Source organism: Kitasatospora sp. NPDC087271 (assembly GCF_044744605.1).
Classification (GTDB): Bacteria; Actinomycetota; Actinomycetes; order Streptomycetales; family Streptomycetaceae; genus Kitasatospora.
In genome coordinates, this window is record NZ_JBIUYQ010000008.1 from 113055 (window position 1) to 335774 (window position 222720).

209 protein-coding genes and 2 pseudogenes (1 of these 211 cut by a window edge) are annotated in these 222720 nt (G+C 72.6%); 141 read left to right on the plus strand and 70 right to left on the minus strand.

Going from position 1 to position 222720, the window contains the following annotated elements; translation table 11 throughout:
* Positions 1 to 1326: the 5' portion of a hypothetical protein gene (locus ACIO9K_RS16085; RefSeq protein ID WP_400330273.1), read on the minus strand. Its footprint begins 474 nt before the window's first position; 1326 of the gene's 1800 nt are visible here — the first part of the coding sequence; the start codon lies at positions 1324 to 1326; its stop codon lies off the left edge, out of view.
* Positions 1323 to 2387, minus strand: coding sequence for a MoxR family ATPase (locus ACIO9K_RS16090; protein WP_363369345.1), 1065 nt, complete (start codon positions 2385 to 2387; stop codon positions 1323 to 1325). Before ACIO9K_RS16090 ends, ACIO9K_RS16085 begins: the two co-directional genes overlap by 4 nt.
* A gap of 112 nt (positions 2388 to 2499) precedes the next feature.
* On the opposite strand from ACIO9K_RS16090, the gene ACIO9K_RS16095 reads away from it, so the two are divergent.
* The 4 genes from ACIO9K_RS16095 to ACIO9K_RS16110 all read left to right on the plus strand — a co-directional run bounded on the left by ACIO9K_RS16095 (position 2500) and on the right by ACIO9K_RS16110 (position 6976).
* Positions 2500 to 3240 (plus strand): Sir2 family NAD-dependent protein deacetylase, encoded by a 741-nt coding sequence (locus ACIO9K_RS16095; RefSeq protein ID WP_363617965.1) that lies wholly within the window; start codon positions 2500 to 2502, stop codon positions 3238 to 3240.
* Positions 3241 to 3321: 81 nt separating this feature from the next.
* Entirely contained in the window at positions 3322 to 4536 is a 1215-nt protein-coding gene (locus ACIO9K_RS16100) for a cytochrome P450 (protein WP_371518410.1), read from the plus strand.
* Between the two features lie 49 nt (positions 4537 to 4585).
* A complete protein-coding gene (locus tag ACIO9K_RS16105; protein ID WP_363617969.1) occupies positions 4586 to 5584 on the plus strand; it encodes an ADP-ribosylglycohydrolase family protein in 999 nt (332 codons plus the stop codon).
* A gap of 225 nt (positions 5585 to 5809) precedes the next feature.
* Positions 5810 to 6976, plus strand: a complete 1167-nt coding sequence (locus ACIO9K_RS16110) for a serpin family protein (protein WP_400330278.1) — start codon at positions 5810 to 5812, stop codon at positions 6974 to 6976.
* A 66-nt stretch (positions 6977 to 7042) separates the two neighbouring features.
* On the opposite strand, the gene ACIO9K_RS16115 is transcribed toward ACIO9K_RS16110, so the two are convergent.
* The 4 genes from ACIO9K_RS16115 to ACIO9K_RS16130 all read right to left on the minus strand — a co-directional run bounded on the left by ACIO9K_RS16115 (position 7043) and on the right by ACIO9K_RS16130 (position 12065).
* Positions 7043 to 8155, minus strand: a complete 1113-nt coding sequence (locus ACIO9K_RS16115) for an ADP-ribosylglycohydrolase family protein (protein WP_363617973.1) — start codon at positions 8153 to 8155, stop codon at positions 7043 to 7045.
* 42 nt (positions 8156 to 8197) lie between these two features.
* Complete coding sequence (locus ACIO9K_RS16120) at positions 8198 to 9478, minus strand: DUF2786 domain-containing protein (RefSeq protein ID WP_400330281.1); 1281 nt, start codon at positions 9476 to 9478, stop codon at positions 8198 to 8200.
* A gap of 101 nt (positions 9479 to 9579) precedes the next feature.
* Entirely contained in the window at positions 9580 to 11211 is a 1632-nt protein-coding gene (locus ACIO9K_RS16125; RefSeq protein WP_363617977.1) for a transporter, read from the minus strand.
* A complete protein-coding gene (locus tag ACIO9K_RS16130; protein WP_400330284.1) occupies positions 11208 to 12065 on the minus strand; it encodes an ABC transporter ATP-binding protein in 858 nt (285 codons plus the stop codon). The genes ACIO9K_RS16125 and ACIO9K_RS16130 overlap by 4 nt, the downstream gene beginning before the upstream one ends.
* A 253-nt stretch (positions 12066 to 12318) precedes the next feature.
* On the opposite strand from ACIO9K_RS16130, the gene ACIO9K_RS16135 reads away from it, so the two are divergent.
* From ACIO9K_RS16135 to glmM, 49 genes are all read left to right on the plus strand, one after another.
* Positions 12319 to 12882, plus strand: a complete 564-nt coding sequence (locus ACIO9K_RS16135) for a DUF1707 and DUF4190 domain-containing protein (protein ID WP_363580092.1) — start codon at positions 12319 to 12321, stop codon at positions 12880 to 12882.
* 421 nt (positions 12883 to 13303) lie between these two features.
* The gene (gene rpsL / locus ACIO9K_RS16140) at positions 13304 to 13675 is read left to right on the plus strand and encodes a 30S ribosomal protein S12 (RefSeq protein WP_014144289.1); all 372 of its coding nucleotides are present in this window, start codon (positions 13304 to 13306) and stop codon (positions 13673 to 13675) included.
* A gap of 2 nt (positions 13676 to 13677) precedes the next feature.
* Complete coding sequence (gene rpsG / locus ACIO9K_RS16145) at positions 13678 to 14148, plus strand: 30S ribosomal protein S7 (RefSeq protein ID WP_030055803.1); 471 nt, start codon at positions 13678 to 13680, stop codon at positions 14146 to 14148.
* Positions 14149 to 14187: 39 nt separating this feature from the next.
* Positions 14188 to 16293, plus strand: coding sequence for an elongation factor G (gene fusA / locus ACIO9K_RS16150; protein ID WP_063348955.1), 2106 nt, complete (start codon positions 14188 to 14190; stop codon positions 16291 to 16293).
* Positions 16294 to 16527: 234 nt separating this feature from the next.
* Complete coding sequence (gene tuf / locus ACIO9K_RS16155) at positions 16528 to 17721, plus strand: elongation factor Tu (protein WP_031063092.1); 1194 nt, start codon at positions 16528 to 16530, stop codon at positions 17719 to 17721.
* Between the two features lie 175 nt (positions 17722 to 17896).
* Complete coding sequence (locus ACIO9K_RS16160) at positions 17897 to 18886, plus strand: glycosyltransferase family 2 protein (protein ID WP_363580094.1); 990 nt, start codon at positions 17897 to 17899, stop codon at positions 18884 to 18886.
* Entirely contained in the window at positions 18883 to 19314 is a 432-nt protein-coding gene (locus tag ACIO9K_RS16165) for a GtrA family protein (protein ID WP_363617981.1), read from the plus strand. The genes ACIO9K_RS16160 and ACIO9K_RS16165 overlap by 4 nt, the downstream gene beginning before the upstream one ends.
* A 182-nt stretch (positions 19315 to 19496) precedes the next feature.
* Positions 19497 to 21563 carry a hypothetical protein gene (locus ACIO9K_RS16170; RefSeq protein WP_400330291.1) on the plus strand — a complete coding sequence of 689 codons (2067 nt, stop codon included), beginning with the start codon at positions 19497 to 19499 and terminating at the stop codon, positions 21561 to 21563.
* Positions 21564 to 21687: 124 nt separating this feature from the next.
* Complete coding sequence (locus ACIO9K_RS16175; RefSeq protein ID WP_400330294.1) at positions 21688 to 23022, plus strand: hypothetical protein; 1335 nt, start codon at positions 21688 to 21690, stop codon at positions 23020 to 23022.
* Between the two features lie 103 nt (positions 23023 to 23125).
* Positions 23126 to 23815 carry a glycosyltransferase family 2 protein gene (locus tag ACIO9K_RS16180; RefSeq protein ID WP_063348961.1) on the plus strand — a complete coding sequence of 230 codons (690 nt, stop codon included), beginning with the start codon at positions 23126 to 23128 and terminating at the stop codon, positions 23813 to 23815.
* On the plus strand, positions 23812 to 24189 hold the full coding sequence (locus ACIO9K_RS16185) for a DUF2304 domain-containing protein (RefSeq protein ID WP_063348962.1): 378 nt from the start codon (positions 23812 to 23814) through the stop codon (positions 24187 to 24189). The genes ACIO9K_RS16180 and ACIO9K_RS16185 overlap by 4 nt, the downstream gene beginning before the upstream one ends.
* A 438-nt stretch (positions 24190 to 24627) precedes the next feature.
* Positions 24628 to 25521, plus strand: a complete 894-nt coding sequence (locus tag ACIO9K_RS16190) for a glycosyltransferase (RefSeq protein ID WP_363580106.1) — start codon at positions 24628 to 24630, stop codon at positions 25519 to 25521.
* A gap of 330 nt (positions 25522 to 25851) precedes the next feature.
* The gene (locus ACIO9K_RS16195) at positions 25852 to 27672 is read left to right on the plus strand and encodes a hypothetical protein (protein ID WP_363617987.1); all 1821 of its coding nucleotides are present in this window, start codon (positions 25852 to 25854) and stop codon (positions 27670 to 27672) included.
* 419 nt (positions 27673 to 28091) lie between these two features.
* A complete protein-coding gene (rpsJ, locus tag ACIO9K_RS16200) occupies positions 28092 to 28400 on the plus strand; it encodes a 30S ribosomal protein S10 (RefSeq protein ID WP_012785157.1) in 309 nt (102 codons plus the stop codon).
* A gap of 14 nt (positions 28401 to 28414) precedes the next feature.
* A complete protein-coding gene (gene rplC, locus ACIO9K_RS16205) occupies positions 28415 to 29062 on the plus strand; it encodes a 50S ribosomal protein L3 (RefSeq protein ID WP_327677876.1) in 648 nt (215 codons plus the stop codon).
* Positions 29063 to 29066: 4 nt separating this feature from the next.
* On the plus strand, positions 29067 to 29744 hold the full coding sequence (rplD, locus tag ACIO9K_RS16210; protein WP_363617989.1) for a 50S ribosomal protein L4: 678 nt from the start codon (positions 29067 to 29069) through the stop codon (positions 29742 to 29744).
* Positions 29744 to 30064 (plus strand): 50S ribosomal protein L23, encoded by a 321-nt coding sequence (gene rplW, locus ACIO9K_RS16215; RefSeq protein WP_063348967.1) that lies wholly within the window; start codon positions 29744 to 29746, stop codon positions 30062 to 30064. Before rplD ends, rplW begins: the two co-directional genes overlap by 1 nt.
* A gap of 43 nt (positions 30065 to 30107) precedes the next feature.
* Complete coding sequence (gene rplB / locus ACIO9K_RS16220; protein WP_063348968.1) at positions 30108 to 30944, plus strand: 50S ribosomal protein L2; 837 nt, start codon at positions 30108 to 30110, stop codon at positions 30942 to 30944.
* An 11-nt stretch (positions 30945 to 30955) separates the two neighbouring features.
* A complete protein-coding gene (gene rpsS, locus ACIO9K_RS16225; RefSeq protein ID WP_030055821.1) occupies positions 30956 to 31237 on the plus strand; it encodes a 30S ribosomal protein S19 in 282 nt (93 codons plus the stop codon).
* Between the two features lie 50 nt (positions 31238 to 31287).
* On the plus strand, positions 31288 to 31635 hold the full coding sequence (rplV, locus tag ACIO9K_RS16230) for a 50S ribosomal protein L22 (RefSeq protein WP_030055822.1): 348 nt from the start codon (positions 31288 to 31290) through the stop codon (positions 31633 to 31635).
* Positions 31635 to 32459: a 30S ribosomal protein S3 gene (rpsC, locus tag ACIO9K_RS16235; RefSeq protein WP_350877110.1), complete on the plus strand. Its 825-nt coding sequence runs from the start codon at positions 31635 to 31637 to the stop codon at positions 32457 to 32459. The genes rplV and rpsC overlap by 1 nt, the downstream gene beginning before the upstream one ends.
* Positions 32460 to 32464: 5 nt before the next feature.
* Positions 32465 to 32884: a 50S ribosomal protein L16 gene (gene rplP, locus ACIO9K_RS16240; protein ID WP_030055824.1), complete on the plus strand. Its 420-nt coding sequence runs from the start codon at positions 32465 to 32467 to the stop codon at positions 32882 to 32884.
* Positions 32884 to 33108: a 50S ribosomal protein L29 gene (gene rpmC, locus ACIO9K_RS16245; RefSeq protein ID WP_063348970.1), complete on the plus strand. Its 225-nt coding sequence runs from the start codon at positions 32884 to 32886 to the stop codon at positions 33106 to 33108. The genes rplP and rpmC overlap by 1 nt, the downstream gene beginning before the upstream one ends.
* Positions 33108 to 33380: a 30S ribosomal protein S17 gene (gene rpsQ, locus ACIO9K_RS16250; protein WP_030055826.1), complete on the plus strand. Its 273-nt coding sequence runs from the start codon at positions 33108 to 33110 to the stop codon at positions 33378 to 33380. The genes rpmC and rpsQ overlap by 1 nt, the downstream gene beginning before the upstream one ends.
* Before the next feature lie 102 nt (positions 33381 to 33482).
* Entirely contained in the window at positions 33483 to 33854 is a 372-nt protein-coding gene (rplN, locus tag ACIO9K_RS16255) for a 50S ribosomal protein L14 (protein WP_030393301.1), read from the plus strand.
* A gap of 15 nt (positions 33855 to 33869) precedes the next feature.
* The gene (gene rplX / locus ACIO9K_RS16260; RefSeq protein ID WP_030055828.1) at positions 33870 to 34181 is read left to right on the plus strand and encodes a 50S ribosomal protein L24; all 312 of its coding nucleotides are present in this window, start codon (positions 33870 to 33872) and stop codon (positions 34179 to 34181) included.
* Complete coding sequence (rplE, locus tag ACIO9K_RS16265) at positions 34181 to 34750, plus strand: 50S ribosomal protein L5 (protein ID WP_030393302.1); 570 nt, start codon at positions 34181 to 34183, stop codon at positions 34748 to 34750. The genes rplX and rplE overlap by 1 nt, the downstream gene beginning before the upstream one ends.
* A gap of 4 nt (positions 34751 to 34754) precedes the next feature.
* Entirely contained in the window at positions 34755 to 34940 is a 186-nt protein-coding gene (locus tag ACIO9K_RS16270; RefSeq protein ID WP_030055830.1) for a type Z 30S ribosomal protein S14, read from the plus strand.
* Between the two features lie 269 nt (positions 34941 to 35209).
* Positions 35210 to 35617, plus strand: a complete 408-nt coding sequence (rpsH, locus tag ACIO9K_RS16275; RefSeq protein WP_030055831.1) for a 30S ribosomal protein S8 — start codon at positions 35210 to 35212, stop codon at positions 35615 to 35617.
* Between the two features lie 22 nt (positions 35618 to 35639).
* Positions 35640 to 36179, plus strand: coding sequence for a 50S ribosomal protein L6 (gene rplF, locus ACIO9K_RS16280; protein WP_030055832.1), 540 nt, complete (start codon positions 35640 to 35642; stop codon positions 36177 to 36179).
* A gap of 3 nt (positions 36180 to 36182) precedes the next feature.
* The gene (gene rplR, locus ACIO9K_RS16285; RefSeq protein WP_030280785.1) at positions 36183 to 36566 is read left to right on the plus strand and encodes a 50S ribosomal protein L18; all 384 of its coding nucleotides are present in this window, start codon (positions 36183 to 36185) and stop codon (positions 36564 to 36566) included.
* A 48-nt stretch (positions 36567 to 36614) separates the two neighbouring features.
* On the plus strand, positions 36615 to 37238 hold the full coding sequence (gene rpsE / locus ACIO9K_RS16290) for a 30S ribosomal protein S5 (RefSeq protein ID WP_030055834.1): 624 nt from the start codon (positions 36615 to 36617) through the stop codon (positions 37236 to 37238).
* The gene (rpmD, locus tag ACIO9K_RS16295; protein ID WP_030055835.1) at positions 37238 to 37420 is read left to right on the plus strand and encodes a 50S ribosomal protein L30; all 183 of its coding nucleotides are present in this window, start codon (positions 37238 to 37240) and stop codon (positions 37418 to 37420) included. Before rpsE ends, rpmD begins: the two co-directional genes overlap by 1 nt.
* Before the next feature lie 2 nt (positions 37421 to 37422).
* Positions 37423 to 37875 carry a 50S ribosomal protein L15 gene (gene rplO, locus ACIO9K_RS16300; RefSeq protein ID WP_255752515.1) on the plus strand — a complete coding sequence of 151 codons (453 nt, stop codon included), beginning with the start codon at positions 37423 to 37425 and terminating at the stop codon, positions 37873 to 37875.
* A 322-nt stretch (positions 37876 to 38197) separates the two neighbouring features.
* Positions 38198 to 39508 (plus strand): preprotein translocase subunit SecY, encoded by a 1311-nt coding sequence (gene secY / locus ACIO9K_RS16305; RefSeq protein ID WP_350877114.1) that lies wholly within the window; start codon positions 38198 to 38200, stop codon positions 39506 to 39508.
* Complete coding sequence (locus ACIO9K_RS16310; RefSeq protein ID WP_363617991.1) at positions 39508 to 40161, plus strand: adenylate kinase; 654 nt, start codon at positions 39508 to 39510, stop codon at positions 40159 to 40161. Before secY ends, ACIO9K_RS16310 begins: the two co-directional genes overlap by 1 nt.
* A gap of 108 nt (positions 40162 to 40269) precedes the next feature.
* Entirely contained in the window at positions 40270 to 41109 is an 840-nt protein-coding gene (map, locus tag ACIO9K_RS16315; RefSeq protein ID WP_363580117.1) for a type I methionyl aminopeptidase, read from the plus strand.
* A 152-nt stretch (positions 41110 to 41261) separates the two neighbouring features.
* Positions 41262 to 41687: a large conductance mechanosensitive channel protein MscL gene (mscL, locus tag ACIO9K_RS16320; protein ID WP_363580119.1), complete on the plus strand. Its 426-nt coding sequence runs from the start codon at positions 41262 to 41264 to the stop codon at positions 41685 to 41687.
* Positions 41688 to 41882: 195 nt separating this feature from the next.
* Positions 41883 to 42104, plus strand: a complete 222-nt coding sequence (gene infA / locus ACIO9K_RS16325; protein ID WP_014047798.1) for a translation initiation factor IF-1 — start codon at positions 41883 to 41885, stop codon at positions 42102 to 42104.
* Between the two features lie 32 nt (positions 42105 to 42136).
* The gene (gene rpmJ, locus ACIO9K_RS16330; protein WP_003956441.1) at positions 42137 to 42250 is read left to right on the plus strand and encodes a 50S ribosomal protein L36; all 114 of its coding nucleotides are present in this window, start codon (positions 42137 to 42139) and stop codon (positions 42248 to 42250) included.
* Positions 42251 to 42428: 178 nt separating this feature from the next.
* On the plus strand, positions 42429 to 42809 hold the full coding sequence (rpsM, locus tag ACIO9K_RS16335; RefSeq protein WP_030232510.1) for a 30S ribosomal protein S13: 381 nt from the start codon (positions 42429 to 42431) through the stop codon (positions 42807 to 42809).
* Between the two features lie 72 nt (positions 42810 to 42881).
* Entirely contained in the window at positions 42882 to 43289 is a 408-nt protein-coding gene (gene rpsK / locus ACIO9K_RS16340; RefSeq protein ID WP_030232513.1) for a 30S ribosomal protein S11, read from the plus strand.
* A 146-nt stretch (positions 43290 to 43435) separates the two neighbouring features.
* Entirely contained in the window at positions 43436 to 44458 is a 1023-nt protein-coding gene (locus tag ACIO9K_RS16345; RefSeq protein WP_030232516.1) for a DNA-directed RNA polymerase subunit alpha, read from the plus strand.
* A 127-nt stretch (positions 44459 to 44585) separates the two neighbouring features.
* Positions 44586 to 45071, plus strand: a complete 486-nt coding sequence (rplQ, locus tag ACIO9K_RS16350) for a 50S ribosomal protein L17 (protein WP_350877122.1) — start codon at positions 44586 to 44588, stop codon at positions 45069 to 45071.
* Positions 45072 to 45147: 76 nt separating this feature from the next.
* A complete protein-coding gene (gene truA, locus ACIO9K_RS16355; RefSeq protein ID WP_363617993.1) occupies positions 45148 to 46059 on the plus strand; it encodes a tRNA pseudouridine(38-40) synthase TruA in 912 nt (303 codons plus the stop codon).
* A gap of 41 nt (positions 46060 to 46100) precedes the next feature.
* The gene (locus ACIO9K_RS16360; protein WP_363617995.1) at positions 46101 to 47759 is read left to right on the plus strand and encodes an ATP-binding cassette domain-containing protein; all 1659 of its coding nucleotides are present in this window, start codon (positions 46101 to 46103) and stop codon (positions 47757 to 47759) included.
* Positions 47760 to 47994: 235 nt separating this feature from the next.
* On the plus strand, positions 47995 to 48438 hold the full coding sequence (rplM, locus tag ACIO9K_RS16365; RefSeq protein ID WP_030055846.1) for a 50S ribosomal protein L13: 444 nt from the start codon (positions 47995 to 47997) through the stop codon (positions 48436 to 48438).
* Positions 48439 to 48483: 45 nt separating this feature from the next.
* A complete protein-coding gene (gene rpsI, locus ACIO9K_RS16370) occupies positions 48484 to 48993 on the plus strand; it encodes a 30S ribosomal protein S9 (RefSeq protein WP_363580124.1) in 510 nt (169 codons plus the stop codon).
* Between the two features lie 165 nt (positions 48994 to 49158).
* The gene (gene glmM, locus ACIO9K_RS16375; protein WP_363580126.1) at positions 49159 to 50523 is read left to right on the plus strand and encodes a phosphoglucosamine mutase; all 1365 of its coding nucleotides are present in this window, start codon (positions 49159 to 49161) and stop codon (positions 50521 to 50523) included.
* Between the two features lie 61 nt (positions 50524 to 50584).
* Here glmM and coaA read toward each other — a convergent pair whose 3' ends face one another.
* Entirely contained in the window at positions 50585 to 51580 is a 996-nt protein-coding gene (gene coaA / locus ACIO9K_RS16380) for a type I pantothenate kinase (RefSeq protein ID WP_063348983.1), read from the minus strand.
* A 99-nt stretch (positions 51581 to 51679) separates the two neighbouring features.
* Between coaA and glmS the strand changes: the two genes are divergently transcribed.
* Complete coding sequence (gene glmS / locus ACIO9K_RS16385; RefSeq protein WP_363580128.1) at positions 51680 to 53536, plus strand: glutamine--fructose-6-phosphate transaminase (isomerizing); 1857 nt, start codon at positions 51680 to 51682, stop codon at positions 53534 to 53536.
* Positions 53537 to 53569: 33 nt separating this feature from the next.
* Here the strand turns inward: glmS and ACIO9K_RS16390 are convergent, their stop codons facing one another.
* Complete coding sequence (locus ACIO9K_RS16390; protein ID WP_363617997.1) at positions 53570 to 54127, minus strand: Uma2 family endonuclease; 558 nt, start codon at positions 54125 to 54127, stop codon at positions 53570 to 53572.
* Positions 54128 to 54298: 171 nt separating this feature from the next.
* Here ACIO9K_RS16390 and ACIO9K_RS16395 point away from each other — a divergent pair, with 171 nt between their 5' ends.
* The 5 genes from ACIO9K_RS16395 (at position 54299) to ACIO9K_RS16415 (ending at position 59287) form a co-directional block, all read left to right on the plus strand.
* Positions 54299 to 55774 (plus strand): NAD(P)H-hydrate dehydratase, encoded by a 1476-nt coding sequence (locus ACIO9K_RS16395; RefSeq protein ID WP_400330320.1) that lies wholly within the window; start codon positions 54299 to 54301, stop codon positions 55772 to 55774.
* A 217-nt stretch (positions 55775 to 55991) separates the two neighbouring features.
* A complete protein-coding gene (gene alr, locus ACIO9K_RS16400) occupies positions 55992 to 57191 on the plus strand; it encodes an alanine racemase (protein ID WP_400330323.1) in 1200 nt (399 codons plus the stop codon).
* Complete coding sequence (locus tag ACIO9K_RS16405) at positions 57188 to 58381, plus strand: alpha/beta fold hydrolase (protein WP_400330326.1); 1194 nt, start codon at positions 57188 to 57190, stop codon at positions 58379 to 58381. The genes alr and ACIO9K_RS16405 overlap by 4 nt, the downstream gene beginning before the upstream one ends.
* 96 nt (positions 58382 to 58477) lie before the next feature.
* Positions 58478 to 58975: a tRNA (adenosine(37)-N6)-threonylcarbamoyltransferase complex ATPase subunit type 1 TsaE gene (tsaE, locus tag ACIO9K_RS16410; RefSeq protein ID WP_363618003.1), complete on the plus strand. Its 498-nt coding sequence runs from the start codon at positions 58478 to 58480 to the stop codon at positions 58973 to 58975.
* 117 nt (positions 58976 to 59092) lie between these two features.
* Positions 59093 to 59287 carry a hypothetical protein gene (locus ACIO9K_RS16415; RefSeq protein ID WP_400330329.1) on the plus strand — a complete coding sequence of 65 codons (195 nt, stop codon included), beginning with the start codon at positions 59093 to 59095 and terminating at the stop codon, positions 59285 to 59287.
* Between the two features lie 16 nt (positions 59288 to 59303).
* On the opposite strand, the gene ACIO9K_RS16420 is transcribed toward ACIO9K_RS16415, so the two are convergent.
* Complete coding sequence (locus tag ACIO9K_RS16420; RefSeq protein ID WP_400330513.1) at positions 59304 to 59873, minus strand: hypothetical protein; 570 nt, start codon at positions 59871 to 59873, stop codon at positions 59304 to 59306.
* A gap of 153 nt (positions 59874 to 60026) precedes the next feature.
* Between ACIO9K_RS16420 and tsaB the strand changes: the two genes are divergently transcribed.
* The 5 genes from tsaB to ACIO9K_RS16445 all read left to right on the plus strand — a co-directional run bounded on the left by tsaB (position 60027) and on the right by ACIO9K_RS16445 (position 63555).
* Positions 60027 to 60701, plus strand: coding sequence for a tRNA (adenosine(37)-N6)-threonylcarbamoyltransferase complex dimerization subunit type 1 TsaB (gene tsaB, locus ACIO9K_RS16425; RefSeq protein WP_363618005.1), 675 nt, complete (start codon positions 60027 to 60029; stop codon positions 60699 to 60701).
* Positions 60702 to 60724: 23 nt separating this feature from the next.
* Positions 60725 to 61204, plus strand: coding sequence for a ribosomal protein S18-alanine N-acetyltransferase (rimI, locus tag ACIO9K_RS16430; protein ID WP_363580297.1), 480 nt, complete (start codon positions 60725 to 60727; stop codon positions 61202 to 61204).
* Positions 61197 to 62303: a tRNA (adenosine(37)-N6)-threonylcarbamoyltransferase complex transferase subunit TsaD gene (gene tsaD, locus ACIO9K_RS16435; protein WP_350877149.1), complete on the plus strand. Its 1107-nt coding sequence runs from the start codon at positions 61197 to 61199 to the stop codon at positions 62301 to 62303. The genes rimI and tsaD overlap by 8 nt, the downstream gene beginning before the upstream one ends.
* An 11-nt stretch (positions 62304 to 62314) precedes the next feature.
* Entirely contained in the window at positions 62315 to 62560 is a 246-nt protein-coding gene (locus ACIO9K_RS16440; protein WP_363618007.1) for a hypothetical protein, read from the plus strand.
* A gap of 80 nt (positions 62561 to 62640) precedes the next feature.
* Entirely contained in the window at positions 62641 to 63555 is a 915-nt protein-coding gene (locus tag ACIO9K_RS16445; RefSeq protein WP_400330334.1) for a polysaccharide deacetylase family protein, read from the plus strand.
* A gap of 25 nt (positions 63556 to 63580) precedes the next feature.
* Here the strand turns inward: ACIO9K_RS16445 and ACIO9K_RS16450 are convergent, their stop codons facing one another.
* The gene (locus ACIO9K_RS16450; protein WP_400330337.1) at positions 63581 to 64747 is read right to left on the minus strand and encodes an SAM-dependent methyltransferase; all 1167 of its coding nucleotides are present in this window, start codon (positions 64745 to 64747) and stop codon (positions 63581 to 63583) included.
* A gap of 318 nt (positions 64748 to 65065) precedes the next feature.
* Here ACIO9K_RS16450 and groES point away from each other — a divergent pair, with 318 nt between their 5' ends.
* From groES to ACIO9K_RS16465, 3 genes are all read left to right on the plus strand, one after another.
* The gene (groES, locus tag ACIO9K_RS16455; RefSeq protein WP_014136232.1) at positions 65066 to 65371 is read left to right on the plus strand and encodes a co-chaperone GroES; all 306 of its coding nucleotides are present in this window, start codon (positions 65066 to 65068) and stop codon (positions 65369 to 65371) included.
* A 116-nt stretch (positions 65372 to 65487) separates the two neighbouring features.
* A complete protein-coding gene (groL, locus tag ACIO9K_RS16460) occupies positions 65488 to 67113 on the plus strand; it encodes a chaperonin GroEL (protein WP_063348995.1) in 1626 nt (541 codons plus the stop codon).
* A 131-nt stretch (positions 67114 to 67244) separates the two neighbouring features.
* Complete coding sequence (locus ACIO9K_RS16465; RefSeq protein ID WP_363580148.1) at positions 67245 to 68240, plus strand: LysR family transcriptional regulator; 996 nt, start codon at positions 67245 to 67247, stop codon at positions 68238 to 68240.
* Between the two features lie 89 nt (positions 68241 to 68329).
* Here the strand turns inward: ACIO9K_RS16465 and ACIO9K_RS16470 are convergent, their stop codons facing one another.
* Complete coding sequence (locus ACIO9K_RS16470; protein ID WP_063348997.1) at positions 68330 to 68656, minus strand: WhiB family transcriptional regulator; 327 nt, start codon at positions 68654 to 68656, stop codon at positions 68330 to 68332.
* Between the two features lie 560 nt (positions 68657 to 69216).
* On the opposite strand from ACIO9K_RS16470, the gene ACIO9K_RS16475 reads away from it, so the two are divergent.
* From ACIO9K_RS16475 to ACIO9K_RS16490, 4 genes are all read left to right on the plus strand, one after another.
* Complete coding sequence (locus ACIO9K_RS16475) at positions 69217 to 69828, plus strand: response regulator transcription factor (protein WP_014136228.1); 612 nt, start codon at positions 69217 to 69219, stop codon at positions 69826 to 69828.
* Positions 69829 to 70166: 338 nt separating this feature from the next.
* The gene (gene shbA, locus ACIO9K_RS16480) at positions 70167 to 70883 is read left to right on the plus strand and encodes an RNA polymerase sigma factor ShbA (RefSeq protein WP_079135824.1); all 717 of its coding nucleotides are present in this window, start codon (positions 70167 to 70169) and stop codon (positions 70881 to 70883) included.
* Positions 70884 to 71134: 251 nt separating this feature from the next.
* Positions 71135 to 72637 (plus strand): IMP dehydrogenase, encoded by a 1503-nt coding sequence (gene guaB / locus ACIO9K_RS16485; protein WP_400330342.1) that lies wholly within the window; start codon positions 71135 to 71137, stop codon positions 72635 to 72637.
* A gap of 189 nt (positions 72638 to 72826) precedes the next feature.
* Positions 72827 to 73954: a GuaB3 family IMP dehydrogenase-related protein gene (locus ACIO9K_RS16490; RefSeq protein ID WP_063348999.1), complete on the plus strand. Its 1128-nt coding sequence runs from the start codon at positions 72827 to 72829 to the stop codon at positions 73952 to 73954.
* A 66-nt stretch (positions 73955 to 74020) separates the two neighbouring features.
* Here ACIO9K_RS16490 and ACIO9K_RS16495 read toward each other — a convergent pair whose 3' ends face one another.
* Positions 74021 to 74584, minus strand: a complete 564-nt coding sequence (locus tag ACIO9K_RS16495) for a hypothetical protein (RefSeq protein WP_363618015.1) — start codon at positions 74582 to 74584, stop codon at positions 74021 to 74023.
* Positions 74585 to 74838: 254 nt separating this feature from the next.
* Here ACIO9K_RS16495 and ACIO9K_RS16500 point away from each other — a divergent pair, with 254 nt between their 5' ends.
* On the plus strand, positions 74839 to 76806 hold the full coding sequence (locus tag ACIO9K_RS16500; RefSeq protein ID WP_400330346.1) for a protein kinase: 1968 nt from the start codon (positions 74839 to 74841) through the stop codon (positions 76804 to 76806).
* A gap of 24 nt (positions 76807 to 76830) precedes the next feature.
* Here ACIO9K_RS16500 and ACIO9K_RS16505 read toward each other — a convergent pair whose 3' ends face one another.
* Positions 76831 to 77373: an SHOCT domain-containing protein gene (locus ACIO9K_RS16505; protein WP_363618019.1), complete on the minus strand. Its 543-nt coding sequence runs from the start codon at positions 77371 to 77373 to the stop codon at positions 76831 to 76833.
* A 57-nt stretch (positions 77374 to 77430) separates the two neighbouring features.
* Between ACIO9K_RS16505 and ACIO9K_RS16510 the strand changes: the two genes are divergently transcribed.
* From ACIO9K_RS16510 to ACIO9K_RS16545, 8 genes and pseudogenes are all read left to right on the plus strand, one after another.
* On the plus strand, positions 77431 to 78543 hold the full coding sequence (locus ACIO9K_RS16510) for a protein kinase (protein WP_400330350.1): 1113 nt from the start codon (positions 77431 to 77433) through the stop codon (positions 78541 to 78543).
* A 160-nt stretch (positions 78544 to 78703) separates the two neighbouring features.
* Complete coding sequence (locus ACIO9K_RS16515) at positions 78704 to 80452, plus strand: serine/threonine-protein kinase (RefSeq protein WP_363618023.1); 1749 nt, start codon at positions 78704 to 78706, stop codon at positions 80450 to 80452.
* An 87-nt stretch (positions 80453 to 80539) separates the two neighbouring features.
* Complete coding sequence (locus ACIO9K_RS16520; protein WP_363618025.1) at positions 80540 to 82171, plus strand: succinic semialdehyde dehydrogenase; 1632 nt, start codon at positions 80540 to 80542, stop codon at positions 82169 to 82171.
* A gap of 170 nt (positions 82172 to 82341) precedes the next feature.
* Positions 82342 to 84147, plus strand: a complete 1806-nt coding sequence (locus ACIO9K_RS16525) for a GMC oxidoreductase (RefSeq protein WP_400330354.1) — start codon at positions 82342 to 82344, stop codon at positions 84145 to 84147.
* Between the two features lie 218 nt (positions 84148 to 84365).
* Positions 84366 to 86093, plus strand: a complete 1728-nt coding sequence (locus ACIO9K_RS16530) for a hypothetical protein (protein ID WP_400330357.1) — start codon at positions 84366 to 84368, stop codon at positions 86091 to 86093.
* Positions 86094 to 87187: 1094 nt separating this feature from the next.
* Positions 87188 to 88783 carry a glutamine-hydrolyzing GMP synthase gene (gene guaA, locus ACIO9K_RS16535; protein ID WP_350877181.1) on the plus strand — a complete coding sequence of 532 codons (1596 nt, stop codon included), beginning with the start codon at positions 87188 to 87190 and terminating at the stop codon, positions 88781 to 88783.
* A 193-nt stretch (positions 88784 to 88976) separates the two neighbouring features.
* Positions 88977 to 89516 (plus strand): annotated as a pseudogene (locus tag ACIO9K_RS16540) (DoxX family membrane protein); the annotation flags it as partial.
* 213 nt (positions 89517 to 89729) lie between these two features.
* Positions 89730 to 90014 (plus strand): Rieske (2Fe-2S) protein, encoded by a 285-nt coding sequence (locus tag ACIO9K_RS16545; RefSeq protein ID WP_400330516.1) that lies wholly within the window; start codon positions 89730 to 89732, stop codon positions 90012 to 90014.
* Between the two features lie 16 nt (positions 90015 to 90030).
* Here ACIO9K_RS16545 and ACIO9K_RS16550 read toward each other — a convergent pair whose 3' ends face one another.
* Both ACIO9K_RS16550 and ACIO9K_RS16555 read right to left on the minus strand, forming a co-directional pair.
* Positions 90031 to 90240, minus strand: a complete 210-nt coding sequence (locus ACIO9K_RS16550; protein WP_363580170.1) for a hypothetical protein — start codon at positions 90238 to 90240, stop codon at positions 90031 to 90033.
* A complete protein-coding gene (locus ACIO9K_RS16555) occupies positions 90237 to 91673 on the minus strand; it encodes a PspC domain-containing protein (protein WP_400330361.1) in 1437 nt (478 codons plus the stop codon). The genes ACIO9K_RS16550 and ACIO9K_RS16555 overlap by 4 nt, the downstream gene beginning before the upstream one ends.
* A gap of 134 nt (positions 91674 to 91807) precedes the next feature.
* Between ACIO9K_RS16555 and ACIO9K_RS16560 the strand changes: the two genes are divergently transcribed.
* The 3 genes from ACIO9K_RS16560 to pcrA all read left to right on the plus strand — a co-directional run bounded on the left by ACIO9K_RS16560 (position 91808) and on the right by pcrA (position 96712).
* Complete coding sequence (locus ACIO9K_RS16560) at positions 91808 to 93265, plus strand: PspC domain-containing protein (protein WP_400330364.1); 1458 nt, start codon at positions 91808 to 91810, stop codon at positions 93263 to 93265.
* Positions 93258 to 93935 carry a response regulator transcription factor gene (locus ACIO9K_RS16565; RefSeq protein WP_350877187.1) on the plus strand — a complete coding sequence of 226 codons (678 nt, stop codon included), beginning with the start codon at positions 93258 to 93260 and terminating at the stop codon, positions 93933 to 93935. Before ACIO9K_RS16560 ends, ACIO9K_RS16565 begins: the two co-directional genes overlap by 8 nt.
* Positions 93936 to 94084: 149 nt before the next feature.
* Positions 94085 to 96712 (plus strand): DNA helicase PcrA, encoded by a 2628-nt coding sequence (gene pcrA, locus ACIO9K_RS16570; RefSeq protein ID WP_400330367.1) that lies wholly within the window; start codon positions 94085 to 94087, stop codon positions 96710 to 96712.
* Positions 96713 to 96718: 6 nt separating this feature from the next.
* Here the strand turns inward: pcrA and ACIO9K_RS16575 are convergent, their stop codons facing one another.
* Positions 96719 to 97558 (minus strand): peptidoglycan DD-metalloendopeptidase family protein, encoded by an 840-nt coding sequence (locus ACIO9K_RS16575; protein ID WP_363625918.1) that lies wholly within the window; start codon positions 97556 to 97558, stop codon positions 96719 to 96721.
* Between the two features lie 383 nt (positions 97559 to 97941).
* Here ACIO9K_RS16575 and ACIO9K_RS16580 point away from each other — a divergent pair, with 383 nt between their 5' ends.
* The gene (locus ACIO9K_RS16580; protein ID WP_063351339.1) at positions 97942 to 98349 is read left to right on the plus strand and encodes a cobalamin B12-binding domain-containing protein; all 408 of its coding nucleotides are present in this window, start codon (positions 97942 to 97944) and stop codon (positions 98347 to 98349) included.
* Between the two features lie 111 nt (positions 98350 to 98460).
* Here ACIO9K_RS16580 and ACIO9K_RS16585 read toward each other — a convergent pair whose 3' ends face one another.
* Complete coding sequence (locus ACIO9K_RS16585; protein WP_400330371.1) at positions 98461 to 100062, minus strand: DUF5691 domain-containing protein; 1602 nt, start codon at positions 100060 to 100062, stop codon at positions 98461 to 98463.
* Positions 100063 to 100090: 28 nt separating this feature from the next.
* Positions 100091 to 101389 (minus strand): SWIM zinc finger family protein, encoded by a 1299-nt coding sequence (locus tag ACIO9K_RS16590; RefSeq protein ID WP_400330374.1) that lies wholly within the window; start codon positions 101387 to 101389, stop codon positions 100091 to 100093.
* A 149-nt stretch (positions 101390 to 101538) separates the two neighbouring features.
* Between ACIO9K_RS16590 and ACIO9K_RS16595 the strand changes: the two genes are divergently transcribed.
* The 5 genes from ACIO9K_RS16595 to sucD all read left to right on the plus strand — a co-directional run bounded on the left by ACIO9K_RS16595 (position 101539) and on the right by sucD (position 108622).
* The gene (locus ACIO9K_RS16595) at positions 101539 to 102651 is read left to right on the plus strand and encodes an AAA family ATPase (protein ID WP_063349017.1); all 1113 of its coding nucleotides are present in this window, start codon (positions 101539 to 101541) and stop codon (positions 102649 to 102651) included.
* Positions 102648 to 105059: a DUF5682 family protein gene (locus ACIO9K_RS16600; protein ID WP_400330377.1), complete on the plus strand. Its 2412-nt coding sequence runs from the start codon at positions 102648 to 102650 to the stop codon at positions 105057 to 105059. Before ACIO9K_RS16595 ends, ACIO9K_RS16600 begins: the two co-directional genes overlap by 4 nt.
* Before the next feature lie 20 nt (positions 105060 to 105079).
* Positions 105080 to 106243 carry a VWA domain-containing protein gene (locus tag ACIO9K_RS16605; RefSeq protein ID WP_363625908.1) on the plus strand — a complete coding sequence of 388 codons (1164 nt, stop codon included), beginning with the start codon at positions 105080 to 105082 and terminating at the stop codon, positions 106241 to 106243.
* Between the two features lie 302 nt (positions 106244 to 106545).
* Complete coding sequence (sucC, locus tag ACIO9K_RS16610) at positions 106546 to 107718, plus strand: ADP-forming succinate--CoA ligase subunit beta (protein ID WP_363625906.1); 1173 nt, start codon at positions 106546 to 106548, stop codon at positions 107716 to 107718.
* 19 nt (positions 107719 to 107737) lie between these two features.
* Positions 107738 to 108622 carry a succinate--CoA ligase subunit alpha gene (sucD, locus tag ACIO9K_RS16615; protein WP_063349021.1) on the plus strand — a complete coding sequence of 295 codons (885 nt, stop codon included), beginning with the start codon at positions 107738 to 107740 and terminating at the stop codon, positions 108620 to 108622.
* 70 nt (positions 108623 to 108692) lie between these two features.
* On the opposite strand, the gene ACIO9K_RS16620 is transcribed toward sucD, so the two are convergent.
* Entirely contained in the window at positions 108693 to 110414 is a 1722-nt protein-coding gene (locus ACIO9K_RS16620; protein ID WP_400330382.1) for a sigma factor-like helix-turn-helix DNA-binding protein, read from the minus strand.
* Between the two features lie 132 nt (positions 110415 to 110546).
* Here ACIO9K_RS16620 and ACIO9K_RS16625 point away from each other — a divergent pair, with 132 nt between their 5' ends.
* Positions 110547 to 112046: a DUF6350 family protein gene (locus ACIO9K_RS16625; RefSeq protein WP_400330385.1), complete on the plus strand. Its 1500-nt coding sequence runs from the start codon at positions 110547 to 110549 to the stop codon at positions 112044 to 112046.
* Positions 112047 to 112209: 163 nt separating this feature from the next.
* Here ACIO9K_RS16625 and ACIO9K_RS16630 read toward each other — a convergent pair whose 3' ends face one another.
* Positions 112210 to 112842: a hypothetical protein gene (locus ACIO9K_RS16630; protein WP_363625900.1), complete on the minus strand. Its 633-nt coding sequence runs from the start codon at positions 112840 to 112842 to the stop codon at positions 112210 to 112212.
* A 368-nt stretch (positions 112843 to 113210) separates the two neighbouring features.
* Here ACIO9K_RS16630 and purN point away from each other — a divergent pair, with 368 nt between their 5' ends.
* Both purN and purH read left to right on the plus strand, forming a co-directional pair.
* Entirely contained in the window at positions 113211 to 113876 is a 666-nt protein-coding gene (gene purN, locus ACIO9K_RS16635) for a phosphoribosylglycinamide formyltransferase (RefSeq protein WP_063349026.1), read from the plus strand.
* 69 nt (positions 113877 to 113945) lie between these two features.
* On the plus strand, positions 113946 to 115523 hold the full coding sequence (purH, locus tag ACIO9K_RS16640) for a bifunctional phosphoribosylaminoimidazolecarboxamide formyltransferase/IMP cyclohydrolase (RefSeq protein WP_363580194.1): 1578 nt from the start codon (positions 113946 to 113948) through the stop codon (positions 115521 to 115523).
* A gap of 115 nt (positions 115524 to 115638) precedes the next feature.
* Here purH and ACIO9K_RS16645 read toward each other — a convergent pair whose 3' ends face one another.
* Complete coding sequence (locus tag ACIO9K_RS16645; protein ID WP_363580196.1) at positions 115639 to 116265, minus strand: hypothetical protein; 627 nt, start codon at positions 116263 to 116265, stop codon at positions 115639 to 115641.
* 575 nt (positions 116266 to 116840) lie between these two features.
* Between ACIO9K_RS16645 and ACIO9K_RS16650 the strand changes: the two genes are divergently transcribed.
* From ACIO9K_RS16650 to ACIO9K_RS16675, 6 genes are all read left to right on the plus strand, one after another.
* Complete coding sequence (locus ACIO9K_RS16650) at positions 116841 to 117695, plus strand: bifunctional methylenetetrahydrofolate dehydrogenase/methenyltetrahydrofolate cyclohydrolase (protein WP_363580198.1); 855 nt, start codon at positions 116841 to 116843, stop codon at positions 117693 to 117695.
* A 35-nt stretch (positions 117696 to 117730) separates the two neighbouring features.
* Positions 117731 to 118156 (plus strand): DUF3017 domain-containing protein, encoded by a 426-nt coding sequence (locus ACIO9K_RS16655; RefSeq protein WP_063349030.1) that lies wholly within the window; start codon positions 117731 to 117733, stop codon positions 118154 to 118156.
* 204 nt (positions 118157 to 118360) lie between these two features.
* Positions 118361 to 119353, plus strand: a complete 993-nt coding sequence (locus ACIO9K_RS16660) for a malate dehydrogenase (protein WP_350877220.1) — start codon at positions 118361 to 118363, stop codon at positions 119351 to 119353.
* Positions 119354 to 119477: 124 nt separating this feature from the next.
* On the plus strand, positions 119478 to 120803 hold the full coding sequence (locus tag ACIO9K_RS16665; protein ID WP_363580202.1) for a hemolysin family protein: 1326 nt from the start codon (positions 119478 to 119480) through the stop codon (positions 120801 to 120803).
* Between the two features lie 30 nt (positions 120804 to 120833).
* On the plus strand, positions 120834 to 121874 hold the full coding sequence (gene trpS, locus ACIO9K_RS16670; protein ID WP_400330393.1) for a tryptophan--tRNA ligase: 1041 nt from the start codon (positions 120834 to 120836) through the stop codon (positions 121872 to 121874).
* 62 nt (positions 121875 to 121936) lie between these two features.
* Positions 121937 to 122425 (plus strand): 2'-5' RNA ligase family protein, encoded by a 489-nt coding sequence (locus ACIO9K_RS16675; protein WP_347878545.1) that lies wholly within the window; start codon positions 121937 to 121939, stop codon positions 122423 to 122425.
* Position 122426: 1 nt separating this feature from the next.
* Here ACIO9K_RS16675 and ACIO9K_RS16680 read toward each other — a convergent pair whose 3' ends face one another.
* Positions 122427 to 124937 carry a CDP-glycerol glycerophosphotransferase family protein gene (locus ACIO9K_RS16680; protein WP_400330396.1) on the minus strand — a complete coding sequence of 837 codons (2511 nt, stop codon included), beginning with the start codon at positions 124935 to 124937 and terminating at the stop codon, positions 122427 to 122429.
* Positions 124938 to 125265: 328 nt separating this feature from the next.
* Positions 125266 to 128838, minus strand: coding sequence for a CDP-glycerol glycerophosphotransferase family protein (locus ACIO9K_RS16685; RefSeq protein ID WP_400330399.1), 3573 nt, complete (start codon positions 128836 to 128838; stop codon positions 125266 to 125268).
* A gap of 134 nt (positions 128839 to 128972) precedes the next feature.
* On the opposite strand from ACIO9K_RS16685, the gene ACIO9K_RS16690 reads away from it, so the two are divergent.
* Both ACIO9K_RS16690 and ACIO9K_RS16695 read left to right on the plus strand, forming a co-directional pair.
* A complete protein-coding gene (locus tag ACIO9K_RS16690) occupies positions 128973 to 129971 on the plus strand; it encodes a glycosyltransferase family 2 protein (RefSeq protein WP_400330402.1) in 999 nt (332 codons plus the stop codon).
* Positions 129972 to 130025: 54 nt separating this feature from the next.
* Positions 130026 to 130973 carry a YihY/virulence factor BrkB family protein gene (locus tag ACIO9K_RS16695; RefSeq protein ID WP_363580212.1) on the plus strand — a complete coding sequence of 316 codons (948 nt, stop codon included), beginning with the start codon at positions 130026 to 130028 and terminating at the stop codon, positions 130971 to 130973.
* A 34-nt stretch (positions 130974 to 131007) separates the two neighbouring features.
* Here the strand turns inward: ACIO9K_RS16695 and ACIO9K_RS16700 are convergent, their stop codons facing one another.
* Positions 131008 to 132219, minus strand: a complete 1212-nt coding sequence (locus tag ACIO9K_RS16700) for a D-alanyl-D-alanine carboxypeptidase family protein (RefSeq protein WP_400330405.1) — start codon at positions 132217 to 132219, stop codon at positions 131008 to 131010.
* A gap of 142 nt (positions 132220 to 132361) precedes the next feature.
* Here ACIO9K_RS16700 and ACIO9K_RS16705 point away from each other — a divergent pair, with 142 nt between their 5' ends.
* Positions 132362 to 132619, plus strand: a complete 258-nt coding sequence (locus tag ACIO9K_RS16705) for an SCO4848 family membrane protein (RefSeq protein ID WP_363625888.1) — start codon at positions 132362 to 132364, stop codon at positions 132617 to 132619.
* A 91-nt stretch (positions 132620 to 132710) separates the two neighbouring features.
* Positions 132711 to 134363, plus strand: coding sequence for a hypothetical protein (locus ACIO9K_RS16710; protein ID WP_400330408.1), 1653 nt, complete (start codon positions 132711 to 132713; stop codon positions 134361 to 134363).
* Positions 134364 to 134429: 66 nt separating this feature from the next.
* On the opposite strand, the gene ACIO9K_RS16715 is transcribed toward ACIO9K_RS16710, so the two are convergent.
* Genes ACIO9K_RS16715 through sdhC form a run of 4 tightly spaced genes read right to left on the minus strand, consistent with a single transcriptional unit; the run spans position 134430 to position 137880 of the window.
* Entirely contained in the window at positions 134430 to 135203 is a 774-nt protein-coding gene (locus ACIO9K_RS16715) for a succinate dehydrogenase iron-sulfur subunit (protein WP_363624581.1), read from the minus strand.
* Positions 135203 to 136945 (minus strand): succinate dehydrogenase flavoprotein subunit, encoded by a 1743-nt coding sequence (gene sdhA / locus ACIO9K_RS16720; RefSeq protein ID WP_400330411.1) that lies wholly within the window; start codon positions 136943 to 136945, stop codon positions 135203 to 135205. Before sdhA ends, ACIO9K_RS16715 begins: the two co-directional genes overlap by 1 nt.
* Before the next feature lie 54 nt (positions 136946 to 136999).
* Entirely contained in the window at positions 137000 to 137491 is a 492-nt protein-coding gene (locus ACIO9K_RS16725; protein WP_350877244.1) for a succinate dehydrogenase hydrophobic membrane anchor subunit, read from the minus strand.
* Between the two features lie 8 nt (positions 137492 to 137499).
* Positions 137500 to 137880 (minus strand): succinate dehydrogenase, cytochrome b556 subunit, encoded by a 381-nt coding sequence (gene sdhC, locus ACIO9K_RS16730; protein WP_063349043.1) that lies wholly within the window; start codon positions 137878 to 137880, stop codon positions 137500 to 137502.
* Between the two features lie 254 nt (positions 137881 to 138134).
* Here sdhC and ACIO9K_RS16735 point away from each other — a divergent pair, with 254 nt between their 5' ends.
* On the plus strand, positions 138135 to 138914 hold the full coding sequence (locus ACIO9K_RS16735; RefSeq protein ID WP_400330415.1) for a hypothetical protein: 780 nt from the start codon (positions 138135 to 138137) through the stop codon (positions 138912 to 138914).
* Positions 138915 to 138957: 43 nt separating this feature from the next.
* Here ACIO9K_RS16735 and ACIO9K_RS16740 read toward each other — a convergent pair whose 3' ends face one another.
* The 3 genes from ACIO9K_RS16740 to ACIO9K_RS16750 all read right to left on the minus strand — a co-directional run bounded on the left by ACIO9K_RS16740 (position 138958) and on the right by ACIO9K_RS16750 (position 142237).
* Positions 138958 to 139656, minus strand: coding sequence for a 2-oxo-4-hydroxy-4-carboxy-5-ureidoimidazoline decarboxylase (locus ACIO9K_RS16740; RefSeq protein ID WP_400330519.1), 699 nt, complete (start codon positions 139654 to 139656; stop codon positions 138958 to 138960).
* 102 nt (positions 139657 to 139758) lie between these two features.
* The gene (locus ACIO9K_RS16745; protein ID WP_400330419.1) at positions 139759 to 141414 is read right to left on the minus strand and encodes an alpha/beta hydrolase; all 1656 of its coding nucleotides are present in this window, start codon (positions 141412 to 141414) and stop codon (positions 139759 to 139761) included.
* 67 nt (positions 141415 to 141481) lie between these two features.
* The gene (locus ACIO9K_RS16750) at positions 141482 to 142237 is read right to left on the minus strand and encodes an SDR family oxidoreductase (RefSeq protein WP_363580220.1); all 756 of its coding nucleotides are present in this window, start codon (positions 142235 to 142237) and stop codon (positions 141482 to 141484) included.
* Positions 142238 to 142377: 140 nt separating this feature from the next.
* Here ACIO9K_RS16750 and ACIO9K_RS16755 point away from each other — a divergent pair, with 140 nt between their 5' ends.
* The 8 genes from ACIO9K_RS16755 (at position 142378) to ACIO9K_RS16790 (ending at position 152966) form a co-directional block, all read left to right on the plus strand.
* On the plus strand, positions 142378 to 143967 hold the full coding sequence (locus tag ACIO9K_RS16755; RefSeq protein ID WP_400330436.1) for a methylmalonyl-CoA mutase: 1590 nt from the start codon (positions 142378 to 142380) through the stop codon (positions 143965 to 143967).
* A gap of 183 nt (positions 143968 to 144150) precedes the next feature.
* The gene (locus ACIO9K_RS16760; RefSeq protein ID WP_363624589.1) at positions 144151 to 145404 is read left to right on the plus strand and encodes an amidohydrolase; all 1254 of its coding nucleotides are present in this window, start codon (positions 144151 to 144153) and stop codon (positions 145402 to 145404) included.
* A gap of 417 nt (positions 145405 to 145821) precedes the next feature.
* Positions 145822 to 146883, plus strand: coding sequence for a BMP family ABC transporter substrate-binding protein (locus tag ACIO9K_RS16765; RefSeq protein WP_363624591.1), 1062 nt, complete (start codon positions 145822 to 145824; stop codon positions 146881 to 146883).
* Between the two features lie 347 nt (positions 146884 to 147230).
* Positions 147231 to 148757, plus strand: coding sequence for an ABC transporter ATP-binding protein (locus ACIO9K_RS16770; protein ID WP_400330522.1), 1527 nt, complete (start codon positions 147231 to 147233; stop codon positions 148755 to 148757).
* 5 nt (positions 148758 to 148762) lie between these two features.
* Positions 148763 to 149929: an ABC transporter permease gene (locus tag ACIO9K_RS16775; RefSeq protein WP_363580228.1), complete on the plus strand. Its 1167-nt coding sequence runs from the start codon at positions 148763 to 148765 to the stop codon at positions 149927 to 149929.
* Positions 149926 to 151191 carry an ABC transporter permease gene (locus ACIO9K_RS16780; RefSeq protein ID WP_350877261.1) on the plus strand — a complete coding sequence of 422 codons (1266 nt, stop codon included), beginning with the start codon at positions 149926 to 149928 and terminating at the stop codon, positions 151189 to 151191. The genes ACIO9K_RS16775 and ACIO9K_RS16780 overlap by 4 nt, the downstream gene beginning before the upstream one ends.
* Positions 151188 to 151592 (plus strand): cytidine deaminase, encoded by a 405-nt coding sequence (locus ACIO9K_RS16785; protein WP_063349052.1) that lies wholly within the window; start codon positions 151188 to 151190, stop codon positions 151590 to 151592. Before ACIO9K_RS16780 ends, ACIO9K_RS16785 begins: the two co-directional genes overlap by 4 nt.
* A gap of 96 nt (positions 151593 to 151688) precedes the next feature.
* The gene (locus ACIO9K_RS16790; protein WP_363624592.1) at positions 151689 to 152966 is read left to right on the plus strand and encodes a thymidine phosphorylase; all 1278 of its coding nucleotides are present in this window, start codon (positions 151689 to 151691) and stop codon (positions 152964 to 152966) included.
* A 133-nt stretch (positions 152967 to 153099) separates the two neighbouring features.
* Here ACIO9K_RS16790 and ACIO9K_RS16795 read toward each other — a convergent pair whose 3' ends face one another.
* Both ACIO9K_RS16795 and ACIO9K_RS16800 read right to left on the minus strand, forming a co-directional pair.
* Positions 153100 to 153654, minus strand: a complete 555-nt coding sequence (locus ACIO9K_RS16795) for a Uma2 family endonuclease (protein ID WP_363624594.1) — start codon at positions 153652 to 153654, stop codon at positions 153100 to 153102.
* Positions 153655 to 153680: 26 nt separating this feature from the next.
* Positions 153681 to 154955, minus strand: a complete 1275-nt coding sequence (locus ACIO9K_RS16800; protein WP_400330440.1) for an MFS transporter — start codon at positions 154953 to 154955, stop codon at positions 153681 to 153683.
* 92 nt (positions 154956 to 155047) lie between these two features.
* Here ACIO9K_RS16800 and ACIO9K_RS16805 point away from each other — a divergent pair, with 92 nt between their 5' ends.
* The 3 genes from ACIO9K_RS16805 (at position 155048) to ACIO9K_RS16815 (ending at position 157905) form a co-directional block, all read left to right on the plus strand.
* Positions 155048 to 156025 (plus strand): LysR family transcriptional regulator, encoded by a 978-nt coding sequence (locus ACIO9K_RS16805; RefSeq protein WP_363624598.1) that lies wholly within the window; start codon positions 155048 to 155050, stop codon positions 156023 to 156025.
* Between the two features lie 152 nt (positions 156026 to 156177).
* A complete protein-coding gene (locus tag ACIO9K_RS16810) occupies positions 156178 to 157335 on the plus strand; it encodes an adenosine deaminase (RefSeq protein WP_363624600.1) in 1158 nt (385 codons plus the stop codon).
* A gap of 213 nt (positions 157336 to 157548) precedes the next feature.
* The gene (locus ACIO9K_RS16815) at positions 157549 to 157905 is read left to right on the plus strand and encodes an ATP-binding protein (protein WP_363624602.1); all 357 of its coding nucleotides are present in this window, start codon (positions 157549 to 157551) and stop codon (positions 157903 to 157905) included.
* Positions 157906 to 158014: 109 nt separating this feature from the next.
* Here the strand turns inward: ACIO9K_RS16815 and ACIO9K_RS16820 are convergent, their stop codons facing one another.
* A complete protein-coding gene (locus ACIO9K_RS16820; protein WP_363580246.1) occupies positions 158015 to 158200 on the minus strand; it encodes a PspC domain-containing protein in 186 nt (61 codons plus the stop codon).
* 503 nt (positions 158201 to 158703) lie between these two features.
* Here ACIO9K_RS16820 and aspS point away from each other — a divergent pair.
* Positions 158704 to 159981, plus strand: a complete 1278-nt coding sequence (gene aspS / locus ACIO9K_RS16825; RefSeq protein ID WP_363624604.1) for an aspartate--tRNA(Asn) ligase — start codon at positions 158704 to 158706, stop codon at positions 159979 to 159981.
* Positions 159982 to 160112: 131 nt separating this feature from the next.
* On the opposite strand, the gene ACIO9K_RS16830 is transcribed toward aspS, so the two are convergent.
* From ACIO9K_RS16830 to ACIO9K_RS16850, 5 genes are all read right to left on the minus strand, one after another.
* A complete protein-coding gene (locus tag ACIO9K_RS16830) occupies positions 160113 to 160592 on the minus strand; it encodes a hypothetical protein (RefSeq protein ID WP_400330445.1) in 480 nt (159 codons plus the stop codon).
* A gap of 229 nt (positions 160593 to 160821) precedes the next feature.
* On the minus strand, positions 160822 to 161346 hold the full coding sequence (locus tag ACIO9K_RS16835) for a VanZ family protein (RefSeq protein ID WP_400330525.1): 525 nt from the start codon (positions 161344 to 161346) through the stop codon (positions 160822 to 160824).
* Between the two features lie 239 nt (positions 161347 to 161585).
* Positions 161586 to 161900, minus strand: a complete 315-nt coding sequence (locus ACIO9K_RS16840) for a hypothetical protein (protein ID WP_400330448.1) — start codon at positions 161898 to 161900, stop codon at positions 161586 to 161588.
* On the minus strand, positions 161897 to 163441 hold the full coding sequence (locus ACIO9K_RS16845; protein ID WP_363624610.1) for a HAMP domain-containing sensor histidine kinase: 1545 nt from the start codon (positions 163439 to 163441) through the stop codon (positions 161897 to 161899). The genes ACIO9K_RS16840 and ACIO9K_RS16845 overlap by 4 nt, the downstream gene beginning before the upstream one ends.
* 126 nt (positions 163442 to 163567) lie before the next feature.
* Entirely contained in the window at positions 163568 to 164245 is a 678-nt protein-coding gene (locus tag ACIO9K_RS16850) for a response regulator transcription factor (protein ID WP_063349065.1), read from the minus strand.
* Between the two features lie 279 nt (positions 164246 to 164524).
* Between ACIO9K_RS16850 and ACIO9K_RS16855 the strand changes: the two genes are divergently transcribed.
* Positions 164525 to 165499 carry a SigE family RNA polymerase sigma factor gene (locus ACIO9K_RS16855; RefSeq protein ID WP_400330528.1) on the plus strand — a complete coding sequence of 325 codons (975 nt, stop codon included), beginning with the start codon at positions 164525 to 164527 and terminating at the stop codon, positions 165497 to 165499.
* A 270-nt stretch (positions 165500 to 165769) separates the two neighbouring features.
* Here ACIO9K_RS16855 and ACIO9K_RS16860 read toward each other — a convergent pair whose 3' ends face one another.
* From ACIO9K_RS16860 to deoC, 4 genes are all read right to left on the minus strand, one after another.
* Positions 165770 to 166378: an ATP-binding protein gene (locus ACIO9K_RS16860; protein ID WP_363580258.1), complete on the minus strand. Its 609-nt coding sequence runs from the start codon at positions 166376 to 166378 to the stop codon at positions 165770 to 165772.
* 266 nt (positions 166379 to 166644) lie between these two features.
* Positions 166645 to 167547: an aldehyde dehydrogenase family protein gene (locus ACIO9K_RS16865; RefSeq protein WP_363624611.1), complete on the minus strand. Its 903-nt coding sequence runs from the start codon at positions 167545 to 167547 to the stop codon at positions 166645 to 166647.
* The gene (locus ACIO9K_RS16870; RefSeq protein ID WP_363580262.1) at positions 167540 to 169015 is read right to left on the minus strand and encodes an aldehyde dehydrogenase family protein; all 1476 of its coding nucleotides are present in this window, start codon (positions 169013 to 169015) and stop codon (positions 167540 to 167542) included. The genes ACIO9K_RS16865 and ACIO9K_RS16870 overlap by 8 nt, the downstream gene beginning before the upstream one ends.
* A 5-nt stretch (positions 169016 to 169020) precedes the next feature.
* Positions 169021 to 170007, minus strand: coding sequence for a deoxyribose-phosphate aldolase (gene deoC, locus ACIO9K_RS16875; RefSeq protein ID WP_350877291.1), 987 nt, complete (start codon positions 170005 to 170007; stop codon positions 169021 to 169023).
* A gap of 207 nt (positions 170008 to 170214) precedes the next feature.
* Between deoC and ACIO9K_RS16880 the strand changes: the two genes are divergently transcribed.
* Positions 170215 to 170889, plus strand: coding sequence for a PH domain-containing protein (locus ACIO9K_RS16880; protein WP_363580266.1), 675 nt, complete (start codon positions 170215 to 170217; stop codon positions 170887 to 170889).
* Positions 170890 to 170952: 63 nt separating this feature from the next.
* Here ACIO9K_RS16880 and ACIO9K_RS16885 read toward each other — a convergent pair whose 3' ends face one another.
* From ACIO9K_RS16885 to ACIO9K_RS16910, 6 genes are all read right to left on the minus strand, one after another.
* A complete protein-coding gene (locus tag ACIO9K_RS16885) occupies positions 170953 to 172677 on the minus strand; it encodes a phospho-sugar mutase (RefSeq protein WP_363624612.1) in 1725 nt (574 codons plus the stop codon).
* A gap of 154 nt (positions 172678 to 172831) precedes the next feature.
* A complete protein-coding gene (locus tag ACIO9K_RS16890) occupies positions 172832 to 173653 on the minus strand; it encodes a purine-nucleoside phosphorylase (protein WP_350877297.1) in 822 nt (273 codons plus the stop codon).
* Between the two features lie 228 nt (positions 173654 to 173881).
* Positions 173882 to 174967: an NlpC/P60 family protein gene (locus ACIO9K_RS16895; RefSeq protein ID WP_363624613.1), complete on the minus strand. Its 1086-nt coding sequence runs from the start codon at positions 174965 to 174967 to the stop codon at positions 173882 to 173884.
* A gap of 57 nt (positions 174968 to 175024) precedes the next feature.
* On the minus strand, positions 175025 to 175507 hold the full coding sequence (locus ACIO9K_RS16900; RefSeq protein WP_063349074.1) for a poly-gamma-glutamate biosynthesis protein PgsC/CapC: 483 nt from the start codon (positions 175505 to 175507) through the stop codon (positions 175025 to 175027).
* Positions 175504 to 176853: a poly-gamma-glutamate synthase PgsB gene (pgsB, locus tag ACIO9K_RS16905; protein ID WP_363624615.1), complete on the minus strand. Its 1350-nt coding sequence runs from the start codon at positions 176851 to 176853 to the stop codon at positions 175504 to 175506. Before pgsB ends, ACIO9K_RS16900 begins: the two co-directional genes overlap by 4 nt.
* Positions 176854 to 176874: 21 nt before the next feature.
* Entirely contained in the window at positions 176875 to 179115 is a 2241-nt protein-coding gene (locus tag ACIO9K_RS16910; RefSeq protein WP_400330457.1) for a HAMP domain-containing protein, read from the minus strand.
* Positions 179116 to 179361: 246 nt separating this feature from the next.
* Here ACIO9K_RS16910 and ACIO9K_RS16915 point away from each other — a divergent pair, with 246 nt between their 5' ends.
* Positions 179362 to 180342 carry a hypothetical protein gene (locus tag ACIO9K_RS16915; protein WP_363624619.1) on the plus strand — a complete coding sequence of 327 codons (981 nt, stop codon included), beginning with the start codon at positions 179362 to 179364 and terminating at the stop codon, positions 180340 to 180342.
* Positions 180343 to 180354: 12 nt separating this feature from the next.
* On the opposite strand, the gene ACIO9K_RS16920 is transcribed toward ACIO9K_RS16915, so the two are convergent.
* Entirely contained in the window at positions 180355 to 180792 is a 438-nt protein-coding gene (locus tag ACIO9K_RS16920) for a gamma-glutamylcyclotransferase (RefSeq protein ID WP_363580278.1), read from the minus strand.
* Between the two features lie 99 nt (positions 180793 to 180891).
* Here ACIO9K_RS16920 and ACIO9K_RS16925 point away from each other — a divergent pair, with 99 nt between their 5' ends.
* Together ACIO9K_RS16925 and ACIO9K_RS16930 are read left to right on the plus strand one after the other, a co-directional pair.
* Positions 180892 to 182340 carry an NAD(P)H-quinone dehydrogenase gene (locus ACIO9K_RS16925; protein ID WP_400330460.1) on the plus strand — a complete coding sequence of 483 codons (1449 nt, stop codon included), beginning with the start codon at positions 180892 to 180894 and terminating at the stop codon, positions 182338 to 182340.
* Positions 182341 to 182576: 236 nt separating this feature from the next.
* Entirely contained in the window at positions 182577 to 183533 is a 957-nt protein-coding gene (locus ACIO9K_RS16930) for a DeoR/GlpR family DNA-binding transcription regulator (protein ID WP_400330531.1), read from the plus strand.
* A gap of 78 nt (positions 183534 to 183611) precedes the next feature.
* Here the strand turns inward: ACIO9K_RS16930 and ACIO9K_RS16935 are convergent, their stop codons facing one another.
* The 5 genes from ACIO9K_RS16935 to ACIO9K_RS16955 form a co-directional block, all read right to left on the minus strand.
* The gene (locus ACIO9K_RS16935; protein ID WP_363580282.1) at positions 183612 to 185387 is read right to left on the minus strand and encodes a biotin carboxylase N-terminal domain-containing protein; all 1776 of its coding nucleotides are present in this window, start codon (positions 185385 to 185387) and stop codon (positions 183612 to 183614) included.
* Positions 185388 to 185675: 288 nt separating this feature from the next.
* Entirely contained in the window at positions 185676 to 186275 is a 600-nt protein-coding gene (locus ACIO9K_RS16940; RefSeq protein WP_400330463.1) for a nucleoside triphosphate pyrophosphatase, read from the minus strand.
* 73 nt (positions 186276 to 186348) lie between these two features.
* Positions 186349 to 186474, minus strand: coding sequence for a morphogenic membrane protein MmpB (mmpB, locus tag ACIO9K_RS16945; protein ID WP_279634918.1), 126 nt, complete (start codon positions 186472 to 186474; stop codon positions 186349 to 186351).
* A 137-nt stretch (positions 186475 to 186611) separates the two neighbouring features.
* Positions 186612 to 186833: an acyl-CoA carboxylase epsilon subunit gene (locus ACIO9K_RS16950; protein WP_363588079.1), complete on the minus strand. Its 222-nt coding sequence runs from the start codon at positions 186831 to 186833 to the stop codon at positions 186612 to 186614.
* Positions 186834 to 186858: 25 nt separating this feature from the next.
* Entirely contained in the window at positions 186859 to 188448 is a 1590-nt protein-coding gene (locus ACIO9K_RS16955) for an acyl-CoA carboxylase subunit beta (RefSeq protein WP_350877319.1), read from the minus strand.
* Positions 188449 to 188689: 241 nt separating this feature from the next.
* Here ACIO9K_RS16955 and ACIO9K_RS16960 point away from each other — a divergent pair, with 241 nt between their 5' ends.
* From ACIO9K_RS16960 to ACIO9K_RS16970, 3 genes and pseudogenes are all read left to right on the plus strand, one after another.
* Positions 188690 to 189583, plus strand: coding sequence for a biotin--[acetyl-CoA-carboxylase] ligase (locus ACIO9K_RS16960; RefSeq protein WP_363624625.1), 894 nt, complete (start codon positions 188690 to 188692; stop codon positions 189581 to 189583).
* 169 nt (positions 189584 to 189752) lie between these two features.
* Positions 189753 to 190877 carry an adenylate/guanylate cyclase domain-containing protein gene (locus tag ACIO9K_RS16965; protein WP_363588075.1) on the plus strand — a complete coding sequence of 375 codons (1125 nt, stop codon included), beginning with the start codon at positions 189753 to 189755 and terminating at the stop codon, positions 190875 to 190877.
* Positions 190878 to 191224: 347 nt separating this feature from the next.
* Positions 191225 to 192451 (plus strand): annotated as a pseudogene (locus tag ACIO9K_RS16970) (diguanylate cyclase domain-containing protein); the annotation flags it as partial.
* Positions 192452 to 193064: 613 nt separating this feature from the next.
* Here ACIO9K_RS16970 and ACIO9K_RS16975 read toward each other — a convergent pair.
* Positions 193065 to 193661 (minus strand): TetR/AcrR family transcriptional regulator, encoded by a 597-nt coding sequence (locus tag ACIO9K_RS16975; RefSeq protein WP_363588073.1) that lies wholly within the window; start codon positions 193659 to 193661, stop codon positions 193065 to 193067.
* 127 nt (positions 193662 to 193788) lie between these two features.
* Between ACIO9K_RS16975 and ACIO9K_RS16980 the strand changes: the two genes are divergently transcribed.
* A complete protein-coding gene (locus tag ACIO9K_RS16980; protein WP_400330470.1) occupies positions 193789 to 194988 on the plus strand; it encodes a macrolide family glycosyltransferase in 1200 nt (399 codons plus the stop codon).
* On the opposite strand, the gene fdhD is transcribed toward ACIO9K_RS16980, so the two are convergent.
* Positions 194978 to 195847 (minus strand): formate dehydrogenase accessory sulfurtransferase FdhD, encoded by an 870-nt coding sequence (fdhD, locus tag ACIO9K_RS16985; protein ID WP_363588069.1) that lies wholly within the window; start codon positions 195845 to 195847, stop codon positions 194978 to 194980. The two genes, ACIO9K_RS16980 and fdhD, sit on opposite strands and share 11 nt — an antisense overlap.
* Positions 195848 to 196004: 157 nt before the next feature.
* Between fdhD and hutH the strand changes: the two genes are divergently transcribed.
* The gene (gene hutH, locus ACIO9K_RS16990) at positions 196005 to 197588 is read left to right on the plus strand and encodes a histidine ammonia-lyase (protein WP_363624631.1); all 1584 of its coding nucleotides are present in this window, start codon (positions 196005 to 196007) and stop codon (positions 197586 to 197588) included.
* A gap of 125 nt (positions 197589 to 197713) precedes the next feature.
* Here the strand turns inward: hutH and ACIO9K_RS16995 are convergent, their stop codons facing one another.
* Positions 197714 to 198133 carry a hypothetical protein gene (locus ACIO9K_RS16995; protein WP_400330475.1) on the minus strand — a complete coding sequence of 140 codons (420 nt, stop codon included), beginning with the start codon at positions 198131 to 198133 and terminating at the stop codon, positions 197714 to 197716.
* Between the two features lie 205 nt (positions 198134 to 198338).
* On the opposite strand from ACIO9K_RS16995, the gene ACIO9K_RS17000 reads away from it, so the two are divergent.
* Both ACIO9K_RS17000 and ACIO9K_RS17005 read left to right on the plus strand, forming a co-directional pair.
* The gene (locus ACIO9K_RS17000; protein WP_363588063.1) at positions 198339 to 199208 is read left to right on the plus strand and encodes a MurR/RpiR family transcriptional regulator; all 870 of its coding nucleotides are present in this window, start codon (positions 198339 to 198341) and stop codon (positions 199206 to 199208) included.
* Positions 199209 to 199267: 59 nt separating this feature from the next.
* On the plus strand, positions 199268 to 199591 hold the full coding sequence (locus ACIO9K_RS17005; RefSeq protein WP_363624635.1) for a hypothetical protein: 324 nt from the start codon (positions 199268 to 199270) through the stop codon (positions 199589 to 199591).
* Between the two features lies 1 nt (position 199592).
* On the opposite strand, the gene ACIO9K_RS17010 is transcribed toward ACIO9K_RS17005, so the two are convergent.
* Positions 199593 to 199778 (minus strand): hypothetical protein, encoded by a 186-nt coding sequence (locus tag ACIO9K_RS17010; protein ID WP_363624637.1) that lies wholly within the window; start codon positions 199776 to 199778, stop codon positions 199593 to 199595.
* A gap of 437 nt (positions 199779 to 200215) precedes the next feature.
* Between ACIO9K_RS17010 and hutU the strand changes: the two genes are divergently transcribed.
* The 4 genes from hutU to hutI are packed head-to-tail and all read left to right on the plus strand — an operon-like array spanning position 200216 to position 205661.
* On the plus strand, positions 200216 to 201883 hold the full coding sequence (gene hutU, locus ACIO9K_RS17015) for a urocanate hydratase (protein WP_363588055.1): 1668 nt from the start codon (positions 200216 to 200218) through the stop codon (positions 201881 to 201883).
* 17 nt (positions 201884 to 201900) lie between these two features.
* The gene (locus ACIO9K_RS17020) at positions 201901 to 203082 is read left to right on the plus strand and encodes an allantoate amidohydrolase (RefSeq protein ID WP_400330534.1); all 1182 of its coding nucleotides are present in this window, start codon (positions 201901 to 201903) and stop codon (positions 203080 to 203082) included.
* Positions 203073 to 204452: a formimidoylglutamate deiminase gene (locus ACIO9K_RS17025; RefSeq protein ID WP_363588053.1), complete on the plus strand. Its 1380-nt coding sequence runs from the start codon at positions 203073 to 203075 to the stop codon at positions 204450 to 204452. The genes ACIO9K_RS17020 and ACIO9K_RS17025 overlap by 10 nt, the downstream gene beginning before the upstream one ends.
* Before the next feature lie 33 nt (positions 204453 to 204485).
* Positions 204486 to 205661 carry an imidazolonepropionase gene (gene hutI, locus ACIO9K_RS17030; protein WP_400330481.1) on the plus strand — a complete coding sequence of 392 codons (1176 nt, stop codon included), beginning with the start codon at positions 204486 to 204488 and terminating at the stop codon, positions 205659 to 205661.
* A gap of 111 nt (positions 205662 to 205772) precedes the next feature.
* Here the strand turns inward: hutI and ACIO9K_RS17035 are convergent, their stop codons facing one another.
* From ACIO9K_RS17035 to ACIO9K_RS17045, 3 genes are all read right to left on the minus strand, one after another.
* The gene (locus ACIO9K_RS17035; RefSeq protein ID WP_400330484.1) at positions 205773 to 206495 is read right to left on the minus strand and encodes a class I SAM-dependent methyltransferase; all 723 of its coding nucleotides are present in this window, start codon (positions 206493 to 206495) and stop codon (positions 205773 to 205775) included.
* A 238-nt stretch (positions 206496 to 206733) separates the two neighbouring features.
* Complete coding sequence (locus ACIO9K_RS17040) at positions 206734 to 206901, minus strand: hypothetical protein (RefSeq protein WP_363588048.1); 168 nt, start codon at positions 206899 to 206901, stop codon at positions 206734 to 206736.
* A 49-nt stretch (positions 206902 to 206950) separates the two neighbouring features.
* The gene (locus tag ACIO9K_RS17045; RefSeq protein WP_363624643.1) at positions 206951 to 207139 is read right to left on the minus strand and encodes a transposase; all 189 of its coding nucleotides are present in this window, start codon (positions 207137 to 207139) and stop codon (positions 206951 to 206953) included.
* A gap of 190 nt (positions 207140 to 207329) precedes the next feature.
* Here ACIO9K_RS17045 and ACIO9K_RS17050 point away from each other — a divergent pair, with 190 nt between their 5' ends.
* Positions 207330 to 207506: a hypothetical protein gene (locus ACIO9K_RS17050; RefSeq protein ID WP_363624645.1), complete on the plus strand. Its 177-nt coding sequence runs from the start codon at positions 207330 to 207332 to the stop codon at positions 207504 to 207506.
* 174 nt (positions 207507 to 207680) lie between these two features.
* On the opposite strand, the gene ACIO9K_RS17055 is transcribed toward ACIO9K_RS17050, so the two are convergent.
* Positions 207681 to 207881 (minus strand): DUF397 domain-containing protein, encoded by a 201-nt coding sequence (locus ACIO9K_RS17055; RefSeq protein WP_400330489.1) that lies wholly within the window; start codon positions 207879 to 207881, stop codon positions 207681 to 207683.
* The gene (locus ACIO9K_RS17060) at positions 207874 to 208734 is read right to left on the minus strand and encodes a helix-turn-helix transcriptional regulator (protein ID WP_363624649.1); all 861 of its coding nucleotides are present in this window, start codon (positions 208732 to 208734) and stop codon (positions 207874 to 207876) included. Before ACIO9K_RS17060 ends, ACIO9K_RS17055 begins: the two co-directional genes overlap by 8 nt.
* A gap of 285 nt (positions 208735 to 209019) precedes the next feature.
* Here ACIO9K_RS17060 and ACIO9K_RS17065 point away from each other — a divergent pair, with 285 nt between their 5' ends.
* The 3 genes from ACIO9K_RS17065 to ACIO9K_RS17075 are packed head-to-tail and all read left to right on the plus strand — an operon-like array spanning position 209020 to position 209758.
* Entirely contained in the window at positions 209020 to 209388 is a 369-nt protein-coding gene (locus tag ACIO9K_RS17065; RefSeq protein ID WP_350877349.1) for an ATP-binding protein, read from the plus strand.
* A complete protein-coding gene (locus ACIO9K_RS17070) occupies positions 209385 to 209639 on the plus strand; it encodes a hypothetical protein (protein WP_363588041.1) in 255 nt (84 codons plus the stop codon). The genes ACIO9K_RS17065 and ACIO9K_RS17070 overlap by 4 nt, the downstream gene beginning before the upstream one ends.
* Positions 209636 to 209758: a hypothetical protein gene (locus ACIO9K_RS17075; RefSeq protein ID WP_363624651.1), complete on the plus strand. Its 123-nt coding sequence runs from the start codon at positions 209636 to 209638 to the stop codon at positions 209756 to 209758. The genes ACIO9K_RS17070 and ACIO9K_RS17075 overlap by 4 nt, the downstream gene beginning before the upstream one ends.
* Positions 209759 to 209815: 57 nt before the next feature.
* On the opposite strand, the gene ACIO9K_RS17080 is transcribed toward ACIO9K_RS17075, so the two are convergent.
* From ACIO9K_RS17080 to ACIO9K_RS17090, 3 genes are all read right to left on the minus strand, one after another.
* A complete protein-coding gene (locus ACIO9K_RS17080; protein ID WP_363588038.1) occupies positions 209816 to 210643 on the minus strand; it encodes a hypothetical protein in 828 nt (275 codons plus the stop codon).
* Between the two features lie 139 nt (positions 210644 to 210782).
* Positions 210783 to 212792, minus strand: coding sequence for a prolyl oligopeptidase family serine peptidase (locus tag ACIO9K_RS17085; protein WP_400330494.1), 2010 nt, complete (start codon positions 212790 to 212792; stop codon positions 210783 to 210785).
* Positions 212793 to 212901: 109 nt separating this feature from the next.
* Positions 212902 to 214410, minus strand: a complete 1509-nt coding sequence (locus ACIO9K_RS17090; RefSeq protein WP_363588034.1) for an oligopeptide:H+ symporter — start codon at positions 214408 to 214410, stop codon at positions 212902 to 212904.
* 329 nt (positions 214411 to 214739) lie between these two features.
* Between ACIO9K_RS17090 and ACIO9K_RS17095 the strand changes: the two genes are divergently transcribed.
* Positions 214740 to 215414, plus strand: coding sequence for a response regulator transcription factor (locus tag ACIO9K_RS17095; protein WP_030290974.1), 675 nt, complete (start codon positions 214740 to 214742; stop codon positions 215412 to 215414).
* 63 nt (positions 215415 to 215477) lie between these two features.
* On the plus strand, positions 215478 to 216722 hold the full coding sequence (locus tag ACIO9K_RS17100) for an ATP-binding protein (RefSeq protein ID WP_363588083.1): 1245 nt from the start codon (positions 215478 to 215480) through the stop codon (positions 216720 to 216722).
* 65 nt (positions 216723 to 216787) lie between these two features.
* Here the strand turns inward: ACIO9K_RS17100 and ACIO9K_RS17105 are convergent, their stop codons facing one another.
* On the minus strand, positions 216788 to 217354 hold the full coding sequence (locus tag ACIO9K_RS17105; RefSeq protein ID WP_363624655.1) for a GtrA family protein: 567 nt from the start codon (positions 217352 to 217354) through the stop codon (positions 216788 to 216790).
* 246 nt (positions 217355 to 217600) lie between these two features.
* On the opposite strand from ACIO9K_RS17105, the gene ACIO9K_RS17110 reads away from it, so the two are divergent.
* Genes ACIO9K_RS17110 through ACIO9K_RS17120 form a run of 3 tightly spaced genes read left to right on the plus strand, consistent with a single transcriptional unit; the run spans position 217601 to position 220521 of the window.
* Positions 217601 to 218740 carry a 5-(carboxyamino)imidazole ribonucleotide synthase gene (locus tag ACIO9K_RS17110; RefSeq protein WP_363624657.1) on the plus strand — a complete coding sequence of 380 codons (1140 nt, stop codon included), beginning with the start codon at positions 217601 to 217603 and terminating at the stop codon, positions 218738 to 218740.
* Positions 218737 to 219273 carry a 5-(carboxyamino)imidazole ribonucleotide mutase gene (gene purE / locus ACIO9K_RS17115; protein WP_063349101.1) on the plus strand — a complete coding sequence of 179 codons (537 nt, stop codon included), beginning with the start codon at positions 218737 to 218739 and terminating at the stop codon, positions 219271 to 219273. The genes ACIO9K_RS17110 and purE overlap by 4 nt, the downstream gene beginning before the upstream one ends.
* A gap of 33 nt (positions 219274 to 219306) precedes the next feature.
* Positions 219307 to 220521, plus strand: coding sequence for a dipeptidase (locus ACIO9K_RS17120; protein WP_400330499.1), 1215 nt, complete (start codon positions 219307 to 219309; stop codon positions 220519 to 220521).
* A gap of 2 nt (positions 220522 to 220523) precedes the next feature.
* Here ACIO9K_RS17120 and ACIO9K_RS17125 read toward each other — a convergent pair whose 3' ends face one another.
* Together ACIO9K_RS17125 and ACIO9K_RS17130 are read right to left on the minus strand one after the other, a co-directional pair.
* Positions 220524 to 220937: a CoA-binding protein gene (locus tag ACIO9K_RS17125; RefSeq protein ID WP_400330537.1), complete on the minus strand. Its 414-nt coding sequence runs from the start codon at positions 220935 to 220937 to the stop codon at positions 220524 to 220526.
* Positions 220938 to 220980: 43 nt separating this feature from the next.
* Positions 220981 to 222318: a UDP-glucose/GDP-mannose dehydrogenase family protein gene (locus tag ACIO9K_RS17130; RefSeq protein ID WP_363588024.1), complete on the minus strand. Its 1338-nt coding sequence runs from the start codon at positions 222316 to 222318 to the stop codon at positions 220981 to 220983.
* A 181-nt stretch (positions 222319 to 222499) separates the two neighbouring features.
* Between ACIO9K_RS17130 and ACIO9K_RS17135 the strand changes: the two genes are divergently transcribed.
* Positions 222500 to 222720 (plus strand): acyl-CoA dehydrogenase family protein (locus ACIO9K_RS17135; protein ID WP_363624664.1); only part of this gene is annotated, 221 nt, incomplete at its 3' end.

The window sequence follows — 222720 nt, forward strand, 5'->3', positions numbered from 1 at the left end:
GCTGCGGACCGGCTCCGGGCGGGGCACGAACTCGTCGAACCAGCGGGCCAGCCGGGCGTCCCAGGGCAGCGGCGGGTGGGCGAGGGCGCGGATCTCCTCGACCAGCCCGGCGGGCAGCAGCCCGCGTTCGCGCTGGTGCAGCTCGAAGCCCTGCTGGAGGCCGCGGCGGTAGAAGTCGTCGAGGTCCACGTAGTCGCGCGGGCCGCGGTCCAGCGGTGCGCCGAGGATGTCCGGGCGGTTCTTGCCGGCCAGGGTGGCGAGCCGGCGGATCCGGCGCTCGTCGCGGACGATCCGGTCGTACACCTCCTCGGCCGACAGCCCCTTCAGCTGCGGGTCGTGCAGCAGGCCTTCCGGCATGTCGCCGACGCCCATCTCCAGCAGCCAGCCGTTGATGACGTAGTCGGCGGCGACGTTGAAGAGGAACGGGTCCCGGCCGCCGCGGCGCTCGCCGTGCCGCAGGGCGGCGTGCAGCATCTCGTGGCCGAGGATGAACCGCCACTCCTCGTCGGTCTGCTGGCGCAGCGGGTTGATGTAGACCTCGCCGGCCTCGGCGTTGACGGCGGCGATGGTGATGCCGTGGGCGCGGGCCAGTTCGGCGTCGGCGACGACGGTGAGGCCGGCCGCGATGCCGCCGAGCAGCGGGTAGGAGGAGACGAACCAGCCGAGCGCCCTGGTCCACGGCCGTACGGGCAGGCGCTCGCCGGTCTCCTGGTCGAAACGGCCGCCGGCCCGGTCCATCGCGGCGGACATGGTGCGGGTGAGGGCGGCGGCGAAGGCCGTCGACCAGTCCTTCGGGGTGTGGCCGTAGTTCTGCCACTCGACCAGCAGCTGGTCGTGGTCGGCGGTGCCGGCCGTCCCGGCGGTGACGGCGGGCGGCAGGCCGTCGCGGCGCCAGCGGGCGGCCAGCTCCTCCTCGTCGCCGCCCGGGTACTCCTGCGGGAGGGCGACCGGGGGGCGGCCGACCGGGAAGGTCGCGAGGAAACGGTTCACCACCGCGCAGCGGGCCGCCTCCTCGTAGACGTCGGGCTGGACCCGGACACCCCGGGCGGCCGGGACGTGGCCGAAGCCCAGGTGCAGCAGGCAGTGCGCCAGCACCCAGGCCCACTCCTCCGGCTCGGCCCGGCGGCGCGGGTTGACGTGCACGGTGCCGTCGGAGTCGACCACCGCCCAGCCGCCGGGCGGGGCCAGCCCGCAGTCGTCCCGGCGGCAGAAATCGGCGGGCACGGCGTCGAAGGCCGGATTCTGGCGCAGCAGCCGGACTCCCTCGGCGAAGACCTCCGCGCCCGGGTCCGGCTTCTTCGCACCCTTCTGGACGGAAGGACTCACCGGCGGGCCTCGACCAGCCGGGGCATGTCCCGGGCCGCCTCGATCAGGAACCAGGAGGGCAGCACCGGATTGCCGTCCGCGCCGTCGGCGATCACCGTCTGGGCGACCTCCACCGAGATCTCGGCCAGCTGCACCAGCAGCGACTTGGCCCGGAAGGCGGTCTGCCGCTGCGCCCCCGAGGCGTGCTCCTTGCTGGCCGGCAGCTCCTTGACCAGGCGGCCGCGGAAGGCGTCGGCCAGGTAGTAGAGCAGGTCGCGGTCCTCCAGCCGGTGCGGCCAGCGGGCGTCGCCCTTGAGGATCGCCTCCAGGCCGTACGCGTTGCGGACGATCTTGGCGTAGCCGCAGAAGGCGATCGCGTGCTGCGGGGTGAGCAGCCCGTACGCGAGCACCTTGAGGGTCTCCTCGTCCAGGGTGGGGCCGAAGGAGTGCAGCGCGTCGGAGAGCATGTGCCAGGCGCGCGGGGTGGAGAACGGCTCCTCGGTCTTCGGCGGGGCGGACCACAGGTGGTCGGGCCGGTCGGTGACGTAGTCGATGACCCAGGGGTGGATGCCGGCGCCGGCCGCCCAGCGCAGCCAGTCCGCGGCGCTGGCCCGCAGGTGCACGTGGACCATGCGGTTGACCAGCGCGGACGCCATCGGCCGGGCGAGCGCACCGTCGGTGGCGCGGTTCCCGGCGCCGATCACGATCGAGCCGGGCGGCAGTTCGTACGAGCCGATCCGGCGGTCCAGGATCAGCGAGTAGAACGCCTTCTGGACGTCCGGGGTCGCCGCGTTGAGCTCGTCCAGGAACAGGCAGTACGGCTCGTCGCGGGCGATCTGCTCGGGCGGGCAGAACCGGGAACGGCCCTCCGGGGTCAGCTGAGGGACACCGATCAGGTCCTCCGGGGCGAGCTGGGTGCCGACCAGGCTCACGCACTCCAGGCCGAGCGACTCGGCGAACTCCCGTACCAGCGAGGACTTCCCGATCCCGGGCGCGCCCCAGAGGAACACCGGCCGGACGGTGGCCAGCCCGAGCAGCAACTCGGGAATCTGGACGGGCGAGACGCTGACTGCTCCCTGCACGGGGCTCCTTGGCAAGTGGTGGGGTGACCGGCCCAGTGTGCGGCGGTAGTTGGCGCGGCGCACCCGGATTTTCGCTGGCGCCCCGAACCGGGCCGCCCGTACCGTCCGGGGCATGAACGCGAAACGCCCCCTGATCGCCGTCCTCACCGGCGCGGGCATCTCGACCGACTCGGGCATCCCCGACTACCGCGGCCCGCAGGGGCTCTGGCAGCGGGACCCGTCGGCCCAGGACCTGGTCACCATCGGCCCGTACCGTGCCGATCCCGAGGTGCGGCGGCGGGCGTGGCGGCTGAGGCTGGAGACGGGCGTGCTGGGGGCCGAGCCGAACGCCGGGCACCGGGCGCTGGTCGATCTGGAGCGCTCGGGGCTGCCGCTGCGGGTGCTCACCCAGAACGTGGACGGGCTGCACCAGCGGGCCGGGCTGGCCCCGCGCAAGGTGCTCGAACTGCACGGCACCGCACTGGAGGTGCAGTGTCTGGGCTGCGCGGCGACGGGGCCGATGGCGGAGGCGCTGCGGCGGGTCGAGGCGGGCGAGCCGGACCCGGCCTGCCGGGCGTGCGGGGGGATCCTGAAGCCGCGCACGGTGATGTTCGGCGAGAACCTGGACCAGGAGGTGCTCGGGCAGGCCGACTCGATCGCCCGCGCCTGCGACGTGTTCATCGCGGTCGGTACCAGCCTTCAGGTGTTCCCGGTGGCGGCGCTGCCGTACAACGCGGTGCGGACCGGGTCGAAGCTGATCATCCTGAACGCCGAGCCGACGCCGTACGACGAGGCCGCCGACGAGGTGATCCGCGAGCCGATCTCCCAGGCGCTGCCGGCCCTGGTGCGCAGGCTGGTGGGGGAGGGGCTCTGAAGAAGGGGCTTAAAAACGGGTGAACCGCATGCGTACGATGATCCTTCCGGCTCCCCCCTCATGGCCTGGAGTGATCGAGCGATGACGACGACGGCGAAGTTCGACCCCTGGTCGGCGGCGTTCGTGGCCCACCCGTACGACGCGTACGCCGAGTTGCGTGAGCACGCGCCGGTGACGTACTTCGAGCCGACCGGGCAGTGGCTCGTCTCGCGGCACGAGGACGTCAGCGCGCTCCTGCGCGACCGGCGGCTCGGGCGCACCTACACCCACCGCTTCAGCCACCAGGAGTTCGGGCGGCCCGAACCCGACCCGGCGCACGAGCCCTTCCACACCCTCAACGACTTCGGGCTGCTCGACCTGGAGGCCCCCGACCACACCCGGATCCGCCGGCTGGTCTCCAAGGCCTTCACCCCGCGCATGGTCGAGGGCCTGCGGCCGACCGTCCAGCGGCTCGCCGGGGAACTCGTCGACGGCCTGCTCGCGGCCGGCGGCGGCGACCTGATCGCCGCCGTCGCCGAGCCGCTGCCGGTCGCCGTGATCGCCGAGATGCTCGGCGTGCCGGAGGGCGACCGGCACCTGCTGCGGCCCTGGTCCGCCGACATCACCGGCATGTACGAGCTCAACCCGAGCGAGGAGGCCGCCCGCAAGGCCGTCACCGCGAGCACCGAGTTCTCCGACTACCTGCGCGCCCTCATCCGCGAACGCCGCACCGCCCCCGGCACCGACCTGATCAGCGCGCTGATCCAGGCCCAGGAGGGCTCCGACGCGCTCAGCGAGCAGGAGATGATCTCCACCTGCGTGCTGCTGCTCAACGCCGGCCACGAGGCGACCGTCAACACCACCGGCAACGGCTGGTGGGCGCTGTTCCGCAACCCCGGCGAACTCGCCCGGCTGCGCGGCGCGACCGACGCGCTCCTGCCCACCGCCATCGAGGAGCTGATGCGCTGGGACACCCCGCTGCAGCTGTTCGAACGGTGGGTCCTGGAGGACATCGAGCTGCGCGGCGTCACCATCCCGCGCGGCTCCGAGGTCGCCCTCCTCTTCGGCTCCGCCAACCGCGATCCCGAGCGCTTCACCGACCCCGACCGCCTCGACCTCGGCCGCACCGACAACCCCCACATCACCTTCGGCGCCGGCATCCACTTCTGCCTCGGCGCCCCGCTCGCCAGACTGGAACTCGCCGAGTCCTACGGCGCCCTCCTGCGCCGCGCCCCCGGCCTGCGCCTGGCCCGCGAACCCGAGTGGAACCCGGGCTACGTGATCCGGGGCCTCAGGGAACTGGTGGTCGAGGTCTAGATCGAGGTCTGGGACAGGTCGGGGTCGGTTCGAGGAACGGGGGAGAGCTGTGGGCAAGGCGACGGGGTCACTGCTGGGGCTGGCGATCGGGGATGCGATCGGCCGGGTGACCGAGTTCAAGACGGTAGAGATGATTGCCGACGACCACCCGGACTGGCGGCAACTTCCGCTGCCCCAAAGGGCGCTGGTCACCGACGACACCCAGATGACCCTCGCCCTCGGCCGTGGTCTGCGCATTGCCCTGGAGCGCGGGCCGCTGACCCCGCTACGGCTGGAGCGGCCCGTTCGCGAGGAGTTCGTCGACTGGTGGCGCTCCCCGCAGAACAACCGTGCTCCCGGCATGACCTGCCTGCGCGCCTGTGAGCGGCTGAGCCGCCCCGCGTACCGCTGGCAGCAGGCGAGCGACGTCGGTTCCAAGGGCTGCGGCGCCAACATGCGGGTCGCTCCGGTCGGGCTGATCCGCGAACTCGACGCCCGCCAGTTCGCGGGCGCCGCGCAGTTGCAGTCCGCGCTCACCCACGGGCACCCGACCGCACTCGCCGCCAGTGACCTCACCGCGTACGCCATCCGCAAGCTCGCCGAGGACGTTCCGCCGGCCGGCCTGCCCGCGGTGCTGCGGGCGTACGCGCTGGCGAGCCGCGAGCGGTACGACGAGTTCTGGCTCGGCGACCTCGCCGCGCGCTGGCACGGCCACTCGCCGCAGGACGTCATCGCCCGCGGCTGGGACGACTGCCTGGCCGTGCTCGACCGGCTGGACGCCGCGCTCGCCGCGCCCGACGTCGAAGCGGACCCGTGTCTGGCCACCGGTGAGGGCTGGGTCGCCGAGGAGGCCTTCGCCACCGGCCTGCTCTGCTTTCTGCTGCTGCCGGACGACCCGGTGGCCGCCGTCCGCCGGGCCGCCTACTCCAGCGGCGACTCGGACTCCCTGGCCTGTCTGACCGGCGCCTTCGCCGGGGCCCGTCACGGGGAGTCGGTCTGGCCGCAGGAGTGGGTGGAGCGGATCGAGTACCGGGACGAGCTGCTCGAGCTCGGGGCGCTCTGGGACTGAGCTCCACGACCTGCGCTCTGGGCCCGGGCGGAACCGGGTTCGGGGGTGGTGCGTCGAAGGGCCATGACGAAGCGCAGCACCGCAGGGCATGGCCGTTCCCGCCGTCGGGTGGGGCTGCTTCTCGCCGTCGGGTTGGCCGTCGGCCCGGCGCTGGCCGGGTGCGGGAGTGCGGCGGGCGGGGGGCCCGTGGTGGTGCGGGCCTCGACGTCGGGGAGCCGGGCGGCGGTGGATCCGGGGCAGGTGGCGGCGGTGGCGGCCGGGACCAGCGCCTTCGGGCTGGACCTGCTGCACGCGCTGACCGCGACGCCGGACGGGGCGGGGCGCAACGTCGTGGTCTCGCCGGCCGGGCTGGCGAGCGTGCTCGGGATGCTGCTGCCGGGGGCGCGCGGTGCCACCGCCGAGGAGCTGGCCAAGGCCCTGCACACCGGGCTCGACCCGCGACAGTACGCCCTCGCCGTCGGCGCGCCGGACGGCGGGAGCCGGGCCGGCGGCGACCAGGTCGTCCTGCGCCGGTCCGACGACCTGTGGACGCAGCAGGGCCTGGCCGTCGCCCCGGAGTACCTGGACACGCTCGCCGCCGCCTTCGACACCGGCGTGCGCCCCGTCGACTTCGCCAAGGACCCGGCCGGTGCCCGCAGGAGCATCAACGCGGCGGTGGAGAAGGCCACCGAGGGGCGGATCAAGGAGCTCTTCGGCCCGCGGCAGATCACCGCCGACACCCGGCTGGCACTCACCGACGCGCTCTACCTGAAGGCGGCGTGGGCCTCCGGGTTCAAGCCCGCGAACACCTCCGAGCGCCCCTTCCACCGGCTGGACGGCTCCACCCCGTCGGTGAGCACGATGAGCCGCACCGGCGCCCTCCGGTACGCCGAGGGCTCCGGCGGCATCGTCGGCGAACCCTGGCAGGCCGTCGAACTCCCTTATGCGGGAGGCGGGTTGGCGATGGACCTGATCGTCCCCGCGCAGGGCGGGTACACGGCCTTCAGCAAGGGCCTGGACCAGGCCCAGCTCGACCGGATCCTCGGCGGGCTCGACGAGCGGTCCGTCGACCTGACCCTGCCGCGGTTCCACTTCGACACGGCCAACGACCTCGTCCCCGCCCTGCGCTCACTCGGCGTCAAGGCGGCCTTCGACGCGCCCGACTTCACCGGCATCACCGCCAAGGAGCCGCTCGGCCTGGGCGCGGTGGTGCAGAAGGCCACCGTCGAGGTGAACGAGGACGGTACGGTCGCGGCGGCCGGCAGCGGCGCCGGGGTGGCGGCGATGGCGGCGCCGGCCGCGCCGGAGTCCGTCCAACTGCACATCGACCGGCCGTTCCTGTTCCTGATCCGCGACACCGCTGACGGGCGGCCGCTGTTCCTCGGCCAGGTCACCGACCCGCAGGCGTCCTGAGCCGACCCGCGGGCGAAGCGGGCGAAGTGGGCGAAGTGGGCGAAGCAGCCGGAGGAGGACCGGGCGTCACCAGGCCGGGTAGCGCCCGCCGAGCGCCGGGTGGGCCGGGTCGCGGCTGCCGAACAGCACCAGCAGGTCGTCCGCGACCCGCAGCAGTTCGGCCCGGCCCTCGACCGCCCCCGCCCACTCGGCGGGCAGCGCCGAGGCGCCGTACGCGGCGCCGACCAGGTTGCCGCAGACCGCGCCGGTGGAGTCGCTGTCCCCGGAGTGGTTCACCGACAGCAGCAGCGCGCTGCGCACCGGGTCGGGTTCGAGGGTGGTCGCCAGCAGCGAGTACACCGCGATGGCCAGGCACTCCTCGGCGATCCAGCCGAGCCCGACCCGCTCCACGGACTCCGCCGTCGGCTGCGACTCCTGGGCCACCCGGACGGCCCGGGCCAGCGCCTGCACCGTCTCCTTGGACCCCGGCAGCTCGCGGATCTGCTCCACGGTCTCGCCGACCGCCGCCCACGGCTCGGTCCCGTTGGCGAGCCGCTCGACCAGCGCCGCGAAGGCGCCCGCCGAGAGGTAGCCGGTCGGGTGCCCGTGGGTGATCTGGGCGCACTGCACGGCCAGCCCGAAGGACAGCTCGACGCCGAGCCGGGCCAGCCCGAACGGCGCCGAGCGCATCACCGTGCCGCAGCCCTTGGAGCCCGGGTTGATCGGCCCCGGCTGCCCGATCACGGACGGCGACTCGAACTCCGGGTGCTCGGACACCCCGCTCATGCAGGCGTTGCCGGGCGCCCGCGACGCGTACAGGAAGGGCCTGGTCAGCAGCCAGCCGTCGTACGGGCGGGGCTGCGGCGCGGTGTCCGGCGAGCCCTGGCGCTGGGTCAGCAGCCAGCGCCGGTACGCGGCGTGGACGGCCTCCGGCACCGAGCCGCCGCCGCCCGTCCAGCCGCGGACGAACGCGCGGATCAGGCCCTCGGCGGTGAACAGGGTCATCTGGGTGTCGTCGGTGACTTCGACCGGCCCGGCGCCGGCCGGAAGCCCGGTCACGCCGTCCGGCCCGTACCGCTGCTGGATCTGGTGGAGCTGCTGGAACTCCACCGGCCAGCCCAGCGCGTCGCCGACGGCCCCGCCGAGCAGCGCCCCGCGCACCCGGTCGCGGTATCCCGATTCGGCCGCCGACTCCGTCACGTCGATCCCCCTTGGTTCATGGCGGGATCCGTTCTATCAGGTCTACCGGCGGATCTGCCCGGCGCGCCCGTGCAGCGCGGCGCGGTCGGCGGCGGCGCGCCCGGCCGCCCAGCCCACGCCGTCGCTCACCCGGACCCGCTGCGAGACCAGCTTGGGGAACAGCCGGCCGACCTCGTCGTCCACCGCCTCGGAGCGGGCCGCGAGCGCGGGCAGCAGCCGCTCGTCGGGCAGCAGCTGCTCCTCGGTGCCGTCCTCGCGCAGGTGCCGGCCGGCCGCGGCGGCGCTGGTCGCGCGCTCGGTGGCGGCGGTCAGCCGCTCGCGGATCCGCGCCGCGTACGCGACCAGGAAGGAGTGCCGGAACGCCTTGCTGCGCGAGTCCCGGCGGGAGCCGGCCTTGTTGAGCGCGTGGGTGGCCTGCACCAGCAGCGAGGTGTAGAGCAGTTCGACGCCGTCCAGGTCGCCGTCGAAGCCGACGACGGTGCAGAAGCCGAACTCCTTGGCCCACACCGCCCGGCACCGGTTGGCCGCCGCGACGGCGTCCAGCAGCATCGTCTTGGGGCTCTCGTACGGGTTGTCCACGCCGATCCGCAGCGCCGCCGGGGTGTTCCGGTCGTCGCCGGTGGCGGCCAGCAGCGCGTCGTCGATGCTGTGCTGGGCCATCAGCTGCTGGGCCTTGGCGGTGAGCGCCTCGGCCTCCTCCGGGTACTCGGTGGACTCGGCCTTGGCCAGCAGCGCCCGGATCCGGGCCAGCATCCGCGGTTCGCCGGCCTGCGGGCCGGCGGCGCGTTCGGCCTGCGGCCGTCGGCCGGGCGCGGGGCCGACCGGGGAGATCGGCGGCAGCCGGCCCCAGGTCCGCAGCAGCTCCAGGGCGGTGGTGGCGAGCGCGAAGCGGTCCAGCCGGTGCCGGTCGGCGAAGGCGCCGAGGTACTGCTCGTCACCCGGCCACCACACCTCGGCCTCCAGCTCGCGCAGCTGTTCGTGCCAGCGCCGGTCGAGGGCGGCCGCGGGGTGCCGACGGCCCTCGGCGGCGATCAGGTCCACCGCGAGGGCCAGGTGGACGGGCTTCAGCCCGCGCCGGACCACCCGGGCCAGGTCGGCCGGACGCCACCCGGCGGACCAGCAGCGGCCGACGGCGGTGTCCGCGTACCCCAGCAGGGCCCGGCTGACCGCCGGCCACTGCCCGGCCGAGGCGGCGAGCAGCGACGCCCCGGTGTCCAGGGCGAGGTCCAGCGTCTCGTCCGGGGCCGTCAGCACCGATCGCACCGCCTGCTCCAGCAGTGGGCCGGCGCCCCCGTCCCCGTCCTGCTGCGCGCGCTTGCCCACGGTGTGTCCCTGCTCTCCTCGACGGTCCGGCCCTCCCGCCCATGATGCCGGAGCGCCCGGCCCCTTCGACGGGACCGGGCGCTCCGGGTGACGCAGGCGACTCAGCGCTCGACGGCCTTGGCCAGGATCTCCGGGGCGCGCTCCAGCAGCCGCCCGGCCGCGAAGCGGATGCCGAGGGCGGCGATCAGGGCGCCGTAGAGGGGGCCGACCAGCAGGACCGGCCAGGTCGGGCCGGCGGAGAGCAGCGCCCAGCCGAGGTAGCCGCTCACCGGCAGGGAGAGCAACGCCACACCGAACAGCGAGCCGAACTGGTTGACCAGCACCAGGCCGCCCTGCCCGGGGGCGGCGTTGCGCATCGGGTTGCTGTCGGCCGGCATGGTGTACGGCGCGAGCACGCTGAGCGTCGCGCCGAGCGCGACGCCGCAGCCGAGCAGGGCGAGCGCGAGGCCGAGTGCGGACGGCAGGCCGGCCCAGTCGCCGGTGGCGGCGGCCAGCACGGGCCCGAGCACCAGCGTCACCGGAACGGCGTACGACAGCACCGCGTAGGCCCGGCCGCGCAGCTCGTCCCGGGCGTCGGCCGGGGTGAGCAGGGTGGCGGCGACCATCCAGAACGCCGAGCCGTCCATGCCGAACAGGTTGAGCATCTGCAGCCCGAGGAACATCCCGGTCATCGCCAGCAGGTAGACGCTCGACCAGCCCTGGACCATCGACAGCACGCAGATCACCAGCGTCATGCCGATGCTGGTGAACACCGCGGCCTTGGCCCGCGGCTCCCGCCAGGCGTACCGGAGGTGGCGCTGCATCACCGCGCCGACCCGGCCCTCGGGCAGGAAGCTCCAGCCGCGCGAGCTCTGCACGCCGCGGGCCACCTCCAGGGTGGAGGAGTCGGCGGTGACCATCAGCTCCTGGAGGCTGCCGCGCCACCAGCGCAGCAGCAGGGCGAGCAGCGCCGCGGCCGCGGCGAGCTGGAACAGCGCCAGCCCGTACCGCCCCTCGCCGGCGGTGCGGGCCGCGTCCGCCGCGCCGACCGGCGGCAGCCAGCGCAGCACGGAGGCGATCGGCGCCAGCGGGCTGAGGTCGAGGTGGTCCCCGGGCCGGCCGAAGACGCTCTGCGAGCCGACGTTGGCGGCCTGCACGAGCAGGGCGAACAGCAGTCCGCCGAAGATCGCGAAGTCCTTGCCGCGCCGGCTGGAGAGCATCCGGGCGTTGCCGGCGGCGACCGCCCGGGAGAGCGTGACCAGGCAGAGCACGGCCAGCGGGACGCCGACCAGCGCGGCCGCGGCCGAGGCACCGCCGTTGGCGCCGGACAGCGCCGCGCCGGTCACCAGCACCAGGCTGACCAGCGGGCCGGGCCCGATCAGCGCGGCCAGCAGCGAGCCGCGCAGCAGCGGGCCGGGCCGCAGCGGGAGCATGGTGAGCCGGGTCGGGTCGGCGCTCTCGTCGCTGGAGAAGAGGAACAGCGGCAGCGCCGCCCAGCCGAGGGTGAGCACGCCGAGCAGCATCACCCCGGCGTCCCCGGAGCCGTCGAAGCGCCCGTTCATCATGGCGAGGGCGAAGGCGACGCCGGCCGCGAAGGCCAGGCCGAGGACGCCGCCGATGACGTACACGGCGGTCCGGCCGGGGCTGCGCCGCAGGCCGTTGCGCAGCAGCCGCAGCTTGAGCGCCACCAGGGCGCGGACCACCGTCCGCCCGTCGGGCACCGGGGTACGGGCGGTCGCGGGAGCGGTGCTCACTGCCCGCCCCCGAGCTGCCCGCCCCCGAGCTGCGCGCCGGCCTGTCCGCCGGCCTGCCCGCCGAGCCAGCCGAGCGCCTGGCCGTCGTCCTCGCGGACGCCGATCAGGCCGAGGAAGGCCTCGTGGAGGCTGCGCCCGCCGCGCACGGTGTCCAGCGGGCCGTGGGCGATCACCCGGCCGGCGTTGACCACGGCGACCCAGTCGCAGAGCTGTTCGACCAGTTCCATCACGTGGCTGGAGAAGACCACCGTGGATCCGGCCGCCGCGTACCGCTTGAGCACGCCGCGGATGGTCTGCGCGGAGACCGGGTCGACGCCCTCGAAGGGCTCGTCGAGGAACAGCACGTCGGGGTTGTGCAGCAGCGCGGCGGCCAGACCGATCTTCTTGCGCATGCCGGTGGAGTAGTCGGCGACCAGCTTGTCGGCGTCGCGGGCGAGGTCCAGGACGGCCAGCAGTTCCTCCGCGCGGCGGTCCACCTCGGCGCCGGGCAGGCCGCGCAGTCGCCCGTTGTACTGCAGCAGTTCGCGGCCGCTGAGCCGCTCGAACATCCGCAGCCCCTCGGGCAGGATGCCGATCCGGGCCTTGACCGCGACCGGGTCGGCCCAGACGTCGCCGCCGTGGATGAGGACGGTGCCCTGGTCGGGCCGGAGCAGGCCGGTGGCCATGGACAGCGTGGTGGTCTTGCCGGCGCCGTTCGGGCCGACCAGGCCGATGAAGGAGCCGGCCGGCAGCTCCAGGCTGAGTCCGGCGACGGCGGCCTGGCCGCCGAAGTGCTTCCACAGCCCCTGGATGCTGACGGCGGAGGGGGGAACGGGTACGGGGTGGTCGGACGGCGGCGGCGCTGACGCCTGCATGGCGGCCTTCTCTGTTCGCTGGCGGATGGGTGTCTCGGACTCAGCCTGTCACTGCGGAAACGGACTGTCTCCCGAGTTGAGGATCCCCTGAGAGAGTGGGCCGAACGGGTGAGGCGCGCCGCCCGGACGGCGCGTTACGGCGGGTACCGGGCTGGAATTGGCAACTACTCAGCTGCGCCGTTCGTCCTGCACTATGAGGGGCAGTGAGGGACAGCGAGGGGCGCGGGGCCGCGCCGGGTGCCGGGAGGTGCGGATGGCCGTTCAACCGTGGGGAGCCTCGGGCCCCGGCGAGCCGGATCGCCGCGGGGACCGGCAGCCCCAGCCCGTCCCGCAGTCCGTCCCGCAGCCCGGGTTCCACACGGGGATGCGCGCCGGGCACGCGGACCGGGACCGGACGATCGACGTGCTGAAGGCCGCGTTCGCCGAGGGCCGGCTCTCCGCCGAGGAGTACGAGCAGCGCCACGAGCAGGCCTCCGTCGCGCAGACCTACGGCCAGCTGGCCGGGCTGGTGTCCGACCTGCCCTCCGGCCCGATGCCGGCGCCGATGGCCTTCGCCGCCCCGCCCGTCCCGGCGACCTTCCTCCCGCCGCCTCCGCCGCCGGTTCGCTCCACCAACGGGCTGGCGGTCACCTCACTGGTCTTCGGCCTGACCGGCCTCTCGCTGCCCGCGGTGGTCGTCGGGCACATCGCGAAGGCCCAGCAGAGCAGCCACGACCGGGCCGGCGACTGGGTTTCCACCCTCGGCCTGCTCTTCGGCTACGCGGGCTGCGCGCTCTGGACGCTGCTGCTCCTGGTGATGCTGCAGGTGCCGGTCTGAGCGGGCCGCCCCGGGCGCGTCCCGCCCCGGTGGCGGCGGTCGGCGGGCTGTGGTAGAGCGGGTGGAGGGCGGCCCGACACCGGGTGGTCGCGTCCGGGACACTCCCGGGACATCCGGCCGAAGGTCGCGACCTGCGGCGTTGCATTTGTTTTGACCGCGCCCGATGCGCTAGGTACGCTCTGACCTTGTGCCTGGGGTGTCCCCGGGTCCTTGTGCGTGCATGCACACCGGTCGCCGCGCCGAGCCGGAGCGCCTTCCAGCGCCCCGCGCGTTGAGCGCCGTCGCTGTACATCAGCTCATGGGATTCCGTGTCGGAATAAGCCCAACACACCCGACCGCGTGGGTCGACCACGGGGCCGTGTGCGGGGGATCACCGCAGGTTAGTTTTACCAAGCCTTGGCACACAGAAAACGGAGAAACGGTGCCTACGATCCAGCAGCTGGTCCGAAAGGGCCGGCAGGACAAGGTCGAGAAGAACAAGACTCCCGCGCTGAAGGGTTCCCCGCAGCGTCGTGGGGTCTGCACGCGTGTGTACACGACCACCCCGAAGAAGCCGAACTCGGCTCTCCGCAAGGTCGCCCGTGTGCGCCTCACCAGCGGGATCGAGGTCACCGCTTACATCCCGGGCGAGGGCCACAATCTGCAGGAGCACTCCATCGTGCTGGTGCGCGGTGGTCGTGTGAAGGACCTTCCTGGTGTCCGCTACAAGATCATCCGCGGTTCGCTTGACACCCAGGGTGTCAAGAACCGCAAGCAGGCTCGCAGCCGCTACGGCGCCAAGAAGGAGAAGTAAGAATGCCTCGTAAGGGCCCCGCCCCGAAGCGCCCGGTCATCATCGACCCGGTTTACGGCTCCCCGGTCGTCACCCAGCTGGTCAACAAGATCCTGCTGCACGGCAAGCGCTCCACCGCCGAGCGGATCGTCTACGGCGCCCTCGAGGGCGTCCGTGAGAAGACCGGCTCGGACCCGGTCGTGACGCTGAAGCGCGCGCTGGAGAACGTCAAGCCGGCCCTCGAGGTCAAGTCCCGCCGTGTCGGTGGCGCGACCTACCAGGTTCCGGTCGAGGTCCGTCCGGGCCGCGCCAGCACCCTGGCGCTGCGCTGGATGGTCGGTTACTCCCGCGCCCGTCGCGAGAAGACCATGACCGAGCGCCTGATGAACGAGATCCTCGACGCCAGCAACGGTCTGGGCGCTTCCGTGAAGCGTCGCGAGGACACCCACAAGATGGCCGAGTCCAACAAGGCCTTCGCGCACTACCGCTGGTAGTCCCTACCCCGTCACTAGACAGAGAGAGAACGAGCCACCATGGCTGCAACCTCCCTTGACCTCGCCAGGGTCCGCAACATCGGGATCATGGCGCACATCGACGCGGGCAAGACCACCACCACCGAGCGGATCCTGTTCTACACCGGCGTCTCGTACAAGATCGGTGAGGTCCACGATGGCGCTGCCACCATGGACTGGATGGAGCAGGAGCAGGAGCGCGGCATCACGATCACGTCGGCCGCGACGACCTGTCACTGGACGGTCGACGACGTCGACAACACCATCAACATCATCGACACCCCGGGTCACGTCGACTTCACCGTCGAGGTGGAGCGCTCGCTGCGCGTCCTCGACGGTGCCGTGACGGTGTTCGACGGTGTTGCCGGTGTCGAGCCCCAGTCCGAGACCGTGTGGCGGCAGGCTGACCGCTACGGCGTCCCGCGCATCTGCTTCATCAACAAGCTGGACCGCACGGGCGCGAACTTCTTCTTCTGCGTCAAGACCATCGTGGACCGCCTCGGCGCGACCCCGCTGGTCATGCAGCTCCCGATCGGTGCCGAGGCGGACTTCAAGGGCGTTGTCGACCTTGTCCGCATGAAGGCGCTGGTCTGGTCCGCCGAGGCCGCCAAGGGCGAGATGTACGACATCGTCGACATCCCGGCCGAGCTGCAGGAGCAGGCGAACGAGTACCGCGAGATGCTCCTGGACGAGGTGTCGAACGTCAGCGATGACGTGATGATGCTCGCCATGGAGGGCGAGGACGTCCCCGAGGAGCTGCTGTACGAGGCGATCCGCAAGGGCACCCTGGAGTCGGCCTTCACGCCGATCTTCTGCGGTACCGCGTTCAAGAACAAGGGCGTTCAGCCCCTGCTCGACGCGGTCGTCAAGTACCTCCCGTCGCCGCTGGACATCGAGTCGGTTGAGGGCACCAAGCCCAACGACCCGGAGACCAAGATCACCCGCAAGGCCTCGGACGACGAGCCCCTGGCCGCGCTGGCGTTCAAGATCATGTCCGACCCGCACCTGGGCAAGCTCACCTTCGTCCGGATCTACTCCGGCCGCCTGGAGTCCGGCACCTCGGTGCTGAACGCCGTGAAGGGCAAGAAGGAGCGCATCGGCAAGATCTACCGCATGCACGCGAACAAGCGTGAGGAGATCGAGTCGGTGGGCGCCGGCGACATCGTCGCCGTCATGGGCCTGAAGCAGACCACCACCGGTGAGACGCTGTCCGACGAGAAGGCCCCGGTCATCCTGGAGTCCATGGACTTCCCGGCCCCGGTCATCCGCGTCGCGATCGAGCCCAAGTCCAAGGGTGACCAGGAGAAGCTGGGTGTCGCCATCCAGCGTCTCGCCGAGGAGGACCCGTCCTTCCAGGTCAACACGGACGAGGAGACCGGCCAGACCATCATCGCGGGTATGGGCGAGCTGCACCTCGAGGTGCTGGTCGACCGTATGAAGCGTGAGTTCAAGGTCGAGGCCAACGTCGGCAAGCCGCAGGTCGCGTACCGCGAGACGATCCGTCAGGCCGTCGAGCGCATCGACTACACCCACAAGAAGCAGACCGGTGGTTCCGGTCAGTTCGCCAAGGTGCAGATCGCGATCGAGCCGCTCGAGCAGGCCGAGGGCTACGAGTTCGTCAACCAGGTCACCGGTGGCCGCGTGCCGCGGGAGTACATCCCGTCGGTCGACGCCGGTTGCCAGGAGGCCATGGAGTTCGGCATCCTCGCCGGCTACCCGCTTCAGGGTGTCCGCGTGAAGCTGCTCGACGGCCAGGCGCACGACGTCGACTCGTCCGAGCTCGCGTTCAAGATCGCCGGTTCGATGGCGTTCAAGGAAGGCGCGCGGAAGGCCAAGCCGGTCCTCCTCGAGCCGATGATGGCCGTCGAGGTCACCACGCCCGAGGACTACATGGGCGACGTGATCGGCGACATCAACTCTCGCCGTGGCCAGATCCGGTCCATGGACGAGCGTCACGGTGCCCGCGTCGTCACGGCGCTGGTGCCGCTCTCCGAGATGTTCGGCTACGTCGGTGATCTGCGCAGCAAGACCTCTGGTCGCGCGAGCTACTCGATGCAGTTCGACTCGTACGCCGAGGTTCCGAAGGCCGTGGCGGAGGAGATCATCGCCAAGGCCAAGGGCGAGTAAGGACCGGCGCCAGCCGGCTCCCTACGAGGCCGCGGCCGTCCCGATATTCGGGACGATTGCGAACCCTTAGGCTATTAGGGGGCGTCCCGGGAGGATCCGGTCGGATCCTCCCGGGGGGCCTCCGGCCCCCACCCCGCGGGACGGTGCGAGGTGCTTCCGGCACCTCGGGCCAAACCCGATCAAAGACCAACTGACGTCAGCACGGCGTACAGAACTGTCCTCAGGAGGACTGCAGTGGCGAAGGCGAAGTTCGAGCGGACGAAGCCCCACGTCAACATCGGCACCATTGGTCACATTGACCACGGTAAGACGACCCTTACCGCGGCCATCACCAAGGTGCTGCACGACGCGTACCCGGAGATCAACCCCTTCACGCCGTTCGACCAGATCGACAAGGCGCCGGAGGAGCGGCAGCGCGGTATCACCATCTCGATCGCGCACGTCGAGTACCAGACCGAGGCGCGTCACTACGCCCACGTCGACTGCCCGGGTCACGCGGACTACATCAAGAACATGATCACCGGTGCGGCCCAGATGGACGGTGCGATCCTCGTCGTCGCCGCCACCGACGGCCCGATGCCGCAGACCAAGGAGCACGTCCTCCTGGCCCGCCAGGTCGGCGTCCCCTACATCGTCGTCGCCCTGAACAAGGCCGACATGGTGGACGACGAGGAGATCCTGGAGCTCGTCGAGCTCGAGGTCCGCGAGCTCCTCTCGGAGTACGAGTTCCCGGGCGACGACCTGCCGGTCGTCCGCGTCTCCGCGCTGAAGGCGCTGGAGGGCGACAAGGAGTGGGGCGAGAAGCTCCTCGGCCTGATGCACGCCGTCGACGAGAGCATCCCGACCCCGGCCCGCGCCGTGGACCAGCCGTTCCTGATGCCGATCGAGGACGTCTTCACGATCACCGGTCGTGGCACCGTCGTCACCGGTCGTATCGAGCGTGGCATCCTCAAGGTCAACGAGACTGTCGACATCATCGGCATCAAGGAGACCAAGACCACCACCACGGTCACCGGCATCGAGATGTTCCGCAAGCTGCTCGACGAGGGCCAGGCCGGTGAGAACGTCGGTCTGCTGCTCCGTGGCATCAAGCGCGAGGACGTCGAGCGCGGCCAGGTCATCATCAAGCCGGGTTCGGTCACGCCGCACACCGACTTCGAGGCCCAGTCCTACATCCTGTCGAAGGACGAGGGTGGCCGCCACACCCCGTTCTTCAACAACTACCGCCCGCAGTTCTACTTCCGTACCACGGACGTGACCGGCGTCGTGACCCTCCCCGAGGGCACCGAGATGGTCATGCCGGGCGACAACACCGCCATGACGGTCGCGCTGATCCAGCCGATCGCCATGGAGGAGGGCCTGAAGTTCGCCATCCGTGAGGGTGGCCGCACCGTGGGCGCCGGCCAGGTCACCAAGATCATCAAGTAATTGGTGTTCTGACCTGTCTGTCCCGCACAGGCGAACCGAAGGGCTCCGCACACCCAGGTGTGCGGAGCCCTTCGGCCTTCATCAGGCCTTCACCGGCTCTCACGGGCTGCTCATGGCCGGCTGTTATTGTCGGGCGACCGTCCAGCCCGCCGTCGCGGAAAGTGGGATCCAACGCATGCCAACGGCACCACTGTTGTCGGTCGTGATGCCGATCTACAACGAGCAGGAGGCGCTCCCGCTGACCGTCGAGCGGCTGCGGCCGATCCTGGACGGGCTCGGGGTCGACTACGAGGTCGTGGGCGTCGACGACGGCAGCACGGACGCCACCCCCGTCGTCCTGCAGAAGGTCCGGCAGGACTGGCCGGAGTTCCGCATCGTCCGCTTCGCCCGCAACTCGGGGCACCAGGCCGCGCTCACCGCCGGCATCCACCGGGCGCGCGGCGACTACGTGGTGAGCATCGACGCCGACCTCCAGGACCCGCCGGAGAAGATCCCGGAGATGCTCGACCTGGCCCGCGAGCAGGGCTTCGACGTCGTCTACGGCGTGCGCGGGGACCGCGCCACCGACACCGCCTTCAAGCGCCGGACGGCCGGCGCCTACTACTGGCTGATGCGCAAGCTGGTCGGCAAGCGGATGCCCAACCAGGCCGGCGACTTCCGCCTGCTCAGCCGCGCGGCCGTGGAGGCCCTCAAGCAGTTGCCCGAGCACCAGCCCGTCTACCGGCTGCTGGTGCCGTGGCTCGGCTTCCCCAGCGGCGAGGTGGTGTACGTCCGGGAGGAGCGGGTGGCCGGCGGCACCCACTACCCGCTGTCCAAGATGGTCCGGCTCGCGCTGGACAGCGTGACCAACTTCTCCGCCGCCCCGCTGCGGCTGGCCACCTGGCTGGGCCTGGTGAGCTTCGTGGTCTGCCTGGCCCTCGCGGTCTACACCACCCTCTCGTACGCGCTCGGTGCGACCGTGCCCGGCTGGTCCTCGCTGTTCATCGGCATGCTCTTCATCGGCGCCGTACAGCTGATCTGCGTCGGACTGCTGGGGGAGTACGTCGGCCGGATCTACTCGGCGGTGCAGGCCCGCCCGACCTACTTCGTCGGCTACGACTCGGCGGACGACGAACTGGCGCAGGACGCCGCGGCGCAGGACGACGCGCGGGGCCCGGGCCGGTGACCGTCACCGAGGAACCGGCGGAGCCCGTCGAGCCGGCCCCGTCGACCCGCCGCCAGCTGCCGTCCTTCCTGGTCATCGGCGTGCTCAGCACCGTCTTCTACCTGGCGCTGTTCGTCGCCGCGCGGTGGTTCACCGACCCGCAGGCGGCGAACCTGATCGCGCTGGCCGTCAGCGCGGTGGCCAACACCGCGGCCAACCGCCGCTTCACCTTCGGGGTCACCGGCTCGCAGGGCATGGTCCGGCACCAGCTCCAGGGCGCGGTGGCCTTCCTGATCGGGCTCGGCCTGAGCGCGGGCGTGCTCGCCCTGCTGGACCAGGTGGCGCCGAACGCCTCCCGGCCGGTGGAGGTCGCCGGACTGGTCGCCGCCAACGGCCTGGCCACGGTGGCCCGGTTCGTGCTGCTGAAGATCTGGGTCTTCCGGGGCTGAACCGGGGCTGAACGGCGGCCGTTCCCACTGGTTCGCGGACCGCCCACCCGGGCCCCTCAGCCCGTCGTGCCGACGGGCCCCTCGGTATGCTGTGGCTCGTAGCCTGCCCGCTGACGGTAGTGGAAGTCCGCACCCGGCCGGGGAGACGGGCGGCAGGGACTTGACCGAAGGGGCACGGCACCGTGTCGACCGTACATTCCTCGCCTGAGCGCGAGCTTCAACGTCCGACCGCACCGCCGGGGCCGCCGCCCGAGCCGACCACCGGTGGACGGTCCAGGCGCAACCCGCTCGTCCTGGCCGGGGGGCTGGCCCTGTCCTGGCTGGTGCCGACCGGGCTGGTCGCGCTGGACCTGGGCGTCCTGCTGCTGCCGCTGCTGCTGTTCTCCATAGCCGCCGTGCTCCGGGTCGGCGGCGTGCTGCTCGACCGGCTGTTCGTCGCCGGGCTGGTGCTCGCCGGTTCGGTGCTGACGTTCGGCCTGCTCTTCTCGCTCTGGCCGTGGGGCCTCTCGCCGGTCGCCACCAGCGGCCTGATGTTCAGCGTGGTGACGGTCGCCGCCTGGGCCGCCCGCCGCGGCCCGCGCCTGCCGCTGCGCTTCCGCTGGTCCGACCTGCTGGTCCTGGGCACCGGTTACGGCGTCTGGCACTACCTGTTCCACCCGATCGCGGGAACGTCGGCGGCCGAGCGGGTCGCGTACTTCGCCACGTCGGAGGACCGGCTCGCGCACTTCTCCTTCTTCTCCGGCATCCAGAACGTCGGCGGCTTCAACTTCCTCCACCAGGACGCGGCCCGGTCCTTCCTGATACCGCCGTCCGAGGTGACGTACCCGCAGGGCTCCCACTTCCTGCTGGCCTGGACGGACACCCTCGTCCACTCCGCCGCCGACTCCGGCGACATGCTCTACACCATGAACCGGTACTTCCTGTACCTGCTGGTGGGCTACGCGCTGTTCTGCGCCGCGCTGGTCTGGGCGGCCCGGTGGATCGGCGGGCCGCGGCTGCGCGGCTGGCGCTGCGCGGCGGTGTGCGCGACCGTCGGCGCGATCATGTTCGCGAGCAACTACATGGACCTGATGGTCCACGGCTTCGACTCGACCTTCATCGGGCTGCTGCTGATAGCACTCGCGCTGGCCGTGCTGATCCGGCCGGCGATGGGCACCACCGAGTTCGTGCTGGCCGCGTCGGCCGGGCTGATCACCGTCACCTACGCGTACAACATCTACGGCGCCTTCGTCGGCGTGGCACTGCTGGGCGCACTGGTGGCGCACCGGCGCGAGTTCGCCGGGCGCTGGTGGTGGACCGCCGGCGCGCTGGCGTGCGCGCTGGGCGTGGCCGCGCTCCCGAGCGTCCTGTCCGTGCTGGGCAACCTCGACGTGGCCAGTGCCTCGAACATGAACGGCCCGAGCGTCGGGGCCGACCGCTCCATACTCATCGGCGGCGGGCTGCTCGGCCTGCTGGCCGCGGTCATGCCGCGCAACCGCAGGACCGCCGTCGGCCAGGCGCACCTCGCGGTCCTGCTCGGCACCGGCGGGTTGCTCAGCGCCTTCGCCGCCTACCAGCTGCACACCATCGGCAAGTACTCGTACTACTTCCACAAGATGACGGCCGTGGGCGTCGTGGTCAGCCTGATATCCCTCGGCGCCGTCGGGGTCATGCTGCAGAGCCCGTACCGGGGGACGGGCCGCACGCTGCCGAACCGCCTCGGCGAGCTGGCGATGTCCGGCCTCGCCGTCGCCGCCGCGCTCAGCCTCTTCGCCAACGTGCAGTGGGGCTTCCTGACCACCAAGGACAACCCGTCCGCCTGGTCCGCCAACCCGCTGGTGGCCTGGGGACGCGGCGAGTTCAAGGGGGACATGGGCCCCAAGGGCGCGCAGGCGCTCGACATCTCCAGCAAGGGCCCGGTGATCGCGCTCTTCGCCAACGACGACTACAAGAACCTCAAGGCCACCTGGCTCGCCTCGCTGCTGAACCGGCGCGGGGGCGACATGACGGCGCTGTACGACATCCACTGGGTGTCCATCGGCGGCCCCCAGGTGAAGGAGGAGGACTACCAGAAGTCCCTGGGCCGCCTCAAGGGAGCCATCGACAAGCTCCCGGCCGCGCCCGTCCCGCCGACCGTCCTGACCGCCGACCCCTCCGTGGGCGACCGGATCAAGCGGGACCTGGCGGCGCAGGGTGTCACGGTGACGGTGCTGAGCGATCCTCAGAACCTTTGGACGGAGCCGTGGTCCCGTACCTTCCCGGGGGTCTGAGGGTGGGGGCCACCGTCATCGGACGTTCACGGCTACCCGCTACTATTCACAGCAATCGCACGGCCGGGCCGGCCTCGTGCGGAGACGTGTGGCAAGGTCGGCCGGTTAATTCGGTGATCATGTGATGAAGAACCCGATCGCCAAGCTGCTCGGGGTGCTACCCCCGGGGGCCCGGCTCGTGGTCGGTGGGACGGTCGTGCTCGGCGCCTCGGCGTACGTCTACATGGCGCTCGTGGGCTACAGCCTGGGCACGGCCGGTGCGGCCAGGGTGACGATGCTCTGGACGATCGTGATGTCCGTCGGGTGGGGTCTGTTCCAGCCCGTCGAACTGGAGCTGACGCGGCTGGTCGCCGCCCGCAAGGTGTCCGGGGCGGGGGCACTGCCCGCGGTACGGCGGATGCTGCTGCTCGCCCTGGCGATCCTGGCCGCGGCCTGCGCGGTGCTGGCCGCCGCCGCCGGCCCGATCGCCGACCAGCTGTTCGGCGGTGACCGGACCCTCGTGGTGGCCCTCGCCGGCGGCATGGCGGGCCTCGCGGTGAGCTCGGTCTCCCGCGGCGCGCTGGCCGGCCTCGGGCTGTTCGGCCCCTACGGCACCCAGCTGGCCGTCGACGGTGCCCTGCGCATCGGGCTGGCCGCGCTGACCGCCGTCCTCGGGCTGCACTCGGCGCTGGCCTTCGGCCTGATCCTGGTGGTCGCCCCGGTCGCCGCCTCACTGATCGGCCTGCGCGGCATCCTCGCCGACCGCGCCCCCGGGCCGGAGGTGTCCTGGCGCCAGCTCACCAGCGGGCTCGGCCTGCTGATCGGCTCCGTGATGCTCAGCCAGCTGGTGGTGAACGCGACCGTCGTCTGCGTGCGCCTGCTCGCTCCGAAGCACTCCGAGGCGTCCGACGCCCTGGTCTTCGCCCTCGGCCAGGCCGTGGTGATGGCCCGCGTGCCGCTCTTCGCCTACAGCGCCCTCCAGGCCTCCATGGTCTCCGCGCTCTCGGGTGCCACCGCGGCCGGCGACCACGCCGAGTTCCGCAAGGTGCTGACCCGTACCACGGCGATCGTCGCCGCCATGTGCATCGGCGGCGGGCTGCCGGTCATCGCGCTCGGCGCCTGGCTCAACCCGCTGCTCTTCAACGCCAAGGACCTGCTCAACCCGCTGGACTTCACCTGGCTCGTCCTCGGCACGCTCTGCTACGTCCTCGCGACGGTCTTCGGCCAGGCGCTGATGTCGAGCGCCCAGCACCGCCGACAGCTGGTGGGCTGGACGGCCGGTTCCGTAGCATTGGTTGCGGTCGCCCTCTCCCCGGGTGACGTCGGTCTCCGTGCCGAGCTCGCGTACCTGGCCGGCGCGCTGGTCAGCGCCGTCCTGATGCTGTGGGCGCTGTACCGCGCGTTCCCCTCCCGCCCCGCCGCCTCCGGGCACTCCGGGCTGGACAGCAGGAGCGCGGCCGAGCCGCTGCGGACCTCGTGACGGTGGGGGACCGGACTGTGATTGGCCGACGACGCCCGTGATCACCACCGACAGACAGACCGAGGCACGCGACGCCGTGCCGTTCGCCAAGCATGGAGCCCCTGTGTCCGACTATGACAACGTCTGGCTGGTGATCCCGGCCTACAACGAAGGCCAGGTGATCGCCGAGGTCGTGGAGGGGGCACGCAAGACCTTCCCCAACATCGTGGTGATCGACGACGGCTGCACCGACGACACGGCGAAGCACGTCATGACGACCGGCGCCCACCTGGTGCGGCACCCGGTCAACCTGGGCCAGGGCGCAGCGCTGCAGACCGGCCTGAAGTACGCGCTGGAGCAGGAGGGCGCCGAGTACTTCGCCACCTTCGACGCGGACGGCCAGCACCAGACCGCCGACGTGGAGAAGATGGTGGCGCTGCTGCGCCAGGACGAGGCCGACATCGTCCTCGGCTCCCGCTTCATCGAGCAGACCGGCCAGGTGCCGTGGATCAAGCGGGTCGTGCTCCGCACCGCCGCCGCGGTCAGCCCGACCGCCCGCAAGCTCAAGCTCACCGACGCGCACAACGGTCTGCGCGTGATGAACCGGGAGGCGGCCAGCCGCATCCGGATCACCATGAACGGCATGGCCCACGCCTCGGAGATCGTCTCCTTCCTCGCCGGCTCGGACCTCCGGGTTGCAGAGGTGCCGGTGGACATCCTCTACACCGACTACTCGCGCGCCAAGGGCCAGTCCCTGATCAACGGCGTGAACATCCTCTTCGACATCTCGCTGCGGGAGCGTAACCGCCGATGAATCACCTCTGGATCCAGCTGATCCTCGTCCTGGCCGCCGTGGGCATGGCCCTCCTGTTCGTCCGGCGCTGGGACGCCGCGAACACCCGGGCGTGGAAGCGCATCGCCTTCTCGCTCTTCGTCGTCGCCAACGTCATCGCGATCCTGTGGCCGGCCGGCGTGACCAAGCTGGCCACCGCGCTGGGCGTCGGCCGTGGCACGGACCTGGTGCTCTACCTGATGGTCATCGCCATGGGCTTCCTGACGCTCAACACCTACCTGCGCTTCCGGTCGCTGGAGAAGAAGCTCACCGACCTGGCCCGTACGGTCGCCATCACCGAGGGCGTCCGTCACAACAACGACCGCCTCGATGCTCCGGTCGGCTCCGACCACTGATCGCGCTCCACGCGACAGGGCACAGGGTTTGAGGGCCGGTACCCCCGACGGGGTGCCGGCCCTCAGCCGTGCGTGCGGGTGAGCGCGCCGCCGGAGAGGCCGGCGAACGGTCCCCTCGACCGTCGGCCACCGGGTCGAACGGTGACGCCCGTTCGTCCGTTGTCAAAGAGGGGGCGCCAATGCGTGCCGCCTTTTTGGGCTCCGGAAAATCCGGACATTACCGAGTTCATTCATCCCCCGGCCGCCCGGTGGACGTATTTCTGTGTGCCAGAATTTCCGATCGGCGGCCTCTGCGCACCCGCTTTCCGCCCCCCGGCGCCGGTGTGGGCCGACCGGCTGACGCACGGGCCCGGCAAAGCTGGTTGACTTGGGGCGCCCCGCTGGCCGCGGCCGGGCGGCACCGAAGCGTGATCCAGGACCAGGAGGTGCGGCGCCGTCATGAGCGTCGATTTCGTCATCCCGTACTACGGCGATCCGGAGTACCTGTTCGCCACCATCGACAGCATCCGGGCCCAGCACCAGCAGGACTGGCGGCTGACCGTCGTGGACGACCAGTACCCGGGCTTCCGGGCGCCCCAGTACATCGAGAGCCTGAACGACGAGCGGATCCGGTACATCCGCAACGCGGAGCGGCTGGGCCCCAACGGCAACACCTACAAGGCCTCCACCCTGGCCGAGCGCGAGTTCGTCTCGATGATGGGCGCCGACGACCTGCTGGAGCCCGACTACCTGGACGTCGTCCTGGAGCGCCTGCGGGCCGACCCGAACGCGATCGCGGTCCAGCCGGGCGTGCGGGTGATGGACAGCGACGGGACCCTGGTGCCCTCGCTCGGCATCGGCGACAAGGTCAAGCGCCGGATCAGCGCGCCGGCCCGCAAGGCCGGGGTGATCAGCGGCGAGGCCGCGGTGAAGAGCCTGCTGTCCGGCAACTGGCTGTACACGCCGTCGCTCACCTACCGCCAGTCCGCGCTGTCGAAGATCCCGTACCGCCCGGACATCGACGCCATCCACGACCTGGCGTTCATGGTCGACATGCTGATGGAGGGCGGCAACCTGCTGGTCGACGAGCGCGAGGTGTTCCGCTACCGGCGCCACCAGGCCAGCGACTCCTCGAACCGGGTCAAGGACGGCAAGCGCTTCGACGAGGAGCTGCGGTACTACTCGCTGATCTCCAAGGAACTGCGCGCCAAGGGCTGGACCAACGCCGCGCGCTCGGCCGACCTGCACCTCTCGTCCCGCCTGCACGCCCTGATGGTCGCCGCCGGCCGGCTCGGCGCGGGTGACTTCTCCCACGCCGGTGCCATGGTCGGCCGCGCGGTCCGCAGCAGCTGACCGGAGCGTGTCCGAGGGCGGTGCCGGCAGCCGGCCGGAGGCCCCCGGGTCACGGCGCCCCGAGGCGCCCGGCCGAATTCGACGGGGCGGGAGTAAGCGCTTCGGCCGGCCGCTGGGCTCTAGGTGGGTGAGGGGGTGCTCATGGGGAGCACCGACGCGACCGGGCGGATCCTGTTGAACCACCACGCCCAAGCCCCGATACGGCCGGAACGGGGTCCTTGCCCGAGGCTTCGGCTTCTGGTAGGCGCCCTATGATGGCCGCTGATCGCCGGTCCACTGAGCCATCCTTCGCCACTCATCGGACGTGGCCACTGCACGGAAGTGACTGACATGACTGATCTGGCCACCAGCCCGGTCGGCGGCTCCAGCAAGGAGTCGCTCGAACCGGAGGGCGCGATCGCGCCCCGCCCCGGACGGCTCGACGGCCTGCTGGAGCGCCCCTGGGCGGTCCGCTCGGCCGAGGCCCTGGTCTCGATCGTGGCGGCGTTCGGCTTCGCGCTGCTCTGCACCCGCATCGACGTCAACCCGCTGAACCGGGTGGGCCAGGTCAGCGGTCTGGCCATGCTCCAGAAGTACGCCGCCATCGTGGGCCTGCCCATCCTGGCGGTGCTGCTGTACGCCGCCTACCGGGGCAGCCTGGCCCGGTACCAGCTGGCCCAGCGGCTGGTCTGCGCGGCCGTCGCCGGACTGGCCACCGGCGCGGTCGCGGGCGGGATCGCGGTGGCGCTGAACGGCACCCAGTGGGGCCTCGGCGGTCAGGAGGGCGACCCGGGCAACCTCATGGGCATGGCCAACGACATGCTGCGCGGCAAGGGCCTGCCCGGCGTCTACCCGCCCGGCTTCCCGGCGCTGCTGGCGGTCTGGTCGAAGCTGTTCTACGGCGGCGTCGGCGGCGTCGGCTACGCCATGAAGGACGTCCAGCTGATCTGCAGCGCGCTGGTCGGCCCGATGGCGTACCTCTCCTGGCGGCTGATGCTGCGGCCGGTCTGGGCGCTGCTGATCGCCGTCCCGTCGGCGATCCTCTTCCTCGACCCGATCCGGCCGTACAGCCACGTCACGATGCTGGTCATGGTGCCGATGCTGGCCGCCGCCCTGCGGGAGCTCCGCCGGTCGCACGAGCTGTCCACCCGGTCCACGGTGCTGCGCGGCCTCGGCTTCGGCGTCTCGTTCGGCCTGATGTTCCTCTGGTACTCGGGCTGGTTCATCTGGGCCGCGCCCGGCGTCCTCGTCCTGACGCTGTTCGTCGTCCCGTGGCGCCAGGGCGCCGCCCGGATCAAGCGGGCGCTGCTGTTCCTCGGCGTGACGCTGGTGAGTGCCGGCGTGGTCGGCTCGCCGCTGCTGTACGAGCTGGTGCGGTTGGGCGCCCAGGCCAAGGACCGGTACGCGTACCTCTCGGTGTACATCGACCCGGCGTACATCATGGGCTGGGCCTCGGACCGCAACGGCGACCTGAACTACCACGACTTCCCGTTGCGCGGTGAGCTCGCCGGGCAGAGCGCCTACACCCTGCTGCTGCTCGCCGGGGTCGCGCTGGCGCTGGGCCTCGGGCTGCGCAGCATCACCGTCCGGACCGTGACGGCCACCCTGATCAGCGCCTGGCTGCTGCGCTTCTGGTTCGCCTCCCAGATGGCCCAGACGAAGTCCATCCAGCTGTACCCGCGGACGACCTGGATCATCCTCTACGCGTTGATGATCCTCGCGGTGCTCGGCCTGATGTTCCTCGTCCAGCGGGGCACCGGCTGGCTGCGCACGGTGCAGCGGGTTGGCACCGACGGGCGGCCGGCGCCGCTGACCCTGCGGCCCGCGGTCACCGGCCGGCTGGTCGCCGGCGCGGTCTGCGCGGTGGCGCTGTTCGCCACCATGGCGGCCTCCTGGTCGGCGGACCGCTACATGCCGACCACCAGGCCCGAGTTCGTGCCGGTCGCCGGGGCCAAGGGCATCGACATGGGCGCGGACGCCTGGCGCGCGCACATCCTGGTGAACCGCGACGGCAAGTGCCCGAAGTACGACCCGGCCGGGCCGACCGACTGCGCGCCGGTGAACAAGGAGCTCAAGGAGTACAACAACGAGCCCGACAAGGGCCAGCTGTGGTGCGCCAACGTGACCGGTGACGAGTGGGCGCTGACCTGCGGGAGCAAGCGACCCTGGTGACGCGGGTCCGCGGCGGTGGGCGCCGCGGTTGAGGACGGTCACCCGATCGGGGCCGGTGAGGGCGACCTCACCGGCCCCGATTGGCATCCGGGCTGCTCCATGTGGCAGTATGTCCAAGTTGCTCGGTTGAGTTGCCGATGCTGCGCGCCTCCCGCCGGGAGGACTGGAAGCGAGTCCCAGGTACTCGTCGTTCCCGTGATGGCCGTTAAGCGTGAAGTCGACGCCACGGCAGCTGCGGGGCGAAAGTACGGGAATCTTCCGGGAAGCGTATGCGGGGCCTCGACCCGGCCCCCCACCCCGAAATCTTGAAACCGACGAGTTGTTCGCCGGTTTTTTACAAGCGCGAGAGCGACACGCCCGAGCGCGGGGGTCGGAGGGTGGTCGTGCAGTGACTAAGGACAAAGGACTACTGAGTAGCCATGGCGGGACAGAAGATCCGCATCCGGCTCAAGGCCTACGACCACGAGGTCATCGATTCCTCGGCGAAGAAGATCGTCGAGACGGTGATCCGTACTGGTGCGCAGGTCGCGGGCCCGGTGCCGCTGCCCACTGAGAAGAACGTGTACTGCGTCATCCGCTCGCCGCACAAGTACAAGGACTCGCGCGAGCACTTCGAGATGCGTACTCACAAGCGTCTGATCGACATCCTCGACCCCACGCCGAAGACGGTTGACTCGCTCATGCGTCTCGACCTGCCGGCTGGCGTCGACATCGAGATCAAGCTCTGAGAGGCGCACCGAAGATGGCTAAGCAGATTAAGGGCATCCTGGGCGAGAAGCTCGGCATGACCCAGGTCTGGGACGAGAACAACCGGATCGTTCCGGTGACCGTCGTCAAGGCTGGGCCCAATGTCGTGACCCAGGTCCACACCGCTGACAGTCCGGCCGGCTACGACGCCGTCCAGATCGGCTTCGGCGAGATCGACCCCCGCAAGGTGAACAAGCCCCTCGCGGGCCACTTCGCCAAGGCCGGTGTCACCCCGCGCCGCCACCTGGTCGAGCTCCGTACCACGGACGCGTCCGAGTACACCCTCGGCCAGGAGATCACCGCGGAGCTGTTCGAGGCGGGTGTCAAGGTCGACGTGACCGGCACCTCCAAGGGCAAGGGCTTCGCCGGTGTCATGAAGCGCCACAACTTCCGGGGCCTCGGCGCCGGTCACGGTGTGCAGCGCAAGCACCGCTCGCCCGGCTCGATCGGTGGCTGCGCCACCCCGGGTCGCGTGTTCAAGGGCGTGAGGATGGCCGGCCGGATGGGCCACGAGCGTGTGACCACCCAGAACCTGACCATCCATGCCGTTGACGCGGAGAAGGGGCTGCTCCTGATCAAGGGCGCAATCCCGGGCCCGAACGGCGGCCTCGTCCTCGTCCGCACTGCGGCGAAGGGGCTGTGAGGATATGAGCACCATTGACATCCTGTCGCCCGCGGGCGACAAGACCGGCAGCCTCGAGCTGCCGGCCGAGATCTTCGACGCGAAGGTCAGCGTTCCGCTGATGCACCAGGTCGTCGTGGCGCAGCTCGCTGCGGCCCGTCAGGGCACCCACAAGACCAAGACTCGCGCCGAGGTCCGCGGTGGCGGCAAGAAGCCGTACCGCCAGAAGGGCACCGGCCGCGCCCGTCAGGGCTCGACCCGCGCCCCGCAGTTCGCCGGCGGTGGCGTCGTGCACGGTCCCGTGCCGCGCGACTACTCGCAGCGGACCCCGAAGAAGATGATCGCCGCCGCCCTGCGCGGTGCGCTCACCGACCGGGCCCGCCACAACCGCATCCACGTCGTCACCGACGTGATCGCGGCCGAGGCGCCGTCGACCAAGGCCGCCAAGGGTCTGTTCGGCAAGATCACCGAGCGCAAGAACATCCTCCTCGTCGTCGAGCGTGCCGACGAGCTGGGTCTGAAGAGCGCCCGCAACCTGCCGCACGTGCACATCCTGGACGCCGGTCAGCTGAACACCTACGACGTGCTCGTCTCCGACGATGTGGTCTTCACCCAGGCCGCCTTCGAGCGTTTCGTGGCGGGTCCCGCCGCGTCCGCCAAGGCCGTGGCTGCTGAGGGCGAGCTCGAAGGGAGCGCCGCCTGATGGCTGCAGAGATCACGAGCAAGACGTTCACGGACCCCCGTGACGTCCTGGTGAAGCCGGTCATCTCGGAGAAGAGCTACTCGCTCCTCGACGAGAACAAGTACACGTTCGTCGTGTCGCCCGGTGCCAACAAGACCCAGATCAAGCAGGCCGTCGAGGCGGTCTTCTCGGTCAAGGTCGAGTCCGTCAACACGCTCAACCGTCAGGGCAAGCGCAAGCGCTCCAAGACGGGCTTTGGCAAGCGCAAGGACACCAAGCGCGCCATCGTGACGCTGGCTGAGGGCAACCGCATCGACATCTTCGGTGGTCCGGTCTCCTAACGGAGATCGTGATCGTCGATAAGGACGAGGACGAGAGAGCCAAATGGGCATCCGCAAGTACAAGCCGACTACGCCGGGCCGTCGTGGCTCCAGCGTGGCCGACTTCGTAGAGATCACGCGGTCCACGCCGGAGAAGTCGCTGGTTCGCCCCCTGCACAGCAAGGGCGGCCGTAACAACGCCGGTCGGATCACCGTTCGCCACCAGGGTGGCGGTCACAAGCGCGCCTACCGCGTGATCGACTTCCGTCGTCACGACAAGGACGGCGTGCCGGCCAAGGTCGCGCACATCGAGTACGACCCGAACCGCACCGCGCGCATCGCGCTCCTGCACTACGCGGACGGCGAGAAGCGCTACATCATCGCGCCGCGCGGTATCGCGCAGGGTGACCGGATCGAGAACGGCGCTGGCGCCGACATCAAGCCGGGCAACAACCTGCCGCTTCGCAACATCCCGGTCGGTACCACCATCCACGCGGTGGAGCTGCGTCCCGGTGGCGGTGCCAAGATGGCCCGCTCCGCCGGTGCCGGCATCCAGCTGCTGGCGCGTGAGGGCAAGATGGCGCACCTGCGCATGCCCTCCGGTGAGATCCGCCTGGTGGACGCGCGCTGCCGCGCCACCGTCGGTGAGGTCGGCAACGCCGAGCAGTCGAACATCAACTGGGGCAAGGCCGGCCGCATGCGCTGGAAGGGCGTCCGCCCGACCGTGCGTGGTGTCGCCATGAACCCGATCGACCACCCGCACGGTGGTGGTGAGGGTAAGACCTCTGGTGGCCGCCACCCGGTCTCGCCGTGGGGCCAGAAGGAGGGTCGCACTCGTAGCCCGAAGAAGGCTTCGAACGCCCTCATCGTGCGCCGCCGCAAGACCAACAAGAAGCGCTAGGAGCAGGTCAGATGCCGCGCAGTCTCAAGAAGGGCCCCTTCATCGACGGCCACCTTCTCAAGAAGGTGGACGCGCAGAACGAGGCGGGTACCCAGAACGTCATCAAGACCTGGTCCCGTCGCTCCGTGATCTTCCCGGCCATGCTCGGCCACACGATCGCGGTGCACGATGGCCGTAAGCACGTCCCGGTGTTCGTCACCGAGTCGATGGTCGGCCACAAGCTCGGCGAGTTCGCGCCGACGCGTACCTTCCGCGGTCACGTCAAGGACGACCGCAAGTCGAAGCGTCGCTAGTCGCCAGCGAGATTACCGACTCAATGACTTACACCAGCAAGGGGACAACCATGGAAGCCAGGGCCCAGGCGCGGTACATCCGCGTCACGCCCATGAAGGCCCGCCGCGTGGTGGACCTCATCCGTGGCCTGCCGGCCACGGAGGCCCAGGCCGTCCTGCGTTTCGCTCCGCAGGCCGCCACCGTGCCCGTCGGCAAGGTGCTCGACAGCGCCATTGCCAACGCCGCGCACAACTACAACCACTCCAACGTGGACGACCTCGTCATCAGCGAGGCGTACGTTGACGAGGGCCCGACCCTGAAGCGGTTCCGTCCGCGTGCGCAGGGTCGTGCCTACCGGATCCGCAAGCGGACCAGCCACATCACCGTGGTCGTCAGCAGCAAGGAAGGGACCCGGTAATGGGCCAGAAGGTTAACCCGCACGGGTTCCGCCTCGGCATCAGCACGGACTTCAAGTCCCGCTGGTACGCCGACAAGCTGTACAAGGACTACGTCAAGGAAGACGTCGCCATTCGTCGCATGATGACGAAGGGCATGGAGCGCGCCGGCATCTCCAAGGTCGAGATCGAGCGCACCCGCGACCGCGTCCGCGTTGACATCCACACCGCTCGCCCCGGCATCGTCATCGGCCGCCGTGGCACCGAGGCCGACCGCATCCGCGGCGACCTCGAGAAGCTGACCGGCAAGCAGGTCCAGCTGAACATCCTCGAGGTCAAGAACCCCGAGCTGGACGCCCAGCTCGTGGCTCAGGGCGTCGCGGAGCAGCTGTCCTCCCGCGTCTCCTTCCGCCGCGCCATGCGCAAGTCGATGCAGGGCACCATGAAGTCCGGCGCCAAGGGCATCAAGGTCCAGTGCTCCGGTCGTCTCGGTGGCGCCGAGATGAGCCGTTCGGAGTTCTACCGCGAGGGCCGTGTGCCGCTGCACACCCTGCGCGCGAACGTCGACTACGGCTTCTTCGAGGCCAAGACGACCTTCGGCCGTATCGGCGTGAAGGTCTGGATCTACAAGGGCGACGTCAAGAACATCGCCGAGGTCCGCGCTGAGAACGCCGCTGCCCGCTCGGGCAACCGCCCGGCCCGTCCCGAGGGTGGTCGTCCCGCCCGCGGTGGCGAGCGCCGTGGTGGCGAGCGCGGTGGCCGCGGCCGTCGCCCCGCCGCGTCCGAGGCCCCCGCGGCCCCGGCCGCCGAGGCTCCGGCTGCCGAGAACACCGGAACGGAGGCCTGACTCCAATGCTGATCCCCCGTCGGGTCAAGCACCGCAAGCAGCACCACCCCAAGCGCCGTGGCGCTGCCAAGGGTGGCACCGAGCTCGCCTTCGGCGAGTACGGCATCCAGGCCGTCACCCCGGCCTACGTGACGAACCGGCAGATCGAGTCCGCTCGTATCGCCGTCACCCGTCACATCAAGCGTGGCGGCAAGGTCTGGATCAACATCTACCCGGACCGTCCGCTCACCAAGAAGCCGGCCGAGACCCGCATGGGTTCCGGTAAGGGTTCGCCCGAGTGGTGGATCGCGAACGTGCACCCGGGTCGGGTCATGTTCGAGCTGTCGTACCCCAACGAGAAGGTGGCTCGTGAGGCGCTGACCCGCGCTGCTCACAAGCTCCCGATGAAGTGCCGGATCATCCGGCGCGAGGCAGGTGAGAGCTGATGTCGGCCGGCACCAAGGCTGCTGACCTCCGCGAGCTGGACAACGAGGGTCTCGTTGCCAAGCTCCGTGAGGCCAAGGAGGAGCTGTTCAACCTCCGCTTCCAGGCGGCGACCGGGCAGCTCGACAACCACGGACGGCTCAAGCTCGTCCGTAAGGACATCGCGCGGATCTACACCCTGATGCGCGAGCGCGAGCTGGGCATCGAGACGGTGGAGAACGCCTGATGACTGAGAACACCAACGAGACGCGCGGTTTCCGCAAGACCCGTGAGGGTCTCGTCGTCAGCGACAAGATGGACAAGACCGTCGTCGTCGCCGTCGAGGACCGCGTCAAGCACGCTCTGTACGGCAAGGTCATCCGCCGTACGAACAAGCTGAAGGCGCACGACGAGGCGAACGCCTGCGGCATCGGCGACCGGGTCCTCCTGGCGGAGACCCGCCCGCTGTCCGCGACGAAGCGCTGGCGCGTCGTCGAGATCCTCGAGAAGGCCAAGTAACGAAGTTGATGCGGTACGGCCGTATGTGCACCAGGCCCCTCGTGGGCGCTGGTGTGAGCAGCGGCCGGCCCGTCAGCTCTCGTTGACGATCAGGAGAAAGCTGTGATCCAGCAGGAGTCGCGACTGCGTGTCGCCGACAACACGGGCGCGAAGGAAATCCTTTGCATCCGCGTTCTCGGTGGCTCCGGTCGTCGCTACGCCGGCATCGGGGACGTCATCGTCGCGACCGTCAAGGACGCGATCCCCGGCGGTTCGGTGAAGAAGGGTGACGTCGTCAAGTGCGTCGTCGTCCGTACCGTGAAGTCGCGTCGTCGTCCGGATGGCTCGTACATCCGCTTCGACGAGAACGCCGCGGTCGTTCTGAAGAACACCGATGGTGACCCCCGTGGTACCCGCATCTTCGGCCCGGTGGGCCGCGAGCTGCGTGACAAGAAGTTCATGAAGATCATCTCGCTTGCGCCGGAGGTGCTCTAACTCATGGCGAACAGCATGAAGATCAAGAAGGGTGACCTGGTTCAGGTCATCACCGGCAAGGACCGCGGCAAGCAGGGCAAGGTCATCCAGGCCATGCCCGCCGAGAACAAGGTCCTGGTCGAGGGTGTGAACCGGGTCAAGAAGCACACCAAGCCGGGCCCGGGCACTCAGGGTGGCATCGTCACCGTCGAGGCCCCGGTGCACGTCTCCAACGTCCAGCTGGTCGTGGAGAAGGACGGCAAGAAGGTCGTCACCCGCGTTGGCTACCGCTTCGATGACGAGGGCAACAAGATCCGCGTTGCCAAGCGAACCGGTGAGGACATCTGATGTCTGAGACGACTGTTGAGAAGGTGACCCCCCGTCTCAAGGAGCGTTACAACTCCGAGATCAAGGGTCAGCTGCAGGAGCAGTTCTCGTACGAGAACGTCATGCTGACGCCCGGCCTGGTCAAGGTCGTCGTCAACATGGGTGTCGGCGAGGCCGCCCGTGACAGCAAGCTGATCGAGGGCGCGATCCGCGACCTCACCGCCATCACCGGTCAGAAGCCGGCGGTGACGAAGGCTCGCAAGTCCATCGCGCAGTTCAAGCTGCGTGAGGGCCAGCCGATCGGCACCCACGTCACCCTCCGTGGTGACCGCATGTGGGAGTTCCTGGACCGTCTGGTGTCGCTGGCCCTGCCGCGTATCCGTGACTTCCGTGGCCTCTCCCCGAAGCAGTTCGACGGCCGTGGCAACTACACCTTCGGTCTGACCGAGCAGGTCATGTTCCACGAGATCGACCAGGACAAGGTCGACCGTCAGCGCGGTATGGACATCACCGTCGTGACCACCGCCCAGACCGACGACGAGGGCCGGGCGCTCCTGCGCGCTCTGGGCTTCCCGTTCAAGGAGGCGTAACCACATGGCGAAGAAGTCCCTCATCGCGAAGTCCGAGCGCAAGCCGAAGTTCGGCGTCCGGGCCTACACCCGGTGCCAGCGCTGCGGCCGTCCGCACTCGGTGTACCGCAAGTTCGGCCTCTGCCGTGTCTGCCTTCGTGAGATGGCGCACCGCGGCGAGCTGCCGGGCGTGACCAAGAGCTCCTGGTAACCAGGACCTCGCGGTAACGCCATAGCGAAGCAGGTGTGCCCGACCCCACAGAGCCCCTTTTTTGGGGCTGCGTACGGAATCCCGTAGGGTAGTGAGGTCGGGCCCCCTGTCGCGGCAGCTCCGTAGCTGCCGTCGACCCTCTTCGGAGGGCTCGCACCCAGTCTTACGACGCCGCAGGTCCCCTGCGTCTGTGCCCCTGCCGCACTCCTCGGAGTGCGGCGGGGGGACCTGGCGCGGAGAAACCACGGCGAGAGAGGCCTGAGGCCATCATGACCATGACCGACCCCATCGCAGACATGCTCACGCGTCTGCGTAACGCTAACTCGGCGTACCACGACTCCGTGGCGATGCCGGCCAGCAAGATCAAGGCGCACGTCGCCGAGATCCTGCAGCAGGAGGGGTACATCTCCTCCTACAAGGTTGAGGAGCCCGTTGAGGGCGAGGTCGGCAAGAAGCTGACCATCGAGCTCAAGTTCGGTCCCAACCGTGAGCGCTCGATCGCTGGCATCAAGCGGATCAGCAAGCCGGGCCTGCGGGTCTACGCAAAGTCCACCAACCTGCCGAAGGTGCTCGGCGGCCTGGGCGTGGCGATCATCTCCACGTCCTCGGGTCTCCTCACCGACAAGCAGGCCGCCAAGAAGGGCGTAGGCGGAGAAGTTCTCGCCTACGTCTGGTAATTCGGGAAACGGAGGTACAGCAATGTCGCGCATTGGACGGCTGCCCATCCAGGTCCCCGCTGGCGTGGACGTCACCATCGATGGCCAGGCGGTCTCGGTGAAGGGCCCCAAGGGCTCCCTCACCCACGTTGTCGCCGCGCCGATCGAGATCGGTAAGGGCGAGGACGGCACGCTGCTCGTCACCCGCCCCAACGACGAGCGTCTGTCGAAGGCCCTGCACGGCCTTTCCCGCACGCTGGTGGCGAACATGATCACCGGCGTGACCGCGGGCTACCGCAAGTCGCTGGAGATCAGCGGTGTCGGCTACCGAGTTCTGGCGAAGGGCTCCGACATGGAGTTCCAGCTGGGCTACAGCCACCCGATCCTGGTCGAGGCCCCCGAGGGCATTTCCTTCGTCGTCGAGTCGGCCACCAAGTTCCACGTGGACGGCATCGACAAGCAGAAGGTCGGCGAGGTCGCCGCGAAGATCCGCAAGCTGCGCAAGCCCGACCCGTACAAGGCCAAGGGCGTCAAGTACGCGGGCGAGGTCATCCGCCGCAAGGTCGGAAAGAGTGGTAAGTAAGCGATGAGCGTCTCTGTCAAGATCGGCAAGGGCAACGCCTACAAGAGCGCCGCTCGCAAGCGCCGCGCGATCCGCGTTCGCAAGCGCGTCGTCGGCACCGAGGTGCGTCCGCGCCTCGTCGTGACGCGCTCGAACCGTCACATGGTCGCCCAGGTCATCGACGACGCCAAGGGTCACACCCTGGCGTCGGCGTCCACCCTCGACGTGTCCATCAAGGGCGCCGAGGGCGACAAGACCGAGCTGGCCAAGAAGGTCGGGAGCCTGGTCGCCGAGCGCGCCAAGGCTGCCGGCATCGAGTCGGTCGTCTTCGACCGCGCGGGCAACCGGTACGCCGGCCGCATCGCCGCCCTGGCGGACGCGGCTCGCGAGGCCGGGCTCGACTTCTAAGCCGCTCGTCGACTCAGTCGACGGACGTAATCGAGAGAGGTAATTCCAATGGCTGGACCCCAGCGCCGCGGTAGTGGCGCCGGCGGTGGCACCGGCGGTGGCGAGCGGCGCGACCGTAAGCGTGACGACCGGGGCAACGCCCCCGCCGTCGAGAAGACCGCTTACGTCGAGCGCGTTGTCGCGATCAACCGTGTCGCCAAGGTTGTCAAGGGTGGTCGTCGTTTCAGCTTCACCGCGCTGGTCGTGGTGGGCGACGGTGACGGCACCGTGGGTGTCGGTTACGGGAAGGCGAAGGAGGTTCCGGCCGCCATCGCCAAGGGTGTTGAGGAGGCCAAGAAGAACTTCTTCAAGGTCCCCCGTATCCAGGGCACCATCCCGCACCCGATCCAGGGTGAGAAGGCCGCCGGCGTCGTGCTCCTGAAGCCCGCCGCCCCCGGTACCGGTGTTATCGCCGGTGGTCCGGTGCGCGCCGTCCTGGAGTGCGCCGGCATTCACGACATCCTGTCGAAGTCGCTCGGCTCGGACAACGCGATCAACATCGTGCACGCCACCGTGGCTGCTCTGAAGGGCCTCGTGCGCCCCGAGGAGATCGCCGCTCGTCGTGGCCTGCCGCTGGAGGACGTGGCCCCCGCCGCTCTGCTGCGGGCGCGTGCTGCAGGGGTGAGCGCCTGATGGCTCGCCTGAAGATCACGCAGACCAAGTCGTACATCGGCAGCAAGCAGAATCACCGTGACACCCTGCGTTCGCTTGGTCTCAAGCGCATGCACGACGTCGTGGTGAAGGAGGACCGTCCCGAGATCCGCGGGATGGCCCACACGGTCCGTCACCTGGTGACGGTTGAGGAGGTGGACTGATCATGGGCGACAACCCGATCAAGATCCACAACCTGCGTCCCGCCCCGGGTGCCAAGACCGACAAGATCCGCGTGGGTCGTGGTGAGGGCTCCAAGGGTAAGACCGCCGGTCGTGGTACCAAGGGCACCAAGGCCCGCTACCAGGTTCCGCAGCGCTTCGAGGGTGGCCAGATGCCGCTCCACATGCGCCTGCCGAAGCTGAAGGGCTTCAAGAACCCGTTCAAGATCACGTTCCAGGTCGTCAACCTCGACAAGCTGGCCGAGCTCTACCCGCAGGGTGGAGAGGTCACCGTCGAGGACCTGGTCGCCAAGGGCGCGGTTCGCAAGAACTCCCTCGTCAAGGTGCTCGGCACCGGCGAGATCTCGGTTGCGCTGCAGGTGACGGTCGACGCCGTCTCCGGCTCCGCCGCCGAGAAGATCACCGCCGCCGGCGGTACCGTCACCGAGCTCGTCTGAGCCCGCTGACTTCCGTGCGAGCCCCGCACCTCCTTCGGGAGGCGCGGGGCTCGCGCGTTTTCCGGGCATCGCGTTTTCCGGGCATTCCGTTGACGTGCCCTCGTTCTTTTGTGTGGCAAACCCGGGCATCCCGTACCCCGTGAGTGGGGGAGGGGCGGTACGCGCTTCTTCCGAGTGGCTGCGCACTGTTAGAGTCCGTGGAGTTCCCTTGTAGGCTGCGCGTAGGCTCGCCTGTGCCGTCTGTACGGGAGCCCGTACCGCCAAAACTCCCATTCAGGACCGACCCTCCCGCCGACGACGCGCGGGAGGCGCAGGAGGCACCGTGCTCAGTGCGTTCGCGCGGGCGTTCCAGACGCCCGACCTGCGCAAGAAGCTGCTGTTCACGCTGGGCATCATGGTGCTGTTCCGCCTGGGCTCGCACATTCCGATCCCCGGCGTGAGCTTCACGGCCGTGAACGAGTGTGTGAAGGACACCAAGAACAACGGCCTCTTCGGGCTCGTCAACCTGTTCAGCGGTGGCGCGCTCCTCCAGCTGACGATCTTCGCGCTCGGCATCATGCCGTACATCACCGCGAGCATCATCCTCCAGCTCCTCACGGTCGTGATCCCGCGACTGGAAGCGCTGAAGAAGGAGGGCCAGGCCGGCCAGACGAAGATCACCCAGTACACCCGCTACCTGACCATCGCGCTCGCCGTGCTCCAGGGCACCGGCATCGTGGCGACGGCCTCCAGCGGCGCGCTGTTCTCCGGCTGCCCGGTGGGCAACCAGATCGTCCCGGACACGAGCGTGTTCCGGATCGCCGTCATGGTGATCACGATGACCGCCGGCACCACGGTGATCATGTGGCTGGGCGAGCTGATCACGGACCGCGGCATCGGCAACGGCATGTCGCTGCTGATCTTCACCTCGATCGCCGCGCAGTTCCCGTCCTCGATGTGGGCGATCAAGGGATCCGGCACCATCGGTGGCGGCTGGGTCGAGTTCCTGTCCGTGGTCGCGGTCGGCATCATCGTTGTGATGCTGGTCATCTTCGTCGAGCAGGCCCAGCGCCGGATCCCGGTGCAGTACGCGAAGCGGATGATCGGCCGGCGGGCGTTCGGCGGCACGTCGACCTACATCCCGCTCAAGGTGAACCAGGCCGGTGTCATCCCGGTCATCTTCGCCTCGTCGCTGCTGTACATCCCGGCCCTGGTGGTCCAGCTGACCGGTAGCCAGTCGGGCTGGGCGGTGTGGATCACCCAGCATTTCGTCAAGGGCGACCACCCGATCTACATGGCGACCTACTTCCTGCTGATCGTCTTCTTCGCCTTCTTCTACGTCGCGATCTCCTTCAACCCCGAAGAAGTTGCCGACAATATGAAGAAGTATGGTGGCTTCATCCCGGGCATCCGGGCCGGCCGACCGACGGCCGAGTACCTGAACTACGTGCTGACCCGAATCACGTGGCCGGGTTCGCTCTACCTGGGCCTGATCGCGTTGATCCCGATGATCGCCCTGGTCGCCTTCGGACAGCAGACCAACTTCCCGTTCGGCGGCACCAGCGTGCTCATCGTCGTCGGCGTCGGACTCGAAACTGTGAAGCAGATCGAGAGCCAGCTCCAGCAGCGCAATTACGAAGGGTTCCTCCGCTGATGCGTATCGTCCTCGTTGGTCCTCCCGGGGCCGGGAAGGGTACTCAGGCGCACCTGCTCGCCAAGACCCTGTCCATTCCCCACATCTCCACCGGCGACCTGTTCCGCGCCAACATCGGTCAGGGCACCCCGCTGGGGCTCGAGGCCAAGAGCTACATGGACGCGGGTCGCCTGGTGCCGGATGAGGTCACCATCGGGATGGCCAAGGACCGCATGCTCCAGGAGGACGCCGCGGGCGGCTTCCTGCTCGACGGCTTCCCCCGCAACCTCGGCCAGGCCAAGGCGCTCGACGACTTCCTCGCCGAGCAGGGGATCAAGCTGGACGGCGTGCTGGACCTGGAGGTCCCCGAGGACGAGGTGGTCCGCCGGATCGCCGGCCGCCGCCTGTGCCGCAACGACGGGGGCCACGTCTTCCACGTGGACTACAACCCGCCGAAGGTCGAGGGCGTCTGCGACGAGTGCGGCGGCGAGCTGTACCAGCGCTCGGACGACACCGAGGACAAGGTGCGCACCCGGCTGGAGGTCTACCACACCGAGACCGAGCCGATCATCGACTACTACGCCCAGCAGGGCCTGGTGGCGACCATCTCGGCCCTCGGCAAGGTGGACGAGGTCACCCGCCGCGCGATCGAGGCACTGAAGCAGGACAACTGAGTTTCCCGGCGACGCCGTACGGCCGCGCTCCCCGATCCCGGGCGGCGCGGCCGTACGGCGTCGTACGGTGGTAGGCAGTGGCAAACAGAACGTGGAAGGCGTGACCAGATGGTGGAGATCAAGACCCCCGAGCAGATCGCGAAGATGCGAGCGGCCGGGCTGGTCGTCGCCGAGGCGCTGAAGGCCTGCCGGGAGGCGGTCGCCCCGGGGGTGACCACCCAGGAGCTCAACGACATCGCGGACAAGGTCATCACCGACCACGGTGCGACCTCCAACTTCCGCGCCGACCACGGCGGTCTGTGGTTCCCCGGCGTGATCTGCGCCTCGGTGAACAACGAGGTCGTGCACGGCATCCCCGGTGACCGGGTGCTCCAGGAGGGCGACGTCATCTCGATCGACTGCGGCGCCATCCTGGACGGCTGGCACGGCGACTCGGCGATCACCGTGGCGGTCGGCGAGGTCCGCCCCGAGGTCGAGATGCTGAGCCGGGTGACCGAGGGCTCGATGTGGGCCGGCATCGCCCAGATGAAGAAGAACAACCGCCTGGTCGACGTCTCCAAGGCGATCGAGGGCTTCATCCGCCGCCAGCCGCTGCCCCCCAAGGGCAAGTGGGGCATCACCGAGGGCTACGGCGGCCACGGCATCGGCACCGCGATGCACATGGAGCCGCACGTGCTGAACTACGTCGAGCGCGGCCGCGGCAAGGGCCCGAAGCTGATCCCCGGCACCGTGCTGGCGATCGAGCCGATGGTCTCGCTGGGCACCCCGCACACCGCCGTGCTGGAGGACGACTGGACGGTCGTCACCAACGACGGCACCTGGGCCTCGCACTGGGAGCACTCGGTGGCCGTCACCGAGCAGGGCCCGCTGGTCCTGACGGCCTTCGACGGCGGCAAGGCGGAGCTCGCGAAGCTGGGCATCACCGCCGCCCCGGACCCGCTCGGCTAGTCTCGCGACGGTCGGCTGAGCGGCCAACTTCCGCTGCTGACAAGGGATCAGGGCCCTGGGGGTTTGGACCTCCAGGGCTTTTGTCCTATTTTTATCGGCTGGCAGTGGCTTCAGTAGCGGCTTCAGCAGCTTCGATCGATCGGGAGAGTGCAGTGCTCAAGGGATTCCGCGACTTCATGATGCGCGGCAACGTCGTCGACATGGCGGTCGGTGTCGTCATCGGCGCCGCGTTCACCGGGGTGGTGACCGGCTTCGTGTCGGCCTTCCTCACCCCGCTGGTCGGCGTCGGGGTCGGCGCGGCCGGCGACTTCAGCTCGTACAAGGCGACGGTGGCCGGGGTCACGTTCCCGTACGGCCAGTTCCTCAACGTGCTGATCGCCTTCGTGATGACCGCGGCGGTGCTGTACTTCTGCGTCGTGCTGCCGGTCACCAAGGCGACCGCGCGGTACCTGCCGAAGAAGCCGAAGGCCCCCAAGCGGCCCTGCCCCGAGTGCCTGACCGAGATCCCCGCGGCCGCCCGCCGCTGCGCGGCCTGCACCGCCCACGTCGAGCCGCTGAAGGTCACCGCCGGGTTCTGACCCGCCGGAACGTCACGGTGGCTGCCTTCGGGGGACCTCGTTTTGGCCCACCGGACGCACTGGCGTAGGATGGACCGTCGGCTCACTCGTAGCGTGCTTCAGCACGCCCTCTTCCCTTCGGGGGCGGGGTGAACCCAGGTTCGCACGAGCGTGCCGCATACGGTAGCCGGTCCCGGAAGGTGGATCTCGCAGTTCATGGCTAAGAAGCAAGGCGCCATTGAGATCGAGGGCACCGTGATCGAGTCTCTTCCGAACGCGATGTTCAGGGTCGAGCTGCAGAACGGTCACAAGGTCCTCGCGCACATCAGTGGCAAGATGCGCATGCACTACATCCGCATCCTGCCGGACGACCGGGTCGTCGTGGAGCTCAGCCCCTACGACCTCACGCGCGGGCGGATCGTCTACCGCTACAAGTAAGAACGTCAGATCTAGACCCGGAGAACCTGAACATGAAGGTCAAGCCGAGCGTCAAGAAGATCTGCGACAAGTGCAAGGTGATCCGCCGCCACGGCCGGGTCATGGTGATCTGCGACAACCTGCGCCACAAGCAGCGCCAGGGCTGATCTCTCCCCAGCATTTCTCGTAGTACTTCGCGCGACGCGAAAACGTCATAAGCGGGCTACCCGATCCGTCCCCACGAAGGGACGGACTGCCACCCCCGGTCAGAGGCCGGGGCTCCATCGTCGAGAGGCGAAGGAGTAGGTAGCACGCAAGACCTCTGAAAAAGCACAGGAGCCTTGAATGGCACGCCTCGCCGGCGTTGATCTCCCCCGTGAGAAGCGGATCGAGATCGCCCTTACCTACGTGTACGGCATCGGCCGTACCCGCGCCCAGCAGACCCTGGCCGAGACCGGTGTCAACCCGGATGTCCGCGTTCGCGACATCTCCGAGGAAGACCTCGTGAAGCTGGGCCAGTACATCGACGCCAACTACACGGTCGAGGGTGACCTCCGCCGTGAGGTGGCCGCCGACATCCGCCGCAAGGTCGAGATCGGCTGCTACGAGGGTCTGCGTCACCGCCGCGGCCTGCCGGTCCGCGGTCAGCGCACCCACACCAACGCGCGTACCCGCAAGGGCCCGCGTCGCGCGATCGCCGGCAAGAAGAAGCCGGGCAAGAAGTAGTCCGTCCCGTAACCGGACATCCCTCCGGCCCGCGGGTCAGCGGACCGACCACCTCAGTAGGAGAACAGACTTATGCCCCCCAAGGGTCGTCAGGCTGCCGGCGCGAAGAAGATCCGCCGCAAGGAAAAGAAGAACGTCGCTCACGGCCACGCGCACATCAAGAGCACGTTCAACAACACCATCGTTTCGATCACCGACCCCGCGGGCAACGTGATCTCCTGGGCCTCCGCCGGTCACGTCGGCTTCAAGGGCTCGCGCAAGTCCACCCCGTTCGCCGCGCAGATGGCCGCCGAGGCCGCTGCCCGTCGCGCGCAGGAGCACGGCATGCGCAAGGTTGACGTCTTCGTCAAGGGTCCGGGCTCCGGCCGCGAGACCGCGATCCGCTCGCTCCAGGCCACCGGCCTGGAGGTCGGCTCGATCCAGGACGTCACCCCCACCCCGCACAACGGCTGCCGTCCGCCGAAGCGCCGCCGCGTCTGACGCAGCGCCTTCGGGCTCGCAGTACCTGCTTTGAACCTTCGTACGGGGTCCCACGCGGTGATTCGTCGCTGTTCGCGGGACCCCGTACGCTTGGTCCTGTCGGCATCAAATAGTGGGTGCCGAAGACAACTGGAGGAATACCCCCCATGCTTATCGCTCAGCGCCCCTCGCTGACCGAAGAGGTCGTCGACGAGTTCCGCTCGCGGTTCGTGATCGAGCCGCTGGAGCCGGGCTTCGGCTACACCCTCGGCAACTCCCTGCGCCGCACGCTCCTGTCGTCGATCCCGGGTGCCGCTGTCACCAGCATCCGCGTCGACGGCGTCCTGCACGAGTTCACCACCGTGCCGGGCGTCAAGGAGGACGTGACCGACCTCATCCTCAACATCAAGCAGCTGGTCGTCTCCTCGGAGCACGACGAGCCGGTCGTGATGTACCTGCGCAAGCAGGGCCCGGGTGTCGTCACCGCCGCCGACATCGCCCCGCCGGCGGGTGTCGAGGTGCACAACCCGGAGCTGGTCCTCGCCACGCTGAACGGCAAGGGCAAGCTGGAGATGGAGCTGACCGTCGAGCGCGGTCGCGGCTACGTCTCCGCCGTCCAGAACAAGGCCTCCGGCCAGGAGATCGGCCGCATCCCGGTCGACTCGATCTACAGCCCCGTGCTGAAGGTCACCTACAAGGTCGAGGCCACCCGTGTCGAGCAGCGGACCGACTTCGACAAGCTGATCGTCGACGTCGAGACCAAGCCCGCCATGCGTCCGCGTGACGCCATGGCCTCGGCCGGCAAGACCCTGGTGGAGCTGTTCGGTCTCGCCCGCGAGCTGAACATCGACGCCGAGGGCATCGACATGGGCCCGTCCCCGACGGACGCCGCCCTGGCCGCCGACCTGGCGCTGCCGATCGAGGAGCTGGAGCTCACCGTCCGCTCCTACAACTGCCTCAAGCGCGAGGGCATCCACACCGTGGGTGAGCTCGTCGCCCGCTCCGAGGCCGACCTGCTCGACATCCGCAACTTCGGTGCGAAGTCGATCGACGAGGTCAAGGCGAAGCTGGCCGGCATGGGCCTGGCCCTCAAGGACAGCCCGCCCGGGTTCGACCCGACCGCCGCCGCCGACGCCTTCGGCGCCGACGACCTGGACGACGCGGGTTACGCCGAGACCGAGCAGTACTAAGAGATTTGGCCGCGGGGGCGGTTCCACCGAACCGCCCCCGTCGTCGTGAAAGTCGTCCGGGCAACAGTGCCCGGACGCCCGCTGCGGTACCTGATACGGCCGTAGTCGGAGATTCAAGGAGTCATCCATGCCGCGTCCCACCAAGGGTGCCCGCCTCGGCGGCGGCCCGCACCACGAGCCGCTGCTGCTCGCCGGTCTGTGCCGGGAGCTGTTCCAGTACGGCCGCATCACCACGACCGAGGCCAAGGCCCGTCGGATGCGCCCGCTGGCGGAGAAGCTGATCACCAAGGCGAAGAAGGGCGACATCCACAACCGTCGCCTGGTGCGCAAGACGATCACCGACATCGCCGTGCTGCACACCCTCTTCACCGAGATCGCGCCGCGCTACGAGAACCGCCCGGGTGGTTACACCCGTATCACCAAGATCGGTCCCCGTCGTGGCGACAACGCCCCGATGGCCGTGATCGAGCTGGTCGAGGCGCTGACCGTCGCGCAGACCGCCGTCGGCGAGGCCGAGGGCGCCACCAAGCGCGCCGTCAAGGAGGCCGAGGCCAAGGTCGAGGCTCCGGCCGACGCCAAGGCCGACGAGGCCGTCGAGGCCGAGCAGGCCTGACACCGCTAGGTGTGGTCGCGGGCCCGCTCTCCCATCCGTGGGGGAGCGGGCCCGTTCCTTCTGTCTGGAGTGGATTGTGGTCAACGATTGCGCCGAGCAGCCGCCGGTGAAGGACGGCCCGGCCGACGGGTGCGTCCGGGTCCGGCTCGATCTCGCCTACCAGGGCGCCGAGTTCTCCGGCTGGGCCCGCCAGCGCGGCGGCCGCCGGACGGTCCAGGAGGAGATCGAGAGCGCGCTGCGGATCGTCACCCGCAGCCCCGAGCTGTTCCCGCTGACCGTGGCCGGGCGCACCGACGCCGGGGTGCACGCCCGCGGCCAGGTCGCGCACGTCGACCTGCCGGCCGAGCTGTGGGAGGCGCACCGCGAGAAGCTGCTGCGCCGGCTGGCCGGCCGGCTGCCCGGGGACATCCGGATCTACCGGGTCGGCGAGGCGCCGGCCGGGTTCGACGCCCGCTTCTCGGCGATCTGGCGCCGCTACGCCTACCGGGTCGCCGACCACCCCGGCGGGGTCGACCCGCTGCTGCGCGGGCACGTGCTCTGGCACGACCGCCCGCTGGACGTCGACCGGATGAACGAGGCCGCGAAGCTGCTGCTCGGCGAGCACGACTTCGCCGCGTACTGCAAGAAGCGCGAGGGCGCCACCACCATCCGCACCCTGCTGGAGCTGCACTGGGACCGCGTCCCGGTGGACTCCTACGCCGCCCAGGAGGGCTCGCTGGCGGTCGCCACCGTCCGCGCCGACGCGTTCTGCCACAACATGGTCCGGGCGCTGGTCGGGGCGATGCTGCTGGTCGGCGACGGGCACCGGCCGGTGGAGTTCCCCGGCGAGGTGCTGGCCGGCGGGGTCCGCAACTCGGCCGTCAACGTGATCCGGCCGTACGGGCTCACTCTCGAGGAAGTCGGCTACCCGGCGGACGACCAGCTCGCCGAGCGCAACCGCCAGGCCAGGCGGCTGCGCACACTGCCCGGTCAGCCGCCCGTCGGGTAATCCGTTTGGGCCGGGCGCGTCGGCTTGGGACAATCGTCCGCATGGGACACGTCGAGATTTCGCACCTTGAGTACTACCTGCCGGACGGGCGGGTGCTGTTCGACGACGCGTCCTTCCGGGTCGGCGAGGGCGCCGCGGTCGCCCTGGTCGGCGCCAACGGGGCCGGCAAGACCACCCTGCTGCGGATGATCGCGGGGGACCTCCAGCCGCACGGCGGCACGGTGACGATCAGCGGCGGGCTCGGCGTGATGCGCCAGTTCGTCGGCACCACCGGCCGCGAGGACGAGCGGGCCACCCCCGGCGCGCTGGCGCCGGACGCCTCGGTCCGCGACCTGCTGGTGTCCGTCGCCCCCGAGCGGATCGCCGTCGCCGCCCGCGCGGTGGACGCCGCCGAGCTGGCGATGATCGCCCAGGACGACGAGAAGACCCAGATGGCCTACGCCCAGGCGCTCTCCGACTGGGCCGACGTCGGCGGCTACGACTACGAGACCGACTGGGACGTCTGCACCATGGCGGCCCTCGGAATGCCCTTCGACAAGGCCCAGTGGCGCGGCCTGAACACCCTCTCGGGCGGTGAGCAGAAGCGGCTCGTCCTGGAGGCGCTGCTGCGCGGCCCCGAAGAGGTGCTGCTGCTCGACGAGCCCGACAACTACCTGGACGTCCCGGGCAAGCGCTGGCTGGAGGAGGCCCTCAAGGCCACCTCGAAGACCGTCCTGTTCATCTCGCACGACCGCGAGCTGCTCTCCGAGGCCGCCGACAAGATCATCGCCGTCGAGTCCGGCGCGGCCGGGAGCAGCGTCTGGGTGCACGGCGGCGGGTTCGACAGCTTCCACGAGGCCCGCAAGGACCGCTTCGCGCGCTTCGAGGAGCTGGGCCGGCGCTGGGACGAGGAACACGCCAAGCTCAAGAAGCTGGTCGTCACCCTGCGCCAGGCGGCCTCCGTCAGCCACGCGCTCGCCACCCGCTACGCCGCCGCCCAGACCCGGCTGAAGAAGTTCGAGGAGGCCGGCCGCCCGGAGGAGCCCCCGCGCGAGCAGAGCATCACCATGCGGCTCAAGGGCGGGCGTACCGGCGTGCGCTCCTTCACCGTGGAGCAACTGGAGCTCACCGGTCTGATGAAGCCCTTCGACCTGGAGGTGTTCTACGGCGAGCGGGTCGCCGTGCTCGGCTCCAACGGCTCCGGCAAGTCGCACTTCCTGCGGCTGCTGGCGGGCGACGAGAGCGTCGCGCACACCGGCACCTGGAAGCTCGGCGCCAGGGTCGTCCCCGGCCACTTCCGGCAGACCCACGCCCACCCGGAGCTGTTCGGCCGGACGGTGCGCTCGATCGTCGAGGAGGAGCACGCGCTCAGCCGCAGCGCCGCGATGGGCGCGCTGCGCCGCTACGAGCTGGACCGGCAGGAGGAGCAGAAGTTCGAGTCGCTGTCCGGTGGGCAGCAGGCCCGGCTGATGATCCTCAAGCTCGAACTCTCCGGCGTGACGGCCCTGTTGCTCGACGAGCCGACCGACAACCTGGACCTGGACAGCGCCGAGGCGCTGCAGGCCGGGCTGGAGGCCTTCGACGGCACCGTGCTGTGCGTCACCCACGACCGCTGGTTCGCCAGGACCTTCGACCGCTACCTGGTGTTCGGCGCCGACGGCCGGGTCTACGAGTCGCCCGAGCCGGTCTGGGACGTCAGCCGGGTGGAGCGCGAACGCTGAGTGACGGCGGGGGTGGGGGGAAGCCGATTTTTGACCCCCACCCGTGCGCCCGGTAACCTGGACGCTTGATGTGCGTATTGGCTCGCTCTATCTCACGTGAGAGGTCGGTACGCCGGAGACATCAGGTTCGACGACCAGCGGTCCCCCTTGAATTGCGTCCAAGGTTGGCCAGGCTGCTCTTCCGTCCCAGGTGCTCCTGTCAGGACTCACTCACTGAAAAGCGAAGGCTACGACCGTGCGTACGTACAGCCCCAAGCCCGGCGACGTCCAGCGTCAGTGGCACGTCATCGACGCGACCGACGTCGTGCTCGGCCGTCTGGCTTCCCAGGCCGCCAACCTCCTCCGGGGTAAGCACAAGGCGATCTACGCGCCGCACGTTGACACTGGTGACTTCGTCATCATCATCAACGCCGACAAGGTGCACCTGTCCGGTAACAAGAAGACCCAGAAGCTGGCCTACCGCCACTCTGGCTTCCCGGGCGGTCTGCGGTCGGTGCGCTACGACGACCTGCTGGCGAACAACCCGGAGAAGGCCGTCGAGAAGGCCATCAAGGGCATGATCCCCAAGAACAGCCTGGGCCGCCAGATGCTCTCGAAGCTGAAGGTCTACTCGGGCGACCAGCACCCGCACGCTGCCCAGCAGCCGGTGCCGTTCGAGATCACCCAGGTCGCGCAGTAATTCGGCCACCAAGCCCCCCAACACTGAAAAGAGCTGAGGAACACCGTGGCCGAGACCACTGAAACCCTTGAGGTCGACTTCGACGAGGCCGTTGAGGCCGTCGAGGGCGAGTACACCTCCGAGGAGAGCTACACCTCCGAGTCGCTGGCCGGCCGCTTCGGCGAGGCCATCCCGGGCGCCGGCCTCGGCCGTCGCAAGGAGGCGATCGCCCGCGTGCGCATCGTCCCCGGCACCGGCCAGTGGAAGATCAACGGTCGCACCCTGGAGAACTACTTCCCCAACAAGGTGCACCAGCAGACCGTGAACGAGCCCTTCAAGCTCCTCGAGCTTGACGGCCGTTACGACGTCGTCGCCCGCATCACCGGTGGCGGCGTCTCCGGCCAGGCCTACGCGCTGCGCCTCGGCGTGGCCCGTGCCCTGAACGAGGCCGACGTGGACAACAACCGCGGCGCGCTGAAGAAGGCCGGCTTCCTGACCCGTGACGCCCGCGCCGTCGAGCGCAAGAAGGCCGGTCTCAAGAAGGCCCGCAAGGCGCCGCAGTACAGCAAGCGCTAATCGCGTCCCTGGGGGTGCGGTCCGCCCTGGCGGCGCACCCCCTGGTTGCGCGAACCGTCGCCCCGGAGTACCACGTGTACTCCGGGGCGACGTGTTCCCCGGCTATCGTGCGGCGGCCGGGTGCCATCGGTTGGGTTCCGAGCAGTGGTGATGGAGGACGGGACAGTGGGACGACTCTTCGGTACGGACGGCGTGCGCGGGGTGGCCAACGAGGGCCTGACGGCCGAGCTCGCGCTCGGGCTGTCGGTCGCGGCGGCCCATGTGCTCGGCGAGGCCGGCGCCTTCGAGGGCCACCGGCCGGTCGCGGTGGTCGGCCGGGACCCGCGAGCCTCGGGCGAGTTCCTGGAGGCCGCTGTCATCGCCGGCCTGGCGAGCGCCGGCGTCGACGTGCTCCGGGTCGGCGTGCTGCCGACCCCGGCCGTGGCCTATCTCACCGGCGCGCTCGGCGCCGACTTCGGCGTGATGCTCTCCGCCAGCCACAACGCGATGCCCGACAACGGCATCAAGTTCCTCGCCCGCGGCGGCCACAAGCTGGACGACCGCATCGAGGACGCGATCGAGGCCCACTACCGCACGCACACGCTCGGCAGCGAGGACTGGAACCGCCCGACCGGCGCCGCCGTCGGCCGGGTGCGCGAGTACACCGAGGGCTTCGACAAGTACGTCGCCCACCTGATCGGCGTGCTGCCCAACCGCCTCGACGGCATCAAGGTCGTCATCGACGGCGCCCACGGCGCCGCCGCCTACGTCGCCCCCGAGGCCTTCGCCCGGGCCGGCGCCGAGGTCGTCCACACCCTGGGGGCGGAGCCCACCGGCCTCAACATCAACGACGGCGTCGGCTCCACCCACCTGGACCGGCTGCGGGCCGCCATGACGGAGTACCGCGCCGACCTCGGCATCGCCCTCGACGGCGACGCCGACCGCTGCCTGGCCGCCGACGCGGACGGCAACGAGGTGGACGGCGACCAGATCATCGCCATCCTGGCCGTCGCCATGAAGGACGCCGGCACCCTGCGCCGCAACACCGCGGTGGCCACCGTGATGTCCAACCTCGGCTTCAAGCTGGCGATGGAGCGCGAGGGCGTCGACCTGGTGGAGACCGCCGTCGGCGACCGCTACGTGCTGGAGGCGATGAAGGAGCACGGCTTCGCGCTGGGCGGCGAGCAGTCCGGCCACGTCATCCTGCTCGACCACGCCACCACCGGCGACGGCACCCTGACCGGCCTCATGCTGGGCGCCCGGCTGGCCGCCACCAAGCAGCCGCTGGCCGACCTGGCCGCCGTGATGACCCGTCTGCCGCAGCAGCTGATCAACGTCAAGGGCGTCGACAAGAGCCGGGTCCACACCAGCGTCGAGCTGGCCGCCGCGGTCGCCGAGGCCGAGGCCGAACTGGGCTCCACCGGCCGGGTGCTGCTGCGCTCGTCCGGCACCGAGCCGCTGGTCCGGGTCATGGTCGAGGCCGCCGACCCGGTGCAGGCCGAGTCCGTCGCGCAGCGGCTGGCCGAGGCCGTGCGGACGCACCTGGGCTGAGCGAGCCCGGCATGACGGAAGGGGCCCCGCCGCCGGCGGGGCCCCTTCCGTCGCATCGGTGTCAGAGCTTGCGCAGCAGCGCCCGGCGGACCTTGTGGTCCGCCCCCTTCTGGAGGATCAGGGTGGCCCGGCCGCGGGTCGGCAGCACGTTCTCCAGCAGGTTCGGCTTGTTGATGGTGCGCCAGACCTGCCGGCCGTACTCCATCGCCTCCTCCTCCGGCACCTCGGTGAAGCGGCGGAAGTAGGAGTTCGGGTCCTGGAAGGCGGTCTGCCGGAGCTTGCGGAAGCGGTCCAGGTACCAGTGCTCGATGTCGTCGGTGCGGGCGTCGACGTAGATCGAGAAGTCGAAGTAGTCGGCCACCGCCAGCCGGGTGCGCCCGTCGCTGCCGGGCAGGGCCGGCTGGAGCACGTTCAGGCCCTCGACGATCAGGATGTCCGGGCGCTCCACGGTGAGCCGCTCGCCCTGCACGATGTCGTACACCAGGTGCGAGTACACCGGCGCGGTGACGCGCTCCTTGCCCGCCTTCACGTCCGCGACGAAGCGCATCAGCGCCCGGCGGTCGTACGACTCCGGGAAGCCCTTGCGGGCCATCAGGCCGCGGCGGCGCAGCTCGGCGTTGGGCAGCAGGAAGCCGTCCGTGGTCACCAGCTCGACCCGCGGGTGCTCGGGCCAGCGGGCGAGCAGGGCCTGGAGCAGGCGGGCCGTCGTCGACTTGCCGACCGCGACCGAGCCGGCCACCCCGATGATGAACGGGGTGCGGGTGCGCTCGGTGTCCGGCGTGTCCAGGAAGGTGCCCAGCGTGCCGCGCAGCTCGTGCGTGGCGTGGATGTACAGGTTCAGCAGCCGGGACAGCGGCAGGTAGACGTCGCGGACCTCGTCCAGGTCGAGGGCGGTACCGAGGCCGCGTAGCCGTTCCACCTCCTCGGCGGTCAGCGGCAGCGGCGTACGCTCGCGCAGTGCGCTCCACTCGGCCCGACTGAGGTCCACGTAGGGGGACGGCGACGGGCCGGGCGTGGCGGCGCCCCGCGTACAGAGTTCGGTCAGCACATGCTCCATTGTGAGCCGTGGCGGCGTTCACCGTGGTTGTGGTGTCGGTCACGCACTGTTCGCGGGAATCGGGAAAAGGGCCCCAGAACCGCCCTTATGCTGGCACGCATGTGCGGAATTGTTGGATACGTGGGCGCGCAGTCCGCCCTCGACGTAGTAATCGCAGGCCTGCAGCGACTGGAGTACCGGGGCTACGACTCGGCCGGTGTCGCGGTGCAGGCGCAGGACTCCGACGGGCAGTGGAGTCTGGTCACCGACAAGCGGGCCGGCAAGCTCGCCAACCTGGAGAAGTCGCTCGCCGAGACCCCTCTGCCCGGCGGCACCACCGGCATCGGCCACACCCGCTGGGCCACCCACGGCGGCCCGACGGACGCCAACGCCCACCCCCACCTGGACGACCACCTCCGGGTGGCCGTGGTGCACAACGGCATCATCGAGAACTTCGCCCAGCTGCGGGCCGAGATCGCCGAGCGCGGCCACACCCTCCGCTCCGAGACCGACACCGAGGTCGTCGCGCACCTGCTCGGCGAGGCCTACGACGGCGACCTCGCGGAGGCCATGCGAGTGGTCTGCCGCCGCCTCGACGGCGCCTTCACCCTCGTTGCCGTGCACGCCGACGCGCCGGACGTGGTCGTCGGCGCCCGCCGCAACTCGCCGCTGGTGGTCGGGCGCGGCGAGGGCGAGAACTTCCTCGCCTCCGACGTCGCCGCGTTCATCGCGCACACCCGCGAGGCCGTCGAGCTGGGTCAGGACCAGGTCGTCGAGCTGCGCCGGGACGGCGTCACGGTGACCAACTTCGACGGCACCCCGGCCGACGTGCGCGAGTACCACGTCGACTGGGACGCCTCGGCCGCCGAGAAGGGCGGCTACGACTACTTCATGCTCAAGGAGATCGCCGAGCAGCCGAAGGCCGTCGCCGACACCCTCCTCGGCCGGATCGGCACCGACGGCCGGCTCATCCTCGACGAGCTGCGCATCTCCGACGCGGACCTGCGCTCGGTCGACAAGGTCGTCATCGTCGCCTGCGGCACCGCCTTCCACGCCGGCATGATCGCCAAGTACGCGATCGAGCACTGGACCCGCATCCCCTGCGAGGTCGAGGTCGCCTCCGAGTTCCGCTACCGCGACCCGATCATGGGCCCGGGCACGCTGGTCATCGCCATCTCCCAGTCCGGCGAGACCATGGACACCCTGATGGCCCTGCGGCACGCCCGGGAGCAGGGCGCCAAGGTGCTGGCGATCTGCAACACCAACGGCTCCACCATCCCGCGCGAGTCGGACGCGGTGCTGTACACCCACGCCGGCCCCGAGGTCGCCGTCGCCTCCACCAAGGCGTTCCTGACCCAGCTGGTCGCCTGCTACCTGGTCGCCCTCTACCTGGGCCAGGTGCGCGGCACCAAGTGGGGCGACGAGATCTTCGCCGTCATCAAGGAGCTCGGCGACGCGCCCAAGCAGGTCGAGCAGGTCCTGGAGACCATGGAGCCGGTGCGCGAGCTGGCCCGCTCGCTCGCCGACGCGCGCTCGGTGCTGTTCCTCGGCCGTCACGTCGGCTTCCCGGTGGCCCTGGAGGGCGCGCTCAAGCTCAAGGAGCTGGCGTACATGCACGCCGAGGGCTTCGCGGCGGGCGAGCTCAAGCACGGCCCGATCGCGCTGATCGAGGAGGGCCTGCCGGTCGTCGTGGTCGTCCCCTCGCCGCGCGGGCGGTCGATCCTGCACGACAAGATCGTCTCCAACATCCAGGAGATCCGGGCCCGTGGCGCCCGCACCATCGTGATCGCGGAGGAGGGCGACGAGGCGGTCGTCCCGTACGCGGACCACCTGATCCGCATCCCGGTCACCCCGACCCTGCTCCAGCCGCTGGTCTCCACCGTGCCGCTCCAGGTCTTCGCGTGCGAGCTGGCGACGGCCAAGGGCCACGAGGTCGACCAGCCTCGCAACCTGGCCAAGTCGGTCACCGTCGAGTAGTAGCGCTCACGGCGTCCCTGCGGTGGCTGTGCCCTACCGCAGGGGTGCCGTGTCGAGCGTGAAGGAGAAGGGGGCGGGCAGGTCGATCGGCTTGCCGAACTCGACCTGCGTGCGGGTGGTGTAGTCGTCGCCCTCGGGTTTGGTGAACAGCGTGACCATGCCCTCGCTGCGGTCGATCAGCAGGTAGCACGGGATGCCGGCGGCGGCGTAGCCGCGGCGCTTGGGTTCGCGGTCCTTGTGCGGGTTGGTCGAGGTGATCTCGAAGACCAGCAGGACTCCCGTGGCGGAGGCCCAGGAGTCGGCGTGCTCGAAATGGCCGACCGGGCTCAGGGTTCCGTCGGGGATGAACCGACCCTCGGGTGTGATCAGTCCCTTGTTGCCGGAGATGTCCAGCTCGATCTCGACCTTGCGCATGAACTGCCGGTTGAGTAGCGAGAACGCGGTTTCGTGGGCCCCGTCCGGTGGGGGCGTCACGACGATTTCCCCTTCGACGAGTTCTGCCTTGTAGCCGGGCGGGGTGTCCAACTCCAGGAACGCCTGGACGAGGTCGTCCCGGCCTCGCGGGCCCTCGACAGCTGGCATGGCGACCATGGCCCTTCTCCCTCCTGTGGGTCCGTGCCGAGCCACAAGGTAGGCGCGCGGACCGACACCGGTGGGGGATCGAAGTGGTTGTCACCCGAAAGTGTCCCGCAGCTCGGCCTGCCGTGGGGCGGTGGCGCGGGCTAGCGTCGGCGGTACGTCGACCGCTGAAGGAGCCCTCTCATGCGTCATGCCCATCGGGTGGAAGTCGTCCGGGCCGCCGAGGCCGCGCTGATGGCGCGGCTGCCGGAGGGGACGCTGATGCAGCGGGCGGCCGCCGGGCTGGCGGCGACCTGTGCCCGGCTGCTGGCGGGGCGCCGGGGGCGGGTGTACGGGAGTCGGGTGGTGGTGCTGGCCGGCAGCGGGGACAACGGGGGTGACGCCCTGTACGCCGGGGCGGCGCTGGCCCGGCGGGGCGGGCGGGTGACGGCGGTGCTGCTCGCGCCGGAGCGTGCGCACGCGGGCGGGCTGGCCGCGCTGCGGGCTTCCGGCGGGCGGGTGGTGCTGGATCAGGAAGTCGGCCTGGCCGACTTCTCGCGCGCCGACCTGGTGCTGGACGGCATCGTCGGCATCGGCGGCCGGGGCGGGCTGCGGGACGGGGCCCGGCCGTACGCGCGGGCCGGGCGGCGCGGGGTCGTGGTGGCCGTGGACCTGCCCAGCGGGGTCGACGCCGACACCGGCGAGGTGCCGGGCGAGGCGCTGCGCGCGGACGTCACGGTCTGCTTCGGCACGTACAAGCCGGGCCTGCTGGTCGACCCTGGCGCCTCCTACGCGGGCGCCGTCCAGCTGGTCGGGATCGGACTGGAGCCGCCCGCGCCGGAGGTGACGGCCCTGCAGCACGCGGACGTGGCGGCGCTGCTGCCGCTGCCGGGCGCCGAGAGCGACAAGTACCGGCGGGGCGTGGTCGGGGTGGCGGCCGGTTCGGCGACGTACCCGGGCGCGGCGCTGCTGGCGGTCGCCGGGGCGCTGCACGGCGGCGCGGGCGCCGTCCGGTACGTCGGCACGGCGGCCGAGGAGGTGGTGCGGCGCTTCCCGGAGGTGCTGGTCACCGAGGGCGGGCCGGCCGGGGCCGGGAGGGTGCAGGCCTGGGTGGTCGGGCCGGGCGGCGGCGAGGGGGCGCGGCAGGCGCTGGCCGAGGCACTGTCGAGCGACGTCCCGGTCCTGGTGGACGCGGACGGGCTGACCGAGCTGGCCCGGCTCGGCCCGGACGCGCTGGCCGGCCGGACGGCCCCCACCCTGCTCACCCCGCACACCGGCGAGGCCGCCCGGCTGCTCGCGGGCGCAGACGGCACCGCGCCGCCGCCCGCCGACTCGCTGGCCGCCGCCCGGCTGGCCACCGCCCGCCGGCTGGCGGCCGCCTACCGGGCGACGGTCCTGCTCAAGGGCTCCACCACGGTGATCGCCGACCCGGGCGGCGCCGTCCGGGTCAACCCGACCGGCACGTCCTGGCTGGCCACCGCCGGCAGCGGCGACGTCCTGGCCGGCCTGGCGGGCTCCCTGCTGGCGGCCGGCCTGTCGCCGCTGGACGCCGCGTCGGTGGGCGCCTACCTGCACGGCCTGGCGGGCCGCCACGCGGCGGGCGACCCGGGTGCGCCGGTGACGGCGCCCGCGGTGGCGCAGGCGCTGCCCGCGGTGTGGCGGGCGGTGCGGGAGGCGTAGCCGGGGGCGTCGGTCGAGGGCGGGCGGGCGGTGCGGGAGGCGTAGGCCCGGGGCGGCGGGGCGGGCGGTGCGGAACCGATCGGTCCTCCGTGGGCGTCCGGAACAGGGTGACGAGCGGTGCACCGCAGGTCGGCGCGGTGCCGGGGGCCCTGGCACCGGCCGCCGCACGGACGGGCCGTTCGGCGAGGACTCCGGGATGTCTGGGAGACTGACCCTGATGACAACTGCGAACACGACCGGCACGGCCACTCTGACCGACGGCGTACGGGCCGAGGCGACCATCGATCTGGCCGCCCTGCGCGGCAACCTCGCCGCGCTGCGCGAGCGCGTCGGCAGCTCGGCGGTGATGCTCGCGGTCAAGGCGGACGCCTACGGCCACGGCGCCGTCGAGTGCGCCCGCGAGGCGGTCGCGAACGGGGTCGGCTGGCTCGGCTGCGCGACGCCCGAGGAGGCGCTGGCACTGCGGGCCGCGGGCATCCGCCCGGAGCAGGCCCGCGTCCTGTGCTGGCTGTGGACGCCGGGCGGGCCGTGGCGGGAGGCGCTGCGCGCGGACATCGACATCTCGGTGAGCGGCCAGTGGGCGCTGGACGAGCTGCTGCCGGCCGTCCGGGAGACCGGTATCCCGGCCCGGGTGCACCTGAAGGCGGACACCGGTCTGGGCCGCAACGGCTGCCAGCCGCACGACTGGCCGCACCTGGTGGCCGCCGCCCGCCGCGCCGAGGCGGAGGGGCTGCTGACCGTGGTCGGCGTCTGGTCGCACTTCGCCGCCGCCGACGAGCCGGGCCACCCGTCGATCCAGGCCCAGCTGGACTCCTTCCACGCGGCGCTGGCCCGGGCCGAGGCCGCCGGGCTGCGCCCAGAGGTGCGGCACCTGGCGAACTCGCCGGCCACCCTGCTGCTCCCGCAGTCGCACTTCGACCTGGTCCGCACCGGCCTGGCCGCGTACGGGCTGTCGCCGGTGCCGGAGGTCGGGTCGTCGGCCGACTTCGGGTTGCGCCCGGTGATGGCGCTGACCGCGCGGCTGGCGCTGGTCAAGCACGTTCCGGGCGGGCACGGGGTCAGCTACGGCCACCACTACGTGACGCCGGGCCCGACCACGCTGGGCCTGGTCCCGGTCGGCTACGGCGACGGCATCCCGCGGCACGCCAGCGGCACCGGCCCGGTGCAGATCGGCGGCAAGTGGCGCACGATCGCCGGCCGGGTGGCGATGGACCAGTTCGTCGTGGACCTCGGCGGGGAAACCCCCGCGATCGGCGACGAGGTGCTGCTGTTCGGCAACGGCGAGCAGGGCGAGCCGACCGCCGAGGACTGGGGCCGGGCCTGCGGCACCATCTCGTACGAGATCGTGACCCGGATCGGCGCCCGGGTCCCGCGCCGCTACCTGGGCGGCAGCCGCACCGAGGGCCCGGGCGCATGACGGAGGGACCGGCCGAGAGCGGCCCGGTCGCGGCGGTGGCCAAGGCGGCCGGCGCGGCCTCCGGGGTGAGCCGGGCCGGTGTGATCGGGATCTCGGTCGGCGTGCTGGCGGCCGGGGCGGCCGCCGGGGTGGCGATCGAGCGGCTGACCGTCGGCCGGGCGACCCGCCGCCGGGCCCGGGCCGAGCTGGACGCCGAAGCCCCGTACGGCTCGCTGCGCGGGCGCCCGCGGACGGTGGCCGCGCCGGACGGCACCGAGCTGTACGTCGAGCTGGACGGCACCGGCCCCGAGCCGGACGGCGACACCTCCGGCCCCGAGCCGCTGACCGTGGTGTTCTGCCACGGCTACTGCCTCAACCAGGACAGCTGGCACTTCCAGCGGGCCGCGCTGCGCGAGGGACTGCGGCTGGTCCTCTGGGACCAGCGCAGCCACGGCCGCTCCGAGCGCTCCCGCTCCTACCTGGCCGGCGAGCCGGCCAGCATCGACCAGCTGGGCGGCGACCTCAAGGCGGTGATCGACGCCGTCGCGCCGACCGGGCCGCTGGTGCTGGTGGGCCACTCGATGGGCGGCATGACGGTGATGGCGCTGGCCGACCAGTACCCGGAGCTGTTCCGGGAGAGGGTCGCCGGGGTGGCGCTGATCGGCACGCTGGCGGGGGACTGGAACGAGGTCAGCCTCGGGCTGCCGTCGGCCGGCGCGAAGCTGTTCAAGAAGGTCGCGCCCGGGATGATGCGGCTGCTGGGCCGACAGGTCGAGCTGGTGGAGGCGAGCCGGCGGCTCGGCGCGGACGTCGCCGCCGTCTTCTACCGGAGGTTCTCCTTCGGCGGCCGGGACGTCGACCCGGGCGTGGTGCGGTTCGCCGAGCAACTGCTGGACGCCACCCCGATCGACGTGGTCGCCGAGTTCTACCCGGTGTTCGGCACGCACGAGAAGTACGCGGCGCTCGCCGCCCTGAGCGGCCTGCCGACGCTGGTGCTGGCCGGTACGAAGGACCTGCTGACGCCGTCGGCGCACAGCGAGGCGATGGTCGCGCGGCTGCCCGGCGCGGAGCTGGTCCTGGTGGAGGGCGCCGGGCACCTGGTGATGCTGGAGCGCCCGGAGCTGGTCGACCACGAGCTGGTGGCGCTGCTGCGCCGGGCCGCCGACTTCGCCGCCGCCGCGCCGCCCCCGGCGGCCCTGGACGGCTCCTGACCCCTTCCCGGCGCGCGCCGGGCCGGCGATGTGGCACGGTAGCGGTGGCGGCCGGCGGTCGGCACGCCGGTACGGACCGAAGGGCAAGACACGCGCATGGGCTCGCACGCCACTCTCACCGTCCCCACCCCGGAGCGGATGGGCCGGCTCGGCCGGGAGCTGGCCGCGCTGCTGCGGCCCGGGGACCTGGTGCTGCTCTCCGGTGAACTGGGAGCGGGGAAGACCACGCTGACCCGGGGCCTGGGGGAGGGGCTGGGGGTCCGCGGGGCGGTGACCTCGCCGACCTTCGTGATCGCCCGGGTGCACCCGTCGCTGGTCGGCGGCCCGGCGCTGGTGCACGTGGACGCGTACCGGCTCGGCGGGGACCTGGACGAGATGGAGGACCTCGACCTGGACGTCTCGCTGCCGGAGTCGGTGGTCGTGGTCGAGTGGGGCGAGGGCAAGGTCGAGCGGCTGTCCGAGGACCGGCTGGAGGTGCGGATCGAGCGGGCCCTCGGCGACACCGCCGCCGAGGACGACCTGGACCCGCGCCGGGTGGTGCTGACCGGCCTCGGTCCGCGCTGGGCGGGCGTCGCGCTGGAGGCGCTCGGCTGAGGCCCGCACGCGGGTGTGCGCCGTTTTGCCGACGGGCTGTCGGGAAGTGTTGCGGGCGGGGTGCCGGGCGTGGTGGGATGGGTGCTGCGGTTAGGTCTGCCTAACTAGGGAGGCGCCATGTCGAGCACCACCCCCGCCCCGAAGCGCGCCGGGCACGGCGCCGGGGCCGGAGAGTCCGCCCGCCGCGTCCAGGGGGCGCCGATGCGGGCGCTGCTGGCCGCCTGTGCGGCCGCCGAGGCGGTGTCCTCCCCGCCCGAGCCGGAGCCCCGGCGGACCGAGGAGCCGGAGACGGGCACACCCCGCGCGGCCTGACTCACCTGGGCCGAGCTCAGGCGACCACGACCACCTTGGTGCCGTTCGGCGCGAAGTCCCAGAGCAGCTGGCCGTCCGGGCGGCCGCTGCGGATGCCGCCGGTCTTGGCGTTCGGCTCGGCGGTCGGGGGCGCGCCGTCCACGGCGGCGCTGAAGCCGAACACCACGCCGTTCTGCTGCGCGAAGCGCACCACGTGCTCGATCTGCTTGCCGTCCGTCCCGGTGGTCGTCGGGGTGCGGCTGTAGACCGAGTAGCTGCCCGGAGCCGGCTCGACCGAGCCCGGGGTGACCGGGAAGCCGGGTGCGACCTGCGGGTTCTTCTTCGGGTCGACCAGCCAGACGTAGTGGCTGCTGATCGAGTAGACCACCCTGGTGCCGCTGCCCGAGATGGTCGGCAGCGGCGGGGCCGTCGGGGTGGCCGAGGCGCTCGGCGTCGGGGAGGCGGCCGGCCCGCCGGACGTCGTGGTGCTGGCGGTCGGCTTGGCGCCGGCCGCCCGGTCCTGAGCACCGTTGGCCTGGAAGGCCAGCAGGCTCACCACCGCCAGGGCCCCCAGGGTCAGCCCCGTGACCACCACGCCAGGACCCATCTTCGCCACGTGCCGCTCCCGCCGCCGTCCCTTTACGTACCGCCCCATCGTGCCAGGTCCGTCCAGCCGGGGCGCGGCGCCCCGGATGTGTGTTCCCGGGCGGCACACCCGGTCGATCAGCCGGTCGGACCAACGTCGGTCTAACCTTGACCCGTGCTGCTGCTCGCGTTCGACACCGCTACCCCCGCCGTCACCGCCGCCGTCCACGACGGCACGGCCGTCCTCGCCGAGACCCACCAGGTCGACGCCCGGCGCCACGGCGAACTGCTCCTGCCCGCGATCGACCAGGTCCTGCGGGCGGCCGGCGTCGACAAGCACCGGCTCACCGGCATCGCGGTGGGCGTCGGCCCGGGCCCGTACACCGGCCTGCGGGTCGGCCTGGTGACCGCCGCCGCGCTCGGACACGCCCTCGGGCTGCCGGTGCACGGCGTCTGCACCCTGGACGCGATCGCCCACCAGGCCCGCGCCGAGGGCCTGGCCGGGCAGCCGTTCACGGTGGCCACCGACGCGCGCCGCAAGGAGGTCTACTGGGCCTCCTACGACGCCGACGGCCGCCGTACCGAGGGCCCCGGCGTGGACCGCCCCGCCGAGCTGGCCCCGCGCCCGCGGTCGGTCGGCGCCGGCGCGCTGCTCTACCCCGAGACCTTCCCCGGCGCGCACGGCCCCGAGCACGTGTCGGCCGGCGCCCTGGCGGCCTTCGCCGCCGCCGAGCTGGCGGCCGGCCGCGAGCTGCTGCCGAACGTCCCGCTGTACCTGCGCCGCCCGGACGCCCAGGTGCCGGCCGCCTTCAAGAACGTTCTAGGGGGCAAGGCGGTGCTCCCGGCGTGAAACACGGCACCACCCTGCGCCCGATGCGCTGGTGGGACATCGCGCCGGTGATGGAGCTGGAGCTGCGACTCTTCCCCGAGGACGCCTGGTCCACCGGGATGTACTGGTCCGAGCTGGCCGAGACCCACCCCGGCGGCACCCGCCACTACACCGTCGCCACCAACGCGGACGGCGCCGTCGTCGGCTACGCCGGGCTGATGGCGATCGCCGGCGAGGGCGACGTCCAGACCATCGCCGTCGACCAGCGCCACCAGGGCGCCGGCCTCGGCGCGGCGCTGCTCACCGACCTGATCCGGGAGGCCGCCCGCCGCGGCTGCGCCGAACTGCTGCTGGAGGTGCGGGTGGACAACCCGCGCGCCCAGCAGCTGTACGAGCGCTTCGGCTTCCAACCGGTGGGCATCCGGCGCGGCTACTACCAGCCCGCCAACGTCGACGCGCTGGTGATGCGCCTCGACCACCCCAGCACTGACCCGAAGGACCTTAAGGACACCCGCCATGGCTGACGAACCGCTCGTCCTCGGCATCGAGACCTCCTGCGACGAGACCGGCGTCGGCATCGTGCGCGGCACCACGCTGCTGGCCGACGCGGTCGCCTCCAGCGTCAACGACCACGCCCGCTTCGGCGGCGTCGTCCCGGAGATCGCCAGCCGCGCCCACCTGGAGGCGATGGTCCCGACCATCCAGCGCGCCCTGGACACCGCCGGCGTCAAGGCGAGCGACCTGGACGGCATCGCGGTCACCGCAGGCCCCGGCCTGGCCGGGGCGCTGCTGGTCGGTGTCAGCGCCGCCAAGGCGTACGCCTGGGCGCTGGACAAGCCGCTGTACGGGGTCAACCACCTCGCCTCGCACATCTGCGTCGACCAGCTGGAGCACGGCCGGCTGCCGTCGCCGACGATGGCGCTGCTGGTCTCCGGCGGGCACTCCTCGCTGCTGCTCAGCGAGGACATCACCAGCGACGTCCGCCCGCTCGGCGCGACCATCGACGACGCGGCCGGCGAGGCCTTCGACAAGGTCGCCCGGGTGCTCGGCCTGGGCTTCCCGGGCGGCCCGGTGGTCGACCGCACCGCCCGGGAGGGCGACCCCAAGGCGATCGCCTTCCCGCGCGGCCTGAGCGGCCGCAACGACCCCGCGTACGACTTCTCCTTCTCCGGCCTGAAGACCGCCGTCGCCCGCTGGGTGGAGGCCAAGCGCCGGGCCGGCGAGGAGGTGCCGATCGCCGACGTGGCGGCGTCCTTCCAGGAGGCCGTCACCGACGTGCTCACCCGCAAGGCCGTCAAGGCGTGCCGGGACAACGGCGTCGACCACCTGATGATCGGCGGCGGGGTGGCCGCCAACTCGCGGCTGCGCGAGATGGCCCAGCAGCGCTGCGACCGGGCCGGCATCCGGCTGCGGGTGCCCCGGCCGGGCCTGTGCACCGACAACGGCGCGATGGTGGCCGCGCTGGGCTCCGAGATGGTGTGGCGCGACCGCACGCCGTCCGCGCTCGACCTGTCCGCCGACTCCTCGCTGCCGGTGACCGAGGCGCACGTGCCGGCCGCGGACGTCCGGCACGGCGACGTCCACGGCCAGGCGTACCAGGCCCTCACCGGCGGCGCCGAGTGACCGTCGCCGCGATGTGGGAGGCCCGCGCCGCCGCCGGCCGCGGGGCCGAACTCGCCTCCTGGGCACGGGAGGTGGCGCTGCCGTCGGTGCGCGGCTCGGCCGGGCTGGTCCGCACCGAGCTGCTCGGCGCGCCCGGCGAACGCGTGCTGCTGATCACCTGGTGGACCGGCGAGCCGGTGCCGGTCGCCGACCCGCCGGCCGACCTGCTCGGCCGCCCGGTGCACCGCTGGTCCTTCACCAGCGAGCACGTCGAATAGGCCCCGTCCGGGAACCGCCGCCCCGACCGCTACCGTGCATAGCTGAGAAGAAGCTGGACGGGAACCGGGAGCGCGCTGCGGTGAACAGGGACGGTCGGAGCAGGACCAGGACGTACGCGGTGGGGGCGCTGGCCCTGCTGGCCCTGGCCACCGGATGCGGCGACAACGGGGGCGCCGCCGCCCCGGCGGCGGCCGGCGGCAGCTCGGCGGCCACGCCCCAGCCCACCGGCGGAGGCGCCGTGCCGACCAGCCCGGCCGGCACGCCCACCACCCCGGCCCCGGCCGGCGGGGACCCGGCGGCCTGGGCGAAGTGGAACCTCAAGCCGCTGGCGCCGGCCCCCGCACCGCCCGCGGACAAGCCCATCAAGCTCGAACGGACCGGCCCCGTACCGGTGTTCAGCGAGGTGAAGACGAGCGACAAGGTCGTCTTCATCACCATCGACGACGGTGCCGAGAAGGACCCGAAGTTCGTCGAGATGCTGACCGAGCTCAAGGTGCCGATCTCGATGTTCCTGACCCGGGACATCGTCAAGAACGACTACGGCTACTTCAAGCCGCTCCAGGCGCTCGGCAACCACATCCAGAACCACACCGTGGACCACCCGGTGATGAGCAAGATCCCGGCGGAGAAGCAGAAGTCCGAGATCTGCGACGCGCAGTCCGCGCTCACCCAGCAGTACGGCACCGCCCCGCTGCTGTTCCGCCCGCCGTTCGGGGACGGCGCCAACACCCCCACCCTGAACAACTCGGTCCAGCAGTGTGGCCCGCGCGCGATGGTGCTCTGGCGCGAGTCGATGCAGATCCACGACATGCAGTACCAGGCGGCGGACAAGAAGCTGAAGTCCGGCGACATCATCCTGGCGCACTTCCGCGGCCCGAAGGAGCTCAAGGGCGCCACGATGACCCAGATGTTCGGCGACCTGCTGGCCCGGATCCAGGAGCAGGGCTTCTCGGTGGCCCGGCTGGAGGACTACATCCAGGCGCCCCCCGCGTAGTCCGGGCGCCCGCCGCGCGGCCGCCTCAGGCGGGTCGGCCGAGCATCATCAGCGGCCCGTTGTCGGTGCGGCTGAGGATCACCGTGACGGCGTTCGGCCCGGAGGGCTTGAGCTGGCGGCGCAGCTCCTCCGGGGTGATCGCCATCCCGCGCTTCTTGATCACCACCGTGCCGACCCCGCGCTCGCGCAGCAGCGCCTTCAGCCGCTTGATGTGGAACGGCAGCACGTCGGTGAGCTCGAAGGCGTGCGCGTACGGGGTGGCCACCAGCTGGTCCGAGGTCAGGTAGGCGATCTTCGGGTCGATCAGCCGGCCGCCCACCTGCTCGGCGACCTCGGCCACCAGGTGGGCCCGGATCACCGCGCCGTCCGGCTCGTACAGGTAGCGCCCGACCGGGCCGGCCGGCGGGTCGGGCAGGTCGCCGCCGGTGAGGCTGGCGGCCTGCGGCAGCAGGGTGGCGCGGTGCGGGCGGGCGGCCCCGGTGCCGAACCAGAGCACCGCCTCCTTCACGTCGCCGTGGTCGGAGACCCACTCCGCCTCGGCGTCGGCCGGGACGGCCTCGTGCGGGATGCCCGGGGCCACCTTCAGCGCGCCGATCGGGGTCCGGCGGCCGGCCTCGATCGCCCAGGAGAGCGGCGGGGCGTACGCCTCCGGGTCGAACACCCGGCCGCGCGCCGTCCGCCGCGCCGGGTCGGTGAACACCGCGTCGTAGCCGGTGACGTCCACCTCGGCGACGTCCGCGCAGCGCACCCGGACCAGGTCGGCCAGGCCCAGCGCGGCCGCGTTGGCGGCGGTGGCGGCGCAGGCCGCCGGGTCCTTGTCGACGGCCAGCACCTCGATCCCGGCCCTGGCCAGCGCCAGCACGTCCCCGCCGATGCCGCAGCACAGGTCGGCCAGCCGGCGGACGCCCAGCTCGGCGAAGCGGCGCGCCCGCCACTCGGCCACGCTGCGCCGGGTGGACTGCTCGACGCCGTTGGGCGTGAAGTACATCAGGTCGGCGTCCGCCCCGAACTTCGCCCGCGCCCGCTGCCGCAGCCGGGCCTGCCCGAAGGCCGCCGACACCAGCTCGGCCGGGTGCTCCCGCCGCAGCCTGGTGGCCAGCGCCAGCTCCTCCTCGGGCGTGAACTCGCGCAGTTCGGCGAGCAGGGCCTGGCCCTCGGGGGCCAGCAGGGGCTGGAGGTTCTCGGTGTCCACGGGGCCATTCTGGCGGGTTGGCGGCCCCACCGGCTCCGACGGCCGGCGCGGTGGGCGGGGTCGCGGCTCGCGGCGGGAGTCCGCCCGGGGGCGGGGTGGTCGCACAGGAGTACGGCTCCGCGCCCGCGGTTCGGGATGCCCGGGCGCGCCGTTGGCACTCTGGTTGACTGAGTGCTAACACCGGCCTATGGTCGTCCTTGGCACTCCCCACTGGGGGAGTGCTAACGCGAAGACGTGTGCCTGACCCCCGCGACGGCAGGCCCACAGGTTCGCTCCTACCCGTTAGAAACCCCGTAATCTCCGAAGGGGAGCTCGGACGTGACCACCAGCAGCAAGGTTGCCATCAAGCCGCTTGAGGACCGCATCGTGGTCCAGCCGCTCGACGCCGAGACCACCACGGCCTCCGGCCTGGTTATCCCGGACACCGCCAAGGAGAAGCCCCAGGAGGGCGTCGTCCTGGCCGTCGGCCCGGGCCGCTTCGAGGACGGCCAGCGTCTGCCGCTCGACGTCGCCGTCGGTGACATCGTCCTGTACTCGAAGTACGGCGGCACCGAGGTGAAGTACCAGGGCGAGGAGTACCTGGTTCTCTCCGCTCGCGACGTTCTCGCCATCATCGAGAAGTAAGTCGTTCCGACCCGCCCCGGATCCGTGTCCCAAGTGACAGGGGCCCGGGGCGTGGTTGTTGGTTCACGTAGTCCGGCGGCCGGTGGGCCGGCCGAAGCCCCGAGGGAATAGGGAACATGGCGAAGATCCTGCAGTTCAACGAGGACGCCCGCCGCTCGCTGGAGCGCGGTGTCAACAAGCTGGCCGACACCGTCAAGGTGACCATCGGCCCCAAGGGCCGCAACGTCGTCATCGACAAGAAGTTCGGCGCCCCGACCATCACCAACGACGGTGTCACCATCGCCCGTGAGGTCGAGCTGGACGACCCGTACGAGAACCTTGGCGCGCAGCTCGTCAAGGAGGTCGCCACCAAGACCAACGACGTCGCGGGTGACGGCACCACCACCGCCACCGTGCTGGCCCAGGCCCTGGTCAACGAGGGTCTGCGCAACGTCGCCGCCGGTGCCGGCCCGGCCGCCCTGAAGAAGGGCATCGACAAGGCCGTCGCCGCCGTCTCCGAGCACCTGCTCTCGGTGGCCCGCGAGATCGAGGGCAAGGACGACGTCGCCGCCGTCGCTTCCCTCTCCGCCCAGGACACCCAGGTCGGCGAGCTGATCGCCGAGGCGATCGACAAGGTCGGCAAGGACGGTGTCATCACCGTCGAGGAGTCGAACACCTTCGGCGTGGAGCTGGACTTCACCGAGGGCATGCAGTTCGACAAGGGCTACCTGTCGCCGTACTTCGTCACCGACGCGGAGCGGCAGGAGGCGGTCCTGGAGGACCCGTACATCCTGATCAACCAGGGCAAGATCTCCTCCATCCAGGAGCTGCTGCCGCTGCTGGAGAAGATCCTCCAGGGCGGTGCCTCCCGGCCGCTGCTGATCATCGCCGAGGACGTCGACGGCGAGGCGCTGTCCACCCTCGTGGTGAACAAGATCCGCGGCACCTTCAACGCGGTCGCCGTCAAGGCCCCGGGCTTCGGCGACCGCCGCAAGGCGATCCTCGGCGACCTGGCCACCCTGACCGGCGGCACGGTCATCTCCGAGGAGGTCGGCCTCAAGCTCGACCAGGTCGGCGTGGACGTGCTGGGCACCGCCCGCCGCGTGACCATCACCAAGGACGAGACCACCGTCGTCGACGGCGCCGGTGACACCGAGGCCGTGGCCGGCCGCGTCGCCCAGATCAAGGGTGAGATCGCCGCCACCGACTCCGACTGGGACCGCGAGAAGCTGCAGGAGCGCCTGGCCAAGCTGGCCGGCGGCGTCTGCGTCATCAAGGTCGGCGCCGCCACCGAGGTGGAGCTGAAGGAGCGCAAGCACCGCCTGGAGGACGCCATCTCGGCGACCCGTGCCGCGGTCGAGGAGGGCATCGTCGCCGGTGGCGGCGCCTCCCTGGTGCACGCCGCCAAGGTGCTGGACGGCGGCCTGGGCCTGTCGGGCGACGAGGCGACCGGTGTCGCGGTGGTCCGCAAGGCGCTGCACGAGCCGCTGCGCTGGATCGCCCAGAACGCCGGCCTGGAGGGCTACGTCATCACCTCCAAGGTCGCCGAGCTGGAGATCGGCCAGGGCTACAACGCGGCCACCGGCGAGTACGGCGACCTGGTGAAGGCCGGCGTCATCGACCCGGTCAAGGTCACCCGCTCCGCCCTGGAGAACGCGGCCTCGATCGCCTCCCTGCTGCTCACCACCGAGACCCTCGTGGTGGAGAAGAAGGAAGAGGAGGCCGAGGCGGGCCACGGCCACGGTCACGGCCACTCGCACTGACGCCTGACGGTCGACCGGAGGCCCGGTCCGCGCCCCTCGGGGTGCGGCCGGGCCTCCGGCGTGTCCGGCGTTTGAGGCTTCAATCATCAGCAGAATTTTGCCATTGGCAAAGATTGCCTTATAACTGAGGCATGATCGAGGCCCGTCACCTGCGCGTTCTGCGTGCCGTCGCCCGCACCGGCTCCTTCTCCGCCGCCGCCCGCGAGCTGGGCTGTACGCAGCCCGCCATCAGCCAGCAGATGAAGGCCCTGGAGAAGTCGGTGGACACCCCGCTGGTGGTCCGCTCCGGCCGGGGCATGCAGCTCAGCGAGGCGGGGCGGGTGCTGCTCAAGCACGCCACCGGGATCCTGGCCGGGCTCTCCGCGGCCGAGGAGGAGATCGCCGCGATCGCCGGGCTGCGGGCCGGGCGGGTGCGGCTGGTCTCCTTCCCGACCGCGAGCTCCACCCTGGTGCCGCCCGCGGTCGCCCGGCTGCGGGACAGCCATCCGGGGGTGCGCGTGTCGCTGGTCGAGGCGGAGCCGCCGGAGTCGCTGGCGATGCTGCGCGGCGGCGAGTGCGAGATCGCGCTGGCCTTCCGCTACCCGCAGTCCGACGGTGGCGCCGCGCTGCCGGCGCCCGCGCACGGGACGCCGCGCGAGGCGCGGGCCGAGGCCAACCTGGAGGCGCAGCAGCTGAGCGCCGGCTCCGACTGGTCCGATCTGGTGGTCACCCCGCTGCTGGACGACCCGCTGGTGGGCCTGCTGCCCGCCGCGCACCGGCTGGCGGGGCGCGGCAGGCCGGTGGAGCTGGCCGAGCTGGCGGGGGAGCAGTGGATCGCGGGCTGCCCGCAGTGCCGGGGGCACCTGGTGGAGCTGTGCGCGGGGGCGGGCTTCGAGCCCCGGATCGACTTCGCGACCGACGACTATCCGGCGGTGGTCGGCCTGGTGGCGGCCGGGCTGGGGGTGGCGGTGCTGCCCAGGCTGGCGCTGGAGTCGGTGCGCCCGGACGGGGTGTCGACGGTGCCGGTGCGGACGGCCGCGGGGGCGCCGGCGGTGCGGCAGGTGGTCGCGCTGACCCTGCCGGATCTGGCCGAGGTGCCGGCCGTGGCGCTGATGCTGGAGCGGCTGGCGGGGTCGGCCGGGCGCTGACCTCTGGGGCCTGAGCGTTCTGGGCTGGGCTTGAACAGCCCGGGACGCCGAGAGGAAACGTTTCTTCACGGCGCGCCGTGGAGGCGGGGCTAGCGCCGGGCGATCGCCGGCGGGGTCAGCGGGACCTCCACCAGTCGGTGCCGCGAACGCCCCAGCATCTCCTCGCGCTCGTCCTCGGTCATCCCGCCCCAGACGCCGTACGGTTCGCGGACCGCCAGCGCGTGCGCCGCGCACTCGGTGATCACCGGGCAGCGCATGCAGACCTCCTTGGCGCTGGCCTCGCGCGAACTCCGCGCGGCCCCGCGTTCGCCCTCGGGGTGGAAGAAGAGCGAACTGTCCACGCCACGGCAGGCTGCGGAGAGCTGCCAGTCCCAGAGGTCCGCGTTGGGACCTGGGAGGCGGGAGAAATCTGCCATGGCTCATTCCCTTCAGAGGCTCGTCGGCCGTGGGCCGGCGCTCAGCGGGCTGCTGCTGGGCGGCACGGCGGGCGTCGATGCACTGGTGTGGACACCTGGAAATATGACTTACGGCAACTCCATGGACAAGTCACCCACAGAGTGGCACAACAGTCAATGACCATACGAAAGCTATAAAAACGGGCAAAGTGGGCAAGGGGTTCGGCGGGCGCGGGCGTGGCATTCGGGTGGCCGACGGGCGCGCGACACTCCGCACCGGTGTGCGGGTCGTGCGCCCACCGCGCGCGAGCTGGGGAAAAGTGCGGCGTGTGCACCGCGATGCGGCTGATCGGTAATGGGTTGGCCACGTACAGTGGTGGAGATGGCCCCGAAGGCCGTAACTCATTCGAGTGACGGTCGTTGGAAGTGCGGAGGCGGTTAGCGGGCGCCGGACGTCGGGAACGATCGCGCGGAATTCGAGGCGATCAGCACGGACTCTGTCGCCGATCGGCCGTGTCGGAGAGGTTCGTACCAGCCAGGAGGCTCAACGTGACGCGGATCAGCTGCGGAGGACGACGGTCATGACTTCCGTTCTCGTTTGCGACGATTCCCCGCTCGCCCGCGAGGCGCTTCGCCGCGCGGTCGCGACCGTACCCGGTGTGGACCGGGTCACCACCGCGACGAACGGGGAGGAGGTCCTCCGCCGCTGGGTGGCCGACCGCTCCGATCTCGTTCTGATGGACGTCCGGATGCCCGGCCTCGGCGGGGTCGAGACGGTCCGGCGGCTGCTGTCCGCCGATCCGGGCGCGCGGATCATCATGCTCACCGTCGCCGAGGACCTCGACGGGGTCGCGCTCGCGGTGGCCGCGGGCGCCCGCGGGTACCTGCACAAGGACGCCTCGCGCGCCGAGCTGCGGGCCACCGTCACCCAGGCCCTCGCCGACCCGACCTGGCGGCTCGCCCCGCGCCGGCTGCGCAGCCCCGACATGGGCGCGGCGCCCACGTTGACGGCGCGTGAGATCCAGGTGCTGGAGGGCATGAGCCACGGCCGCAGCAACGCCGAGATCGGCCGCGAGCTGTTCCTGTCCGAGGACACCGTCAAGACCCACGCCCGACGGCTGTTCAAGAAGCTCGGGGCCTCGGACCGCGCGCACGCGGTGGCGCTGGGTTTCCGCTGGGGCCTGGTCCGCTGACCGCCGGTGGCGCCGCCGGCTGCGGCGCGCCGCCGACGGTTCCCGGGACGGACGTCGTCCGGGCGTGTGACGTTACGGTCCCGAGGTTGCACCATGGAGGAGTGGAGCACCTCGGGGACCAGCGGACAGGCACTGCGGCGAACCACACGGCCGCGGGACATGCGGCGGACGGCGCGAAGGACGGGACCACCGACGGCGGCGGGGCGGGAGGCGGTACGGTGCAGGAGGGGCCGGTGGTGCGCGGCGGCACGCCGTACGGCGCCGCAGCGCATAACGTTCCGGTGCACAACTCCGGACGCGGTGCCGCGTTTTCCCGCTCGACCAGGCACCATGGACCGATGCGTGACGACGTCGCCGGTGCGGCCGGCCAGGCGGACCCGGTGGAGGCCGAGCCCTCCGGCCCGGGTGGCGATCCGTCGTACGCCGACCCCGGCGGCCCCGGCGCGGTGCCCGGCCCCGGTCGACCGCCGGTGCTCGGCGCGGGCGGCTCCCCGCTGGTGGGCGAGCTCGTCGCGGCCGCCGTCCGCGGTGAGGGCCCGGCCATCGACGCCCTGCTCGCCTACGTCCATCCGCTGGCGCTGCGCTACTGCCGCGGCCGGCTGGTCCGGCTGCCCGGCGGCGCCCGGCACCACGTGGACGACGTCGCGCAGGAGGTCTGCGTCGCGGTGTTGTGCGCGCTGCCCCGGTACAAGGACCAGGGGCGACCGTTCGAGGCCTTCGTCTACGGCATCGCCGCGCACAAGATCGCCGATCTGCAGCGGGCCGCGATGCGCGGGCCCGGCTCGACGGTCGTTCCGCAGGACGACCTGCCGGAGGTGCCGGACGAGGCGCTCGGCCCGGAGGAGCAGGCGCTGCTGAGCAGCGACGCGGCCTGGGCCAAGGAACTGCTCTCCAACCTGCCGGCCCGTCAGCGCGAACTGGTGCTGCTGCGGGTGGCCGCCGGGCTGTCGGCGGAGGAGACCGGCGAGGTGCTGGGGATGTCCCCGGGCGCCGTCCGGGTGGCGCAGCACCGGGCGCTCAGCCGGCTGCGGGCGCTGGCGGAGGAGTCCTCCTGAAGCCCTGACCGGCCGGAATGAGCCACGGGGGGCCGGTGTTGTCAAGGGCACACGAGGACACATTCGCGGTGCCAGTACCATGGGGTATCGGCGCCTGGGCGGGTTGCCAAAGTTTCGCGGGTGCGCGCGGGGTTCCCCTGGAGGTTCCTCCAAAACCACCCGGCTTCGGCGGTCTGCTGCGAGTGAGCGATGAACGCGCCCCACCCTCAGGGCGTGAGCGGAATAGGCCGGCCACGGAAGGTACCCCCCAAATGTCTTACAACGCCGCAGGCGTACCCGAGAAGTTCGCCATGCTCGGGCTCACGTTCGATGACGTCCTGCTGCTGCCCGGGGCCTCCGCGGTGCTGCCGAACCAGGTCGACACCTCCTCGCGGGTCTCCCGGAGCGTGCGCGTGAACATCCCGCTGCTCTCCGCCGCGATGGACAAGGTCACCGAGGCGCGGATGGCGATCTCGATGGCCCGCCAGGGCGGCGTCGGCGTGCTGCACCGCAACCTGTCGGTCGAGGACCAGGCCAACCAGGTCGACCTGGTGAAGCGCTCCGAGTCCGGCATGGTCACCGACCCGATCACGGTCGGCCCGGACACCACGCTGGCCGAGGCCGACGCGCTGTGCGCCAAGTTCCGCATCTCCGGCGTGCCGATCGCGGACGAGGCCGGCAAGCTGCTCGGCATCGTCACCAACCGTGACATGGCCTTCGAGTCGGACCGCAGCCGCCAGGTCCGCGAGATCATGACCCCGATGCCGCTGATCACCGGCAAGGTCGGCATCTCCGGGGTGGACGCGATGGCGCTGCTGCGCCGCCACAAGATCGAGAAGCTGCCGCTGGTCGACGACGAGGGCCGGATCAAGGGCCTGATCACCGTCAAGGACTTCGTCAAGGCCGAGCAGTACCCGAACGCCGCCAAGGACGCCGAGGGCCGCCTGCTGGTCGGTGCCGCCGTCGGTGCCAGCGCCGAGGCGTTCGACCGGGCCCAGGCCCTGGTCGAGGCCGGTGCGGACTTCCTGGTCGTGGACACCTCGCACGGCCACAGCCACAACGCGCTGGCCTGGATCGGCAAGATCAAGTCGGCCGTCGGGATCGACGTGGTCGGCGGCAACGTGGCCACCCGCGACGGCGCCCAGGCGCTGATCGACGCCGGCGTGGACGGCGTCAAGGTCGGCGTCGGCCCCGGCTCCATCTGCACCACCCGCGTGGTCGCCGGCATCGGCGTCCCGCAGATCACCGCCATCTACGAGGCCGCGGTGGCCTGTCAGGCGGCCGGCGTGCCGGTCATCGGCGACGGCGGTCTCCAGTACTCCGGCGACATCGGCAAGGCGCTGGCCGCCGGCGCCGACACCGTGATGCTGGGCTCGCTGCTGGCCGGCTGCGAGGAGTCCCCGGGCGAGCTGATGTTCATCAACGGCAAGCAGTTCAAGTCCTACCGCGGCATGGGATCGCTGGGCGCGATGCAGTCCCGCGGCCAGGGCCGCTCGTACTCCAAGGACCGCTACTTCCAGGCCGAGGTGGCCTCGGACGACAAGCTCGTCCCCGAGGGCATCGAGGGCCAGGTGCCCTACCGCGGCCCGCTGTCGGCCGTGCTGCACCAGCTGGTCGGCGGCCTGCGCCAGACCATGGGCTACGTCGGCGCCGCCACCATCGCCGAGATGGAGAGCAAGGGCCGCTTCGTCCGGATCACCTCGGCGGGCCTCAAGGAGAGCCACCCGCACGACATCCAGATGACCGTCGAGGCGCCGAACTACTCCAACCGCTGAGTCCGCGGACATCGAGGGCCCGTCGCCGCACCCCGGCGCCGGGCCCTTCGGCGCGCCCGGGGGCGGGGGCGGGCCGCCGGGGTGGGCCCCGCGCCCCGGAGGCGAGCGCGCGAGGCAACCGGGGTGCGGGATACTGGGGGCGGCCGGGGTGACCCGGCGGGCATGAGCAACAAACCAGAAGGGCTCGAAGTGACTGAGATCGAGATCGGGCGAGGCAAGCGCGGCCGACGGGCGTACTCCTTCGACGACATCGCCGTCGTCCCCAGCCGCCGTACCCGGGACCCGAAGGAGGTCTCGATCGCCTGGCAGATCGACGCCTACCGCTTCGAGCTGCCGTTCCTGGCCGCCCCGATGGACAGCGTGGTCTCGCCGCAGCAGGCCATCGCCATCGGCCGCCTCGGCGGCCTCGGCGTGCTGAACCTGGAAGGCCTCTGGACCCGCTACGAGGACCCGCAGCCGCTGCTCGACGAGATCGCCACGATCACCGACGAGGCCGCCGCGACCCGCCGCCTCCAGGAGATCTACGCCGCGCCGATCCGCGCCGAGCTGATCAAGCAGCGGATCCAGGAGGTCCGCGACTCCGGTGTGGTCACCGCCGCCGCGCTCTCGCCGCAGCGCACCGCCGAGTTCTCCAAGGCCGTCGTGGACGCCGGCGTCGACGTCTTCGTCATCCGCGGCACCACCGTCTCGGCCGAGCACGTGTCCAGCGGCGCGGAGCCGCTCAACCTCAAGCAGTTCATCTACGAGCTGGACGTCCCGGTGATCGTCGGCGGCTGCGCCACGTACACCGCGGCCCTGCACCTGATGCGCACCGGCGCGGCCGGCGTGCTGGTCGGCTTCGGCGGCGGCGCCGCCCACACCACCCGGGGCGTCCTCGGCATCCAGGTGCCGATGGCCACCGCCGTCGCCGACGTGGCCGCGGCCCGCCGGGACTACATGGACGAGTCCGGCGGCCGCTACGTGCACGTGATCGCGGACGGCGGCGTCGGCTACAGCGGCGACATCCCGAAGGCCGTCGCCTGCGGCGCCGACGCGGTGATGATCGGTGCCGCGCTGGCCCGCGCCACCGACGCGCCCGGCAAGGGCTTCCACTGGGGCATGGAGGCCGTCCACGAGGAGCTGCCGCGCGGCAAGCGGGTGGACCTCGGCACGGTCGGCACCACCGAAGAGATCCTGACCGGTCCCTCGCACACCCCCGACGGCACCATGAACCTGTTCGGCGCGCTGCGCCGCGCGATGGCCACCACCGGCTACACCGAGCTCAAGGAGTTCCAGCGGGTCGAGGTGACCGTCAACCCGGCGCTCAACCACCGCTGAGACGCGTCGTGGTGAAGGCCCCCGTCGGTTCCGGCCGGCGGGGGCCTCGGGCTGTCCGGACCGGAGTCAGCCGCGGTTGGCGGTGCGGCGGGTGAGGAGGAAGCCGCCGACCAGGGCGATGCCGTAGAAGGCGAGGTCGAGCGCGCGCAGCTCGGCGCGCCAGTGCGCCAGGGCGTCGTGCGGCAGGCCGCGCGGGCCGGGGCCGGCCGCGTGCACCCGGCGGAGCTGGCCGGTCAGCTGGCCGAGCAGCAGCGCGCAGGCCGCGAGCAGCGCGCCGAGCAGCGGCAGCACCCGGCTGCGGCCGCCGAGCCGGCCGAGCGGTAAGGCGACCAGGGCGGCGAGGGCGATGGCCAGCCAGCCGAGGCTGTCCGCGGCCCGGGCCGGCGCGCAGCCGTAGGCCAGGCCGCCGAGCAGCATGGCGAGGAGGGCGAGGGCGACCGCCAGGGCGGTGCGGCGGCGCGGGCCCGTCCGGTGGGAGCGGACGGCGGGGACGTATCCGGCCACCGGGACACCGGGCATACCGGGCGCGACGTAGCCCTCGGGGGAATCCAGGGTGGGTGTGACCGAGTAGTGCTGGGCGGTGCGCGGCCGGCCCGACTGGCCGTCAGCGCCCGGTGCGGGTGCGGTCATGGGCGTCGGATCCCCCCGGAAAGACGATGAGCTGCCGAACGGTAGCAGCGCCCCGGCCAGATCTTGGCGAGTTTTCGATCACAGATCGGGCACGGAGCGCCGAGCCCGATCCGGCACGCCCCGGATCGGGTGCGGGGGCCGGGTGGTCCCGGCCCCCGGGGACAGGGGATGATGGAGACTTGGGCGTTCGGGCCTGAGGCCGGGCCGACACGCCGTCACCACGACCGCCAGCAGCACATGGGGGAACGTTCCGAATGACCCAGGCGCAGGGTTCCACCGGCCGCCTCCTGGCCGGCCGCTACCGGCTGAACGGCGTGCTCGGGCGCGGCGGCATGGGCACCGTCTGGCGCGCCGAGGACGAGATGCTGGGGCGGACCGTCGCGGTCAAGGAACTGCGGATGAACGCCAGCGTCGAGGAGGAGGAGAAGCACCGGCTGATCGTCCGGACGCTGCGCGAGGCCAAGGCCACCGCACGGATCCGGCACAACTCGGCGGTCACCGTCTTCGACGTGGTCGACGAGGACGACCGGCCGTGGATCGTCATGGAGCTGGTCGAGTCCCGCTCGCTGGCCGACGTCATCCGGGAGGACGGGCCGCTGGCCCCCGCCCGGGCCGCCGAGATCGCGCTCGACGTGCTCGGCGTGCTGAGCGCCGCGCACGCGCTGGGCATCCTGCACCGGGACGTCAAGCCGTCCAACGTGCTGATCGGCGACGACGGCCGGGTCGTGCTCACCGACTTCGGCATCGCCAGCGTGGAGGGCGACGCCTCGGTCACCTCCACCGGCATGCTGGTCGGCGCGCCCTCGTACATATCCCCGGAGCGGGCCCGCGGGCAGAAGCCCGGGCCGCCGGCCGACCTGTGGTCGCTGGGCGGCACGCTGTACGCGATGGTCGAGGGCCGGCCGCCGTACGACCGGGGCTCGGCGCTGGCCACCCTGACGGCGGTGATGACGGAGGAGCTGACCGCTCCGGTGAACGCCGGGGCGCTGCAGCCGGTGATCGAGGGGCTGCTCGCCAAGGACCCGGCCGAGCGGCTGGACGCCTCGCAGACCCGGTCGATGCTGAAGCGGGTCGTCGCGGAGGCCACCTCGAAGGCCGAGTCGACCACCGTGCACGCGCTGCCGGTCGAGCGGCCGGCCGCCGCGGTGGAGCAGGAGGAGGCCCCGGCGGAGGCCGAGGAGGGCCGCAAGCGGTCCATCGGCGGGCTGCTGGGGACGGTCCGGGTGGGCAGCCGGGCCAAGGACGAGGAGCCCGCCGCCGCGGCGGAGCCCGTCGTGGAGCCGGCGCCCGAGCCCGCTTCGCCGTCCTCGGAGGTGGCGTCGGGCTCGGCGTCGGGTTCGGCTCCGGCGGCCGAGCCGATCCGGCCGGTGACCAGTGAGTGGACCCTGGGCGCCACGCAGGCGGCCGGTGCCGACCCGCGCAACGGGCGGCGGCGGCTGGCCGTCGTCACCGTGGTGCTGGTCCTGCTGCTGATCGCCGGGGTGGTCGCGGTGCTCCAGGCCGTCGGCAACGGGGACGACTCGTCGGCGAACGGCGCGGGCGCCACCTCGTCGGTCTCGACCGGCCCCGAGACCGGGCCGAGCGGGACCCAGGCCGCGTCCGTTCCGCCCGCGGAGCCGGAGCCGGGCACCGACAAGCCCGCCCCGGAGAAGCCGGCCACCGACACGCCGGCCCCCGACAAGCCGGCCGACACGCCCGGCCCCTCCGCGGCGAACCCGCCGGCCGCCGGCTCGCCCGCCACCACCCCCGCGCAGAGCCCGACCCCTCCGGGGACCGCCGTGCCGGCCGGTTACCACGAGTACAAGGACCCGACCGGCTTCTCGGTCGTCCTGCCGGACTGGCTCCAGCCGGCCGGCTCGGAGGGCGTCCGCCGGATCTTCAAGGGCAACGGCAGTACCCTGACCATCGAGTGGACCACCACCCCCGGTCCCAGCGCCGTCGCCGACTGGCAGGAGTCCGAGCCGGGCCTGCGTTCGAAGGTCACCAACTACCAGCGGGTCAACCTGGCCGCGATCAACTACCGGCAGTGGAGCAACGCGGCCGACTGGGAGTGGATCAGCGGCACGCCGCGCACGCACTCGCTCAACCGGGGCTTCGTCACCGGGAACCCGGCCAAGTACGGCTACGCGATCTACTGGATCACCCCGGACGCGGACTGGGGTGCCCCGGCCAACTCCCAGGCCCGGGACACGGCCTTCGCCACTTTCCAGCCCGCGCCGTAGATCCTGGCCCCGGCCGGACAGGGCCTAGCCGATCAGGCGGGCCTTGGCCCGGGTGAACTCCTCGTCGGTGAGCGCGCCGGAGGCGTGCAGGGCGGCCAACCGCTCCAGCTGGCCGAGGAGTTGGTCGCCCGCGCTGAGATCGGCGGGGGCGGTGTCGGCCGCCGGGCGGGCGGCCGACGCGGCTTTGCGGGCGAGCCGGGCGGCCTCCCGGAGCTGCTCGGCGAAGACGTCGGCCTTGGCCACGTCCTCGAACCGGTGCGAGCCGGTCAGCGCGACGACGGTGAGCACGTCGCCGTTGAGCTTGGTCCTGGCCACGGCCGCGTCCGTGACCGCCGTAAGCGGAACCGGGACCGGCGGTTTACCGTCCTTGAGAAAGAGCAGTCGGTGGGTCGTGAGGACGAGCACGCCCTTGCGGAAGTGGTCGGGATGGCGCCCGGCCGTCGAGGCGACCGGATTCTCGCCGTCGATGACGGCCGCCTCCACGGTGCGCACGGCCTCGGCCTGATTGGCTTGGCTGTTGTTTCCCGCCACCTTGAAGGCGGTGTCGATCAGATCGGTCCAGTCCATGGGACCGAGCGTAAAGGAGCCGCTCAGTAGGCTGCTCGGTGAGCGAGAGGAACTGGCATGCGAGGCGGCCCGGGGCAATTGCTGGCGGGACGGTACCGGCTGACGGACCGTCCCGAACTCCTGCGGGCCCTGGCGGTGGACGACCGCACCGGGGAGTCCGTGCTGCTGCGCGCCCTGGAGCTGCCCGCGCTGCTGACCACCGGTCAGGACCTGGACGGCGAGGTGCCCGCGCACGCCGACCGGCTGGTCCGCCGGGTGGCGGCGGTCGGCTCGTCCGCGCCGACCGGGCACCCCCGGCTGCTGCGCGGGCTCGGTGCCTTCGTCGAGGGCGAACTGCTGTGGACGGTGGAGGAGCGGTCGGGCGCCATGACGCTGGCGGACCTGGTGGCGGCCGGACCGGTGCCGCCCTACCGGGCGGCCGAGCTGGCGGCGGACCTGGCCGGCGCGCTGCGGGCGCTGCACGAGGACGGACTCGTCCACGGGAACCTGACCCCCGAGTCCGTGCTGGTCTGCGAGGACGGCGCGGCGATGCTCGGCGGGCTGCTGTCCGGGGTGGCGCAGGAGGCGCTGGCCGAGGACCTCGGCGGCCCGGGCGGGCGCCGCCGGTACGACGTGCGGGCCACCCTGGTCGGCCCGGTGGCGGAGCGCTGGCCGCTGGACGGCGGCCCGGCGGGCGACTGCTGGGCGCTCGGGGTGCTGGTGCAGCGGCTGGTCACCGGCCGCTCGCCGTTCCCGGACGGCGGCGTGCCGGAGCTGGTGTCGGCGGTCCGGGACGGGCGGCGGGAGCCCGCCGCGGCCTGCGGGCCGCTGGCGCCGCTGGTCGAGCGGCTGCTGCAGCCCGACCCCTCGCTGCGGCCGACCGCCGAGGAGGCCCGCCGGGAGCTGGCGGCGCTGCTCGCGGGCGCGCCGGAGCCGGTCGACGAGGAGTGGGCGGCGCGGGCGCTGGTGCTGAGACCGGAGGCCCCGCTGGTGCGGCGTCGGCGCGGGCGGGGTGGTGGACGGGGGCGGCCGGAGGTCGTCGTGGGCGCGAACGTCGGGGTGGGCGCCGGGCGGCCGGACGAGGTGCGGCCGCCGCGGATACCTCCGGCGCTGCTCGGCCCGCTGCTGGTCGGGGGCGTGTTCCTGCTGCTGGTGCTGGGAGTGACCGCGGTGGTGCTGTTCGCAGGCTGACGGCCCCGGACTGTCCCGGGCCGTCGGTCCGACGGGTGAGCGTGATTACCGGGGCTGGCAAGGTGCGCCTAATGTGTGCGTGGGATTTGTTCGAACAGTGGTCTGCACCAGGCCCTCCGTCGCTGTGACGGCAGACGGATGTGAGGGGGAGTGGTCGCCGATGGGCGTGCAGGACCGGCCGGAGACGGCCGAGACGGAGCGGCTGCTGGCCGGGCGGTACGAGCTGGGCGACCGGCTCGGCCGCGGCGGGATGGGGACCGTCTGGCGGGCCTGGGACCGGATGCTGAACCGCGAGGTCGCGGTCAAGGAACTGACCGTCAACCACCTGCCCGAGGACGAGCTGCAGATCCTGCACGCCCGGATGAAGCGGGAGGCCAGCGCGGCCGCCCGGATCAAGCACCCCGGCGTGATCACGGTGCACGACGTGCTGGAGCAGGACGGCCGGCCGTGGATCGTCATGGAGCTGGTGGACGGCCGCTCGCTGGCCGACGTGATCAGCCAGGACGGCACCCTGCAGCCGCGCGCCGTCGCCGAGGTCGGCAGCCAGGTGCTCGCCGCGCTGCACCGCGGCCACCAGCTCGGCGTCCTGCACCGCGACGTGAAGCCGGCCAACGTGCTGCTGGAGCGCGGCACCGGGCGGGTGGTGCTGCTGGACTTCGGCATCGCGACGTACGAGGGCTCGGCCGAGCTGACCCGGCCGGGCGACCTGGTCGGCTCGCCGGACTACCTGGCGCCGGAGCTCGCCCAGGGCGAGCGGCCGGGGCCGGCCTCCGACCTGTGGGGCCTCGGGGCGACGCTGTACGCCGCGGTGGAGGGCCAGTCGCCGTTCCGCCGGACCTCGCCGATCACCACGCTGGCCGCCGTGGTGGGCGAGCCGCTGCCGGAGCCGCTCCGGGCCGGGCCGCTGGGCCCGGTGCTGGCCGCGCTGATGGCCAAGGACCCGGCCGAGCGGCCGAACGCGGACGAGGCCGCCCGGATGCTGGCCGAGGTGAAGGCCGGGCACACGATCGGCCTGAAGTCGGTCGCGCCGCTGCGCGCGCCCACCCAGTCGGTGCCCGTGGTGGACCGCAGCGAGCGCCCGGCGGCGGCGGAGGACCACGCGGAGGAGGCCGCGCCGGGGACGACGGTGGAGGCCGAGGAGCCGACCGGGGTGCGCTCGGGGGCCGTTCCGGACACCACCGGGGGCGCGGCCGACGAGGCGGCGGCGCTCACCGCAGCGGTCGCGCCGGTGGCGCACCCCGTCACGCCCGCGCGCGGGCCGGCCAAGCGCCGCAGCACCCTGAAGATCGTCGTGATCGCGGTGGCCGTCGGCCTGCTGGCGGCCGGCGCGACCTTCCTCGCCACCCGGCACACCACCACCGGGCACGTCGCCGCCTCCACGGCCGACGAGCCCGTCCCGACCGCCTCCGTCAGCCCGGACCCCACCAGTGGCGCCAGCCCGGGGCCGGCGGCGCCCAACGGCTACCACTGGGTCGACGACCCGGCCGGCTTCCGCTTCCCGCTGCCCTCGGTCAGCCCGGCCTGGCAGCGCAGTGCCACACCCGACAACCAGGTCTACTACAGCCCCGACAACAAGGTGCACTACCTGCAGTTCGCGGTCACCGTCGGCCAGTCGGTCAAGCCGCTGGACCACCTGCGGCAGATGGAGGCCACCGTCTCCAAGAACCTGAAGGAGTACAAGCAGCACAAGATGACCGGCGTCGCGGTGAACGGCCACGAGGCGGCCGTCTGGGAGTTCAGCTACCTCGCCAAGGAGGGCGGCCGGCGCCGGGCGGTCGAGGCCGAGTTCATCGACGACGACGGCACCAGCTACGCGATCTACTCGTCCAGCCCGGACCGGGGCAACGAGTGGAACGAGGCGGAGCAGCGCTTCAACGCCGTGCTGCACTACTTCGCGCCGACCCGCTGACCGGGGGGAGCCCGCTCCACCCGGCCGCGGCAGATTCTTGTTACCGACGGGTACCGGACCGGCCGTCGAGCGCCTAGGCTGCGCCGTATGTCGGACCTCACAGCAGGCGCAGCGGCCACCGAACACCCCGCGACCGGGAACCCGCCCGCCCCCGGCGGGGGCCGGACCGTCGCGGCGGCCGTCCCGCCGTCCCTGGTCGCCCGGCTGGCCGCCGGCGTCACCGCCACCGGCGAGCCCAGCCTGGTGGAGACCGTCGCCCCGCTGACCGGCGAGCGGCTGGCGAGCCTGCCGCGGTCCACCCCGGCCGACGTCGAGGTCGCCTTCGAACTGGCCCGCCGCGCCCAGACGGCCTGGGCCGTGCTGCCGGTGCGCCGCCGCGCGGCCGTCCTGCTGCGCTTCCACGACCTGCTGCTCAAGCGGCAGGACGAGGTGCTGGACCTCGTCCAGGCCGAGACCGGCAAGGCCCGGCTGCACGCCTTCGAGGAGGTGCTGGCCGTCGCCATGGCCGCCCGGCACTACGGGCGGGCCGCGCACGGCTACCTCCGGGACAAGCGGCGAGGCGGGGCGCTGCCGGTGCTCACCCACGCGGTCGAGGCCCGTCGGCCCAAGGGCGTGGTCGGCCACATCTCGCCCTGGAACTACCCGCTGGAGCTGTCCGTCGGCGACGTCCTGCCCGCCTTCGCGGCCGGCAACGCCGTGGTCAACAAGCCGGACACGCAGACCGCGCTGACCGCGCTGTGGGCCCGCGAGCTGCTGATCGAGGCCGGGCTGCCGGCCGACCTGTGGCAGGTCGTGATCGGCGACGGCCCGGTGATCGGTCCCGCCGTGGTGGAGCACGCCGACTACGTCTCGTTCACCGGCTCGACCCGCACCGGCCGGGAGGTCGCCCAGCGCGCCGCCGCCCGGCTGGTCGGCGCCTCGCTCGAACTCGGCGGCAAGAACGCCATGCTGGTCCTCTCCGACGCCGACCTCGACCGGGCCGCCGCGGGCGCCGTGCGGGCCTGCTTCTCCTCCGCCGGGCAACTGTGCATCTCGATCGAGCGGCTGCTGGTGCACCGCTCGGTGGCCGACGACTTCCTGGAGCGCTTCGCCGCCCGCACCCGGGCGCTGCGCCTCGGCGGCGGCCTGGCCTACGGCGCCGACATGGGCTCGCTGGTCTCCGTCCGCCAGCTGGAGACCACCACCCGGCACGTGGAGGAGGCGGTCAAGGCGGGCGCCACCGTGCTGGCCGGAGGCCGGGCCCGGCCCGACCTCGGCCCGTACTTCTTCGAGCCGACCATCCTCGACGGGGTCACCCCGGACATGGCGGTCTGCGGCGAGGAGACCTTCGGCCCGGTCGTCTCCGTCTACCGCTTCGACACCGACGACGAGGCGGTGGCCGCCGCCAACTCCACGCCGTACGGCCTGAACTCCAGCGTCTGGACCAGGGACACCCGGCGCGGCCGGGCGGTCGGGGCCCGGCTGCGCACCGGCACGGTCAACGTCAACGAGGCCTACGCGGCCGCGTACGGCTCGATCGGCTCGCCGATGGGCGGCATGGGCGACTCCGGGCTCGGCCGCCGCCACGGTGCCGAGGGCATCCTGCGCTTCACCGAGGCGCAGACCGTCGCGACCCAGCGGCTGATGCCGATCGCGCCCTCGTTCGGGCTGGACGACCGTCAGTTCGCCGCGGTGATGACCGGCGGGCTGCGGGTGCTGAAGGCGCTGCGGTTCAAGTAGCCGTCCCGGGCCGAAGGTTCAAGTAGCCGTCCCGGCCCGGCGGTTCGTCCCCGTGGGTCGGAGTCGGCCCGGCCGGTGGTCCGATCCGACCGTCCGGCAGTCAGGTTCCGTCCCGCAGTCAGGTTCGCCCGTCCCGTAGTCAGGTTCGCGTCCCGAAGGAGCAGTGGCAGATGGTGGAGTCCGGCGGTGCGGCGGAGTTCGACTACGACGTGGTCGTGGTCGGCTCCGGCTTCGGTGGTTCGGTCGCCGCGCTGCGGCTGACCGAGAAGGGCTACCGGGTCGCCGTCCTGGAGGCCGGTCGGCGCTTCGAGCGGGACGAACTGCCCAGGAACTCCTGGGACCTGCCGAACTACCTGTGGGCGCCGAAACTCGGCCTCTACGGCATCCAGCGGATCCACCTGCTGGCCAACGTGCTGATCCTGGCCGGCGCCGGGGTCGGCGGCGGCTCGCTGAACTACGCCAACACCCTGTACGTGCCGCCGAAGGCCTTCTTCGAGGACCGCCAGTGGCGCCACATCACCGACTGGCAGGAGGAGTTGGCGCCGTTCTACGACCAGGCGCAGCGGATGCTCGGGGTCCGGCTCAACCCGACCGTCACCCCCTCCGACGTGCACCTCAAGGCCGCCGCCGAGCAGATGGGGGTGGGCGACACCTTCCACATGGCGCCGGTCGGGGTCTTCTTCGGGGACGGCCGGGACGCCGGCGGCAGGGCCAAGGCGGCGCCCGGGGACGAGGTCGCCGACCCGTACTTCGGCGGCGCCGGGCCGGCCCGCAAGGCCTGCGTGGAGTGCGGCGAGTGCATGACGGGCTGCCGGCACGGGGCCAAGAACATGCTCACCGAGAACTACCTGCACCTGGCCGAGCGGGGCGGCGCCGAGATCCACCCGCTCACCACGGTGGCCCGGATCCGGGAGCTCCCCGGAGCCGACGGGAGCCACGGCTACGCGGTGGACGTGCGCCGGACCGACTCCCGTTCCCGCACCGACCGGGTGAAGGCGGGCGCGCGGACCATCACCGCCGCCCGGGTGGTGGTCGCGGCCGGGACGTACGGCACCCAGTCGCTGCTGCACCGGATGCGTGACGGGGGGCACCTGCCCCGGATCTCCGCCCGGCTCGGCGAGCTGACCCGCACCAACTCCGAGGCGCTGGTGGGCGCGCAGACCACCGACCGGCGCTACGGCAGCCGGGTGGACTTCACCAAGGGCGTGGCGATCACCTCCTCGATCCACCCGGACGCCAGCACCCACATCGAGCCGGTCCGCTACGGCAAGGGCTCCAACGCGATGGGCGCGCTGTCGATAGCCCAGGTCAAGGGCGGCGGGCGGGCCCCGCGCTGGCTGCGCTACCTGGGCGGGTCGGTGCGCCACCCGGTGACCTTCGCCCGCTCGATGAACCAGCACCGCTGGTCCGAGAAGACGATCATCGGCCTGGTGATGCAGTCGCTGGACAACTCGATCACCGTCTCGCTGAAGAAGGACCTGCTCGGCAAGAGCCGGCTCACCTCCGCCCAGGGCCACGGCGCCCCCAATCCGACCTGGATCCCGGCCGCCGAACAGGGCGCCCAGGCGCTGGCCGAGCAGATCAACGGCTTCGCGGGCAGCAGCGCCGGCGAGATCTTCGACATCCCGATGACCGCCCACTTCCTCGGCGGCTGCCCGATCGGCGACGCTCCCGAGACCGGCGTGGTCGACCCCTACCACCGGCTGTACGGCCACCCCGGGATCAGCGTGGTCGACGGCGCGGCCGTCTCCGCCAACCTCGGGGTGAACCCCTCGCTGACCATCACCGCGCAGGCCGAGCGCGCCATGTCGATGTGGCCCAACAAGGGCGAGGCGGACCGCCGTCCGGCCCAGGGCGAGGTCTACCGGCGGGTCGCCCCGGTGGCGCCGGCCCGGCCGGCCGTCCCGGAGGACGCGTTCGGCGCGCTCCGACTGCCGCTGCTGCCCGTCCCGGAGGTCCCGAAGAAGCGCGGCTGAGCAGGCCTCGACGGGCCAACCCGCCCGGCTCGGTACCCGGTTGACATTCGTTCGGATCCGATGGGATAAACGGGCTTTCTGGGGGACCAGGAACTCGTCGAGCGGGGGGAAACCGGTCCATGGCCATCTGCGCATCGTGCGGCGCGGCATCGGTGGAAGGGGCGTCCGCGTGCGTCTCGTGCGGGCGGCCGCTGACGCCGCCCCCGCCGACGGCCGCCATGCCCGCGGTACCTCCCGTCGTTCCGCCGGCCGTACCGCCTCCCGTACCGCCTGCCGTACCGCCCCTGCCGGCGTACGGTCCGCCGTCCGCCGCGCCCGGGTACCCGCCGCCGCCTCCGCCGCCCGGGTACGGCCCGCCGCCCGGCTACGGCCCGGGCCACCCGCAGCCCGCCGGGCCGCCCACGCTGGGCAGCTGGGGCGCCGGGCAGCCGTACGACCCGCGGGCCGGGCGGCCGACCGTGCTGAGCCAGCTGCTCGGCGCGGACTGGCGCCCGGCGCTCCTGGTCGCCGCCGCCCCGACCGCCGTGCTGCTGCTGGCGGCGCTGATCGTGGCGATCCCGAGCGACTACCAGTACGCCTACCTGGTCCGGGCGCCCGGGTTCGGCGAGCGCTTCGGCGCCGCCCTGTCGATGGCGCTGAGCGCGCTCGGCGCGCCGTTCAAGCTCGGGTACACCAGCGCGTTGCGGCGCGGCGACGCGGAGGGCATGGACGCGCTGTTCCGGGCGGTGCCGCTGACGGTCACCGTGCTGTGGGCGCTGGCGCTCTGGCTCGGCCTGCGGACCGCGGCGCGCCGCCGCCGGGCCGCCGGCCTCCAGCTCACCCGGGCCCAGGCCGCGGGCGAGGCGCTGCGCACCGCGGTGGTCCTGGCGGCGGTGACCGCGCTGCTCGGGCTGGCCGGCGGGACGTCCTGGCAGCCGCAGCGCACCGGCCTCGTCGGCCGCGCCCTCGGGGTGACGTACACCGTGGACTCCGGCTGGCCGGAGGCGGTCGGCTGGACCGCCCTGCTCGCCGCGCTGACGGCCTTCGCCGTCCACGGCACCGACGCGCTGCGCTGGGCCGCCTGGCGCAGCCGGGCGGTGCGCGGCTGGGCGGTCGCCGCGCTCACGGCCGGCCGGGCGCTGGCACTGTCACTGGGCCTGGCCTCGGTGACGGGCTTCGTGCTGGTCGCCGTCAACAGCGACGGGGGCTGGCAGACCCCGGTCTCGGCGGCCTTCCTGCCCAACCTCGGCCTGGGCCTGCTCGGCCTGGGTTCCGGGGCGACCTTGCAGGCGTTCAGCGGGGCGAGCGGCGGGGCGAGCGACGCGGCGGCCGCGATCGGCGGCGGCCGGCAGGACACCCCCGACAGGGGGGAATTCTCCTTCTTCGACCTGCACGACCAGACCGCCGACTGGCGCTGGACCGGCCTGCTGGCCCTCGCCACGGCGGGCGTCCTCGGCTGGTCGGCGTACCGGCGGCGGCTGGACGCGGCCGACCGGCTCCGGCTGGCGTCCGTCCACGCCGTGGCGCTCACCGCGCTGATGGCGGTGGGCGGTGCGCTGATGACGACCTCGACGTCCTCGGCGACCCCGGGGTGGAACACCTTCGCCAACCAGACGGTGCTGTCCCGGGACACCTCGATCAGCCTGGGCTTCGCCGGCGTGCTGGTGGCCAACCTGGTCTGGGCGGCGATCGGCGCGCTGCTGGTGCCGCCGCTGCTGGCGGCCGTCCGCGGCCGGGGTGCGGTGGCCCGCGAGGACGCCTACGGCGCGCCCCCGTACGGCGCGCCCCCGTACGGCGCGGTGCCGTCGCCGGGGGCGCCGTACGAGGCCGGTCCTGAGCCGCAGCCGTACGCCTCCGGGGCTGCGGTGGGCGACGTGGTCGGCTCGGACGACGCGCCGCTGGTGCCGCCGCCCGGCTCGCCGGCCGAGGAGCCGGTCGATCCGAGCGTCTGGCGCAAGCAGCCCTGAGCCGGGCAGCCGCGAGCGGAGCAGCCGTGGGCGGAGCGTCCCGTGGGCGGAGCGGCCCGGACAGGGCAAAGGGCCCCGCGGGGGAACGGGGCCCTTTGTCGCTCAGCACGCGGCGTCAGGGCTGCGCCGGTGCTGGGGGTGACGGCGCCGGGGGAGGGGCGCCGTCGGGTCGGTCGGCTCAGGGGTCGCGCCGTCGCGGGCCGGCGTGGGTGGCCGGTGGCGCGGGGCGCGCACGCTCGCGGTGCGGCGGGTCGGCGCGCAGGTCTGCGCCGGGCCTTCGCTCACGGAGCGTGAGGTGGCGTACGGGGCTGTCGCCCAGTGCGGCGGCAGCGGTCGGGGTCTCCGCGGGGAGCCTGCCGGCCGCCGGGAGAACCGCTTCCACGCAGCATCGTGCTGGACGAAGGGCTTGCTCTGCAACCGATTCGGCACAGTTCGGCCCAGCGCATTTGGTGCGGGTGCCGACTCCCCGGTGTGGCCCGGGCGCGGGTGTGGGCCTCGCCCCGCCCCGCCGGGCGGTTGCGGGCAGGTGCCGACGCGAGGCGTCGATGATCACGGTGCGTAGTGGTGTGGGTGGCTGCGGCGCACGGGGACGCGCGTAGCGGCGCGGGACGGGGAAGGGTGTGCGCCCGGGTGTGCCCGGCTCGCGGCGGGGGGTGCGACGACCGGCCCGGGCGTCCCCGGGACCGGCCGTCCCACCTCTCGGTCCAGTCGCGGCCGGGGTCGCTGTCCCCTGCTGTCCGGCCGCGGCACCCGCGCACGGTCCCACGGCACCGCGCTCCCGGCGGGGCCGGGGCGGCGGTGCCACATGCGCCGGTGGACTGGGATGAAGCTCCACGCGTGGTCCTGCAGTCCGTACGGCGGCGCCCCTGGCCGGGGCGAAGGCGGCGCGTCTGGCGGGCGCGGCGCGGTCGTACGGTCGTCTGAAGCAACGAAAGGCGGCCCCGCCCGGTCACGGTCGTTCGGACGGGCAGACGAGTGAAACCGGACAGCCCGGTAGAATCGGTGTCCAGACACCCCCACCCGTCGCCGCCGCGGCCCCCGCCGGGGAAGCGGTTCGGTGTGACACCTCTCGTACCGCTGCCGGAAGGCCGTCTGTGTCCTCTGCAATTCCCGTCCAGTCCGCGCCGGACAACGACACCGTCCTGGTGGTCGACTTCGGCGCCCAGTACGCCCAGCTCATCGCCCGTCGGGTGCGTGAGGCGCGGGTCTACAGCGAGATCGTGCCGAGCAGCATGCCGGTCGCCGAGATGCTCGCCAAGAACCCCAAGGCGATCATCCTCTCCGGCGGTCCGTCGTCGGTCTACGAAGAGGGCGCGCCGCAGCTCGACCGCGCGATCTTCGAGGCCGGGGTCCCGGTCTTCGGCATGTGCTACGGCTTCCAGCTGATGGCCAAGACCCTCGGCGGCACGGTCGACAACACCGGCGCCCGCGAGTACGGCCGCACCCCGCTGACCGTCAGCCGCACCGGCTCCACCCTGTTCGAGGGCGTTCCGGCGGAGCACTCGGTGTGGATGTCGCACGGCGACGCCTGCTCCGCCGCCCCGGAGGGCTTCACCGTCACCGCGTCCACCGCGGTGGTCCCGGTCGCGGCCTTCGAGAACGACGAGGCCCGCCTCTACGGCGTCCAGTACCACCCCGAGGTGCTGCACTCCGACCACGGCCAGCAGATCCTGGAGCACTTCCTCTACCGCGGCGCCGGCATCGCCCCGACCTGGACCACCGGCAGCGTGGTCGAGGAGCAGGTCGCGCTGATCCGCGCCCAGGTCGGCGAGAAGCGCGCGATCTGCGGCCTCTCCGGCGGCGTGGACTCCGCGGTCGCGGCGGCCCTGGTCAACAAGGCCATCGGCTCCAAGCTGACCTGCGTGTACGTCGACCACGGTCTGATGCGCAAGGGCGAGACCGAGCAGGTCGAGAAGGACTTCGTGGCGGCCACCGGCGTGCAGCTGAAGGTGGTCGACGCCGCGGAGCGCTTCCTGAACGCGCTGAAGGGGGTCACCGACCCCGAGGAGAAGCGCAAGATCATCGGCCGGGAGTTCATCCGGGTCTTCGAGCAGGCCCAGGCCGAGATCGTCGCCGAGGCCGGCGAGCACGGCGAGTCGGTCGACTTCCTGGTCCAGGGCACCCTGTACCCGGACGTGGTGGAGTCCGGCGGCGGCACCGGCACCGCCAACATCAAGTCCCACCACAACGTCGGCGGCCTGCCGGAGGACCTCCAGTTCCAGCTGGTCGAGCCGCTGCGCAAGCTGTTCAAGGACGAGGTCCGGATGGTCGGCCAGGAGCTGGGCCTGCCGGAGGAGATCGTCCAGCGCCAGCCGTTCCCGGGCCCGGGCCTGGGCATCCGGATCGTCGGCGAGGTCACCCAGGAGCGGCTGGACCTGCTCCGCGACGCCGACGCGATCGCCCGCGAGGAGCTGACCGCGGCCGGCCTGGACCGTGAGATCTGGCAGTGCCCGGTCGTGCTGCTCGCCGACGTGCGCAGCGTGGGCGTGCAGGGCGACGGCCGCACCTACGGTCACCCGATCGTGCTGCGCCCGGTCTCGTCCGAGGACGCCATGACCGCCGACTGGTCGCGCCTGCCGTACGACGTGCTGGCCAAGATCTCCACCCGGATCACCAACGAGGTCCGCGACGTGAACCGCGTCGTCGTCGACGTCACCAGCAAGCCGCCGGGCACCATCGAGTGGGAGTGAGCACTCCCGCCGGCCGCTGAGCCGCTGCTGAACGGCCGTGCCGTCGTTCCCGTACCAGGGAGCGGCGGCGCGGCCGTTCGCGGTGGGGCGGTCGCCGCCGGGGTGGGGACCTCCCACCGAAAGCGATCGGGAGCGGGCAGAATGCGGACCGGACCTGTCAGGGAGTGGCGGGCCGCGAGGGAAGGTGTGAGCGATGTCGGAGGCTGGCAACTCCGTGGCGGGTGACGGGGAAGCGGGCGACGGGGGAGCGGCCGGCCCGGCCGACCGGGCGGCGCAGTGGCGGGCGTCCGCGTCCCGGTACGCGCTGCTGCCGCTGCGGCTCTTCCTCGGCGTCACCTTCGTGTACGCCGCCCTCGACAAACTGTCCGACGCGCACTACCTGGCCGGGGCGGCCGACCCGGCGTCGTTCGTCTCGCAGACCCAGGCGGCCAAGGGCGGCAGCCCGATCTCCTTCCTGCTCGGCGCCGCCCTGGACGCGCCCACCCTGTTCGCGCTCGCCGTCGCCTTCGGTGAGCTGGCGGTCGGCCTCGGCACCCTGCTCGGCCTCTGGGGCCGGGTCGCGGCGCTCGGCGGCGCGCTGATCAACCTCAGCCTCTGGCTGTCCGTCAGCTGGAACGTCTCGCCCTACTACCTGGGCAACGACCTCGGCTACCTGATGGCCTGGACGCCGCTGCTGCTGGCCGGCACCCCGGACCTGTCGGTGGACGGCTACCTCGCCCGGCGGGCCGGCCGGGACCGGGGGCGCGGGCTGGGCGAGGACCGCGTCAGGCGCCGGGCGCTGGTGGACGGCGGGATCGCCGCCGTCGCGATCGGCGGCGCCGGGCTGCTCACCGGCTCGCTCACCCGGACCTTCGGCCGGGCCAAGCACTCCGCGCCCAAGCAGTCCGCGGCCCCGGCCACCACCCCGGCGCAGTCCGGACCGGCCCCCTCGGTGGCCGCCGCGAGCGTGCCGGTCGGCGGCTCGGCCCAGGTCAAGGACCCGGCCACCGGGGACGCCGTCTACATCGTGCAGCCCAAGGCGGGCCAGTACTGCGGCCTGTCCGCGGTGTGCACCCACTCCGGCTGCGCGGTCGACGCCCCGAAGAACGGCCAGCTGTACTGCCCCTGCCACGGTTCCCGGTTCGACGCCGCGACCGGTGCGGTGGTCAACGGGCCGGCGGTCAAGCCGCTGCCGAAGTACACCGTCACCCAGGACGGCGACAAGCTGAACCTCGGGCCGCTGCAGAGCTGAGCCTGATCGGGCGGGTTCAGTCCCGGCGGTCGGTGCGGCCGCGCCGGGCGACCGCCGCGACCGCGCCGGCCAGGCCGCCGAGGCCGAGCACGATGAAGGTGACCGGGATGACGATCCGGCCGTTCACCGCCTGGTCGTTGAGCGCCGCGACCAGGTAGACCACCGCGATCGTGCTGAACAGCGCCCCCGCGATCAGCGAGAACAGGTCGAGCCGGTGCTTCCTCACTGCTGGACCACCTTGATGTTGCCGATCCCGACCGCGAGTTCGAGGTCGAATGTGCCCTTGGACGGATGGCCGCTGCCGGGTGGCAGCAGGTAGGTGTGGCGGCCGGTGCCGTTGTTGCGCTCACCGGGGGTGGAGACGTCGCCGAGGCCCACCCGGGCCACCAGGTTCACCGTCACGTCCGGCGGCAGGACGACGGTCAGCTCGCCGGCGCCGAGTTCGACCTTGCTGGTGAGGGTGGCCCCGGCCGGGTCGAGCCCGCTCAGGTCCAGCTGGAGCCGGCCGGCCCCCAGGGCGTACCGGGGCTGGAGTTCGGCCGAGGCGACGACGGTGAAGTCGCGCTGGCCGACGGCGTTGCGCATGGAGTCCGGGGAGTGGCCGACGAAGACCAGCGCCAGGGTGAGCAGCAGGCCCGTCACCGCGAGCTTGCGGGCCCGGCCGAACTTCGCGCCGAGCAGCAGCGTCAGGCCGATCACCAGCAGCGCGGTGGCCAGCACGGTCGCGCTCAGCACGGTGACGTCGGTGTGGCCGGCCGAGGCGGACCAGACCGCGGCACCCGCGCCGATCGCCAGCAGCAGGCCGAAGAAGCCGAGCGCGGACCGCTCCCGGGGGTGCCGGACGGCGGCGGGCCGGGGCCGGCCGGGCGGGCCGTCCTTGCGCAGCGGGTCGCCCGCGGGCAGGTCGACGCGCTGCCACCAGGGCTGGGCCGGGCCGCCCGCCGGCGGCACCGGGGTGCCGAACGGCGGGGTGGGGCCGGCGCCGTACGGGTTGCGCTCGGGGTGGCGCGGGTCCCACAGGTAGCCGGTCGGGCCGGGGGCCGGGGAGTCGGCGGGCACCGTTCCGGCGGCGCGCTCGGCCGCGTGCCGGGCGCGGGCGGCCTCGTCGTCCTCCGGCCCGGACCACGGGTACGGGCCGTACTGGTCCCCGTCGGGGTAGTGGCGGTCGTACGGGCCGCCGCGGCGGCGCCGGCGCACCCGGCCGCGGCGGCGGTCCGGGTCGTAGCGCACCGCCAGGAAGACCAGGCCGGCGAGCAGCAGTAGCGGGAACAGCTGGTCGTCCTGGCCCATCGAGGAGAAGAACACCCCGGTACCTATCACGGCCAGCAGCACCGCGCCGACCGACTGGCCGTCCACCCGGCCGGTGAGCACCCGCTGGAGTTCGGTGCGCCCGTGCCGGGTGCTGCCCCGGCCGTCCGGCACCGGCTCGGTGGGGACGATCAGCCAGGCCAGGCCGTACAGGAACAGCCCGAGGCCGCCGGAGAGGCAGAGCACCACGGTGACCACCCGGAAGACCACCGGGTCGATGTCCAGGTGCCGCCCGAGGCCGCCGCAGACGCCGGCCACCACGCGGTGGTGCTCGGTCCTGGTCAGCGGGGGGCGGTCCGGTTCCGGCGGGGCGGCGGGCCCGGTCTCCTGGATGCGGTGGTCGTCGGTCATGGGCACCATCCTCCCGGCTGCCCCGGTCCGGCCCAACCGGTGCGAGCCCTGCCCGGACCCTGACTTGTCCCTGAGAAGGGGTCAGGGGCACACCCTGATGCGTCCGCGTGCGCGGGCGTGGAACCATCGGTGGCGTGGCAGCACCCGGTTCCGACCCCCGATCCCTCGCCCCCGACGCCGTGCCGGCGGGCGGCACCGACCCGACCGCGCCCGACGGCGGACGGCCGCCGTACCGCCGGCTCTACCGCAGCCCGCAGCGGCGGATGCTCGGCGGCGTCGCGCAGGGGCTCGCGGTGCACCTCGGGCTCCCGGTGCGGTGGGTGCGGCTCGCGTTCGTGCTGCTGTTCTTCGCACAGGGGATCGGCACCCTGCTGTACGCGGCGTTCTGGTTCGTGGTGCCGATCGGCATCGGCGAGCCCGCGCAGCGCGGCGCCGCCCACTGGGTGTACGTCAACGGCGCCTTCGTCCCGACCGGTTCGGGGCAGCAGCCGGGCGGCGCGCTGAGCAAGGGCCGCGGCGGCTGGCTCGGTCGGCTGCGCGAACTGCTCCAGCACGCCCTCCAGGGCGAGCCGGCCGCGGCCCCCGCGGAGGGGGAGGACGGCGCGGGCGGCAAGACCGGGCAGGGCGGCCTCGGCCAGCTCGCGGCCCTGGTGATGATGGTGATCGGCATCACCGCCCTGCTCAACGCGCTCGGCCTGCAGACCGCCAAGCCGTACACCTGGCCGCTGCTGGCGATCGGCGTCGGCGTCGCGCTGGTCTGGCGGCAGGCCGACGACTCGCGCTGGCAGCGCTGGTTCGGCCTGGAGGAGAGCGACAAACGGCGCGGCGCCTACACCCGGGTCGGTGCCGGCGTGCTGCTCGTGGTGGCCGGCACCATCGCCTTCCTCGCCATGCAGGGCAGCGGCTCGACGCTCGGCTCGGTGGTCGAGGCCTCGCTCGCGGTACTCGCGGGGGTGCTGGTGCTGCTCGGCCCGTACGGGCTGCGCCTGTGGCAGGACCTCGGTGCCGAGCGCACCGCGCGCATCCGCGCCCAGGAGCGGGCCGAGATCGCCGCGCACGTCCACGACTCGGTGCTGCACACCCTGACCCTGATCCAGCGCCGGGCCGAGGACCCCAAGGAGGTGCTGCGGCTGGCCCGTGCCCAGGAGCGCGAGCTGCGGCTGTGGCTGTACCGCCCGGAGGCCGCCGCCGAGGCCGCGCCCGACACCATGGCGGAGAGCCTGCGCGCCGTCGTCGCCGAGGTCGAGGACCGGCACGGCGTCCCGGTCGAGGTCGTGATCGTCGGCGACTGCCCGATGGACGAGCGGATCGCGGCCCAGATGCAGGCCGCGAGGGAGGCGACCGTCAACGCGGCCAAGTACGGTGGCGGGGGACCGGTCCAGGTCTACGCCGAGGTGGAGGGGAAGACGGTGTCGGTGTTCGTCCGCGACCACGGTCCCGGCTTCGACCCCGACACGGTGCCCGAGGACCGGATGGGCGTACGGGAGTCGATCATCGGCCGCATGAAGCGCAACGGCGGCACCGCACGGGTGCGGCCCGCGCCGGACGGCGGGACCGAGGTCGAGCTGGAGATGGAGAGAACGAATGACTGAGGCAGCGCCGGAGCGCACCGCGAGAGTCGTCCTGGTGGACGACCACCGGATGTTCCGCACCGGGGTCCGGGCCGAGATCGGCCGCACCGAGGCGACCGGCATCGACGTGGTCGGCGAGGCCGACGACGTCGAGTCGGCGGTCCGGGTCGTCGCCGAGACCCGGCCGGACGTGGTGCTGCTGGACGTCCACCTGCCCGGCGGCGGCGGTGTCGAGGTGCTGCGCCGCTCGGCCGGGGTGATGGGCGAGCAGGGCGGGGTCAAGTTCCTCGCCCTGTCGGTGTCGGACGCCGCCGACGACGTGATCGGCGTCATCCGCGGCGGCGCGCGCGGCTACGTCACCAAGACCATCACCGGCACCGACCTGGTCAACGCGATCTTCCGGATCGCCGACGGCGACGCGGTGTTCTCGCCCCGGCTGGCCGGCTTCGTCCTGGACGCCTTCGCCGCCACCGACACCCCGCCGGTCGACGAGGACCTGGACCGCCTCACCCAGCGCGAGCGCGAGGTGCTCCGCCTGATCGCGCGCGGCTACGCGTACAAGGAGATCGCCAAGCAGCTCTTCATCTCGGTGAAGACGGTCGAGAGCCACGTCTCCGCCGTCCTGCGCAAGCTCCAGCTGAGCAACCGGCACGAACTGACCCGCTGGGCCACCGCCCGCCGTCTGGTCTGAACCCCGGCCTGGGCGGCCGAGCCGGTGTGCCGCTGAGCCGGTGCCTCGCTGAGCCCATGCGCCGCTGAGCCCCCGGTCGCGAGCCCGCCCGGTCCGGTTCCTCCGGGCCGGGCGGGCTTGTCGGTGGGTGGCCATAGACTCGGAGTGCCATGAGTAGCCTCTTTGACGACCTCCCGCTCCCCGGTTTCGAGGCACCCGCCGCCGGGTCGAAGCAGCCCGCCGTGCCCCTCGACGAGGAGCCCCCGCCGTACGAGGACGACGCCCCGTACGAGGCCTACGAGGAGGCCATCCCGGAGGGGCTGTTCCAGACCGACCACGCCGCCGAGACCGCGCGGGACGCCTGGTACCGCAACGGCGCCGCCCGCACGGTGGTGGATCCGGCGCAGCTGCTGGAGGGCATGAACGACCCGCAGCGCGAGGCGGTGCTGCACGCGGGCTCGCCGCTGCTCATCGTGGCCGGCGCCGGTTCCGGCAAGACCCGGGTGCTGACCCACCGGATCGCCCACCTGCTGGGCGCCCGCGGCGTGCAGCCGGGCGAGATCCTGGCGATCACCTTCACCAACAAGGCCGCCGGCGAGATGCGCGAGCGCGTCGAGGCGCTGGTCGGCCCGCGGGCCCGGGCGATGTGGGTGTCCACCTTCCACAGCGCGTGCGTGCGGATCCTGCGCCGCGAGTCCAAGGTGCTGGGCTTCACCTCCAGCTTCTCGATCTACGACTCGGCCGACTCGCAGCGGCTGATGTCGCTGGTCTGCCGCGACCTCGACCTGGACCCGAAGCAGTTCCCGCCGAAGTCCTTCACCGCGAAGATCAGCAACCTGAAGAACGAGCTGATCGACGAGGAGACCTTCGCCGACCAGGCCGCCAACCCGATGGAGAAGAAGCTCGCCGAGGCGTACACGCTCTACCAGCGGCGCCTGCGCGAGGCCAACGCGCTGGACTTCGACGACATCATCATGACGACGGTGAACCTGCTCCAGGCCTTCCCCGACGTCGCGGAGCACTACCGGCGCCGGTTCCGGCACATCCTGGTCGACGAGTACCAGGACACCAACCACGCCCAGTACATGCTCGTCCGCGAGCTGAGCGGCGGATCCGTCGCGGCCGCGCCGAAGCGCACCGTGGACGGGGAGTTCGTGAACCCGGCCGCCGGGCGCCTGTCCGAGGTGCCGCCGGCCGAGCTGTGCGTCGTCGGTGACGCGGACCAGTCGATCTACGCCTTCCGCGGCGCGACGATCCGCAACATCCTCCAGTTCGAGGAGGACTACCCGAACGCGACCACGATCCTGCTGGAGCAGAACTACCGTTCCACGCAGACCATCCTGAGCGCCGCCAACGCCGTCATCGAGCGCAACGCCAACCGGCGCGAGAAGAAGCTCTGGACGGCCGGCGAGCACGGCGAGAAGGTCGTCGGCTACGTCGCGGACGACGAGCACGGCGAGGCCCAGTTCATCGCCGACGAGATCGACCGGCTCACCGACGCGGGCGACGCCAAGCCCGGCGACGTCGCGATCTTCTACCGGACGAACGCCCAGTCCCGCGTGTTCGAGGAGGTGTTCATCCGGGTCGGCCTGCCGTACAAGGTGGTCGGCGGGGTGCGCTTCTACGAGCGCAAGGAGGTCCGGGACGTCCTGGCGTACCTGCGGGTGCTCTCCAACCCGGAGGACACCGTGCCGCTGCGCCGGATCCTCAACGTGCCCAAGCGCGGCATCGGCGAGCGGGCCGAGGCGATGGTCGACGCGCTGGCCGCGCGGGAGCGGATCTCCTTCGCCCAGGCGCTGCTGCGCGTCGACGAGGCGTACGGGATGGCCGCGCGCTCGGCCAACGCGGTGAAGAAGTTCAACGTCCTGATGGCCGGGCTGCGGCAGGTCGTCGAGTCGGGCGCGGGCCCGGCCGCGGTGCTGGAGGCCGTCCTGGAGGAGACCGGCTACCTGGCCGAACTCCAGGCCTCCACCGACCCGCAGGACGAGACCCGGGTGGAGAACCTCCAGGAACTCGCCTCCGTCGCCCTGGAGTACGAGCAGGACCCGGGCGAACGGCCCGACGCCGACGAGGAGGGCACCCCGCCGGTCGGCTCGCTCCCCGACTTCCTGGAGCGGGTCGCGCTCGTCGCCGACTCCGACCAGATCCCGGACGACGAGGAGGGCCGGGGCGTCATCACGATGATGACCCTGCACACCGCCAAGGGCCTGGAGTTCCCGGTGGTCTTCCTGACCGGCATGGAGGACGGGATCTTCCCGCACATGCGGGCGCTCAACCAGGTCAAGGAGCTGGAGGAGGAGCGGCGGCTCGCCTACGTGGGGCTCACCCGGGCGCGGCAGCGGCTCTACCTGACCCGCTCGGTGCTGCGCAGCGCCTGGGGGCAGCCCGCGTACAACCCGGCCTCGCGGTTCCTGGAGGAGATCCCGGAGAACCTGGTGGAGTGGAAGCGGACGGGGGCGGCGCAGGCGCCGGCCGCGCGCGGCTTCTCCTCGGGGTCGTCCTGGGGCAAGTCCTCGTCGGGGGGCGGCGGTTCGCGCTCCTCGTCGGGTTCTTCGGGCTCGTCGGCTTCGGCGAAGCCGAAGGCGGGCTGGGGGCAGTCGGCGCGGCGCGGCGGCCAGGTCGTCGAGCGGGACGCCGTCTCGCTCGCGGTCGGGGACCGGGTCACCCACGACACCTTCGGGCTGGGCACGGTGGTGGGCGTCACCGGCGTCGGCGACCGGGCGCAGGCCACGGTCGACTTCGGTTCGGAGGGCCGCAAGCAACTGCTGCTGCGCTACGCGCCGGTGGAGAAGCTCTAGCCTTCCCTAGCGGGGGTCGAGCCCGTTCGAGAGGAACCACGGCAGCGGGTCGACCGGCCCGCTGCCGGCCGGGCGGATCTCGAAGTGCAGGTGCGGCCCGGTGCTGTTGCCGCTGCTGCCGACGAAGGCGATGACGTCGCCCTGCTTCACCGGCCCCTTGCGGACCTTGTACGCCCGCAGGTGGCAGTACCAGGCCTCGGTGCCGTCGGACATCTTCAGCACCGTCATGTAGCCGTACGACGGGTTCCACTGCGTGCGGATCGTGCCGTCGGTGACGGCCATCACCTCGGAGCCGCCGTCCACCGGGAAGTCGATGCCGGTGTGGCGGTTGGCCCAGTGGGTGCCGGCCTCGCCGAACAGCTCGCCGAGGCCGTGCCGGGCGACCGGCATGACCACCTTGGGCTTGACGGGCTCGGCGCTCGGCTGCGCGTCCGGGGTGCCCTGGGCGTCGGCGGGCTGGGCGCCGGCCAGCGGCTGGCGGGCGTCACCGCGGGAGGCCTGGGCCGGGTCGCCGGCCGCGACCGCCTGCCGGGCGGCCGTCCTGGCGGCTTCGGCGCCGCCGTCGGCCGGGTTGTCCGGGCTCTTCGGGCTGTCCTGGGTGCCCGGGGCGTCGACCGCCGTCCGTGCCGTCCGGCCGGCCGCCTGGGCGTGCTGATCGGCCTCGTCCCGCACGGTGACGGCCGCCGCGGCGGCGACCCCGAGCGCGGCCACCGACGGCAGCGCGACCCGCAGCAGTGCGGTTCTGGTGGCGGCCTTGGCGGCGCCGCGGCGCTGGGCGCGGGACTGCTCGCGGGCGGCGAGGCGCAGCTCCGCACGGGTCGGGCGGGCGGCTGCGTCGGGAGCCATCGGGGGCTGCCTCCTCGGTGGGCCTGGGGCGCGTCGTCGGGCAGGGGAGCGGCGGGGAGAAGCGGCGGGGAGAAGCGGTACCGGGGAAGCGGTACCGGGGAAGCGGGGAGAAAACAGCCGAGACTGTATCCGCAAGGCCGACGCCCCGGAAAAACCTCCGGTTGTCAAGAGGTCGGCCGGGGGTCTGTGCGGTGGACGGGTGGACGGGCATACCCACTGGCAGCAAGGCCGGGGGCTGTGACTTTGCCCTCCTCTTGGGAGGTGGCGCGGCCAACCGGGCCGGGTGGCGCTAACCTCCCCTCAGGTTGGTTATCGACCGTTAACCGCACCCGTGGCCCGCGAGGTCCGGTCGGATGGTGGACGACGAGGTCCAGGAGGCAGTCATGAGTGTGTCGGGGCCGATCCGTGTGGTGGTCGCCAAGCCGGGGCTCGACGGTCACGACCGTGGCGCCAAGGTCATTGCGCGTGCCCTGCGCGACGCCGGTATGGAGGTCATCTACACCGGGTTGCACCAGACGCCCGAGCAGGTCGTCGACACCGCGATCCAGGAGGACGCGGACGGCATCGGGCTGTCGATCCTCTCCGGTGCCCACATGACGCTGTGCGCACGGGTGCTGGAGCTGTTGAAGGAGCGCGACGCGGCGGACATCAAGGTCTTCTGCGGCGGGATCATCCCGGACGACGACATCGCCGAGCTCAAGGCGATGGGCGTCGCGGACATCTTCACCCCGGGCACGTCCACCCGGGACGTCGTGGCCTGGGTCGCGGCCAATCTGCGGGCGGCCGGCTGAGGTTGACGGTGCGGGACGGGCCGGCCCCAGGCTTCGGCGGGGCCGGCCCGTCCTGTCGTCCTGTCGTCCTGCCGTTCTGTCGCTTCGGGAGCGGGCGTCAGGTACCAGGTGTCAGGAATCGAGTTCGGCGAGCATCGCGGCCCGGAAGCGCAGCGTCCCGGCCAGCCGGGCGAAGGTCTCCGACCAGGCGGAGTCGGGCGCGGCCCCGGCGGCCAGCTCCTCCACGGCGGACGCCGTCTCCGGGGCGAGCGCGCGTTCCGTCATCCCGAGCACCCCGCTGTGGCTCCACGGGTACGCGCCGGAGCCGGCGGCGCGGGCCAGGGCCGTCACCACGGCGGTGGACAGCGGCGGCGTCCACGGCGTGCCGCAGGCGCCGAGCAGCTGGAAGGCCTCGCCCAGGCCGTGCACCTCGATGAACGCGGCCGTCCAGGCGGCCCGCTCCTCGGGCGGGAGGACGGCCAGCAGCTTGGCGGGGGCGCCGGTGACGCGGGGCGCGCGGGCCCGTCCGGCGCCGCGGGCGGGCGGTGCGGGTGCCGGGCCGAGCAGCGCCCGGGCCCAGTCGGCGTCGTGCTGGCGGACGGCGGCGCGCGCCCAGGCCTCGCGCAGGTCGTCGGCCCAGCTGCTGCTGGTCTCGTCGATGCTGTCGCCGACCCGCAGGGCGAGCAGCTGCTCGGGTGTCAGGCCGGTGCTCTCGGGCCAGAGCCGAAGCGGTGCGGCGGCGATCACCTCGCCGAACCACCAGGCCCGTTCGCCGCGCCCGGTGGGGGACTTGAGCGGTATGCCGTCGCGCTGCATGGCCGCGTCGCACTCGGCGGGCGGGGTGACCAGCAGGTGCGTCCCGGTCGCGGCGAGACGGACGGCGGCCCCCGCCCGCTCGGCCATCCGCCGGGCGAGGGCCGAGCCCGGCAGGGTGGAGAGCAGTTCGGCGGCGGTGGCGCGGACGTTCTTGCTGCGGTCGCCGAGGGCGGCCTCCAGGAAGGGCTCGTCGGCGGCGGAGAGGCCGTCCTGGAGGGAGTCCAGGAAGAGCAGGCGGTCCTCGGCGCGCTCGGTGGACCAGGTGCCGCTCAGCAGCTCCAGGCCGGCGGCCGGATCGCGGCGGCGCAGCAGGGTGAGGTGGGTGACCCGCTCGGCGAACAGGCCCTCGTGCCACAGCTGGTGGTCGACGGGCCCGCCGGGCTGCTCGGCCGGATCGGGGGCGGCGGTGCGCAGCACGAAGCGCCAGTCGGGGTTCTGTTCGGCCAGCCAGCGGCCCAGCGGTCCGGCCAGCGCGACGGCGTCGGAGCGCAGTTCGCTGCGGGCGCGGGCGGCGTCGAGCAGGCCGGGTATCAGTGCGCCGGGCGGGCGCAGGCCCCGGGCGCGGGCGGTGGCGAGCCACTGCGGGAGCAGTTCGGCGAGGTTGGCCAGGGTGGCGCCGCCGCTGCCGCCGGACCGGCCGGCCAGCAGGACGGCGAGCCGGCGGGCGGCCGCCGCGGGCAGCTCGGGGCGCCCGTCCTCGGGCGCGGGCGGGCCGGGCGGTCCGGCGGCGGGGACGGGCAGGGCGCCGGCCCGGCGGCGGACGGTGGCGAGGGCGGCCAGCTCCAGCAGCGCGGTGGCCGGGTCGGCCTGGTCGACGGTGTCGGCGAGCGGCAGGGTGGTGGCCGGGAGCGGGCGGCGGTCGGTGCCGAGCAGGGCGGTGGTGTGCAGGGTCTCCCACGGGTCCTGGGTGATCGTCATCTTCGATGCTCCTGACGTGTGCTGGACGCTAGACGGTGGTGAGGCCGATCGGGCGGTCGTGGCCGGCCCAGGCCGTGACCGGGGCGAAGCCCTGGTGGCCGTACTCGCCGAAGACCGTCAGCGGGCGGCCGGTGGAGACCGCGGCCAGCCGCCACAGGGCCGCCTCCGGGAGGGCGGAGGTGCGGACGGGCAGGGTGTGGTGGCCGTCCGTCAGGTACCAGCTGTCCGGGGTGCGGACGGGCACGGCGCCGGCGAGGACGGTCGGCCAGCTGTCCAGCCACGGGTCGTCGGCGACGGCGGTGCCGTAGCCGGCCACCGCCTCGGCGACGGTGAGGCCGTCGGGCGGGCCGGCCGGGCCGGGCCCGGGGGCGCCGTAGCGGGTGCCGAGGGCGGCGCGCAGCGGGCGGGCGCCGGGGTGGAAGGCCAGGTCGGCCTCCAGCAGGTGGCCGGTGGGCAGGGCGAGGTCGGGGGCCTGACCGGGACGGCCGAAGGCGAGCAGCAGGGCGGGGCGGCCGGTCTTGGCGCCGCGCAGCCAGACCCGGCGGGTGGTGAGCCGCTCGTCGGCGGAGTCGCGGCTGCCGAGCACCTGCCAGCGGTCGCGCACGGTGGGGCCGGCCAGGATCTCGGCGGTGTCGGTGGGGTAGCCGACCCGGGTGCGGACGGTGGCGGCCAGTTCGGCCGGCAGCTCGTCGACGCGGGTGGCGGCGGTGGCGAGCAGGTGCAGCATCGCGTACTCCTCCAGGAGCCGGTCCTGCGGGGCGGCGTCGAGTTCGCGGACCCGGGTGGCCAGGCCGGGGGCCTGGGCGTCGACCATCCGGGCGGCGACCTCCTCCCAGGGCCCGGCGGTGGACTGGTCGGCCAGGCCGTGCCGGATCCGGTCGGCGAGGCGCAGCCGCAGCTCGGCCGCGCCGGCCGCCACCCGGGCGCCGCGCCGCTCGGCCCGGCGGCGGGCGGCGGCCGGGTCGGCCGGGGGCGCGGCGCGCTTCTCGGCGCGCTCCTCGCGGGACGTGAGCCAGTCGGCCGCCCACGCGGCGGGTTCGGCGGCGGGGACGGTCTCCGGGGCGCCGCTCCACAGCAGGAGGAGCCCGAGCGCGTGCTTGCACGGGAACTTCCGGCTGGGGCAACTGCACTGGTAGGCGGGCGTGGCGAGTTCGATCACGGTGCGGTACGGCGTGCTGCCGCTGCCCTTGCACTCGCCCCAGAGCGCGGTGCCGTCGGTGCCCGCCCCGGACCAGGGCGCGGGCGAGGAGAGCTTGCCGGCCGCCTTCTGCGACGCGGCGTCAGGTGCCAGGGACAGGACGTGTTCGGTGCTCCAGCGTTCCTCCATGCGACCGACGGTAGGCGGTGCCACTGACATCGGCTGACTGCCCGTCGGGAGCGCCCCGGGGTTTGTCAGTGCCGGGGTGCAGGGTGGTTCCCACAGGCCGGGACGCCGGCCCCAGCTCCCCCCGATCACCCTGCCGCCGGGGCACCCGTGTGCCCGGCGGCCGACCCGAAGGAGCCCCCGTGACCGACGTTCTGCGGCAGCATGCCGAGGACGCCTTCGCCGGTGAACTGGCCGCGCTGGCCGCGCAGGACGACCGTCCGCGCCCGGAGCGCTGGAAGCTCTCGCCGTGGGCCGTGGCGACGTACCTGCTCGGCGGCGAACTGCCCGACGGCACCCCGATCACCCCCAAGTACATCGGCCCGCGCCGGGTGGTGGAGGTCGCCGTCACGACCCTGGCGACGGACCGCGCGCTGCTGCTGCTCGGCGTGCCCGGCACCGCGAAGACCTGGGTGTCCGAGCACCTGGCCGCCGCGATCAGCGGCGACTCCACCCTGCTGGTGCAGGGCACCGCCGGCACCCCGGAGGAGGCCGTCCGGTACGGCTGGAACTACGCCCGGCTGCTCACCGACGGCCCGAGCCGGGACGCTCTGGTGCCCTCGCCGCTGATGCGGGCGATGGCGGACGGCAAGCTCGCCCGGATCGAGGAGCTGACCCGGATCCCGGCCGACGTGCAGGACAGCCTGATCACCATCCTGTCCGAGAAGACGCTGCCGGTGCCGGAGTTGGGCGGCGAGACGCAGGCGGTGCGCGGCTTCAACGTGATCGCCACCGCGAACGACCGCGACCGCGGCGTCAACGAGCTGTCCAGCGCGCTGCGCCGGCGGTTCAACACCGTCGTGCTGCCGCTGCCGGGCTCGCTGGAGGAGGAGGTCGACATCGTCACCCGCCGGGTGAACCAGCTCGGCCGCTCCCTGGAACTGCCCGAACTGCCCGGCGGCGCCGAGGAGATCAGGCGGGTGGTCACCGTGTTCCGCGAGCTGCGGGCCGGGATCACGACGGACGGGCGGACGAAGGTCAAGAGCCCGAGCGGCACCCTCTCCACGGCGGAGGCGATCTCGGTGGTCGCCAACGGCCTCGCCCTGGCCACCCACTTCGGGGACGGCGTGCTGCGCGCCGGGGACGTGACGGCCGGCATCCTCGGCGCCGTCGTCCGGGACCCGGTGGCGGACCACGCGGTGTGGCGCGAGTACGTCGAAGGGGTGGTGCGCGAGCGCGACGGTTGGAAGGACTTCTACCGGGCCGCCCGCGAGGAGGTGCGATGACCGAGGACGTCGCGCTGCTCGGCATCCGGCACCACGGCCCGGGCTCGGCCCGGGCGGTGGCCGCCGCGCTGGAGCGGTGGCGGCCGGACGCGGTGCTGATCGAGGGCCCGCCGGAGGCCGACGGCATCGTCCACCTCGCGGCCGGGAACGGCCTGGTGCCGCCGGTCGCGCTGCTGGCCCACGCGGTGGACGACCCGGCGAGGGCCGCGTTCTGGCCGTACGCCGAGTTCTCCCCGGAGTGGGTGGCGATCCGCTACGGCGTCGAGCGGGAGCTGCCGGTCCGCTTCATCGACCTGCCCGCCGGGTACGGCCTCGGCCCCGCCCCGGAGGCCGGGGAGCCCGGGGAGCCGGGGGAGCCCGCCGGGCCGGTCGCCGACCCGCTGGCGCTGCTCGCCGAGGCGGCCGGGTACGACGACCCGGAGCGCTGGTGGGAGGACGTGGTCGAGCACCGCGCGCCCGCGGCGCCCGGTACGGACGGCGGCGGGGACGACCCGGACGGACTGGCGCCGTTCGCCGCCGTGGCGGAGGCGATGGCGGCGCTGCGCGCGGAGGGCCTCGGCGAGTCCCGGCGGGACGACCTGCGCGAGGCGTACATGCGCCAGCAGATCCGGGCCGCCCGCCGCGCCGGGCACCGCCGGATCGCCGTGGTCTGCGGGGCCTTCCACGTGCCCGCGCTGGCGGTGCTGCCGACGGTCGCGCACGACCGGGCGCTGCTCGCCGGACTGCCGCGGAAGGTGAGGACGGACATCACCTGGGTGCCGTGGACGCACCGCCGGCTCTCCCAGGCCACCGGCTACGGCGCGGGCGTGCGGTCGCCGGGCTGGTACCACCACCTGTTCAGCACCGAGGGCGATCCGGTGCCGCGCTGGCTCACCCGGGCCGCCGAACTGCTGCGCGCCGAGGACCACCCGGTCTCCTCCGCCCACGTCATCGAGGCGGTCCGGCTCGCCCGCACGCTGGCGGTGCTGCGCGGCCGCCCGCTGGCCGGGCTGACCGAGACCCTGGACGCCGTCCGCGCGGTGCTCTGCGAGGGCTCGGACGTCGCCCTGGAACTCGTCCGGGACCGCCTGGTGGTCGGCGACGCGCTCGGCGAAGTCCCGGACGCGGCACCGGCGGTGCCGCTCCAGCGGGACCTCACCCGCTGGCAGCGCACGCTGCGGCTCAAGCCCGAGGCCGCGCCGAAGGACCTCGACCTCGACCTGCGCAAGGACACCGACGCGGCCCGCTCGCGGCTGCTGCACCGGCTGCGGCTACTGGGCGTCGACTGGGGCGTGCCGGCCCGCTCGGCGGTCAACTCGACCGGGACGTTCCGGGAGAGCTGGCGGCTGTGCTGGCAGCCCGAGTTCGCGGTCCGGATCGCCGAGGCCGCCCAGTGGGGCACCACGGTGGAGGAGGCGGCGACCGGCAAGGCCGTCGGCAGTGCCCGCGCCGCCGTCGAACTCGCCGAGCTGACCGGGCTGGTGGAGACCTGCCTGCTGGCCGGGCTGGCCGGCGCGCTGCCCGCCGTGATGCGGGTGCTCGCCGACTGCGCTGCCCTGGACACCGACGTCGCGCACCTGGCCGGGGCGCTGCCCGCGCTGGTCCGGGCGCTGCGCTACGGCGATGTGCGCGGCACCGACCACGGCGCGCTCGGCGAGGTCGCCACCGGCCTGGCCGACCGGATCTGCGTCGGGCTGCCGCCCGCCTGCGTCGGGTTGGACGCCGAGGGGGCGGCGGCGATGCGCGGCCGGCTCGACGAGGTGCACGGCGCGATCGGCCTGCTCGGCCCGGCCGCCCGTCCGGAGCCGGACGCCCCGGACGGATCAGCGGGCCCGGGCACCCCGGCAGCCTCCCCGGGCCCGGCCGGTTCCGAGGGCCCGGCCGGTTCCGAGGGCCTGGCCGACCGCTGGGCCGCCGCCCTGCGCTCGCTGGCCCGCCGCGAGCCCGCCGGCGGCCCGGCCACCGGAGCCCCCGGCCTGCTGCGCGGGCGCGCCGTCCGGCTGCTGCTGGACGACGGCCGGCTCGACTCCGAGGAGGCCGCCGGCCGGCTGCGGCTGGTCCTGTCCACCGCCAACGCCCCGGCGGACGCGGCCGGCTGGATCGAGGGCTTCCTCACCGGCGGCGGCGCCCTGCTGCTGCACGACCCGCGCCTGCTCGCCCTGCTCGACGAGTGGCTGACCGGCGTGCCCGGCGAGGTCTTCACCGACGTCCTGCCGCTGCTGCGCCGCACCTTCGCCGGGCTGGAGGCGGGCGTCCGCAGCACCATCGGCGGCAGGGTCGCGGCCGGCCCGCTCGGCGAGGCCCCGGCGGCCCGGACCCCGGGCGGCACCCTCGACCGGGTCCGGGCCGACGCCGCCGTCCCGGTGGTGGCCCTGCTGCTCGGCGCCCGCCCCCGGATCCCCCGGCAGGCCGTCGGCCGCAACACCTGACACCCGTGAAGGAGGACCTGATGGCGACCACGACCGACGAACGGCTGCGCCGCTGGCGGCTGGTGCTCGGCGGCGAGGCCGACGGCACCGGCTGCGCCCTGCGCGGCCGGGACGCCGCGATGGACGGCGCCCTGGCCGCGCTCTACCGCGGCGCGCCCGAGGAGGGCGGCCGGGCGGCCCGCGGCGGCCGGCGCGGCGCCGGGCTGGGCGGCTCGGCCCCGCAGGTGGCGCGCTGGCTGGGCGACATCCGCGAGTACTTCCCGTCCACCGTCGTCCAGCTGATGCAGCAGGACGCGATCGCCCGGCTAGGCCTGGAGCGGCTGCTGCTGGAGCCCGAGATGCTGGAGGCCGTCGAACCGGACGTGCACCTGGTCGGCACCCTGCTGTCGCTCAAGCACGCGCTGCCCGAGACCACCCGGGAGACCGCCCGGGCCGTGGTCGGCAAGGTGGTCGCCGATCTGGAACGCCGGCTCGCCGACCGCACCAGGGCCACCCTGGGCGGCGCCCTCGACCGCAGCGCCAAGGTCAACCGGCCCCGCCACCGCGACATCGACTGGGACCGCACCATCCGGGCCAACCTGAAGAACTACCTGCCCGAGCACGGCACCGTCGTGCCCGAGCGGCTGGTCGGCTACGCCCGCGCCCAGCGCGCGGTGAAGAAGGACGTCATCCTCTGCATCGACCAGTCCGGCTCGATGGCCCCGTCGGTGGTGCACTCGGCGGTGTTCGGCGCGGTGCTCGCCTCGATGCGCACGCTGGACACCCGGCTGGTCGTCTTCGACACCTCGGTGGTCGACCTCACCGAACAGCTCACCGACCCGGTCGACGTCCTGTTCGCCACCCAGCTCGGCGGCGGCACCGACATCAACCGCGCGCTCGCCTACTGCCAGTCGAGGATCACCCGGCCGTCCGAGACCGTGGTCGTGCTGATCAGCGACCTCTACGAGGGCGGCATCCGGGACGGCATGCTCAAGCGCGTCGCCGCGATGAAGGCGGCCGGCGTCCAGTTCATCGCCCTGCTGGCGCTCTCCGACGAAGGTGCGCCCGCCTACGACCACGCCCACGCCGCCGCCCTGGCCGCCCTGGGGGCCCCGGCCTTCGCCTGCACCCCGGACGCCTTTCCGGAGATCATGGCCGCGGCGATCGAGAAGCGCCCGCTGCCGGTGCCTGACCAGGGAGTGTGAGGATTCACCCGGACGTGCGAACCGGCCGACCGGCGGACGGGGGGTGCGCCGACCGCCCCCGTAGGCTGTCTGTGACGGTTCTCACCACGGACGGGCAGGCCCCGGGCGAAACAGTCCCGTCGTACGGGGATAACCTGCCAGACGGACGTGACGCGCGTGTTGATTGACGTGTGCGCCCGTGGCTGTGTGGGCCGCAAGGCCGTACCTCTGCGTACCCGCACCGCCCCGACGACCCGCAGCGAAGATCCTGCCGTGGCACGCTCGTAGAGACACAATCCGCGACCACGAACAAGGACAAACACGTGGACCTGTTCGAGTACCAGGCGAGGGACCTCTTCGCCAAGCACGGTGTGCCCGTGCTTGACGGTGATGTGATCGAGACCGCCGCAGACGCTGCCGCCATCGCGGAGCGCTTCGGCGGCCGCGCCGTCGTCAAGGCTCAGGTGAAGGTGGGTGGCCGAGGCAAGGCCGGTGGCGTGAAGCTCGCCTCCGACCCGGCTGACGCCGTCGCCAAGGCCGAGGCGATCCTCGGCATGGACATCAAGGGCCACACCGTCCACAAGGTGATGCTGGCCCAGACCGCGGACATCAAGGACGAGTACTACGTCTCGTTCCTGCTGGACCGCACCAACCGCACCTTCCTGGCGATGGCCAGCGTCGAGGGCGGCGTGGAGATCGAGGTCGTCGCCGAGGAGAACCCCGACGCGCTCGCCAAGATCCCGGTCGACGCCAACGAGGGCTGCACCCCGGAGAAGGCCGCCGAGATCGTCGCCGCGGCGAAGTTCCCGGCCGAGATCGCCGACCAGGTCGCCGACGTCCTGCAGAAGCTGTGGAAGGTCTTCATCGCCGAGGACGCCCTCCTCGTCGAGGTCAACCCGCTGATCAAGTCCGGCGAGGGCAAGATCATCGCGCTTGACGGCAAGGTCTCGCTGGACGAGAACGCCGAGTTCCGCCAGCCCGAGCACGAGGCCCTGGAGGACAAGGCCGCAGCCAACCCGCTGGAGGCCGCCGCCAAGGCCAAGGGCCTGAACTACGTCAAGCTCGACGGCCAGGTCGGCATCATCGGCAACGGCGCGGGCCTCGTGATGAGCACCCTCGACGTGGTCGCCTACGCCGGTGAGAACCACGGCGGCGTCAAGCCCGCCAACTTCCTCGACATCGGCGGCGGCGCCTCCGCCGAGGTCATGGCGAACGGCCTGGAGATCATCCTGGGCGACCCCGACGTCAAGTCGGTGTTCGTCAACGTCTTCGGCGGCATCACCGCCTGCGACGCGGTCGCCAACGGCATCGTGCAGGCCCTGGAGCTCCTGAAGAGCAAGGGCGAGAACGTCACCAAGCCGCTGGTCGTCCGTCTGGACGGCAACAACGCGGAGCTGGGTCGCAAGATCCTCGACGACGCCAACCACCCGCTGGTCCAGCGCGTGGACACCATGGACGGCGCCGCTGACCGCGCCGCCGAGCTGGCCAACAAGTAAGGAAGGGGACTTTCACACCATGGCTATCTTCCTTACCAAGGACAGCAAGGTCATCGTCCAGGGCATGACCGGCTCCGAGGGCATGAAGCACACCCGCCGCATGCTCGCCTCCGGCACCCAGATCGTCGGCGGTGTCAACCCGCGCAAGGCCGGCACCACGGTCGACGTCGACGGCACCGAGGTGCCCGTCTTCGGCGGCGTCGCCGAGGCCATGGAGAAGACCGGTGCCGATGTCACCGTCATCTTCGTGCCGCCGAAGTTCACCAAGGACGCCGTCGTCGAGGCCATCGACGCCGAGATCGGCCTGGCCGTCGTCATCACCGAGGGCGTCCCGGTGCACGACACCGCCGCCTTCTGGGCGTACGCCGGTTCGAAGGGCAACAAGACCCGGATCATCGGCCCGAACTGCCCCGGCCTGATCAGCCCCGGACAGTCGAACGCCGGCATCATCCCGGCCGACATCACCACCTCCGGCAAGATCGGCCTGGTCTCGAAGTCCGGCACCCTGACCTACCAGCTCATGTACGAGCTGCGGGACATCGGCTTCTCCTCGGCCGTGGGCATCGGCGGTGACCCGGTCATCGGCACCACCCACATCGACGCCCTCAAGGCGTTCCAGGAGGACCCGGAGACCGAGCTCATCGTCATGATCGGTGAGATCGGTGGCGACGCCGAGGAGCGTGCCGCGGCCTACATCGCCGAGCACGTCACCAAGCCGGTCGTCGGCTACGTCGCGGGCTTCACCGCCCCCGAGGGCAAGACCATGGGCCACGCCGGCGCCATCGTCTCCGGCTCCTCGGGCACCGCCCAGGCGAAGAAGGAGGCCCTCGAGGCCGCCGGTGTCAAGGTCGGCAAGACGCCGTCCGAGACCGCCCGCCTGGCGCGCGAGATCATCGCCGGCTGACGTCGGTCGACCGCGCAGCGAGCGCCCCTGCCCGTGAAGGGCAGGGGCGCTCGCGCGTCCGCGGACGCCGTCAGTACGGCGTGGGCCCGGTCGTGCACGGCAACGGTGACCACAGCGGGCAGACCTCCGGACCCTGCGGCGGCGGGGCGCCCGCCCCCCGGGCGACCGCCGGCAGCTCCCACCGCGCGGCGGCCTGCGGCGCCGACTCCATCACGACCGCCTCCACCCCCGGCGTCGGGCTGCACCACAGGCTGCGGACGACGTTCGGCGGCCCGCCCGGCAGCGCCGGCACACCCGGCTCGCCCGCGCCCGCCGCCGACAGGCACATCGCCGGCTCCGGCGGCTCCGGGGACCGGAACAGCGTCACCGGCCGGATCCCCACCAGCGTCGCCAGCGCCGCCCCGCCCACCGCCGCCGTCAGCAGCGCCGCCGCCCCCGTCCGGCTCGCGGTCCACAGGCGGTGCCGGGCCCGCAGCACCGGCACCGGGGGCCGGTGCGGTTCCGGGCAGCCCCGGACCGCCGCCCGGTGCAGCAGCCCGCTCAGGCCGTCCGCGAACCCCGGCGCCGCCGGATCCGGCCCCAGCAGTTCCGGTACCCACCGGGCCAGTGCCGCCCGGGCCGCCCACACCCGCCCCTCGGCCGCCGCCAGCGTCGACTCCACCTCCACCGCGACCGCCGCCGCCGGCAGGCCCAGCCCGTCGTGCAGCACCAGCGCCCGGCGCTGCGGCCGGGACAGCCGCCGCAGTGCCTTCAGCAGCGCCCGGTCCCGGTCGGTCAGCCGGTCGTGATCGGGCAGCACCGCCTGCGACTCGTCCGCCGGCCGCACCCGGATCCGCCGGTGCGGCAGCTTCCAGGCGTGCATCCGCCGGGGCCCGCCCCGGTGCCACGGGGACAGTGCCAGCTCGCACGCCCGTACCCGCACCCACCCTTCCGGATCCCCCGTCGCGGCCACCTCCGCCCAGCCCCGGCGCGCCGCCCCGAACGCCAGCCGGACGCAGTGCGCCGCCCGGTGCCGGCAGGCGGTCAGCAGGAACACCTGCTGCACCAGCCGGGTGTGCGCCTGCTCGTACAACTCCTCGAAGCTCCCGGCCGGCCCGGCCCGCTCGCCGTCGGCCGGCGTGGCCACGTGGGCGGGCCGCCCGGGGTCGGCGGCCGGGCCGTCGGGTCGGTCCTGCGCCGCGGGCGGGGTGTCGCGGGTGCCAGGCGGTGTCGTGGTGACGGCGGGTGTGCTGATGCTCCCTCCCGGGGCGGTCTGGGCGTTCTGGGCATTCGGGGCGTTCTGGGCGGCGGCGTGGGCGGCCTGGCCGGGGTGCGCGAGGGCGGGCCCGGCGTGCTCTCCTCCGGTGCCGAGGACGGGCGGGCGCTGCGGTGCGGGGTCGGGGGTACGGGGGTCGGCGGCAGGGCCCGCCTGGACGTCGCCCGGTGCGTCGGGGCCGCCCGGTGCGTCGGGGCGGGGCGGTGCGTCCGGGCCGGGCGGTGCGGGGTCGGGGCTCTTCGGGCGGGCGGTGGTGAGGGCGACGGCCTCGGCCTCGGTGGCCGCGCCGAGTTTGCGCATGGCCCGCTGGACGTAGCTGCGGGCGGTGGCCGGGGTGACGCCGAGGGCGGCGGCCGACTGCTGGAGGTCGCGGCCGGCGGCGAGGTGGGCGAGCACCTGGGCCTCACGGGGTGTCAGTTTCCGTAGGAGGCGGGCCGCGTCCTGGTCGGGGTGGGTGGTCCGGGGCTTGCGGGCGCGGTTCCCGGGGGTGGGGGAGTCGGCGCCGGCGGGGTGTTCGGCGGTGGGTGGCGTGGTCATCAGACGCTCCGGGCCGGTCCGCCGGCGGCTTGGGGATCGGGTCTGAAAATGCGCATAAGCCAATAATCTGGGACACGGCGGCGGTTTGCCGCTTCACGAGGCATGGCGAGTCGCCTTGGCACCATGAGGCGCATGACGCAGCTGATGGGCCGTCCGATCCTGGAACTGCCGGGCGAACTGGGCGGACGCCCGTTGCCGGCCGACCTGTTGGCGGGGGTGCGGACGGCGCTGGTCGGCCTGGCGGTCGTCGGGGTGCCGGTGCTCGGGCTCTGGGTGGCGACGCCGTACGCGGACAACGGGGCGACCGGCGCCACCCGGTTGGCGGGGGCGTTGTGGCTGCTCGGGCACGGCGCGCCGGTGCTGCGGGGGGACGCGGGCGCGCCGCTGACCGTCACCCCGCTGCTGCTGGGCGTGCTGGCGGTGGCTCAGCTGTACCGGGCCGCCGCCGGGGTGGCGTCGCGGCGCGGGCCCCGGCCGCGCTGGGGCGGCCCGGTTGCGGTGTGGGCGGGCTACTGCGCGGTCGCGGTGGTGGTGGTGCTGCACTGCACGGGCGCCGGGCTGTTCCGGGCCAGGGTGCTGCCGGACGTGCTGGTGGTGGGGTTGCTGGCCGGGCTGGCGACGGCGGCGGGCGCGCGTTCGGCCCGGGCCGCCGGCCCCGACGCCCCGCCCCGCCGCCCGGCGTGGCAACTGCTGGACCGGCTGCCCGCGCCGCTCCGACCGGTCGGCGGCGCGGCGGCGGTGCGCGGCTCGGTGCTGGCGGCCGGGGCGGGCCTGGTGGCGGCGGGCGGGGTGCTGGTGGCGGTGGCGGCGGCGCTGGACGCGGCGTCCGGGGGCGGGCACGGGATGGCGGTGCTCGGGCGCGGACCGGCGGCCCTGGTCGGGCTGCTGCTGCTCGGGGTGGTGCTGCTGCCGAACGCGGTGCTCTGGGGGACGGCGTACGCCCTGGGCCCGGGGTTCGCGGTGGGTTCCGGGACGGTGGTGGCGCCGGGCGGCACCGTGCTGGGCCCCGTCCCGGAGTTCCCGATGTTCGCCCTGCTGCCGGCGGAGGGCCCGGGGGGCTGGCGGCTGGCGGCACTGCTGCTGCCGGTGCTGGCGGGGGTGGTGCCGGCGGTGCTGCTGGGCCGGGCGGCGGCCGGCCCGCGCGCGGCGGCCCGGGCCGACGACAGCGATGGCGTCGACGACGGTGACGGGGGCGGCGACGGACCGTGGCCGCTCGCGGCGACGGTGGTGGCGGTGCTGGCGGCGGCGCTGCTGACGGGCGCCGCGGTGGCGGCGGCGGGCTGGCTGTCGGGTGGCGCGCTGGCGGGCGGCCGGATGGCCCGGCTGGGACCGGCGCCCTGGTGGACGGGACCGGCGGCGGCGGGCTGGTTCGCGCTGGTGGCCGTGCCGGGCGCGCTGCTGGTCCGCCATCGGGCGCTGTGCCCCGCAACGGTCCCGGAGGCCGACGAAGAGGTCGACAGAGAGGTCGACGGGCAGACCGCCGAGAAGCTCGACGCGTACGCCGACGAGGAGGTCCCGCCCGCGGCCCGCGCCCGGTCGGCCGAGCGGCTGCGCCGGGGGGTGCTGCTGCTGCGGGCCCGCGGGTACGCCGCGGTGCTGCGCCTGGGCGGGCGGGCCCCCGGGAACGACTAGCCCTGTCCGTCCTGGGCCTTGTCGGGCAAGACCGGACGGACAGGATCTAGAAGGCTGATGAAGATCTTGAAAACGCGCCCGGCTTGCACCAGTTCGACCTGGTTGACATTTCCTGGCAAACCGGGGTGAATCGGGTGTCCGAAGCAAGATCTTCAGGAGACTTCTAGCCCGCGTTCCCGGTGAAGTCGACGTACCACTTGGGCGCGAACCGGTCGCAGTTCTCGGCGCCGACGGAGGTCAGCGAGTCCCGGACGCAGGTGACGTAGTCGTTGTAGTACATCCCGAGGCCGATCACCGAGGTCGCGACCACGACGGTCATCGCGCCGGTGAGGATTCCGGCGAGCGCGGCCGGGGTGAGCGGGTTCGGGGCGGCGGGCTGGTGGGCGGCGCCGGTGACGGCGGCGGCCGGGGCGGGCTTGGGGGTCCGCAGTGCGCTGACGCCCCACACGATGCCGAGCGCGCCGACGAACAGGGCGGCCCAGTGGAAGCCGACGAACAGGCAGACCAGCGCGAGCGGTCCGGCCAGCGCGGCGTTGCGGGCCCGGCGCTGGGCGGGGTCGGCGGGGTCGAGCTTGGGCGGCTGCGGGGCCGGGGGGTTGGGGCGGCCGTCCTCGGGCCGGCCGAGGCCCCAGGGATGCGGCGGCGGGAGCTGCGGGCGTTCGCCGGTGCCCTGGCCGCCGGTGTCGTCCCGGCCCTCGCCGGGCCAGGGGTTGCGCGGCTGCCACGGCTGGTCCGGGGCATCCGCCGGCGGCGGCGCGAAGGGGTTGCGCTCGCCGGTGTCGTCACCGCTGCTCATGGTTCAGCCATTCCTTCTCGGTCGGAGGGGCGGTCTCCCGCCTCCCCTATGATCCCGCAGCCGTTCGCCGGTCCTCCGGCGGCCTGCCCGCTGCGCGGGTGCCGGGCGGGCCCGTGCCCGGGGCAACTCCGCCGCGCGGGACGGAGGAGATCCCCGTCTCAACTACGCGCGTAGCGCCGCCAGGAGGGTGCGGAGGCCGTCCGACCAGCCGTTATCGTGGTGACGGTCAGCAGCTCGCAGAGGTTCCCGGGTGCCCGCGTCGCGGTGGGTTCTCCTGGTGTTCCCCCTCGCTCGACCTGCCGTTCGTAGTGGCCCCACCACCGGTGGACGTACCAGCGGGCGGCGCCCGACCTACGGAGAATCGCGCAGTGGCCGCCGCCCCCGCCCAGCTCTTCCCGCCCCGTACGCCCGGACCGGCCCGCCTGGTGGTGCTCGTCTCCGGTTCCGGCACCAATCTGCAGGCGCTGCTCGACGCCGCCGCCGATCCGGCGTACGGCGCCGAGATCCTCGCCGTGGGTGCGGACCGCGACGGCATCGCGGGCCTGGAGCGGGCCGAGAAGGCGGGCCTGCCGGTCTTCGTCCACCGGGTGAAGGACTTCGCCGACCGGGCCGACTGGGACCGCGCGCTGACCGCCGCCGTCGCCGCCCACGAGCCGGACCTGGTGGTCACGGCCGGTTTCATGAAGATCCTCGGGCCCGAGTTCATCGCGGCCTTCGCCGGGCGGATCGTCAACACCCATCCCGCGCTGCTGCCCTCCTTCCCCGGCGCCCACGGCGTCACCGACGCGCTCGCGTACGGGGTGAGGGTCACCGGTTGCACCGTCCACCTGGTCGACGCCGGGGTGGACACCGGGCCGATCATCGCGCAGGGCGTCGTCGAGGTCGTCGACGCCGACCACGCCGATGGCGGCGAAGCGCTGCACGAGCGCATCAAGACTGTCGAGCGCAAGCTGCTCGTCGACGTCGTGGGCCGGCTGGCCCGCGAGGGTCACCGCATCGAGGACCGAAAGGTATGGATTCCGGCACATGAGTGAGCGGAGCGAGCGAATCATCGAGAATGGTGCCCGGCGCGCAGCGCCCACCGAGCGCAGCGAGGTGGGAGCATGAGTGCCAGCTCCACCACGCCCCCCGTTTCGGAGAACATCCGTCCGATCCGTCGCGCGTTGATCAGCGTGTACGACAAGACCGGTCTGGAGGAGCTGGCCCAGGGCCTGCACGCCGCCGGGGTCGCGATCGTCTCCACCGGCTCCACCGCCGGCCGGATCGCCGCCGCCGGCGTCCCGGTGACCGAGGTCTCCGAGCTGACCGGCTTCCCGGAGTGCCTGGACGGGCGCGTGAAGACGCTGCACCCCCGCGTGCACGCCGGCGTGCTCGCCGACCTGCGGCTGGAGTCGCACCGCGCGCAGCTGGCCGAGCTGGGCGTCGAGCCCTTCGACCTGGTCGTGGTGAACCTCTACCCGTTCAAGGCCACCGTCGCCTCGGGCGCCACCCCGGACGAGTGCGTCGAGCAGATCGACATCGGCGGCCCGAGCATGGTCCGCGCCGCGGCCAAGAACCACCCGTCGGTGGCCGTGGTGGTCGACCCGGCCCGTTACGACGACGTGCTGCGCGCCGTCCAGGAGGGCGGCTTCGACCTGGCCACCCGCAAGCGCCTGGCCGGTGCGGCGTTCGCGCACACCGCCGCGTACGACGTCGCGGTCGCCTCCTGGTTCGAGGCCGGCTACGCGCCGAGCGACGAGCGGTTCCCGGAGTTCCTGGGCGCCACCTGGGAGCGGCAGAACGTGCTGCGCTACGGCGAGAACCCGCACCAGGGCGCCGCGCTGTACAGCGACGGCAGCGGCGGCCTGGCCGGCGCGGAGCAGCTGCACGGCAAGGAGATGTCGTACAACAACTACGTCGACACCGACGCCGCCCGCCGCGCCGCGTACGACCACGCCGAGCCGGCCGTCGCGATCATCAAGCACGCCAACCCGTGCGGCATCGCGACCGGCGCGGACGTCGCCGAGGCGCACCGCAAGGCGCACGAGTGCGACCCGGTCTCGGCGTACGGCGGCGTGATCGCGGTCAACCGCCCGGTCACCGTCGAGCTGGCCGAGCAGATCGCCCCGATCTTCACCGAGGTCGTGGTGGCCCCCGGCTACGAGGACGGCGCCGTCGAGGTGCTGGCCCGGAAGAAGAACCTGCGGGTGCTGCTGGCCCCCGAGGCGCCGGCCAACCGCCAGGAGCTGCGCCCGGTCTCCGGCGGCGTGCTGCTCCAGGACGCCGACCGGGTGCAGGCCGAGGGCGACGACCCGGCGAACTGGCGGCTGGCCACCGGCGAGGCGCTCTCCGAGGCCGAGCTGGCCGAGCTGGCCTTCGCCTGGCGGGCCTGTCGGGCCGTCAAGTCCAACGCGATCCTGCTGGCCAAGGGCGGCGCCTCGGTGGGCGTCGGCATGGGCCAGGTCAACCGGGTCGACTCCTGCAAGCTCGCGGTCGAGCGGGCCGGGGAGCGGGCCAAGGGCGCGTACGCGGCCTCGGACGCGTTCTTCCCGTTCGCGGACGGCCCGGCCATCCTGATCGCGGCCGGCGTCAAGGCGATCGTCCAGCCGGGCGGTTCGATCCGGGACGAGGAGGTCGTCGCGGCGGCCGCCGAGGCCGGGGTGACGATGTACTTCACCGGTGCCCGGCACTTCTTCCACTGATCGCGTTCCACCGCTCGCCCGGCGCACCGCCCGGGTGACGGCATGACAGAGCGGCCCGGCTCCTCCGGAAGGGGAGCCGGGCCGCTCGTCGTCCGATCAGCTCGGACGGGGCCGGTCAGTAGCGCGGCCGGGCGAACCAGGCGACGCCGTCCTTGACGCTCATCCCGACGATCATCGTGATCGAGACCGCGAGCCACATCAGCGTGAAGACGATGCCGACCGGGTTGGCGTTGTTGGCGAACGAGCCGGCCAGCCCCAGCAGGCCGAGCAGCGCGCCGAACGAGCCGTACACCAGGGTGGTGATGCGGACCGCGGGCCCGCCCTTGCCGAACTTCACGCCCAGCGTGATGGAGAAGGCCGCGAACAGCGCGCACACGATGCCGACGACCACCAGCACGCCGGCCGCCGCGTTGCCGAAGCCGTTGAACGGGTCGCTCCCGTCGATCTCCTGGGCCCGGTTGGTGACCTCCTTGGCCGCCGCGGCGGCTATCAGGTAGATGCCCCCGCCGATGATCTGCACGGCGCCGATGATGAACAGCAGCACCCGGGTGGTGACCACCAGGCCCGGCATGTTCTGCGGGACGGCCGGCGGGTAGCCGTAGCCCGGTCCGCCGTAGCCCGGCGCGGGCGGCGGGTAGCCGTACCCGGCCGGCGGGGCCTGCTGGGGGTAGCCGTAGCCGGGAGCCTGCGGGGGCTGGCCGTACGGGTTGTTCGGGTTGTTCGGGTCGGGCGGGTAACTCATCGATGCCTCCGGGCAGTTGCGGGGACGTGGGGACGGGACGGAGGGCCCGGTTCCGGTTGGCGAGTCGGGTCGCCGGTGGAACGGGACGCTAACGGAGGGGAGTGACAGCCCGGAGCGGAGCCGGGCGCGGCCGGCTCAGACGCGCGGTGAGAGCGCTGAGAACGGTGAGAGCGGAGTCGTCGACGGGCCCGCTGCGGGCAGGACGGCGCCGCAGTGGTCGGGCGGCTCGGTCTGAAGTGGTCGGCTCACGTGCTCTTTCCCCCGGGTACGCCCCCGCCGGGTGTCCGTCGGCCCGTCACCGGGCCGGGTCGCGGCAGGGAATGCCCGCATATCGTCAACCGGACGGCGGGGCCGTGTCCAGCCGGTTCCGCGCGCCGGACCGAGACTGTGGCGCAACCGCAACGTGGTCCAGGCCTTCCGTACCCGTCCGACCGGAAGGCGGAGGTGGGGCCCGCCTCCGGCTCCCGCCCGCCGAGCGCCCGCCGAACGCCCGCCGAGCAGACGGCAGGAGGACGGCGGGAGCTCGAAGACGGGCCCTGGTACGGCGGCTTGCCCCGATCCGGGAGAATGGGGTCATGACTGCCCAGATTCTCGATGGCAAGGCCACCGCCGCCGCGATCAAGTCCGAACTCGCCGCCCGCGTGGCGGTCCTCAAGGCGAAGGGCGTCACGCCCGGCCTCGGCACCGTCCTGGTCGGCGACGACCCGGGCAGCCGCTGGTACGTCAACGGGAAGCACAAGGACTGCGCCGAGGTCGGCATCGCCTCGATCCAGCGCGAGCTGCCCGCCACCGCCACCCAGGAGGACGTCGAGAACGTCGTCCGCGAGCTCAACGCCGACCCCTCCTGCACCGGCTACATCGTCCAGCTGCCGCTGCCCAAGGGCCTGGACCAGAACCCGGTCCTGGAGCTGATGGACCCGGACAAGGACGCCGACGGCCTGCACCCGACCTCGCTCGGCCGGCTCGCCCTGGGCATCGAGGGGCCGCTGCCGTGCACCCCGCTGGGCATCGTCGAGCTGCTGCGCCGGCACGACGTCGAGATCGACGGCGCCGAGGTGGTCGTGATCGGCCGCGGCGTCACCGTCGGCCGCTCGATCGGCCTGCTGCTGACCCGCCGCAGCGAGAACGCCACCGTGACCCTGTGCCACACCGGCACCCGGGACCTCGGCTACCACCTGCGCAAGGCCGACATCATCGTGGCCGCCGCGGGCGTGCCGCACCTGGTCAAGCCGGAGGACGTCAAGCCGGGCGCGGCGGTGCTGGACGTGGGCGTCAGCCGCAGCGAGGGCAAGATCGTCGGCGACGTGCACCCGGGCGTGGCCGAGGTGGCCGCCTGGATCTCCCCGAACCCCGGCGGCGTGGGCCCGATGACCCGCGCGATGCTGCTCAACAACATCGTCGTGGCGGCCGAGCGCCGCGCCGGCGTCTGACCCCGCGACCGACACCACCACGAGGGACGGCGAGCATGACGGAACCGCGACCGGCGCGGACCCCGCGCAGGCCGGTCAAGACCACCGGCACCCTGCCGCCCGAGGGCGCGGCCGCAGCCCTCGGGCGCGACCACACCCTGCCGGTCCGGCAGTGGCCGATAACGCTGGTCCTGCTGGTGGTCGGGGCCGGCCTCGCGGTCACCTGGTTCGCCGACTTCAAGGACGGCTTCAAGTACGGGCTGCTGATCCTCGGCTGCGGGGTGCTGCTCGGGGCCGTCCTGCGGCTGGTGCTGCCCGAGGTCGGGATGCTGGCGGTGCGCAGCCGCTTCACCGACGTGATCGTGCTGACCTTCCTGGGAGCGTCGATCGTGCTGCTGACCCTGGTGGCGCAGCCGAACCCGTGGCTGGAGATCCCGTTGCTCGACAACATCGGCAAGTTGATCGGCCGGCCCAAGCACTGACGCCGGGGTGACCGTGACGGCCCCCGCCCTGCGAGCCAGGGCGGGGGCCGCCGTCCGTTGTGACGCATCAGCCAGGCCCGCACCCGCGGCGTACGCTTCCCTTTGCGATAACCTGACGCCGGTCTCTCGATGTCGAGAGATCATCCTCGGCTCCAGCGCGCCGGTGTGCCTGGGGCACCTGGCGATCTGCTGGAGAAGGTAGAAATGACCCGCACCCCCGTCAACGTCACCATCACCGGAGCGGCCGGCCAGATCGGCTACGCGCTGCTCTTCCGCATCGCCTCGGGCCACCTGCTCGGTGCCGACGTCCCGGTGAACCTGCGCCTCCTGGAGATCCCGCAGGGCCTCAAGGCCGCCGAGGGCACCGCCATGGAGCTCGTCGACTGCGCGTTCCCGCTGCTGCGTGACATCACGATCACCGACAACCCGAACGAGGCCTTCGACGGCGCCAACGTCGCGCTGCTGGTCGGCGCCCGTCCGCGCACCGCCGGCATGGAGCGCGGCGACCTGCTGCAGGCCAACGGCGGCATCTTCGGCCCGCAGGGCAAGGCGATCAACGACCACGCCGCGGACGACATCAAGGTCCTGGTCGTCGGCAACCCGGCCAACACCAACGCCCTGATCGCCCAGCGCAACGCCCCGGACGTCCCGGCCGAGCGCTTCACCGCGATGACCCGCCTGGACCACAACCGCGCGGTCGGCCAGCTCTCCATCAAGACCGGTGCGCCCGTCTCCGACATCAAGCGCGTCACCATCTGGGGCAACCACTCCGCCACCCAGTACCCGGACGTCTTCCAGGCCGAGATCGCCGGCAAGCCGGCCTTCGAGGCCATCGGCAGCGACCAGGCCTGGCTGGACGAGACCTTCATCCCGACCGTCGCCAAGCGCGGCGCGGCCATCATCGAGGCCCGTGGCGCCTCCTCGGCCGCCTCGGCCGCCAACGCCGCCATCGACCACGTGTACACCTGGGTCAACGGCACCGCCGAGGGCGACTGGACCTCCATGGGCGTCGTCTCGGACGGCTCCTACGGCGTCCCGCAGGGCCTGATCTCCTCCTTCCCGGTCACCACCAAGGCCGGCAAGTTCGAGATCGTCCAGGGCCTGGAGATCTCCGACTTCTCGCGCGCCCGCATCGACGCCTCGGTCAAGGAGCTGACCGAGGAGCGCGACGCGGTCCAGGAGCTGGGCCTCATCTGAGCCCCGCGGCACCGCTTTCCCGACGGCCCGCCGTCTCCTTCCCGGAGGCGGCGGGCCGCCGTGTGACCGGCCGTCGCTCGTTCTTCCACTCCCCGGGCGTCGGCCGGTCTTACACTGACCCGCTGTGAACGAAACCCTCGGGGACGCCCTGCTCGTCCTCGTCTTCATCCTGCTGGGCGGGCTGTTCAACGTCGCCGAGATCTCGCTGATCTCGCTGCGCGAGGGCCAGATCCGGACGCTGGAGGCGCTCGGCACCCGGCGGTCCGCCCGGGCCGCGCACCTGGCCGCCGACCCCAACCGCTTCCTGGCCGCCGTCCAGGTCGGCGTGACCTGCATGGGCTTCCTGTCCGCCGCCTTCGGCGCGGACACCCTGGCCGGCAAGGTCGCCCCGCTGTTCGTCCGGGCCGGGCTCACCGAGGGCGTCGCCGACGCGGTCGCCCTGGTCGGCCTCACCCTGGTGATCAGCTACGTCTCGCTGGTGCTCGGCGAACTCACCCCCAAGCGGATCGGCCTGCAGCGGGCCGAGTCGATCGCGGTGATCGCGGCGCCGGTGGTGGACGTGATGTCGGTGGCGCTGCGCCCGGTGATCTGGCTGCTCGGCCACTCCACCAACCTGATGGTCCGCCTGCTGGGCGGCGACCCGGCCGCCGGCCGTGGCTCGATGAGCTCCGAGGAGCTGCGCGGCCTGGTCGCCGCCAACACCGAACTCGGCAGCGACGAACGGGCGTTGATCGCGGACGTGTTCTCCGCCGGGGAGCGGCAGCTGCGCGAGGTGATGGTCCCGCGCACCGAGGTGACCTTCCTGGACGCCGAGCGCCCGCTGGCCGCCGTCCGGCACCAGGCGGACACCTCGCCGCACTCGCGCTACCCGGTGGTCGAGGGCAGCGCCGACGCCGTGGTCGGCTTCGTGCACGTCCGCGACCTGTACGGCGCGCGCGGCGAGCAGGCCGCCAAGGTCCGCGACCTGGCCCGCCCGGTGAAGCTGCTGCCCGGCACCAAGCGGGTGCTGGAGGCGATGGGCGAGATGCGCCGCGAGGGCCACCACCTGGCCATCGTGGTGGACGAGTACGGCGGCACCGCCGGGATCGTCACCCTGGAGGACCTGGTCGAGGAGGTGATCGGCGAGATCCGGGACGAGTACGACCGGCCGGAGACCGCCGCCACCCGCCGGCTGGTCGGCGGCGGCATGGAGCTGGACGGCCTGCTCAACCTCGGCGACTTCACCGAGGAGACCGGCGCCACCCTGCCCGAGGGCCCGTACGAGACGGTGGCGGGCTGTCTGGTCGCCTCGCTCGGCCGGCTGCCCCGGGACGGCGACCAGGTGCGCGTCCCGGTCGAGGGCGGTGGCGGGGTGCTGCTGACGGTGGCCAAGCTGGAGGGCCGGCGGATCGCCCGGGTGAGGGTGAGTGCGGTCACACTGGCGGAACCTCCTGGGGCGGACGTTTCCTGAGCGCCCGGTGGAACTGGAACAATGGCCCGCATGGTCAACGCAGCGGTCACTGGTCCGGTCAAGGACCGTCCCCGGGTTCTCTCCGGCATCCAGCCCACCTCCGGCTCGTTCCACCTCGGCAACTACCTGGGCGCGGTGCGCCAGTGGGTGGACCTGCAGAAGGAGAACGACGCCTTCTACATGGTCGTCGACCTGCACGCGATCACCGTCTCGCAGGACCCGAGGGAGCTGCGCGAGAACACCCGGGTCTCCGCCGCCCAGCTGCTCGGCGCCGGCCTGGACCCGGAGCACTGCACCCTGTTCGTCCAGTCGCACGTGCCCGAGCACGCGCAGCTCGCCTGGGTGATGAACTGCCTCACCGGCTTCGGCGAGGCCTCCCGGATGACCCAGTTCAAGGACAAGTCCGTCCGACACGGCGCGGACAGCACCACGGTCGGCCTGTTCACCTACCCGGTGCTGATGGTCGCGGACGTCCTGCTCTACCAGGCGGACGCCGTCCCGGTCGGCGAGGACCAGCGCCAGCACCTGGAGCTCACCCGCGACCTCGCCGACCGCTTCAACACCCGCTACGGCCCGACCTTCACGGTGCCGAAGCCGTACATCCTCAAGGAGACGGCGAAGATCCAGGACCTCCAGGACCCGGGCGCCAAGATGAGCAAGTCCGCCTCCTCGGACAAGGGCCTGGTCAACCTGCTGGACGAGGCGAAGGTCAGCGCCAAGAAGTTCAAGAGCGCCGTCACCGACACCGGCACCGTCGTCTCCTACGACGAGGACGGCAAGCCCGGCGTCTCCAACCTGCTGCGCATCCACTCCGCGCTCAGCGGCCAGTCGATCGACCAGCTGGTCGCGCACTTCGAGGGCAAGATGTACGGCGCCCTGAAGACCGAGCTGGCCGAGCTGTTCACCGAGTGGGTCACCCCCTTCCAGGAGCGCACCCGCTCGTTCCTGGACGACCCGGCCGAGCTGGACCGGGTGCTGGCGATCGGCGCCGAGAAGGCCCGCGAGGTGGCCGCGCAGACGCTGGAGACGGTGTACGACCGGGTCGGCTTCCTCCCGGCCGCCAAGCGGTGACTCCCCTCACACGCCTGCCCGATGGTGACGGTCTCCCCGAGGCCGTCACCATCGGCGTGTCCGTGAGCGTTCCGGATCCGTACGGTGCGCAGATCCAGGACGCCCGGGCCGGGCACGGCGATCCGCTGGCCCGGTCGATACCGACGCACGTCACCCTGCTGCCGCCGACCGAGGTGCCGGCCGAGGCGCTGCCGAAGATCGAGGAGCACCTGGCGGCGGTGGCGGCCGCGCACCGGCCGTTCCGGATGCTGCTGCGCGGCGCCGGCACCTTCCGCCCGGTCTCCCCGGTGGTGTTCGTCCGGGTCGAGGAGGGTGCGCAGGAGTGCCGGCTGCTGGAGGCGGACGTCCGCTCCGGCCCGCTGGCCCGCGAGCTGGCGTTCCCGTACCACCCGCACGTGACGGTCGCGCACGGCCTGCCGGATGACGCGCTGGACCAGGCGTACGCGCAGGCGCGCGGCTTCCGGGCGGCCTTCCCGGTACCGGGCTTCGGCCTCTCCCGCTTCGACGCGGACGAGGTCTGGCGGCCCTGGCGGAGCTACCTTTTCTCCTGAACTACCGGACTGACCTTCCGAGTTCGAGCATCCGGTCGACCACCCGACGGGACGCGCCGCCGTCGTCCAGGACGCAGTGCTCGGCCCGGAAGCGCCGGTGGCGCTCCGCGTACCCGGGCGGCAGGTCCGCGCCGGAGTCGGCGAGTTCGCGCAGCGCGCCGAGCAGTCCGGCCGAGGTGGGGACGAGCGGGCCGGGGGCCTGCGGCTCGAAGTCGAAGTAGAAGCCGCGCAGGGTGTCGCGGTAGTGCTCCAGGTCGTAGGTGAAGAAGAGCACCGGGCGGCCGGTGACGGCGAAGTCGAACATGATCGACGAGTAGTCGGTCACCAGGACGTCCGCGACCAGCAGCAGCTCCTGCGGGTCGGGGTAGTCCCCGCAGTCGTACAGGAAGCCGTCCCCGGCGCCCGGCAGCGGCTCGCGGACGTGCGCGTGTGGGCGGATCAGCAGCACGTGGTCCCGGCCGAGCAGGCGCCGGGCGTGGTCGAGGTCCAGCCGCAGGCCGAGCCGGAAGCCGTCGCCGTCACCGCGCTGCTGGTCCTCGCGCCAGGTCGGCGCGTACAGCACGATCCGCTTGCCGTCCGGGATACCGAGCCGGCGGCGGACGGCCGCGGCGGCGGCCTCGTCGGGGCGGGCGAGCACGTCGTTGCGCGGGTAGCCGGCCTCCAGGATCTCGCCGTCGTAGCGGAACGCGCGGCGCAGGATCGGGGTGGCGAACGGGCTGGGGGAGAGCAGCAGGCTCCACTGCGGGGTCTCCCGGTCGAGCGCCTCCAGGTAGCCGTGGTCGGCCAGCCAGGGGTTGTCGACGTCGTGGGCGATCCGCTTCAGCAGCGAGCCGTGCCAGGTCTGGAGCACCACCTGGCCGGGGCGGCGCTCCAGGAAGTCCGGGAAGTGCGTGTTGCCGACCAGGTACCGGCAGGTGGCCAGCGCGCGGTACCACTCCGGGCTCCAGATCCGGACGGCCCGGACCCCGGGCGGCAGTTCGGCCTGGGCGTCGTCGACCACCCAGAGGTGTTCCAACGGCGCTCCGCGGCGGGCCAGTTCGGCGTGCACCGCGCGCGGGGAGTCGGCGTAGCCGCGGCCGCCGAACACGTCGTACAGCACGGCCTCGCGCAGCGGTTCGCGGCGGGCGGCGGGGTAGTGGAAGGCGCGCTGGCGGCTCTGCGTCCAGGCGCTGCGCTCGGTGGGGGTGAGCACCGGGGTGGAGTCCACCAGCAGGGTGTCGTGCCAGCGGCGCTGGAGCAGGATCCGCTTGCCGCCGGCCGTGGTGGCGGCGGGCAGCGCGGGCAGTGCGGCCGGTGCGGCGAGCAGCGGGCGGCTCGGGCCGGGCCGCCCGGCGGGCGTCAGCGCGGCCTCCCAGATGCCCTTGCGCAGGGGCAGCGCGGTGCCGTCGGCGCCGGTGCGGGTGGCGGGCAGCAGGACCTTGAAGCGGCCGTCCTGGTCGGCCTCGACGGGGGAGCGGACCTCGCTCGCGGTGCCGGTGTGCCGCAGGACGAGTTCCAGCCGGTCCGCGGCGCGGTCCGGGCAGCGGCCGGTGAGCTCGAAGCCGCCGGCCCGGACGGCGATCCGCTCGACCAGGCCGGCCGCGGGCTGGACGCACACCTGGAGCCGGCCGTCGGCGAGGTGCTTGAGGTAGAGGGCGCGGTCCGGGGTGTCGGGCAGTCGGTGCTGGCCGGCCACCGGGCCGCCGCGCTCGTCCGGGCAGAGCTGCTCGGTGCTGCCGTCGGGGTGCAGGAACTCGGTGTCCCAGTGCTCCAGTTCGCCGCTGCCGCGGCCGTCGGCGGTGAACGGCCGGTACGGCAGGTGGACGGCGAAGGTGTTGCCGGTGCGGGCGACCGGCCGTTCGATCACGGCGTCGCTCTGCCGGTGGCGCAGCCGCAGCACGGTGCCGGACGGGCAGGTGTCCGCGCTGCCGCGCAGGTCGAGGCCGTCGGCGGTGGGGGTGGCGTGGGTGAGCCGGATGCCGGGGCGTTCGAGCAGCAGCCGCAGTCGCCCGTCGGCGAAGTGCGGCTGGAGGCGGACGTCGTGGTCCACCCAGTGGGCCGGCGGGTACTCGCCGGAGCCGCACCAGTGCGGGGCGAGGGCGCCGTACCGGCGGCGCAGCCGGGTGGGGCGCGGGCGGGTGAACAGGGTGGTCTCGATCTGCCAGTCGCCGAGCAGCCAGTCGGTGCCGTGGCGCAGCCGGCCGGGCTCGATCAGGGCGGTGAAGCCGGACCAGTCGTGGTTGAACTCGGGCTGGGCGCTGTCGTCGGTGACCTCGGGCAGCCGGCGGGGCCGGGAGCGCAGGTGGACGGGCGGCCTGGTCCCGTCGGCGTGGCGCAGGGTCAGCCAGGTCCAGGCGGAGCCGGGGCGGCCGGTGTCGAGGTCGTCCGGGCGGGCGAAGCCGGTGAGCTCCAGGCCGCGGCCGGTCCAGCGGGCGCGCAGCAGGCCGAAGGTGACGTCCTCGTCGGCGGCGGGCTGGTCGGTGCTCACGCGGGGGTCGGCGTGCGGAAGGACGAACCGTGTGAGCGCAGGCATGGCAGGGGTCCTTCGGGACGGGGGCCGGGCCATGGGCGGTGGACCGGGGCCGCCGGACCGATGCCGAGAGGAAACCGGGGCCGAATTCATATCCCATACCGGGACGCCGTCCGGGGTCAACAGTGTGGACCAGAGAATTTCCCGTGAAATTCACCGACAAAACACTAGTTCGAGTGCAATGCGCAGGCAAAGGCTGGGGATATTGTCAGGGAATTCCCAGGAAAACGCGGAGGCGCCCGACGCGGTTCGCGTCGGGCGCCTCTGCGGGGCTCTCGGGGATGCTCCGGGCTACCCCGTCCTACTCAGTGCTACTCGATGTCACTCGGTGCTACTCCGTGCGGAGCATCGCGTCGACCACCCGGGCGGAGGCCTTGCCGTCGTCCAGGTCGCAGTACGCCGTGCGGAACGCGGCGGCCTTGTCGGCGTACTCGGCCGCGACCTCGCCGACCCGGCCGAGCGCGTCGACCAGTTCCTCGGAGGTGGCCAGCAGGGGGCCGGGCGCCTCCGCCTCGAAGTTCAGACTGAAGCCGCGCAGGTTGTCGCGGTAGTGCTCCAGGTCGTAGGTGAAGAACAGGATCGGCTTGCCGGTCGCGGCGAAGTCGAACACGCTGGCGGAGTAGTCGGTGATCAGCACGTCGGCGATCAGCAGCAGCTCCGCCATGTCGGGGTAGCTGCCGACGTCCCAGACGTAGCCGTTGCCGGCGCCCGGGATCTGACCGCACATCATGCTGTGCCGGCGCACCAGCAGTACCTGGTCGTCGCCGAGCGCGGCCTTGGCCGCCGCCAGGTCGAGCCGCAGGTCCAGCTGGTACCCGCCGTTCGGCCGGCGCCGGTCCTCGCGCCAGGTCGGCGCGTAGAGCACGACCTTCTTGCCCTCGGGCAGGCCGAGCCTTTCGCGCACCTGTTCGGCGGTCTTCTCCCGGTCGGCCGCGAAGAGCAGGTCATTCTTGGGCGAACCGCTTTCGAGGATCTCGCCCTTGTAGTCGAACGCGCGTCGCAGGATCGGGGCCGACCAGCTGTTGCCGGCCGCCAGCAGACTCCAGCTCGGCACCTCCCGGGCGAGGCCCTTCAGGTAGTTCGCATCCGTGAACCAGACCTTCTCGAAATCGAGGCCGATCTGCTTCAGCGGGCTGCCGTGCCAGGTCTGCAGGACCACCTGTCCGGGGCGGCGGACGAAGAAGTCGGGCAGGTGGGTGCTGGTGACGATGTACTTGGCGGTCGCCAGTGCCTCGAACCACTCCGGGCTCCACAGCCGGATCGCGCTCGCCGACTGCGGCAGATCGGCCTGGAGGTCGTCACTGCCCCACAGGTGCTCCAGCGGCAGGCCGCGGCGGACCAGCTCCTCGTGGACCGCCCGCGGCGAGTCGGCGTACAGGCCGCCGAGGCCGACGTTGTACAGCACGGTGTCGCGCACCGGGTGCCGGCGGGCGTTCGGGTAGTCGACGAACCGCAGCTGGCGCAGCCGGTAGCCGCTGCGCTCCTCCGGCAGCAGCGCCGAGTGCGACTCCAGGGAGAGGCCGTCGTGGTGGCGGCGCTCCAGCACGATGCGCTTGCCCCGGGACTCCACCTCCAGCGGCATCGCGCCGAAGCAGTCCGGCGAGATCAGCGCGTACGAGCTCGGAAGCTCCTCGGCCACGGCGCCGACCGGGCGGAAGAAGACGTTCCAGGTGCCCTGGGCGAGCGGCACCCGGCCGGCGAAGGAGGCCGTCGGCACGGCGGGCAGCGCGGTCCGGAACCGTCCGTCCGCGATCTCCACCGGGTAGACGTGCTCCTCCTCGCGCCAGTCGTGGCGGACCACCAGCTCCCAGCGGTGCGCGCCGGACAGCGGGAACGAACCGCTGAGCAGGAAGCCGTCCGCGCCGCGGGCGGAGACCTCGTCCACCACCGGCTGGAGCAGCTGGTCGGAGAACTGCAGGTACCCGCTGGGGGAGGGCTTGGAGTAGAGCGCCCGGCGCTGGTCGGCCGGGGCGTCCGGGTTGAGCGGCAGGTGCAGCTGCGCCGGGGCGTTGCGGTCGTCCCAGGTCACCGGGACGGTGCTGCCGTCGGCCAGCAGCAGCGCGGTGTCCCAGCGGTCACGGCCGCGCTCGGCGGCCACCGGGTCCAGCTCGGCCCAGGCCTCGCGGACGGCGGTCAGCTCGGCCACCGGGAAGGACACGCTGAACGGCTGCAGGCTGCCGACCGGCGCGCCCAGCTCCAGCGGGAAGGCCAGCTCGCGGTCGGACTCGACGTGGGTGAGCCGCAGCCGGGCCCCGGCGAAGCTGGAGCCGGAGCGGGCCGCACCCGACACCTCGACCCGGCCGCCGTGCGAAGCCAGGCCGGTCACCCGGGCCTTGACCGTCTCCACCCGCAGGTAGACGGAGCCGTCCCGGACCCACGGCACGATCCGCACGTCCGGCTCGACCCAGTGCGCCGGGATGTACTGCGCGGTGTCGCTCCAGCCGGCCCAGACCCGGCCCTTGTAGACGCCGCCCTTGCCCGCGCCGGCCACCAGGACGCGCCAGTTGCCGTCCTTCCACTGGCCGCGGTGCTTGAGCTTCTTCGGGTCGACGCCGACGGTGAAGCCGGCCCAGTCGCAGCTGTACAGGTCGTGGTGGCAGCTGGCGGTGGCCTCGGGGCTGTACTGGGTCTTCATCGGCACCGCGATCACCCGGCGGCCCTTGGCCTCGCGCAGCACCAGGGTGCGGACCATGTCGTGCTTGCCGGCCGCGCCCAGCTGCTCCGGGTACGCGTGCCCGGTCAGCTGCAGCCGCCCGCCGACCCAGGCCGTCTCGTACAGCCGGCTGCGCATGACCAGCGAGTTGTCCAGCTTGAGCACGCCGGACGGCACGCTCTTGCGCCCGCCGCGCAGGAACGGGTAGTCGGCGTACGGGCGCAGCAGACCGCGGGCCTGGACGCCGCCGTTGCTCTCGCCCTCGTACTTGATCTGCTCGACGAACTCGTCGATCCGGCCCTGGAGGGTCAGGTGGTACTTGAGCCGCAGCGGCGCGCGCAGCTTGCGGACCTGCTCGGGGCCGATCGCCCGCAGCAGCCGGCTGACGTTCTTGACGTAGGCGTCCCGGTACTCCTTGTCGCCGTCCACGACGGACCAGAAGAACATCGGGATCTCCTCGACGAGGGTGTTCTCGTCGTAGGAGCGCAGGTACTGGGCGAAGCGCGGATCGGTCTGCTTGCGCAGCCAGCCGCGGACCAGCTCGACCGAGGTGACGCGGTCGATCAGGCCCTTGGGGTTGGTGCGCATCTGGGTGATCGACATCTCGCCGACCTCGCGCTCGCGCCAGTGGTAGATCGGCTCGCAGAGCACGTCCACGCTCTTGGCGAGGTAGTGGTGCGGCACGCTGACCGGCGCGTCCTCGTACAGGATGCCCTCGGGGTAGAGGATGCCGGCCGCGTCGAAGAAGGAGCGGCGGTACACCTTGTTCCACGCGGTGCGGTCGGTGACCAGCGCCGGGATCTCGGTGATGTGCGTCTTGAGCTTGGTCTCCCTGAACGGCTTCGAGTGCCCGCCGGACTGGTAGTAGCCCACCGCGCGGAACCGCAGCACGTTGCCGGTGGCGAAGTCCGAGCCGGTCTCGTCCAGGGTGTTGATCATCAGCTCGTACGCGCTCGGCGGCATCGAGTCGTCACTGTCGACGAAGCACAGGAACTCGGCGTCCGGGTCGATGTGCCGGATGCCGGTGTTGCGGGCCGCGCCGAGGCCCTTGTTCACCTGGCGGACCAGCCGGAACCGCGAGTCCTTGGCCGCGTACGCCTCGGCGAGGGCCGCGCTGTCGTCCTTCGAACCGTCGTCGACCATGACGCACTCGAAGTCCGTGAAGGTCTGGGCGGCGATCGAGTCGAGGCATTCGACCAGGTAACGCTCGACGTTGTAGATCGGAACGACGATGGAGAGGCGGGGAGCCATCGGCTACGCAGGCCTTTCTCGGGAAGGAGCGTGGCAGCCCGGTGAGGGCCTGACCGCACTTTGGATCGGTGCGTACGTGCGCACCGATCCTACCTCCGGGCCATGGGGCCCTTCGGGGCCACTACGCTGGGCCCGTGCCCCGCTTCAGCGTGATCGTCCCCGTGTACCAGGTTGAGGACTACCTCGCCGAGTGTCTCGACTCGGTGCTCGGCCAGGGCGGCCCCGACCTCGAACTGATCGCGGTGGACGACCGCTCCCCGGACGGCTGCGGCCCGATACTCGACGAGGCCGCCGCCGCCGACCCGCGGATCCGGGTGCTGCACCTGCCCGAGAACGTCGGCCTCGGCCGGGCCCGCAACGCCGGCCTGGAGGTCGCCACCGGGGACTACGTGATCTTCCTCGACAGCGACGACACGCTCACCCCCCAGCTGCTCAAGAGCGTCGACGACCGGCTCGCCGCCACCGGCGACCCGGACGTCCTGGTCTACGACTACGCCCGCACCTACGCCGACGGCCGGATCACCCGGGCCGCCTCCGCCCACGTGTTCGGCGCCGCCTCCCCGGACGTCTTCGACCTCGCCGCCCGTCCCGACCTGCTCGACCTGCTCCAGGTGGTCTGGAACAAGGCCTACCGCCGCGACTTCGTCACCGCCCAGCAGCTGGTCTTCCCGGCCGGCTACTACGAGGACACCCCCTGGACGTACCCGGTGCTGCTCGCCGCGGCCCGGATCACCCTGCTCGACGAGGTCGGCGTGCACTACCGCCAGCGCCAGGAGGGCGGCAACATCCTGGCCACCGCCAGCCGCAAGCACTTCGACGTCTTCGCCCAGTACGACCTGGTCTTCGCCTTCCTGGACCGCCGCCCCGACCTCGACCACTGGCGCCCGGTCGTCTACGGCCGGATGCTGCACCACCTCAACACCGTCGTCTCCAAGCCCGGCCGGATCCCGCCCGGCGACCGCCGCGAGTACTTCCGCCGCGCCGCCGCCCACTGCGCCCGGCTCCGGCCGGCCGGCTACCGCCCGCCGCCCGGCGTGGACGGCGTGCGCACCGAACTGCTCAGCCACGGCCGCTACGGCGCCTACCAGGCCGTCCGCGCCCTCGCCCGGGCCCGCCGCCTGGTGAAACGCTAGAATCTGCGCCGAGCCTGACGGCCATTCGGAGGACGGGCCGGTATAACCGGTCGGGTGGACTTCCTGACCCGCCTCCCGGTCATCGGCCCGCTCGTCACGTGGGTGCTGCGCAGCCGCCCGTACCGGGTGTACGAGCACTTCTCCGCGGCCCGGGGCAACCGGCTGGCCGGTGCGGTCACCTTCTTCGGCTTCCTCGCCCTGTTCCCGCTGCTCACGGTGGGCCTGGCGATCGCCGTCTCGACACTCAGCAGCAGCCAGGTCGCGGACCTGCAGAAGCACATCTCCGACCAGCTGCCGGGCATCTCGGAGGCGCTCAACCTGCCGTCCCTGGTGGCCAACGCGGGCGCCGTCGGACTGGTCAGCGGGGCGCTGCTGCTGGTCTCCGGCCTCGGCTGGGTGGACACCATGCGCACCTCGATCCGGGACGTCTGGCAGCTGCCCGACGACGACACCAACGTGGTGCTGCGCAAGGGCTGGGACTGCGCGGTGCTGGGCGGCCTCGGCGTGGTGTCGCTGATCTCGGTCGGCGTCTCCACCGCCGGGACGACGCTGGCCGGGCGGATCGCCGACTGGACCGGTCTGCCCAGCGGCTACCTGCTGACCGGGGTCGGCGTGCTCGTCGCCATAGCGTGCGACACGCTGCTCTTCGCCTACCTGCTGGCGCCGTTCCCCGGGATCGGCGGCCAGCGCCGGCGCGACGTGCTGCAGGGCGCGCTGATCGGCGCGGTCGGCTTCGAGCTGCTGAAGGTCCTGCTCGCCTCCTACCTCGGCTCCGTCGCCGGGAAGAGCCTGTACGGGGCCTTCGGCGTGCCGGTGGCGCTGCTGCTGTGGATCAACTTCGTCTCCCGGCTGCTGATGTACTGCGTGGCCTGGACGGCGATGGCCGATCCGGTGGCCGCCCGGGAGCGCACCCGGGAGCACGCCAGGGCGCTGCTGGCGGCGGCCGACGAGGCGGAGGCGGCCGCGGACACGACGGCGGCCCGGCCCCGGGAGGAACCCTGAGGCCGGGCCGTCCGTCCGGCCGTCCGCCCGGCCGTCACCAGCCGGAGGCCCCGCGGCGGCCGCGCCGCAGGACCAGCACCCCGTAGCCGGCCGCGGCCGTCACCAGCACGACGGCCAGCCAGCCGCCGAGGCCGAGCCCGTCGTCCTCGGCGGCCGCGGGGGCGGCAGTGGGGGCGGTGCCGGGCCTGGTGGCGGGGGTGGAGTGCGGCGGGGGCGCGCCGGCCGTGCCGCCGGCCTGGCCGGAGGGCTCGCCGTCCGGCGGGAGCTCGTCGACCAGCTTGCCGACCGGTTGCACCTTGCCGGCCGCCGCGAAGCCCCAGTCCAGCAGGGCCGCGGTCTCGTCGTAGACCTTCTGGTAGCTGTCCGGGTGCATCACGGTCACCAGCAGGGTGCGGCCGTTGCGTTCGGCGGCGCCGACGAAGGTCGAGCCGGCGTTGGTGGTGAAACCGTTCTTCACCCCGATCAGGCCGGGGTACTTGCCCAGCAGGCGGTCCGTGTTGGCGATCCCGAAACTGCCGCGCTGGCCGGTGTTCTTGTCCACCGCGCCCGGGAACATCGCCTGCCGGGTGGCGCAGTACATCCGGAAGTCGGGGTTGCGCAGGCCGGCCCGGGCGAACAGCGACAGGTCGTAGGCCGAGGAGAGCTGCCCGTCCATGTCGTAGCCGTCCGGGGAGATCACCCGGGTGTCCCGGGCCTGGAGGGCGTCGGCGCGGGACTGCATCTCGGTGACGGTCTGCTCCACGCCGCCGTTCATGTGCGCCAGGACGTGCACGGCGTCGTTGCCCGAGCTCAGGAACACCCCGCGCCACAGGTCCTCGACCCGGTAGTCCAGGTTCTCCTTGATGCCGACCAGGCTGCTGCCCTCACCGATCCCGAGGATCTCCTCGTCGGCGACCTTGTGCACCGTGTTGCGGTCGAACTTGGGCAGCACGGTGTCGGCGAAGAGGATCTTCAGGGTGCTGGCCGGGGCGAGCCGCAGATGCGGGTTGCTGGCCGCCAGCACGTCGCCCGACGTGGCGTCGGAGACTATCCAGGACTGGCCGGTGAGGTCCCTCGGCAGGGCCGGGGCTCCGGCCAGCGGCGAGACCTGGACCCCGGAGCGCCCGAGCCGCTCGCCGCCGACCGCGGAAGCGGCCGGGGGCGGCTCCTGCGGGGCAGCGACCGCCCCCGGGGCGGCGAGCAGGGCAGGGAGGACCGCGGCGGTCGTGGCGAACAGATGCGCGAATTTCTGACGACGTGTGGACACGCGCAGACCGTACCCACTCCGGGGCATCCGCTGTGCGCCACACCGGGCCGGTCCTCCGTATGAGGGGCCCGCCCTACGCCGATCGGCGGTCCGCGCATACTGGGGGACGCACCCCGCCCCCACACCCCCGACGAGGACCCCCATGAAGCTCAGCCGCCGCACCTCCTGGTTCCTGACCGCCTTCGGCGTCTGGTCGATCATCATCTGGACCACCTTCGTCAAGAACCTCTGGAAGGACTCCGGCGGCCAGGCCTTCACCGACGGCGACCACTCCCAGCCCACCGCCTTCTTCTGGATCCACCTCCTCCTCGCCGTCACCTCCTTCCTCCTCGGCATCGCCGTCGGCGCCATCGGCCTGCGCGGCCTCCGCGCCACCCGCCGCACCCCGGCCACCGACTGAATCTCCGTTGCCGCTGTCGGTCCTCACTGGAAAGATCCTCACCGCTCGTACACGTAACGAGATCTCTCGATCAAAGGGGTGGGGTACTTCCATGACACTTCGGCATGCCCGCAGACTCGGTGGGGTCACCGCAGCGGCGCTCGCGGCCGGTCTGCTGGTTGCACCGGGGGCGGCTGCGGTACCGGGAACGGCAGTCACTGACCCGAAGGCACTGCCCGCACCGGGCTTCGCCGCCACGGGCCTGCACACCGACGCCTGTGACGACACCACCGCCCCCGGCTGGCTGGGGGTCGCGAACCCTGCGCTGACCGTCACCGCCACCTCCGCACAGGTGCGCTTCGCGGTTTGGGACGACTCGACCCCGGGCCGCGACCAGATCGTCGACACCACCACCGACACCAGCGCCGGCACGGCCAAGCTCCCCACCAGCGGCCTGGCGGACGGCCACAGCTACTCGTGGAAGGCCTGGTCCGCGGACTCCTCGGGTACCGGAGAGCCGACCGCGACCTGCCACTTCCGGGTCGACCTCACCCGTCCGGGCCTGTCCGTCTCCTCCACCGACTTCCCGGAGAGCGGCTCGGGCACCGCGCCCGGCAAGTACGCGGGCGAGAACGGCGTCTTCACCCTCAAGGGCACCGACGCCGCGCCGGCCGGCGGCGCGGCCTCCGGGGTGGCCTGCTACCAGTACGTGCTGAACGGCACCCTGGGCGTCGGCTGGGACTGCGCCTCCGCGCACACCGTGAAGGCGGGCGCCGGCGGCAGTGCCGCGCTCACCCTCAAGCCCAAGGACTGGGGCACCAACGTCCTCACCGTCCAGGCGATGGACAACGCCGGAAACGTCGGCCAGCCGACCACCTACACCTTCTACGCTCCTTGGGACTCGCGCCCCAAGCCGGCCGCCCCGGGTGACGTCAACGGCGACGGTGTGCCCGACATCCTGCTCCCGGACGCCCAGGGCAACCTGCAGATCATCAGCGCCGGTGCGACGGACACCACTCCGAGCTCCACCATCCCGGGCGCGCTCGCTCCGCTGCGGGCCGGCTGGCAGGACGACCTGGTGCTGCACCGGGGCTGGGCCAACACCCACGGCCCCGGTGATGACCTGCTGGTGCGTCCCAAGGGCAACCCGCAGTTCCTGTACGTCTACGCCAACGGGCACCAGGGCGACTTCAGCGGCCAGAACCCCACCCTGGCGGGGAAGCCGTCCCAGTGCATCGACTCGGCCGGGGAGTCGATCACCTGCCCCGGCGACTACGCCGCGGACTGGTCGGGCGCCGACCAGCTCGTCCCGGTCGGCGGTCGCTTCGGTGCCGCCCGGCCGTCCCTGCCGGTTCTCGTCTCGGTCGAGCACGGCAAGCTCTACGCCTATGTCGACAGCTCCCGCAGCTACGTCGCCGCCCAGCCCATCGCCACCACCGGCGACTGGAGCGGCTACGACCTGATCGCCCCCGGCGCGGACGCGGCCGACAACCTCATCCTGTGGGCGCGCGACCGGGCCACCGGCGACCTGCATGCCTACCCGGTCTCGAAGAAGTCGAACGGACTGCTCGATTTCTCCGCGCTCGCGGACCCGAAGGCGAACGTGGTCGCCACCGGCTTCACCACCACCGCCTACCCGACCCTCGGCAGCTCGGGCGACGGTGACGGGGACGGCACACCGGACCTGTGGGCCGTGACCGCCGACCGGCACCTGGTGACCTTCAGCGGCTGGTCCGCCCCGAAGGACCTCGGCGCGCTGCGCTGAGCCCACGGCGAAGGCCCCCGTCCGATCGGATGATCGGACGGGGGCCTTCGCCGTGTCAGGCGGAGATCAGAAGCGGCGGGTGACCAGCGCCCGCTTCACTTCCTGGATCGCCTTGGTGACCTCGATGCCACGCGGGCAGGCCTCGGAGCAGTTGAAGGTGGTGCGGCAGCGCCACACGCCCTCGCGGTCGTTGAGGATCTCCAGGCGCTGCTCGGCGCCCTCGTCGCGCGAGTCGAAGATGAAGCGGTGCGCGTTCACGATCGCGGCCGGGCCGAAGTACTGGCCGTCGTTCCAGAACACCGGGCAGGACGACGTGCACGCGGCGCACAGGATGCACTTGGTGGTGTCGTCGAAGCGCTCGCGGTCCTCGGCGGACTGCAGGCGCTCGCGGGTCGGGTCGTTCCCCTCGGTGATGAGGAACGGCATGACGTCCTTGTACGCCTGGAAGAACGGGTCCATGTCCACGACCAGGTCCTTGAGGACCGTGAGGCCCTTGATGGCCTCGATCGTGATCGGCTTCTCCGGGTTGACGTCCTTGATCAGGGTCTTGCACGCCAGCCGGTTGCGGCCGTTGATCCGCATGGCGTCGGAGCCGCAGATGCCGTGCGCGCAGGAACGGCGGTAGGTGAGGGTGCCGTCCTGCTCCCACTTGATCTTGTTGAGCGCGTCCAGGACGCGCTCCTTCGGGTCCAGCGTCAGCTGGTAGTCGACCCACACCGGGTCCGGGTGCTCCTCCGGGTTGAACCGGCGGATCCGGAAGGTGACGGTGATCAGCTCGACGCCGCCCGCCTCGACCGCGTCCAGAGCGGCCGAGTGCTTCTCCACGGTAGGAGTGCTCATCAGTACTTACGCTCCATCGGCTGGTAGCGGGTCGTGACGACCGGCTTGTAGTCGAGGCGGATGGAGGTGCTGCCGTCGGCGGCCACCTCCTGGTACGCCATGGTGTGCTGCATGAACTTCACGTCGTCACGGGTCGGGAAGTCCTCGCGGTAGTGGCCGCCGCGCGACTCCTCGCGGGCCAGCGCGGAGACGGCCAGCACCTCGGCCAGGTCGAGCAGGTTGCCCAGCTCGACGGCCTCCAGGAGGTCCGTGTTGTACCGGAAGCCCTTGTCCTGGATCGAGACGTTCTCGTAGCGCTCCTTCAGCGCGGCGATGTCCTCGACCGCCTGCTTCAGGGTGGCGCCGGTGCGGTACACCATCGCGTTGGCGTCCATGGTCTCCTGCAGCTCCTTGCGGATCTGCGCCACGGACTCGGTGCCGGCGGCCTCGCGCAGGCCGTCGACCAGGGCCTGGACCTTCTCGGCCGGGTTCTCGGGCAGCTCGACGAACTCGTGCACGTTGGCGTAGTCGGCGGCGGCGATGCCCGCGCGACGGCCGAACACGTTGATGTCCAGCAGCGAGTTGGTGCCCAGGCGGTTGGCGCCGTGCACGGACACGCAGGCGACCTCGCCGGCCGCGTACAGGCCCGGGACGACGTCGGTGTTGTTGCGCAGCACCTCACCCTCGACGTTGGTCGGGATGCCGCCCATGGCGTAGTGCGCGGTGGGCTGGATCGGGATCGGGTCCGTGTAGGGCTCGATGCCGAGGTAGGTGCGGGCGAACTCGGTGATGTCCGGGAGCTTGGCGTCCAGCTGCTCCGGCGGCAGGTGGGTCAGGTCCAGGTAGACGTGGTCGCCGTCCGGACCGCAGCCGCGGCCTTCGCGGATCTCGGTGTAGATCGCGCGGGAGCAGACGTCACGGGACGCGAGGTCCTTCATGACGGGGGCGTAGCGCTCCATGAAGCGCTCGCCGTCCTTGTTGCGCAGGATGCCGCCCTCGCCGCGGGCGCCCTCGGTGAGCAGGATGCCCATGCGCCAGATGCCCGTCGGGTGGAACTGGAAGAACTCCATGTCCTCCAGCGGCAGGCCGCGGCGGTACACCAGGGCCTGGCCGTCACCGGTGAGGGTGTGTGCGTTGGAGGAGACCTTGAAGAACTTGCCGGTGCCGCCGGAGGCGAACACGACGGACTTGGCCTGGAAGACGTGGATCTCGCCGGTGGCCAGCTCGTAGGCGACGACGCCGGCCGTCTTGCCCTCGTTGATCAGCAGGTCGAGGACGTAGAACTCGTTGAAGAACTCGACGCCGTGCTTGACGCAGTTCTGGAACAGCGTCTGGAGGATCATGTGACCGGTGCGGTCGGCCGCGTAGCAGGAGCGGCGGACGGGGGCCTCACCGTGGTTGCGGGAGTGCCCGCCGAAGCGGCGCTGGTCGATCCGGCCCTGCTCGGTGCGGGAGAAGGGCAGGCCCATCTTCTCCAGGTCGAGGACGGCGTCGATGGCCTCCTTGCACATGATCTCGGCGGCGTCCTGGTCGACCAGGTAGTCACCACCCTTGACCGTGTCGAAGGTGTGCCACTCCCAGTTGTCCTCCTCGACGTTGGCGAGGGCGGCGCACATGCCGCCCTGGGCCGCGCCGGTGTGGGACCGGGTGGGGTAGAGCTTGGTCAGGACGGCGGTGCGGGTGCGCTGCGTCGACTCGATGGCCGCGCGCATGCCGGCGCCGCCGGCGCCGACGATGACGGTGTCGTACTGGTGAATCTGCATGGGGGTTCTAACTCGCCTCTGGCCTCTGCCGATTGCCGATTAGATGCTTTGTCGTCAGATGTTGGGGTCGAAGGTGAAGATCACCAGGGTGCCGAGCAGCACGGTGAAGACCGTGGCGGTACCCATGAGCCCCTTCAGCCAGAGCCGGGTCGAGTCCTTCTCGGCGTAGTCGTTGATGACCTGCCGCATGCCGTTGGCGCCGTGGAGCATGGCGAGCCAGAGCATCGTGAGGTCCCAGACCTGCCAGAACGGCGAGGCCCAGCGGCCGGCCACGAAGGCGAAGCCGATCTTGGAGACGCCGCCGTCGAGCACCAGCATGATCAGCAGGTGGCCGAGGATCAGGACCACGAGGACGATGCCGGACAGACGCATGAAGAGCCAGGCCAGCATCTCGAAGTTGGTGCGGGTGCGGCGCGGGGTCTTCGGGGTCCGCTTGCGCGGCGGCTCGATGACGAACGCGTCGGCCGGGTTGCCGGTGCCGAGGCCCTTGCCGGTGTGCGCCTGCGCGGAGGGGACGACCAGCGCGTCGGAGTATTCCGTGGACATGTGTCAGCTCACTTCCCGAACCAGGAGATCAGCGTGTGCTGCAGGATCCCGTAGAAGGAACCGGCCATCAGCACGACCCAGACCGCCACGACGGTCCAGAGCATCTGCTTCTGGTACTTCGGGCCCTTGGACCAGAAGTCCACGGCGACGACCCGCAGGCCGTTGAGGGCGTGGAACAGGATGGCGGCCACCAGGCCGTACTCCATCAGGTTCACGAGAGGAGTCTTGTACGTCTGAATGACGGTGTCGTACGCCTCGGGCGACACGCGCACCAGAGCGGTGTCCAGGACATGGGCGAACAGGAAGAAAAAGATGAGGACGCCGGTGACTCGATGAGCCACCCAGCTCCACATGCCTTCCCGGCCGCGGTACAGCGTTCCAGCCGGCACGGAAAAACCCTCCGGAAGCGATTGGGGGCTCGGCCGGCTTCGGTGTCGGTCAGCCCGGCCAGGTACGGTCCACCGGCCGCCAGCATCCTATCGACGCCGCGTCGCGAACCGCCTCCGGGGGTCTCAGGTGTGATCAATCAGGCACGACTGGCCTAGCCGGACGGGAACCGGCGGCGCTTTGGTCGCTCTGGGTGACTGCCCGGCTGCGTTACGGTGGCGGCCCGCTCCGCCGCCGACACCCTGCCGAGGCCCCCGTGCCGCTTCGCCCCGTCCGACCGCCCGCCGCCGCCCTCGCGGCCCTGCTGATGCTCGCCACGGGCTGCACCGCGGCCGGCGGCTCCTCCGCGGACCGGGCCGGGCCCGGCCGCGAGCTGTCCGCGGCCGAGCTGCGGGCGGCCGCGGTGGCCGACGCCGACCTCGGGGCGGGCTACACGGTGACGGTGATGACGCCCGGCCACGGCGACACCGGGGCGGGCGCGGGGCGGGAGGTCGCGGACGTCCCGGCCTGCCAGCTGCTGCTGGACGCGGTGACCCCGGCCACCCCGGCCGCCTCGGCCTCGCCGGCCGCCCAGGCCCCGGGCTACCCGTACGCGGAGACGGACCTGAGCGTGGCCCGGGCCGCCGACCCCAGGGGCGGCGTGTACGGCGGGCTGCTCGGCTACCGGACGGGGCGGGCGGCCGTGCTCCAGGCGGAGCTGGAGAAGCTGTTCGGCCCGTGTGCCGCGTTCACCTCGATGGCCCCGGCGCCGCTGGCCGAGAAGCCGGGGAAGAAGGCGCCGATCCGGACCAGGCACCGGCTGAACCGTGAGGACACGCCCACCCCCGGGGGAGCGGACGCCGCGCTCGGATTCACCCTGACGAATGAATCGGGGAGCGCGGTGCTCTCGCAGCGTGCGGTGCTGGCCCGGATCGGGCCGGCGCTCGCGGTGTTCACCACCTTCGGGGTCGCCGCCGAGCCGGCCACCGCGCCGGACGAGGTGATCGTCCGGCAGCAGGTGGCCAAGCTGCGGGCCGCGCAGGCGAAGAAGGAGTAGCGGGCGGAGAGGGAGTGGGCGGGATGGGGGAGGAGTCGGCGGCTCAGCGCGCCCCGGCCTCCGAATGGGTGGCGACCAGGTGCTCCAGCCGGGTGAGGGAGATCCGGCGGAGCTCGTCCGCCGAGATCAGCCGCTCCTCGTCCGGGTCGTTGGCCAGCCGGGTGCGGATCGAGGAGAGCACGGTGTCGAGCATCTCCTCCGGGGCCACGCCCTCCAGGCAGACCACGAAGACGTGGCCGAACCTGGCCTCGTACGCGGCGTGGGCGGCCCGCAGCGCGGTGTGCGCGGCCTGGCTGCCCGGTGCCCGCATGCCGAGCAGCGGTTGCGGCATCCAGCTCTCGTCGGCGAGCGCCTCGGCGAGGTCGGCCGGGCGGAGGTCGTAGGAGGCCTCGCTGGCGGCGGCCAGCAGGGACTCTATGTCGGGGTAGGGCCGGTGCGCGGTGAGCCGCAGGGCCCAGCGGTGGCTGCCGCAGCAGGCCAGGAGGGCCTCCTCGGCGGCGCCGGCATCGGCTTCGTTGAAGCGGTGCAGCCCGAGGAGGGTCGGCTCGGAGCTTGGATCGAGCCGCTGTGGTGGGACGTCGCTGGCCAGCGGGTCCTCCTCGTGAGGGCGGGAAGGTGCCGGTGAAGTGGGGTGGGGTGAAGCAGCTGAAGTATGGGGGCTGCGGGCGGCGTCACGGCGCCGGTCGGGCAGCTCCTCAAAGGTAGTTGAGCGGTCATCAGTTGGGGAGGGCGCGCGCGGAATTCATCCGGACGAGCTATCAAGTTGTGACGTTGACATCTTTGTGTCAGCGCCCTCCCCACATTCATCCGCTAATCCGGCATCTGTTGACCCGGCACCCCCGCTTCAGGAGCAGCGGGTTCCGTCGGCCGGCATCGTGCCCTCGGTCAGGTAGGCCTCCAGGGCCCGGTCGATGCAGACGTTGCCCTTGCCGAAGGCCCCGTGCCCCTCGCCGACCCGGGTGAGCAGGGTGGCACTGGCGAAGCCCTTGGCCAGCGCCTCGGCCGAGGCGTACGGGGTGGCCGGGTCGCCGGTGGAGCCGACCACCAGGATCGGGGCGGCGCCCTCCGCCCGGATGGTGTGCGGCTTCTCCGTGGTCTTGAACGGCCAGTAGGCGCAGCCGGCCTCGCTGTAGTCGTCCACGGTGGTGCCCTTGGACAGCAGCGGTGCCTCGGCGGTCAGCCGGTCCACCGCCTGCTTGGCGTGCTCCGGCGTCGGTGCCGGACGGGCCGCGTCGGCGCAGCTGATCGCGCCGTTGGACTCCTGCATCGGGCTGTAGTGGCCGTTCTCGTCGCGGCCGTTGTAGCCGTCGGCGGAGTCCATCAGGTAGTCGCCCTTGCCGCGCACCATCGCCCAGCCCAGGGCGGCGCGCAGGTACTTCCAGGAGGTCTTCTCGTCGCCGTAGAGCGCCTGGATGGTGCCGGTCCAGGCCAGGTCGCGGCCCAGCTTGCGGCCGTCCTTGACGGTCAGCGGGTGGTCGTACAGCCCGTCCAGGAAGTCGGCGGCCTTCTTGGCGGCCTTGGCCGGGTCCTTGCCGAGCGGGCACTCGTCGGCGTGGTTCTCCACGCAGTCGGCGGCGAAGCGCTCGAAGGACTTCTCGAAGCCGACCTGCTGGTCGACTCCGTGGTCCATGGTGTCCTGGGAGGGGTCGACGGCGCCGTCCAGGACGAGCCGCCCGGTGTTCTTCGGGAACTCCTCGGCGTACAGCGAGCCGAGGTAGGTGCCGTAGGAGACGCCGAGGTAGTTGAGCTTCTTGTCGCCGCTGACGGCGCGCAGCACGTCCAGGTCGCGAGCGGTGTTGCGGGTGCCGACGAACGGCAGCAGCCTGCCGGACTTGGCCTGGCAGGCGGCGGCGTGCTCGGTGGCCTGCTTGACGTGCTCGGCCTTGCGGGTCGCCAGGTCGAGCGGGGCGTCCTGCTGGTCGGCGGCGTCGCGCTGCTTGTCGTCGTAGCAGACGACCGGTGAGCTGTCCCCGGTGCCGCGAGGGTCGAAGCCGATGACGTCGAAGCGGTTGTGCAGGGTGCCGGTGAAGTCCTTGGCGCCGTACTCGACCATCCCGACGCCGGACTCGCCCGGGCCGCCCGGGTTGACCATCAGCGAGCCGATCCGCTGGTCCGGCTTGGCTGCCGGGTACTTGACCAGGGCGAGGTCGATCGCGTCGGTGCCGGGGTTGGCGTAGTCGAGCGGGACGTGCAGCTTGCCGCACTGCATCCCGGATGTGTCGATCTTGAGCTTCTCGGCCGTGGGGTCGGCCGGGCAGTCGGCCCAGGCGATCTGCTGGCCGTAGAAGGGCTGGAGGGCCGGGTCGGCCTCGCCGGTGGGCTTGGGCGTCGGGGTCGGCGGCGGGGTGGCCGTGGGGCTCGTGGTGCCGGGCGCGGAGGCGCCTGTGGCCTGGTCCTGGGACGGCTTGGCGGTGTCGTTGCACGCGGAGGCGAGGAGCAGGGCGCCTGCCGCCAGGGCGGTCAGCAGGACCCGTGGGCGGGCGGCCCGGAAGGTTCTCATCGCACGTGTGTACCACTGGCGGGTGACACGTTTGATCATGGCCCCCGGGCTGCCCGCCGGGGGCGGGTCAGCCGCGGTGGACCTTGTGGTTGGCGGCCTGGGCGCGGGGGCGGACGACCAGGAGGTCGATGTTGACGTGCGGGGGGCGGGTGACCGCCCAGGCCACGGTGTCGGCGATGTCCTCCGAGGTCAGCGGCTCGGCCACGCCGGCGTACACGGCCGCGGCCTTCTCCTCGTCGCCGCGGAAGCGGGTGACCGCGAAGCCCTCGGACTTCACCATGCCGGGGGCGATCTCGATCACCCGGATCGGCTCCCCGCACAGCTCCAGGCGCAGCGTCGCCGCGATGGTGTGCGCGGCGTGCTTGGCCGCGACGTACCCGCCGCCGCCCTCGTACGCGGCCAGCGCGGCGGTCGAGGAGAGCACCAGCACGGTGCCGTCGCCGGTGGCCCGCAGGGCCGGCAGCAGCGCCTGCGTCACGTGCAGCACGCCGAGCACGTTCACCTCGTACATGGCCCGCCAGTCGGCCGGGTCGCCGTGCTCGACCGTCTCGGCGCCGATCGCCCCGCCGGCGTTGTTCACCAGCACGTCGACCCGGCCCACCTCGGCCGCGAAGGCGTCCACGGCGGCCCGGTCGGTGACGTCGAGCGTGACCGCCCTGGCCGAACCGCCCCCGTCGCCGATCTCCTTGGCCAGCGCCTCGATCCGCTCGGTCCGCCGGGCGGTCAGCACCACGTCGAAGCCCTCGGCCGCCAGCCGGCGGGCGGTCGCCGCGCCGATTCCGCTGCTGGCACCGGTGACCACGGCCACCTTCTGCTCGGTCATTGCCACTCCCTGGGGCTCATCCGGTCGTTCACCCGATCATCTCAACCGCGTCCGCGTCCGCGCCGACCGGTCCCGTTCCGGGTCCTGTCCTACATTGCGAGGACCGACCGATGCCCCCGCCGATCCCGTGGAGGGACCTCATGGCAGCCGAGCCGCGCCGCGCCGAGTCAGGCTTCCCGATCGAGCCGCTGTACGGCCCGGAGGCGCTGGCCGACTGGGATCCGGCGAGCAGGCTCGGCCGGCCGGGGGAGTACCCGTACACCAGGGGCGTCTACCCGACGATGTACGCCGGGCGGCCGTGGACGATGCGCCAGTACGCGGGCTTCGGCACCGCCGCCGAGTCCAACGCCCGCTACCGGCAGCTGATCGCGGGCGGCGGCACCGGACTGTCGGTGGCCTTCGACCTTCCCACCCAGATGGGCTACGACTCGGACGCGCCGCTCGCCGCCGGGGAGGTGGGCAAGGTGGGCGTGGCCGTCGACAGCGTTGAGGACCTGGCCGTGCTGTTCGACGGCATCCCGCTGGGCGGGGTGTCCACCTCCATGACCATCAACGCGCCCGCCGCCCTGCTCCTGCTGCTCTACCAACTGGTCGGCGAGGCCCAGGGGGTGGCGCCGGCCCGGCTGACCGGCACGGTCCAGAACGACGTGCTGAAGGAGTACATCGCCCGGGGCACGTACATCTTCCCGCCGCAGCCCTCGCTGCGGCTGGTCGCGGACGTCTTCCGGTACTCCCGGGCGGAGATCCCGCGCTGGAACACCATCTCCATCTCCGGCTACCACATGGCCGAGGCCGGGGCGGATCCGGCGCAGGAGGTCGCCTTCACGCTGGCCAACGGCATCGCCTACGTCCGTACCGCGATCGCCGCCGGGATGGCGGTGGACGACTTCGCCCCCCGGCTCTCGTTCTTCTTCGTGGCCCGGGTCACGCTGCTGGAGGAGGTGGCCAAGTTCCGTGCCGCCCGCCGGATCTGGGCCAGGGTGATGCGGGAGGAGTTCGGCGCGAAGGACCCGCGCTCGTGGATGCTGCGCTTCCACACCCAGACCGCCGGGGTGCAGCTCACCGCCCAGCAGCCCGAGCTGAACCTGGTCCGGGTCTCGGTGCAGGCGCTCGCCGCGGTGTTCGGCGGCACCCAGTCGCTGCACACCAACGGCTTCGACGAGGCGATCGCGCTGCCCACCGAGAAGGCCGCCCGGCTCGCCCTGCGCACCCAGCAGGTGCTCGCCCACGAGACCGACGTGACCGCCACCGCCGACCCGTTCGCCGGCTCGTACGCGGTCGAGTCGCTGACCGACGAGGTGGAGGCCGCCGTGCTGGCGCTGATGGCCCGGGTCGAGGAGCTGGGCGGCGCGGTGGCCGCGATCGAGCGGGGCTTCCAGAAGGCCGCGATCGAGCGCACCGCCTACCGGCTCCAGCAGGAGACCGACTCCGGCGAGCGGACGGTGGTCGGCGTCAACCGCTTCCGGCTGGACGCCGAGGAGCCGTACCGGCCGCTGCGGGTGGATCCGGCGGTCGAGCGGCAGCAGGTCGAGCGGCTGTCCCGGCTGCGCGCCGGGCGGGACCGCGTGGCCGTCGCCCGGGCGCTGGACGGGCTGCGCCGCACCGCGGAGGGGACGGGGAACGTGCTGTACCCGATGAAGGAGGCGCTGGCCGCGCGGGCCACCGTCGGCGAGGTCTGCGACGCCCTGCGGGAGGTGTGGGGCGTGTACGCCCCGGTGGAGCGCTTCTGACGTCACGTCAAGATTGGGGCGACCGTGACCGCCGCTCCGGGTGATCGTTGCACAGGGCAAGCAACCGGGGAAGGCGGCTGAAACGAGATGTCATACCCACCTGTTCGGCCGGTATGCGCCCATCCGGGGACTAGTTTTCCGGAAGTCGGGCCAAATCCCCCCAACAGGCCTACCCTTGTTGAGATGAACCGTCCTGAGCCCGCTCAGCCGGGCGCCACTCTGGCCACCGCCCGCCCCGCCGCCGAACTGCGCGCCCGGGTCCGGGGGCTGGAGTCCGAGCTGATCGCCTTCCGCCGTGACCTGCACCGGCACCCGGAGCTCGGCCGCCAGGAGTTCCGCACCACCGGCCTGCTCCGCGACCGGCTGGTGGCGGCCGGCCTGAGCCCCCGGGTGCTGCCCGGCGGCACCGGCCTGATCGTCGACGTCGTCCCGGCCGGCACCGCCCCCGGCGCCGAGTTCCTGGCCTTCCGCGCCGACATCGACGCGCTGCCGATCGACGACGCCAAGACCGACGTGCCGTACCGCTCGACCGTCCCCGGTCGGGCCCACGCCTGCGGCCACGACGTGCACACCGCGGTGGTGCTCGGCACCGCCCTGGTGCTGGCCGAGGCCGTCCGCACCGGCGAACTGCGCCGCCCCGTCCGGCTGGTGTTCCAGCCGGCCGAGGAGGTCCTGCCGGGCGGTGCGCTGGACGTGATCAAGGCCGGGGGGATGGACGGCGTCGGCCGGATCTTCGCGGTGCACTGCGACCCCAAGGTGGAGGTGGGCCGGATCGCCCTGCGCACCGGGGCGATCACCTCGGCCTGCGACCGCCTGGTGCTGCACCTGGACGGCCCCGGCGGGCACACCGCCCGCCCGCACCTGACCACCGATCTGGTGACCGCGGTCGCCCGGATGGCCGCCGACCTGCCGGGCGCGCTGGCCCGTCGGATGGACCCGCGCTGGGGCGTGAGCCTGGTCTGGGGCCGGATCGCCTCCGGCTCCGCGCCCAACGTCATCCCGCAGCACGCCGAACTGGAGGGCACCGTCCGCTGCCTGGAGCTGGACGGCTGGCGCGAGGCACCCGACCTGCTGCACGAGCTGATCGCCAAGCTCGCCGAGACCTACCGGGCGAAGTGGACGCTGGACTACCACCGAGGGGTGCCGCCGGTGGTCAACGAGGCGGTCTCGGTCGCCCTGCTGGACGCGGCGATGACCGACCGGTTCGGCCGGGAGGGCGCGCGGGTGGTGGAGAGCACCGAGCAGAGCCTGGGCGGCGAGGACTTCTCCTGGTACCTGGAGCACGCCCCGGGCGCGCTGGCCCGGCTCGGCGTCCGCGCCCCCGGTGACACCACCGTCCGCGACCTGCACCAGGGCCGCTTCGACGCCGACGAGCGCGCGATCGGGATCGGCGTGGAGCTGTTCGCGGCGCTCGCCCTGGACGAGCCGCGGGGCTGAGCTGCGGGACTGAGCCGTGGGACTGAGCTGCGGAAACCGAACGGCAGGACCGAGCCGCGGATACCGAACAGCAGCACTGGGCCGCGGGATTGAGTGGCGCACGCCGTCCCCGGACATCTCCTCGGGCACCGCGTGAACGCCCCCTCGGGCGACCCCCCGGACGACCGGCCGGCACCCCATCGCGGTGACCGGCCGGTTTACCGCCATCCGAGGTAATCGAACGGTTCCGTAGACTGAGCCGCAAAACCAGCTTTGGATCACCGTCGCGCACGGGAAATAGGGCCTCGGGAAGACCGTGAGACCACGGTTTGATAACAACCCGAATGCTCCGGCACCCCGTAACCCAACCGTGTTCTACGCGCGTTACGGTGGCGTCCGACCACGCTAATCAGGTGCGTGTGAGAAGGAGATACTCCCTTGCGCCGTTCAATGAAGCTCGCTGCGGTTGTGCTCTCGGGTTCCCTGGGCATGGCCTCGCTCGCCGCTTGCGGCGCAAAGAGCACTGACAGCAACACCTCCTCCGGTTCGGGCGACGGCTCGATCAAGGTCGGTATGGCCTACGACATCGGCGGCCGTGGCGACCAGTCGTTCAACGACTCCGCCGCCCGCGGTCTCGACAAGGCCAAGGCCGAGCTCGGCGTCGCGGTCACCGAGGCCGACGCCAAGACCGGTGAGGCCGAGGCTGACAAGGAGACCCGCCTCAAGAACCTGATCGACGGCGGTTACAAGACGATCATCGCGGTCGGCTTCGTCTACCAGCAGGCGGTCGACAAGGTCGCCAAGGACAACCCGAACGTCAAGTTCGCGATCATCGACTCGAACGACAAGGACCAGCCGTCCAACGTCACTTCGCTGGTCTTCGCCGAGCAGGAGGGTTCGTACCTCGCCGGCGTCGCCGCCGCGAACAAGTCGAAGTCCAAGCACGTCGGCTTCATCGGCGGTGTGCAGACCGAGCTGATCAAGAAGTTCGAGGCCGGTTACAAGGCGGGTGTGAAGTCCGTCGACGCGAACATCCAGGTCGAGACCACCTACCTGACCACGCCTCCGGACTTCACCGGCTTCAACTCGCCCGACAAGGGCAAGGAGGCCGCGCAGGGCCAGCTCGACAAGGGCGCGGACGTCATCTACGCCGCCGCCGGCTCCTCCGGCAACGGCGCCATCGAGGCCGTCGCCAACAAGCCGGGCGCCTACGCCATCGGCGTCGACTCCGACCAGGCCGCCCAGCCGGCCCTGGCGAAGTACAAGAACAGCATCCTCACCTCGATGGTGAAGAACGTCGACAACGCCGTCTTCTCCTACATCGAGTCGGTCAAGAAGGGCCAGCCGTTCACCGGCATCAAGCTCTTCGACCTGAAGGCCGAGGGCGTCTCGCTCGCCACCACCGGCGGCAAGCTCGACGACATCCAGGACAAGCTGAAGGCCGCCGCCACGGCGATCACCTCCGGCGCCACCACCGTCCCGACCGCGCCGGCCCAGTAAGGCCCGCGCGTCCCGGACGCACCAGCGACTGCCGCCTGCCCGGCAGCGCGACGAACGGCAGAGCATCACGGGAGGGGCCCGGCAGGGTGCGCTCAACGCGTACCCCCGGGCCCCGTCCCGTCCCCCCGTCTTCCCCTTGGCCCTCCCAGCGCAACGACGCGCCTCCAGACCACCAGGAGATCGCCATCACCGCATCCGACCCCGTCCCCCCGCGCGAGGACGGTACCCCCAGCGCGGGGACGGCGACATCGGCCGTCGAACTGCGCGGCATCACCAAGCGCTTCCCCGGTGTCGTGGCCAACCACGACATCAACCTCACCGTCCGCAGCGGTACCGTGCACGCCCTCATGGGTGAGAACGGCGCCGGCAAGTCGACGCTGATGAAGATCCTCTACGGCATGCAGAAGCCGGACGAGGGCACCATCGCGATCAACGGCGAGCCGTGCGAGTTCAACACCCCGGGCGACGCCATCTCCCGCGGCATCGGTATGGTCCACCAGCACTTCATGCTGGCCGACAACCTCACCGTGTGGGAGAACGTCGTCCTCGGCGGCGAGAAGCTCCACGGCATCGGCGCCAAGGCGAAGGCGAAGATCAAGGAGATCTCCGACCAGTACGGCCTGGGCGTGCGCCCGGACGCCCTGGTCGAGGACCTCGGCGTCGCCGACCGCCAGCGCGTCGAGATCCTCAAGGTGCTCTACCGCGGCGCCAAGATCCTGATCCTCGACGAGCCGACGGCCGTGCTCGTCCCGCAGGAGGTCGACGCGCTGTTCGACAACCTGCGCGAGCTCAAGTCCGAGGGCGTCACCGTCATCTTCATCTCGCACAAGCTGCACGAGGTGCTGGCGGTGGCCGACGCGATCAGCGTGATCCGGCGCGGCACCACGGTCGGCGACGCCGACCCGAAGGCCGTCACCGCCCGTCAGCTGGCCGAGATGATGGTCGGCGCCGAGCTGCCCTCCCCGGAGAGCCGCGAGTCGACCGTCACCACGACCGAGATGCTCGACGTCAAGGACCTGCGGATCGCCAAGACCGACGCCGAGGGCATCGAGCGCGTCGTCCTCGACGACATCTCGCTGCGCATCCACAAGGGCGAGATCCTCGGCATCGCCGGCGTCGAGGGCAACGGCCAGGCCGAACTGGTCGAGGCCATCATGGGCATGCTGCCGCTGGACGGCGGCACCGTCACCCTGGACGGCAAGGACCTCTCCGGCTCGCTCACCCGGGCCCGCCGCGAGGCCGGCATCGGCTACATCCCCGAGGACCGCCACAAGCACGGCCTGCTGCTGGAGGCCCCGCTCTGGGAGAACCGGATCCTCGGTCACGTCACCGAGGCGCCCAACTCCAAGGGCGTCCTGCTCGACCCGGGCGCCGCCCGCAAGGACACCTGGCGGATCGTCGAGGACTACGACGTCCGCACCCCGGGCATCGAGGTCACCGCGGCCTCCCTCTCCGGCGGCAACCAGCAGAAGCTGATCATCGGCCGCGAGATGAGCCACCAGCCCAAGCTGCTGATCGCCGCGCACCCCACCCGTGGTGTGGACGTCGGCGCGCAGGCGCAGATCTGGGAGCACATTCGGGTCGCCCAGCGGGCCGGTCTGGCCGTCCTGCTGATCTCCGCCGACCTGGACGAGCTGATCGGCCTGTCCGACACCATCCGGGTCATCTACCGCGGGCGCCTGGTCGCCGACGCCGACCCGGCCACCGTCACCGCCGAGGACCTCGGTACCGCCATGACGGGTGCCGCCAGCGGCCACCTCGAGTCCGATCCGGAGGCCGTCGAGCAGTTCCACGAGATCCTCGTGGAGGGCACCGAGGCCGAGTCCGACGCCGGCCCCACCGACACCGCCGACGACCCGCAGGCGGGGGAGTAGCCCACATGACCAGTCCCAACACCGCCGCCAAGCGCAGCCTGGCGCAGCGGATCAGCGGTGAGCGGATCGTGCTCGCACTGGCGGCGCCGGTGCTCGCGGTCGTGCTCTCCATCGTGATCTGTTCCGTCCTGCTGGCGACTTCGGGCAAGAACCCGTTCGACGCGTGGAACGTGATGCTCACGTACGCCGGCAAGTCGGACGGCCAAGTGGGGATCCTCAACCGGTCCACCACGTACTACCTGGCCGCCGCTGCCGCCGCCTTCGGGTTCCGGATGAACCTGTTCAACATCGGCGTCGAGGGCCAGTACAAGGTCGCGGCGCTGTTCGCGGCCTTCGTCGGCGCCAAGGTCGACCTGCCGGCGATCATCCAGATCCCGCTGCTGCTGGTCACCGCCATGCTGGTCGGCGGCCTGTACGCGAGCATCGCCGGTCTGCTGAAGGTCTACCGCGGGGTCAGCGAGGTCATCTCGACCATCATGCTGAACTCGATCTCGATCGCGGTCGTCGGCCTGCTGCTCGTCCCCGGCATCTTCGCGCCGAAGACGAGCGCCACCAGCAACTCGATCCAGACCGACCCGATCTCGCAGTCCAGCCACTTCTTCACGATGGAGACGGCGGGTGGCCCGCTCTGGGGCTTCATCTTCATCGCCGCCCTGGTCGGCGTGGTGTTCCAGTTCGCGCTGACCCGCACCCGCTTCGGCTTCGACCTGCGCGCCACCGGCCGCTCGGAGTCGGCCGCGACCGCGTCCGGCGTGAACGTCAAGCGCATGGTGATCATCTCGATGGCGGTCTCCGGCGCGATCGCCGGTCTGATCGGCATGCCCGAGCTGGTGCAGAACTCGTTCTACTACGGCCAGAGCTTCCAGCCCGGTCTGGGCTTCCTCGGCATCTCGATCGCCCTGCTGGGCCGCAACAGCCCGATCGGCATGGCCTTCGCGGCCCTGCTGTTCGCCTTCCTGGACACCACCGGCTCCCAGCTGCCGCTCCAGGGCGGCTTCCCCTTCGAGATCGTCGACGTCATGAAGGGCACCATCGTCATCTGCGTCGTCGTCGCCTACGAGCTGGTGCGCCGCTACGGCCTGAAGCGCCAGCAGCAGAAGGTCGGCGCCCAGCTCGCCGCCCAGCTCGCGGCTCAGCTCGCGGCCACTGAGAAGAAGGAGGTGTCCGCATGAGCACGGCTACCGCCGCGCGTCCGAAGGCGCCGGGCGCGCCCACCAAGAAGCGCAAGATGTCCTGGCCGGTGGTGCTGCTGCTGATCGCGGGCGCCCTGGTCCTGTTCTCCGCCGTGGGCATGGCCACCGGCAACCACGCGCTGACCTCCTCCGGTCAGATCACCGCCGCGCTCAGCGCCGCCGTGCCGATCGGCATGGCCGGTCTGGGCGGTCTGTGGTCCGAGCGGGCCGGCGTGGTCAACATCGGCCTCGAAGGCATGATGGTCGCCGGCACCTTCTGCGGTGCCTGGGCCGGCTACCTGGTCAACCCGTGGGTCGGCCTGCTGGCCGGCATGCTCGGCGGCGCGCTCGGCGGTCTGCTGCACGCGCTCGTGACCGTCACCTTCGGCGTCGACCACATCGTCTCCGGCGTCGGCATCAACCTGCTGATCCCCGGCATCTGCGCGTACGTCAACCGGATCTACTACAAGGACTACATCGCGGTCGGCGCGGGTGCGAACCAGTCGCCGCCGGCGGATCCGCTGCCGTACATCACCGTCCCCGGGCTGTCCTCGTGGCTGTCCGACATCGAGAAGCACCACTGGTTCCTGGTCTCGGACGTGGCCGGCGTGGTCGGCGGCCTGGTCACCAACATCTCGGTGGTCGTGCTGGTGGCCGGCGCGATGATCGTGGTCAGCTACTTCGTGCTCTGGCGCACGGTGTTCGGCCTGCGGCTGCGCTCCTGCGGTGAGAACCCGACCGCCGCCGAGTCGCTGGGCGTCAACGTCTACAAGTACAAGTACCTCGCGGTCATCGCCTCCGGCGCCTTCGCCGGCCTCGGCGGCGCGTACCTCTCGCTGGTCGCGGCGCACTTCTACAAGGACGGCCAGACCCTCGGCCGCGGCTTCATCGGCCTCGCCGCGATGATCTTCGGCAACTGGATGCCGGGCGGCCTCGCCATGGGCGCCGGCCTGTTCGGCTTCACCGACAGCCTCCAGCTGCGCGACCCGGAGTCGGTGCACGTGCTGATCCTGACCGTCGCCATCGCGATGGCGCTGCTCGCGCTCTGGCAGCTGTACCGGCGCAAGTTCACCGGTGCGGCGATCTCCTTCGTGGTCGCCGGCGGTCTCGGCGCCTGGTACGCGCTCACCGACGAGGTGCAGCGCCCGCTGATCGTCGCCACGCCGTACGTGATCACCCTGGTGGTGCTCTCGCTGGCCTCCCAGCGGCTGCGCATGCCGAAGGCCGACGGCCAGATCTACCGCAAGGGCCAGGGCAAGTGACGGCGCCTGCGGCGTCGGCCGCGATCGACTGGGAGCGGCTGCGCGCGGCCGCGCGCGAGGCGATGACCCACGCGTACGCCCCGTACAGCAAGTTCCCGGTCGGCGCGGCCGCGCTGGTGGACGACGGGCGGCTGGTCACCGGCTGCAACGTCGAGAACGCCTCGTACGGGCTCGGGCTGTGCGCCGAGTGCGGGCTGGTGTCCGCGCTGCACGCCACCGGCGGCGGCCGGCTGACGGCCTTCACCTGCGTCGACGGCGCGGGCGAACTGCTGATGCCGTGCGGGCGCTGCCGCCAGCTGCTCTACGAGCACGGCGGGCCGGAACTGCTGATCGAGCTGCCCTCCGGGATCCGCCCGATGAGTGAGGTCCTGCCCGACGCGTTCGGGCCGGAACGGCTCTAGCTTCGACAATTGTTACGCGCGTAGAGTGTCGCGAGTGGGCCGGAACCCGGTCATCTCGCGACACTCTTCGCTTTTGAAACCCCTCTTGGAGCACGCATGGACGCCATCTCCGTCATCAGGACCAAGCGCGACAGCGGAGAGCTGAGCGACGCTCAGATCGACTGGGTCATCGACGCCTACACCCGCGGCGAGGTCGCCGACGAGCAGATGTCCGCCCTGGCCATGGCGATCCTGCTGAACGGCATGAAGCCGCACGAGATCAGCCGCTGGACCGACGCGATGATCCGCTCCGGCGTCCGGATGGACTTCTCCTCGCTGCCGCTGCCCACCAGTGACAAGCACTCCACCGGCGGCGTCGGCGACAAGATCACCCTCCCGCTCGCCCCGCTCGTCGCCGCCTGCGGCGCCGCCGTCCCGCAGCTCTCCGGCCGCGGCCTCGGCCACACCGGCGGCACCCTCGACAAGCTGGAGTCCATCCCCGGCTGGCGCGCCCTGCTCTCCAACGAGGAGATGCTCGACGTCCTGCGCACCACCGGCGCGGTCATCTGCGCCGCCGGTGACGGCCTCGCGCCCGCCGACAAGAAGCTCTACGCGCTGCGCGACGTCACCGGCACCGTCGAGGCCATCCCGCTGATCGCCTCCTCGATCATGTCCAAGAAGATCGCCGAAGGCACCGGCGCCCTGGTCCTGGACGTCAAGGTCGGCTCCGGCGCCTTCATGAAGAACCTCGACGACGCCCGCGAACTCGCCCGCACCATGGTCGGCCTGGGCACCAGCGCCGGTGTGAACACCGTCGCCCTGCTCACCGACATGTCCACCCCGCTCGGCCTCACCGCCGGCAACGCGCTGGAGGTCCGCGAGTCGATCGAGGTGCTGGCCGGCGGCGGCCCCGCTGACGTCGTCGAGCTCACCCTCGCCCTCGCCCGCGAGATGCTCGCCGCGGCCGGCGTGCACGGCAAGGACCCGGCCGACGCGCTGCGCGACGGCTCCGCGATGGACCACTGGCGCCGCATGATCGCCGCCCAGGGCGGCGACGTCGACGCCCCGCTCCCGGTCGCCCGCGAGCAGCACGTCATCCCGGCGCCCGCCTCCGGCGTCCTCACCGAGCTCGACGCCTACGCCGTCGGCGTCTGCGCCTGGCGCCTCGGCGCCGGCCGCGCCCGCAAGGAGGACCCGGTCCAGGCCGGCGCCGGCGTCGAGATGCACGCCAAGCCCGGCGACACCGTCGTGGCCGGCCAGCCCCTGCTGACCCTGCACACCGACACCCCCGAGCGCTACGACTACGCCATCGAGGCGCTGGCCGGCGGCATCGCGGTCTCCCCGGCCGGCACGGCCTTCACCCCGAACCCGATCGTCCTCGACCGCATCGCGTAGTCATGCGATTGCCCTTCATGCGGCAGCGTGCCGGCTGCATGAAGGACCGACGAGGAGCCCGTACCCGGTCTGCCGGGTGCGGGCTCCTTCCGTGTGCTCGGGCCCGGTCGGCCGGTGCCCTGCGGATGCGGGTTCAGGCGTAGGTCCGCAGGACGCTGGTGTCGAGCGTCCAGGGGCCGACGGCGATCTCGTCGCCGAAGACGAAGTCCTTGCGGCGGGTGTAGCCGGGCTCGTCGTGGACGATGCCGGTGCCCTTGCGGGGATCGACCAGGAGGTACAACGGGATGCCCATGGCCGAGTAGTCGCGGACCTTGTCGTGGTAGTCGTTCTCGGGGTTGGACTTGGAGACGATTTCCACGACGAGAAGGATCTCGTGGGGGAGGAACGCCGGGTCGTCGTCGTCCAGGGCCGCGTCGGGGAACACCATCAGGTCGGGATTCCGGAGCCGACCGAGGCCGACGTCCTCCAGATCCGCGCCGCCGTGGGCGATGTAGCCGGGGTGGGTCTGCGGTAGCTGGGCATTGAGCTGGTGGGCCAGGCGGATGACGGCGAGCTCGTGACGTTTCACGGGTGACGTCATCATGACGATCTCGCCGTCGGCGATCTCGATCTTTCCTGTCCCCGGCACCTTCGGCAGCTGATCCGCGATCTCGCGCAACCGGGCGTACACAGCAGGATCGACGCTCATGTCCCGGAGCGTATCGGCGGCGACTGTCAGGCGTCCGCGACCGCTCGCCGGGCCGCGTGGGCCCGGTGGGTGGCGTAGAGGGTGACGGCGGCGGCGAGGGTCATGGCGGTGAGGCCGACGGTGGCGGCGCCGGGCCAGCCGGTGGCGTGGTAGGCGTCGGCACCCAGGGTGCCGCCGAGGCTGTTGCCGAGGTAGTAGGCGATCAGGTAGAGGGCGGAGGCCTGGGCGCGGCCCTCGGTGGCGGTGCGGCCGACCGCGGAGGAGGCGGTGGCGTGGCCGGCGAAGAAGCCGGCGGTGATCAGGACCAGGCCGAGCAGGGCGCAGACCAGGGACTCGGTGAGGGAGAGCAGCAGCCCGGCGGCGGTCACGCCGATGGAGACGTAGAGCGCGCCGCGGCGGCCGAGCCGGGCGGCGAGGCGGCCGGCGGCGGCGGAGGTGCCGGTGCCGACCAGGTAGACGACGAAGATCGAGGCGGCGACGGACTCGGGCAGGTGGAACGGCGCCGAGATCAGCCGGTAGCCGACGGTGTTGTAGACCGCGCCGAACACGGCCATGAACAGCAGTCCGAGCGCGTACAGTCGCACCAGCAGCGGGTTGCGCAGGTGCCGGCCGACGGTGCGGGCCAGGGCGCGGGCGTCCACCGGGGCCGGGGTGAAGTGCCGGGCGGCGGGGATCAGCAGCCGGAAGGCGAGCGCGGCGAGCAGGGCGAGGGCGGCGGAGGCGGCGAGGCCCCAGCGCCAGCCGAAGGCCGCGGCGGTCCAGCCGGAGAGCAGTCGGCCGCCCATGCCGCCGATGCTGTTGCCGGCCACGTACAGGCCCATCGCGGAGGCCAGGGCGCTGGGGTGGACCTCCTCGGCGAGGTAGGCCATGGCGGTGGCGGGCAGCCCGGCCAGCGCGGCGCCCTGGAGGACGCGCAGCACGACGAGGGTGGTGAGGTCGGGCGCGAGCGGCAGGGCGAGGGCGAGGGTGGCGGCGGCGAGGGTGGAGGCCGTCATCACGGCGGTGCGGCCGTACCGGTCGGACAGGGCGCTGGCGGGGAGCAGGGCGAGCGCGAGTCCGAGGGTGGCGGCGGAGGCCGTCCAGCTGGCCCGGCCGGGAGTGAGGTCGAGGTCGGCCGAGAGGATCGGCAGCAGGCCCTGGGTGGAGTAGAGCAGGACGAAGGTCGCGACTCCGGCGGCGAACAGGGCGAGGTTGGCGCGGCGGAAGGCGCGCTGGCCGGGGCGGTGGCGGTCGTCGTGCGAGGGGGCGGGGGCGGGGGCATCCGGGGTGGTCACGGATGCCCTGGTATCGGCGGGCTGCATGTCGTCGACGGTAGGCGCGCCGCGGTTGATGCGTCCAATGCATGAACGGTGGATGATCGATGTGTTGTCGTATGAGTCGAGGTGGTGGCGGGATGGCCGGGGCGGACCGGGCGGACGTGACGGACGGCACGGAGCCGCGGTACCGGGTGGCGGAGTTGGGGCCGGACGAGCCGGCGGTGCTGCTGGCGCCCAGGCTGGCCCAGTTCGCGGCGGTGGCCCGGCTGGAGCACGTGACGCGGGCGGCCGCGCTGCTCGGGGTGCCGCAGCCGACGCTGTCGCGGGCGGTGGCCCGGCTGGAGGAGGAGCTGGGGGTGGACCTGCTGGCCCGTCAGGGCCGGACGGTCCGGCTGACCAGGGCCGGCCGGCTGCTGTTGGCCTCGGTGGAGCGGGCGCTGGCGGAGGTCGAGCGGGGGGCGGAGGCGGCCCGGGCGGAGGCCGATCCGGCGGCCGGGCGGGTGGCGTTCGGCTTCCTGCACACGATGGGGACGGACGCGGTGCCGGCGCTGCTGCGGGGGTTCCGGGCGGGGCATCCGCAGGTCCGGTTCCAGCTGGTGCAGGACTACGTCGGGGCGATGCTGGAGCGGTTGCGGGCGGGGGAGTTGGACCTCTGCCTGGTCGCGCCGCTGCCGGACGATCCGGCCTTCACGGCCCGCCCGCTGGACGAGCAGCGGCTGCACCTGGTCGTCCCGGCGGACCACCGGCTGGCGGGCCGGCGGCGGATCCGGCTGGCGGAGGTGGCCGAGGAGCCGTTCGTCGGGCTGGAGCAGGGGTACGGGCTGCGCGCGATCACGGACGGCTTCTGCGCGCAGGCCGGGTTCGTGCCGCGGCTGGCCTTCGAGGGGGAGGAGGCGGAGACGCTGCGCGGGCTGGTCGCGGCCGGGCTGGGGGTGGCGCTGCTGCCGCCGGCGCTGGTGCCGCGGCCGGGGGTGGTGGAGCTGGAGGTGACGGCGCCGCGCACCCGGCGGGCGATCGGGCTGGCCTGGGCGGCGGGGCGGCCGCTGACCCCGCCGGTGGCGGCGTTCCGGGACTTCGTGCTGTCCCGGCGGGGCCGGTTGCTGCAGCACGACTGAGCCGCAACTGGGCCACGACTGAGCCGCAACGGGGCCGCAACCGGGCCGAAGGTGCCGCGGATGGCCCGGGCGGTGGAATTCCCGGTGGACTTTCGCCGAACCGGCCGCGTCAACAGTGGTGGGTCTACGCGCGTAGGGGCTATATTTCCGCAATGGAGAAGCAGATCCCTGTCACCGCCGCGGGCGCCGGCCCGCGCATCCCCACCCCCGACCAGATCCGCCGCGCGCCGAAGGTGCTGCTGCACGACCACCTCGACGGCGGGCTGCGCCCGGAGACGGTCGTCGAGCTGGCCGCCGCGGTCGGCTACGAGGGCCTTCCGACCACCGACGCCAAGGAGCTCGGCGAGTGGTTCCGCGAGGCCGCCGACTCCGGCTCGCTGGTCCGCTACCTGGAGACCTTCGCGCACACCTGCGCCGTGATGCAGACCCGCGAGGCCCTGATCAAGGTCGCCGCCGACTGCGCCGAGGACCTGGCCGCCGACGGCGTCGTGTACGCCGAGGTCCGCTACGCCCCCGAGCAGCACCTGGAGGCCGGCCTGTCCCTGGACGAGGTCGTCCGGGCCGTGAACGAGGGCTTCCGCCTCGGCGAGGCCAACGCCCGCGCGGCCGGCCACCGGATCCGGGTCGGCACCCTGCTGACCGCGATGCGGCACGCCGCCCGCTCCACCGAGATCGCCGAACTGGCCAACCGCCACCGGGACCAGGGCGTCGTCGGCTTCGACATCGCCGGTGCCGAGGCGGGCCACCCGCCCACCCGCCACCAGGCCGCCTTCGACTACCTCAAGGGCGAGAACAACCACTTCACCATCCACGCGGGCGAGGCCTTCGGCCTGCCGTCGATCTGGGAGGCCCTGCAGTGCTGCGGCGCCGACCGGCTCGGCCACGGCGTGCGGATCGTCGACGACATCACGGTGGCCGAGGACGGCAGCGTCGAGCTCGGCCGGCTGGCCGCGTACGTGCGCGACAAGCGCATCCCGCTGGAGATGTGCCCGACCTCCAACCTCCAGACCGCGGCGGCCACTTCGTACGCCGAGCACCCGATCGGGCTGCTCAGCCGGCTGAAGTTCCGGGTCACCGTGAACACCGACAACCGGCTGATGAGCGGCACCAGCATGAGCCGCGAGTTCGGGCACCTGGTGGAGGCCTTCGGCTACACGCTGGGGGACATGGAGTGGTTCACGGTGAACGCGATGAAGTCCGCGTTCCTGCCGTTCGACGAGCGGCTGGCGATGATCAACGACGTGATCAAGCCGGGGTACGCCGAACTGAAGGCGGAGTGGCTGTTCAGCTCGGGCACCGGCGACAGCTGAGCGGCCCGGCCCGTTCGAATGGTCGGGTGAACGCCCATGTCCCGAAAGGGAGTTGGCGTTCATCCGACTACTCACTCGGGTGAGTGAACGCCCTTTGGTCCTCGCGCGGCCCACTCACTACGGTGTGCCCGTCCATGCTGACAGGCCGTGGCGGCGGAAGCCCGTCCGCCCCGTCCCGATGTCGGCCACCGACGACGACCCAAGGGACGAACCATGAAGCAGGCTCTCAAGGCCGCCGGCACCGCGGCGCTCGGCATCGCCATCGCGGCGGTGGGCGCCGGTACCGCCGCCGCCGCCCCCGCGCCCGGCGGCCTCGGGCTGCCCACCGGCGCGGTCACGAACCCCGCGGTGACCGGCGCGGTCACCGACACCGCCGCCAAGCTGCCCGGCGGCGACAAGGTCACCGGCACGCTCGGCACCCTCACCCCGGCCGCCGGCCAGGCGGCGCCCGCACCGGCCGCCGAGGCCGGTGCCGCCACGCGTGGCGCCATCCCGACCATCCCGGGCGTCGACAAGACCCCCATCGGCGGGCTGACCCACACCCTGCCGCTGCCGGGCCTGACCGGCTGACCTGGCCGCCGGCACGGCGACGGGCCGTCCGCCCCGGTGATCCCGGGAGCGGGCGGCCCGCCGTCGTACCGGGCCCGGCGCGACGGCGCCGGGCGTACGGCTCCCGGGCTTACGGCTCCTGGGGGAGCAGCACCCAGAGGACCAGGTAGACCAGGCACTGGAGCCCGGGCAGGATGATCGAGATCAGGAAGATCAGTCGCACGGTCCACGGCGTCACGCCGTAGCGCTCGGCAAGCCCGGCGCAGACGCCGGCGATGACGCGGTTGTGACGGGGACGGGCGAGACGGGCGCTCATGGGTCAACTCCGTGTCGTGGCACCCGATCCGGCCGATCCGGCGGGCTTAATTTCCACTCTCCGCCACCGCGCTCCCGGAAACGTCCACCTGGCAGTCGATTCGCCACCCCGCCGACTCGCCGGTGAGGCGTAGCCGGGTGTCGGGGTCCGTCTCAGGGTCGCCCGGAGTCGGATGCCCCAGGTGGCGCCCGCCCGGCGGCGGGAAAGCCCGTTGCGGTCCGGTGGCGGGCCGTTCTAGCCTCTCCGGCAACACGTCGAGGGAGACGAGTACCTCCGGGCCCCGTGGGTCGAGAGAGCCGCCGGCAGCTGTGAAGGCGGCCCCGCGCCCCGGAGCGAAGACACTCCCGAGTGCGGGGAGGAAATGCCCCGCCGGCCGGCCCCCGTCAACGGGCCGCAATGAGGCCGCCGCCCGCGCGGGCGGCGGCGAAAGTGCGGTGGCACCGCGAGTTGCCCTTCTCGCCCGCACTCCGAAGGGATCACCACGACGCCCCTGGAGGGCCGCGATGATCCACCCGACGACCCGTGTCCTGGCCGCCGAACTACCCGGCCACGTCGGCGAATCCGTAGAGATCAGCGGCTGGCTGCACCGCCGCCGCGCACTCAAGTCCGTCACCTTCCTGGTGATCCGGGACCGCTCCGGACCGGCCCAGGTGGTCGCCACCGGCGCCGGTCCCGACCTGCCGGAGGAGACCGTCCTGCGGATCCGCGGCACCGTCACCGCCAACCCGCAGGCGCCGGCCGGCGTCGAGCTGACCTCGCCCACCGTCGAGGTCCTGTCCAGCCTCGCCGAGGCGCCCCCGTTCAGCCTGTTCCGGCCGACCGTCGAGGCCGCCCTCCCGGTGATCCTCGACGGCGCTCCCGTCACCCTCCGCCACCCGCGCCTGTCCGCCCTGCACCGGATCGCGGCGGCCTCGGTGGGCGGGTTCCGGGCCACCCTCGACGGCCTGGGCTTCACCGAGATCCAGACCCCGAAGGTGGTCTCCTCGGCCACCGAGTCCGGGGCGGACGTCTTCGCGCTGGACTGGTTCGGCCGCCCCGCCTACCTCGCGCAGTCGCCGCAGTTCTTCAAGCAGGCGATGGTCGGGGTGTTCGAGCGGGTCTACGAGACCGGGCCGGTGTTCCGGGCCGAACCGCACGACACCGCGCGGCACTTGGCGCAGTACACCAGCCTCGACGCGGAGCTCGGCTTCATCACCGACCACCGCGAGGTGATGGCCGTGCTGCGCGAGGTGGTCGCCGGGATGGTCGCCTCGGTGGCCGAGCGGGCCGGCGCCGCCGTCGACCTGCTGGAGGTGAAGCCGCCCGAGGTCCCGGCGGAGATCCCGCAGCTCCACTTCGCCGAGGCGATGCGGCTGTTGGGCGTCGACGAGCCGGACCTCGCCCCGGCGCACGAGCGGTGGCTCGGCGAGTGGGCGCTGCGCGAGCACGGCAGCGAGTTCCTGTTCGTGGTCGGCTACCCGATGCGCAAGCGGCCCTTCTACACCCACCCGGAACCGGGCCGCCCGGAGTACTCCAACAGCTTCGACCTGCTCTTCCGCGGGCTCGAACTGGTCACCGGAGGCCAGCGGCTGCACCGGTACGAGGACTACCTGGCCGCGCTGGCGGCCCGGGGCGAGCCGGTCCAGCCGTACGAGGGCTACCTGCGCTCCTTCGCGCACGGGATGCCGCCGCACGGCGGGTTCGCGCTGGGGCTGGAGCGCTGGACGGCGCGGCTCACCGGTACCGACAACATCCGCCGGACCACGCTCTTCCCGCGCGACCTGCACCGCCTGACGCCCTGACGCCCTGACACCCTGACGCCCTGACGCCCTGACGCCCTGACACCCTGACACCCTGACGCCCTGACACCGACGGGCGGGGGACGCCGGACGGACCGGAGCCCCCCGCCCGTCGGCGGCGGATCAACAGGCGGTTACTGCGCCTGCCCGGACTGCCCGGCCGGCGGCACCGGCTGCGCGTACGGGTTGTTCGGCACGGGCTGCGCCGGCGGAGCGTACGGCGCGGCCTGCGGCGCGGCGCCCTGCGGCGGGACGGGCTGGCCGTACGGCGCCTGCGGGGCGTTGGGGTCGTACGGCGCCGCCTGCGGGGCCGGCTGCTGGTTCTTGGCGTTGCCGCGTTCGACGATCGCCTTCACGGAGCTGGCGATCAGCGCGATCGGCAGGATGAACGCCTTGAAGAAGACCCTGTACTGTTCGCCCTCGAAGACGAACGCGAGGTAGTAGGCGTACCCCAGGAATCCAAGGCCGGCAAGGATATTGATGATTCGCCAGCCGACCTTCAGGCCGCTACCGGGATTGACCGCTCCGAGGACCAGCATGGCGGCACCGCTGATCGCCAGCGCGACGACGTACCAGGAGAAAAGCGGCTCGGCGCTGAAATCGAGATTGTTCAAGGGGGATTCCTGTGGGACGGGGGATAAGACGGGGAGGCCTTTGGGGCGACAGCGCAGATTACCGGAGGCGGCCGACATTCGGCGTCGCCTTTTCATCACGGAGTCGTCGCACCCCGACGGAACGGCAATGGACGAGGTGGGAAATGACTGACTATGAGGTGCCGCGGGTCTTTTGCGGCCTCGACGGCGAGTGCGGGAACGCACTCGCCGTGGTGCGGGAGGACGGGCCTCAGCGAGCGGGGGGCGTGGGCTCGGCGTAGGCGCGGGCGCGCGCGACCGGCGGGCCGACCAGGGCGGTCACCTTCGGCGCAGGCGCAGGCGCAGGCGCAGCCCCGCGCGCGGGCACCGGCACCCGGACCCGCGGCCGCCGGTCGCGCAGCAGCCGCCGCAGGCCGGGGACGAGGGCCAGGTGGGTGATGGCCACGCCGATCACGGCGAGCAGTATGTGGTCGACGTTGAGGACGTGCCCGGGCGTCCAGGAGGAGAGGAACTCCAGGCCGGTCGCCAGCAGGGCGGAGGCGCCGGTGGTGCGCAGGAAGGACGGCAGCCAGGGGGCCCGCAGCCGGCCGCCGGCCAGCGGGAGCAGCACGCCGAGCGGGGCCAGCAGGAGGAACTCGCCGACGACCTGCCAGCCGGTGGAGGAGCGGAGGGAGGCCAGCGGCGTCAGGTTGGTGTCGTACACCCAGGGAACCGGCAGCGGCCTCAGCACCACCAGCCAGAGGACGAGGGCCAGGTGACAGGTCAGGCCCGCCAGTCCGGCTGTTCGAAGGGGACGGTGGACGGCCGTCGCCGGCCGGTTCCTGGTCCGTGCGCCGGAACGCTCGTCGCGTGTCCTGGTGCCATCTCGCTGCACGGGGGGAAGGACGTGGGCCGGTGGCGCGGTGGTTCCACCCCGGGCGTGAACATTCCGGGGCGCGCCCCGGCCTCCCGCCGCCCCGGGGCCGAACGGCGGAACGGTGGGGCGGCGGGCAGGCGGACGAGGGGCAGGCGGGACTACCGGCAGGGCGCCGCGGTCGGCACCGCGCCGAACACGTTGTCGGCCGGCGGGGTGGCGGGCACCACCGTGGGCGACGGGCTCGGGCTCACACCGGCCTTGGCGGCGCCGCGGGCCGGCGGGGTCGGCGTGGGCGCCGGCGGCGTGGCCAGCGCGGTCGGTATGTGCGGGGCGGTCGGGCAGGCCGTCCGGCTGGCCGGGGCGCCCGCGTCCACCGGGACGGCGGTCGGCCGGATGCCGCAGCCGGAGGCGAGCGCGAGCAGCAGCAGGGCGCCGGCGGTGCGGCGCAGGGCGGTGCGGGTGGCGGCGGTCACGTGGCGTCCTTGTCCTGGGCGGCGTCGCCGAGGGGGCCGTCACCGGTCTCGCCCTCGTTCGGCGGAGGCGGCGGGGCCAGCGGCAGCGTCAGCGTGAACACCGCCCCGACCTCCCCGTTCGCCGCCGTGATCGTGCCCCCGTGGATCTGTGCGTTGGCCATCGCGATCGACAGCCCCAGGCCGCTGCCCTCCGAGCGGGCCCGTCCCCGGTCCGCCTTGTAGAACCGGTCGAAGACGTGCGGCAGCACGTCCTCGGGGATGCCCGGGCCGCTGTCGGAGACCTCGATGACGACCGAGCCCGCGGTCTGCCGGACCTTGACCCGCACCGGGGAGCCGCCGTGCTTGAGCGCGTTGCCGATCAGGTTGGCGAAGACCACGTCGAGCCGGCGCGGGTCGACCACGGCCAGGATGCCGCGCGGGGCGTCCAGTTCGACGGCGTCGTACCAGGCCCGGCCGTCGATGCAGGACATGATCAGGTCGGCCATGTCCACCTCGTCGGCGACCAGCTTGGCGGTGCCGGCGTCGAAGCGGGTCACCTCCATCAGGTTCTCCACCAGGTCGGACAGCCGCCGCGTCTCGCTGACGACGAGCCGTACGGCCGGCGCGATCATCGGGTCCAGCGACTCGGCCTCGTCCTCCAGGATGTCCGTGACGGCGGTCATCGCGGTCAGCGGTGTGCGCAGCTCGTGCGACATGTCGGCGACGAACCGCCGGCTCTGCGCCTCGCGCGCGCTCAACTCCTCGACCTGCTCGTGCAACGACTCCGCGGCCCGGTTGAACGTCCTCGCCAGGTCCGCGAGTTCGTCCCCGCCCTCGACCTCCAGCCGGGTGTCCAGGTGTCCCTCGCCGAGCCGTCGGGCGGCGTCGCCGAGCCGCTTGACCGGCCGCAGCACGGTCGACGAGGCCGCCTGGGCGAGCAGCGCCGAGCCGATCAGCGCGAGCAGCGTGGCGATGGCCAGCGACCAGCCCAGCGTGTTGAGGTCTTTGCGCTCGTTCTCCAGCGACTTGAACATGTACGCCGTCGGGCCGGTCGGCACCACCTTGGTGCCGCCGATCAGGAACGGCTGGCCCGCCAGGTTCTGCCGCTGCCAGTACAGGTGGTACGGGTACGGGTTGCTCTCGGTGACCTCGCGCTGTCTGGCGACGGTGGACTGCAGCGCCGCCGGGACGTCGGCCAGCGTGAACTGCCCCGGGTCGGAGGAGGCCGTGCACTCCGGGTGCGCCGGGTCGGCCACCACCACGTCGTAACTCAGTCCGGAGCTGGCGACGGTGGACGCGAGCGTGGTCAGGTCCGGGCAGCTCGCGTTCAGCGGCAGCTCGGAGACGTTGCGGCTGAGCGAGACCCGGAAGTCGTTGAGCGCGGTGTCCTGGGCGCGCTTGAGCACCGCGTCGCGGTTGAGCCAGTAGGCGATGCCGGAGGCCGAGACGGCGGCGAGCAGCGCGACCGCCGCGAACACCGCGATCAGCCGTACGCGCAGGGAGCGCAGCCTGCGCCACGGGCCCGCGGCGAAGCGGCGGGCCGTCGTCTGATGATCAGTCACAAGAGCCTGTCGTCGTACGGAAGTTCAGGGAGTTCAGGAATTTCGGGCAGCCCAGGCGGATCAGGAGGGAGGCAGCCAGGAGGACGGGAAGCAGGAGGAGGGGAAACAGGAGGACGGGAGAGGCGCTCAGGCCGGCGGGTCCAGCCGGTAGCCCACGCCGCGGACGGTGCGGATCAGGGTCGGCGCGGACGGGACGTCCTCGACCTTCGCCCGCAGCCGCTGCACGCAGGCGTCCACCAGGCGGGAGTCACCCAGGTAGTCGTGCTCCCAGACCAGCCGGAGCAGCTGCTGGCGGGAGAGCGCCTGGCCGGGGCGGCGGCTGAGCTCCAGGAGCAGCCGCAGCTCGGTCGGGGTGAGCTGGAGGTCCTGCCCGTCCTTGGTGACGGTCATCGCCGCCCGGTCGATCACCACGGTGCCGTACGCGGAGGAGTCGGAGCTCTCCCGCTCGCCGCGCCGCAGCACGGCCCGGATCCGGGCGTCCAGCACCCGCGGCTGCACCGGCTTGACCACGTAGTCGTCGGCGCCGGACTCCAGGCCGACCACCACGTCGATGTCATCCGAACGGGCGGTCAGCAGGATGATCGGCAGCTGGTCGGTGCGGCGGATGCGGCGGCAGACCTCGAAGCCGTCGATTCCGGGCAGCATGACGTCCAGCACGATCAGGTCGGGCCGCTGCTCCTTGAAGAGCCTCAGACCGTCCTCGCCGGAGGCGGCGGTGGCCACACGGTGGCCCTGGCGGGTGAGGGCGAGTTCGAGGCCGGTCCGGATGGCGTCGTCGTCCTCGATCAGAAGGAGGAAAGGCACGGCCCCATTTTGGCCCACTCGAAGCGTCGAATCACCCCCAGGACCGGTCACCGCCCGTACGGGAACCGGAAGGAGCACCACCGGCGTCCGGTACGGAGGGAGGCGGACCGGGACGAAAGGCCCGCCCCTGTGACACCCCTGTGACAGTCGGCGGACAGCGCCATCACAACCGGCGGGCAAGATTTTCCATGTCGCCGCAGGACAGCGGGCCAACCCGGCCGGCTGGAAGGCGGCAACAGGAACCGCTCGTACCGACCCAGGGGGCGCACGATGAACGCCATGCTTCAGACCCGGACCAACCCGGCTGTCCGCACCGCGCGTTCGTCAGCCACCGCCCCGCGGACCCGGTACGAGGTCAGGACCGACGAGAACTCCGGTGCCGTGACCGTACGGGGGTGCGCGCACAGCACCGGTGGAAACCCTGTCGCCCGCCGGGTGAGCGGCGGCGCCAGGACGGGGGAGCTGTACGGGATCGGCCGGGTGGGGAACGCGGCTGACTCCGGCAACACCCTCACGCTGCGGGGGATCCTCCCCGTCCGCGTCGAGGGCAAGGACGCTCCGGCGGGGAACCGGGGCGTCGGCGGGAACGGCCTGCGGACGGTCGGCTCGGGGGAGTCGGCCGGCCGCGAGGCCGCCGGTGCGACGCTGCTGCAGCTGAACCCGGCGGCGGCCCGCACCGCCGAGGCGGGACGGGCGGACGCGCAGGGGGAGCACCCGGCCGTCGCGGAGGACCACATCACGGAGTTCACCGCGTACGTGCGCGAGCGCCGCGCCTCCCTGTACGCCACGGCGTACCACCTCACCGGTGACCGCTACGAGGCCGAGGACCTGCTGCAGAGCGCGCTCTTCAGCACCTACCGGGCCTGGGGCCGGATCACCGACAAGGCCGCGGTCGGCGGGTACCTCCGCCGCACCATGACCAACCTGCACATCTCCGCCTGGCGGCGCCGCAAGGTCAACGAGTACCCGACCGAGGAGCTGCCGGAGACGGCCGGTGACACCGACGCGATGGGCGGCACCGAGCTGCGCACCGTGCTCTGGCAGGCGCTGGCGAAGCTTCCGGAGAACCAGCGCACCATGCTGGTGCTGCGGTACTACGAGGGCAAGACCGACCCGGAGATCGCCGACGTGCTGGGGATCAGCGTCGGCACGGTCAAGAGCAGCATCTGGCGGGCGCTGCGCCGGCTGCGCGAGGACGAGCACCTGAACAAGTCGGGCGACACCGTCCGGGCGTTCGGCGAGCTGGTCGCCTGACGCGGGCGCGGGTGACGCGAAGGAGTGGAACTCCCGTCGGGGGACGGGTAGCGGACGGTCGCGGTGCGTGGACGCCGGCTCGGGGGAGCGGTGAACACGGGGAGCCCGACGGCCGTTCGGGGAAGGCGACGGGCCCGGTGCGGGGGAGACGCACCGGGCCCGTCGTTCTTCGTGTCTTCGTCCCGCGTCGATCCCTCGTCCGGAGACGTCCCGACTGAACGGAGCACGGCCCGCCCGAACGGAGCACGGCCCGTCCCAACGGAGGGCGGCTCAGACGGAGGACAGCTCCCGCCGCCCGGCCGCGGCGCGGATCCGGCGCTCGGCCTCGGCCCCGGCGCACGGGTGGGAGCCCAGGGTGACCTGCCGCCCGACGATGGAGCGCTCGGCCCGCATCAGCCGCCAGCCGCGGCGCAGCAGCACCGGCAGCGACTTGCGGCCCTCCCGGACGTCCCGGCGCAGCCGGCGCCAGGCCGTGGTGAGCGCGCCGTTGCGCAGGCACAGGGCATCGCCGAGCAGACCCTCGGCGGCGCACTCGGCGGTGATCTCGGCGGCGAAGATGCCCTCGGCGATGAACGCGGGGGCGCCGTCCAGGTCCAGGGCGCGGGTGGCGATCCGGCCGTTGTCCGGGATCGAGTACACCGGGACGTCGGCGCGGCCGGTCGCGTACAGGCTGCGGATCGCGGCGACCGCCTGGTCGCGGTGCCAGGCGAGCGGGGAGTCCCAGTCGACCGCGCCGTCGGGCAGCAGCGGCAGGGTGGGGTCGTCCCCGTCCTTGTAGAAGTCGTCCAGTTGCAGGACCGGCAGCCCGCTGCGCTCGGCGAGCGAGGACTTCCCGGAGCCGGAGGGGCCGGACAGCAGGACGACCCGGGCGTGGGTCATCGGCACAGGATTCAGCGGGTCGTCACTCACGGGACACCAGTCTGACGCATCCGGGCCCGATGCCGAAACCCGTCGGATCACACCTTCTGAGAGCTCCGGGGATCGGCGAGCCGGAGGACGGCGTCGAAACGGCACGGAAGGGCGACGGACCCGCGCCAGGGGGGGGAGAGGCGCGGGTCCGTCCAATGACCGTCCGGGCCCTGGGGGGGAGAGGGCACTGGGGACGGCCAGTCTGTGGAGTTGTTACTCGGTGGTCGACGGGGCGGTCAGATCCCCATCGGGTGCCAGACCGTCTTCGTCTCCAGGAACGAGAGTAGCCGGTCGGTACCGGGCGCATTGGTCCAGTCCTGGGCGAACGGGTCCAGCTCCGGACGGACCACCCTCTTCAGGGTATCCGCGGCGGCCGCTTCCAGCGCCTGCGCCGCGCCGGGGCCGTCGGCGGCGATCGCGCCGGTGAGGTCCACCGCGTTGACGTCCTGGTGCGAGGCCAGGGTGGGCGCGATGTCGGCGGTCTTGCCCGAGATGATGTTGACCACGCCGCCGGGGACGTCCGAGGTGGCGAGCACCTCGCCCAGCGACAGGGCCGGCAGCGGGGCGTCCGCGGCGGCCGCGACCACGACCGTGTTGCCGGTGGCGATCGCCGGGGCGATCACCGAGACCAGGCCGAGCAGCGAGTGCCCGTACCCGGCCTGCGGGGCGACGATCCCGACCACGCCGGTCGGCTCCGGGGTGGAGAGGTTGAAGAAGGGGCCGGCGACCGGGTTGGCGCCGCCCGCGATCTGGGCGACCTTGTCCGTCCAGCCCGCGTACCAGATCCAGCGGTCGATCGCGGCGTCCACCAGCGCGGCGGCCTTCTTCGGGCCGATGCCCTCGGCGGCGGAGACCTCGGCGGCGAACTGCTCGCGGCGGCCCTGCAGCATCTCGGCCACCCGGTACAGCACCTGGCCGCGGTTGTACGCGGTGGTGCCGGCCCAGCCCTTGACCGCCGCGCGGGCGGCCAGGACGGCGTCGCGGGCGTCCTTGCGGGTGCCCAGCGGAGCGTTGGCGAGCCACTGGCCCTTGGCGTCCGTCACCTCGTACACCCGCCCGCTCTCGGAGCGCGGGAACTTCCCGCCGACGTACAGCTTGTAGGTCTTGAAGACGTCAAGACGCGTCGCGACATCAGACATCGAGGTAGGCCTCCAGACCGTGGCGGCCACCCTCGCGGCCGTGGCCCGACTCCTTGTAGCCGCCGAACGGCGAGGTCGGGTCGAACTTGTTGAAGGTGTTGGCCCAGACCACGCCGGCCTTGAGCCGGCTCGCCGTCCACAGGATGCGCGAGCCCTTCTCCGTCCAGATGCCGGCGGAGAGGCCGTACGGGGTGTTGTTGGCCTTCGCGACCGCCTCGTCGGGGGTGCGGAAGGTCAGCACCGACAGGACCGGGCCGAAGATCTCCTCCTGGGCGATCCGGTGGGCCTGACTGACGCCGGTGAACAGGGTCGGCTTGAACCAGAAGCCGGTGCCCGGGAGTTCGCACTCGGGCGACCAGCGGTCCGCGCCCTCGGCCTCGCCGGCGTCGGTCAGCTCGGTGATCCGGGCCAGCTGGGCGGCCGAGTTGATGGCGCCGATGTCGGTGTTCTTGTCCAGCGGGTCGCCGACCCGCAGGGTGGACATCCGGCGCTTCAGGGCGTCCAGCAGCTCGTCCTGGATCGACTCCTGGACCAGCAGGCGCGAGCCCGCGCAGCAGACGTGGCCCTGGTTGAAGAAGATGCCGTTGACGATGCCCTCGACCGCCTGGTCGATCGGCGCGTCGTCGAAGACGATGTTCGCGGCCTTGCCGCCCAGCTCCAGCGACAGCTTCTTGCGGCTGCCGGCCAGCTGCCTGGCGATCGCCTTGCCGACCGGGGTGGAGCCGGTGAAGGCGACCTTGTTGACGTCCGGGTGCGCGGTGAGCGCGGCGCCGGTGCGGCCGTCGCCGGTGACGATGTTGACGACGCCCTTCGGCAGACCGGCCTGGCGGCAGATCTCGGCGAAGCGCAGGGCCGTCAGCGGGGTGGTCTCGGCCGGCTTGAGGACGACGGTGTTGCCGGTCGCCAGGGCGGGCGCGATCTTCCACGCCAGCATCATCAGCGGGAAGTTCCACGGGATGACCTGGCCGGCCACGCCCAGCGGGCGCGGGTTCGGGCCGAAGCCCGCGTAGTCCAGCTTGTCCGCCCAGCCGGCGTAGTAGAAGAACCACGCGGCGACGGTCGGGATGTCGAAGTCGCGGGTCTCGCGGATCGGCTTGCCGTTGTCGATCGACTCCAGCACGGCCAGCTCGCGGCTGCGCTCCTGGATGATCCGGGCGATCCGGAACAGGTACTTGCCGCGCTCGCTGCCCGGCAGCGCCGACCAGTCGGCGAAGGCCTTGCGGGCGGCGGCGACCGCGCGGTCCACGTCCTCGTCGGTGCCCTGGGCGAACTCGGCGAGCACCTGCTCGGTGGCCGGGTTGACCGTCTTCAGGGCCTCGCTGCCGGAGGAGTCGACGAACTCGCCGCCGATGAAGTGGCCGTAGGAGGTGGCGATGTCGCCCGCGGCGGCGGGGGACTCGGGGGCCGGGGCGTAGGCGAAGAGGCCGGAGGCCTTCACGGGCTCCTCGATGTTCTTCTTCTTGGCCATGGTGATCAGTCCACCGTCACGTAGTCGGGGCCGGAGTAACGTCCGGTGGTGAGCTTCTGGCGCTGCATCAGCAGGTCGTTGAGCAGGCTGGAGGCGCCGAAGCGGAACCAGTGCGGGCTCAGCCAGTCGTCGCCGAGGGTCTCGTTGACCATCACCAGGTACTTCATGGCGTCCTTGGTGGTCTTGATCCCACCGGCGGGCTTCACGCCGACCTGGACGCCGGTCTGCGCCTTGAAGTCGCGGACCGCCTCCAGCATCAGCAGGGTGACCGGCGGGGTCGCGTTGACGGCGACCTTGCCGGTGGAGGTCTTGATGAAGTCGGCGCCGGCCAGCATCGCCAGCCAGGAGACGCGGCGCACGTTGTCGTACGTCTGCAGCTCGCCGGTCTCGAAGATCACCTTGAGGTGGGCGCTGGTGCCGTCCGGGCGCTTGCACGCCTCCTTGACGGCGACGATCTCGTTGAAGACGTCGTAGTAGCGGCCGGAGAGGAAGGCTCCCCGGTCGATCACCATGTCGATCTCGTCGGCGCCCGCGGCGACCGCGTCGGCGGTGTCGGCGAGCTTCACCGGGAGGGCGGCGCGGCCGGCCGGGAAGGCGGTGGCCACCGAGGCGACCTGGATGTCGGTGCCCCGCAGGGCGTCCTTCGCGGTGGCGACCATGTCCGGGTAGACGCAGATGGCGGCGACGCGGGGGGTGGTCGGGTCGGTCGGGTCGGGGGTCCTGCCCTTGGCGCACAGGGCGCGCACCTTGCCGACCGTGTCCGCGCCTTCCAGCGTGGTCAGGTCGATCATCGAGATCGCCAGGTCGATGGCGTAGGCCTTCGCCGTGGTCTTGATCGAGCGGGTACCGAGGGTGGCGGCACGCGCCTCAAGGCCGACCTGGTCGACGCCGGGCAGGCCGTGCAGGAAGCGGCGGAGCGAGGCCTCGGACGCCGCAACGTCCTGAAGGCCGCTGCCCGCAACGCCGAGGGCATTGGCTGCAACAGTGGACATAGTCACCAGAGCAGCATATCTACGCGCGTAGTCGACCGCTAGGGGGCCTGCCTTTCGTGGCCGGACCGAGACCTCGGAGAAGGCGGAGGGGCGGCAGGGGGCGTGTACGGCCGGACCGCGCGGCGACCGGCGGCCGGGTGGTCCGGGGGCGGCATTCGATGCCGGACCGAGACCTCTCGGTGGGGGGCATGGGGCAGAATCGACGGCATGACCGATTCCGACGGCAAGCCCCGCCAGGGTTCCGCCGCCCCCGACGGGGATCCCGCGTACGCGGACCGCGTGTACCGCTCTGTCCCCGGTGTGATCTCCGGAGTGCTGCTGCTGGCCGTCGCCGGCTGGTTGATCGGCGACGCGGTGCTGAACGGGACGGGGAAGACGCCGTACGTCTCGCTCGCGGCGGTACCGGTGTTCGCCTTCCCGGTGATCGCCTACACGCTGCGCCCGGCGGTGCTGGCGGACCGCAGCCGGCTGCTGGTGCGCAACCCGTGGCGGACCATCACCGCGCCGTGGGCCTCGGTGGACGCGCTGCGCGCGGGGTACTCGGTCGAGCTGCTGGCCGGGGGCAAGAAGTACCAGGTGTGGGCGGTGCCGGTGTCGCTGCGGCAGCGCAAGCGGGCGACCCGGGCCCAGCAGCGCGGCGGCGCCGAGCACGCCTCCCGGATGGGGATGGTGTTCGGCCGCCAGGCCAACCCGGTGGTGCAGGGCTCGCCCGACCCGACCCGCGCCTGGTCCGACCAGGTGACCAACGTGCTCCAGGAGATGGCCGAGCGCAACGCCCGCCGCCCCGACGCGGCCGGCCCGGTCGAGGTGGCGTGGTGCTGGTGGGTGATCGCGCCGACGCTGGCCGGCCTGGCCGCGCTGATCACGGTGATCGCGGTCTGAGCCGAAGCACGCGAGGGGCCCGCCGGTACGCGACCGGCGGGCCCCTTCTCGTACGGGCGGGCGTCAGACGGCGATGCCCGCGGCCTCGGCCAGGTCGCGTTTGACGGCTTCGAGCAGCTCGGCGGCCCGCTCGCGGGTGGCGGCGAGGTCGGCGGCGGTGGTGACCGGGAGGACGACCTCCAGGTAGCACTTGAGCTTGGGCTCGGTGCCGGACGGGCGGACCACGATGCGGGCCGAGCGGACGGCCTCGCCGGCCAGGTAGTAGCGCAGGCCGTCGGTGGGCGGCAGCTCGGCGGAGCCGGCCGACAGGTCGTCCGCGCGGGTGACCCGGAGGCCGGCCAGGACGGTCGGCGGCTGCTCGCGCAGCCGGCGCATGGCGTCGGCGATCAGCGAGAGGTCCTGCACGCGGACGGACAGCTGGTCGGTGGCGTGCAGGCCGTGCTCCAGCGCCAGGTCGTCCAGCAGGTCGGTCAGGGTGCGGCCGGACGTCTTGAGGGTGGCGGCCAGTTCGGCGACCAGCAGGGCGGCGGTGATGCCGTCCTTGTCCCGGACGCCCTGCGGGTCGACGCAGTAGCCGAGCGCCTCCTCGTAGCCGTAGCGCAGGCCCTCGGCGCGGGAGAGCCACTTGAAGCCGGTCAGCGTCTCGGCGTAGCCCAGGCCGGCGGCCTCGGCGATCCGGCCCAGCAGGGTGGCGGAGACGATGGTGGTGGCGAAGACGCCCTCGGCCTTCTTGGCGACCAGGGCCGCGCCGAGCAGCGCGCCGACCTCGTCGCCGCGCAGCATCCGCCAGCCGGAGGTGCCGTTGCCGCTGCCGGCCGCGTTGGCGAGGGCCGGGACGGCCACCGCGCAGCGGTCGGCGTCCGGGTCGTTGGCGATCACGATGTCGGGGCCGACCGAGGCGGCGGTGCGGAAGGCGAGGTCCATCGCCCCCGGCTCCTCCGGATTGGGGAAGGCCACGGTCGGGAAGTCCGGGTCGGGCTCGGCCTGCTCGGCGACGACGGTGGGCGCCGGGAAGCCGGCCCGGCGGAAGGCGGCGACCAGGGTGTCGCGGCCGACGCCGTGCATCGGGGTGTAGACGACGTCGAGGTTGCGCGGGCTGTGCTCGTCGACGATCGAGACGGCCCGGGCCAGGTAGGCCTCGATGACGTCCTCGCCGAGCACCTCCCAGCCGTCCTCGGCGCGCGGGACGTCGTGGAGCGAGCCGATGGCGTCGATCTCGGCGGCGATCCCGGCGTCGGCCGGCGGGACGATCTGCGAGCCGTCGCCCAGGTAGACCTTGTAGCCGTTGTCCTGCGGCGGGTTGTGGCTGGCGGTCACGGTGACGCCGGCGGCCGCGCCCAGGTGGCGGACGGCGAAGGCGAGCACCGGGGTCGGCAGCGGGCGCGGCAGCAGCGCGGCGCGCAGGCCGGCGCCGACCACCACGGCGGCGGTGTCCCGGGCGAAGTCGTAGGACTTGTGGCGGGCGTCGTAGCCGATCACGACCAGGTCGCCCAGGTTCTGCTGCTTGACGTAGGCGACCAGGCCGGCGGCGGCCCGGATCACCACGGCGCGGTTCATCCGCATCGGGCCCGCGCCCAGTTCGCCGCGCAGGCCGGCGGTGCCGAACTGGAGCCGGTCGGCGAAGCGCTCGGCGAGGTCCGACCAGGCGAGCTTGCCGTCCGTCTCGGCCGCCGGGTCCTCGGCCCGGGCGAGCAGGGCCGTCAGCTCCTCGCGGGTCTGCGGGTCGGGGTCCTCGGCCAGCCAGGTTCGGGCCCGGGCGAGGAGGTCGGTGGTGGTTGCCTGCGTCATGGCTGCCTGCTCCATCGGGAAGTGCGTCGGTTGGTCGGCCGGAGGGTTCCGCAAAGAAGGGGGGGTGCACATGCGGACGGGGCCCGCGGGGCGTGATCAACGGATCACGGCCGCCCGAGGGCCCCGTCGCTCATGATTGTGCGCCAGCCGGGCGTCAGATCCGCTCAAGGACCTTCGCGAGCAGCTCGCCCATGCGCTCGGCGGAGGCCTTGCCGGCCTCCAGCACCTCGGCGTGGTTGAGCGGCTCGCCGGTGATGCCGGCGGCCAGGTTGGTGACCAGCGAGATGCCGAGCACCTCGGAGCCGGCCTCGCGGGCGGCGATGGCCTCCAGGGTGGTGGACATGCCGACCAGCTCGCCGCCGATCACCCGGGCCATGTTGACCTCGGCCGGGGTCTCGTAGTGCGGGCCGCGGAACTGGACGTAGACGGCCTCGTCCAGGCTCGGGTCCACCTCGCGGCAGAGCGCGCGCAGGCGCTTGGAGTACAGGTCGGTGAGGTCGACGAAGTTGGCGCCGACGATCGGGGAGTCCGCGGTCAGGTTGATGTGGTCGCTGATCAGGACCGGCTGGCCGGGGACCCAGCCCTCGCGCAGACCGCCGCAGCCGTTGGTCAGCACGATGATGCCGCAGCCGGCCGCGGCGGCGGTGCGCACGCCGTGGACGACGGTGGCCACGCCGTGGCCCTCGTAGTAGTGGTTGCGGCCGAGGAAGATCAGGGCGCGCTTGTCGCCGATCTTCACCGAGCGGATCGTGCCGGCGTGGCCGGCGACGGCGGGGGCGGGGAAGCCCGGGAGCTCGGTGACCGGGAACTCGGCCACGGTCTCGCCCAGGGCGTCGGCGGCCGGCACCCAGCCGGAGCCCATCACCAGGGCGACGTCGTGCCGCTCGGCACCGGTCAGCTCGCGCAGGCGCTCGGCGGCGGCCTGGGCGGCGGCGTAGGGGTCGGCGGAGACGACCGACTGAGGAGATGCGTTCACGGCTCCGAGGATAGACGGGTTTCGACTACGCGCGTAGAAAATCCGGCGCGGCATGCCGGATCGTTACCCGGTTGACCCGAAAGCACAGCTCGGTGGCGTCTTTCGGGTGACGCCGCTCGTCGGTACGTACAAATCGGTGCGAGGCCGGTGCGAGGCCGGTGTGAGGTCGGTGCGAGGTCGAACCGCAGTCGGCCCGCGGGCGGTGCGGGCCGGGAGCCGGGCCCGGGTTCAGAGCCGCTTCGCGCTGCGCAGCCCCTTCGCGTACAGGCCGTTGTCGTCCAGTCGCGCGGTGCCGCCCTTGTCGCCGAAGGTCGGGCCGTCCGCCTCCTCCCGGCTGGAGATGTACCGGGGGTGGCCGTCGGTGTCCAGGCCCAGGTAGATGCCGGTGTGGTCGAGCCGGGCGCCGGTGCGGGCGTCGATCTCGAAGAACACCAGGTCGCCGGGCTGGAGCGGGTCGATCGAGGCCGGTCGCAGGGTGGTGTCGGAGCCCGGCGCGGTGGTCAGCGGCAGCACCGGGACGCCCGGGCCGACCCTGGCCAGGCCGTTGGCGCTGCGCGGCAGGCCGGGGCCGGCCACGTCCTTGGAGAGCAGCGGGTAACCGGAGCGGTAGCCGTAGACCATCCGGACGTACCCGGAGCAGTCGAAGGCGCCGTACCGCGTCCTGTCCGGCTGCTTGGCCACCTTGTCGGCGAACGTGTACGGAACGCCGAGGTAGTCGAGGAAGTCGGTCTGCTCCAGCCGCAGGTCGTTGCCCACCGAACCGTTCGGGTTGAGCGGGCCGAAGGAGGCGTCGCCCTTGAACCGCACGCCCTTGGCGTCCTTCTCCGGCGCCGCGCCGGCCAGGTACTGGGTGGCCACCGCCAGCACGTCGTCCGCGGTGGAGCCGAGCGACTGCTGGAACCAGGCGCGGAACCAGCCCTCCTGCTCGGCGCCCGGTCGCCACGGCTGCGGCATCAGCCGGACCCAGGTGTCGGTCACCACGGTGGCCGTGGTGGTGCCCGGCTCGGCGAAGGTGCGGCTCGGGCCGGCCAGGACGGCGGTGCGGGCGCTGTCGGTCAGGGTGGCGACCACGCCGCCGCGGGCGTCCCGGACCACCGTGCGGTCGGGTCCGCCCAGCCGCTCGTAGCGGTACTCGGCGGCGGTGCCCCGGGCGGGGCCGGGCACGGCGGTGGTGGTGATCAGCGGTGCGCCGCCGCCCGGGTCCGACGGCCGGTCGTGGTCGCGGTCGCGCAGCTGGACGGTGAGGTAGCCGCTGGCGGCCAGCAGGGCCACGGCGAGGCCGCCGCTGAGCAGGGACTTGCGGGTGACGGGCATCGGGGTCTTCCTGGGGGTTCCTGCGGGATTCCGGGCGAGGGTTCCTGAACGGGGGGATCAGGTGCCGGGCAGGGCGCCGAGCAGGACGCCGGCGGTGAGCACCACGTAGTTGGCGAGCGTCACCGTGCTGGTGGCCATCAGGGTGGCCGCCCGGGGCTGGCGGACCAGCTGGTAGGCGATCAGGCCGGGGACGATGAACCCGAGCGTCTGGTTGGCGTACAGGGTGGGCAGTTCGCGCTGGAGGACCAGCATCACGGTGGCCTGCAGCAGCACGCCGATCAGCACCACGGCGGCGAACAGCCGCTTGCCGTACAGGATCACCAGCTTCTGGACCACCCGGGTGGCGAGGTAGGTCAGCACCGTCACGCCGATCACGATGGCCACCCGCTGGAGGTCCTCGACCAGGGTGAGGGCCAGCCAGCCGGGGGTGATCATGCCGCCGGGGGAGAGGTTGGTGGTCAGGTAGCAGACGAGCGAGAAGACCAGGCCGAGCGCGATGCCGATGGCGGCGATCTCGGGGGTGAGCTCGGTGGGGATCACTGCTGGTCTCCGTGGTGGGGGGTGTGGTGGTGGGGTTCGAACCAGGAGTCGGGGAGCGGTTCGGGGTGGTGGACGGGCCGGTACGCGGAGTCGTACACCGGCTCGGGGTAGAGCGGTTCGGGCTCGTGGTACGGGAGTTCGGGGGCGTCGGGCGCGTCCGGGGCCTCGTCGGGGGCGAGCCGGGCCAGCTCCTCCAGGAACAGTTCGCCCTGGCCGTGGATGTTGCCGACGGCCACCAGCGAGGAGTCCGGCCCGAGTTCGGCCAGCAGTTCGGCGGTGAGCCGGGCCGGGTCGCGCTTGTCGCCGCCGAGGTCGACCACCCGGCCGGACCACCCGGCCGGGATGCCGTCCCGGGCGCTCCTGGTGGGGTGGCCGATCAGGAACACGGCGTCCGGGTCGAGGTCGGGCACGATCTGGCCCATCTGGCCGTTGCGCTCCACCCGGTCCGGGCGGCAGTTGATCACCACGTTGAGCGGGCGGTGGATCGCGCCCAGGCCCTCCAGCTGGCGGACGTTCATCAGCGTGGACTCGGGGTCGTTGGCGGCGAAGACGTTGGCGAAGCGCAGCCGCTTGCCGTCCTCGGTGCGGTAGCGCTCGACCGACAGCACGCCCGGGTCCGGCGGGGCCGCCCACATGCCCCGCAGCGCGGTCCGCCGCTCCACGCCGAGGAGTTCGGCGACGGCCAGGGCGATCGCCACGTTCTCCTTGAAGGTGAACCAGCTGAACCCGCGCAGCTCCTCGTCGGTGACCGACTCCGGGTCCACCACGATCAGCTCGCAGTCGCGCCGGGCCGCCTCCGCGCGCAGGATGTGCGCGCGCTCCTGCTCGGCGGTGACGCACACCCCGCCGACCGGCATCGAGCGGGACAGCGAGCGGGCGACGTCGTCCAGGGTCGGGCCCATCTCGGCGAGGTGGTCCTCGCGGACGTTGCACAGCACGCCGATGGTGGAGCGGATCAGCTTGGTCTGGTTGACCTCCTGGAGCGCCGGCATGACGGCCATGCACTCGATCACCAGGGCGTCCGGCCGGTAGGTGGCGGCGCGGCGGACGATGCCGATCTGCTCGACCACGTTGGCGATGCCGAACTTGCGGTAGACCGGCTCCTCGGTGGCGTCCGGGTGGATGAACCGGGCCGCCGTGCCGGTGGTCTTGGCGACCGTCACCAGCCCGCCGCCGCGCAGCGCGCCCGCGCAGAGCCGGGTGATCGAGCTCTTGCCGCGGATGCCGTTGACCAGCACCCGGGTCGGGATCTGTTCCAGCGCGGCGAAGTGCCGGCGCTGCTCGACGATGCCGGCCACCAGCAGCACGGCGCAGCACACCAGCAGCACGACGTAGAGGAAGAGCACGGGAGGTCCTTCGGGCGGGGCTCAGCGGGCGTGCGCGGGCACGGGGACGGACTCGGGGGCGGCGGTGCGGCGGGGGCGGGCCGGCTCCTGACGGACGAGTTCCTGGCGGATCAGCTCCAGGCTCCGGGCGACGGCGCCGACCTCGTCGTGGTGGACGGGGTAGAGCACCGTCCGGCGGTCCCCGGCGGCCAGCGCCTCGGCGCTCGCCGCGAGCCGGCGCAGCGGCAGGCCGACCGCGATGAACAGCCAGCCGAGGCAGAGCGCGGCCGCGGCCAGGCCGAGCATGCCGGCCAGTACGGTCCGCCGGTCGGCCCGGTTCTCGTCCAGGTGCAGCCACGCCACCGGGTGGGCGGTGACCACCGACCAGCCCAGCTTGGCCACGCTGCCGTTGCCGCCGAGCGGGGCGGCGGCGAACAGCGCAGGGTCGCCGCCGCCGCGCAGCACCTCGGCGGCGGCCGACTTCTTCGCCTGGGCCAGCAGGGCCCTGGCGCGGCCCTCGGGCAGCTCGCCGAAGGAGCTGTAGCCCTCGTTGGCGGCGAGCACCCGCTGCCGGTCGTCGACCAGCCAGACCCGGCCGAGGCCGGGGCGGACCAGCAGCCCGCTGAGGAAGTCCGTCTTGAACTCGCCGATCAGCACGGGCCCCGGCGGCTCGGCGGCGCCCTCCGCCTCCGCGTCGGCGGGGGCGGCGGTGAGGGCCGCGCGGGCGGCGATCCTGGGCTCCCGGCCGGAAGTGTTGAGCAGCAGCACGCCGCTCGCGCCGAGGGCCTGCGGGCCGGTGCGGTGCGGGGTGTCGCCGGCGCGCGCGAGGACCTCGCCGTTCGCGCCGAGGACGTACAGCGCGTGGTAGCGGTCGTGCTCGGCGAGGGTGGCGCGCAGCAGGGCGTCGGCCTTGCCGACGGAGGCGCCGGCGAGTTCGGGGGCGAGCGAACGCAGGTCCGCGTAACCCTCGTTGAGCGCCTGGCGGATCCGGTCGGCGGCGGTGTCGGTGCGGTCGCGCTGGCCCGCCACCACCTGGGTGGGGACTCGTACGGTCGGGTCGTTGCCGCCCAGGAACAGCAGCGGGCCGGACCAGCCGAGCACCAGGACGGCGCACAGCGCCAGCGGCAGCGCGGTGCCGGGGCGGCGCTTCGGCGCGGCGGGGGCCGGCGGGCGGGCCGGGTCGAGGAGTTGCAGCCGCAGCTCCTCCAGGGCGCGGGCGATCCGGCCGGCCTCCCCCCGTTTCGGGCCGCGGACCGGCAGGTCGAGCCGTTCGCCGCGGGTGAGCCGGCGGGACTCCAGGAACAGCCGCAGCAGCGGCCGCTGGAGGCTGCGGCTGAGGTACCACGCGAGCAGCAGGGCCAGGGCGAGCAGCGCGCCGGCGGCGGCCAGGCCGAGCGCGGGGTGGCGCAGGCTGCCGGGCTTGCCGTCGACGGTGCTGGTGGAGACCACGGTCAGGCCGAGCGGGGCGGCCGGGTCGTGCCCGCCCGCGGTGCCGACGGCGGCGTAGCCGGCGACCCGGCGCACGCCCTTGGCGTCCGGGCTGCCGGACAGGCTGCCGGCGGCCGTCCCGCCGGGCGCCGGGCGTTCGCGGGCGGCGCGCTCCCGGGCACCGGTGACCACGGCGCGGTCGGCCTCGGCGCCGAGTTCGGCGCCGGTGCTGTCCAGGACGGCGCCGGCGGCGTCGAGGACCTGGATGGTCTGTTCCTTGCGGGTCGCGATGCCGGGCAGCCGCAGGTTGTCGGAGGCGACCAGCAGGGCGCGGCCGTCGGCCTTGGTGGCGACCAGGGCGAAGGTGAGCAGCCGGGTGCCGGCGGCGGAGGGCACCAGGACGGGCGCGGGCGCGGTGTCGGTGACCCGGCTGAGGTCGAGGCCGGCCAGCGGCACGGTCTCGCCGCGGGCGGCGAGCAGCCGGCCGGTGTCGGGGCGGACCACCACGGTGCCGCGCCACTTGTGGTACGCCTGGCCGAGCGCGGACAGCACCGCGGCCGGCTCGGCGGGCGCGGCGTCGTAGCGGGCGGCGGCCCGGCGCAGGTCGGTGGCGCTCTCGTGCAGCCCGGCGCGCAGCGAGGCCGCGGTGTCCTCGGCGGCGTACTGGTGGGACTCCCGGACGGCCTGCGGGGTGTCGTCGACGCGCAGCCCCCCGACGGCGAGCGCGGTGATGGCGGCGACGGCGAGCAGCAGCACCAGCAGCAGCGCGATGGGCGGGCGGATGCCTCCCAGCAGCGGCATGTCGGCCCGGCGGCGATAGCGGTGCTGTCGCGGCGGGTTGGGTGCCGTGCTCACGGGGCCTCGTTCTTCTCGGGGCTCGGCGCACCTGTCCCCGGGAGGTCCGCCGGCCTTCTCGTCGGTCAAGCGCTGATCAAGAGTCGGTCAAGCCGGAACAGCGTACGAAGGAGATTTCGAAAAGTTGTCACGTTCCGGTGTCGATCGGATGCCGCTTCGGGATCTCTTTCCGTGGACCGGGCGTGGTGCGCGGCCCCGGGTGGCCCCCGGCGGTCCGCGGCGGGCGGCACGGTAGGTTCGACGGCCATGGAGACTCGGGGTTCGCGACGCCCGTTGCTGCTGTCGGTGGCGGTGCTGCTGGTGCTGGCGGCGCTCGCGGCGGTGCTGACGCTGGCCGTGCGCGGCTCCGACGGGCGGCCGTCGGCGGCGGGCACCGCGGCGGGCCGGAGCGGACCGACCGGGCCCGCCCCGGTGGACCTGGCGGCCCTGGTCGACGGGTACACCGCCGGGTTCACCCCGGGCGGCCCGTACACCGCGCCGGACGCCGGGCAGCGCCGGGCGATCGCCGACGGCGTGCTCGACGCGCTGGACGGGCAGGCCGAGCAGGCCGGGCGCTCGCTGGCGCGGGTCGGCTACCGGCTCACCGAGTTCACCGAGGCGGCGACCGGCCGCCGGGTGGCGGAGATCGCCGACGGCACGGACTCCGGGAGCCGCGGCTGGGGCCGGGTCTACCTGGACCTCTCGGCCCGGGCGGGCTGGTCCGTGCAGGTGCCCCACCCGGTCTCGGACGCCCGTACCGAGGCGCTCGGGGTGGACCTCTTCCGGGCCGAGCCGGGCGGGGTGCTGGTGCTCGCCGGGGCGCACCGCCGGGCCGGGGCGGACGGCGCCTCGGACGTCGCGCACCGCGCCGACACGGTCTTCGCGGCGGTGGTCGAGGCGCTCACCGGGCGCGGCCTGCCCGGCATCCAGGTGCACGGCTTCGACGAGGGCAGCCTGCCCGGGCAGGACGCGGTGGTCTCCAGCGGCGCCGGCCAGCCGGGCCCGGCCGCCGAGCTGACCGCCACCGGGCTGTCCAGGGCCGGGTACGCGGCCTGCCGGGCCTGGCGGGAGAAGTGCGGGCAGCTCGGGGGCACCACCAACGTCGAGGGCCGGTTCGCGGCCGGGCTCGGCGTGCCGTGGCTGCACGTCGAGCTGGGCAACGGGCTGCGCACCGAGCCGGCCCGCCGCGCGGAGGTGGCCGGGGTGCTGGCGCAGACGGCCCGCGGCTGGGCCGCGGGCCGGAGCTAGCGGGGCCAGGGGCTAGCAGGGGCGGCGGCGCAGGTCCATCACGTAGTCGTGCGGGGCGCCGGCGCTCTCCGCGGCGTCGGCGACCAGGCCGAGGTAGCGGGCCGCGGGCAGGCCGCCCTCGTAGTCGTTGAGCACGTACGTCCAGACCGGGGTGTCGCCGTCCAGGGTCTGCGCGCGCAGTTTGATCTTGCGGTAGATGCCGAGCTGGACGCCCTCCCAGCGGTCCAGGCCCTCCTCGTCCATCGGCGCGACGTCGTACAGCGAGACGAAGACCCGGTCCTTGCCGTCCTCGACGACGGTGGCCAACGAGCCCTCCCAGCCGAGCTGTTCACCACCGAAGGTGAGCCGCCAGCCGTCCAGCCACCCGGTGCCGCGCAGTGGTGAGTGCGGGGCGCGGCGGGTCATCTGCCGTGCATCGAGGTTGGTGGCATACGCGGCGTAAAGGGGCATGGGGGGAAGACTAGCCCGGCCGGTGGACGGTCCGTGGCGACCGGGCGATCGCACGGAAGCCCGGACCCCGGCGTGGCGGCGCTCCCGGCGTGCGGGACAATGGTGCACGTGACTCGGATCGTGATCATCGGTGGCGGACCCGGCGGCTACGAGGCTGCGCTGGTGGCCGCGCAGCTCGGCGCGGAGGTGACCGTCGTCGACCGCGACGGTCTGGGCGGATCGGCGGTGCTCACCGACTGCGTGCCGTCGAAGACCCTGATCGCGACCGCGGAGGTGATGACCACCTTCGACAGCTCGTACGAGGAACTGGGCATCACCGTCGCGCAGGACGAGGCCGCGGACGCGGCCAAGGTCATCGGCGTGGACCTGGGCAAGGTCAACCGCCGTGTGAAGCGACTGGCGATCGCGCAGTCCCACGACATCACCCAGTCGGTCACCCGGGCCGGGGTCACCGTGCTGCGGGGCCGCGGCCGGCTCGGCGGCGGCGGGCAGGCGGTGGACGGCTCCCGCGAGGTGCTGGTGGACGCACCGGACGGCACCGTCCAGTCGCTGCGCGCCGACGCGGTGCTGATCGCCACCGGCGCCCACCCCCGCGAGCTGCCGGACGCCCAGCCGGACGGCGAGCGGATCCTCACCTGGACCCAGGTGTACGACCTGGATGAGCTGCCCCGCGAGCTGATCGTGGTCGGCTCCGGTGTGACCGGCGCGGAGTTCGCGGGTGCCTACCAGGCGCTCGGCTCCAAGGTCACCCTGGTCTCCAGCCGTGACCGGGTGCTGCCGGGCGAGGACCCGGACGCCGCCGAGGTGCTGGAGGACGTCTTCCGCCGCCGCGGCATGAACGTGATGGGCCGCTCGCGCGCCGAGAGCGTCAAGCGGATCGGCGACCGGGTCGAGGTGGCCCTCGCCGACGGCAAGGTGATCGAGGGCACGCACTGCCTGATGGCGGTCGGCTCGATCCCCAACACCGCGGAGATGGGCCTGGAGGAGGCCGGGGTCAAGCTCAACGACTGGGGCCAGATCCAGGTCGACCGGGTCTCCCGCACCAGCGCCCCGGGCGTCTACGCGGCCGGCGACTGCACCGGCGTCTTCATGCTCGCCTCGGTGGCGGCCATGCAGGGCCGGATCGCGATGTACCACGCGCTCGGCGACGCGGTGCAGCCGCTGAACCTGAAGACCGTCGCCTCCAACGTCTTCACCGACCCGGAGATCGCCACCGTCGGCTACACCGCGGCCGATGTGGAGTGCGGCAAGATGGACGCGGTCGTGGTCAAGCTGCCGCTGCGCGGCAACCCGCGGGCGAAGATGCAGGGCATCCGGGACGGCTTCGTGAAGCTGTTCTGCCGCCCGGGCACCGGCATCGTGGTGGGCGGCGTGGTCGTCGCCCCGCGGGCCAGCGAGCTCATCCACCCGATCGCGCTCGCGGTGGACGCCAATCTGACCGTCGAACAGGTGGCCAGCGCCTTCACCGTCTACCCGTCGGTCTCCGGCTCGACCGCCGAGGCCGCCCGGCAGCTGCACATCCGCAAGCGGGTCGAGGGCGAATCCTGAACCTCCGGCGCACAGTTGAGGGCGGCTGCCGATCGGCGGCCGCCCTTCGCGCAGGAGTGATCGTCACCCGGACGGCGGGCGCGGTCCCGGGCTGCTGACGGCGCGTATTGTACGGTCACGCGCCGCTCTTGCGTGAGCAATTCCAGCTACTAGCTGCAAACGCCTGAAAGCAGACGGTCACGCACGTTACCGTCGGTTCTGTGTTTGCAGCAGAACGTCGCCAGTTGATCCTCGAAATGGTGCGCGCCAACGGAGCGGTCTCGCTCCGGGAGTTGGCCCGCGTCGTCCAGACCTCCGAAGTGACCGTGCGCCGCGACGTACGGGCCCTGGAGGCAGAAGGGCTCCTCGACCGCCGGCACGGCGGCGCGGTGCTCCCCGGCGGCTTCAGCCGCGAACCCGGCTACCCGCAGAAGACCCACCTCTCCGCGGCGGAGAAGAGCGCCATCGCGGACCTCGCCGCCGGCCTGGTGGAGGAGGGGGACGCGGTGGTGGTCGGCGCCGGCACCACCACCCAGGAGCTGGCCCGCAGGCTGGCCAGGGTGCCCGGCCTCACCGTGGTCACCAACTCGCTGCTGGTCGCCCAGGCGCTGGCGCACGCCAACCGGGTGGAGGTGGTGATGACCGGCGGCACCCTGCGGGGTTCCAACTACGCGCTGGTCGGCAGCGGTGCCGAGCAGTCCCTGCACGGGCTGAGGGTCTCCAAGGCCTTCATCTCCGGCAGCGGGCTGACCGCGGAGCGGGGCCTGTCCACCGCCAACATGCTGTCCGCGAGCGTGGACCGGGCGCTGGTGCAGTCGGCCAACGAGGTCATCGTCCTCGCCGACCACACCAAGCTCGGCGCGGACTCCATGTTCCAGACCGTGCCCACCGAGAACATCACCCGGCTGGTCACGGACGAGCAGGCGACCGCCGACGACGGCACCGCCCGGGAACTCGACGCGATCGCCGACTGCGGGGTGCAGATCGACCTGGCGCCGCTCGGCGCCGCCCCCACCGGGGACGCCCCGGTGCACGGCACCGGCAGCGGGCCCGTCCACCAGACCCAGCCCGGCCCGCTGGCACGCCGCCCCGCCCCGCCCCCCGGCGGCGCCCCGCTGCCCGGCCAGCGCCGGCCGGGCGCGCACGGCGGTCCGGCCGGGCCGGGCGGCATGCCGGCCCGGCTGGCCGAGCTGGGCCTCCCGCGCGGGCGCTGAGGGCCCGTACAGCCGCGCGAACGCGGCCGGCCCGCACCCCCGAGGGGGTACGGGCCGGCCGGTGCTCCAGGGAGCGTGTCAGTCCTTGATCTCGCACAGCGCGGCGCCGCTGCTGACGCTCGCGCCCACCTCGGCCTTGAGGCCGACGACGGTGCCCGCCTTGTGCGCGTTCAGCGGCTGCTCCATCTTCATCGCCTCCAGGACCACGATCAGCTCGCCCTCGGCGACGACCTGGCCCTCCTCGACGGCGACCTTGACGATGGTGCCCTGCATCGGCGAGGCCAGGGTGTCACCGCTGACGGCCGAACCGGCCTTCTTGGCGCCCACCCGGCGCTTGGCCTTCGCGGCACCCGCGGCACCGGCCGCCGGGGCCGCCGAGACGCCCAGCGAGGACGGCAGCGAGACCTCGATCCGCTTGCCGCCGACCTCGACCACGACGGTCTCGCGGCCCTCGGCCTCCTCGCCGTCGCCGGCCGCGCCCGCGAACGGCGGGATGGTGTTGTCGAACTCGGTCTCGATCCAGCGGGTGTAGATCGTGAACGGGCCCTCGCCGCCGTGCACCTCGGGCGCGAACGCCGGGTCGGTGACGACCGCCTGGTGGAACGGGATGGCGGTGGCCATGCCCTCCACCTTGAACTCGTTCAGCGCGCGGCGGGCCCGCTCCAGGGCCTGCTTGCGGTCCCGGCCGGAGACGATCAGCTTGGCCAGCAGGGAGTCCCAGGCCGGGCCGATGACCGAGCCGGTCTCCACGCCGGAGTCCAGCCGGACACCCGGGCCGGACGGCGGCGCGAACAGCGTCACGGTGCCGGGCGCGGGCAGGAAGCCCCGACCCGGGTCCTCGCCGTTGATGCGGAACTCGAACGAGTGGCCGCGCACCTCGGGGTCGCCGTAGCCCAGTTCCTCGCCGTCGGCGATCCGGAACATCTCGCGGACCAGGTCGAGTCCGGTGACCTCCTCGGTGACCGGGTGCTCGACCTGCAGCCGGGTGTTGACCTCCAGGAAGGAGATCGTGCCGTCCAGCGCCACCAGGAACTCGCAGGTCCCGGCGCCCTCGTAGCCGGCCTCCTTCAGGATGGCCTTGGACGCCCGGTACAGCTCGGCGTTCTGCTCGGCGGTCAGGAACGGCGCGGGCGCCTCCTCGACCAGCTTCTGGTGCCGGCGCTGGAGCGAGCAGTCACGGGTGGAGACGACCACCACGTTGCCGTGCTTGTCCGCGAGGCACTGGGTCTCCACGTGCCGCGGGTTGTCCAGGTAGCGCTCGACGAAGCACTCGCCGCGGCCGAAGGCGGCGACGGCCTCGCGCACCGCGGACTCGTACAGCTCCGGGATCTCCTCCAGCGTGCGGGCGACCTTGAGGCCGCGGCCGCCGCCGCCGAAGGCCGCCTTGATGGCGACCGGAAGGCCGTGCTCCCGCGCGAACACGACCACCTCGTCGGCACCCGAGACCGGGTCCGGGGTGCCGGCGACCAGCGGCGCGCCGGCGCGCTGCGCCACGTGCCGGGCCGTGACCTTGTCACCGAGGTCGCGGATGGCCTGCGGGGGCGGGCCGATCCAGGTCAGGCCCGCGTCGAGGACGGCCTGGGCGAAGTCGGCGTTCTCCGACAGGAACCCGTAGCCGGGGTGGATGGCGTCGGCCCCGGAGTCCGCCGCGGCCTTCAGGACCTTGGCGATGTCCAGGTAACTGGTGCCGGGGGTGTCTCCACCCAGCGCGTAAGCCTCGTCGGCCGCGCGGACGTGCAGCGCATCCCGGTCCGGCTCGGCGTAGACGGCGACGCTGGCGATACCGGCGTCCGAGCAGGCCCGGGCGACGCGGACGGCGATTTCCCCGCGGTTGGCGATGAGCACCTTGCGCACTGTGGCTCCCTTCTTGAACCTGGTCGAGTTTATGGATTCCTGGGCGGTACCGGCGAGTAGCCCCAGGTTGTGAACTATCCCACACGGACGGTGATGAATTTCCGGGGCCCGTCGACCGCCCGTCCGGTGACGCCGCAGGTCGCGGCCGGTGCGGTCGAACCGGCCGGATCCACAGCGGGTGACCGGGCGTTGTCCGGTGCCCCGGTGGCATCGGACACACTCTCGCGCGGGCGGCTCAAAGGACGGTGGAACGGGCGGCGGGGCGCCGCGCTCCCGCGGGCCCGGCCGTCAGGCCCAGAGGTCGACCAGCCGGACGTCCAGGTCGGCGAGCAGGGCGCGCAGCAGCGGCAGCGAGAGGCCGATGACGTTGCCCGGGTCGCCGTCGATGCCCTCGATGAACGGCGCCGAGCGCCCGTCCAGGGTGAACGCCCCGGCGACGTGCAGGGGCTCGCCGGAGGCCACGTAGGCGGCGATCTCGGCGTCGTCCGGGGTGCCGAAGCGGACGGTGGTGGACGCGGTCGCCGAGGACTGCCGGCCGGTCGCGGTGTCGATCACGCAGTGGCCGGTGCGCAGCACCCCGGCGCGACCGCGCATCGACTGCCAGCGGGCGAGCGCCTCGGTGGCGTCGGCGGGCTTGCCGAGGGCCTGGCCGTCCAGCTCCAGGACGGAGTCGCAGCCGATCACCAGCTCGCCGCCGGTCAGTTCGGCGGCGACCGCCTTCGCCTTCGCCTCGGCCAGCACCAGGGCGAGTTCGGCCGGGGTGGCGGCGCTGATCGCGTCCTCGTCGACGCCGCTGACCACCACGCGCGGGTCGAGGCCCGCTTGGCGCAGCAGTCCGAGGCGGGCGGGGGAGGCGGAGGCGAGGACGAGGATGCGCTGGTCGGTCATGCCCCTCAGGGTAGGGGGTGCCGGTGTCCGCCGTTCGGGTGAACGACGGTCACCGCAGTCGGATCAGCGGCGGTCACAGCAGGAGGAGGACGGCGGCCACCATCGCGAGGGCGGCGAGCACCCGGCCGGCCCGGTGCAGCCGCTCCATCATCCGGCGGGCCTCCGGGGAGGGCTCGTCGCGGGGGTCTGACCAGAGCACACGTCCAGGGTGCGCCGTGCCCGGCCCCGGGCGCCTGAGTATCCGTACTCAGCTTTCGGGCAATCCGGGCGGACGGGCCCGAACGGGTGCGGAGTGGGAAGTCGGACGGGCCGACTTCCCGCTCCGCACCCGGCGGATCAGCTCGCCCAGCCGGACGTCCGCCAGGCGTTGACGCCCGGGTGGACGGCCGGGCGGAACAGGCGGGAGCGGTCGTTCCAGGGGGCGGCCGGGCCGGCACCGGCCAGGCGTGCCGCCTCGGCGGCGGCCTGCGCGGCGGCGGCCCGGGCCTGGACCACCGCCAGGACGGCGGCGAGCTCCTCGGGGGTCGGCTGCCCGTGCAGCACGTGGATCGGGGCCATGGCTCAATTCTCTCCCGACGGGGGCCTACAGGGGGATGTTGCCGTGCTTCTTCGGCGGCAGCACCTCGCGCTTGCCGCGCAGCGCCCGCAGACCCCGGACGATGTGCCGGCGGGTCTCGCTCGGCGGGATCACCGCGTCCACGTAGCCGCGCTCGGCCGCCAGGTACGGGTTCAGCAGGGTGTCCTCGTACGAGGCGATCAGCTCGGCCCGCTTCTGCTCGGCGCCGCCCGCCGCCCCGGCCTCGGCGATCTCCCGCCGGTGCAGGATGTTGACCGCGCCCTGCGCGCCCATCACCGCGATCTGCGCGGTCGGCCAGGCCAGGTTGAGGTCGGCGCCCAGGTGCTTGGAGCCCATGACGTCGTACGCGCCGCCGAAGGCCTTGCGGGTGATCACGGTGATCAGCGGGACGGTCGCCTCGGCGTAGGCGTAGATCAGCTTGGCGCCGCGGCGGATGATGCCGTCCCACTCCTGCTCGGTGCCGGGCAGGAAGCCGGGAACGTCGACGAAGGTCAGCACCGGGATGTTGAAGGAGTCGCAGGTCCGGATGAAGCGGGCGGCCTTCTCGCTGGCGTTGATGTCCAGGCAGCCGGCCAGGTCCATCGGCTGGTTGCCGACGATGCCGACGGACTGGCCCTCGACCCGGCCGAAGCCGGTGATGATGTTGCCCGCGTACAGCGGCTGGGTCTCCAGGAACTCGCCGTCGTCGACGATGTGCTCGATCACCTTGCGCATGTCGTACGGCTGGTTCGCCGAGTCCGGCACGATGGCGTCGAGTTCGAGGTCCTCGTCGGTGACGGTGAGGTCCGCCTGCTCGGGGTAGGACGGCGGGTCCGACAGGTTGTTGGAGGGCAGGTACGAGAGCAGGCTCTTGACGTACTCGACGGCCTCCTTCTCGTCGGTGGCCAGGTAGTGCGCGTTGCCGGACTTGCTGTTGTGGGTGCGGGCGCCGCCCAGCTCCTCCATGCCGACGTCCTCGCCGGTCACGGTCTTGATCACGTCCGGGCCGGTGATGAACATGTGCGAGGTCCGGTCGGCCATCACCACGAAGTCGGTGATCGCGGGGGAGTACACCGCGCCGCCCGCGCAGGGGCCCATGATCAGCGAGATCTGCGGGATCACGCCCGAGGCGTGCACGTTGCGGCGGAAGATCTCGCCGTACAGGCCGAGCGAGACCACGCCCTCCTGGATCCGGGCGCCGCCGGAGTCGTTGATGCCGATGACCGGGCAGCCGGTCTTCAGCGCGAAGTCCATCACCTTGACGATCTTCTCGCCGAACACCTCGCCCAGGGAGCCGCCGAACACGGTGAAGTCCTGGGCGAAGACGGCGACCTGGCGGCCGTCCACGGTGCCGTAGCCGGTCACCACGCCGTCGCCGTACGGGCGGTTCCGCTCCTGCCCGAAGTTCGTCGAGCGGTGCCGGGCGAACTCGTCGAACTCGACGAAGGAGTCCTCGTCCAGCAGCTCCGCGACCCGCTCGCGGGCCGTCAGCTTGCCCTTGGCGTGCTGCTTCTCCACGGCCGCGGCGGAGCCGGAGTGCACCGCCTCGTCGAGCCTGCGCCGCAGGTCGGCGAGCTTGCCGGCGGTGGTGTGGGGGTCGTACGGCGCCTCGGTCATCCGGTGGCTCTCCCTGATCCATGGGCCGCGACCTGTTCGAGTGCGCGCGGGCCGGAGTGGGGGCCCGCGCATGAGGGCAGGGCGGCGCTGCGAACTACCGTTGGGTAGCGTAGCCAGCGCGCGGGCCCGGACGTCACGTCCTGGCGTTATGGCCATCGACACAGTGTGTCAACGCGCGTTCTGCGGGACGATGGGGCGGCCTACGCCCCCGGCGTCCGCACACCCCCTAGTGTTCTGGACCATGACCGCACCCGACTCCCCCCGCCGCAGTGGACTGCGCGGTTTCGGCCACGCCGGGCCGTCGCCGTGGACCGACCTGGACCGTCCGCCGCTGGACGAGGCGGCGCTGCGCCGCGACCTGCTGGTCCCGGACGGGCTCTGGACCTCGGTGGACGTCGTCGCCGAGACCGGCTCCACCAACAACGACCTCGCCGCCCGCGCCCGGGCCGGCGCCCCGCAGGGCGCGGTGCTGGTCGCCGAGGTGCAGAACGCCGGGCGCGGCCGGCTGGAGCGCCAGTGGAGCGCCCCGGCCCGCTCCGGGCTGTTCCTGTCCGTCCTGCTGCGTCCCGAGGAGGTGCCGGTCGAACGCTACGGCTGGCTGCCGATCCTGGTCGGGGTGGCCACCGCCAGCACGCTGAGCCGGGTCGCCGGGGTCGAGGTCGGGCTGAAGTGGCCCAACGACCTCCAGGTGGAGGTCGACGGCGCGGAGCGCAAGCTCGGCGGCATCCTCACCGAGCTGAGCGGCGGCGCCGTGGTCGCCGGCCTCGGCATCAACGTCTCGCTGCGCGAGCCCGAACTGCCCGTCCCCACCGCCGCCTCGCTCGCGCTGGCCGGCGCCGAGGTCACCGACCGGTCCACCCTGCTGCGCGCCCTGCTGCGCGAGTTCGCCGGGTTGTACCGCACCTGGACGGCCGCCGCCGGCGACCCGCACACCAGCGAGCTGCTCCGCGCCTACGCGGACCGCTGCACCACGCTCGGCCGCCAGGTGAAGGTGCACCTGCCGGGCGACCGGGAGCTGGTCGGCGAGGCGGTGGCGATCGACGGCGACGGCCGCCTGGTGGTCCGCACCCCCGACGGCGCACGCCGGGCGGTCGGCGCGGGGGACGTCGTCCACGTGCGCCCCGAGCCCCGCTGAACGGCACTCTTCACCTCTCCTTGACCCGGGCTGATGCCCCGGATCGCGCGATTCCGTGCGAACATTCCACCTGGCAGCGGTGTGAGGCGCGCCACTGCCCGCCGGGTGGCGGGCGCGCCCGGACAGGCAGGACACGAGGCGAGTGCGGCGACCGCACGGGGACGGACCGGTGGCAGAGGACGGCAGCAGCGGCGCGACATCGGGGACCCACGACCCCACGGTCGCGCTCGAACTGGAACGCCTGATCCTGGACGCGCCACGCCGCTACACCCCGTACCAGGCCGCGCGGGCCGCCGACGTCCCGATGGAGCTGGCGACCCGCTTCTGGCGGGCCATGGGCTTCCCCGACATCGGCCAGTCCCGGGCCCTCACCGACGGCGACGTGATCGCCCTGCGCCGGCTCGCCGGCCTGGTCGAGTCCGGCCTGCTCAGCGAGTCGATGGCGATCCAGGTGGCCCGCTCCACCGGCCAGACCACCGCCCGGCTGGCCGGCTGGCAGATGGACACCTTCCTGGAGAACCTCACCCAGGCCGTCGAACCCGGCCTGACCCGCGCCGACGTCGCCTACCCGCTGGTCGAGCTGCTGCTGCCGGAGCTGGAGCAGTTCCTGGTGTACGTCTGGCGCCGCCAGCTCGCCGCCGTCACCGGCCGGGTGGTCCAGGCCGCCGAGGACAACGAGATCACCAGCGGCCGCCTCGCGGTGGGCTTCGCCGACCTGGTCGGCTTCACCCGGCTGTCGCGGCGGCTGGAGGAGGAGGAGCTCGGCGAACTCGTCGAGACCTTCGAGAACACCTGTTCGGACCTGATCGCGGGGCAGGGCGGCCGGGTCATCAAGACCCTCGGCGACGAGATCCTCTACGTCTCCGAGGACCCGGTCACCGCCGCCGAGATCGCGCTCAGCCTGATCGAGGCCCTCGCCGAGGACGAGACCATCCCCGCGCTGCGGGTCGGCATGGCCTTCGGCACGGTCACCTCGCGGATGGGCGACGTCTTCGGCACCACCGTGAACCTGGCCAGCCGGCTCACCTCGATCGCGCCCAAGGACGCGGTGCTGATCGACGGCGAGTTCGCCGCCGCGCTGGAGCAGTACGGCAGCGTGGCCCCGCCGGACGCGGACGGCCCCGGCCTCGCCGAGGCGCTGTCGGCCGCCGCCGGGATGCCCGCCTCGGGCCTGCCGGTGCCGGGCCTGGACGCCGGGCACCGGTTCCACCTGCAGCCGATGTGGCGCCGGCCGGTGCGCGGGCTCGGACTGGTCGAGCCGTGGCTGCTGTCGCGGCGGCTGAAGCCGGAGTAGGTCTCCGCCGCTGCCCCTCCCGGGCCCTTCTCGCGCCTCTCCTGGAGCCTTTCCGCTCTCGTCCGGGTCCCTTCCGGTCTTCTCCTGTGCCCTTCCCGGCTTTTCCCGGGCCTTTCCAGCCTTCCCCGGCCTTTTCCAGGACGTGGCCCCGGGCCGGTCCCGATGCTTGGGGTGCCGAACGGTTGAAACCCGTACGGCCGGTTGCGGGTCCGCCCCGGCAAACGGGGCATAACCGAACGAAACCGCCATAGTCTTGGTGAAAGCGGCCGGGTGGGTGCGGCCGCCGTCGGGGGTCCGGCAGGACCGGGCACAGGGAGCGAGGCGAGCCGGTGAGCAGCGAGGCGATCATGACGGACCGCGGCTGCGACTGCGGCGGCCCGCAACCGGCCGGCCAACTGCCCGACCTGCGGCTGCAGTCCGTGGTCGAGCTGGCCCAGGACATGGCCCGCGCGCTCACCCCGCTGGAGGCCGTCCGGGCCGCCGCCGCCCGCGCCACCGAGGCGCTCGGGGCGACCATGGCGGCCGTCTCCGTCTGGGACCGCGAATCCGGCCGGCTCCGAGTCCTGGTCAACCACGGGGAGCTCGCGCCCGGCGAGGAGGAACTGCCCGAGGACGAGTCCTACCCCGTCGCCGACTTCCCCGAGATCGTCACCTATCTGGACGAGCGCTGGACCACCGGGCGCCTCCCTCGGGCCTGGCTGCAGACCGCCGAGAACGCCGAACCGCACGCCGGGCACACCCACCCCACCGCCGGCGCGTACTGCCAGGAACGCGCCGCGGCGCTGCGCCGGCGTGGCCGCGCCTGCTGCGTGGTCGCCCCGATCGTCCTGCACGGGCAGGCCTGGGGCGAGCTGTACCTGGCCCGCAGCGTCGGGAAGCCCGGGTTCGTCGCCGCCGACGCCGACTACGCGACCCTGCTCGCGGCCCAGATCTCGGCCGGCCTCGCCCAGACCGAACGCCTCGCCGACCTGCGCAAACTCGCCTTCTCCGACCCGCTCACCGGCCTCGCCAACCGGCGCGCCGTCGACGCCCGGCTGGAGAGCGCCCTCACGGCGCACAACCGGGACAACACCGTGGTCTCGCTCGTCGTCTGCGACGTCAACGGCCTCAAGCGGGTCAACGACCAGCTCGGCCACGAAATGGGCGACCGGCTGCTCGAACGGTTCGCCCACCAGCTCTCGGTCGCCGCGGCCAAACTCCCCGGCAGCCTCGCCGCCCGCCTCGGCGGCGACGAGTTCTGCCTGCTCGCCGAGGGGCAGAAGGCCGACGAGGTCGTCGCCGTCGCCGAGGAGCTCTGCGCCAGGGCCCTGGCCCTGTCCGAAGGCGAGGGCGTCGCCTGCGGCGTCGCCTCCACCGGCGACTCCATCGGCCCGGTCACCACCCCAGACCGGCTCTTCCGGCTCGCCGACGCCGCACAGTACCGGGCCAAGGCCGCCCGGGCCGCCCACCCCGTCGTCGCCGGGCGCAGCCACGGCCCCGGCTTCTCGCCCGACCCCACCGTGCTGCTCGCCGACGCCGCCGACCCGCACCACCGGGCCGACGGACGCGCCCGCCCGGGCCGGGCCGGAGCGGGCGACCGGCGGCGCTTCCGGGGCGCCGCGCACAGCGCCGACCCGGGCCAGCTGCTCACCGCCGTCCTCGCGGCCCTCGACCAGGCCGCCGCCGCCCGGGCCGTCCACCCCGCCGACACCCTCGGCAAGCTCGTCGTCGTCGCCGAGGCCTCCGCCCGGCTGCTCGACGCCGTGGGCTGGTGGGTCTCCTACGTCCCGCCCGGCTCCCACCTCATGCGCACCGCCCAGCACGCCGTCTATCGGATGACCAGTGGCCCCAGCAGCACCCGCGCCGAGACCCAGCGGGCCCAGATCGAGGCCCCGGACGCCGTCTTCGACCTGCGCCACTACCCGATGACCCGCCGCGCCGTCCGCGGCGGCGCCTTCGCCCTGCGCGCCGGCGCGGCCGGCAACGACCCGGCCGAGGAGGCCATGCTGGTCGTCTCCGGCTACCGCGGCATGGTCGCCGCCGGCGGCCAGAACCCGGCCGGCGGCTGGCTGGTCGAGCTCTTCGCCGACGACGCCACCCTGCCGCTCGGCCAGGCCGCCTTCGCCATGCGCGCCCTGGTGGCCGTCGCCCTGGCGGGCGCGGCCTCGCCCCCGGTGGTGTGAGGCCGGGGGCGGCTGGTCGGCGCGGTCAGGCCGGCCCGAGGGCGCGCAGGACCGCCTCGACCAGGCGGTCGGCGTAGGCGGGGTCGAGCGGGCCGAGCCGGTAGAGCCAGCGGTAGTGGAGCGGGCCGTAGAGGAGTTCGAGGGCGAGGTCGAGGTCCGCGTCGGGGGCGAGCTGGCCGGCCTCGCGGGCGCTGTGCAGGCGGGCGCGGGTGACGTCGAGGAGCGGGTTCAGCAGGCGGGTGCGGTACTCGGCGTACAGGGCCGGGTCGTTGAGCATCTCGGCGGTGATGGCGCGGTAGCTGCGGTCGAGGGCGGGGTCGGTGAGCTCGGCGGTGGTGGGGCGCAGGACGGTCCGCAGGTCGGCGGCGAGGTCGCCGGTGTCGGGGAGGTCGAGGCCGCCCTCGTGCTCGTTGGTGGCGAGGAAGGCGTCGAAGACGACGGCGCCCTTGGACGGCCACCAGCGGTAGATGGTCTGCTTGCCGACGCCGGCCCGGGCGGCGATCGCCTCGATGGTGAGCTTGCCGAAGCCGACCTCGGCGACGAGTTCGGAGGCGGCGGCGAGGACGGCGGCGCGGGAGCGTTCGCTGCGGCGGGCGGGATCGGGGGCGGTTCTGTGGGCCATGGCGGAAATTCTAAGCGAAGTAGCGAGACGGTACGTATCGTCTTGACGCGGCGTCGGGTCCGGGATCATGCTGGAGGGGCGCCAGCGAGACGGATCGTCTCGTCTTGTTCTGAACCCTGGAGGCCCCATGACCCGCTCCGCCCACCCCGCCCACATCCTGATGGTCTCGGTCCCGGCCCACGGGCACGTCAACCCCAGCCTCGCCGTGATCGCCGAACTGGTCGCCCGGGGCCACCGGGTCAGCTACGTCAACGACGCCTCCTTCGCCGAGGCCGTCGAGTCCACCGGTGCCCGCCTCGTCCCGTACCCGACGCGGCTGCCGCTCGCCGACGACCCGAGCGGGTGGCCGGAGGACCCGGTGGCGATCCAGGAGGTGTTCCTGGACGACGCCCTCGCGATGCACCCCGTCCTGCTGGAGGCCTTCGCGGACGACCGCCCCGACCTGGTGCTCCACGACATCGCGGGCTTCGCCGGGCGGGCGTTCGGCGAGCGGCTGGGCGTGCCGGTGGTGCAGTTGTCGCCCGCCTTCGTCGCCTGGGAGGGCTTCGAGCAGGACCTCGCGGAGGTGTTGGAGGCGATCCGCAACGGGCCCGGCGGCGCCGGGCACCACCGGCGGTTCGCCGACTGGCTGGCCGAGGCCGGGGCGGTGGAACGCGACGTGGACGCCTTCAAGGGCCGCCCGGTGCGGGCCGTCGCCCTGATCCCGCGCGCCCTGCAGCCCAACGCGGACCGGGTCGACGAGCGGCGCGTCAGCTTCGTCGGGCCGTGCTTCGGCGACCGCGCCCACCAGGGGGAGTGGCGGCGGCCGGCCGCCGCCGAGAACGTGCTGCTGGTCTCGCTCGGCTCGGCCTTCACCCACCAGCCCGCGTTCTACCGGGCCTGCGTCCAGGCCTTCGGCGACCTGCCCGGCTGGCACACGGTGCTCCAGGTCGGCGCGCACACCGACCTGGCCGACCTGGGCGAGGTGCCGGACACCGTCGAGGTGCACCGGTGGGTGCCGCAACTGTCGGTGCTCGCGCAGGCGGACGCCTTCGTCACCCACGCGGGCATGGGCGGCTCCAGCGAGGGGCTGTACCACGGCGTGCCGATGATCGCCGTGCCGCAGGCCGCCGACCAGTACGCCAACGCGGACGCGCTGGTGGCGCTCGGCGTCGCCCGCCGCCTGGACACCGGGGAGGCCACCCCGGAGGCGCTGCGCGGCGCGCTGCTGGAACTGGTCGGTGACCCGGCGGTGGCCGAACGGCTGAAGGCGCTGGCCGCCGCCGGCCGGGCCGAGGGCGGCACCGCCCGTGCGGCGGACCTGATCGAGGCCGAGCTCAGGGGGTGACCGGCGCGGCGGGGGAGGACGTGGCGGGGGAGGGCGCGGTGATCCGGTCCGGCCGGGTGTAGACGTTCGCGCCCTCCCCGCGCAGGAAGCCGACCAGGGTCAGGCCCAGTTCCTCGGCGAGGTCCACCGCGAGCGAGGACGGCGCCGAGACGGCCGCCAGCAGCGGGACGCCCGCCAGCGCGGCCTTCTGGGTCAGCTCGAACGAGGCCCGGCCGCTCACCAGCAGGACGTGCCCGGTCAGCGGCAGCCTGCCCTCGCGCAGCGCCCAGCCGACCACCTTGTCCACCGCGTTGTGCCGCCCGACGTCCTCGCGGGCGCAGAGCAGTTCGCCGGTGGCGGCGTCGAACAGGCCGGCCGCGTGCAGGCCGCCGGTGGACTCGAAGGTGCGCTGGGCGGCCCGCAGCCGGTCCGGCAGGCCGTACAGCAGGGACGGCGGGACGGTGAGCGGGTCCTCGCCCACCGGGTGGCGGACGTGGGTGCGGACGGCGTCCACGGTGTCCCGGCCGCACAGGCCGCAGGCGCTGGTGGTGAGCAGGTTGCGGTGTGCGGACAGCGGCAGCGCGCGGGCGGCGCCGCGCAGGGTGGCGTCGACGACGTTGTAGGTGTTGGCGCCGGCTTCGTCCGTCCCGGCGCAGTACCGCAGGGCGGCGAGCTCCTCGGAGGTGTGCACCAGCCCCTCGCCGACCAGGAACCCGGCCACCAGGTCGAAGTCCTGCCCGGGGGTGCGCATGGTGACGGTCAGCGGCTCGCCGCCGAGCCGGATCTCCAGCGGTTCCTCCGCCGCCAGCGAGTCCGGTCGCACCCCGCGCTCGTCCCCCCGCAGCCGCACCACCCGGCGCCGTGCCGTCGCCCGCGTCATCGCCCTGCCACCTCCGTGCGTGTCCGTGGGCACCAGCGTGCGGCACGGGGCGGCCCGGGGGAAAGTCCTGCCGGCCGGTACGGGGCGTGCGATCGTGGCCGTTCCGGATGGCGACCACCTGTTGTCATATCTTCATTCACCTGATGTGATGGTGTATATGGATATGCACAGTGCTGTGGCCCCCGACGCTCCGCTGGTCCAGGTCGGCAAGGCCGACGTCAGCGCCGAGGACGTGCTGGCCGTCGCCCGGGGGAACGCCCGGGTCGAGATAGGCCCCGACGCGCTCGCCGAGATGGCGACGGCGCGGGCACGGATCGACGCCCTCGCGGCCGAACCGCGCCCCGTCTACGGCGTGTCGACCGGATTCGGCGCGCTCGCCGTCCGGCACATCAGCCCCGAACTGCGGGCGCAGCTCCAGCGGTCGCTGGTGCGCTCGCACGCGGCCGGGATGGGACCGGCCGTCGAGCGCGAGGTCGTCCGGGCACTCGTCTTCCTGCGGATGAAGACGCTGGCCTCCGGCCGGACCGGGGTGCGCCCGCTGGTCGCGCAGACCATGGCCGCCCTGCTCAACGCGGGCATCACCCCGGTGGTCCGGGAGTTCGGCTCGCTCGGCTGCTCCGGCGACCTCGCGCCGCTGTCGCACTGCGCGCTGGTCCTGATGGGCGAGGGCGTGGCCACCGGCCCGGACGGCGTGGAGAAGCCCGCCGCCGAACTGCTCGCCGCCGCCGGCATCGAGCCCGTCGAGCTGCTGGAGAAGGAGGGCCTGGCCCTCATCAACGGCACCGACGGCATGCTCGGCATGCTGGTGATGGCCATCGCCGACCTGCAGCGGCTGTACACCACCGCCGACATCACCGCCGCGATGACCCTGGAGGCGCTGCTCGGCACCGACAAGGTGCTCGCCCCCGAACTGCACGCCCCGATCCGCCCCCACCCGGGCCAGGCGCTGAGCGCCGCCAACATGCTGGCCGTCCTCAAGGACTCCGGCCTCACCGGCCACCACCAGGACGACGCGCCGCGGGTCCAGGACGCCTACTCGATCCGCTGCGCCCCGCAGGTGGCCGGCGCCGGCCGGGACACCCTCGCCCACGCCCAGCTGGTCGCCTCCCGCGAGCTGGCCGCCTCGGTCGACAACCCGGTGGTGCTGCCGGACGGCCGGGTGGAGTCCAACGGCAACTTCCACGGCGCCCCGGTCGCGTACGTGCTGGACTTCCTCGCCATCGCCGCCGCCGACCTGGGCTCGATCTCCGAGCGCCGCACCGACCGACTGCTCGACAAGGCCCGCTCGCACGGCCTGCCGGCCTTCCTGGCCGACGACCCCGGCGTGGACTCCGGCCTGATGATCGCCCAGTACACCCAGGCGGCGCTGGTCAGCGAGAACAAGCGGCTCGCCGTCCCGGCCTCGGTCGACTCGATCCCGTCCTCCGCGATGCAGGAGGACCACGTGTCGATGGGCTGGTCCGCCGCCCGCAAGCTGCGCCAGGCCGTCGACAACCTCGGCCGGATCCTCGCCGTCGAACTCACCGCCGCCGCCCGCGCCCTGGAGATCCGCCAGCAGGCCGACGGCGCGGGCCGCACGGCCCCGGCCACCACGGCCGCCATGGCCGCCGCCCGGGAGGCGGGGGTCGGCGGCGCCGGCCGCGACCGCTTCCTCTCGCCGGACCTGGAGGCGGCGGCCGCGCTGGTCGCCTCCGGGGAGCTGGTGCGGGCGGTGGAGCGGGTCACCGGGCCGCTGGCCTGAGCTGGTGTGACCTGGCGTGACCTGGTGCGTTCGGTGCGTTCGGTGCGTTCGGTGCGTTCGGTGCGTTCGGTGCGTTCGGTGCGTTCGGCGTGACGGGCCGTCGGGTCCGGTGCGGGCGGCGGGGCTCAGTCCCAGTCGTCCCGGGACCGGGCCCGCGGCTCGTCCCGGTCCCGGCGGTTGCCGAACGCGGCGGCGAAGTTGACCCCGACGATGCCCGCCCAACTGACGATCAGGCCGATGAAGCCGCCGCTCTGCAGGCTGGCCGCGATCGCGGTCAGCGGGATGCCGAGGACCAGCGAGATCACCGCAAGCCGGTTGCCGGGGAGGCCGAGCCCCGGCCCCGGGCGGTGGGGTCGGCGCCGGTGCGCGGGCTCGTAGTCGTCCATCCGCTCGGCCACCCGGCGCTCGACCCGGGCGTCCAACCGGGCGTCCAGGCGGCTCAGGAACGAGTCGACCAGCTCCGGCTCGTACTCCTTGCCGAGTTCCTTGCGAGCGTGCAGGGCGGCGTCGAGGTCGCGCCGCAGGTCGTCCTGGCGAGTGTCCATGGGACCAGCCTGGGCCCGCGCCGGGGCGCGGTCCATCCGTCGGTGGGGGAATCCGGGCGGGTTCAGGGAGAATTCAGGGTTACCCCGAGCTCCCACCCGCTCGGGCCGTCTCACCCGGCGTCCCGCCGTACGAGACGTCTTTGCCAGGCGCGACGCACTGCTGCACAGTCGTCGTCCGAATCGCTCGCATCCGGAGGTACCGCTGATGACCGCCACCGACGAGGCCGGCACGGTCGGCCCCTCCGCCCGGCTGCTCCAGCTGTTCGAAGGCCACCGACTGACCCCGACCCAGCGGCGGATCGCGCACTCGCTGGTCCGGCACGCCACCGAGGCGCCGTTCCTCTCCAGCGTCGAGGTCGCCGAACTCGCCGGCGTCAGCCAACCGTCCGTCACCCGCTTCGCGGTCGCCCTCGGCTACGACGGCTACCCGGCGCTGCGCAAGCAGCTGCGCGAACTCGGCGCGGGCGAGACCGCCGCGCCGGAGACCCCCGACGACGCGGTGCGCAACGAGCACCAGCAGGCCGTGCTCGCCGAGATCGCCCACCTGCGCCACCTCGCCGAACTCCTCGCCGACCCCGAGCCGATCACCCGCGCCGCCCGGCTGCTCGCCGCCTCCCGCCCGCTGCCGGTGCTCGGCCTGCGGGCCGCCTCCGCGCAGGCGCGCGGCTTCGCCTACTTCGCCGCCAAGGTGCACCCGGACATCCGCCTCCTCGACGAGGGCGGCAGCATGCTCGCCGACCGGCTGGAACAGGCCGCCGCGGCCGGGGCCACCGCGCTGCTCTGCTTCGCGCTGCCGCGCTACCCGCGGGAGCTGATGGACGCGCTGGTGGTGGCCCGCGAGTGCGGGCTGACGGTGCTGACCGTCGCCGACAGCGCCTTCGCGCCGGTCGCCAAGCTCTCCGACCTGATGCTGCCGGCCGCCGTCGGCACCGGGCTGGTCTTCGACACCGCGTGCGCGCCGATGATGCTCGGCCGGGTGCTGTTGCAGCGTATGTGTGACGAACTCCCGGGCGCGGAGGCCAGGTTGGAGGCCATCGAGCAGTCCGCCGCGGCACGTGGCCTGTTTTTGGAGTAGACACGGCGGGGAGTAGCCGTCACGAACCCGGGCATCCCCTACAGCAGGGGGTGCCGCCCATGCGCGTGATCCACGAGATGAAGTTCGTCGCCCGCCTGGCCTCGGGTGTCGACGAATGGTCCTGCCCCACCTGCGGACGCCGCGTCACCCTGCGGCGCCTGCCCGATCCCGAACTGACCGTCCTCGACCCGGGAGACGAGTCCGCCGTGCACGTCGGCGTCATCGAACCCGACGCCCGCGCCGCCGCCGCGGCCGCCGAGAAGTACGGCCTAGGCCCGGTCCAGAACATCCCCCGCCCGCCGACCCCGCCCGCCCCCGACGCCGCCGACCGCCGCTGGCTCGCCGAGATCGGCATCGACTGGGACGGTGACGCCGCGGCCTGACTCAGGCGCGGGGTGCGTACGGCGGCAGTGCGGAGGTGTCCAGTTCGGCGGGCAGCGGTGCGGGCAGCGGGACGGGCTCGCCGTACCTGCCGTGCAGCACGCCCTGGTACTCGCCGTCGCGGGGGTGGGTGCGAAGCGTCCAGACACCCTTGCGGGGGTCGACCGCGAGGAATGCTGGTTCTCCCACCGCGCGGGTAGGACGACCAGGTCGGGCGTCGCGTGGTCGTCCTCGTCGCCTGGAAAGGCGATGGATGCCGCCTCGTAGGCCCCGAGGCCGGGCAGTCGTGATCCGATCCGTTCGCGCAGCTGCCGCACGGTGCCGGCGTGCTTGCCCCGGCGGGGCGGAGGCAGCAGCAGGGTGCCTCCGATGATCTCGACCCGCAGTCCGGTGCTCTGCTCGATCGCTTCTGCTGCGTGGCGGAGCTTGCCGGGGAGTAGGGGGATGGTCGCCATGGCGTCCTCTGCTGACCCGAGTGGCTGGTGTTTCCGGCCTCAGGGTACGGCTGGCGGGCGTACCGGCGCGGGCGCTGATCGGATGGGTTCGGGGTCTGGTCGGGAGGTGATTGTTTGGATATATTCAGCCGAGCTGAATCTGAATGAATCCATCCGCAGGGAGGCCAGGACATGGTGCAGCAGGCGAGCGGGCCGCGTGAGGTCAGGGCGGCGCGGGGGACGGGGCTGACGGCGCAGGGGTGGCAGCAGGAGGCGGCCCTGCGGATGCTGATGAACAACCTCGACCCGGAGGTCGCCGAGCACCCGTCGAAGCTGGTCGTGTACGGCGGGACGGGCAAGGCGGCGCGGGACTGGCGCTCGTTCGACGCCATGGTGAGGACGCTGGAGGGGCTGAAGCAGGACGAGACCATGCTGGTCCAGTCCGGGCGGCCGGTCGGCGTCATGCAGACCCACGAGTGGGCGCCGCGGGTGCTGATCGCCAACTCCAACCTGGTCGGCGACTGGGCCAACTGGGAGGAGTTCCGCCGGCTGGAGAGCCTCGGGCTCACCATGTACGGGCAGATGACCGCCGGCTCGTGGATCTACATCGGCACCCAGGGCATCCTGCAAGGCACCTACGAGACCTTCTCGGCCGTCGCCAACAAGCGGTTCAACGGGACGCTGGAAGGCACCATCACCCTCACCGCCGGCCTCGGCGGGATGGGCGGCGCCCAGCCGCTGGCCGTCACCATGAACGGTGGCGTGGCGATCTGCATCGACTGCGACCCGTCCCGGATCGCCCGCCGGATCGAGCACCGCTACCTGGACGTCGAGGCCAAGGACCTCGGGCACGCGCTGGAGCTGGCCACCGCCGCCCGCGACAAGCGGCAGCCGCTGTCCATCGGCGTGCTGGGCAACGCCGCCGAGCTGGTCCCGCAGCTGCTCGCGATGGACGCGCCCATCGACATCGTCACCGACCAGACCAGCGCCCACGACCCGCTCGCCTACCTGCCGGTGGGCGTCGCCTTCGACGACATGGCGGACTACGCGGCGGCCAAGCCCGCCGAGTTCACCCAGCGGGCCCGCGAGTCGATGGCCCGGCACGTCGAGGCGATGGTCGGCTTCCAGGACGCGGGCGCCGAGGTCTTCGACTACGGCAACTCGATCCGCGGTGAGGCCCAACTGGCCGGTTACGACCGCGCGTTCGCCTTCCCCGGATTCGTCCCCGCGTACATCCGGCCGCTGTTCTGCGAGGGCAAGGGCCCGTTCCGCTGGGCGGCGCTGTCCGGCGACCCGCAGGACATCCACAAGACCGACAAGGCCGTCCTCGACCTCTTCCCGGAGAACGAGTCGCTGCACCGCTGGATCAAGATGGCCCAGGAGAAGGTGCACTTCCAGGGCCTGCCCGCGCGGATCTGCTGGCTCGGCTACGGCGAGCGCGACAAGGCCGGCGAGCGCTTCAACGACATGGTCGCCTCCGGCGAGCTGTCCGCGCCGATCGTGATCGGCCGCGACCACCTCGACTGCGGCTCGGTCGCCTCCCCGTACCGGGAGACCGAGGCGATGCTGGACGGCTCGGACGCGATCGCCGACTGGCCGCTGCTCAACGCCATGGTCAACGTGGCCTCCGGCGCGTCCTGGGTCTCCATCCACCACGGCGGCGGCGTCGGCATCGGCCGCTCGATCCACGCCGGCCAGGTCACCGTCGCCGACGGCACCGCGCTGGCCGGCGAGAAGATCCGCCGGGTGCTCACCAACGACCCGGGCATGGGCGTGATCCGGCACGTGGACGCCGGCTACGACCGGGCCACCGAGGTCGCCGCCGAGCGCGGGGTCCGCGTCCCGATGGGTGAGCTGTGACGTCCTCGTTCGAAGAGATGTGGGCGGAGCTGCTCCCCGTGGGCCGCTCCGCCGCCTCCGGCGGCTACCGCCGCTTCGCCTGGAACTCCGCCGACGCCGAGTGCCGGGCCTGGTTCGAGCAGCAGGCCCGTGACCGCGGTCTCGCCTACGAGCTGGACCGCAACGGCAACCAGTGGGCCTGGCTGGGCGATCCGAACGCGGGCGGGGCGGTCGTCACCGGCTCGCACCTGGACTCCGTCCCGGACGGCGGCGCCTTCGACGGCCCGCTCGGCGTGGTCTCCTCCTTCGCGGCCCTGGACGAACTCCGCGCACGCGGGGCCGAGTTCACCCGTCCGTTGGCGATCACCAACTTCGGCGACGAGGAGGGCGCCCGGTTCGGCGTGGCCTGCATCGGCTCCCGCCTGTCCGCCGGCGTGCTCTCCCGCGAGGCCGCGTACGAGCTGCGCGACGCCGACGGCGTCCGGCTGCCCGACGCGATGGAGCGGGCCGGCTACGACCCGGACGCGATCGGCGCGGACGACGACCGGCTGGCCCGGATCGGCGCCTTCGTCGAACTCCACGTCGAGCAGGGCCGCCTCCTCGCCGAGGACCGGCCGGTCGGCGTGGCCAGCGCGATCTGGCCGCACGGCCGCTGGCGGTTCGACTTCCACGGCGAGGCCAACCACGCCGGCACCACCCGGATCGAGGACCGCCGCGACCCGATGCTGACGTACGCCAACACCGTGCTCGCGGCCCGCAAGAAGGCCCGGCAGGCGGGCGCGCTGGCCACCTTCGGCAAGGTCGCGGTCGAGCCCAACGGCACCAACGCGATCGCCTCGCTGGTATGCGGCTGGCTGGACTCCCGGGCCGCCGACGAGGCGACGCTCACCGCGCTGGTCGAGGAGATCGAGCAGGCCGCCGCCGAGCGCGGCGGGCGCGACGGCGTCCGGGTCGAGCTGACCCGCGAGTCCTACACCCCGGTGGTGGACTTCGACGGCCCGCTGCGCGACCGGCTCGCCAAGCTGCTGGACGCCCCGGTGCTGCCCACCGGCGCCGGACACGACGCCGGGATCCTGGCGTCGGCCGTCCCGACCGCCATGCTGTTCGTGCGCAACCCCAGCGGGGTGTCGCACTCCCCGGCCGAGCACGCCGAGGAGGCCGACTGCCTGGCCGGGGTCGCCGCCCTCGCCGACGTACTGGAGGACCTGGCGTGTCGCTGAGCCCATTGACCTCGGGGACCGAGCCGGTGGCGTACTGGGCGCAGCACGCCTGGCTGCCGTACGACAACGGGCCGGTGGTCGAGCCGGACGTGCTGATCACCGTCGGCCCCGGCGGCCGGATCACCGCGGTGACCCCGGACAGCGGGCCCTGCCCGCCCGGGGCCGTCCGCCTCGACGGGCTGCTGCTGCCCGGCCAGGCGAACGCCCACTCGCACGCCTTCCACCGGGCGCTGCGCGGCCACGTCCAGGTCGGCTCCGGCACCTTCTGGACCTGGCGCGACACCATGTACCGGTTCGCCGGGGCGCTCGACCCGGACCGCTACCTGGCGCTCGCCACCGCCGTCTACGCCGAGATGGCGCTGGCCGGGGTCACCGCCGTCGGCGAGTTCCACTACCTGCACCACGCCCCCGGCGGCGCCCGCTACGACGACCCCAACGCGATGGGCGAGGCGCTGATCGAGGCCGCCGCCCGGGCCGGCATCCGGATCACCCTGCTCGACACCTGCTACCTGTCCGCCGGCTTCGGCGCCGAGCCGACCAGGCCGCAGCAGCGGTTCAGCGACGGCGACGCCGAGGCCTGGGCGGTGCGGGCGGACGCGCTCAAGCCCCGCGAGCACGCCCGGATCGGCGCCGCCGTCCACTCGGTGCGGGCCGTCCCGGCCGAGCAACTGGGCACCGTCGCGCAGTGGGCGGCGGTGCGCGAGGCGCCGCTGCACGTCCACCTGTCCGAGCAGACCGCCGAGAACGACGCCTGCCTCGCCGCGCACGGCGTCACCCCGACCCGGCTGCTCGCCGACCACGGCGTGCTCGGCCCGCGCACCTCGGCCGTGCACGCCACCCACCTCACCGACGAGGACGTCCGGCTCCTCACCGACACCTCCACCACCATCTGCATGTGCCCCACCACCGAGCGGGACCTCGCGGACGGCATCGGCCCGGCCCGCCGGCTCGCCTCGGCGGGCTGCCCGGTCACCCTGGGCAGCGACAGCCACGCCGTCATCGACCCGTTCGAGGAGGCCCGCGCCCTGGAGCTGAACGAGCGGCTGCGCACCCGCACCCGCGGGCACTGGACGGCCAACCTCCTGCTGCGGGCCGGCACCGAGGACGGGCACGCCTCGCTCGGCTGGCCGGAGGCCGGGCGGGTCGAGGCCGGCGCGCTCGCCGACTTCACGGTGATCGCCCTGGACTCGGTGCGCACCGCGGGCCCGCCGCCCCGGCTCGGCGCCGAGACCGCCGTCTTCGCGGCCTCGGCGGCCGACGTGCGGCACGTCGTGGTCGGCGGCCGGCAGATCGTCCGGGACGGCGTGCACCAGCTCGTCGCGGACGTGCCGGGCGCGCTGCGGGACTCGATCGGCGCCCTGGACCACTGAGTCGTTCTCCAACTTCCCCCGGAAGGCTTCGTCTTGAGCAGCAGGACCACCTTGATCACGGGCATCGGCAGCCTGGTCACCAACGACCCCGGGCACGGCACCGGGCCGCTCGGCCTGCTCACCGACGCGGCCGTGGTGCTGGACGGCGGCACCGTCGCCTGGGTCGGCCCGGCGGCGCAGGCCCCGGCCGCGGACGAGCGCTTCGACGCCGAGGGGCGGGCGCTGCTGCCCGGCTTCGTCGACTCGCACGCCCACCTGGTGTTCGCGGGCGACCGTACGGCCGAGTTCAACGCCCGGATGTCCGGGCAGGCGTATTCGGCGGGCGGCATCCGCACCACGGTGGCGGCCACCCGGGCGGCGAGTGACGCCGAACTGGAGGCCAACCTGGCCGGGTTCGTCCGGGAGGCGCTGCGGCAGGGCACCACCACGATCGAGTGCAAGTCCGGCTACGGGCTGACGGTCGAGGACGAGGCGCGGGCGCTGCGGATCGCGGCCCAGCACACGCCGGAGACGACGTACCTGGGTGCGCACGTGGTGGCCCCCGAGTACGCCGAGGACCCGGCCGGGTACGTCGACCTGGTCACCGGCGAGATGCTGGACGCCTGCGCCCCGCACGCCCGCTGGGTGGACGTGTTCTGCGAGCAGGGCGCCTTCGACGGCGACCAGGCGCGGGCGGTCCTGACGGCGGGCATCGCCCGCGGCCTCACCCCCCGGGTGCACGCCAACCAGCTCACGTACGGGCCCGGCGTGCAGCTCGCGGTGGAGCTGGGGGCCGCTTCGGCGGACCACTGCACCCACCTGACGGACGAGGACGTGGCGGCGCTGGCGGGGTCGGCGACGGTCGCGACGCTGCTGCCGGGTGCGGAGTTCTCCACCCGGGCCGAGTACCCGAGCGGGCGGCGGCTGCTCGACGCGGGGGCCGTGGTGGCACTCTCCACCGACTGCAACCCGGGCTCCAGCTTCACCAGTTCGATGGCGTTCTGCATCGCGGTCGCGGTCCGGGAGATGGGCATGACCCCGGACGAGGCGGTGTGGGCGGCGACAGCGGGCGGTGCGCACGCGCTGCGTCGCGGCGACGTCGGGACGGTCGCGGTCGGCTCCCGGGCGGACCTGCTGCTGCTGGACGCGCCCTCGCACGTCCACCTGGCCTACCGCCCGGGCGTGCCACTGACGGCGGCGGTCTGGCGCGCGGGCGTCCGGGAGGTCTGAGTCCGGATCACTTCACGTCGCCCCGTCGAGCCGCGGCTCGACGGGGCGACGTGAAGTGATCCGGCAGCCGGAACGGCCAGCATGCCGCGATGCCGATTTATCCCAAGGTCGTCAGGGCTGACGGTAGGCGCGGACAAGCAGGGTGTCTGCAGCGCGTGCACTCGGTACGGTGGGAGAGAGCCGGTCGACACTGATCTTCGTGAACCCCGCCTCGTCCAACAGCTTCGTCCAGACGGTCTCCTGGAGAACCCAGCGGCGCATGGTTGCCGGGGCGCCGTCCGGGGTACGGGCCGGAACGTCGGCGTGCTGGACGTCCGGTTCAGCGGGGGCACCACCGAGGTAGTGGCCCAGAGTGGAGGCGGCCAGCAGTCCGCCGGGTCGAAGGGCGCGGGCAGCGGCCGGAAGCAGTCGGCGGGGGTCGGCGAAGTCGAGGCTGCCGAACACGGAGTAGAGCACGTCGTACTCGTCTGGATGCTCCTCCAGATGCGCGGTCGCGTCGGCGCGTACCGTGCGCAGGTGCGGTGCGAGGTGGCCGTAGAGGTCGCAGGCCATCGCGTGCTGCGCGGGGGAGGCATCGACGGCATCGACCCGAGCAGGAGCGTAGTGGGTGACGAGGTGGGCGGCATGACGGGCGGCGCCCGCGCCGAGGTCGGCCACGACGAGGCCGGTGAAGTCCCCCAGCACCTCGACTCCTGGCCCGCCGTCCTGGGCCCAGACCCAGTGGAAGGCGCCGGGGACGGTCCGCTCCGTGTCGGCGCGGGCGCGGCCGTAGTGGTGCCAGAGGTCCGGCGCGACAGCTTGGGTACGAGAGGGGGTGGTCGTCACCCGGGTCATCCTCGCGCCCGGTGTGCGCTGGCGCAGGGGTTCGGGTGAACTCCACCCTTCCGGGTCGCGGTGGCCCCGGACTGAGCCTGGGGCCACCGCAACTATCCCGTCAGTGCGAGTCGTTGCCGGGGTGGCAGGGGCTGCACTTGGCGGCATCCGCCCACAGCGGCAGGTCCACGTCCCAACCGTCCGCTGCGATGAGCTGGGCGGTGCGCAGCACGGTGCCGTCGTCCTTGTACTCGACCTGTCAGCCGAAGCGCAGGACCTGGGTGCTGCCACCGGCCAAGACACGCTCGTAGTCGCACTCACCGTTGAGCGAGCGGTAGTTGATGACCGGATCGCCGGCTCGTACGAGGGTGGTCGCGCATCCGAGGCACCAGGGCTGTGGCGGGTGTACGTCGAGATCCTCGATCACTGCGGGAGCAGAGCACTGCGTGCAGTCCGCCATCGGATCCTCCCCGGGGTCAGGCCCAGGTGGAGCCGCACGCGGTGCAGCCCCATCGGCCGTCCATGGTCTGGTAGGTGGCGCTCGATCCGCAGACCGGGCAGGCGCGGGCACTCGGCTCGTCGGCCCGCTCCAGCAGGGTACTGGGCGTCGGGGCGGTGGCGGGTTCAGTCTCGGTGACGGGCTTGTCGAGCAGGACGCTGCTCATGACGTCTCCCTCAGGATGGCTCCCCGCTGTTCACGGTCGACGCCACCAGCGCCCGGGCGGACCTGTACTGGATCGGTGTACACACGGCGCTGGGCACCCCGACGAGGGCGTGCCGTATGCGGCGCGGATCGCGCCAGGCCAGCTGCCGACCGCTGAGCGCCGGGCTCGGTACGGCACGGACTGTGCGCGCATGTGGCACCGCCTCGGCGCCCACCGCAAGACGTTCACGTTGCTGCGGTTCACCGAGCAGGTCGCCCCGGAGGAGGTGCGCCGGCCTGCTCTGCGGGCGCTCACAGCGGACCTGCTGTACGCGCCGGTCACGGTGCCCGGCGTGCGGGAGCTTGCGGCGCGCACAGGCGTCGCATAGGGATGACGGCCCCTGCGGGGTGGACGCTGGTGGCGAAATCGATCAGCGGCGTCCGGCGGCAACGGTCAAGAGTGCATCCTCTGGCCGCAGGTGGAACCCAGCTCTGCCGACTTGGCCGCATTCTCCCTGCCGGCGGCCTCTTGCGGGGAGCAAGAGGCCGCCGGAACGATTCGTTCAGGGGACGGTGGTGAGGTGGTCGAACTCGCCGGCCTTGGCGCCCCGGAGGAAGTCGGCGAGCTTGAGGCGGGTGGTGCGGACGATGACGTCGCCCTCATCGGACTCCCGGAGTTCGACCAGCCCGTCAAGCGCACGTATCTCGACGCAGTTGTTGGCCGCTTCACTGAAGCTGGACTTCTGCCACTCGGTGCTATTCATACTTGCCGTTCATTTCCTTCGTGATCGAGCGAATAAGATCTCGCGACTCGCGTTCCGGGAGCGCGACAGCTTCGATGCGCTCAAAGATTGCGCGGTAGCCCGCCAGTTGGGCGGGCGAGTCGAAGATGTGGGACCCGTGCGACGAGTCAGCCTGGACCGTGTCCAGCTCGGGCACTGGTCCCTCCGCATAGATCAGATTCTCACTGGGGCCGGGGAAGTCGGCCGTAGCAAAGGGCACGACTCGCAGTGAGACGCCGGGAAGATGGGAGTCGCTGACGAGTGCATCGAGCTGGTCTCTGAGCACCACAGGCCCGCCGTACTGGATGCGCAACGCCGCCTCGTGGATGAGCGCCATGTAAGGCGTTTCGCCGGACCGGATGATCTGTTGTCTCCGTAGGCGGAAGTTCACTCGGCGGCCGATCTCGCGATCCGGGAGAGGGGTGAAACCGCTCGCGAACACCGCAGTCGCATACGAGTTCGTCTGAAGTAGTCCCGGGATGATGCCAATGGTGAAGCTCTTGAGTCTCTTCGCGTGACCTTCGATTTCTGCCACATCGATCGGGGCGGCCGCGAGTGCCGCTCGATACTCGTCCCACCAGGCCGAGTCTCGCTCCCTGGCCATGTCGGCAAGCGCTTCGACCAAGGGCGCATTGGCGCACATGCAGGCCTCTGCGATCTCGTGCAGACGCGCCACGGTGACGGCTGATTTCCCGATCTCCATCTGACTCACCAGGGCGGGAGTCACGCCGAGTAGACGGGCGAGGTGGCTGCCGCCGAAGCCGACTTGCTCTCTCATCCTTCGCAGTTCGGCGCCGAGTCGTCGCTGACGGAGGGTGGGGACTCGAAGGGGCATGGCGTCCTCTCTGCCGGTGCAGAGGCCAGTGTGCCGCGCCGGGCGCCTGTGGATCCATCCGGACTTCTTCCCTCGTGAGGAGGAACCTTCTCCCGTTTGGCTTTAATTAAAGAGCGGATGCGCTACTGTCGTTTCTGGCTTGATCCGACGGATCGTCAGTAATGCCTGCATGCACGGCAGTAGGCGCCTGCTGCCCGCACGCCGAAGAGCAGCCGCCGCCCCGGCCTGGCTCACGGCGACGACCGTCACCACCTCTCCCCACACCACAGCCTCACGGAGGTTCCCGTGTGCACCCGTAACACCCCCTCGCTCACCCTCTCCCGGCAGGCCCTGCGGGACGCCATGACCCGCAGCGGCTGGGACGCCGACGCCATCTTCAACGCCGAACTCGCCCTCTGCGAGCTCATCGTCAACGCCTGGCGGCACGGCGACACCCCCGCGCCCGTCGTCTGGTTCTCCGTCCTCGGCCGCACCCTCCGGGTCACCGTCTCCGACGAGAGCGACGCCCTCCCCCGGCAGCGAACCCCCGCCGATTTCGCCGAGTCCGGCCGGGGCCTCCAGCTCGTCGCCGGGCTCACCCGCCGCTGGGGCGTCGACCCGCAGAAGCGTGGCAAAACCATCTGGTACGAGCTGGAGCTGGACTCCCTCGCGTGACCCGCGACCCCGTCGTTCCGGAGGACTCCCGGATGCGCGACTACACCAAGCCCCACATCATGGACCTCCTGGGCGAGTTGCACAGGCGCGGCCTGCCGCACGGGCTCCTCTGGGGATCCGCCTCGCCCGGCGAAACGACCCTCGACGGCCGCATCCTGATCGACTTCGGGAATGCGCCGGTCAGCACTCTGCTCAACCTCCTCCACCTGCTCCGCGACCTGGACGATGACGACGAGGGGTGGCGCCAGTGAAGCTCTTCATCGTCGCGGTCCTCCTCGCCCTCCTCGCCCTCGCGATCGCCACCGTAGCCCTCGGCGTCCTCGCGACCCTCAAGATGCCCCGCCCCGAGGAGCGCGACGAGCAGCGCTGAAACACGCGAAGGCCCTCGCCCACCCAGGGCGAGGGTCGCGCGGTTGCCCGCTCTGAGTCAGTCCGCCTGAAGCTCCTTCGCCACCTGCTCCGCCAACACGCGGGCGCCCTCAAGGCGCGGGTCCTCGGGATGCGCGTACGGCCCGAGGATCTTCGCCGCGACGAACAAGGTCATCAGCTTGCCGTCCCGGCTCGCGAAGTCGCCGCTCCGCTCGACGCGAACGCGATCGGCCAGCGCCGGTACGGCAAGCGACGCCGCCCACAGGGTGGCAGCGTCCAGACCACGTGGGGCCATGCCCCAGTCCTCCCAGTCGAAGAGGCAGAACTCGGGCGCTGTCACGTTCGCCCAGTTCAGGTCCGCGTGCGCCGGACACCACCCGCTCACCGTGGCATCGACGTCCGGGAACACCTGACGGATCGTCTGAGCCACCAGCTCCTGGGTGATGGTCTCCGTGTCCGGCGTGGCGATCCGATTCGTCCGCTGGCCGGCGAGCGCATCGAGAGAGGCGTTCAACTCCGACCACCATCCGGGCGGCAGCCGGGGCTCCTCGGCCACGACTGCGGACCCCGCTGGGGTGGATGGCAGCAGTTCGGTCTCGTCGGCCCGCCACATCACCGGCTCGGCCTCGTCCCGCCAGGCGAGGCCGGCCAGCCACGCGGGCTTCGCGATACCGTGCAGGGCCTCGGCGGAGGGGGTGCCGTCCCCGCCCTGGGCGCCGATCCGGTCGAGCCCCCGCCGCTCGATGCGTACCCACGTGCCACGCGCCGTGCCTGCTCCCACGGATCGGCGTTTGCGGACCACCGCAGCCCTGTCGAGCCGCGTCCCCAAGGCCGTCTCGACACGTCCCAGCACCTCGTCCACCGGTACCCGGCGCAGATCCGTCATCGGGCAACGGTAGCGATGCCAGGCGGGGTCGGATCCGCTCCCCAAGGCCCGGTCCACGGGCAGATCGGCTTTCCTGCGCGGTCAGGCGGTCTCTATGCGGCGGGGACCAGGCTGCGGCGTCGGGTCGTACGGGCGCCGCTCAGCCCACGCCCAACGACCGCCGCAAGAAATCCAGTTCGTGCCGGAGCAGGTGCTCCACCACGGCCTCGTCGGTCGGCCGGTGGCCGGTGCCACGCAACGGCAGGACCTCGTGCGGGCGGCCGGCGGCGAGCAGGGCACTGGACAGCCGCAGGGCGTGGGCGGGGTGCACGTTGTCGTCCACGAGGCCCTGGATCAGGAGCAGCGGGCGGCTCAGCTTCGGCGCCTCGGCGATCAGTGAGCCGCTGTCGTAGTGCTCGGGGTGCTCGTCGGGGTGGCCGAGGAAGCGCTCCTGCCAGTGGGTGTCGTAGAGCCGCCAGTCGGTGGGGGCCGCTCCGGCCGACGCGGCGTGGAAGACGTCCGGGCGCCGCAACACGGCGAGCGCGGCGAGGTAGCCGCCGTAGGACCAGCCGCGGATGCCGACCCGGTCGAGGTCGAGCACTCCCGGCCGCAGCCGGGCCGTCTCCCACAGGCCCTCGATCTGGTCCTCCAGGGCGGGCCCGGCCTTGTCGCCGTAGACCGTCTTCTCCCAGTGCGGCCCGCGCCCCGGAGTGCCGCGGCCGTCCACCACCAGCACCGCGAAGCCCTGGTCGGCGAACCACTGGGACACCTGCTCGTGCCAGGCGCCGCCGGTGGTGGCCTTCTGCATCGCGGGCCCGCCGTACGGGTCGAGCAGGACGGGCAGCGGGGTGCCGTCGGGATGGTGGCCGGTGGGCAGGAAGAGGTTGGCGCGCAGTTCGCGCGGGCCGAGGCGGAGCAGCTCGGGGCGGGCGGTGACGACGGGCGCTTCGGTGTACGAGGTGAGCGGCAGCGGCGGGCGGCCCTCCCGCAGAACGGTGGCGCGGCCGTCGGTGGTGAGGACCAGCGTGCCGCCGCGCTCGACGCCGCCGTGTACGCCGGGCCCGCTGCTCAGCCTTTGTACGCCGGAGCCCGGTTCGTACGTCCACAGGTGGGTCTCGGTGGGTTCGTCGGAGGCGGTGAACAGCACCCGCTCGCCCTCCACCCCGACGACGGCCCGCAACTGCATCGCCTCCGGGGTGACCGGTTCGCCGTCCACGGTCAGGTGCCGGGTGTCGCCGAGGTCGGCGGTGTCGACCAGCGCCCCGCCCGCCGTCCGCACCGGCAGTCCCGGGAGCAGTTCGACCCACCGCGGGTCGGTCCGCTCGGCGAGCACCCGGGTGTCCCCGTCCGCCCCGATCGCCAACGTACGGACGGTGCGCTGGTCGCGGCTCTGCACGGCGGCGTACGGCCCGTGGTCGTCCCACCCGGCGGCGGTCAGGTACTCGAAGGAGGCGCGGTCCCAGTGGACCTCCGTACGGCCGCCGTCGAGGCCGAGCAGCCAGAGCGTGACCTCGGCGTTGGCGGTGCCGGCCAGCGGGTAGCGGATGACGCGCGGCGGCTGCCCCGGGTCGGTGGGGTCGGCGAGGAACCAGCGGGTGACCGTCCGGTTGTCGACCCGGGCGACCAGCAGGGCGGTGCCGTCGGGGGACCACCAGTGGCCGCGGGTGCGGTGCATCTCCTCGGAGGCGACGTGCTCGGCGAGGCCGTAGCCGACGTCCTCGGCCTCCGGCTCGGCCAGCGCCCGGTCGCCCGTACCGTCCGCACCGGCCACCCGCAGGACGCCGCCGCTGACGTAGGCGATCCGGCGGCCGGTCGGGTCGAGGCGGGGATCCACCGGCTGCTCGGCGGAGGCGAGCGGGCGGAGCGAACCCGAGGCGGTGTCGGCCAGCCACAGCGTGCCGTCCAGCGCGAAGGCGGCGAGCCGACCGGTGGCGTCGGTGCTGTACGCGACGATGCCGCCGGAGGCGCCCAGCGCGGCCGGGTCGGCGACCAGCCGTTCCCGGCCGGTGGCGGTGTCGAGCGCCCAGAGGCAGGCGAGCGGGTCGGTGCCGCCGCGGCTGCGCAGGAACAGGACGGCGGCGCCGTCGGCGGTGATGCCCGGGTGGGCGGGGGCGCCCAGGGTGAAGCACCGGGTGCGGGCGAGCTGGCGCGGTAACGGGTCGGTCGTCATGCCGGGCACCATAGGCACGGCCGGCGCGGCGCTGTCGAGGGGAAAAACGGCCGGGGCCGCCGCGGATCTCAGGAATCCGCGGCGGCCCCGGAGCGGGCGGGCGTGAGCGTCAGTGGACGTCGCCCATGAGCGTGACGACCCGCTTGCGGTACATCGCCAGCGCGAGGCCGGCGACGATCGCCATGCCGCCCTGGACCGCGAAGTACCAGCTGCTGCCGACCACCTTGTCGCCCAGCACCAGCTGGAAGATGGCGGCCACGCAGTCACCGGCGGTGACTGCGAGGAACCAGACGCCGACCATCTGGCTGGCGTACTTGGCGGGCGCCAGCTTGGTGGTCACGGACAGGCCGACGGGGGAGAGGGCGAGCTCGCCGACGGTCTGGACCAGGTAGACCATGGCCAGCCACAGCGGGGTGACCTTGGTGTCGCCGGTGGCGGCGGCCATCGCCAGCATCATGACCATGAAGGAGGCGCCGATCATCAGCAGACCGAAGGCGAACTTCATGGTGGTGCTGGGGTTCTTCGACCGGCGGGCCAGGGCGACCCAGAGCCAGGCGAAGACCGGGGCCAGCGCCATGATGTACAGCGGGTTGAGCGACTGGAACCAGCTGGACGGGAAGTTGATCCCGAACAGCGTCGAGGCGGTGTGGTCCTTGGCGAAGACGTTCAGCGTCGAGCCGGACTGGTCGTAGATCATCCAGAACACGGCGGCGGCGACGAAGAACCAGATGTAGCCGCTCATCTTGGACTGCTCGTCGGCGCTGAGGTCCTTGTCGCGCTTCACCTTGGCGAACACGAAGAAGGGGATCGCCAGGCCGGCGATGGACAGCGGCCAGACGGCCCAGTCGATGGTGAAGTGGCCGGTGGAGACGACGATGCCGTAGAAGACGACCGCCGCGGCCAGCCAGATGCCGGCCTTGCGGAAGATCTTGCGCTTCTCGTCCGCGCCGATGGGCGAGGTCACGATGTCGCTGGTGGGGCTCAGGTGGCGGGTGCCCAGCAGGAACTGGAGCAGGCCGAGCGCCATGCCGATGCCGGCCAGGGCGAAGCCCAGGTGCCAGTCGACCTTCTGGCCGACGGTGCCGACCACCAGCGGGGCGAAGAACGCGCCGAGGTTGACGCCCATGTAGAAGATCGTGAAGCCGCCGTCGCGGCGCGGGTCGTTCGGGCCGTCGTAGAGGTGGCCGACCATCGTGGAGATGTTGGCCTTGAGCAGGCCCGAGCCCACCGCGATGCAGACCAGACCGGCGAAGAACGCGCCGGTGAACGGCACGGCCAGCAGGAAGTGGCCGAGCATGATGATCGTGCCGCCGATGGCGACCGTCTTGCGGGCGCCGAGGAAGCGGTCGGCGATCCAGCCGCCCGGGAGGGCCAGCAGGTAGACCATGGCCGTGTAGACGCTGTACACGGCGCCGGCGGTCGCCAGCTTCATGCCGAGGCCGCCGTCCGTGACGGAGGCGGTCATGTAGAGCACCAGCAGGGCGCGCATGCCGTAGTAGCTGAAGCGCTCCCACATCTCGCTCAGGAAGAGCGTGGCGAGCCCTCGGGGGTGACCGAGGAAGGTCTTGCCGCTGGGCGAGGCCGGGGTGAGGCCGGCTTCCAGGGTGGTAGACGCCATGAGTAGGGGTTCCTTGCCTGACAGCGTCCGCCAAGGGGGGTGGCGGCGGACGTGGACGGAACCACTCTACGTGGCGATATTTAGCGTTATCAGATGACAAAAGCCACGAATCAGGTATGGGAATGGCAAAGTCCGTGACAGATCTGCCCGATCTATCCATGGTAGACGGGCAAATTTCCCTTCAATTTCAAGATTGAAGGCCGGATTCTTCGCCGAACGGCCGGTCTGCGACGGCGTGTTGAGCCTGGAGGGACTCTTGTGTAACGATCACGCTCTGTGAACTACCTCACAAGGCAGTCCGCCATACCCGGGCGGACTACCATCACCACATGACCTGTGTGCTGCTCGCCGAGGACGATCCGGCGATCTCCGAACCGCTCGCCCGAGCCCTGCGACGTGAGGGCTATGAGGTGCTCGTCCGCGAGGACGGTCCGACCGCACTGGCCGCGGGCCTGACCGAGGAGGTCGACCTCGTCGTCCTCGACCTCGGCCTGCCCGAGATGGACGGCCTGGAGGTCTGCCGTCGCCTGCGCGCCGACGGCAAGAGCTGCCCCGTCCTGGTGCTCACCGCCCGCGCGGACGAGGTGGACACCGTGGTCGGCCTCGACGCCGGTGCCGACGACTACGTGACCAAGCCCTTCCGCCTGGCCGAACTGCTCGCCCGCGTCCGCGCCCTGCTCCGGCGCGGCAACGTCGACCAGCTCACCACCGGCGCGCACGGGGTGAAGATCGACATCGAGTCCCACCGCGCCTGGCTCGGCGAGGAGGAGCTCACCCTCTCCGCCAAGGAGTTCGAGCTGCTGCGCGTCCTCGTCCGGGACGCCGGCCGGGTGGTCACCCGCGAGGAGATCATGCGGCAGGTCTGGGACACCACCTGGTGGACCTCCACCAAGACCCTGGACATGCACATCTCCTGGCTCCGCAAGAAGCTCGGTGACGACGCGGCGAACCCGCGCTACATCGCCACCGTGCGCGGAGTGGGGTTCCGGTTCGAGAAGAATTAGCCCCGTACGGAGAACGCGGCCGGGAGTCGGCCGATGAAGCGGAGCACCTCGGGGAGCGGCAGCGTGAAACGCCGGATGATCAACTCGCTGCTGGGCGTCGTCCTGGTGGTGGTCGTGGTGTTCTGCGTGCCGCTCGCCCTGGTCGAGAAGCGCACCATCGTCAACTCGGCCCAGGACCGGGTGGACGCGTCCGCCGTCCGGGTGCTCGCCCTGGTCGAGAACCGGCTCTCCGCGGGCGAGCCGGTCACCGGCCGGGCCTTCGACAACCAGGTCACCGAGGGCAGCTACGTCGAGGTGCAGATCCCCGGCCAGGACGTCGTCTCCAGCGGCGAACGCCTGGCCGGCGGCCACCTGCTGAAGGCCGTCGAACGCGGCAACAGCGGCGAGGTCGTCACCGTCGAGCAGTCCCGCGCGGACGTCGACCACGAGATCGCCAACATGCTGCTGCTGCTCGGCGTGGTCGCCCTGCTGGCCGTCCAGGCCGCCGTGGCGCTCGCCGTCTGGCAGGCCAAACGGCTCGCCCGGCCGCTCACCGACCTGGCCGAGACCGCCGAACGGCTCGGCTCCGGCGACCCGCGCCCCCGCGACCGCCGCTACGGGGTGCCCGAACTCGACCGGGTCGCCGAGGTGCTGGACACCAGCGCCGAGCGGATCGCCCGGATGCTCACCGCCGAACGCCGGCTCGCCGCCGACGCCTCGCACCAGCTGCGCACCCCGCTCACCGCGCTCTCCATGCGGCTGGAGGAGATCACCGCCCTCGCCGAGGAGCCGGAGACCGTCAAGGAGGAGGCGACCATCGCCCTCCAGCAGGTCGAACGGCTCACCGACGTCGTCCAGCGGCTGCTCACCACCCAGCGCGACCCGCGCAGCCCCACCGCGGTGGCCTTCGACCTGGACGAGGTGATCAAGCAGCAGGTCGAGGAGTGGGGCCCGTCGCTGCGCGAGACCGGCCGGGTGCTGTCCCTGGAGGGCCTGCACGGGGTCACCGCCGTCGGCACCCCGGGCACCGTCGCCCAGGTGCTGGCCACCCTGATCGAGAACTCGCTGATGCACGGCGCCGGGACGATCACCCTGCGGGTCCGGCCCTCCGGCACCTCGGTGGTGGTCGAGGTGCAGGACCAGGGCGCCGGCGTGCCGCCGGACCTCGGGAACCGGGTGTTCGAGCGCGCCGTCAGCGGCCGCAACTCCACCGGCATCGGCCTGGCCGTCGCCCGCGACCTCGCGGAGGCGGACGGCGGGCGGCTCGAACTGCTCTCGCTGAAGCCCGCGGTGTTCGCGCTCTTCCTCGGCCGCAGCCACGCGGACTGAGCCGGGGCGGGTGCGGCCGGGGGTGCGGTCGGGGGTACGGCCGTCCAGAGCGGACGGCCAGTCGGCTACTCGGCCTTGGCGTAGCGGATCTGCTCGGCGGCCAGCATCAGTTCGGCCTGGGCGGCCAGCTCCTGGCCGCTGGTGCCGGTGGTGCCGCCGGTGCCGCTCGCTTCCTGCGCGACCGGCTCGGGCAGTGCCTTGAACACCCAGGTCCGGTACGAGAAGAAGCGGAACACGGTGGCCACCGCGAGGCCGGCCACCTTGGCGCCCAGCTGCTCGTAGTGCGAGTCGAGGCCGAGCACGTACACCGAGAAGCCGAGCACTCCGGTCTCGATCAGCATGCCGATGCCGCTGTACACCAGGAACAGCGTGATCTCCCGCTTGCGCGAGGCGGCGTCGCGGTCCCGGTACAGCCAGTAGCGGTAGCCCAGGTAGTTGGTGGCGATGGCGATCAGCGTCGCCGCGATGTTGGACCGCAGCGAGGCCAGGCCCAGCCCGTTGAGGCACACCCAGAACACGGCGAAGTTGACCACCACGCCGCTCAGGCCGACCAGGCCGAACTTCACCACTTCGCCTGACAGCCCCCGCAGTTTCTGCGAGAGCGAAGGGCTCGAAGCTGCGGTCGTCGCCATACCGGGCTGCCTCCATGTGCCTGCGGGTCGAAGAGCGGATCGCGTGGACGCGTCCACCCCTTGAGCCCTGCGTGCACGCACATGATCGGACTGCGCAGACCAGGACCTAGCCGTCCAGGCTACCCGCTTCCACCGAACGGCTCAGCCCCCAGGGCTCCGGGTTGACTGGGACGTCCAGCCCACCCCAGCGGTTCCACCGCCCCCGACCGGCCCGGATATCCTGGCGGGGTGACTTCCCCGGGCAATGTGAATTTTCCAGTGGTGGGCATGATCGGCGGCGGGCAGTTGGCCCGCATGGCACACCAGGCGGGCATCCCGCTCGGGGTCAGGTTCAAACTCCTCGCCGACACGCCCCAGGACTCCGCCGCACAGGTGGTCTCCGACGTCGTCCTCGGCGACTACCGAGACCTCGACACGCTGCGCCGCTTCGCGGCCGGCTGCGACGTGATCACCTTCGACCACGAGCACGTCCCCACCGAGCACCTGCGGGCCCTGGAAGCCGACGGCATCGCCGTCCGGCCCGGCCCGGACGCGCTGGTCAACGCCCAGGACAAGGGCGTCATGCGGGCCAAGCTCGACGCCATCGGCGTGCCCTGCCCCCGGCACCGGATCGTCGCCGACCCGGCCGACGTCACCGCCTTCGCCGCCGAGGGCTCCGGCTACCCGGTCGTGCTGAAGACCGTCCGCGGCGGCTACGACGGCAAGGGCGTCTGGGTCGTCGACGGCGAGGAGGACGCGCAGGCGCCGTTCCTGGCCGGCGTCCCGGTGCTCGCCGAGGAGAAGGTCGACTTCGTCCGCGAGCTCGCCGCCAACGTCGTCCGCTCGCCCAGCGGCCAGGCCGTCGCCTACCCGGTGGTGGAGAGCGTCCAGGAGAACGGCGTCTGCGCCGAGGTCACCGCCCCCGCGCCCGACCTCGACCCGGCCCTCTCCGACGAGGCCCAGCAGCTGGCCCTGCGCATCGCCGGCGACCTCGGCATCACCGGCCACCTCGCCGTCGAACTGTTCCAGACCAGGGACGGCCGGATCCTCGTCAACGAGCTCGCCATGCGCCCCCACAACTCCGGGCACTGGACCCAGGACGGCGCCGTCACCTCGCAGTTCGAGAACCACCTGCGGGCCGTCCTCGATCTCCCGCTCGGCGACCCCCGGCCGCGCGCCAAGTGGACCGTCATGGTCAACGTCCTCGGCGGCGACTACCCGGACATGTACCACGCCTTCCTGCACTGCATGGCCCGCGACCCCGGCCTGCGGATCCACATGTATGGGAAGGACGTGAAGCCCGGCCGCAAGGTCGGCCACGTCAACGTCTTCGGGGACGACCTCGACGACGTCCGCGAGCGCGCCCGCCACGCGGCCGCCTACCTGCGAGGAACGATCACCGAATGACCTCCTCCCCTTCGAGCCCGCTCGTCGGCATCGTCATGGGCTCGGACTCCGACTGGCCCGTCATGGAGGCCGCCGCCCAGGCCCTCGACGAGTTCGAGATCCCCTACGAGGTCGACGTCGTCTCGGCGCACCGGATGCCCCGCGAGATGGTCGCGTACGGCGAGAACGCCCACCGGCGCGGCCTCAAGGCCATCATCGCCGGCGCCGGCGGCGCCGCCCACCTGCCGGGCATGCTCGCCTCCGTCACCCCGCTGCCCGTCATCGGCGTGCCGGTGCCGCTGCGCTACCTGGACGGCATGGACAGCCTGCTGTCCATCGTCCAGATGCCGGCCGGCGTCCCGGTCGCGACCGTCTCGGTGGCCGGCGCGCGCAACGCCGGCCTGCTCGCCGTGCGGATGCTGGCCGCGTTCGACCCCGAACTGACCGAGCGGATGACCGACTTCCAGGCCGAGCTGAACAACCAGGCCACCGAGAAGGGCAAGAAGCTCCGCGCCAAGGTGGCCGGATCCTCCTCCTTCGGCTTCGGCAAGTAACCCCGGTGGTGGGGGTGGGGTAGAACAGCCGGTATGACTACCGATCCGGACTCCCCCACCCCGCTGGACCGCGCCCGGGCCCTGCTGCGCACCGCCCCCGTGGTCGACGGCCACAACGACCTCCCGTGGGCGATGCGCGAGCAGGCCGGGTACGACCTCGGCGCGGTCGACCTCGCCGCCGACCAGAGCGACCGCCTGCACACCGACCTCGCCCGCCTCGCGGAGGGCGGGGTCGGCGCGCAGTTCTGGTCCGTCTACGTGCCGACCCGGCTGGCCGGCGACCACGCGGTGAGCGCCACCCTGGAACAGATCGACTTCGTCCACGCCCTGGTCGAGCGCTACCCCGACCGGCTCCGGCTCGCCCGCACCGCCGACGACATGGAGGCCGCCCGCGCCGAAGGCCGGATCGCCTCCCTGATGGGCGCCGAGGGCGGCCACTCCATCGACTGCTCGCTCGCCACCCTGCGTGCTCTCCACGAGCTCGGCGTGCGCTACCTGACGCTCACCCACAACGACAACGTGCCGTGGGCCGACTCCGCCACCGACAAGCCGGCGGCCGGCGGGCTGACCCGGTTCGGCGAGGAGGTCGTCCGGGAGATGAACCGGCTCGGCATGCTCGTCGACCTCTCGCACGTCTCCGCCGACACCATGCGCGACGCCCTGCGGGTCACCGAGGCGCCGGTCGTCTTCTCGCACTCCTCGGCCCGCGCCGTCTGCGACCACCCGCGCAACATCCCGGACGACGTGCTCGCCCAGCTGCCCGCCAACGGCGGCGTGGCGATGGCCACCTTCGTGCCCAAGTTCATCCTGCCCGCCGCCATCGAGTGGACCCTCGCCGCCGACGAGAACATGCGCACCCACGGCTTCCACCCGCTCGACACCACCCCGCCCGCGATGGAGCGCCAGCGCGCCTTCGAGGCCGCCAACCCGCGCCCGATCGCCACCCCGGCCACCGTCGCCGACCACCTCGATCACCTGCGCGAGGTCGCCGGCATCGACCACATCGGCATCGGCGGCGACTTCGACGGCACCGCCTTCCTGCCCGACGGCCTCGACTCGGTGGCCGGCTACCCCAACCTGATCGCCGAACTCCTGCGCCGGAACTGGTCCGAGGCCGACCTCGCCAAGCTCACCTGGCACAACGCCGTCCGCGTCCTGCGCGACGCCGAGTCCGTCGCCGCCGGGCTGCGGGCCAGCCGCCGCCCGTCCATCGCCACCATCGCCCAACTGGACGGCGCGAAGGGCTGAGGTCAGCCCAGCCGCGGGATCTCGATGGCCGGGCACCTGTCCATCACCATGGCGAGCCCGGCCGTCCTGGTCCGCGCGTACGCGGCCTCGTCCACCACCCCGAGCTGGAACCAGACCGCCTTCGCCCCGGCCGCCACCGCCTGGTCGGCCACTTCCCCGGCCAGCGCGCTGTTCACGAACACGTCCACCACGTCGACCGGGAACGGGATCTCGGCGAGCGAGGCGTAGCCCTGCTCGCCGAGGACCGTCTCGGCCTTCGGATGCACGGGCACGACGCGCTTGCCGTACCGCTGGAGCACCCCGGCCACCCCGTAGGCGGCCCGGGCGGTGTTGTCGGACAGGCCGACCACCGCCCAGGTGTCGCCGGTGCCGGTGAGGATCTCGCGAACCGTCGCGTCGTCGCCGTAGCTCGTCATGCCGGTGCCAACGACGACCACGGGCGCCGGATTCCCGCAGGCGTCAGCTGGGGCGGCCGAGGGCGCGGTAGGTCCAGCCGGCGGCGCGCCAGGCGTCGGCGTCCAGGACGTTGCGGCCGTCGAGGAGGCGGCGCTCGGCGACCACGGCGCCGAGGTCGGCCGGGTCCAGCTCGCGGAACTCGGCCCACTCGGTGAGGTGCAGGACGACGTGGGCGCCCTCGGCGGCCTCCAGGGCCGAGTCGGCGTAGGCGAGCGAGGGGAACATCTTGCGGGCGTTGTCGACGGCCTTCGGGTCGTAGACGGTGACCTGGGCGCCCTGGAGCTGGATCTGGGCGGCGACGTTGAGCGCGGGGGAGTCCCGGATGTCGTCCGAGTTGGGCTTGAACGCGGCGCCGAGGACGGCCACCCGGCGGCCCAGGAAGCCGCCGCCGCACTGCTCGCGGGCCAGCTCCACCATCCGGGAGCGGCGGCGCATGTTGATCGAGTCGACCTCGCGCAGGAAGGTCAGCGCCTGGTCGGCGCCGAGTTCGCCGGCCCGGGCCATGAACGCCCGGATGTCCTTGGGCAGGCAGCCGCCGCCGAAGCCCAGGCCGGAGTTGAGGAACTTGCGGCCGATCCGTTCGTCGTGCCCGAGCGCGGTGGAGAGCAGCGTGACGTCGGCTCCGGCCGCCTCGCAGACCTCGGCCATCGCGTTGATGAAGGAGATCTTGGTGGCCAGGAAGGAGTTGGCGGCGGCCTTCACCAGCTCGGCGGTCGCGTAGTCGGTGACCAGGAACGGCACCCCGGCCGCGATCGGCTCGGCGTACACCTCGCGCAGCAGCTGCTCGGCGCGCTCGCTGTGGGCGCCGACGACGATCCGGTCCGGGCGCAGGGTGTCCTGGACGGCGAAGCCCTCGCGCAGGAACTCCGGGTTCCAGGCGAGTTCGGCGCCCGCGCCGACGGGTGCCAGCGCGGCCAGCCGCTCGGCGAGCCGGCTCGCCGAGCCGACCGGCACGGTGGACTTGCCGACCACCAGGACCGGGCGGGTCAGGTACGGGGCGAGGCCGTCGATCGCGGTGTCGACGTACGACATGTCGGCGGCGAACTCGCCCTTGCGCTGCGGGGTGTTGACGCAGACGAAGTGCACGTCGCCGAACTCCGCGGCCTCCTGGACGGAGCTGGTGAAGCGCAGCCGGCCGGTCGAACCCTCGTGCCCGGCGACGTGCTTGAGCAGCAGCTCGGACAGCCCCGGCTCGTACATCGGGACGCGGCCGGCGGTCAGCGTGGCGATCTTGTCGGGGTCGATGTCCAGACCCAGCACCTCGAAGCCGAACTCGGCCATCGCGGCCGCGTGCGTGGCACCGAGGTAGCCGGTGCCGATCACGGAGATGCGGAGGGTCACGGGTTCCCCTTTGTGCGGACTCGACCTGTACGGGTGCCTCTGATGCTATCCGCCCCGACGGATCCGGCCTCGATCGCCTGTGCGCCGGGGACGCTAGGCAGCCGCAGGTCGGAGCCCTAGGATCTCTACTGAACGGTAGTTAACCCCGGATTGACTTCGATCACTGGACGAGGCGGGCATCATGGCGGGCAGCGCAGGGGCGGCTGACTTCGATCTCTTCCGTATCTCCGAGGAGCACGAGATGCTCCGTGAGGCGGTGCGTTCGCTGGCCGAGGCGAAGATCGCTCCGTTCGCGGCGGAGGTGGACGAGCAGGGGCGGTTCCCGCAGGAGGCGTTGGACGCGTTGCGGGGGAGTGACCTGCATGCGGTGCACGTGCCGGAGGAGTTCGGTGGTGCGGGGGC

What these genes read in the sequence shown, in the direction of transcription:
- ACIO9K_RS17055 (WP_400330489.1), bottom strand. Translation starts at nt 207,881, where the DNA reads ATGAATAGCACCGAGTGGCAGAAGTCCAGCTTCAGTGAAGCGGCCAAC.
- ACIO9K_RS16810 (WP_363624600.1), top strand. Translation starts at nt 156,178, where the DNA reads ATGGAGAAGCAGATCCCTGTCACCGCCGCGGGCGCCGGCCCGCGCATC.
- rplP (WP_030055824.1), top strand. Translation starts at nt 32,465, where the DNA reads ATGCTGATCCCCCGTCGGGTCAAGCACCGCAAGCAGCACCACCCCAAG.
- ACIO9K_RS16575 (WP_363625918.1), bottom strand. Translation starts at nt 97,558, where the DNA reads ATGGCTCCCGACGCAGCCGCCCGCCCGACCCGTGCGGAGCTGCGCCTC.
- ACIO9K_RS16190 (WP_363580106.1), top strand. Translation starts at nt 24,628, where the DNA reads ATGAGCGTCGATTTCGTCATCCCGTACTACGGCGATCCGGAGTACCTG.
- ACIO9K_RS17045 (WP_363624643.1), bottom strand. Translation starts at nt 207,139, where the DNA reads ATGAGCAGCGTCCTGCTCGACAAGCCCGTCACCGAGACTGAACCCGCC.
- ACIO9K_RS16820 (WP_363580246.1), bottom strand. Translation starts at nt 158,200, where the DNA reads ATGAGCGCCCGTCTCGCCCGTCCCCGTCACAACCGCGTCATCGCCGGC.
- ACIO9K_RS16870 (WP_363580262.1), bottom strand. Translation starts at nt 169,015, where the DNA reads ATGGCCAAGAAGAAGAACATCGAGGAGCCCGTGAAGGCCTCCGGCCTC.
- ACIO9K_RS16880 (WP_363580266.1), top strand. Translation starts at nt 170,215, where the DNA reads ATGACCGATTCCGACGGCAAGCCCCGCCAGGGTTCCGCCGCCCCCGAC.
- rpmD (WP_030055835.1), top strand. Translation starts at nt 37,238, where the DNA reads ATGGCTCGCCTGAAGATCACGCAGACCAAGTCGTACATCGGCAGCAAG.
- ACIO9K_RS16600 (WP_400330377.1), top strand. Translation starts at nt 102,648, where the DNA reads ATGACCGAGGACGTCGCGCTGCTCGGCATCCGGCACCACGGCCCGGGC.
- alr (WP_400330323.1), top strand. Translation starts at nt 55,992, where the DNA reads ATGACAACTGCGAACACGACCGGCACGGCCACTCTGACCGACGGCGTA.
- ACIO9K_RS16865 (WP_363624611.1), bottom strand. Translation starts at nt 167,547, where the DNA reads ATGTCTGATGTCGCGACGCGTCTTGACGTCTTCAAGACCTACAAGCTG.
- ACIO9K_RS16185 (WP_063348962.1), top strand. Translation starts at nt 23,812, where the DNA reads ATGAATCACCTCTGGATCCAGCTGATCCTCGTCCTGGCCGCCGTGGGC.
- rpmJ (WP_003956441.1), top strand. Translation starts at nt 42,137, where the DNA reads ATGAAGGTCAAGCCGAGCGTCAAGAAGATCTGCGACAAGTGCAAGGTG.
- ACIO9K_RS16715 (WP_363624581.1), bottom strand. Translation starts at nt 135,203, where the DNA reads ATGAGCACTCCTACCGTGGAGAAGCACTCGGCCGCTCTGGACGCGGTC.
- ACIO9K_RS16885 (WP_363624612.1), bottom strand. Translation starts at nt 172,677, where the DNA reads ATGACGCAGGCAACCACCACCGACCTCCTCGCCCGGGCCCGAACCTGG.
- ACIO9K_RS16270 (WP_030055830.1), top strand. Translation starts at nt 34,755, where the DNA reads ATGGCGAAGAAGTCCCTCATCGCGAAGTCCGAGCGCAAGCCGAAGTTC.
- ACIO9K_RS16495 (WP_363618015.1), bottom strand. Translation starts at nt 74,584, where the DNA reads ATGACCGCACCCGCACCGGGCGCTGACGGCCAGTCGGGCCGGCCGCGC.
- ACIO9K_RS17120 (WP_400330499.1), top strand. Translation starts at nt 219,307, where the DNA reads ATGACTACCGATCCGGACTCCCCCACCCCGCTGGACCGCGCCCGGGCC.
- purH (WP_363580194.1), top strand. Translation starts at nt 113,946, where the DNA reads ATGAGTGCCAGCTCCACCACGCCCCCCGTTTCGGAGAACATCCGTCCG.
- deoC (WP_350877291.1), bottom strand. Translation starts at nt 170,007, where the DNA reads ATGTCCACTGTTGCAGCCAATGCCCTCGGCGTTGCGGGCAGCGGCCTT.
- ACIO9K_RS16895 (WP_363624613.1), bottom strand. Translation starts at nt 174,967, where the DNA reads ATGCCCGTCACCCGCAAGTCCCTGCTCAGCGGCGGCCTCGCCGTGGCC.
- ACIO9K_RS17060 (WP_363624649.1), bottom strand. Translation starts at nt 208,734, where the DNA reads ATGCCCCTTCGAGTCCCCACCCTCCGTCAGCGACGACTCGGCGCCGAA.
- ACIO9K_RS16930 (WP_400330531.1), top strand. Translation starts at nt 182,577, where the DNA reads ATGGTGCGCGCCAACGGAGCGGTCTCGCTCCGGGAGTTGGCCCGCGTC.
- ACIO9K_RS16940 (WP_400330463.1), bottom strand. Translation starts at nt 186,275, where the DNA reads ATGACCGACCAGCGCATCCTCGTCCTCGCCTCCGCCTCCCCCGCCCGC.
- rpsS (WP_030055821.1), top strand. Translation starts at nt 30,956, where the DNA reads ATGCCGCGCAGTCTCAAGAAGGGCCCCTTCATCGACGGCCACCTTCTC.
- ACIO9K_RS16775 (WP_363580228.1), top strand. Translation starts at nt 148,763, where the DNA reads ATGACCAGTCCCAACACCGCCGCCAAGCGCAGCCTGGCGCAGCGGATC.
- ACIO9K_RS16515 (WP_363618023.1), top strand. Translation starts at nt 78,704, where the DNA reads ATGGGCGTGCAGGACCGGCCGGAGACGGCCGAGACGGAGCGGCTGCTG.
- rpsE (WP_030055834.1), top strand. Translation starts at nt 36,615, where the DNA reads ATGGCTGGACCCCAGCGCCGCGGTAGTGGCGCCGGCGGTGGCACCGGC.
- map (WP_363580117.1), top strand. Translation starts at nt 40,270, where the DNA reads ATGGTGGAGATCAAGACCCCCGAGCAGATCGCGAAGATGCGAGCGGCC.
- rplB (WP_063348968.1), top strand. Translation starts at nt 30,108, where the DNA reads ATGGGCATCCGCAAGTACAAGCCGACTACGCCGGGCCGTCGTGGCTCC.
- ACIO9K_RS16745 (WP_400330419.1), bottom strand. Translation starts at nt 141,414, where the DNA reads ATGAGAACCTTCCGGGCCGCCCGCCCACGGGTCCTGCTGACCGCCCTG.
- ACIO9K_RS17035 (WP_400330484.1), bottom strand. Translation starts at nt 206,495, where the DNA reads ATGACCCGGGTGACGACCACCCCCTCTCGTACCCAAGCTGTCGCGCCG.
- ACIO9K_RS16620 (WP_400330382.1), bottom strand. Translation starts at nt 110,414, where the DNA reads ATGACCACGCCACCCACCGCCGAACACCCCGCCGGCGCCGACTCCCCC.
- tsaE (WP_363618003.1), top strand. Translation starts at nt 58,478, where the DNA reads ATGGGCTCGCACGCCACTCTCACCGTCCCCACCCCGGAGCGGATGGGC.
- ACIO9K_RS16960 (WP_363624625.1), top strand. Translation starts at nt 188,690, where the DNA reads ATGACCGCACCCGACTCCCCCCGCCGCAGTGGACTGCGCGGTTTCGGC.
- ACIO9K_RS16770 (WP_400330522.1), top strand. Translation starts at nt 147,231, where the DNA reads ATGGGTGAGAACGGCGCCGGCAAGTCGACGCTGATGAAGATCCTCTAC.
- ACIO9K_RS17080 (WP_363588038.1), bottom strand. Translation starts at nt 210,643, where the DNA reads ATGACGGATCTGCGCCGGGTACCGGTGGACGAGGTGCTGGGACGTGTC.
- rpsK (WP_030232513.1), top strand. Translation starts at nt 42,882, where the DNA reads ATGCCCCCCAAGGGTCGTCAGGCTGCCGGCGCGAAGAAGATCCGCCGC.
- ACIO9K_RS17020 (WP_400330534.1), top strand. Translation starts at nt 201,901, where the DNA reads ATGTGGGCGGAGCTGCTCCCCGTGGGCCGCTCCGCCGCCTCCGGCGGC.
- rpmC (WP_063348970.1), top strand. Translation starts at nt 32,884, where the DNA reads ATGTCGGCCGGCACCAAGGCTGCTGACCTCCGCGAGCTGGACAACGAG.
- ACIO9K_RS16760 (WP_363624589.1), top strand. Translation starts at nt 144,151, where the DNA reads ATGAACCGTCCTGAGCCCGCTCAGCCGGGCGCCACTCTGGCCACCGCC.
- ACIO9K_RS16755 (WP_400330436.1), top strand. Translation starts at nt 142,378, where the DNA reads ATGGCAGCCGAGCCGCGCCGCGCCGAGTCAGGCTTCCCGATCGAGCCG.
- ACIO9K_RS16130 (WP_400330284.1), bottom strand. Translation starts at nt 12,065, where the DNA reads ATGCAGGCGTCAGCGCCGCCGCCGTCCGACCACCCCGTACCCGTTCCC.
- ACIO9K_RS17105 (WP_363624655.1), bottom strand. Translation starts at nt 217,354, where the DNA reads ATGGCGACGACCGCAGCTTCGAGCCCTTCGCTCTCGCAGAAACTGCGG.
- ACIO9K_RS16860 (WP_363580258.1), bottom strand. Translation starts at nt 166,378, where the DNA reads ATGACCCACGCCCGGGTCGTCCTGCTGTCCGGCCCCTCCGGCTCCGGG.
- rplQ (WP_350877122.1), top strand. Translation starts at nt 44,586, where the DNA reads ATGCCGCGTCCCACCAAGGGTGCCCGCCTCGGCGGCGGCCCGCACCAC.
- ACIO9K_RS16625 (WP_400330385.1), top strand. Translation starts at nt 110,547, where the DNA reads ATGACGCAGCTGATGGGCCGTCCGATCCTGGAACTGCCGGGCGAACTG.
- ACIO9K_RS17050 (WP_363624645.1), top strand. Translation starts at nt 207,330, where the DNA reads ATGTGGCACCGCCTCGGCGCCCACCGCAAGACGTTCACGTTGCTGCGG.
- ACIO9K_RS16555 (WP_400330361.1), bottom strand. Translation starts at nt 91,673, where the DNA reads ATGACCGACGACCACCGCATCCAGGAGACCGGGCCCGCCGCCCCGCCG.
- groL (WP_063348995.1), top strand. Translation starts at nt 65,488, where the DNA reads ATGGCGAAGATCCTGCAGTTCAACGAGGACGCCCGCCGCTCGCTGGAG.
- ACIO9K_RS16100 (WP_371518410.1), top strand. Translation starts at nt 3,322, where the DNA reads ATGACGACGACGGCGAAGTTCGACCCCTGGTCGGCGGCGTTCGTGGCC.
- ACIO9K_RS16510 (WP_400330350.1), top strand. Translation starts at nt 77,431, where the DNA reads ATGCGAGGCGGCCCGGGGCAATTGCTGGCGGGACGGTACCGGCTGACG.
- rplO (WP_255752515.1), top strand. Translation starts at nt 37,423, where the DNA reads ATGGGCGACAACCCGATCAAGATCCACAACCTGCGTCCCGCCCCGGGT.
- ACIO9K_RS17125 (WP_400330537.1), bottom strand. Translation starts at nt 220,937, where the DNA reads ATGACGAGCTACGGCGACGACGCGACGGTTCGCGAGATCCTCACCGGC.
- rplW (WP_063348967.1), top strand. Translation starts at nt 29,744, where the DNA reads ATGGCTGCAGAGATCACGAGCAAGACGTTCACGGACCCCCGTGACGTC.
- ACIO9K_RS16420 (WP_400330513.1), bottom strand. Translation starts at nt 59,873, where the DNA reads ATGGGTCCTGGCGTGGTGGTCACGGGGCTGACCCTGGGGGCCCTGGCG.
- aspS (WP_363624604.1), top strand. Translation starts at nt 158,704, where the DNA reads ATGATCCACCCGACGACCCGTGTCCTGGCCGCCGAACTACCCGGCCAC.
- rplV (WP_030055822.1), top strand. Translation starts at nt 31,288, where the DNA reads ATGGAAGCCAGGGCCCAGGCGCGGTACATCCGCGTCACGCCCATGAAG.
- ACIO9K_RS16710 (WP_400330408.1), top strand. Translation starts at nt 132,711, where the DNA reads ATGACACTTCGGCATGCCCGCAGACTCGGTGGGGTCACCGCAGCGGCG.
- ACIO9K_RS16645 (WP_363580196.1), bottom strand. Translation starts at nt 116,265, where the DNA reads ATGAGTTACCCGCCCGACCCGAACAACCCGAACAACCCGTACGGCCAG.
- purE (WP_063349101.1), top strand. Translation starts at nt 218,737, where the DNA reads ATGACCTCCTCCCCTTCGAGCCCGCTCGTCGGCATCGTCATGGGCTCG.
- ACIO9K_RS16805 (WP_363624598.1), top strand. Translation starts at nt 155,048, where the DNA reads ATGGCCGGGGCGGACCGGGCGGACGTGACGGACGGCACGGAGCCGCGG.
- ACIO9K_RS16780 (WP_350877261.1), top strand. Translation starts at nt 149,926, where the DNA reads ATGAGCACGGCTACCGCCGCGCGTCCGAAGGCGCCGGGCGCGCCCACC.
- rplE (WP_030393302.1), top strand. Translation starts at nt 34,181, where the DNA reads ATGTCTGAGACGACTGTTGAGAAGGTGACCCCCCGTCTCAAGGAGCGT.
- ACIO9K_RS16725 (WP_350877244.1), bottom strand. Translation starts at nt 137,491, where the DNA reads ATGTCCACGGAATACTCCGACGCGCTGGTCGTCCCCTCCGCGCAGGCG.
- ACIO9K_RS16650 (WP_363580198.1), top strand. Translation starts at nt 116,841, where the DNA reads ATGACTGCCCAGATTCTCGATGGCAAGGCCACCGCCGCCGCGATCAAG.
- fusA (WP_063348955.1), top strand. Translation starts at nt 14,188, where the DNA reads ATGGCTGCAACCTCCCTTGACCTCGCCAGGGTCCGCAACATCGGGATC.
- ACIO9K_RS16800 (WP_400330440.1), bottom strand. Translation starts at nt 154,955, where the DNA reads ATGCAGCCCGCCGATACCAGGGCATCCGTGACCACCCCGGATGCCCCC.
- ACIO9K_RS16580 (WP_063351339.1), top strand. Translation starts at nt 97,942, where the DNA reads ATGAGTGTGTCGGGGCCGATCCGTGTGGTGGTCGCCAAGCCGGGGCTC.
- rimI (WP_363580297.1), top strand. Translation starts at nt 60,725, where the DNA reads ATGCGCTGGTGGGACATCGCGCCGGTGATGGAGCTGGAGCTGCGACTC.
- rplC (WP_327677876.1), top strand. Translation starts at nt 28,415, where the DNA reads ATGGCTAAGCAGATTAAGGGCATCCTGGGCGAGAAGCTCGGCATGACC.
- ACIO9K_RS16345 (WP_030232516.1), top strand. Translation starts at nt 43,436, where the DNA reads ATGCTTATCGCTCAGCGCCCCTCGCTGACCGAAGAGGTCGTCGACGAG.
- ACIO9K_RS16160 (WP_363580094.1), top strand. Translation starts at nt 17,897, where the DNA reads ATGCCAACGGCACCACTGTTGTCGGTCGTGATGCCGATCTACAACGAG.
- ACIO9K_RS16465 (WP_363580148.1), top strand. Translation starts at nt 67,245, where the DNA reads ATGATCGAGGCCCGTCACCTGCGCGTTCTGCGTGCCGTCGCCCGCACC.
- rpsC (WP_350877110.1), top strand. Translation starts at nt 31,635, where the DNA reads ATGGGCCAGAAGGTTAACCCGCACGGGTTCCGCCTCGGCATCAGCACG.
- ACIO9K_RS16525 (WP_400330354.1), top strand. Translation starts at nt 82,342, where the DNA reads ATGGTGGAGTCCGGCGGTGCGGCGGAGTTCGACTACGACGTGGTCGTG.
- ACIO9K_RS16415 (WP_400330329.1), top strand. Translation starts at nt 59,093, where the DNA reads ATGTCGAGCACCACCCCCGCCCCGAAGCGCGCCGGGCACGGCGCCGGG.
- pcrA (WP_400330367.1), top strand. Translation starts at nt 94,085, where the DNA reads ATGAGTAGCCTCTTTGACGACCTCCCGCTCCCCGGTTTCGAGGCACCC.
- rplF (WP_030055832.1), top strand. Translation starts at nt 35,640, where the DNA reads ATGTCGCGCATTGGACGGCTGCCCATCCAGGTCCCCGCTGGCGTGGAC.
- ACIO9K_RS16655 (WP_063349030.1), top strand. Translation starts at nt 117,731, where the DNA reads ATGACGGAACCGCGACCGGCGCGGACCCCGCGCAGGCCGGTCAAGACC.
- fdhD (WP_363588069.1), bottom strand. Translation starts at nt 195,847, where the DNA reads ATGACGCGGGCGACGGCACGGCGCCGGGTGGTGCGGCTGCGGGGGGAC.
- infA (WP_014047798.1), top strand. Translation starts at nt 41,883, where the DNA reads ATGGCTAAGAAGCAAGGCGCCATTGAGATCGAGGGCACCGTGATCGAG.
- rplD (WP_363617989.1), top strand. Translation starts at nt 29,067, where the DNA reads ATGAGCACCATTGACATCCTGTCGCCCGCGGGCGACAAGACCGGCAGC.
- sucD (WP_063349021.1), top strand. Translation starts at nt 107,738, where the DNA reads ATGGCTATCTTCCTTACCAAGGACAGCAAGGTCATCGTCCAGGGCATG.
- ACIO9K_RS16195 (WP_363617987.1), top strand. Translation starts at nt 25,852, where the DNA reads ATGACTGATCTGGCCACCAGCCCGGTCGGCGGCTCCAGCAAGGAGTCG.
- ACIO9K_RS16685 (WP_400330399.1), bottom strand. Translation starts at nt 128,838, where the DNA reads ATGGCTCCCCGCCTCTCCATCGTCGTTCCGATCTACAACGTCGAGCGT.
- ACIO9K_RS16630 (WP_363625900.1), bottom strand. Translation starts at nt 112,842, where the DNA reads ATGAGCAGCGGTGACGACACCGGCGAGCGCAACCCCTTCGCGCCGCCG.
- ACIO9K_RS16395 (WP_400330320.1), top strand. Translation starts at nt 54,299, where the DNA reads ATGCGTCATGCCCATCGGGTGGAAGTCGTCCGGGCCGCCGAGGCCGCG.
- ACIO9K_RS17085 (WP_400330494.1), bottom strand. Translation starts at nt 212,792, where the DNA reads ATGACGACCGACCCGTTACCGCGCCAGCTCGCCCGCACCCGGTGCTTC.
- ACIO9K_RS16095 (WP_363617965.1), top strand. Translation starts at nt 2,500, where the DNA reads ATGAACGCGAAACGCCCCCTGATCGCCGTCCTCACCGGCGCGGGCATC.
- ACIO9K_RS16505 (WP_363618019.1), bottom strand. Translation starts at nt 77,373, where the DNA reads ATGGACTGGACCGATCTGATCGACACCGCCTTCAAGGTGGCGGGAAAC.
- ACIO9K_RS16530 (WP_400330357.1), top strand. Translation starts at nt 84,366, where the DNA reads ATGCCCGCGGTACCTCCCGTCGTTCCGCCGGCCGTACCGCCTCCCGTA.
- ACIO9K_RS16590 (WP_400330374.1), bottom strand. Translation starts at nt 101,389, where the DNA reads ATGGAGGAACGCTGGAGCACCGAACACGTCCTGTCCCTGGCACCTGAC.
- ACIO9K_RS16750 (WP_363580220.1), bottom strand. Translation starts at nt 142,237, where the DNA reads ATGACCGAGCAGAAGGTGGCCGTGGTCACCGGTGCCAGCAGCGGAATC.
- ACIO9K_RS16360 (WP_363617995.1), top strand. Translation starts at nt 46,101, where the DNA reads ATGGGACACGTCGAGATTTCGCACCTTGAGTACTACCTGCCGGACGGG.
- ACIO9K_RS16470 (WP_063348997.1), bottom strand. Translation starts at nt 68,656, where the DNA reads ATGGCAGATTTCTCCCGCCTCCCAGGTCCCAACGCGGACCTCTGGGAC.
- ACIO9K_RS16950 (WP_363588079.1), bottom strand. Translation starts at nt 186,833, where the DNA reads ATGGCCCCGATCCACGTGCTGCACGGGCAGCCGACCCCCGAGGAGCTC.
- sdhA (WP_400330411.1), bottom strand. Translation starts at nt 136,945, where the DNA reads ATGCAGATTCACCAGTACGACACCGTCATCGTCGGCGCCGGCGGCGCC.
- rplR (WP_030280785.1), top strand. Translation starts at nt 36,183, where the DNA reads ATGAGCGTCTCTGTCAAGATCGGCAAGGGCAACGCCTACAAGAGCGCC.
- ACIO9K_RS16440 (WP_363618007.1), top strand. Translation starts at nt 62,315, where the DNA reads ATGTGGGAGGCCCGCGCCGCCGCCGGCCGCGGGGCCGAACTCGCCTCC.
- guaB (WP_400330342.1), top strand. Translation starts at nt 71,135, where the DNA reads ATGTCTTACAACGCCGCAGGCGTACCCGAGAAGTTCGCCATGCTCGGG.
- ACIO9K_RS16975 (WP_363588073.1), bottom strand. Translation starts at nt 193,661, where the DNA reads ATGGCCCACAGAACCGCCCCCGATCCCGCCCGCCGCAGCGAACGCTCC.
- rpsQ (WP_030055826.1), top strand. Translation starts at nt 33,108, where the DNA reads ATGACTGAGAACACCAACGAGACGCGCGGTTTCCGCAAGACCCGTGAG.
- ACIO9K_RS16135 (WP_363580092.1), top strand. Translation starts at nt 12,319, where the DNA reads ATGGCCGTTCAACCGTGGGGAGCCTCGGGCCCCGGCGAGCCGGATCGC.
- rpsG (WP_030055803.1), top strand. Translation starts at nt 13,678, where the DNA reads ATGCCTCGTAAGGGCCCCGCCCCGAAGCGCCCGGTCATCATCGACCCG.
- ACIO9K_RS16405 (WP_400330326.1), top strand. Translation starts at nt 57,188, where the DNA reads ATGACGGAGGGACCGGCCGAGAGCGGCCCGGTCGCGGCGGTGGCCAAG.
- rpsJ (WP_012785157.1), top strand. Translation starts at nt 28,092, where the DNA reads ATGGCGGGACAGAAGATCCGCATCCGGCTCAAGGCCTACGACCACGAG.
- ACIO9K_RS16520 (WP_363618025.1), top strand. Translation starts at nt 80,540, where the DNA reads ATGTCGGACCTCACAGCAGGCGCAGCGGCCACCGAACACCCCGCGACC.
- ACIO9K_RS16795 (WP_363624594.1), bottom strand. Translation starts at nt 153,654, where the DNA reads ATGAGCGTCGATCCTGCTGTGTACGCCCGGTTGCGCGAGATCGCGGAT.
- ACIO9K_RS16915 (WP_363624619.1), top strand. Translation starts at nt 179,362, where the DNA reads ATGGAGACTCGGGGTTCGCGACGCCCGTTGCTGCTGTCGGTGGCGGTG.
- trpS (WP_400330393.1), top strand. Translation starts at nt 120,834, where the DNA reads ATGGTCAACGCAGCGGTCACTGGTCCGGTCAAGGACCGTCCCCGGGTT.
- tsaD (WP_350877149.1), top strand. Translation starts at nt 61,197, where the DNA reads ATGGCTGACGAACCGCTCGTCCTCGGCATCGAGACCTCCTGCGACGAG.
- ACIO9K_RS16660 (WP_350877220.1), top strand. Translation starts at nt 118,361, where the DNA reads ATGACCCGCACCCCCGTCAACGTCACCATCACCGGAGCGGCCGGCCAG.
- ACIO9K_RS16980 (WP_400330470.1), top strand. Translation starts at nt 193,789, where the DNA reads ATGACCCGCTCCGCCCACCCCGCCCACATCCTGATGGTCTCGGTCCCG.
- ACIO9K_RS16790 (WP_363624592.1), top strand. Translation starts at nt 151,689, where the DNA reads ATGGACGCCATCTCCGTCATCAGGACCAAGCGCGACAGCGGAGAGCTG.
- ACIO9K_RS16475 (WP_014136228.1), top strand. Translation starts at nt 69,217, where the DNA reads ATGACTTCCGTTCTCGTTTGCGACGATTCCCCGCTCGCCCGCGAGGCG.
- ACIO9K_RS16390 (WP_363617997.1), bottom strand. Translation starts at nt 54,127, where the DNA reads ATGGTCGCCATGCCAGCTGTCGAGGGCCCGCGAGGCCGGGACGACCTC.
- ACIO9K_RS17005 (WP_363624635.1), top strand. Translation starts at nt 199,268, where the DNA reads ATGCGCGTGATCCACGAGATGAAGTTCGTCGCCCGCCTGGCCTCGGGT.
- ACIO9K_RS16175 (WP_400330294.1), top strand. Translation starts at nt 21,688, where the DNA reads ATGAAGAACCCGATCGCCAAGCTGCTCGGGGTGCTACCCCCGGGGGCC.
- ACIO9K_RS16605 (WP_363625908.1), top strand. Translation starts at nt 105,080, where the DNA reads ATGGCGACCACGACCGACGAACGGCTGCGCCGCTGGCGGCTGGTGCTC.
- ACIO9K_RS17000 (WP_363588063.1), top strand. Translation starts at nt 198,339, where the DNA reads ATGACCGCCACCGACGAGGCCGGCACGGTCGGCCCCTCCGCCCGGCTG.
- rplX (WP_030055828.1), top strand. Translation starts at nt 33,870, where the DNA reads ATGAAGATCAAGAAGGGTGACCTGGTTCAGGTCATCACCGGCAAGGAC.
- ACIO9K_RS16310 (WP_363617991.1), top strand. Translation starts at nt 39,508, where the DNA reads ATGCGTATCGTCCTCGTTGGTCCTCCCGGGGCCGGGAAGGGTACTCAG.
- glmS (WP_363580128.1), top strand. Translation starts at nt 51,680, where the DNA reads ATGTGCGGAATTGTTGGATACGTGGGCGCGCAGTCCGCCCTCGACGTA.
- ACIO9K_RS17095 (WP_030290974.1), top strand. Translation starts at nt 214,740, where the DNA reads ATGACCTGTGTGCTGCTCGCCGAGGACGATCCGGCGATCTCCGAACCG.
- hutU (WP_363588055.1), top strand. Translation starts at nt 200,216, where the DNA reads ATGGTGCAGCAGGCGAGCGGGCCGCGTGAGGTCAGGGCGGCGCGGGGG.
- ACIO9K_RS16815 (WP_363624602.1), top strand. Translation starts at nt 157,549, where the DNA reads ATGAAGCAGGCTCTCAAGGCCGCCGGCACCGCGGCGCTCGGCATCGCC.
- rpsM (WP_030232510.1), top strand. Translation starts at nt 42,429, where the DNA reads ATGGCACGCCTCGCCGGCGTTGATCTCCCCCGTGAGAAGCGGATCGAG.
- ACIO9K_RS17090 (WP_363588034.1), bottom strand. Translation starts at nt 214,410, where the DNA reads ATGGCGTCTACCACCCTGGAAGCCGGCCTCACCCCGGCCTCGCCCAGC.
- hutH (WP_363624631.1), top strand. Translation starts at nt 196,005, where the DNA reads ATGGATATGCACAGTGCTGTGGCCCCCGACGCTCCGCTGGTCCAGGTC.
- ACIO9K_RS16925 (WP_400330460.1), top strand. Translation starts at nt 180,892, where the DNA reads ATGGTGCACGTGACTCGGATCGTGATCATCGGTGGCGGACCCGGCGGC.
- ACIO9K_RS16855 (WP_400330528.1), top strand. Translation starts at nt 164,525, where the DNA reads ATGCTTCAGACCCGGACCAACCCGGCTGTCCGCACCGCGCGTTCGTCA.
- coaA (WP_063348983.1), bottom strand. Translation starts at nt 51,580, where the DNA reads ATGGAGCATGTGCTGACCGAACTCTGTACGCGGGGCGCCGCCACGCCC.
- rpsH (WP_030055831.1), top strand. Translation starts at nt 35,210, where the DNA reads ATGACCATGACCGACCCCATCGCAGACATGCTCACGCGTCTGCGTAAC.
- ACIO9K_RS16995 (WP_400330475.1), bottom strand. Translation starts at nt 198,133, where the DNA reads ATGGACACTCGCCAGGACGACCTGCGGCGCGACCTCGACGCCGCCCTG.
- ACIO9K_RS16565 (WP_350877187.1), top strand. Translation starts at nt 93,258, where the DNA reads ATGACTGAGGCAGCGCCGGAGCGCACCGCGAGAGTCGTCCTGGTGGAC.
- ACIO9K_RS16705 (WP_363625888.1), top strand. Translation starts at nt 132,362, where the DNA reads ATGAAGCTCAGCCGCCGCACCTCCTGGTTCCTGACCGCCTTCGGCGTC.
- shbA (WP_079135824.1), top strand. Translation starts at nt 70,167, where the DNA reads ATGCGTGACGACGTCGCCGGTGCGGCCGGCCAGGCGGACCCGGTGGAG.
- ACIO9K_RS16955 (WP_350877319.1), bottom strand. Translation starts at nt 188,448, where the DNA reads ATGACCGAGGCGCCGTACGACCCCCACACCACCGCCGGCAAGCTCGCC.
- ACIO9K_RS16680 (WP_400330396.1), bottom strand. Translation starts at nt 124,937, where the DNA reads ATGCCTGCGCTCACACGGTTCGTCCTTCCGCACGCCGACCCCCGCGTG.
- ACIO9K_RS16500 (WP_400330346.1), top strand. Translation starts at nt 74,839, where the DNA reads ATGACCCAGGCGCAGGGTTCCACCGGCCGCCTCCTGGCCGGCCGCTAC.
- ACIO9K_RS16920 (WP_363580278.1), bottom strand. Translation starts at nt 180,792, where the DNA reads ATGCCCCTTTACGCCGCGTATGCCACCAACCTCGATGCACGGCAGATG.
- ACIO9K_RS16585 (WP_400330371.1), bottom strand. Translation starts at nt 100,062, where the DNA reads ATGACGATCACCCAGGACCCGTGGGAGACCCTGCACACCACCGCCCTG.